The organism is Amycolatopsis kentuckyensis (assembly GCF_041679295.1).
Taxonomy (GTDB): Bacteria; Actinomycetota; Actinomycetes; order Mycobacteriales; family Pseudonocardiaceae; genus Amycolatopsis; species Amycolatopsis kentuckyensis_A.
On sequence record NZ_JBGDMD010000004.1, the window covers coordinates 1 to 223,396 of the forward strand.

General features: G+C 72.1%; 223 protein-coding genes and 1 pseudogene (1 of these 224 cut by a window edge). 121 read left to right on the forward strand and 103 right to left on the reverse strand.

What is annotated here, in order from left to right; translation table 11 throughout:
* Positions 1-93: 93 nt before the first annotated feature.
* The 6 genes from ACERZO_RS16725 to recN all read left to right on the forward strand — a co-directional run bounded on the left by ACERZO_RS16725 (position 94) and on the right by recN (position 6,862).
* A complete protein-coding gene (locus ACERZO_RS16725) occupies positions 94-2,064 on the forward strand; it encodes a hypothetical protein (RefSeq protein WP_372665585.1) in 1,971 nt (656 codons plus the stop codon).
* A complete protein-coding gene (locus tag ACERZO_RS16730; protein WP_372665586.1) occupies positions 2,057-3,022 on the forward strand; it encodes an HAD-IIA family hydrolase in 966 nt (321 codons plus the stop codon). Before ACERZO_RS16725 ends, ACERZO_RS16730 begins: the two co-directional genes overlap by 8 nt.
* Positions 3,023-3,038: 16 nt before the next feature.
* Positions 3,039-3,236, forward strand: coding sequence for a hypothetical protein (locus ACERZO_RS16735; RefSeq protein WP_072480075.1), 198 nt, complete (start codon positions 3,039-3,041; stop codon positions 3,234-3,236).
* A gap of 5 nt (positions 3,237-3,241) precedes the next feature.
* Entirely contained in the window at positions 3,242-4,069 is an 828-nt protein-coding gene (locus ACERZO_RS16740; RefSeq protein ID WP_372665587.1) for a TlyA family RNA methyltransferase, read from the forward strand.
* Complete coding sequence (locus ACERZO_RS16745; protein WP_372665588.1) at positions 4,066-4,992, forward strand: NAD kinase; 927 nt, start codon at positions 4,066-4,068, stop codon at positions 4,990-4,992. The genes ACERZO_RS16740 and ACERZO_RS16745 overlap by 4 nt, the downstream gene beginning before the upstream one ends.
* 88 nt (positions 4,993-5,080) lie before the next feature.
* Positions 5,081-6,862 carry a DNA repair protein RecN gene (gene recN, locus ACERZO_RS16750; protein WP_372665589.1) on the forward strand — a complete coding sequence of 594 codons (1,782 nt, stop codon included), beginning with the start codon at positions 5,081-5,083 and terminating at the stop codon, positions 6,860-6,862.
* 200 nt (positions 6,863-7,062) lie between these two features.
* On the opposite strand, the gene ACERZO_RS16755 is transcribed toward recN, so the two are convergent.
* Complete coding sequence (locus ACERZO_RS16755) at positions 7,063-7,509, reverse strand: MarR family winged helix-turn-helix transcriptional regulator (RefSeq protein ID WP_372665590.1); 447 nt, start codon at positions 7,507-7,509, stop codon at positions 7,063-7,065.
* Positions 7,510-7,575: 66 nt separating this feature from the next.
* On the opposite strand from ACERZO_RS16755, the gene ACERZO_RS16760 reads away from it, so the two are divergent.
* From ACERZO_RS16760 to ACERZO_RS16775, 4 genes are all read left to right on the forward strand, one after another.
* Complete coding sequence (locus tag ACERZO_RS16760; RefSeq protein ID WP_372665591.1) at positions 7,576-8,562, forward strand: zinc-binding alcohol dehydrogenase family protein; 987 nt, start codon at positions 7,576-7,578, stop codon at positions 8,560-8,562.
* Positions 8,559-9,734, forward strand: a complete 1,176-nt coding sequence (locus ACERZO_RS16765; protein WP_372665592.1) for a DUF1266 domain-containing protein — start codon at positions 8,559-8,561, stop codon at positions 9,732-9,734. Before ACERZO_RS16760 ends, ACERZO_RS16765 begins: the two co-directional genes overlap by 4 nt.
* An 88-nt stretch (positions 9,735-9,822) precedes the next feature.
* Positions 9,823-11,007, forward strand: a complete 1,185-nt coding sequence (gene steA, locus ACERZO_RS16770) for a putative cytokinetic ring protein SteA (RefSeq protein WP_372665593.1) — start codon at positions 9,823-9,825, stop codon at positions 11,005-11,007.
* Positions 11,004-11,954, forward strand: coding sequence for a copper transporter (locus ACERZO_RS16775; protein ID WP_372665594.1), 951 nt, complete (start codon positions 11,004-11,006; stop codon positions 11,952-11,954). The genes steA and ACERZO_RS16775 overlap by 4 nt, the downstream gene beginning before the upstream one ends.
* 4 nt (positions 11,955-11,958) lie before the next feature.
* On the opposite strand, the gene ACERZO_RS16780 is transcribed toward ACERZO_RS16775, so the two are convergent.
* The 3 genes from ACERZO_RS16780 to ACERZO_RS16790 form a co-directional block, all read right to left on the reverse strand.
* Positions 11,959-13,224, reverse strand: a complete 1,266-nt coding sequence (locus ACERZO_RS16780) for an alginate lyase family protein (RefSeq protein WP_372665595.1) — start codon at positions 13,222-13,224, stop codon at positions 11,959-11,961.
* Between the two features lie 91 nt (positions 13,225-13,315).
* Positions 13,316-14,023, reverse strand: a complete 708-nt coding sequence (locus ACERZO_RS16785) for an aspartate/glutamate racemase family protein (RefSeq protein WP_372665596.1) — start codon at positions 14,021-14,023, stop codon at positions 13,316-13,318.
* On the reverse strand, positions 14,020-15,441 hold the full coding sequence (locus ACERZO_RS16790; RefSeq protein ID WP_372665597.1) for an NCS1 family nucleobase:cation symporter-1: 1,422 nt from the start codon (positions 15,439-15,441) through the stop codon (positions 14,020-14,022). Before ACERZO_RS16790 ends, ACERZO_RS16785 begins: the two co-directional genes overlap by 4 nt.
* A gap of 139 nt (positions 15,442-15,580) precedes the next feature.
* Between ACERZO_RS16790 and ACERZO_RS16795 the strand changes: the two genes are divergently transcribed.
* Entirely contained in the window at positions 15,581-16,270 is a 690-nt protein-coding gene (locus ACERZO_RS16795; protein WP_372665598.1) for a GntR family transcriptional regulator, read from the forward strand.
* On the opposite strand, the gene ACERZO_RS16800 is transcribed toward ACERZO_RS16795, so the two are convergent.
* Positions 16,240-16,728 carry a hypothetical protein gene (locus ACERZO_RS16800; protein ID WP_372665599.1) on the reverse strand — a complete coding sequence of 163 codons (489 nt, stop codon included), beginning with the start codon at positions 16,726-16,728 and terminating at the stop codon, positions 16,240-16,242. The genes ACERZO_RS16795 and ACERZO_RS16800 overlap by 31 nt on opposite strands.
* A 456-nt stretch (positions 16,729-17,184) precedes the next feature.
* Here ACERZO_RS16800 and ACERZO_RS16805 point away from each other — a divergent pair, with 456 nt between their 5' ends.
* The 3 genes from ACERZO_RS16805 (at position 17,185) to ACERZO_RS16815 (ending at position 20,763) form a co-directional block, all read left to right on the forward strand.
* A complete protein-coding gene (locus ACERZO_RS16805; protein WP_372665600.1) occupies positions 17,185-18,345 on the forward strand; it encodes an acyltransferase in 1,161 nt (386 codons plus the stop codon).
* Positions 18,346-18,436: 91 nt separating this feature from the next.
* Positions 18,437-20,137 carry a CTP synthase gene (locus ACERZO_RS16810; protein ID WP_372665601.1) on the forward strand — a complete coding sequence of 567 codons (1,701 nt, stop codon included), beginning with the start codon at positions 18,437-18,439 and terminating at the stop codon, positions 20,135-20,137.
* Positions 20,134-20,763 carry an NUDIX domain-containing protein gene (locus ACERZO_RS16815; RefSeq protein ID WP_372665602.1) on the forward strand — a complete coding sequence of 210 codons (630 nt, stop codon included), beginning with the start codon at positions 20,134-20,136 and terminating at the stop codon, positions 20,761-20,763. The genes ACERZO_RS16810 and ACERZO_RS16815 overlap by 4 nt, the downstream gene beginning before the upstream one ends.
* Positions 20,764-20,833: 70 nt before the next feature.
* On the opposite strand, the gene ACERZO_RS16820 is transcribed toward ACERZO_RS16815, so the two are convergent.
* Complete coding sequence (locus tag ACERZO_RS16820; RefSeq protein WP_372665603.1) at positions 20,834-21,343, reverse strand: DUF1707 domain-containing protein; 510 nt, start codon at positions 21,341-21,343, stop codon at positions 20,834-20,836.
* Between the two features lie 104 nt (positions 21,344-21,447).
* On the opposite strand from ACERZO_RS16820, the gene xerD reads away from it, so the two are divergent.
* The 6 genes from xerD (at position 21,448) to ACERZO_RS16850 (ending at position 26,550) form a co-directional block, all read left to right on the forward strand.
* Complete coding sequence (gene xerD / locus ACERZO_RS16825) at positions 21,448-22,350, forward strand: site-specific tyrosine recombinase XerD (RefSeq protein WP_372666412.1); 903 nt, start codon at positions 21,448-21,450, stop codon at positions 22,348-22,350.
* A 146-nt stretch (positions 22,351-22,496) separates the two neighbouring features.
* Positions 22,497-23,468, forward strand: coding sequence for a ParA family protein (locus tag ACERZO_RS16830; RefSeq protein ID WP_372665604.1), 972 nt, complete (start codon positions 22,497-22,499; stop codon positions 23,466-23,468).
* Entirely contained in the window at positions 23,465-23,869 is a 405-nt protein-coding gene (locus tag ACERZO_RS16835) for a cobyrinic acid a,c-diamide synthase (protein ID WP_372665605.1), read from the forward strand. The genes ACERZO_RS16830 and ACERZO_RS16835 overlap by 4 nt, the downstream gene beginning before the upstream one ends.
* Complete coding sequence (locus ACERZO_RS16840) at positions 23,869-24,783, forward strand: segregation and condensation protein A (protein WP_372665606.1); 915 nt, start codon at positions 23,869-23,871, stop codon at positions 24,781-24,783. Before ACERZO_RS16835 ends, ACERZO_RS16840 begins: the two co-directional genes overlap by 1 nt.
* A complete protein-coding gene (scpB, locus tag ACERZO_RS16845) occupies positions 24,780-25,811 on the forward strand; it encodes an SMC-Scp complex subunit ScpB (RefSeq protein ID WP_372665607.1) in 1,032 nt (343 codons plus the stop codon). The genes ACERZO_RS16840 and scpB overlap by 4 nt, the downstream gene beginning before the upstream one ends.
* Positions 25,798-26,550, forward strand: coding sequence for a pseudouridine synthase (locus tag ACERZO_RS16850; protein ID WP_372665608.1), 753 nt, complete (start codon positions 25,798-25,800; stop codon positions 26,548-26,550). Before scpB ends, ACERZO_RS16850 begins: the two co-directional genes overlap by 14 nt.
* On the opposite strand, the gene ACERZO_RS16855 is transcribed toward ACERZO_RS16850, so the two are convergent.
* A complete protein-coding gene (locus ACERZO_RS16855; protein WP_372665609.1) occupies positions 26,529-27,338 on the reverse strand; it encodes an SAM-dependent methyltransferase in 810 nt (269 codons plus the stop codon). The genes ACERZO_RS16850 and ACERZO_RS16855 overlap by 22 nt on opposite strands.
* An 86-nt stretch (positions 27,339-27,424) precedes the next feature.
* Between ACERZO_RS16855 and ACERZO_RS16860 the strand changes: the two genes are divergently transcribed.
* Entirely contained in the window at positions 27,425-29,266 is a 1,842-nt protein-coding gene (locus ACERZO_RS16860) for a Xaa-Pro dipeptidyl-peptidase (protein ID WP_372665610.1), read from the forward strand.
* Here the strand turns inward: ACERZO_RS16860 and ACERZO_RS16865 are convergent.
* The 3 genes from ACERZO_RS16865 to ACERZO_RS16875 are packed head-to-tail and all read right to left on the reverse strand — an operon-like array spanning position 29,263 to position 31,351.
* On the reverse strand, positions 29,263-30,456 hold the full coding sequence (locus ACERZO_RS16865) for a cation:proton antiporter (protein ID WP_372665611.1): 1,194 nt from the start codon (positions 30,454-30,456) through the stop codon (positions 29,263-29,265). The two genes, ACERZO_RS16860 and ACERZO_RS16865, sit on opposite strands and share 4 nt — an antisense overlap.
* Before the next feature lie 7 nt (positions 30,457-30,463).
* The gene (locus ACERZO_RS16870) at positions 30,464-30,946 is read right to left on the reverse strand and encodes a cation:proton antiporter regulatory subunit (RefSeq protein ID WP_372665612.1); all 483 of its coding nucleotides are present in this window, start codon (positions 30,944-30,946) and stop codon (positions 30,464-30,466) included.
* A gap of 36 nt (positions 30,947-30,982) precedes the next feature.
* Positions 30,983-31,351 (reverse strand): DUF4267 domain-containing protein, encoded by a 369-nt coding sequence (locus ACERZO_RS16875; protein ID WP_372665613.1) that lies wholly within the window; start codon positions 31,349-31,351, stop codon positions 30,983-30,985.
* Positions 31,352-31,463: 112 nt separating this feature from the next.
* On the opposite strand from ACERZO_RS16875, the gene ACERZO_RS16880 reads away from it, so the two are divergent.
* From ACERZO_RS16880 to ACERZO_RS16920, 9 genes are all read left to right on the forward strand, one after another.
* Entirely contained in the window at positions 31,464-32,009 is a 546-nt protein-coding gene (locus tag ACERZO_RS16880; protein ID WP_372666413.1) for a TetR/AcrR family transcriptional regulator, read from the forward strand.
* A 92-nt stretch (positions 32,010-32,101) separates the two neighbouring features.
* Entirely contained in the window at positions 32,102-32,806 is a 705-nt protein-coding gene (gene cmk / locus ACERZO_RS16885) for a (d)CMP kinase (protein ID WP_372666414.1), read from the forward strand.
* The gene (locus ACERZO_RS16890) at positions 32,803-33,462 is read left to right on the forward strand and encodes a lysophospholipid acyltransferase family protein (protein ID WP_372665614.1); all 660 of its coding nucleotides are present in this window, start codon (positions 32,803-32,805) and stop codon (positions 33,460-33,462) included. The genes cmk and ACERZO_RS16890 overlap by 4 nt, the downstream gene beginning before the upstream one ends.
* A 16-nt stretch (positions 33,463-33,478) precedes the next feature.
* Complete coding sequence (gene der, locus ACERZO_RS16895; RefSeq protein WP_372665615.1) at positions 33,479-34,939, forward strand: ribosome biogenesis GTPase Der; 1,461 nt, start codon at positions 33,479-33,481, stop codon at positions 34,937-34,939.
* A gap of 254 nt (positions 34,940-35,193) precedes the next feature.
* Positions 35,194-39,087, forward strand: coding sequence for a Pls/PosA family non-ribosomal peptide synthetase (locus tag ACERZO_RS16900; RefSeq protein WP_372665616.1), 3,894 nt, complete (start codon positions 35,194-35,196; stop codon positions 39,085-39,087).
* A 91-nt stretch (positions 39,088-39,178) separates the two neighbouring features.
* Positions 39,179-40,594 carry a M1 family metallopeptidase gene (locus tag ACERZO_RS16905; protein WP_372665617.1) on the forward strand — a complete coding sequence of 472 codons (1,416 nt, stop codon included), beginning with the start codon at positions 39,179-39,181 and terminating at the stop codon, positions 40,592-40,594.
* Between the two features lie 125 nt (positions 40,595-40,719).
* Positions 40,720-43,014 (forward strand): glycosyl hydrolase family 95 catalytic domain-containing protein, encoded by a 2,295-nt coding sequence (locus tag ACERZO_RS16910; protein ID WP_372665618.1) that lies wholly within the window; start codon positions 40,720-40,722, stop codon positions 43,012-43,014.
* 24 nt (positions 43,015-43,038) lie between these two features.
* Positions 43,039-45,315 carry a glycosyl hydrolase family 95 catalytic domain-containing protein gene (locus ACERZO_RS16915; RefSeq protein WP_372665619.1) on the forward strand — a complete coding sequence of 759 codons (2,277 nt, stop codon included), beginning with the start codon at positions 43,039-43,041 and terminating at the stop codon, positions 45,313-45,315.
* 105 nt (positions 45,316-45,420) lie between these two features.
* A complete protein-coding gene (locus ACERZO_RS16920; protein ID WP_372665620.1) occupies positions 45,421-46,365 on the forward strand; it encodes a peptidylprolyl isomerase in 945 nt (314 codons plus the stop codon).
* Here ACERZO_RS16920 and ACERZO_RS16925 read toward each other — a convergent pair whose 3' ends face one another.
* From ACERZO_RS16925 to ACERZO_RS16950, 6 genes are all read right to left on the reverse strand, one after another.
* Entirely contained in the window at positions 46,366-48,108 is a 1,743-nt protein-coding gene (locus ACERZO_RS16925; protein ID WP_372665621.1) for an FAD-dependent monooxygenase, read from the reverse strand.
* Positions 48,105-49,862 carry a maleylacetate reductase and hydroxyquinol 1,2-dioxygenase domain-containing protein gene (locus tag ACERZO_RS16930; protein ID WP_372665622.1) on the reverse strand — a complete coding sequence of 586 codons (1,758 nt, stop codon included), beginning with the start codon at positions 49,860-49,862 and terminating at the stop codon, positions 48,105-48,107. The genes ACERZO_RS16925 and ACERZO_RS16930 overlap by 4 nt, the downstream gene beginning before the upstream one ends.
* A gap of 251 nt (positions 49,863-50,113) precedes the next feature.
* Positions 50,114-50,989, reverse strand: coding sequence for a helix-turn-helix domain-containing protein (locus ACERZO_RS16935; RefSeq protein WP_372665623.1), 876 nt, complete (start codon positions 50,987-50,989; stop codon positions 50,114-50,116).
* A 50-nt stretch (positions 50,990-51,039) separates the two neighbouring features.
* Positions 51,040-51,825, reverse strand: a complete 786-nt coding sequence (locus ACERZO_RS16940) for a siderophore-interacting protein (RefSeq protein WP_372665624.1) — start codon at positions 51,823-51,825, stop codon at positions 51,040-51,042.
* Positions 51,826-51,836: 11 nt separating this feature from the next.
* Complete coding sequence (locus tag ACERZO_RS16945; protein ID WP_372665625.1) at positions 51,837-52,718, reverse strand: PDR/VanB family oxidoreductase; 882 nt, start codon at positions 52,716-52,718, stop codon at positions 51,837-51,839.
* A 2-nt stretch (positions 52,719-52,720) separates the two neighbouring features.
* Positions 52,721-53,359, reverse strand: coding sequence for an MSMEG_1061 family FMN-dependent PPOX-type flavoprotein (locus tag ACERZO_RS16950; protein WP_372665626.1), 639 nt, complete (start codon positions 53,357-53,359; stop codon positions 52,721-52,723).
* A 66-nt stretch (positions 53,360-53,425) separates the two neighbouring features.
* Between ACERZO_RS16950 and ACERZO_RS16955 the strand changes: the two genes are divergently transcribed.
* The gene (locus tag ACERZO_RS16955) at positions 53,426-54,043 is read left to right on the forward strand and encodes a TetR/AcrR family transcriptional regulator (protein ID WP_372665627.1); all 618 of its coding nucleotides are present in this window, start codon (positions 53,426-53,428) and stop codon (positions 54,041-54,043) included.
* Between the two features lie 9 nt (positions 54,044-54,052).
* On the opposite strand, the gene ACERZO_RS16960 is transcribed toward ACERZO_RS16955, so the two are convergent.
* Positions 54,053-54,949, reverse strand: coding sequence for a hypothetical protein (locus ACERZO_RS16960; protein ID WP_372665628.1), 897 nt, complete (start codon positions 54,947-54,949; stop codon positions 54,053-54,055).
* Positions 54,946-55,524: a LuxR C-terminal-related transcriptional regulator gene (locus ACERZO_RS16965; protein ID WP_372665629.1), complete on the reverse strand. Its 579-nt coding sequence runs from the start codon at positions 55,522-55,524 to the stop codon at positions 54,946-54,948. The genes ACERZO_RS16960 and ACERZO_RS16965 overlap by 4 nt, the downstream gene beginning before the upstream one ends.
* A 24-nt stretch (positions 55,525-55,548) precedes the next feature.
* Between ACERZO_RS16965 and ACERZO_RS16970 the strand changes: the two genes are divergently transcribed.
* A complete protein-coding gene (locus ACERZO_RS16970; protein WP_372665630.1) occupies positions 55,549-56,535 on the forward strand; it encodes a histidine kinase in 987 nt (328 codons plus the stop codon).
* Positions 56,536-56,550: 15 nt separating this feature from the next.
* Here the strand turns inward: ACERZO_RS16970 and ACERZO_RS16975 are convergent, their stop codons facing one another.
* Positions 56,551-57,207, reverse strand: a complete 657-nt coding sequence (locus tag ACERZO_RS16975; RefSeq protein ID WP_372665631.1) for a TetR/AcrR family transcriptional regulator — start codon at positions 57,205-57,207, stop codon at positions 56,551-56,553.
* 96 nt (positions 57,208-57,303) lie between these two features.
* On the opposite strand from ACERZO_RS16975, the gene ACERZO_RS16980 reads away from it, so the two are divergent.
* A complete protein-coding gene (locus tag ACERZO_RS16980; protein ID WP_372665632.1) occupies positions 57,304-58,419 on the forward strand; it encodes a serine hydrolase domain-containing protein in 1,116 nt (371 codons plus the stop codon).
* On the opposite strand, the gene ACERZO_RS16985 is transcribed toward ACERZO_RS16980, so the two are convergent.
* The 3 genes from ACERZO_RS16985 to ACERZO_RS16995 form a co-directional block, all read right to left on the reverse strand.
* Positions 58,377-59,105 carry a polysaccharide deacetylase family protein gene (locus ACERZO_RS16985; protein WP_372665633.1) on the reverse strand — a complete coding sequence of 243 codons (729 nt, stop codon included), beginning with the start codon at positions 59,103-59,105 and terminating at the stop codon, positions 58,377-58,379. The genes ACERZO_RS16980 and ACERZO_RS16985 overlap by 43 nt on opposite strands.
* 76 nt (positions 59,106-59,181) lie before the next feature.
* Positions 59,182-59,988 (reverse strand): NAD-dependent epimerase/dehydratase family protein, encoded by an 807-nt coding sequence (locus ACERZO_RS16990; RefSeq protein WP_372665634.1) that lies wholly within the window; start codon positions 59,986-59,988, stop codon positions 59,182-59,184.
* A gap of 26 nt (positions 59,989-60,014) precedes the next feature.
* Entirely contained in the window at positions 60,015-60,818 is an 804-nt protein-coding gene (locus ACERZO_RS16995) for an IclR family transcriptional regulator (RefSeq protein WP_372665635.1), read from the reverse strand.
* A gap of 153 nt (positions 60,819-60,971) precedes the next feature.
* On the opposite strand from ACERZO_RS16995, the gene ACERZO_RS17000 reads away from it, so the two are divergent.
* The 7 genes and pseudogenes from ACERZO_RS17000 to ACERZO_RS17030 form a co-directional block, all read left to right on the forward strand.
* Entirely contained in the window at positions 60,972-62,480 is a 1,509-nt protein-coding gene (locus tag ACERZO_RS17000) for a sodium:solute symporter family protein (protein WP_372665636.1), read from the forward strand.
* A 49-nt stretch (positions 62,481-62,529) separates the two neighbouring features.
* The gene (locus ACERZO_RS17005) at positions 62,530-63,465 is read left to right on the forward strand and encodes a 5-dehydro-4-deoxyglucarate dehydratase (protein WP_372665637.1); all 936 of its coding nucleotides are present in this window, start codon (positions 62,530-62,532) and stop codon (positions 63,463-63,465) included.
* Positions 63,465-64,721, forward strand: coding sequence for a glucarate dehydratase family protein (locus ACERZO_RS17010; RefSeq protein WP_372665638.1), 1,257 nt, complete (start codon positions 63,465-63,467; stop codon positions 64,719-64,721). The genes ACERZO_RS17005 and ACERZO_RS17010 overlap by 1 nt, the downstream gene beginning before the upstream one ends.
* 4 nt (positions 64,722-64,725) lie before the next feature.
* The gene (locus tag ACERZO_RS17015) at positions 64,726-65,853 is read left to right on the forward strand and encodes a hypothetical protein (RefSeq protein ID WP_372665639.1); all 1,128 of its coding nucleotides are present in this window, start codon (positions 64,726-64,728) and stop codon (positions 65,851-65,853) included.
* Between the two features lie 15 nt (positions 65,854-65,868).
* Positions 65,869-67,323 carry an aldehyde dehydrogenase (NADP(+)) gene (locus ACERZO_RS17020; RefSeq protein ID WP_372665640.1) on the forward strand — a complete coding sequence of 485 codons (1,455 nt, stop codon included), beginning with the start codon at positions 65,869-65,871 and terminating at the stop codon, positions 67,321-67,323.
* Positions 67,324-67,490: 167 nt separating this feature from the next.
* The gene (locus ACERZO_RS17025; protein WP_372665641.1) at positions 67,491-69,866 is read left to right on the forward strand and encodes a polysaccharide lyase 8 family protein; all 2,376 of its coding nucleotides are present in this window, start codon (positions 67,491-67,493) and stop codon (positions 69,864-69,866) included.
* Positions 69,867-69,933: 67 nt separating this feature from the next.
* A pseudogene (locus ACERZO_RS17030) lies at positions 69,934-71,376 on the forward strand (flavin-containing monooxygenase); the annotation flags it as partial.
* Positions 71,377-71,402: 26 nt separating this feature from the next.
* Here the strand turns inward: ACERZO_RS17030 and ACERZO_RS17035 are convergent.
* The 6 genes from ACERZO_RS17035 to ACERZO_RS17060 form a co-directional block, all read right to left on the reverse strand.
* Positions 71,403-71,525: a ribosomal protein bL36 gene (locus ACERZO_RS17035; RefSeq protein ID WP_086684836.1), complete on the reverse strand. Its 123-nt coding sequence runs from the start codon at positions 71,523-71,525 to the stop codon at positions 71,403-71,405.
* Positions 71,526-71,600: 75 nt separating this feature from the next.
* Entirely contained in the window at positions 71,601-72,770 is a 1,170-nt protein-coding gene (locus ACERZO_RS17040; RefSeq protein ID WP_372665642.1) for a VWA domain-containing protein, read from the reverse strand.
* Complete coding sequence (locus tag ACERZO_RS17045) at positions 72,767-74,947, reverse strand: DUF5682 family protein (protein WP_372665643.1); 2,181 nt, start codon at positions 74,945-74,947, stop codon at positions 72,767-72,769. The genes ACERZO_RS17040 and ACERZO_RS17045 overlap by 4 nt, the downstream gene beginning before the upstream one ends.
* Positions 74,944-76,029, reverse strand: coding sequence for an ATP-binding protein (locus tag ACERZO_RS17050; protein ID WP_372665644.1), 1,086 nt, complete (start codon positions 76,027-76,029; stop codon positions 74,944-74,946). The genes ACERZO_RS17045 and ACERZO_RS17050 overlap by 4 nt, the downstream gene beginning before the upstream one ends.
* The gene (locus tag ACERZO_RS17055) at positions 76,026-77,411 is read right to left on the reverse strand and encodes a DUF5691 domain-containing protein (RefSeq protein ID WP_372665645.1); all 1,386 of its coding nucleotides are present in this window, start codon (positions 77,409-77,411) and stop codon (positions 76,026-76,028) included. The genes ACERZO_RS17050 and ACERZO_RS17055 overlap by 4 nt, the downstream gene beginning before the upstream one ends.
* 34 nt (positions 77,412-77,445) lie before the next feature.
* On the reverse strand, positions 77,446-78,765 hold the full coding sequence (locus ACERZO_RS17060) for an SWIM zinc finger family protein (protein ID WP_372665646.1): 1,320 nt from the start codon (positions 78,763-78,765) through the stop codon (positions 77,446-77,448).
* A gap of 102 nt (positions 78,766-78,867) precedes the next feature.
* On the opposite strand from ACERZO_RS17060, the gene ACERZO_RS17065 reads away from it, so the two are divergent.
* Both ACERZO_RS17065 and ACERZO_RS17070 read left to right on the forward strand, forming a co-directional pair.
* Positions 78,868-79,371: a PadR family transcriptional regulator gene (locus tag ACERZO_RS17065; protein ID WP_372665647.1), complete on the forward strand. Its 504-nt coding sequence runs from the start codon at positions 78,868-78,870 to the stop codon at positions 79,369-79,371.
* The gene (locus ACERZO_RS17070) at positions 79,371-79,970 is read left to right on the forward strand and encodes a GyrI-like domain-containing protein (RefSeq protein WP_372665648.1); all 600 of its coding nucleotides are present in this window, start codon (positions 79,371-79,373) and stop codon (positions 79,968-79,970) included. The genes ACERZO_RS17065 and ACERZO_RS17070 overlap by 1 nt, the downstream gene beginning before the upstream one ends.
* Here the strand turns inward: ACERZO_RS17070 and ACERZO_RS17075 are convergent.
* From ACERZO_RS17075 to ACERZO_RS17085, 3 genes are all read right to left on the reverse strand, one after another.
* Positions 79,955-80,218: a hypothetical protein gene (locus ACERZO_RS17075; protein WP_372665649.1), complete on the reverse strand. Its 264-nt coding sequence runs from the start codon at positions 80,216-80,218 to the stop codon at positions 79,955-79,957. The two genes, ACERZO_RS17070 and ACERZO_RS17075, sit on opposite strands and share 16 nt — an antisense overlap.
* On the reverse strand, positions 80,218-82,284 hold the full coding sequence (locus ACERZO_RS17080; RefSeq protein WP_372665650.1) for an AMP-binding protein: 2,067 nt from the start codon (positions 82,282-82,284) through the stop codon (positions 80,218-80,220). The genes ACERZO_RS17075 and ACERZO_RS17080 overlap by 1 nt, the downstream gene beginning before the upstream one ends.
* Before the next feature lie 264 nt (positions 82,285-82,548).
* Positions 82,549-83,481 (reverse strand): helix-turn-helix transcriptional regulator, encoded by a 933-nt coding sequence (locus tag ACERZO_RS17085; protein WP_372665651.1) that lies wholly within the window; start codon positions 83,479-83,481, stop codon positions 82,549-82,551.
* An 84-nt stretch (positions 83,482-83,565) separates the two neighbouring features.
* Here ACERZO_RS17085 and ACERZO_RS17090 point away from each other — a divergent pair, with 84 nt between their 5' ends.
* Positions 83,566-83,958 carry a VOC family protein gene (locus ACERZO_RS17090; protein ID WP_372665652.1) on the forward strand — a complete coding sequence of 131 codons (393 nt, stop codon included), beginning with the start codon at positions 83,566-83,568 and terminating at the stop codon, positions 83,956-83,958.
* On the opposite strand, the gene ACERZO_RS17095 is transcribed toward ACERZO_RS17090, so the two are convergent.
* Positions 83,912-84,352 carry a hypothetical protein gene (locus ACERZO_RS17095; RefSeq protein WP_372665653.1) on the reverse strand — a complete coding sequence of 147 codons (441 nt, stop codon included), beginning with the start codon at positions 84,350-84,352 and terminating at the stop codon, positions 83,912-83,914. The genes ACERZO_RS17090 and ACERZO_RS17095 overlap by 47 nt on opposite strands.
* Before the next feature lie 86 nt (positions 84,353-84,438).
* Between ACERZO_RS17095 and ACERZO_RS17100 the strand changes: the two genes are divergently transcribed.
* From ACERZO_RS17100 to ACERZO_RS17120, 5 genes are read left to right on the forward strand one after another with little or no spacing between them, the layout of a single operon-like run.
* Positions 84,439-85,311 carry a helix-turn-helix domain-containing protein gene (locus ACERZO_RS17100; RefSeq protein ID WP_372665654.1) on the forward strand — a complete coding sequence of 291 codons (873 nt, stop codon included), beginning with the start codon at positions 84,439-84,441 and terminating at the stop codon, positions 85,309-85,311.
* 22 nt (positions 85,312-85,333) lie between these two features.
* On the forward strand, positions 85,334-85,471 hold the full coding sequence (locus ACERZO_RS17105) for a DUF397 domain-containing protein (protein ID WP_372666415.1): 138 nt from the start codon (positions 85,334-85,336) through the stop codon (positions 85,469-85,471).
* Positions 85,472-85,520: 49 nt separating this feature from the next.
* Positions 85,521-86,270, forward strand: a complete 750-nt coding sequence (locus tag ACERZO_RS17110; protein ID WP_372665655.1) for a 3-hydroxybutyrate dehydrogenase — start codon at positions 85,521-85,523, stop codon at positions 86,268-86,270.
* A 33-nt stretch (positions 86,271-86,303) separates the two neighbouring features.
* Positions 86,304-87,632, forward strand: a complete 1,329-nt coding sequence (locus ACERZO_RS17115) for an MFS transporter (protein ID WP_372665657.1) — start codon at positions 86,304-86,306, stop codon at positions 87,630-87,632.
* A gap of 1 nt (position 87,633) precedes the next feature.
* Entirely contained in the window at positions 87,634-89,502 is a 1,869-nt protein-coding gene (locus ACERZO_RS17120; RefSeq protein ID WP_372665658.1) for a helix-turn-helix domain-containing protein, read from the forward strand.
* Here ACERZO_RS17120 and ACERZO_RS17125 read toward each other — a convergent pair.
* A complete protein-coding gene (locus tag ACERZO_RS17125) occupies positions 89,491-90,639 on the reverse strand; it encodes an MFS transporter (RefSeq protein ID WP_372665659.1) in 1,149 nt (382 codons plus the stop codon). The two genes, ACERZO_RS17120 and ACERZO_RS17125, sit on opposite strands and share 12 nt — an antisense overlap.
* A 30-nt stretch (positions 90,640-90,669) precedes the next feature.
* On the opposite strand from ACERZO_RS17125, the gene ACERZO_RS17130 reads away from it, so the two are divergent.
* Positions 90,670-91,680 (forward strand): LacI family DNA-binding transcriptional regulator, encoded by a 1,011-nt coding sequence (locus tag ACERZO_RS17130; RefSeq protein WP_372665660.1) that lies wholly within the window; start codon positions 90,670-90,672, stop codon positions 91,678-91,680.
* Here the strand turns inward: ACERZO_RS17130 and ACERZO_RS17135 are convergent.
* Positions 91,670-92,563, reverse strand: coding sequence for an NADP-dependent oxidoreductase (locus tag ACERZO_RS17135; RefSeq protein ID WP_372665661.1), 894 nt, complete (start codon positions 92,561-92,563; stop codon positions 91,670-91,672). The genes ACERZO_RS17130 and ACERZO_RS17135 overlap by 11 nt on opposite strands.
* Before the next feature lie 49 nt (positions 92,564-92,612).
* On the opposite strand from ACERZO_RS17135, the gene ACERZO_RS17140 reads away from it, so the two are divergent.
* From ACERZO_RS17140 to ACERZO_RS17150, 3 genes are all read left to right on the forward strand, one after another.
* The gene (locus tag ACERZO_RS17140) at positions 92,613-93,149 is read left to right on the forward strand and encodes a TetR/AcrR family transcriptional regulator (RefSeq protein WP_372665662.1); all 537 of its coding nucleotides are present in this window, start codon (positions 92,613-92,615) and stop codon (positions 93,147-93,149) included.
* A gap of 83 nt (positions 93,150-93,232) precedes the next feature.
* A complete protein-coding gene (locus ACERZO_RS17145) occupies positions 93,233-93,457 on the forward strand; it encodes a hypothetical protein (protein ID WP_372665663.1) in 225 nt (74 codons plus the stop codon).
* Complete coding sequence (locus ACERZO_RS17150) at positions 93,454-95,706, forward strand: TOMM precursor leader peptide-binding protein (protein ID WP_372665664.1); 2,253 nt, start codon at positions 93,454-93,456, stop codon at positions 95,704-95,706. The genes ACERZO_RS17145 and ACERZO_RS17150 overlap by 4 nt, the downstream gene beginning before the upstream one ends.
* Here the strand turns inward: ACERZO_RS17150 and ACERZO_RS17155 are convergent.
* Positions 95,703-96,908: an extracellular catalytic domain type 1 short-chain-length polyhydroxyalkanoate depolymerase gene (locus tag ACERZO_RS17155; RefSeq protein ID WP_372665665.1), complete on the reverse strand. Its 1,206-nt coding sequence runs from the start codon at positions 96,906-96,908 to the stop codon at positions 95,703-95,705. The two genes, ACERZO_RS17150 and ACERZO_RS17155, sit on opposite strands and share 4 nt — an antisense overlap.
* A 189-nt stretch (positions 96,909-97,097) precedes the next feature.
* Between ACERZO_RS17155 and ACERZO_RS17160 the strand changes: the two genes are divergently transcribed.
* Positions 97,098-98,426, forward strand: coding sequence for a 3-hydroxybutyrate oligomer hydrolase family protein (locus ACERZO_RS17160; RefSeq protein WP_372666416.1), 1,329 nt, complete (start codon positions 97,098-97,100; stop codon positions 98,424-98,426).
* A gap of 97 nt (positions 98,427-98,523) precedes the next feature.
* Here ACERZO_RS17160 and ACERZO_RS17165 read toward each other — a convergent pair whose 3' ends face one another.
* Positions 98,524-99,474: a glycoside hydrolase family 6 protein gene (locus tag ACERZO_RS17165; RefSeq protein WP_372665666.1), complete on the reverse strand. Its 951-nt coding sequence runs from the start codon at positions 99,472-99,474 to the stop codon at positions 98,524-98,526.
* Between the two features lie 311 nt (positions 99,475-99,785).
* Between ACERZO_RS17165 and ACERZO_RS17170 the strand changes: the two genes are divergently transcribed.
* Together ACERZO_RS17170 and ACERZO_RS17175 are read left to right on the forward strand one after the other, a co-directional pair.
* Complete coding sequence (locus tag ACERZO_RS17170; protein ID WP_372665667.1) at positions 99,786-100,187, forward strand: hypothetical protein; 402 nt, start codon at positions 99,786-99,788, stop codon at positions 100,185-100,187.
* 64 nt (positions 100,188-100,251) lie between these two features.
* Entirely contained in the window at positions 100,252-100,836 is a 585-nt protein-coding gene (locus tag ACERZO_RS17175; protein WP_372665668.1) for a dihydrofolate reductase family protein, read from the forward strand.
* Here ACERZO_RS17175 and ACERZO_RS17180 read toward each other — a convergent pair.
* Genes ACERZO_RS17180 through ACERZO_RS17190 form a run of 3 tightly spaced genes read right to left on the reverse strand, consistent with a single transcriptional unit; the run spans position 100,811 to position 103,921 of the window.
* On the reverse strand, positions 100,811-101,806 hold the full coding sequence (locus tag ACERZO_RS17180; RefSeq protein ID WP_372665669.1) for a hypothetical protein: 996 nt from the start codon (positions 101,804-101,806) through the stop codon (positions 100,811-100,813). The genes ACERZO_RS17175 and ACERZO_RS17180 overlap by 26 nt on opposite strands.
* Complete coding sequence (locus ACERZO_RS17185) at positions 101,803-103,044, reverse strand: MFS transporter (RefSeq protein ID WP_372665670.1); 1,242 nt, start codon at positions 103,042-103,044, stop codon at positions 101,803-101,805. Before ACERZO_RS17185 ends, ACERZO_RS17180 begins: the two co-directional genes overlap by 4 nt.
* A 4-nt stretch (positions 103,045-103,048) precedes the next feature.
* Positions 103,049-103,921, reverse strand: coding sequence for an alkaline phosphatase family protein (locus tag ACERZO_RS17190; RefSeq protein ID WP_372665671.1), 873 nt, complete (start codon positions 103,919-103,921; stop codon positions 103,049-103,051).
* 235 nt (positions 103,922-104,156) lie between these two features.
* On the opposite strand from ACERZO_RS17190, the gene ACERZO_RS17195 reads away from it, so the two are divergent.
* Genes ACERZO_RS17195 through ACERZO_RS17215 form a run of 5 tightly spaced genes read left to right on the forward strand, consistent with a single transcriptional unit; the run spans position 104,157 to position 107,311 of the window.
* Entirely contained in the window at positions 104,157-104,402 is a 246-nt protein-coding gene (locus ACERZO_RS17195) for a hypothetical protein (RefSeq protein ID WP_372665672.1), read from the forward strand.
* On the forward strand, positions 104,399-105,436 hold the full coding sequence (locus ACERZO_RS17200) for an FAD:protein FMN transferase (protein ID WP_372665673.1): 1,038 nt from the start codon (positions 104,399-104,401) through the stop codon (positions 105,434-105,436). Before ACERZO_RS17195 ends, ACERZO_RS17200 begins: the two co-directional genes overlap by 4 nt.
* Complete coding sequence (locus tag ACERZO_RS17205; protein WP_372665674.1) at positions 105,436-105,993, forward strand: ferric reductase-like transmembrane domain-containing protein; 558 nt, start codon at positions 105,436-105,438, stop codon at positions 105,991-105,993. Before ACERZO_RS17200 ends, ACERZO_RS17205 begins: the two co-directional genes overlap by 1 nt.
* Positions 105,990-107,120 (forward strand): NADH-ubiquinone oxidoreductase-F iron-sulfur binding region domain-containing protein, encoded by a 1,131-nt coding sequence (locus tag ACERZO_RS17210; RefSeq protein ID WP_372665675.1) that lies wholly within the window; start codon positions 105,990-105,992, stop codon positions 107,118-107,120. The genes ACERZO_RS17205 and ACERZO_RS17210 overlap by 4 nt, the downstream gene beginning before the upstream one ends.
* Positions 107,117-107,311 (forward strand): ferredoxin, encoded by a 195-nt coding sequence (locus ACERZO_RS17215; RefSeq protein WP_372665676.1) that lies wholly within the window; start codon positions 107,117-107,119, stop codon positions 107,309-107,311. The genes ACERZO_RS17210 and ACERZO_RS17215 overlap by 4 nt, the downstream gene beginning before the upstream one ends.
* A 3-nt stretch (positions 107,312-107,314) precedes the next feature.
* On the opposite strand, the gene ACERZO_RS17220 is transcribed toward ACERZO_RS17215, so the two are convergent.
* Positions 107,315-108,160 carry a hypothetical protein gene (locus tag ACERZO_RS17220; protein WP_372665677.1) on the reverse strand — a complete coding sequence of 282 codons (846 nt, stop codon included), beginning with the start codon at positions 108,158-108,160 and terminating at the stop codon, positions 107,315-107,317.
* Between the two features lie 109 nt (positions 108,161-108,269).
* On the opposite strand from ACERZO_RS17220, the gene ACERZO_RS17225 reads away from it, so the two are divergent.
* Together ACERZO_RS17225 and ACERZO_RS17230 are read left to right on the forward strand one after the other, a co-directional pair.
* Positions 108,270-109,007, forward strand: coding sequence for an SIR2 family NAD-dependent protein deacylase (locus ACERZO_RS17225; RefSeq protein WP_372665678.1), 738 nt, complete (start codon positions 108,270-108,272; stop codon positions 109,005-109,007).
* Positions 109,004-109,489 carry a GNAT family N-acetyltransferase gene (locus tag ACERZO_RS17230; protein WP_372665679.1) on the forward strand — a complete coding sequence of 162 codons (486 nt, stop codon included), beginning with the start codon at positions 109,004-109,006 and terminating at the stop codon, positions 109,487-109,489. Before ACERZO_RS17225 ends, ACERZO_RS17230 begins: the two co-directional genes overlap by 4 nt.
* 24 nt (positions 109,490-109,513) lie before the next feature.
* On the opposite strand, the gene ACERZO_RS17235 is transcribed toward ACERZO_RS17230, so the two are convergent.
* From ACERZO_RS17235 to ACERZO_RS17245, 3 genes are all read right to left on the reverse strand, one after another.
* The gene (locus ACERZO_RS17235) at positions 109,514-109,807 is read right to left on the reverse strand and encodes a putative quinol monooxygenase (RefSeq protein WP_372665680.1); all 294 of its coding nucleotides are present in this window, start codon (positions 109,805-109,807) and stop codon (positions 109,514-109,516) included.
* 64 nt (positions 109,808-109,871) lie between these two features.
* Positions 109,872-111,077 carry a glycosyltransferase gene (locus ACERZO_RS17240; protein WP_372665681.1) on the reverse strand — a complete coding sequence of 402 codons (1,206 nt, stop codon included), beginning with the start codon at positions 111,075-111,077 and terminating at the stop codon, positions 109,872-109,874.
* 87 nt (positions 111,078-111,164) lie between these two features.
* A complete protein-coding gene (locus ACERZO_RS17245) occupies positions 111,165-111,773 on the reverse strand; it encodes an HAD family hydrolase (RefSeq protein WP_372665682.1) in 609 nt (202 codons plus the stop codon).
* 174 nt (positions 111,774-111,947) lie between these two features.
* Here ACERZO_RS17245 and ACERZO_RS17250 point away from each other — a divergent pair, with 174 nt between their 5' ends.
* Positions 111,948-112,271, forward strand: a complete 324-nt coding sequence (locus ACERZO_RS17250) for an STAS domain-containing protein (protein WP_372665683.1) — start codon at positions 111,948-111,950, stop codon at positions 112,269-112,271.
* A gap of 8 nt (positions 112,272-112,279) precedes the next feature.
* Here the strand turns inward: ACERZO_RS17250 and ACERZO_RS17255 are convergent, their stop codons facing one another.
* From ACERZO_RS17255 to ACERZO_RS17280, 6 genes are all read right to left on the reverse strand, one after another.
* Entirely contained in the window at positions 112,280-112,588 is a 309-nt protein-coding gene (locus tag ACERZO_RS17255) for a protease inhibitor I42 family protein (protein WP_372665684.1), read from the reverse strand.
* Positions 112,585-112,998, reverse strand: coding sequence for a hypothetical protein (locus ACERZO_RS17260; RefSeq protein ID WP_372665685.1), 414 nt, complete (start codon positions 112,996-112,998; stop codon positions 112,585-112,587). The genes ACERZO_RS17255 and ACERZO_RS17260 overlap by 4 nt, the downstream gene beginning before the upstream one ends.
* A 10-nt stretch (positions 112,999-113,008) precedes the next feature.
* Positions 113,009-114,139 carry a C1 family peptidase gene (locus ACERZO_RS17265; RefSeq protein WP_372665686.1) on the reverse strand — a complete coding sequence of 377 codons (1,131 nt, stop codon included), beginning with the start codon at positions 114,137-114,139 and terminating at the stop codon, positions 113,009-113,011.
* Positions 114,140-114,252: 113 nt separating this feature from the next.
* Positions 114,253-114,564: a hypothetical protein gene (locus tag ACERZO_RS17270; protein ID WP_372665687.1), complete on the reverse strand. Its 312-nt coding sequence runs from the start codon at positions 114,562-114,564 to the stop codon at positions 114,253-114,255.
* Between the two features lie 197 nt (positions 114,565-114,761).
* Positions 114,762-116,279: a serine/threonine-protein kinase gene (locus tag ACERZO_RS17275; RefSeq protein WP_372665688.1), complete on the reverse strand. Its 1,518-nt coding sequence runs from the start codon at positions 116,277-116,279 to the stop codon at positions 114,762-114,764.
* A gap of 11 nt (positions 116,280-116,290) precedes the next feature.
* Positions 116,291-117,250 carry an SDR family NAD(P)-dependent oxidoreductase gene (locus tag ACERZO_RS17280; RefSeq protein WP_372665689.1) on the reverse strand — a complete coding sequence of 320 codons (960 nt, stop codon included), beginning with the start codon at positions 117,248-117,250 and terminating at the stop codon, positions 116,291-116,293.
* Between the two features lie 102 nt (positions 117,251-117,352).
* On the opposite strand from ACERZO_RS17280, the gene ACERZO_RS17285 reads away from it, so the two are divergent.
* Together ACERZO_RS17285 and ACERZO_RS17290 are read left to right on the forward strand one after the other, a co-directional pair.
* Positions 117,353-117,892 carry a DUF6069 family protein gene (locus tag ACERZO_RS17285; RefSeq protein ID WP_086682824.1) on the forward strand — a complete coding sequence of 180 codons (540 nt, stop codon included), beginning with the start codon at positions 117,353-117,355 and terminating at the stop codon, positions 117,890-117,892.
* Entirely contained in the window at positions 117,889-118,320 is a 432-nt protein-coding gene (locus ACERZO_RS17290) for a nitroreductase/quinone reductase family protein (RefSeq protein WP_372665690.1), read from the forward strand. Before ACERZO_RS17285 ends, ACERZO_RS17290 begins: the two co-directional genes overlap by 4 nt.
* 25 nt (positions 118,321-118,345) lie before the next feature.
* Here the strand turns inward: ACERZO_RS17290 and ACERZO_RS17295 are convergent, their stop codons facing one another.
* The 6 genes from ACERZO_RS17295 to ACERZO_RS17320 form a co-directional block, all read right to left on the reverse strand.
* Positions 118,346-119,149: an ABC transporter permease gene (locus ACERZO_RS17295; protein WP_372665691.1), complete on the reverse strand. Its 804-nt coding sequence runs from the start codon at positions 119,147-119,149 to the stop codon at positions 118,346-118,348.
* Positions 119,146-120,114 (reverse strand): ATP-binding cassette domain-containing protein, encoded by a 969-nt coding sequence (locus tag ACERZO_RS17300; protein ID WP_372665692.1) that lies wholly within the window; start codon positions 120,112-120,114, stop codon positions 119,146-119,148. Before ACERZO_RS17300 ends, ACERZO_RS17295 begins: the two co-directional genes overlap by 4 nt.
* 81 nt (positions 120,115-120,195) lie before the next feature.
* On the reverse strand, positions 120,196-120,705 hold the full coding sequence (locus ACERZO_RS17305; protein ID WP_372665693.1) for an OsmC family protein: 510 nt from the start codon (positions 120,703-120,705) through the stop codon (positions 120,196-120,198).
* Between the two features lie 74 nt (positions 120,706-120,779).
* Complete coding sequence (locus ACERZO_RS17310) at positions 120,780-123,065, reverse strand: M4 family metallopeptidase (protein ID WP_372665694.1); 2,286 nt, start codon at positions 123,063-123,065, stop codon at positions 120,780-120,782.
* Between the two features lie 317 nt (positions 123,066-123,382).
* Positions 123,383-123,898, reverse strand: coding sequence for a peptide-methionine (S)-S-oxide reductase MsrA (msrA, locus tag ACERZO_RS17315; RefSeq protein ID WP_372665695.1), 516 nt, complete (start codon positions 123,896-123,898; stop codon positions 123,383-123,385).
* Positions 123,899-123,989: 91 nt separating this feature from the next.
* The gene (locus tag ACERZO_RS17320; RefSeq protein WP_364464538.1) at positions 123,990-124,196 is read right to left on the reverse strand and encodes a tautomerase family protein; all 207 of its coding nucleotides are present in this window, start codon (positions 124,194-124,196) and stop codon (positions 123,990-123,992) included.
* A gap of 116 nt (positions 124,197-124,312) precedes the next feature.
* Between ACERZO_RS17320 and ACERZO_RS17325 the strand changes: the two genes are divergently transcribed.
* The gene (locus tag ACERZO_RS17325; protein WP_372665696.1) at positions 124,313-124,984 is read left to right on the forward strand and encodes a TetR/AcrR family transcriptional regulator; all 672 of its coding nucleotides are present in this window, start codon (positions 124,313-124,315) and stop codon (positions 124,982-124,984) included.
* A 132-nt stretch (positions 124,985-125,116) separates the two neighbouring features.
* Positions 125,117-125,500, forward strand: coding sequence for an STAS domain-containing protein (locus ACERZO_RS17330; protein WP_372665697.1), 384 nt, complete (start codon positions 125,117-125,119; stop codon positions 125,498-125,500).
* Positions 125,501-125,598: 98 nt separating this feature from the next.
* Here ACERZO_RS17330 and ACERZO_RS17335 read toward each other — a convergent pair whose 3' ends face one another.
* Positions 125,599-126,465 carry a LysR family transcriptional regulator gene (locus ACERZO_RS17335; protein WP_372665698.1) on the reverse strand — a complete coding sequence of 289 codons (867 nt, stop codon included), beginning with the start codon at positions 126,463-126,465 and terminating at the stop codon, positions 125,599-125,601.
* A gap of 87 nt (positions 126,466-126,552) precedes the next feature.
* On the opposite strand from ACERZO_RS17335, the gene ACERZO_RS17340 reads away from it, so the two are divergent.
* Entirely contained in the window at positions 126,553-126,999 is a 447-nt protein-coding gene (locus tag ACERZO_RS17340) for a nuclear transport factor 2 family protein (protein ID WP_372665699.1), read from the forward strand.
* On the opposite strand, the gene ACERZO_RS17345 is transcribed toward ACERZO_RS17340, so the two are convergent.
* Together ACERZO_RS17345 and ACERZO_RS17350 are read right to left on the reverse strand one after the other, a co-directional pair.
* Positions 127,000-127,305 carry a hypothetical protein gene (locus tag ACERZO_RS17345; protein ID WP_372665700.1) on the reverse strand — a complete coding sequence of 102 codons (306 nt, stop codon included), beginning with the start codon at positions 127,303-127,305 and terminating at the stop codon, positions 127,000-127,002.
* Between the two features lie 9 nt (positions 127,306-127,314).
* Positions 127,315-127,545, reverse strand: coding sequence for a three-helix bundle dimerization domain-containing protein (locus tag ACERZO_RS17350; protein ID WP_372665701.1), 231 nt, complete (start codon positions 127,543-127,545; stop codon positions 127,315-127,317).
* A 150-nt stretch (positions 127,546-127,695) separates the two neighbouring features.
* Here ACERZO_RS17350 and ACERZO_RS17355 point away from each other — a divergent pair, with 150 nt between their 5' ends.
* Positions 127,696-128,616: a hypothetical protein gene (locus ACERZO_RS17355; RefSeq protein ID WP_372665702.1), complete on the forward strand. Its 921-nt coding sequence runs from the start codon at positions 127,696-127,698 to the stop codon at positions 128,614-128,616.
* 70 nt (positions 128,617-128,686) lie between these two features.
* Positions 128,687-129,124, forward strand: coding sequence for a L,D-transpeptidase (locus ACERZO_RS17360; protein ID WP_372665703.1), 438 nt, complete (start codon positions 128,687-128,689; stop codon positions 129,122-129,124).
* Here ACERZO_RS17360 and ACERZO_RS17365 read toward each other — a convergent pair.
* Entirely contained in the window at positions 129,079-129,528 is a 450-nt protein-coding gene (locus ACERZO_RS17365; RefSeq protein ID WP_372665704.1) for a hypothetical protein, read from the reverse strand. The two genes, ACERZO_RS17360 and ACERZO_RS17365, sit on opposite strands and share 46 nt — an antisense overlap.
* 157 nt (positions 129,529-129,685) lie before the next feature.
* Complete coding sequence (locus ACERZO_RS17370) at positions 129,686-130,126, reverse strand: hypothetical protein (protein WP_372665705.1); 441 nt, start codon at positions 130,124-130,126, stop codon at positions 129,686-129,688.
* 111 nt (positions 130,127-130,237) lie between these two features.
* On the opposite strand from ACERZO_RS17370, the gene ACERZO_RS17375 reads away from it, so the two are divergent.
* Positions 130,238-131,599 carry an NAD-dependent succinate-semialdehyde dehydrogenase gene (locus ACERZO_RS17375; protein WP_372665706.1) on the forward strand — a complete coding sequence of 454 codons (1,362 nt, stop codon included), beginning with the start codon at positions 130,238-130,240 and terminating at the stop codon, positions 131,597-131,599.
* 171 nt (positions 131,600-131,770) lie between these two features.
* On the opposite strand, the gene ACERZO_RS17380 is transcribed toward ACERZO_RS17375, so the two are convergent.
* Entirely contained in the window at positions 131,771-132,193 is a 423-nt protein-coding gene (locus ACERZO_RS17380; protein ID WP_372665707.1) for a hypothetical protein, read from the reverse strand.
* A gap of 33 nt (positions 132,194-132,226) precedes the next feature.
* Positions 132,227-133,513: an ABC transporter substrate-binding protein gene (locus ACERZO_RS17385; RefSeq protein WP_372665708.1), complete on the reverse strand. Its 1,287-nt coding sequence runs from the start codon at positions 133,511-133,513 to the stop codon at positions 132,227-132,229.
* Between the two features lie 127 nt (positions 133,514-133,640).
* Between ACERZO_RS17385 and ACERZO_RS17390 the strand changes: the two genes are divergently transcribed.
* Both ACERZO_RS17390 and ACERZO_RS17395 read left to right on the forward strand, forming a co-directional pair.
* Positions 133,641-134,663 (forward strand): LacI family DNA-binding transcriptional regulator, encoded by a 1,023-nt coding sequence (locus tag ACERZO_RS17390; RefSeq protein WP_372665709.1) that lies wholly within the window; start codon positions 133,641-133,643, stop codon positions 134,661-134,663.
* Positions 134,664-134,765: 102 nt separating this feature from the next.
* A complete protein-coding gene (locus ACERZO_RS17395; RefSeq protein ID WP_364467177.1) occupies positions 134,766-135,134 on the forward strand; it encodes a DUF742 domain-containing protein in 369 nt (122 codons plus the stop codon).
* On the opposite strand, the gene ACERZO_RS17400 is transcribed toward ACERZO_RS17395, so the two are convergent.
* Together ACERZO_RS17400 and ACERZO_RS17405 are read right to left on the reverse strand one after the other, a co-directional pair.
* Positions 135,121-135,951 carry an alpha/beta fold hydrolase gene (locus tag ACERZO_RS17400; protein ID WP_372665710.1) on the reverse strand — a complete coding sequence of 277 codons (831 nt, stop codon included), beginning with the start codon at positions 135,949-135,951 and terminating at the stop codon, positions 135,121-135,123. The two genes, ACERZO_RS17395 and ACERZO_RS17400, sit on opposite strands and share 14 nt — an antisense overlap.
* A gap of 21 nt (positions 135,952-135,972) precedes the next feature.
* A complete protein-coding gene (locus ACERZO_RS17405) occupies positions 135,973-136,584 on the reverse strand; it encodes a TetR/AcrR family transcriptional regulator (protein ID WP_372665711.1) in 612 nt (203 codons plus the stop codon).
* A gap of 32 nt (positions 136,585-136,616) precedes the next feature.
* Between ACERZO_RS17405 and ACERZO_RS17410 the strand changes: the two genes are divergently transcribed.
* The 8 genes from ACERZO_RS17410 to ACERZO_RS17445 all read left to right on the forward strand — a co-directional run bounded on the left by ACERZO_RS17410 (position 136,617) and on the right by ACERZO_RS17445 (position 146,024).
* The gene (locus ACERZO_RS17410; RefSeq protein WP_372665712.1) at positions 136,617-137,480 is read left to right on the forward strand and encodes an SDR family NAD(P)-dependent oxidoreductase; all 864 of its coding nucleotides are present in this window, start codon (positions 136,617-136,619) and stop codon (positions 137,478-137,480) included.
* Between the two features lie 104 nt (positions 137,481-137,584).
* Positions 137,585-138,910: a purine-cytosine permease family protein gene (locus ACERZO_RS17415; RefSeq protein WP_372665713.1), complete on the forward strand. Its 1,326-nt coding sequence runs from the start codon at positions 137,585-137,587 to the stop codon at positions 138,908-138,910.
* Positions 138,911-138,925: 15 nt separating this feature from the next.
* Positions 138,926-140,467, forward strand: a complete 1,542-nt coding sequence (locus tag ACERZO_RS17420) for a hydantoinase/oxoprolinase N-terminal domain-containing protein (protein ID WP_372665714.1) — start codon at positions 138,926-138,928, stop codon at positions 140,465-140,467.
* Positions 140,467-141,537 (forward strand): DUF917 domain-containing protein, encoded by a 1,071-nt coding sequence (locus ACERZO_RS17425; RefSeq protein ID WP_372665715.1) that lies wholly within the window; start codon positions 140,467-140,469, stop codon positions 141,535-141,537. The genes ACERZO_RS17420 and ACERZO_RS17425 overlap by 1 nt, the downstream gene beginning before the upstream one ends.
* Positions 141,534-142,628 (forward strand): DUF917 domain-containing protein, encoded by a 1,095-nt coding sequence (locus ACERZO_RS17430; protein ID WP_372665716.1) that lies wholly within the window; start codon positions 141,534-141,536, stop codon positions 142,626-142,628. The genes ACERZO_RS17425 and ACERZO_RS17430 overlap by 4 nt, the downstream gene beginning before the upstream one ends.
* Positions 142,625-143,335 (forward strand): SDR family oxidoreductase, encoded by a 711-nt coding sequence (locus tag ACERZO_RS17435; protein ID WP_372665717.1) that lies wholly within the window; start codon positions 142,625-142,627, stop codon positions 143,333-143,335. Before ACERZO_RS17430 ends, ACERZO_RS17435 begins: the two co-directional genes overlap by 4 nt.
* Positions 143,336-143,356: 21 nt before the next feature.
* Positions 143,357-144,427 (forward strand): DUF917 domain-containing protein, encoded by a 1,071-nt coding sequence (locus tag ACERZO_RS17440; protein WP_372665718.1) that lies wholly within the window; start codon positions 143,357-143,359, stop codon positions 144,425-144,427.
* Positions 144,428-144,548: 121 nt separating this feature from the next.
* A complete protein-coding gene (locus ACERZO_RS17445; protein WP_372665719.1) occupies positions 144,549-146,024 on the forward strand; it encodes a helix-turn-helix domain-containing protein in 1,476 nt (491 codons plus the stop codon).
* Here the strand turns inward: ACERZO_RS17445 and ACERZO_RS17450 are convergent, their stop codons facing one another.
* The 3 genes from ACERZO_RS17450 to ACERZO_RS17460 are packed head-to-tail and all read right to left on the reverse strand — an operon-like array spanning position 146,025 to position 148,425.
* Entirely contained in the window at positions 146,025-147,593 is a 1,569-nt protein-coding gene (locus ACERZO_RS17450; protein ID WP_372665720.1) for a WXG100 family type VII secretion target, read from the reverse strand. It lies immediately after the preceding gene.
* Entirely contained in the window at positions 147,593-147,907 is a 315-nt protein-coding gene (locus ACERZO_RS17455) for a hypothetical protein (protein ID WP_372665721.1), read from the reverse strand. Before ACERZO_RS17455 ends, ACERZO_RS17450 begins: the two co-directional genes overlap by 1 nt.
* Positions 147,904-148,425, reverse strand: coding sequence for a YbaB/EbfC family nucleoid-associated protein (locus ACERZO_RS17460; protein ID WP_372665722.1), 522 nt, complete (start codon positions 148,423-148,425; stop codon positions 147,904-147,906). Before ACERZO_RS17460 ends, ACERZO_RS17455 begins: the two co-directional genes overlap by 4 nt.
* Before the next feature lie 182 nt (positions 148,426-148,607).
* Here ACERZO_RS17460 and ACERZO_RS17465 point away from each other — a divergent pair, with 182 nt between their 5' ends.
* Positions 148,608-149,618, forward strand: coding sequence for an aldo/keto reductase (locus ACERZO_RS17465; protein WP_372665723.1), 1,011 nt, complete (start codon positions 148,608-148,610; stop codon positions 149,616-149,618).
* On the opposite strand, the gene ACERZO_RS17470 is transcribed toward ACERZO_RS17465, so the two are convergent.
* Entirely contained in the window at positions 149,615-150,079 is a 465-nt protein-coding gene (locus ACERZO_RS17470; protein WP_372665724.1) for a hypothetical protein, read from the reverse strand. The two genes, ACERZO_RS17465 and ACERZO_RS17470, sit on opposite strands and share 4 nt — an antisense overlap.
* A gap of 102 nt (positions 150,080-150,181) precedes the next feature.
* On the opposite strand from ACERZO_RS17470, the gene ACERZO_RS17475 reads away from it, so the two are divergent.
* The 3 genes from ACERZO_RS17475 (at position 150,182) to ACERZO_RS17485 (ending at position 152,651) form a co-directional block, all read left to right on the forward strand.
* A complete protein-coding gene (locus tag ACERZO_RS17475) occupies positions 150,182-150,871 on the forward strand; it encodes a response regulator transcription factor (protein ID WP_364461209.1) in 690 nt (229 codons plus the stop codon).
* Positions 150,868-152,145: a sensor histidine kinase gene (locus ACERZO_RS17480; protein WP_372665725.1), complete on the forward strand. Its 1,278-nt coding sequence runs from the start codon at positions 150,868-150,870 to the stop codon at positions 152,143-152,145. The genes ACERZO_RS17475 and ACERZO_RS17480 overlap by 4 nt, the downstream gene beginning before the upstream one ends.
* Positions 152,146-152,219: 74 nt before the next feature.
* On the forward strand, positions 152,220-152,651 hold the full coding sequence (locus ACERZO_RS17485; protein WP_372665726.1) for a hypothetical protein: 432 nt from the start codon (positions 152,220-152,222) through the stop codon (positions 152,649-152,651).
* Positions 152,652-152,707: 56 nt separating this feature from the next.
* Here ACERZO_RS17485 and ACERZO_RS17490 read toward each other — a convergent pair whose 3' ends face one another.
* Positions 152,708-153,268 carry a DinB family protein gene (locus ACERZO_RS17490; protein WP_372665727.1) on the reverse strand — a complete coding sequence of 187 codons (561 nt, stop codon included), beginning with the start codon at positions 153,266-153,268 and terminating at the stop codon, positions 152,708-152,710.
* 19 nt (positions 153,269-153,287) lie between these two features.
* Positions 153,288-156,557: a glucodextranase DOMON-like domain-containing protein gene (locus tag ACERZO_RS17495; protein WP_372665728.1), complete on the reverse strand. Its 3,270-nt coding sequence runs from the start codon at positions 156,555-156,557 to the stop codon at positions 153,288-153,290.
* A 123-nt stretch (positions 156,558-156,680) separates the two neighbouring features.
* On the opposite strand from ACERZO_RS17495, the gene ACERZO_RS17500 reads away from it, so the two are divergent.
* Positions 156,681-157,091 (forward strand): ATP-binding protein, encoded by a 411-nt coding sequence (locus ACERZO_RS17500; RefSeq protein ID WP_372665729.1) that lies wholly within the window; start codon positions 156,681-156,683, stop codon positions 157,089-157,091.
* Between the two features lie 4 nt (positions 157,092-157,095).
* Here the strand turns inward: ACERZO_RS17500 and ACERZO_RS17505 are convergent, their stop codons facing one another.
* From ACERZO_RS17505 to ACERZO_RS17530, 6 genes are all read right to left on the reverse strand, one after another.
* On the reverse strand, positions 157,096-157,821 hold the full coding sequence (locus ACERZO_RS17505; protein WP_372665730.1) for an ANTAR domain-containing protein: 726 nt from the start codon (positions 157,819-157,821) through the stop codon (positions 157,096-157,098).
* A gap of 197 nt (positions 157,822-158,018) precedes the next feature.
* Complete coding sequence (locus ACERZO_RS17510; protein ID WP_372665731.1) at positions 158,019-158,321, reverse strand: STAS domain-containing protein; 303 nt, start codon at positions 158,319-158,321, stop codon at positions 158,019-158,021.
* Positions 158,318-162,391, reverse strand: a complete 4,074-nt coding sequence (locus ACERZO_RS17515) for a SpoIIE family protein phosphatase (protein WP_372665732.1) — start codon at positions 162,389-162,391, stop codon at positions 158,318-158,320. The genes ACERZO_RS17510 and ACERZO_RS17515 overlap by 4 nt, the downstream gene beginning before the upstream one ends.
* 251 nt (positions 162,392-162,642) lie before the next feature.
* Complete coding sequence (locus ACERZO_RS17520; RefSeq protein ID WP_372665733.1) at positions 162,643-163,056, reverse strand: ATP-binding protein; 414 nt, start codon at positions 163,054-163,056, stop codon at positions 162,643-162,645.
* Positions 163,053-164,627 (reverse strand): PP2C family protein-serine/threonine phosphatase, encoded by a 1,575-nt coding sequence (locus ACERZO_RS17525; protein ID WP_372665734.1) that lies wholly within the window; start codon positions 164,625-164,627, stop codon positions 163,053-163,055. Before ACERZO_RS17525 ends, ACERZO_RS17520 begins: the two co-directional genes overlap by 4 nt.
* Positions 164,624-165,007 (reverse strand): STAS domain-containing protein, encoded by a 384-nt coding sequence (locus ACERZO_RS17530; RefSeq protein ID WP_372665735.1) that lies wholly within the window; start codon positions 165,005-165,007, stop codon positions 164,624-164,626. Before ACERZO_RS17530 ends, ACERZO_RS17525 begins: the two co-directional genes overlap by 4 nt.
* A 109-nt stretch (positions 165,008-165,116) precedes the next feature.
* On the opposite strand from ACERZO_RS17530, the gene ACERZO_RS17535 reads away from it, so the two are divergent.
* Positions 165,117-165,560 carry an STAS domain-containing protein gene (locus ACERZO_RS17535; protein ID WP_372665736.1) on the forward strand — a complete coding sequence of 148 codons (444 nt, stop codon included), beginning with the start codon at positions 165,117-165,119 and terminating at the stop codon, positions 165,558-165,560.
* A gap of 21 nt (positions 165,561-165,581) precedes the next feature.
* Here the strand turns inward: ACERZO_RS17535 and ACERZO_RS17540 are convergent, their stop codons facing one another.
* Entirely contained in the window at positions 165,582-166,805 is a 1,224-nt protein-coding gene (locus ACERZO_RS17540; protein WP_372665737.1) for a PP2C family protein-serine/threonine phosphatase, read from the reverse strand.
* A gap of 82 nt (positions 166,806-166,887) precedes the next feature.
* Between ACERZO_RS17540 and ACERZO_RS17545 the strand changes: the two genes are divergently transcribed.
* Positions 166,888-167,607, forward strand: coding sequence for a histidine phosphatase family protein (locus ACERZO_RS17545; protein WP_372665738.1), 720 nt, complete (start codon positions 166,888-166,890; stop codon positions 167,605-167,607).
* The gene (locus tag ACERZO_RS17550; RefSeq protein ID WP_372665739.1) at positions 167,585-168,454 is read left to right on the forward strand and encodes an NAD(P)H-hydrate dehydratase; all 870 of its coding nucleotides are present in this window, start codon (positions 167,585-167,587) and stop codon (positions 168,452-168,454) included. Before ACERZO_RS17545 ends, ACERZO_RS17550 begins: the two co-directional genes overlap by 23 nt.
* A gap of 1 nt (position 168,455) precedes the next feature.
* Here the strand turns inward: ACERZO_RS17550 and ACERZO_RS17555 are convergent, their stop codons facing one another.
* From ACERZO_RS17555 to ACERZO_RS17570, 4 genes are read right to left on the reverse strand one after another with little or no spacing between them, the layout of a single operon-like run.
* Positions 168,456-169,178, reverse strand: a complete 723-nt coding sequence (locus ACERZO_RS17555) for an SDR family oxidoreductase (RefSeq protein WP_372665740.1) — start codon at positions 169,176-169,178, stop codon at positions 168,456-168,458.
* Positions 169,175-170,017: an oxidoreductase gene (locus ACERZO_RS17560; RefSeq protein WP_372665741.1), complete on the reverse strand. Its 843-nt coding sequence runs from the start codon at positions 170,015-170,017 to the stop codon at positions 169,175-169,177. Before ACERZO_RS17560 ends, ACERZO_RS17555 begins: the two co-directional genes overlap by 4 nt.
* 41 nt (positions 170,018-170,058) lie before the next feature.
* Positions 170,059-170,928 carry a helix-turn-helix transcriptional regulator gene (locus tag ACERZO_RS17565; RefSeq protein WP_372665742.1) on the reverse strand — a complete coding sequence of 290 codons (870 nt, stop codon included), beginning with the start codon at positions 170,926-170,928 and terminating at the stop codon, positions 170,059-170,061.
* Positions 170,929-170,983: 55 nt separating this feature from the next.
* The gene (locus ACERZO_RS17570; protein WP_372665743.1) at positions 170,984-172,546 is read right to left on the reverse strand and encodes an alkaline phosphatase D family protein; all 1,563 of its coding nucleotides are present in this window, start codon (positions 172,544-172,546) and stop codon (positions 170,984-170,986) included.
* 135 nt (positions 172,547-172,681) lie between these two features.
* On the opposite strand from ACERZO_RS17570, the gene ACERZO_RS17575 reads away from it, so the two are divergent.
* Entirely contained in the window at positions 172,682-173,959 is a 1,278-nt protein-coding gene (locus ACERZO_RS17575; RefSeq protein ID WP_372665744.1) for an extracellular catalytic domain type 1 short-chain-length polyhydroxyalkanoate depolymerase, read from the forward strand.
* 7 nt (positions 173,960-173,966) lie between these two features.
* Here ACERZO_RS17575 and ACERZO_RS17580 read toward each other — a convergent pair whose 3' ends face one another.
* Both ACERZO_RS17580 and ACERZO_RS17585 read right to left on the reverse strand, forming a co-directional pair.
* Positions 173,967-174,461, reverse strand: coding sequence for a methylated-DNA--[protein]-cysteine S-methyltransferase (locus ACERZO_RS17580; RefSeq protein WP_372665745.1), 495 nt, complete (start codon positions 174,459-174,461; stop codon positions 173,967-173,969).
* Positions 174,462-174,478: 17 nt separating this feature from the next.
* The gene (locus ACERZO_RS17585; RefSeq protein WP_372665746.1) at positions 174,479-175,369 is read right to left on the reverse strand and encodes a glycoside hydrolase family 16 protein; all 891 of its coding nucleotides are present in this window, start codon (positions 175,367-175,369) and stop codon (positions 174,479-174,481) included.
* Positions 175,370-175,693: 324 nt separating this feature from the next.
* On the opposite strand from ACERZO_RS17585, the gene ACERZO_RS17590 reads away from it, so the two are divergent.
* Both ACERZO_RS17590 and ACERZO_RS17595 read left to right on the forward strand, forming a co-directional pair.
* The gene (locus ACERZO_RS17590) at positions 175,694-176,857 is read left to right on the forward strand and encodes a glycoside hydrolase family 64 protein (protein WP_372665747.1); all 1,164 of its coding nucleotides are present in this window, start codon (positions 175,694-175,696) and stop codon (positions 176,855-176,857) included.
* A gap of 44 nt (positions 176,858-176,901) precedes the next feature.
* Entirely contained in the window at positions 176,902-177,114 is a 213-nt protein-coding gene (locus ACERZO_RS17595; protein WP_372665748.1) for a hypothetical protein, read from the forward strand.
* Between the two features lie 283 nt (positions 177,115-177,397).
* On the opposite strand, the gene ACERZO_RS17600 is transcribed toward ACERZO_RS17595, so the two are convergent.
* Positions 177,398-177,820, reverse strand: a complete 423-nt coding sequence (locus ACERZO_RS17600) for an ATP-binding protein (protein ID WP_372665749.1) — start codon at positions 177,818-177,820, stop codon at positions 177,398-177,400.
* Between the two features lie 342 nt (positions 177,821-178,162).
* Here ACERZO_RS17600 and rho point away from each other — a divergent pair, with 342 nt between their 5' ends.
* A complete protein-coding gene (rho, locus tag ACERZO_RS17605) occupies positions 178,163-179,227 on the forward strand; it encodes a transcription termination factor Rho (protein WP_372665750.1) in 1,065 nt (354 codons plus the stop codon).
* A 130-nt stretch (positions 179,228-179,357) separates the two neighbouring features.
* Here rho and ACERZO_RS17610 read toward each other — a convergent pair whose 3' ends face one another.
* From ACERZO_RS17610 to ACERZO_RS17625, 4 genes are all read right to left on the reverse strand, one after another.
* A complete protein-coding gene (locus ACERZO_RS17610) occupies positions 179,358-179,636 on the reverse strand; it encodes a hypothetical protein (protein ID WP_372665751.1) in 279 nt (92 codons plus the stop codon).
* A 141-nt stretch (positions 179,637-179,777) separates the two neighbouring features.
* Positions 179,778-179,978, reverse strand: coding sequence for a DUF3072 domain-containing protein (locus ACERZO_RS17615; RefSeq protein WP_372665752.1), 201 nt, complete (start codon positions 179,976-179,978; stop codon positions 179,778-179,780).
* A 67-nt stretch (positions 179,979-180,045) separates the two neighbouring features.
* Complete coding sequence (locus tag ACERZO_RS17620; RefSeq protein WP_372665753.1) at positions 180,046-180,468, reverse strand: hypothetical protein; 423 nt, start codon at positions 180,466-180,468, stop codon at positions 180,046-180,048.
* A gap of 56 nt (positions 180,469-180,524) precedes the next feature.
* Positions 180,525-181,577, reverse strand: a complete 1,053-nt coding sequence (locus ACERZO_RS17625; RefSeq protein ID WP_372665754.1) for a C40 family peptidase — start codon at positions 181,575-181,577, stop codon at positions 180,525-180,527.
* A gap of 400 nt (positions 181,578-181,977) precedes the next feature.
* On the opposite strand from ACERZO_RS17625, the gene ACERZO_RS17630 reads away from it, so the two are divergent.
* Positions 181,978-182,808, forward strand: a complete 831-nt coding sequence (locus ACERZO_RS17630; protein ID WP_372665755.1) for a peptidoglycan-binding domain-containing protein — start codon at positions 181,978-181,980, stop codon at positions 182,806-182,808.
* A gap of 107 nt (positions 182,809-182,915) precedes the next feature.
* Positions 182,916-183,734 carry an LLM class flavin-dependent oxidoreductase gene (locus ACERZO_RS17635; RefSeq protein ID WP_372665756.1) on the forward strand — a complete coding sequence of 273 codons (819 nt, stop codon included), beginning with the start codon at positions 182,916-182,918 and terminating at the stop codon, positions 183,732-183,734.
* Here ACERZO_RS17635 and ACERZO_RS17640 read toward each other — a convergent pair.
* Positions 183,688-184,632: a threonine/serine dehydratase gene (locus tag ACERZO_RS17640; RefSeq protein WP_372665757.1), complete on the reverse strand. Its 945-nt coding sequence runs from the start codon at positions 184,630-184,632 to the stop codon at positions 183,688-183,690. The genes ACERZO_RS17635 and ACERZO_RS17640 overlap by 47 nt on opposite strands.
* An 84-nt stretch (positions 184,633-184,716) precedes the next feature.
* Between ACERZO_RS17640 and ACERZO_RS17645 the strand changes: the two genes are divergently transcribed.
* A complete protein-coding gene (locus ACERZO_RS17645) occupies positions 184,717-185,628 on the forward strand; it encodes a LysR family transcriptional regulator (protein WP_372665758.1) in 912 nt (303 codons plus the stop codon).
* On the opposite strand, the gene ACERZO_RS17650 is transcribed toward ACERZO_RS17645, so the two are convergent.
* On the reverse strand, positions 185,579-186,502 hold the full coding sequence (locus tag ACERZO_RS17650) for a LysR family transcriptional regulator (protein WP_372665759.1): 924 nt from the start codon (positions 186,500-186,502) through the stop codon (positions 185,579-185,581). The genes ACERZO_RS17645 and ACERZO_RS17650 overlap by 50 nt on opposite strands.
* Positions 186,503-186,575: 73 nt before the next feature.
* On the opposite strand from ACERZO_RS17650, the gene ACERZO_RS17655 reads away from it, so the two are divergent.
* From ACERZO_RS17655 to ACERZO_RS17665, 3 genes are read left to right on the forward strand one after another with little or no spacing between them, the layout of a single operon-like run.
* The gene (locus ACERZO_RS17655; protein WP_372665760.1) at positions 186,576-187,481 is read left to right on the forward strand and encodes a DMT family transporter; all 906 of its coding nucleotides are present in this window, start codon (positions 186,576-186,578) and stop codon (positions 187,479-187,481) included.
* Positions 187,482-187,518: 37 nt separating this feature from the next.
* Positions 187,519-188,415, forward strand: coding sequence for an NAD(P)H-binding protein (locus ACERZO_RS17660; RefSeq protein ID WP_372665761.1), 897 nt, complete (start codon positions 187,519-187,521; stop codon positions 188,413-188,415).
* Positions 188,412-188,993: a CPBP family glutamic-type intramembrane protease gene (locus tag ACERZO_RS17665; protein ID WP_372665762.1), complete on the forward strand. Its 582-nt coding sequence runs from the start codon at positions 188,412-188,414 to the stop codon at positions 188,991-188,993. Before ACERZO_RS17660 ends, ACERZO_RS17665 begins: the two co-directional genes overlap by 4 nt.
* Here ACERZO_RS17665 and ACERZO_RS17670 read toward each other — a convergent pair.
* Positions 188,983-190,032, reverse strand: a complete 1,050-nt coding sequence (locus tag ACERZO_RS17670; RefSeq protein ID WP_372665763.1) for a serine hydrolase domain-containing protein — start codon at positions 190,030-190,032, stop codon at positions 188,983-188,985. The genes ACERZO_RS17665 and ACERZO_RS17670 overlap by 11 nt on opposite strands.
* A gap of 155 nt (positions 190,033-190,187) precedes the next feature.
* On the opposite strand from ACERZO_RS17670, the gene ACERZO_RS17675 reads away from it, so the two are divergent.
* The gene (locus ACERZO_RS17675) at positions 190,188-191,966 is read left to right on the forward strand and encodes a glycoside hydrolase family 76 protein (protein ID WP_372665764.1); all 1,779 of its coding nucleotides are present in this window, start codon (positions 190,188-190,190) and stop codon (positions 191,964-191,966) included.
* A 14-nt stretch (positions 191,967-191,980) separates the two neighbouring features.
* Positions 191,981-192,592: a SecDF P1 head subdomain-containing protein gene (locus ACERZO_RS17680; RefSeq protein ID WP_372665765.1), complete on the forward strand. Its 612-nt coding sequence runs from the start codon at positions 191,981-191,983 to the stop codon at positions 192,590-192,592.
* A 3-nt stretch (positions 192,593-192,595) separates the two neighbouring features.
* Here ACERZO_RS17680 and ACERZO_RS17685 read toward each other — a convergent pair whose 3' ends face one another.
* On the reverse strand, positions 192,596-193,072 hold the full coding sequence (locus tag ACERZO_RS17685) for a MarR family winged helix-turn-helix transcriptional regulator (RefSeq protein ID WP_372665766.1): 477 nt from the start codon (positions 193,070-193,072) through the stop codon (positions 192,596-192,598).
* Positions 193,073-193,154: 82 nt separating this feature from the next.
* Between ACERZO_RS17685 and ACERZO_RS17690 the strand changes: the two genes are divergently transcribed.
* The 4 genes from ACERZO_RS17690 (at position 193,155) to ACERZO_RS17705 (ending at position 196,220) form a co-directional block, all read left to right on the forward strand.
* Positions 193,155-193,796: an FMN-dependent NADH-azoreductase gene (locus ACERZO_RS17690; protein ID WP_372665767.1), complete on the forward strand. Its 642-nt coding sequence runs from the start codon at positions 193,155-193,157 to the stop codon at positions 193,794-193,796.
* A 256-nt stretch (positions 193,797-194,052) separates the two neighbouring features.
* Positions 194,053-194,562 (forward strand): ATP-binding protein, encoded by a 510-nt coding sequence (locus ACERZO_RS17695; RefSeq protein ID WP_372665768.1) that lies wholly within the window; start codon positions 194,053-194,055, stop codon positions 194,560-194,562.
* Position 194,563: 1 nt separating this feature from the next.
* Positions 194,564-195,526 (forward strand): GlxA family transcriptional regulator, encoded by a 963-nt coding sequence (locus ACERZO_RS17700; protein ID WP_372665769.1) that lies wholly within the window; start codon positions 194,564-194,566, stop codon positions 195,524-195,526.
* Between the two features lie 67 nt (positions 195,527-195,593).
* Complete coding sequence (locus ACERZO_RS17705) at positions 195,594-196,220, forward strand: response regulator (protein WP_372665770.1); 627 nt, start codon at positions 195,594-195,596, stop codon at positions 196,218-196,220.
* Here ACERZO_RS17705 and ACERZO_RS17710 read toward each other — a convergent pair.
* Positions 196,201-199,593 (reverse strand): indolepyruvate ferredoxin oxidoreductase family protein, encoded by a 3,393-nt coding sequence (locus ACERZO_RS17710; protein WP_372665771.1) that lies wholly within the window; start codon positions 199,591-199,593, stop codon positions 196,201-196,203. The two genes, ACERZO_RS17705 and ACERZO_RS17710, sit on opposite strands and share 20 nt — an antisense overlap.
* 156 nt (positions 199,594-199,749) lie before the next feature.
* On the opposite strand from ACERZO_RS17710, the gene ACERZO_RS17715 reads away from it, so the two are divergent.
* The gene (locus tag ACERZO_RS17715) at positions 199,750-200,196 is read left to right on the forward strand and encodes an Lrp/AsnC family transcriptional regulator (protein ID WP_364461332.1); all 447 of its coding nucleotides are present in this window, start codon (positions 199,750-199,752) and stop codon (positions 200,194-200,196) included.
* Position 200,197: 1 nt separating this feature from the next.
* The gene (locus tag ACERZO_RS17720; RefSeq protein WP_372665772.1) at positions 200,198-200,923 is read left to right on the forward strand and encodes a hypothetical protein; all 726 of its coding nucleotides are present in this window, start codon (positions 200,198-200,200) and stop codon (positions 200,921-200,923) included.
* Here ACERZO_RS17720 and ACERZO_RS17725 read toward each other — a convergent pair.
* The 3 genes from ACERZO_RS17725 to ACERZO_RS17735 form a co-directional block, all read right to left on the reverse strand.
* Positions 200,920-201,918: a hypothetical protein gene (locus ACERZO_RS17725; protein ID WP_372665773.1), complete on the reverse strand. Its 999-nt coding sequence runs from the start codon at positions 201,916-201,918 to the stop codon at positions 200,920-200,922. The two genes, ACERZO_RS17720 and ACERZO_RS17725, sit on opposite strands and share 4 nt — an antisense overlap.
* Positions 201,919-202,010: 92 nt before the next feature.
* Positions 202,011-203,630, reverse strand: coding sequence for a thiamine pyrophosphate-binding protein (locus ACERZO_RS17730; protein ID WP_372665774.1), 1,620 nt, complete (start codon positions 203,628-203,630; stop codon positions 202,011-202,013).
* Complete coding sequence (locus ACERZO_RS17735; RefSeq protein WP_372665775.1) at positions 203,627-204,400, reverse strand: cyclase family protein; 774 nt, start codon at positions 204,398-204,400, stop codon at positions 203,627-203,629. Before ACERZO_RS17735 ends, ACERZO_RS17730 begins: the two co-directional genes overlap by 4 nt.
* A gap of 120 nt (positions 204,401-204,520) precedes the next feature.
* Between ACERZO_RS17735 and ACERZO_RS17740 the strand changes: the two genes are divergently transcribed.
* The 4 genes from ACERZO_RS17740 to ACERZO_RS17755 all read left to right on the forward strand — a co-directional run bounded on the left by ACERZO_RS17740 (position 204,521) and on the right by ACERZO_RS17755 (position 209,799).
* Positions 204,521-204,916, forward strand: a complete 396-nt coding sequence (locus ACERZO_RS17740; protein WP_372665776.1) for a GntR family transcriptional regulator — start codon at positions 204,521-204,523, stop codon at positions 204,914-204,916.
* Between the two features lie 11 nt (positions 204,917-204,927).
* Complete coding sequence (locus ACERZO_RS17745) at positions 204,928-205,806, forward strand: ABC transporter ATP-binding protein (RefSeq protein ID WP_372665777.1); 879 nt, start codon at positions 204,928-204,930, stop codon at positions 205,804-205,806.
* Positions 205,803-206,786, forward strand: a complete 984-nt coding sequence (locus ACERZO_RS17750) for an ABC transporter permease (protein ID WP_372665778.1) — start codon at positions 205,803-205,805, stop codon at positions 206,784-206,786. The genes ACERZO_RS17745 and ACERZO_RS17750 overlap by 4 nt, the downstream gene beginning before the upstream one ends.
* A 184-nt stretch (positions 206,787-206,970) precedes the next feature.
* Positions 206,971-209,799 carry an RICIN domain-containing protein gene (locus ACERZO_RS17755; RefSeq protein ID WP_372665779.1) on the forward strand — a complete coding sequence of 943 codons (2,829 nt, stop codon included), beginning with the start codon at positions 206,971-206,973 and terminating at the stop codon, positions 209,797-209,799.
* On the opposite strand, the gene ACERZO_RS17760 is transcribed toward ACERZO_RS17755, so the two are convergent.
* Together ACERZO_RS17760 and ACERZO_RS17765 are read right to left on the reverse strand one after the other, a co-directional pair.
* Positions 209,796-210,641 carry an SAM-dependent methyltransferase gene (locus ACERZO_RS17760; protein WP_372665780.1) on the reverse strand — a complete coding sequence of 282 codons (846 nt, stop codon included), beginning with the start codon at positions 210,639-210,641 and terminating at the stop codon, positions 209,796-209,798. The two genes, ACERZO_RS17755 and ACERZO_RS17760, sit on opposite strands and share 4 nt — an antisense overlap.
* A 70-nt stretch (positions 210,642-210,711) precedes the next feature.
* Positions 210,712-210,906 (reverse strand): hypothetical protein, encoded by a 195-nt coding sequence (locus ACERZO_RS17765; RefSeq protein ID WP_372665781.1) that lies wholly within the window; start codon positions 210,904-210,906, stop codon positions 210,712-210,714.
* A 200-nt stretch (positions 210,907-211,106) separates the two neighbouring features.
* On the opposite strand from ACERZO_RS17765, the gene ACERZO_RS17770 reads away from it, so the two are divergent.
* Entirely contained in the window at positions 211,107-211,841 is a 735-nt protein-coding gene (locus tag ACERZO_RS17770; protein ID WP_372665782.1) for a sugar phosphate isomerase/epimerase family protein, read from the forward strand.
* Complete coding sequence (locus ACERZO_RS17775; RefSeq protein ID WP_372665783.1) at positions 211,838-212,938, forward strand: Gfo/Idh/MocA family protein; 1,101 nt, start codon at positions 211,838-211,840, stop codon at positions 212,936-212,938. The genes ACERZO_RS17770 and ACERZO_RS17775 overlap by 4 nt, the downstream gene beginning before the upstream one ends.
* On the opposite strand, the gene ACERZO_RS17780 is transcribed toward ACERZO_RS17775, so the two are convergent.
* The gene (locus ACERZO_RS17780) at positions 212,935-213,522 is read right to left on the reverse strand and encodes a TetR/AcrR family transcriptional regulator (protein ID WP_372665784.1); all 588 of its coding nucleotides are present in this window, start codon (positions 213,520-213,522) and stop codon (positions 212,935-212,937) included. The genes ACERZO_RS17775 and ACERZO_RS17780 overlap by 4 nt on opposite strands.
* Before the next feature lie 123 nt (positions 213,523-213,645).
* Between ACERZO_RS17780 and ACERZO_RS17785 the strand changes: the two genes are divergently transcribed.
* From ACERZO_RS17785 to ACERZO_RS17820, 8 genes are all read left to right on the forward strand, one after another.
* A complete protein-coding gene (locus ACERZO_RS17785; RefSeq protein WP_372665785.1) occupies positions 213,646-214,422 on the forward strand; it encodes a DeoR/GlpR family DNA-binding transcription regulator in 777 nt (258 codons plus the stop codon).
* The gene (locus ACERZO_RS17790) at positions 214,419-215,612 is read left to right on the forward strand and encodes an MFS transporter (protein WP_372665786.1); all 1,194 of its coding nucleotides are present in this window, start codon (positions 214,419-214,421) and stop codon (positions 215,610-215,612) included. Before ACERZO_RS17785 ends, ACERZO_RS17790 begins: the two co-directional genes overlap by 4 nt.
* 246 nt (positions 215,613-215,858) lie before the next feature.
* Entirely contained in the window at positions 215,859-216,743 is an 885-nt protein-coding gene (locus ACERZO_RS17795; RefSeq protein WP_372665787.1) for an ABC transporter ATP-binding protein, read from the forward strand.
* Complete coding sequence (locus ACERZO_RS17800; RefSeq protein ID WP_372665788.1) at positions 216,655-217,485, forward strand: ABC transporter permease; 831 nt, start codon at positions 216,655-216,657, stop codon at positions 217,483-217,485. The genes ACERZO_RS17795 and ACERZO_RS17800 overlap by 89 nt, the downstream gene beginning before the upstream one ends.
* On the forward strand, positions 217,482-218,447 hold the full coding sequence (locus ACERZO_RS17805; protein WP_372665789.1) for an ABC transporter substrate-binding protein: 966 nt from the start codon (positions 217,482-217,484) through the stop codon (positions 218,445-218,447). The genes ACERZO_RS17800 and ACERZO_RS17805 overlap by 4 nt, the downstream gene beginning before the upstream one ends.
* Positions 218,444-219,148: an isochorismatase family protein gene (locus ACERZO_RS17810; protein WP_372665790.1), complete on the forward strand. Its 705-nt coding sequence runs from the start codon at positions 218,444-218,446 to the stop codon at positions 219,146-219,148. The genes ACERZO_RS17805 and ACERZO_RS17810 overlap by 4 nt, the downstream gene beginning before the upstream one ends.
* The gene (locus tag ACERZO_RS17815) at positions 219,145-220,569 is read left to right on the forward strand and encodes a UbiD family decarboxylase (RefSeq protein WP_372665791.1); all 1,425 of its coding nucleotides are present in this window, start codon (positions 219,145-219,147) and stop codon (positions 220,567-220,569) included. Before ACERZO_RS17810 ends, ACERZO_RS17815 begins: the two co-directional genes overlap by 4 nt.
* Positions 220,569-221,273 carry a GntR family transcriptional regulator gene (locus ACERZO_RS17820; RefSeq protein ID WP_372665792.1) on the forward strand — a complete coding sequence of 235 codons (705 nt, stop codon included), beginning with the start codon at positions 220,569-220,571 and terminating at the stop codon, positions 221,271-221,273. Before ACERZO_RS17815 ends, ACERZO_RS17820 begins: the two co-directional genes overlap by 1 nt.
* Before the next feature lies 1 nt (position 221,274).
* On the opposite strand, the gene ACERZO_RS17825 is transcribed toward ACERZO_RS17820, so the two are convergent.
* The 4 genes from ACERZO_RS17825 to ACERZO_RS17840 form a co-directional block, all read right to left on the reverse strand.
* The gene (locus tag ACERZO_RS17825) at positions 221,275-221,559 is read right to left on the reverse strand and encodes a hypothetical protein (RefSeq protein ID WP_372665793.1); all 285 of its coding nucleotides are present in this window, start codon (positions 221,557-221,559) and stop codon (positions 221,275-221,277) included.
* A gap of 95 nt (positions 221,560-221,654) precedes the next feature.
* The gene (locus tag ACERZO_RS17830) at positions 221,655-222,347 is read right to left on the reverse strand and encodes a GntR family transcriptional regulator (RefSeq protein WP_372665794.1); all 693 of its coding nucleotides are present in this window, start codon (positions 222,345-222,347) and stop codon (positions 221,655-221,657) included.
* Positions 222,344-223,276 carry a LysR family transcriptional regulator gene (locus tag ACERZO_RS17835; RefSeq protein WP_372665795.1) on the reverse strand — a complete coding sequence of 311 codons (933 nt, stop codon included), beginning with the start codon at positions 223,274-223,276 and terminating at the stop codon, positions 222,344-222,346. Before ACERZO_RS17835 ends, ACERZO_RS17830 begins: the two co-directional genes overlap by 4 nt.
* Positions 223,273-223,396: the end of a UbiX family flavin prenyltransferase gene (locus ACERZO_RS17840; protein WP_372665796.1), read on the reverse strand. It continues 485 nt past the right edge of the window; 124 of the gene's 609 nt are visible here — the last part of the coding sequence; the start codon falls outside the window, past its right edge — the gene reads right to left on this strand; it ends in the stop codon at positions 223,273-223,275. Before ACERZO_RS17840 ends, ACERZO_RS17835 begins: the two co-directional genes overlap by 4 nt.

Consider the following 223,396-nt stretch of genomic DNA (forward strand, 5'->3'; position numbering starts at 1 on the left):
CCTTACGTACGGCCCGTTAGGATAGCCAGTTGGCTGCCCTAGCGGGCCGTACGCGTATGTCCGGAACAAGATTTTTTCACGGCAGGAGGCCAGGTGTCCGAGTTCGGTCGACGAGACTCAGCGGATGATGGGTCCGGCCGGTCGGCACGCCGGGACGAAGGCTCCCGGGGCCGGTCGGACGCACCTCGGAAGAACCAGGGCGGCGCGCGGCAGGACCGCGGCGGCCGCGACGGCGGTTACCAGGGCCGGCCGCGCCGCGACGACCGCGGAGTCCGCGGCGGCGGCAAGCCGTTCCGCGGCGGCGACGGTCCCCGTGACCGCGACCAGCGCGGAGGTTACGCAGGTCAGGGCCGCGGCACGAGCGACCGCGACGACCGTCGCGGCAGCTTCCGCGACGGCGGCCGCGACTCCGCCGGCCGGCCGGGTGGCAGCCGGTATTCGGGCGGCCCGGGCCGGTCCGGAGACCGCGACACCCCCCGCTCCGGCGGGCGCTACGAGAACTCGGGCCGCGGCCAGGACGACCGCGCCGGCCGCCCCCAGGGCAAGTCCTCGTACGGAGACCGCAAGCCGCGCTGGGAGGACCGCAGCGGCGGCTCCCGCACTGGCGCCGACTCCCGCGGCGGCTACCAGCGCCGCGACGACGACCGCGGCCGTGGTGGCTCCGACTCGCGCGGCGGTTACCAGCGCCGCGATGACGACCGTAGCCGCGGCGGCTCGGACTCCCGGGGCAGCTACCAGCGCCGCGACGACAGCCGCGGCAGCTCGGACCCGCGCGGTAGCTACCAGCGCCGGGACGACGACCGCGGTCGCAGCGGCTCGGACTCGCGTGGCAGTTACCAGCGCCGGGACGACGACCGCGGTGCCCGCACCGGCGGCTTCAAACGCGAGGATCGCGGCGGCTACCAGCGCCGGGACGACGACCGCGGTGGGTTCAAGCGGGACGATGACCGGAGCCGTGGTGGCTCGGACTCGCGCGGTGGTTACCAGCGCCGCGACGATGACCGTGGCCGTGGTGGCTCGGACTCGCGTGGCAGCTACCAGCGCCGCGACGACCGTGGCGGCTCGGACTCTCGGGGCAGCTACCAGCGGCGCGACGATGACCGTGGTGGCTTCAAGCGGGACGACCGCGGCGGTTCCGACCGTCGTGAGAACCGTGGCGGCTCCGACTCTCGGGGCGGTTACCAGCGCCGCGACGACCGTGGCGGCTCGGACTCCCGGGGCAGTTACCAGCGCCGCGACGATGACCGTGGTGGCTCCAAGCGTGAGGACCGCGGCCCCCGCTCCGGCGGCTACAAGCGGGACGACCGGCCCCGTCGCGACCCGCAGCCGCGCGTGGGGACTCCGCTCTCCGACGAGGCCCTCGCCAGGGAACTCCTCGAAGCCCCCGAACTCCCCGAGGACATCGAGTTCTCCGACCTCGACGAGGAAGCCCGCCGCGAGCTGAGGACCCTGCCCAAGGGCCTGGCCGAGACCGTCGGGAAGCACCTCGTCGCCGCCGGGGGGCTCGTCGACTCCGATCCGGAAGCCGCGCTCGAGCACGCCAAGTACGCCAAGGCCAAGGCCTCGCGCGTGCCGATCGTGCGGGAGGCGCTCGGCCTCGTCGCCTACCACGCCGGGAACTGGTCGGAAGCCCTCTCCGAACTGCGGGCCGTGCGGCGGATGACCCGCAGCGACGACCACATCGCCATCATCGCCGACGCCGAGCGGGCGCTGGGCCGGCCCGAACGCGCCCTCGACCTGGCGAAGGAGGCCGACAAGGCCACCCTGAGCAAGGCCGTCCAGATCGAGCTCGCCATCGTCGCCGCCGGCGCGCGGCGGGACCTCGGGCAGCTCGACGCCGCCGTCGTCTCGCTGCAGAGTGACGACCTCAAGGCGGACAAGCGCGACCCGTGGAGCGCTCGCCTCTTCTACGCCTACGCCGACAACCTCGTCGCCGCCGGGCGGAAGGACGAGGCCGTCCAGTGGTTCCTCAACGCCGCCGAGGCCGACGCCGAAGACGAGACCGACGCCGCCGAGCGCGCCGCCGACCTGGCCAACGAGGAGAAGACCGACTCGGATGAGTGACGCCCTGCTCGCGGCCTACGACGCGGTCCTGTTCGACCTCGACGGCACCGTCTACCACGGCGCCCGGGTGATCCCGGGCGCCCCGGAGACGGTGCGGGCCGCGCGCGAGCACGGCACGCCCGTCCGGTTCGTCACGAACAACGCGTCCAAGGCCCCGGCCGAGGTCGTCGACCACCTCACCGGCCTCGGCATGCCCGCCGACGCCGGTGAGGTGCACACCAGCGCCCAGGCCGGTGTGCAGCTGCTGAAGGAACGGCTCGAGCCCGGCGCCGAGGTCCTCGTCGTCGGCACCGAGTCCCTCGCCGCCGAAGTCACCGGGGCAGGTCTCAAAGCCGTCCGCGAGAACGCCGAGAGCGTCCAGGCGGTCGTCCAGGGCCATTCGCCCGACAACACCTGGGCCGCCCTCGCCGAAGCCTGCCTGGCGATCCGCGCCGGTGCGCTTTGGGTGGCTTGCAACGTCGATGCCACCCTGCCCAGCGAGCGCGGGCTGCTGCCCGGCAACGGCTCGATGGTGGCCGCGCTGCGGACCGCCACCGACGTCGAGCCGCTCGTCGCCGGGAAGCCGGAGCCGCTGCTGTTCGAAACCGCCGCGCGGTCGGCGGGTGCCGAAAAGCCGCTCGTCGTCGGCGACCGGCTGGACACCGACATCGCCGGCGCGGTCGCCGCGGGCATCGACTCGCTGGTCGTCCTTTCCGGCGTCGCGACGCCGGAGCAGCTGATCGAGGCCATCCCGGCCGAGCGCGCGACTTACCTCGCGAAAGACCTCACCGCACTCGAAGACAAAGCCGATGACCTGAAGATCGGTCCTCGCCCGGGCTGGACCGTGACCGTCGAGCACGGCCGCCTGACGGCGAAGGGCGACGGCGACGACCTGGACCTGCTCCGCGCGCTCTGCCACGTGGCCTGGGAGACCGGCGTCACCGAACTCGGCGAGGACACGAAGGCCCGGCTGCGCTGACTGCTACCGTCGTAACGTGCAGGATCATCCCTACCCCGTTCCGGGCCCGCCGCCCGGTTCGTTCTCGCAGCAGACCGACCCGCGGGCCGGCATCGAGGAAGCCGTCGCCGGGCTGGACGACCTCGACGCGCTGCCGCTCGCGGAGCACGTCGAGCGGTTCGACGCCGTGCACACCGAGCTGACGGTCGCCCTCTCCAGCATCGACAAGGTCTGACCACGGTGCCCAAGCGGGCGCGCCTCGACGCGGAACTGGTTCGGCGCGGCCTCGCCCGGTCGCGCGAGCAGGCTTCGGCCCTGATCACCGGCGGCAAGGTCACCGTGCGGGGCATGGTGGCCAGCAAGCCCGCCACCGGCGTCGAGACCGACGCGCCCATCGTCGTCAAGGACGAGGACGACCCCGGCTGGGCGTCCCGCGGTGCGCACAAGCTGCTCGGTGCCCTGGAGGCGTTCGACGGCCTCAGCGTCGAGGGCAAACGCTGCCTCGACGCCGGCGCGTCCACGGGCGGCTTCACCGACGTCCTGCTCCGCAATGGCGCCGCCACCGTGATCGCCGCCGACGTGGGCCGTGGCCTGCTCGACTGGCGGATCCGCACCGACGAACGGGTAGTGGTCATGGACCGCACCAATGTTCGCAACCTCTCTCCCGAAGACCTCGGTGGCCAGGTCGACGTCGTCGTCGGCGACCTGAGCTTCATCTCCCTCAAGCTCGTGCTGCCCGCCCTCGCCGCCTGCGCGCGCGAAGGCGCCGACCTGGTGCCGATGGTGAAACCGCAGTTCGAGGTGGGCAAGGACCGGCTCGGCAGCGGCGGCGTCGTCCGCGACCCGGAACTGCGCGCCGAATCCGTGCTCACCGTCATCGGCGAAGCCGCGAAGCTCGGGCTCGCGCTGCGCGGAGTCACCGCCAGCCCGCTGCCCGGGCCGTCCGGGAACGTCGAGTACTTCGTGTGGCTGAAGAAAGAACACGTGGCCGAGTCCACTGTGGACGCGGTAGACAGGTCTGAGGCCGAGCGGCTCGTCCGAACCGCCGTCGAGGAAGGGCCCGCATGACCACCGAACGTGAAGTTCTCCTCATGGTGCACCCCGATCGCGAAGCGACGGGCGAAGCCGCGCGCGAGGTTTCCGCGCGCTTCGCCAAGGCCGGCATCCGGATCCGGGTGATCGAGCACGACGTCTGCGCGCTGATCAACCCCGACGAGCACGGCGTCGGGTCGACCTGCACCGTCGTGGACCCGGACGACAACCCCGCCGAAGGCGTCGAGCTGGTGTTCGTCCTCGGCGGCGACGGCACGCTGCTGCGCGCGGCCGAGCTGGCCCGCCCGGCCGGCGTGCCGGTGCTCGGCGTGAACCTCGGCCGCGTCGGCTTCCTCGCCGAGGCCGACTCGGACGCGCTGGCCGACACCGTGCAGCGCGTCGTCGACGGCGACTACCAGGTCGAACCGCGGATGACCATCGACGTCACGGTGACCCACGACGGCGAAGAGCTCGCCCGCGCCTGGGCGCTCAACGAGGCCAGCGTCGAGAAGAGCACCCGCGAGCGGGTCCTGGACGCGCTGATCGAGGTCGACGGCCGCCCGGTGTCCGCGTTCGGCTGCGACGGTGTGCTGTGCGCCACACCGACCGGTTCGACGGCGTACGCGTTTTCGGCGGGCGGCCCGATCATCTGGCCGGACGTCGAGGCGCTGCTGGTCGTGCCGAGCAACGCGCACGCGATGTTCTCGCGGCCGCTGGTCGTCTCGCGGGACTCGGTGATCACCGTCGGGATCGACCCGGACGGCTCGCCGGCCGTCCTGACCTGCGACGGCGGGCGGCTCATCGAGCTGCCGCCGGGGGCGCGCGTGCGCGTCACGAACGGCAAGACGCCGGTGCGGCTGGTCCGCCTGTGGGACGGGCCGTTCACCGATCGCCTGGTCCAGAAGTTCTCGCTGCCGGTGAAGAGCTGGCGCGAGCGCCACGCGCGCCCCTGCGAATGAACCGCTCGGCGATTCATTCGAACATATCGGCGACTCGCCGGGTGCCCGCGCGCGCAGAGTGTCGGTGGGGGCCGCTACCGTAGGCGGCGTGCTGGCCGAGATGCGCATCCAGGGCCTCGGAGTCATCGAGGACGCCCTGCTGGAACTGCACGCGGGCTTCACCGTCGTCACCGGTGAGACGGGTGCGGGAAAGACCATGGTCGTCACCGGGCTGCACCTGCTGTCCGGGGGCCGCGCCGAGGTGTCCAAGGTCCGGACGGGGATGCTCAAGGCGTTCGTGGAAGGGCGGTTCACCTATTCCGGGGTCGAAGGCGCCGAGCGGATCGTCGCCGAGTCGGGCGCCGACGTCGACGAGGACGGCAGCGTCATCGCGCTGCGGGCCGTCGCCGTCGACGGGCGCTCGCGCGCCCACCTGGGCGGCCGGTCGGTGCCGGTCGGCGTGCTCGCGGAGCTGTCCGAACAGCTGATCGCGGTGCACGGGCAGAACGACCAGCTGCGGCTGCTGCGCCCGAGCGAGCAGCGTGACGTCATCGACCGCTTCGCCGGCGACGCGGTGGCGAAGCCGCTGACCGCGTACCGCGAGGTCCGGTCCGAGTGGCTCGCGGTGATCGCGGAGCTGACCGAGCGGTCGACGCGGTCGCGGGAGATGGCCCAGCAGGCCGACCTGCTCAAGCACGGGCTGACCGAGATCGACGCCGTCGCGCCGGAGCCGGGCGAGGACGTCGAGCTCACCGCGCAGATCAAGCGGCTCGCGGCGGCCGACGAGCTGCGCGCGGCCGCGACCGAGGCGCACCAGGCGTTGTCGGGCTCGCCGGACGGCGACCCGGACGCCCCGAGCGCGATGGGCATGGTGTCCGAGGCGCTGCGGCGGCTTTCGACGTCCGAAGACGCGGTGCTGCGCGAGCTGGCGCCGCGGCTGGAAGAGGCGTCGACGCTGCTCACCGACGTCGGGTCGGAGCTGGGGAACTACGTCGAGACGCTGGACGCCGACCCGGCGCTGCTGGAGAAGGTCCTGGCTCGCCAGGCCGACCTGAAGCGGCTGACCCGCAAGTACGCGGCGGACGTCGACGGCGTGCTGGCCTGGGCGGACGACGCCCGGCGCCGCCTGGAGTCGATGGACACGTCGGAGGAGGCGCTGTCCGAGCTGGCGCTGCGGCGCGACCAGCTCGCGGTGCAGCTGGCCGCGCACGCGGTCGAGGTCTCGGCCGCGCGCGTCGAGGCCGCGGCGGCGCTGGCGGAGGAGATCACGCGCGAGCTGTCCGGGCTGGCGATGGGCCAGGCGGCGATCGAGGTGACGGTCGAGCAGCGCCCGGCCGAACACGGCGACACGCATGCGCTGACCCTCGACGGCCGCGCGGTGCACGCGGGCCCGGACGGCGTCGACGACGTCGAGCTGCTGCTGCGCGCCCACGACGGCGCGCCGCCGTTGCCGGTGCACAAAGCCGCGTCGGGCGGTGAGCTGTCGCGGGTGATGCTGGCGATCGAGGTGGTGCTGGCGCACGCGGACACGGTCCAGACGCTGGTGTTCGACGAGGTCGACGCCGGGGTGGGCGGCCGCGCGGCGGTCGAGATCGGCCGGCGGCTGGCCCGGCTGGCGCGCACCCACCAGGTTCTGGTGGTCACGCACCTGCCGCAGGTGGCGGCGTTCGCGGACCAGCACCTGGTGGTGGACAAGGGCCACAGCGGCGGCGTGACGCGCAGCGGCGTGAAGAACCTGAGCCAGACCGAGCGGGTCAACGAGCTCGCCCGGATGCTCGCCGGGATGGACGACACCGAGACGGGCCGCGCGCACGCCGAGGAGCTGCTGGCGACCGCGGAGAAGGCCAAGGCCGAGCCGGCCCCGAAGCCCAAGCGGGGCAAGAAGAAGTAGGCGGCTCTCCGGGCCGGCGCCGGGCGTCAGGCGGGCTGGGTCGCCGGGGGCCGCTCCGAGCTCGGGGCGGGCCGCCGAAGGTCTTGAATGAGTCATTCAGGACCTCCTAAGACCTGAATGACTCATTCAAGACGCTGGGTTCCGGGTGGGTCGGCCGGAGGCCGCAATGCATGGCGGGCGGCCGCGGGCCGGGCTGCGGCTCAGCGGCTCTCGAGGTCCGCGTTGATCGTGCCGAACACCTCGGCCAGCACTCGCGCCTGCTTCGGGGTCACCTGGTCCGCGAAGTACCGCTTCACGCCCCGCACGTGCGTGGGCCACGCCGCCTCCAGCGCCGCCAAGCCCTCGGCCGTCAGCACCACCAGCGTGGCCCGCCGGTTCGCCGGGTCCACCTCGCGGCGTGCGTAGCCGGCCCGCTCCAAGCCGTCCACCACGCGCGTCAAGCCGCTGGTGCTGTGCACCAACGCGTCCGCCAGCTCCTTCATGTGCAGCCGCCGGTCCGGGGCCTCCGACAGCTGGACCAGCGCGTCGTACGTCCGGTGCGTCATCCCGTGCTCGGCTCGCAGCTCCGCGTCCAGCACCCTCAGCAGCAGCGCCGACGAGCGCAGGAAACTCCGCCAGGCCGCGTCGTGGTCGGGGGACAAGCTCATGCCGGGAATACTACGCGAGCGGATAGTTGTTGTGCGGACTGTTCGCTTGCGAAGAAAGGACCCAGGATGCGTGCGGTGGTACTCCGAGAACCCGGTCCCGTCGAGAACCTCGAACTGAAGGACATCCCGCTGCCCGAGGTGAAACCCGGCTGGGTCCGGATCGCCGTGAAGGCGTTCGGGCTCAACCGGTCCGAGCTGCACACCCGGCTAGGGCTCGCCGAAGGCGTCACCTTCCCGCGTGTCCCAGGGATCGAGGCCGTCGGGGTCGTCGACGCCGGCGACGGGTTCGAACGCGGGCAGCAGGTCGCCACCATGATGGGCGGGATGGGCCGCACGTTCGACGGCGGCTACGCCGAATACACCGTCGTGCCGAAGAACCAGGTCATCCCCTTCGAAAGCGCCCTGCCGTGGGAAGTCATCGGCCAGGTCCCGGAGACGCTGCAGACCGCGTACGGCTCGCTCACGACCGGCCTCGACCTCGGGGAAGGCCAGACCCTGCTGATCCGCGGCGGCACGTCCGCGCTCGGGTTCGCCACCGCCGCCCTGGCGAAGGACCTCGGCGCCACCGTCTTCGCGACCACCCGCCAGGAAGGAAGACTCCGAACCCTGCGCGACCACGGCGTCGACCACCCGCTCCTCGACGACGGCGACATCGCCGCGCAGGTCCGGAAGATCGCTCCCGAAGGCGTCGACGCCGCCCTCGAACTCGTCGGGACGCCGACCCTGCTGGACACCCTGAACGCCACCCGGGTGCACGGCACCGTCTGCTTCGCCGGCATGTTGTCCAACCAGTGGACGATCTCGAACTTCTATCCGATCGGATACCTTCCCGCCGGGGTGCGGTTGACCGCTTATGGTGGTGAGGCGGACGACCTGCCCGCCTCTGTTCTGCAGCGCCACCTCGACCGGATCGCCGACGGCACCGTGACCCTCGGCCCCGCGAAGGTGTACTCGATGACGGAGATCCGGCAGGCGCACGACGACCTGGAGCACAACCGGACGGCGGGCAAGCTCGTCGTGCTGACCGGCCGAGCGGAGGGAGCCGCCCCGTGATCCTGCCGCCGCCCGCCGACGTCGAAGCGCGGCTGGCCGCCGCCCGCCGCGACGGCGACCTGGACCGCTACCTCGGCCTGCTCGCCGGGGAAGAGCTCTTCGTCCCGATCCGGCGCGTGGACGCCCACAGCATCCTCGACGAGCGGGCGGAGACGTTCCCCAACGTCTACTACGAGACGGGCGGCGACGAGTTCCTGCAGGTCTTCACCCGCGGCGCGCTGCCCGACCTCGGCCCGGACGTGGTCGCCATGAGCGGGGCGCTGGACTGGGCGGTCGACGGCGTCGGGCGGCACGAGCGGGTCGTGTTCAACCGCGGCACCCGCGGCGAGTGGCGGCTGCCCGGCGCGACCCTGCAGCCGTGGCTCGACGCGCACCACGACGACGTCGTCCCGCTGGAGGAGCAGGTCGAACGGCTGATCACCGCGCCGTACGGACACCTCGAAGGCCCGATCGCGCACGCGCTGGCGTGCGGCGCGCACCTGGCCGTGCTCAACGCGGCGCCGTGGAACGTCCTGGACGCGCGCCGGCACGACTACGTCGCCGAGGTGCGGGGCCTGCGGGACTGGTGGGGCGTGCCGGACCCGCCGGCCTGGCGCGCGACGATGGCCGACCTGATCGGCGACGGCTACGCGCTGACGCCGGGCAACCTCGTGCTCATGCTGCGCCTGCGGTTCGCCGCGGAGTTCGGGCTGACCAGCGGCGAGTTCGACCCGCTGACCTGGGCGGAGCTGGTGGACCGGTGGTGCGCGGAGAACGACGCGGCCGACCAGGCCGACGAGCTGCGGCACACCGTCCGCCGGGTGTCGCGCTGCGAGCAGCGCTTCCGGGCCGACGGCCTGGTCGACGCGGACGGCTTCGTCACGACGGCGCTTTCGTGGGACGTCGGCCGCGCGGTCAACATCGCGCGGTGGGGGCTCGCGGCCGGCTACTGCGACGCGCTGACCGCCGAGCTGATGGTGCTCGAAGCGGGATCGCTCGCTCGTCGCTACCACCAGTCATGGGCCGACCTGTCGGCCGGGTACCTCATGGGCCGCGTGCTGCACGCCGAGGACGACGAGTTCGGCGAGTGGTACCCGGCGGCCGTGCGGGTCCACCACCAGCTCCTTCAGGACCCGGGCAGCCCCTGGGTGAACCTCGATTTCGGGTCGCTGTCGGAGGAGTCGGACGCCTGACCCGTGCGGGGGAGGTCACCACAACGAGTCACCCCGGCTACGGCGTGGCGTACGTCGTCCCACGAGCAAATTTGTCACCATCGGCCACATGAAGCTCACCGGCTTGCTCACGCGGAACCAAGAACCCCTTCCGGGGATCACCGGCGTCGCCCGCGTGGACCGCCGCACCCGGGAGCTCCTGCGCCGGATCAGTCCCGGCGACATCGTCGTGCTCGACCAGCTGGACCTCGACCGCCAGACGGCCGACGCCCTGGTCGACGCGGAGGTCGCCGGCGTGGTCAACGCGTCGCCGTCGATCTCCGGCCGGTTCCCGAACCTGGGCCCGGAAATCCTCATCGGCGCCGGCATCCCGCTGGTCGACTCCGTCGGCAGCGACCTGCTGCGGTCGATCAAGGACGGCACGAAGCTGCGGCTGCACGACGGCGTCGTGTACGTCGGCGAGCGCCAGGTCGCCTCCGGGATCGAGCAGACCGCCGACAGCGTCGCCGACCAGATGATCGAAGCCAAGGCCGGGATGTCGACGCAGCTGGAAGCGTTTTCGGCCAACACCATCGAGTTCCTGCGCCGCGAGCGCACGCTGATCCTCGACGGCGTCGGCGTGCCGGAGCTGAAGGTGCCGCTGCGCGACCGGCACGTGCTGGTGGTCGCCGGCGGCAACGGGCACGCCGAGGACCTCAAGAAGCTCAAGAAGTACATCGCCGAGCACCGGCCGGTCATGGTCGGCGTCGACGCCGGCGCCGACACGCTGCGCGTGCAGGGGTACAAGCCGGACGTCGTGGTCGGCGACCCCACCGGCATCGGCACCGCCACCCTGCGCGGCGGCGGCGAGGTCGTGGTGCCCGCCCAGCCCGACGGGCACGCCCCGGGCGTCGAGCGGATCCAGGACCTCGGCATCGGCGCGGTGACCTTCCCCGCGACGGGCAACGCCGAGGACCTCGCACTGCTGCTGGCCGACGCGCACGGCGCGAGCCTCGTCGTCACGGTCGGGTTCCAGGCCACGCTGCGCGAATTCCTCGACCACGGCCGGTCCGGGTCGAACCCGTCGACGTTCCTGACCCGGCTGAAGCTCGGCACGAAGCTCGTCGACGGCAAGGCGGTGGCGACGCTGCACCGCAGCCGGGTGTCGATCGGCGCGGTGGTGCTGCTCGTGCTCGCCGCGGTCGTGGTGGTCGCCGCGGCCCTGCTGGTGTCCGACGTGGGCTCGGTCTACCTGGACTGGCTGAAGGGCACCTGGAACTCGTTCACCGCCTGGGTCAAGGGATTGTTCACGTGATTTCGCTGCGCTACCACGTCGTTTCCATCGCCGCCTGCTTCCTCGCGCTGGCCGTCGGGGTCGTGCTCGGCTCGACGGCGCTGAACGGCTCGCTCCTGTCGGGGCTCGCGGGGGAGAAGAAGGACCTCGGCAGCCAGGTCTCCGACCTCGAGGCGCAGCGCAACGCGCTCAACGCCCGGCTGGCCGACGCGGACGCGTTCGCCGGCTCGATGGGACCGAAGGTCGTCGCGGGCGCGCTGGACAAGCGGTCCGTGGTGCTGGTGACGACGGAGGACGCGCGCCCGGCCGACCGGGACGCGCTCAAGCAGCTGATCGGCCAGTCCGGGGCGTCGGTGACCGGCGAAGTGCAGCTGACGTCCGCGTTCGCCGACCCGGAGAAGGCCGACCAGCTGCGCGACGTCGTCACGCGGCTGCAGCCCGCCGGCTCGAAGTTCCCGACCGCGGGCGACTCCGGGACGCTCGCCGGCGCGCTGCTCGGGTCGGTGCTGCTGCTGGACAAGACCACGGCGAAGCCGCAGTCGTCGCCCGAAGAGCTGGCGGCCGCGATCGGCGGGCTCACCGACGGCGGGTTCGTCAAGGCGGGCGGGGACGTCAAGCCGGCGCAGCTGGCGATCGTGCTGACCGGCGCCCCGGCGACCGGCGACGGCGCGGGCGACCGCGCGGCGACGATCGCCCGGTTCGCCACGCAGCTCGACCGCTCCGGCGCCGGCACGGTCCTGGCGGGCGACGCCGGGTCCGCGGACGGCACCGGCGCGCTGGGCGTCGTCCGCGCGGACACCTCGGCGACGTCGATCCTGTCCACTGTGGACAACGTGGACAGCTCGGCCGGGCGGGTCAGCACCGTGCTGGCGCTGAAGGAACAGCTCGACGGCGGGGCCGGGCGCTACGGCGTCGCCGGCAACGCGACGGCGCCCGCCCCCGGCGTCGGCGCCCCCAACGGCAACTGACCGCTTACTTGAGGGGCGGGTCCAGCGGGAAGCAGGACACCCGCACCGGCCACGTGTCCCCGCCGGCCGGCAGCGGCATCTGCTTGAGCGCGGCCGCCGCCTCGGTGTCGTGCGCTTCCTCGGCCGCTGCGTGGAAGATGTCGGCCGCGATCGACTGGTCGAACACGCCGATCTGCTGGTGCGGCCAGGCTTCCGCGCCGTGCAGCGCGCCCGGGATCAGCTGGTCCACGACCTTCCGCAGCGTCACCCCGTTGGCGGCTTTGTACTTCCAGACGTCGACGCCGAGGTTCTTGCCGACCTCCGCCATCCGGCCCCACGCGGTGAGGTTGAAGTTGACGTAGTGCCACGACATCGTGCGTGAGAGTTCGAGGGGCTGGCTGCCGTCGGCGGCGAACTGCACCGGGAACCGCTTCTGCTCCGCGTCCAGGACGATCTTCCGCGCCGCGTCGCGGTGCCCCAGGTAGGCGGAGATCGTCGCGTTCTGCATGTCGAGGAACGTGCCGTGGTTGTTGGTGGCGGCCAGTTCCAGCTTCGCCTGCGGGCTCGTCTGCATCCAGTCGAGGTACTGCGTCAGCCACGCCTTGATGCCGGAGCGGTCCTTGCCGGTCCAGCCCGGCGCGCCGCCGTCGAGCAGCGCGAACGCGTCCATCAGCTGGCTGAACGACTGGGTCGAGTCGATGATCCCGGTGCCGCTGACGGTGTTGCGGCACGGCACGATCTGCGAATACGTCATGTTCGGGTTCATCCTGGTGGCCGGGTCGAGGAACCAGGTCCGGATGTCCAGCGCCGCCCGCTTCGCGTACTTCGCGTCGCCGGTGTAGTACCAGGCCAGTGAGAGGTAGTACATCGCGTCCCACGCCCACATCCGGTAGGTGTGGTCGGTGATCGCGTCGGCCTCCGGGTTGCGCTGGCCGTCCTTGCTGACGTACGGGCAGCCCTGCGGGTTTTCCGGCGTCTTCGGCTGGCTCGCCCACCAGTACGGCGCCTGGCTCATGTAGTCGTGCTTGTTCCCGCTGGGCGGCGCGGACGGCTTGTCCATGACCGACCACGGCCCGGCGGTGAGCGCGGTGTTCGCCTTGGCCAGCACGGCTTTCAGCGCGTCCCGCTGGGCCTTGGTCGCGTGACCGCCGCGGATCGCCTGCTTGATGTTCGCGAGTTTGGCGCCGTCGGTGACGACGGTGTGCGGTGGCGACGCGGCCACCGCCGTCCCGCTCACCGGGACCAGGAGCATGCTCGCGGAAACCGCCAGCGCGCCGAGGACTCTGCGCACGTCGACCGCCTTCCGGGGACGTCGAAATCCCCACGTCGTCACCGGGCGGCGGTACGGCTGCAGGGATTCTGACGTCCTCGGGCGGCGGGTGTCAATCAGGCCAGGTGCGGCGCTTGTCCAACGGCCGCGCGTACGACCCCGCGCGGCTCGTCTTCAACCCCAGTGCCACCAGCGATTCCGCGAGCCGGACCGCCGCCGCGACGCCGTCGATGACCGGGATGTCCAGCATCGTCGCGATTTTCCGGTCCAGGCCGGTCATCCCGGCGCAGCCGAGCACGAGCACCTCCGCGCCGGCGTCCCGCGCGCGGCGGCCGGCGGTCAGCAACGCCGATTCCGTGCGACGCTCGTCCGTCAGCTCCAGCACACCGAGCCCGGCGCCGGTGACCGTGACGCAGTTCTGCGCGACGCCCGCCGCGTGCAGGCTGTCCTCGATCAGCCCGCACGTCCGGTCCAAAGTGGTCACGACGCCGTAGCGGCGGCCGAGCAGGCAGGCCAGGTGCGCGGCGGCTTCGGTGATGTCGACGACCGGGACGTCCAGCAGTTCGCGGGCGCCTTCGCGACCGTGCTCGCCGAACCCGGCGAGCACGACGGCGTCGAACGGTTCTTCCAAGCCCCGCAACAGGTCCAGCACGGCCGCGGCGGACAGGAAGCTGTCCAGCCAGCCCTCGGCCGACTCCGGGCCCCAGCGCGGTGTCCGGGCGAGGATCTCGGTGCCGGGACTCGCGGCCGCGCGGGCCCCGGCTTCGATCTCCTTCGTCATCGCCTCGGTGGTGTTGCAGTTGGTGACGACGATCCTCATCGGTGCTTCCTCGACACCGCGAAGTACAAAACCGCCGACGACGCCGTGCCGATGAACCACGAGTACGGCGCGGCCGGCGCGAAGAACGGCACCAGCGCGATCACCGCGGACAGCGCGGCCGTCGGGAAGAACGTCACCAGCGCACGCGGGTTCACCCGCGGGTAGCTCCCGTCGGCGACGAACAGCTGGGCGACGTCCACCTTGCCGCGCCGGATCAGGTAGTAGTCGACGATCATGATCCCGAACAGCGGGCCGAGGAACGCGCCGAGCCCGCCGAGGAAGTAGTTGACCACCGCCGGGGAGGAGTACAGCTTCCACGGCAGCACGCACAGCGCGGCGACCGCGCTGATCATCCCGCCGATGGTGAAGGTGATCCGCTTCGGCCAGATGTTGGCCAGGTCGTAGGCGGGGGAGACGAAGTTCGCGACGATGTTGACGCCCATGGTGGCGATGGCGAACGTCAGCGCGCCGATGATCAGCACCGGGGTGTTGTGCACCTTGGCCAGGAGCTCGGCCGGGTCGGTGATGGCCTCGCCGAACACCTGCATGCTGCCCGCGGTGACGATCACCGACAGCAGCGCGAACGCCGTCGAGTTGATCGGCAGGCCCCAGAAGTTGCCGCGCTTCACCGTCTTCTGGTCCGGGGCGTTGCGGGAGAAGTCGCAGAAGTTCAGCATCAGCGTGCCGTAGGTGGCCAGGATCAGGCCGGCCGCGCCGAACCACTGGCGGATCTGCTCACCGGTGGAGAGCTGTTTCGGGCTGCTCGTCAGGGAAATGTGCCAGTTGCCGGCGGCGAGGATCCAGACGGCGAGCGCGATCATGACGACCCAGATCGCCGGCCCGCACCAGTCCTGGAACTTGCGCACCGACTCCATGCCGCGGGTCAGGATGAGCGCCTGGACCGCCCACAGCGCGATGAAGCAGATCCAGCCGAGTGCGTGCAGGCCGAGGAAGCCGTGCTCGGTCCACGGTTTCAGGCCCGGGTCGATGGTGAGCACGAGCAGCGTGATGGCGACGCTCGCGAGGTAGGTCTGGATGCCGTACCAGAAGATCGCGATGATCGCCCGGATGAGCGCGGGCAGGTTGGCGCCGAACGTGCCGAAGCTGATCCGCGCGACGACCGGGAACGGGACGCCGGTGCGCTGCCCGATCCGGCCCATCAGGTTCATGCCGAAGTAGATGATGACGAAGCCGAACAGCAGGGCGGTGAACACCTGCCAGGCGGACAGGCCGAGCACGAACAGGCCGGCCGCGAAGGTGTAGTTGCCGAGGTTGTGCACGTCGGACATCCACAGCGCGAAGATGTCGTAGACCTTCCAACGGCGTTCCTTCGCCGGAGCGAGGTCCTCGTTCCAGAGCCGGGGGTCGGGTGGCGCGGTCGTTTCCTGCTGGGAGTCGGTGAGCGGGGCGACGGTCATGCGGGCCCTCCGATCGACGTGCCGCGACGGCGATTTGGGATACCAAAGTTTGGCATCCCAAATATCACCCCGAGGTCCGCCGCCGTCAACCCTCCGGCCCGTAAACTCGTGTTACGGGCGTGTTGAAGAGAGGGGACCGGTGACGACGGCGAGCGAGCGGCAGCCCCTCGCGGCCACCCGGCAGCGGGTGCGCGACGAGCTGCGCGAACGGATCCTGACCGGCCGCCTCCGTCCGGGCGACCGGCTGGTCGAGCGCGAGCTGGCCGAGGACTTCGGGGTCTCCAGGGTGCCCGTCCGCGAGGCCATCCGCAGCCTCGAAGCCGAAGGTTTCCTCGTCGAGCAGTCGGCGCGCCGGATCGTCGTCCGGCAGCTCGCGCGGGTGGACGTCGAGGAGCTGTTCGACGTCCGGGAAGCCCTCGAAGGACTCGCGGCGGGGCGCGCCGCCGAACGGGCGGGCGCGGCGGAGCTGAAGCGGCTCGAGCGGGTGCTCGCCGACGCCGCCCGCGCGACAGCCCGGGGCGACGCGGCCCGGATCACGGTGCTCAACTCGCGCTTCCACGACGAGATCGTCGCCATCGCCGGCAACGCGCTGCTCACCACGATGCTGCAGCCCCTGCAGGGCCGGCTCCGCTGGCTCACGAGCCAGAACGAGCACTGGGCCGAACTGCTCGACGAGCACCGCCGCCTCTACGACGCCATCGCGTCCGGCGACGCGGACCGGGCACACGGCGAAGCAGTCGAGCACGTGCGGGTCAACCGCGAGGTGACGCTGAGATCCCTCTTCGGTGACGAGCCGGATCAGGAAGCGGCGGCGGCCGGCTCGAGGTAGGGCGTCACGGCCCGCAGTGCCCGCTCGACGTACTCGTCCTTCTCGCCGACGGGAGCGACGTAGTGCATGGCGCTCGTCGCGGCGTCGAGCCCGCGCAGCCGGGCGAGGACCCAGGTGGCGAGGTAGGTCGAGGCGAGGCAGCCACCGGCGGTGGCCAGGGTGCCGCGGGCGAAGAACGGCTGGTTCAGCACCTCGACGCCGGCCGCGAGGACCCACGGCTTGGTCGTGAGGTCGGTGCACGCGGGCACGTCGGCGAGCAGCCCGAGCTTCGCCAGGACGAGCGTGCCGGAGCACTGCGCGCCGAGCAGCTGCCGGGCCGGGTCAAGCCGGGCCAGCGTGCGCATGATCGCCGGGTCTTCGACGACCTCGCGGGTCTTCGCGCCGCTGCCGACGATCACGGCGCCGGCGGTGCAGGCCTCGTCGAGGTCGGTCGTCGCGTCGATCGTGACGCCGTTCATCGACGTCACCCGCGGCGTGGGGCTCGCCGTCCCGCGTGTACGCCGAGCTCGAAGCGATGGGACTGGTCAGCTGCGAACAGGGGCGGGGCACTGCGGGACCTCGCCACGGCGGGCGACCTCGACGCGCTGCTGCGCTACCAGCCGCACCGCGGGCTGGCGCTCGGCTCGGTGGGACACGCCGAACTGCGCGCCGGGCTCGAAGCGGTCCGGCAGGAGGTCGAGCGGGAGGTTTTCCGCTGATCACGGCCGGATGACGAAGGTCACGCTCGGTACCGGCGCACTCACGTATTAACATGATCCACGGGTCTTCGCTCCATGAGCGGACGTGGCATATCCAACAGCCCGCAGGCCCGCTGCCAACAGGCGCTTCCCAGTGCCTTCATGGGAAATTCACAGAATGGGTGGCAAGTCTGACAACGTGAACCACGCCGACGACGGTGCCGGAACGGCGGCACGATGACGACTGCCCAGGCCACTCTCGAAGCGCCCTCCCGGATCGCGAGACCGGGTGGGAAAGCGCCGTACCTGCACCAGATCGACCTGTTCCGGCTGGTCACCTTCGCCTGCGTGATCCTCATCCACGTGGTCGGCGCGACGAACTTCGCGCAGGACGTCGGCGCCAACGCCGTCGAGACGCCACTGCACTTCACGCGGGAGGCGTTCTTCGCGCTCACCGGGTTCGTGCTGGTCTTCCAGAACCGCGGCCGCGAGATCACCCCCGGCGACTTCTGGCGCAAGCGGCTGCCGCTGGTCGCCACGCCCTACCTGGCGTGGTCGATGTTCTTCTGGGCGTTCTCGCTCGTGACCGGCACGCAGCAGCCGGACTCGCTCGAGGCGTCGATGCGCCTGCTGCTCAAGGACCTCGTCACCGGCGGCGCCTGGTACCACCTGTACTTCCTGCTGGTGACGATGCAGGTGTACCTGCTGTTCCCGTGGATCGTGAAGCTGCTGCGGGCGACCGAGGGCAAGCACAAGTGGCTGCTGCTCGGCAGCGGGGTGCTGCAGGTCGCCGTGACGCTCTTCATGACCTACCAGCCGTTCGGCGTGAGCTACGAGACGATCACCCACCTGTACGCCACGGTGCTGCCGTACCAGTTCTACACGCTGTTCGGCGCGGTCGTGGCCATGCACTTCGAGACCGTGCACGCCTGGGTCGGCCGGCACCGGCTGCTGCTCGGCGGCCTGCTCGTGGCCGTGCTGGCGGGCACGGAGTGGGTCTACCTGCACACCGTCCACAGTGGAACGTTCCCGCAGGTGGCCAGCGACCCGTTCCAGCCGTACCTGATCCCGTGGTGCGTCACCGTCATCGCCGCGATCTACGCGTTCGCCACCTGGTGGTCGGGCCGCCGCACCGACGGCAGCCGCGGCGCCCGCCTGGTGTCCTGGGCGGCGAACCGGTCGTTCAGCATCTTCCTGGTCCACCCGCTGGCGCTGGCCCTGCTCGGCCCGGTGATCCCGGTCGTGGCGGAGCACTTCGGCGCTCCTTGGCTGAGCGTGGTCATCTACTTGGCGACGATCGTGTCGACGGTCCTGATCGTCGAGGCCCTGCGCCGGCTGCCCGGCAGCCGCGCGCTCACCGGCCGCCCGCGGCTGCGGGCGGTGAAGGCGACCGCCTGATCCGCCCCCGAAAGGGTGGTCAGGAGCACAAAAGGCGGTTCGGGCATGTCACAGCGCGCGGATCCGCGGACTTGGGATATGCTGGCGGCCCGTGGGACTTCAGTCACGGGCTACCAAGTACGTTTTTGTCACCGGAGGCGTTGCCTCCTCTCTGGGTAAAGGACTCACGGCTTCGAGCCTGGGACAACTCCTTACCGCGCGCGGGCTTCGCGTCACGATGCAGAAGCTCGATCCGTACCTCAACGTCGACCCCGGGACGATGAACCCGTTCCAGCACGGTGAGGTGTTCGTCACCGACGACGGCGCCGAGACCGACCTCGACATCGGGCACTACGAGCGCTTCCTCGACCGCGACCTCGACGGCAAGGCCAACGTCACGACCGGCCAGGTCTACTCCGAGGTGATCGCCAAGGAGCGCCGCGGCGAGTACCTCGGCGACACCGTGCAGGTCATCCCGCACATCACCGACGAGATCAAGGCCCGGATCACCGCCGCGGCCGAACCCGACGAGGCCGGGAACGCCCCGGACGTCGTGATCACCGAGGTCGGCGGCACGGTCGGCGACATCGAGTCGCTGCCGTTCCTGGAGGCCTGCCGCCAGGTCCGCCACGACGTCGGCCGCGACCACTGCTTCTTCCTGCACGTCTCGCTGGTGCCGTACCTGGCGCCGTCGGGCGAGCTCAAGACGAAGCCGACCCAGCACTCGGTCGCCGCGCTGCGCAACATCGGCATCCAGCCCGACGCGCTGGTCTGCCGGGCCGACCGCGAGATCCCCGAGGACCTCAAGCGCAAGATCGGCCTGATGTGCGACGTCGACACCGAGGCCGTCATCGCCTGCCCGGACGCGCGGTCGATCTACGACATCCCGAAGGTGCTGCACGGCGAGGCGCTCGACGCCTACGTCGTCCGCCGCCTCGGGCTGCCGTTCCGCGACGTCGACTGGACGGTGTGGGGCGACCTGCTCGACCGGGTGCACAACCCGAACGAGATCGTGCGGATCGCGGTCGTCGGCAAGTACATCGACCTGCCGGACGCCTACCTGTCGGTCACCGAGGCCCTGCGCGCGGGCGGGTTCGCCCACCGCGCCAAGGTCGAGATCGTCTGGGTCGCCTCCGACGACGCGCAGACCGCGTCCGGCGCCGCGTCCGTGCTGTCCGATGTGGACGGTGTGCTGATCCCGGGCGGGTTCGGCATCCGTGGCATCGAGGGCAAGGTCGGCGCGATCGAGTACGCCCGCACCCGCGGCGTGCCGCTGCTCGGCCTGTGCCTCGGCCTGCAGTGCATGGTCATCGAGGCCGCGCGGCACCTGGCCGGGATCAAGGACGCCGGGTCGTCGGAGTTCGACGAGAACACCACGCACCCGGTGATCTCGACGATGGCCGACCAGCGCGACGTCGTCGCGGGCGAGCGGGACATGGGCGGCACCATGCGGCTCGGCGCGTACCCGGCGAAGCTCAAGCCGGGTTCGCAGGTCGCGAAGGCGTACGGCACCACCGAGGTGTCCGAGCGCCACCGCCACCGCTACGAGGTGAACAACGCCTACCGCAAGCAGCTCTCGGACGCGGGCCTGGTGTTCTCCGGCACGTCGCCGGACGACCGCCTGGTCGAGTTCGTCGAGCTGCCCGCCGACAAGCACCCGTTCTTCGTCGGCACCCAGGCGCACCCGGAGCTCAAGAGCCGCCCGACCCGGCCGCACCCGCTGTTCAGCGCGTTCGTCAAGGCCGTCGTCGACCGCAAGGTCGCCGAGCGGCTGCCGGTCGAGCTGCCGGAGGCGCCGGTGGCCGCCCGATGACCGCCCCGGGCGAGCACGAGTTCAGCGTCGCCTCCAGCCGGGACGTCCACATCGGACGCGTCGTCGGCCTGCGGATCGACGACGTCGTGATGCCGGGCGGGGACACCGCGGTCCGCGAGGTGATCGAGCACCTCGGCGCGGTGGCGATCGTCGCGCTGGACGAGGAGGAGCACGTCACGCTCATCCACCAGTACCGGCACCCGATCGGGCACCGGCTGTGGGAGCTGCCGGCGGGCCTGATCGACCACCTCGGCGAAGACCCGGTGGGCACCGCTCGCCGGGAACTGGTCGAGGAGGTCGGGCTGGCCGCGTCGGACTGGGTGACGCTGGTCGACGTCGCGGCGTCGCCCGGCTTCACCGACGAGGTCGTGCGGGTCTTCCTGGCCCGTGGACTGTCCGAAGTGGACCGTGACGTGCTCGGCGAGGAGGAGGCGGACCTGGTGATCCGCAAGTTCCCGCTCGCCGAGGCGGTCCGGATGGCCCTCTCCGGCGAGCTGCTGAACGGCGCCACGGTGTCGGGCGTGCTGGCGACGCACGCGGTGCTCACCGGCGCGGGTTCGGCCCGGCCGGCCGACGCACCCTGGGCGGACCGCCCGACGGCGTTCGCCAAGCGCAAGCAGTCCTGAGCCCGCGTTCCGATGTAGTGAATGACTCATTCATGTCGCCAGGCGACATGAATGAGTCATTCACGTCGTTTCAGGGGCGCAGGGGGCGGCCCTGGGCGTCCAGGCCGCCGTCCCGCAGCAGCAGGATGCCGTCGATGATCGGCCACAGGATGCCGATCCCGGTCATCAGCACCACGAACAGCTGGAGCAGGCCCAGCCCGACCTGGCCGGTGTAGAACCGCCCCACGCCGAACGGCAGCACGATCTGGAGCACGCCGGCCACGGTCTTGGACCGGTAGGAGTACGGGACCGGCGCGTACGGCATCGGGGCGGGCGGCGGCGCGTACGGGTCCGGCGCGTACATCGGCAGCTGCATCGTCGCCTGCGCGTACGCCGGCGGCGGCCCGAAGAAGCCCGGGTGCGGGGGTGGCAGGTCGCGGAACAGCGGCCGCAGGTCGCCGAGGGTCGTCGCCGCGTAGGCGTCCGTCACCCGCGTCTCGTACTCGTCCGGCGTGATGCGGCCCATGCCGAAGTGGTCGGCGAGCAGCCGCGCCGCTTCCTCCCGCTCGGCCGTGCCGATGCGGAGCTGGTCCGACTCCATGAATCCAAGGTAACCGCGCGAACCTGAGAACGGGGTTTCTGCCGGGTCACGAGCCCCGGGCGGCCTAAGGTGACGGCGTGGTAGCCGCGGGCAGCACCGACGCCGTGATCGCCGCGTACCTCGACCACCTCGTCGTCGAACGCGGGACCGCGCGCAACACCCTGGACAGCTACGCCCGTGACCTGCGCCGGTACGCCGCGCACCTCGACGGCGCCGGCGTCGCCAAGGTCGCCGACGTCACCGCCGCGCACGTCACGTCGTTCGGCGCCGCGCTGCGCGAAGGCGACGACGAGCACCGGCCGCTGGCGGCGTCTTCGGCCGCGCGGGCGCTCGTCGCCGTGCGCGGCCTGCACAAGTTCGCCCACGCCGAAGGCCTCACCGAGCACAACCCGGCCCGCGAAGTTCGGCCGCCGACGCCGGCGAAGCGGCTGCCCAAGGCGTTGCCGGTCGACGACGTCCTGCGGCTGCTCGAGACCCCGCCGCCGGACGGCGAGCGCCCGCTGCGCGACCGGGCGCTGCTGGAGCTGCTGTACTCGACCGGCGCCCGCATCTCCGAGGCCGTCGGCCTGGACGTCGACGACGTCGACGACGCCGAACGCACCGTCCTGCTCGACGGCAAGGGCGGCAAGCAGCGGCTCGTCCCGATCGGGCGGCCCGCGCTCGCCGCGTTGCACGCCTACACCGTCCGCGCCCGGCCGGCCCTCGCCGCGCACGGCCGCGGCACCGCGGCGCTGTTCCTCAACGCCCGCGGCAGCCGGCTTTCGCGGCAGAGCGCGTGGCAGGTCCTCAAGGACACCGCCGAACGGGCGGGGATCGCCGCCGTGGTGTCGCCGCACACGCTCCGCCACTCCTTCGCCACGCACCTGCTCGAGGGCGGCGCGGACGTCCGGGTCGTCCAGGAGCTGCTCGGCCACGCCTCGGTGACGACGACACAGGTGTACACGCTGGTCACGGTCAACACCCTGCGCGAGGTGTACGCGACGGCGCACCCGCGAGCACTGGGCTAGATGGCCCTATAGAAGCCGAAGGGCCTTCCTACGCTGCACCGACGGTCGAGTGACATTGCCCCGTCGAGTCCGGCGCGTTGCTTTGCCGGGGCTCCGGCTCCGCGCATAGGCTGCGGCGGACGCGACGAACAAGGAGTCTTCTCGCCATGTCGACACCGAACCAGCCGGCCCACGCGGCCGAGTCCGCCGGGTCGGCGGCGGCGAACCTCAACGACGTCAAGATCGCGACGCCGGAGATCCACGACGGCGACGAGCCGCAGGAGCGCAACGGCAAGAAGGTCAAGCTCGAGGGCATCGGGCCGACCGGCCGCCCGATCCGCGAGCACCCCGACCCGGCCCCGCTGGACAAGCACGGCCCGGCCAAGATCATGGCGATGTGCAACCAGAAGGGCGGCGTCGGCAAGACGACGTCGACCATCAACCTGGGTGCCGCCCTCGCCGAGTACGGCCGCAAGGTGCTGCTCGTCGACTTCGACCCGCAGGGCGCCCTCGCGGTCGGCCTCGGCATCCAGCCGCACGAACTGGACCACACGGTCTACAACGCCATCATGGAGCGGTCGGTCAGCGCCACCGACGTGCTGATGAAAACCCGCGTCGACGGCGTTGACCTGCTGCCGAGCAACATCGACCTGTCCGCGGCGGAGGTCCAGCTCGTCGCTGAGGTAGGGCGCGAGCACACGTTGTTACGGGTCCTGCGTCCGGTCATGAACGACTACGACTATGTTCTTGTCGACTGCCAGCCCTCACTCGGCTTGCTCACGGTGAACGCGCTGACCGCCGCGGACGGCGTGATCATCCCGCTCGAGTGCGAGTTCTTCAGTCTCCGAGGCGTCGCGCTCCTGATCGACACGATCGAGAAGGTGCAGGAACGGCTCAACCCCAAACTGGACATAGTCGGGATTCTCGCCACCATGTACGACCCGAGAACCCTGCACTCGAAGGAGGTCATGGCTCGCGTGGTGGAGGCATTCGGCGAGACCGTGTTCGACACGGTCATCAACCGCACCGTGCGGTTCCCCGAGACGACGGTCGCGGGTGAGCCGATCACGACCTGGGCGCCCAAGTCGGCCGGCGCGGCGGCGTACCGTCAGCTGGCCCGCGAGGTGATCGCTCGGTGAGCAGGCGCGCCTCCCTGCCCGGAGCGTCGGAACTCTTCCGCATCACTTCCAGCCCCGCTCTCGACCTCCCGCCCCAGGCGCCGCCCGAGCCCGCCGAGAAGCCCAAGCCCGCGGGCAACGGCCGCACCGAGCAGCTCGCCCGCAGCGCGGCCCCGCACGGGTCGGGCCGGACCAAGCACGACGCGAAGATCACCGTCTACGTCTCCGGCGACGAGCTGCTGGCCATGGAACAGGCCCGGCTGACGCTGCGCGCGAAGCACGACCTGGTCGTCGACCGCGGCCGGCTGGTCCGCGAGGCGGTCGCCGTGCTGCTGGCCGACTTCGATCAGAACGGCGAAGAGTCGGTGCTGGTGCAGCGGCTGCGGGTGGTCGGCTCAGACGGCGGCGAAACCGAGGGCTGATGGACGAGCCGGAACCGGCCCCGGCATCGGCTCCGGAGGAACAGGTCCCCGAAGAGCACCAGACGGTGCACGGCGGGATGATCCCCGAAGGCGTCAACACCGAAGAGCTGAGCACGTCGAAGTTCAAGGTGCGGCTGGCCAACTTCGAGGGGCCGTTCGACCTGCTGCTGCAGCTGATCTCGCAGCACCAGCTCGACGTCACCGAGGTGGCGCTGCACCGGGTCACCGACGACTTCATCGCGTACACGCGCGCGCTGGGCACCGACTGGAACCTCGACGAGACGACGGAGTTCCTGGTCATCGCGGCGACGCTGCTGGACCTGAAGGCGGCGCGCCTGCTGCCCGCGGCCGAGGTCGAGAGCGAAGACGACCTGGCGCTGCTGGAGGCCCGTGACCTGCTCTTCGCGCGCGTGCTGCAGTACCGCGCGTACAAGCAGGTGGCGGCGTTGTTCGGCGAGCTGGAGCAGGGCGCGCTGCGGCGCTACCCGCGGTCGGTGGCGCTGGAGGAGCGGTTCATCGGGCTGCTGCCCGAGGTGATGCTGGGCGTGACGCCGCAGAAGTTCGCGGAGGTCGCGGTGGCGGTGTTCCGGCCGAAGCCGCCGCCGACGGTGTCGATCGCCCACATCCACATGGGCCGCGTGTCGGTCCGCGAGCACGCGGCGCTGCTGCGGGTCAAACTGGCCGAGCGCGGGCAGGCGACGTTCGGCGAGCTGGTCGACGACTGCGAGCACACGGTCGAGATCGTGGCGCGCTTCCTGGCGCTGCTGGAGCTCTACCGCGAGGCGACGGTCCAGTTCGAGCAGACGGAGGCGCTGGCCGAGCTGCACGTCCGCTGGACGGGCGGCTCGAAGGAAGAGGCCTCCGCGGCGGCCGAACTGGACCGCGCCGCCGGAGACGAAGAGGAGTACGGGTGAGCCCCGAAGACAAGACGCCGGAGCCGGGGTCGGAGCAGCCGGTCTCGGAGCCGGTCGAGGCCCCGGAACCGCCGGCAAGCGAAGAACCGGAGGAAGCCGCGGCCGAACTGGCGCTCGACGAGGCGCTGTCCGGCGAGCCGGTCACCGAGGACGGCGAGCCGGAGGAGCCCCTGGTCGCCGAGGCACCTGCGGTGGAAGAGGCCGCAAGCGAGGTCCCCGCCGAGGAGACCCCGGCCGAGCGCGATGCACCCACCGAGGAGGCCGCCGCCGAGCCCGCGCCGGCCGACCCCGAGGCGCCGGCCGAGGAAAGCCCGGCCGAACCTGAGCCGGCCGAACCCGGGACCCCCGCCGAGGAGACCCCGGCCGAGCCCGAAGCCGATGCGGAGCTTTCACGTGAAAGCCCGGAGACCGACCCCGCCCTCGACCCCGACGATCCCGAGTCGGACCTGGTCGCCACCGGGGACATCAGCCTGCTGCCCGACGTCTCGTCCGACGAGGCCCTCGAAGCCGCGCTGGAAGCGCTTCTCCTCGTCGTCGACTCGCCGGCCAGCGAAGAGCTGCTCGCCGAAACCCTCGAACAACCCAAGGCGCGGATCGTCGTCGCCCTGCGCACCATGGCACAGAAGTTCACCGACCGGACCTCCGGGATCGACCTGCGCCGCGTCGGCGAAGGGTGGCGGTTCTACACTAGGGATGTCCATGCCCCGTTCGTGGAGAAGCTCCTGCTGGACGGCCAGCGGTCGAAGCTGACCCGGGCCGCGCTGGAGAGCCTCGCCGTGATCGCGTACCGGCAGCCGGTGACCCGGGCCAGGGTCGCCGCGGTGCGGGGCGTGAACGTGGACGGCGTGATCCGGACGCTGCTCGCGCGCGGCCTCATCGAAGAGATGGGGACCGATCCCGAGACGACCGGCACGCTGTACGTGACGACCGAGCTGTTCCTGGAGCGACTGGGGCTGTCGTCACTGAACGACCTGCCCCCGATCGCTCCGCTGCTACCCGAAGTGGACACCATCGATGACATCCAGTGAACACCCCGACGGCATCCGCCTGCAGAAGGTGCTGTCGCAGGCCGGGGTCGCCTCCCGGCGTGCGGCGGAGGACCTGATCGCGGCCGGCCGGGTCGAGGTGGACGGCGAGGTCGTCACCGAGCTGGGCCGCCGCGTCCACCCCGACGAGGCGGTCATCCACGTCGACGGCACCCGCGTGAACCTGCGCGACGACCTGATCTACCTCGCCCTGAACAAGCCCAAGGGCGTGCACTCGACCATGTCGGACGACCGCGGCCGCCCCTGCGTCGGCGACTACCTCGCCGGCCGCTACGAGGAGACGCCCGGCGTCGTGCACGTCGGCCGGCTCGACGAGAACACCGAGGGCCTGCTGCTGCTCACCAACGACGGCGACCTCGGCCACCGGCTGATGCACCCGTCGTACCGGGTGCTCAAGACCTACCTCGCCGAGGTCGACGGCCTCGTGCCGCGCGGGCTCGGCAAGGAGCTGCGCAACGGCTGGGAGCTGCCGGACGGCATCGTCAAGGTCGACCAGTTCCGGGTCAAGGACATGCACTCCGGCAAGTCGCTGGTCGAGCTGGTCATCCACGAGGGCAAGAAGCACATCGTGCGCCGCCTGCTCAAGGACACCGGTCACCCGGTGCTCAAGCTGGTCCGCACCGCGGTCGGCGACGTCCAGCTCGGCAACCAGCGCGTCGGCTCGATCCGGCGGCTGACGAAGACCGAGGTCGGCGCGCTCTACCGCAACGTGGAGCTCTGAAACCGGGCGGTGACGAACCCGCCGGCGGTCGCGTCGTCGTCCGACGGCCGGCCGTAGGCGGTGGCCAGCTCGGCGCGGGTGACCGTCGACGGCTCCCAGCCGTGGGCGGCCAGCCACTCCGGCGCGGTGTCCCGCAGGCCGCCGCGCCAGAGTGCCGTGACGTGCTCGCCGTCTTCGGTCGCGCGGGCGCGCGAGACCAGGCTGTCCGGCGCTTCGCCCGCCCGGTGCTCGAACGAGACCCGGCTGCCCAGGGCGGACAGCTCGCCCACAGTGGTCAGGAGCCCGGACGCCTCCTCGTACGACAGGTAGATCAGGAGCCCCTCGGCCAGCCACGCCGTCGGCACGGCCGGGTCGAACCCGGCTTCGCGCAGCGCTGTGGCCCAGTCCTCCCGCAGGTCCGCGCGCACGACGATCCGTTCGCAGGCCGGTGTCGCGCCCTGCGCGGCGAGCACGTCTTCCTTGAACGCCAGCACGTCCGGCAGGTCGAGCTCGAACAGCCGGGTGCCCGGCGGCCAGGCCAGCCGGAAGGCGCGCGCGTCGAGCCCGGCTGCGAGGAGCACGACCTGCGCGCAGCCGGAGCCGAGCAGGTAGTCGTCGAAGAACCGGGTCCGGACCACGATCTGCGGGTACATCAGGGCGCCCAGGCCCGCCTGCGCACCGCCGCGCTCGGGGAGCGCCGAGCGGCCGGCCTCGTAGAAGGCAGCGGCGTACGGGTCGTCGAACAGGCGGTCCGGGCGGCCGCTCTCGTAGGCGCGCAACGCGGCGACGCCGACGGCCGTGCGGCTCACGGGCGGGAGGGAATCCGTCACGTCCGCCAAAGCTACCCACTTTCCGCCGTGGTGGGCGGCCTCGCCGGCTCGCTAGCGTGACGGGTATGCGACTCGGGGTGGTGTGCGGGGTCCTCGCGGTGCTCCTGTCCGGTGCGGTGGCCCCGGCGGCCGCGGCGCCCGCGGCGAGCGAACCGGTCTACGACTACGCGAAAGCGATCCGCGAAACCGTCTGGGTCGATATCGGCCACGACGGCGACGGCGACGGGCGCTCCGACCGGGTCGCCGCCGACATCGTGCGGCCGAGCGAAACCACTTCGCGGGTGCCGGTGATCATGGACGCCAGCCCGTACTACTCGTGCTGCGGGCGTGGCAACGAGAGCGAGCTGAAGTCGTACGACAGCGCCGGGAAGCCGGTGAAGTTCCCGCTGTTCTACGACAACTACTTCGTGCCGCGCGGGTACGCCGTGGTGCTCGTCGACCTGGCCGGGACGAACCGTTCGGCCGGCTGCGCGGACGTCGGCGGCACCTCCGACGTCGACTCGGCGCGCAAGGTCGTCGACTGGCTGAACGGCCGCGTGACCGGCTACAGCGCCAAGACCGGCGGCAGCGCGGTGACGGCGGGCTGGAGCACCGGGAACGTCGGCATGATCGGCAAGTCCTACGACGGCACGATCGCCAACGGCGTCGCGGCGACCGGTGTCGCCGGGCTGAAGACGATCGTGCCGATCTCGGCGATCAGCTCCTGGTACGACTACTACCGCTCCGACGGCGCGACGTTCGGCTTCAACCCGGCGGGGCTCGCGCAGACGGTCGAGGCGCGCAACAGCGGGCAGAACTGTGCGGCGCAGAACCAGGTCCTGACGGCCGGCGCGACCGCGAACGGCGACTACGGGCCGCTGTGGGCGGACCGCGACTACGTCACGCGCGCGGGTAACGTGCGGGCGAGCGTCCTGCTTTCCCACGGTGTCAACGACCTCAACGTCAAGACCATCCACTTCGGACAGTGGTGGGCCGGGCTGAACGTCGAGAAGAAGATCTGGCTGTCGCAGACCGGGCACGTCGACCCGTTCGACTACCGGCGTGCGGACTGGGTCGACCTGCTGCACCGGTGGTTCGACCACTACCTGCTGGGCATCGACAACGGCGTCCAGAACGGGCCGCAGGCGAGCGTCGAGCGGCAGCCGGACCAGTGGGTGGACCAGAGCGCGTACCCGGCGGCGGGAGCGGTGGCGACGACGTTGCGGCCTGCCGCGTCCGGCAAGCTCGGCACCGCGCCGGCGTCCGGGACGGCGTCCTTCACCGACAACCCCAGCCTGGGCGAGGACACGTGGGTGACGAACCCGGGCGGCGCGGCGTTGACGTACTCGACCGGGACGTTGGCCTCGGACCTGCAGGTTTCCGGGACGACGGCGGTGACGGTGACGGCGACGCCGAGCACGTCGTCGGCCCGGGTGTCGGCGCTGCTGGTCGACCTGGGCGCGGCGACGATCCGCAACTTCGCCGGCAGCGGCGAGGGGATCAAGACGGGGACGACGGAGAACTGCTGGGGCTCGTCGACGACCGGTGACGACGCCTGTTACCGGATCGCGTCGGCGGACGTGAAGAAGGTGAGCTACACGATCCTCAGCCGGGGCTGGGCGGACTTGGCGAACTACGCATCGCTTTCGCAGGAACGGGTCCTGACGCCGGGGACGGCGTACACGATGACGTTCCGGTTGGCCTCGACGGACCACGTGGTGCCCCGCGGCCACGCGCTGGCGCTGATCATCGGCGGCACGGACGGGAGTTTCATCCGCGGACCGGCCCAGCCGGGCCGGGTGACCCTCGACCTGGCGCGCACCTCGGCGTCGGTCCCGCTGGCCGGCGTCGTCCCGGCGGCGGCGACCCACCCGGCCGTGACCGGCGGCGAGCACGTGCCGTCGGCGGGCCGGGCGGACCTGCGTTAGCTCGCTTCGGCGGGAGCCGTCCGGGTGGCCGACTTCCGTTGCACCGCGCGGACGATCGGCTCCACCACCCGGGCCGCCGTCGGCCCGAGGATCGCCATCAGCAGCACGTACGCCGTCGCCAGCGCGGCCAGGTCTCCCGAAACCGCGCCCGCCGTCACCGCCAACCCCGCGATCACGATCGAAAACTCTCCGCGCGCCACCAACGCCGCTCCCGCTCGGGCGCGGCCCAGGCGGCCGATGCCCTGCCGGCGCGCCGCCCACCAGCCGGTGGCGACCTTGGAGGCCGTTGTCACCACCGCCAGCACGATCGCCCAGCCCAGCACCGGCGGGATCGACGCCGGGTTCGTGTTGAGGCCGAACACCACGAAGAACACCGCCGCGAACAAGTCGCGCAACGGCTCCAGCAGGTGGGTCGCGTTCTCCGCCGTCGACCCCGAGATCGCGATGCCGAGCAGGAACGCGCCGACCGCCGCCGAGACCTGCATCGCCGAGGCCACGCCCGCCACCAGCAGCGCCGCGCCGAGGACCTTGAGCAGGAACACCTCGCGGTCGGGACTGTCGACCGCCGCCGAGACGTACCGGCCGAACTTCAGCGCGATCACCAGGACCACCGTGATCACCAGCAGCGAGATCCCGACGGCCTCCATGCCGCCGAGCAGGGACACCCCGCCCAGCACCGCCGTGAGGATCGGCAGGTAGAGCGCCATCACCAGGTCCTCGAACACGAGGATCGACAGCACCACCGGCGTCTCGCGGTTGCCGAGCCGGCCGAGGTCGCCGAGGACCTTCGCGACGATCCCGGACGACGAGATGTACGTGACGCCCGCCATCACCATCGCGCCGACCGGGCCCCAGCCCAGCAGCAGCGCGACCGCCGCGCCGGGGGCGGCGTTGAGGACGATGTCGAGCAGGCCCGCGAGCCAGGACCGGCGCAGGCCGGTGAACAGCTCGGCCGCGGAGTACTCGAGACCCAGCAGCAACAGCAGGAGCACGACGCCGATTTCGCTGGCGAGGTGGGTGAAACCGCCGATGTCGGTCAGCGGGATCAGCCCGCCGGAGCCGAAGCAGAGGCCGCCGAGCAGGTAGAGCGGGATGGGGGAGAGGCCGATCTTGCCGGCCAGGCGCCCGAGCGCGCCCAGCACGAAGAAGACCGCCCCCAGTTCGATCAGGGACAGCGCGGTGTGGTCCATGGTGCGCTCAGCCGTACTTCAGGATCTTGACGGCGGCTTCGAGGCCCTCACCGGTGCCGACGGCGACCAGCAGATCGCCGCCGGTGAGCGTGAAGTCGGGCGTGGGCGACGGGTGCACCTGACCCGCCCGCGCCACCGCGACCACCGAAACGCCGGTGCGGGTGCGCATCGCCGTGTCGCCGAGCGTGCGGCCGTCGAAGGGGCCGGACGGCTTGATCGGCAGCTGCCGCGTGCTGATCCCCGGCAGGTCGCGGTGTTCCTCCGTGAGCTGGGCGACCAGCTGCGGCGCGCCGAGCAGGTTGGCCAGCGTGCCCGCCTCGTCCGCGGTCAGCGGGATCGAGGCGGCGCAGGCGTCGGCGTCGTCGGCTTTGGACACGATGAGCTCGGTGTGGCCGTCCCGCTGGGTGACGACGCCGATGCGGCGGCCGGTACGGGTGCTGAAGTCCTTGCGGACCCCGATGCCGGGCAGGGGAGTTACTTCGACGTTCACCCAACCACCGTAACCCACGTGTCCGATTCGCGACGTTCAGCCGAGCAGCAGGAGCAGGGCCGCGACGACCATCACGGCGGCGGTCAGGCCGTGGACGCCGAAGGCGGTGGCCTTCTTCCCCCGGTGGCGCAGCACGATCAGCATGTCGAAGACGGGCCAGGCGGCCGCGGTGAGGATGACCCAGCCCAGTGCGTGGGGGTCGCCGTAGATCATCAGGGCCAGCGGGACCAGGCCGGCGCCGACGTCGCGGCCGCCCTTGACGTTGAGGAAGCTCTCGGCGTTTTCGGGGACCTCGGTGAAGCCGAAGCCCGCGGCGATCTTGGCCGGCGCGAAGAGGTAGTTGAGGCCGACGTAGATGATCCCGAGCGAGACGATCGCGACGAGGACGTAGCCGGTGACGAGCATGGTGTTCCCTCCAGGTTTCTAGCACCGCTAGGATTTCTAGCAACGCTAACTTAGCAACGCTAGTTTGTCTAGCGGTGCTAGCATGTGATGTATGACCCAGCGACAACGGCGAGTGCGCGACCGGACCGAGCGCGGGCAGCGGATCGTCACCGCGGCCCGGGAGCTGGCCGAGGCGGAAGGCTGGGACGCGGTGACGACCCGCCGGCTCGCGGCGGTGATCGAGTACAGCCAGCCGGTGCTCTACAGCCACTTCCCGGGCGGCAAGGACGCGATCATGGCGGCGGCCGCGCTGGAGGGCTTCACCGAGCTGGCGGCGACGCTGGGGTCGGCCCGCCCCGGCGGCCTCGACGGGGTGACGCGGGCGTACGTCGAGTTCGCCGAGGCGAAACCGGCCCTCTACGACGCGATGTTCACGCTGGCCTCGGAACTGCGGTTCGCCGAGGAGGACACCCCGGAGGTGATGAAGGCGTGCTTCGACGAGCTCCTCGCGGTCGTCGAGCCGGTGGCGAGCACCCGGACCGCGGGCGTCCTGACCGAGGTGTTCTGGAGCACGCTGCACGGTTTGATCACCCTCGACCGGGGGCGGCGGCTGTCGCCGGAGCACCGTGACGAGCGCCTCGCGCTGGTGGTCGCCCGCTTCGGCGCGCGGGGCGACTGATCCTCTCCGCGGCCCGACCGGCAGAATGGACACCGGCGGAGAACGAGGACGAGAACGCGAGGAGAGTGCCGGTGACGGGAGCCCTACGTGGTGTGGTCGCGCTGGACGGCCCGTCGGGGACCGGGAAGACCACCGTCGCGCGCAAGCTCGCCCAGCGGCTCGGGGCCGGCTACCTCGACACCGGCGCCATGTACCGGATGGTCACCCTCGCCGTGCTGCGGGCCGGGGTCGACCCGGGCAACGCGGACGCCGTCGCCCGGCTCGCCGACAGCGCCGACTTCGCCATCGGCACCAGCCCCGACCGGCCCGAGATCCGGCTGGCCGGCGAGGACGTCGCCGCCGACATCCGTGGGCCCGAGGTCACCAAGGCCGTCTCGCCCGTCTCCGCCGTGCCGCACGTGCGCGAACTGCTGGTCGCCCGGCAGCGGCAGATCATCGACGACGTCGTCTCCCGCCGCGGCGGGATCGTCGTCGAGGGCCGGGACATCGGCACGGTCGTCGCGCCGGAGTCGCCGCTCAAGGTCTTCCTCACCGCGTCCGCCGACGTCCGCGCGTCGCGCCGCAGCACCCAGGACACCGCCGCCGGCCGGAAGTCGTCGGTCGCCGACGCCCTCGCGAGCGTCGAGCGCCGCGACCACCTCGACTCGACCCGCGCCGCCTCGCCGCTGCGCGCGGCCGACGACGCCGTGCACGTCGACACCTCGGAGCTGTCGATCGACCAGGTGATCGTCGCCCTCAGCGAGCTCGCCAGCCATCGGGGGCTGCTCGCGGGCTGCAAAGAAGAAGTCGCTCGATGACCGCTGACGGACTCCCGGAGGGATCCGTCGGCGCACTCCACGACGCCGGGCGGGTCTTCGCCCGGTACTATCTGCGGTCGGCCTTCCGCATCCGGGTGCACGGCCGCGAGCGCCTGCCCGCCACCGGGCCGGTGCTGGTGATCGCCAACCACAGCTCCATGATCGAACCGCAGCTGATCTTCGGAATGCTTCCCCGGCGTTCGGCGTTCCTGGTCAAGGCCGAGATGTTCGGCGGGATCGTCGGGAAGTTCATGCTGGCGATCGGGCAGATCCCGCTCAAGCGCGGCGAGATCGACCGCAAACCGCTGCTCACCGCGGTCGGCGTGCTGAAGGACGGCGGTGTCGTGGGCATCTTCCCCGAGGGGACCCGCGGGGCCGGCGACGTCGGCGCGGCCGAACGCGGCGCGGCCTGGCTGGTCCGGGCCTCCGGCGCGACCGTGCTCCCGGTCGCGACGCGGGGCACGCGCAAGCCGGCCGACGGCAAGAGGCGCTGGCGCCCGCGCGTGGACATCCTCGTGGGGGAGCCGTTCACGCCGAAGGTCGGCCCCGGGAAGACCGGGCTCGACCAGGGCACCGAAGAGCTGCGCGGTGAGCTCGCGGCGCTCGTGAAGACTTTGGACGATTGGCGTTCCGAAAACGGATTCGGCTCGCCATAAGGGAAATTGGGTTCTGATGGAAGAGCTAGACAGCGTCGGTGAAGTCGACGGCACCTGGTCGGACGAGACCGAGTTCGCCGCGCTCGACGCGCAGATCGAGGCGGCGGAAGCGGCCGAAGAGGCCGCCCTCGGGCAGCCGGTGCTCGCCGTCGTCGGCCGCCCCAACGTGGGCAAGTCGACGCTGGTCAACCGCATCCTCGGCCGCCGCGAAGCCGTCGTGCAGGACGTGCCGGGCGTGACCCGCGACCGCGTCGCCTACGACGCCTACTGGGGTGGCCGCAAGTTCACCCTGGTCGACACCGGCGGCTGGGAGCCGGACGCGACCGGGCTGCAGGCCTCCGTCGCCGCGCAGGCCGAGCTGGCCATGCAGACCGCCGACGCCGTGCTGCTGGTGATCGACGCGACCGTCGGCGCCACCGCCACCGACGAGGCCGTCTCGAAGGTCCTGCGCCGCTCGAAGAAGCCGGTGCTGCTGGCCGCGAACAAGGTCGACGACGACCGGCTGCTCGCGGACACCGCTTCGCTGTGGTCGCTGGGCCTCGGCGAGCCGCACCCGGTCAGCGCGCTGCACGGCCGTAGCTCCGGCGACCTGCTCGACGCCATCCTCAAGGCCCTGCCCGAGGCGCCGCGCGAGGGCGGCGGCGTGTCGACCGGCCCGCGGCGGGTCGCGCTGGTCGGCAAGCCGAACGTCGGCAAGTCGAGCCTGCTGAACAAGCTGTCCGGCGAGGAGCGCTCGGTCGTCGACTCGGTCGCGGGTACCACCGTCGACCCGGTCGACTCGCTGGTCGAGCTGGACGGCGAGACCTGGCGGTTCGTCGACACGGCCGGCCTGCGCAAGCGCGTGAACTTCGCCGCCGGCGCCGAGTACTACGCCTCGCTGCGCACCAAGACCGCGATCGACGCGGCCGAGGTCGCGGTCGTGCTGCTGGACGCGGCCGAGCCGATCTCGGAACAGGACCTGCGGGTGCTGACGATGGTCGTCGAGGCCGGCCGCGCCTGCGTGCTGGTGTTCAACAAGTGGGACCTGGTCGACGAGGACCGCCGGCACGCGATGGTCCGCGAGCTGGAGCGCGGCCTGGTCCGCGTGCCGTGGGCGGAGAAGGTCAACGTCTCGGCGCTGACCGGCCGCTCGGTGCGCAAGATCGCCCCGGCGCTGCGGACGGCGCTGGCGTCGTGGGACAAGCGGGTGCCCACCGGCCAGCTCAACGCGTGGCTGTCCGACCTCATCGCGGCCACCCCGCCGCCGGTCCGCGGCGGCAAGCAGCCGAAGGTGCTGTTCGCGACGCAGGCCGGCATCCGGCCGCCGACGCTGGTGCTGTTCACCACCGGCTTCCTCGAGGCCGGCTACCGCCGGTTCATCGAGCGCAAGTTCCGCGAACAGTTCGGTTTCGCCGGCAGCCCCGTTCGGGTGAATGTGCGGGTTCGCGAAAAGAAGGCGAAACCGAAGATCGGCGGAAAAGCCGCGCGCACGCGGTGATTTCCTGACGTCCCGGCCGGCGTGATCCGTCAATTGCGACCTGGATCACGCTGGTCAGGACGATGATCGTGAGGTCCGACACTCCGTCGTGACCGGGAAGATATCTTTCCTTCATCGGCGAGTATGGTGGAGGGTCGTTGCGGGCGCCTCATTCAGGAGAGCAAGCCCGGTGAGGCTCGCGGAAGGTGAGTGATGGGCTTGCGCGCCCATAGTTCGTCCCTGCACGTCTTCGTTCCGGTCGAGGTGGACGCCCGATGACCGTCACGATCGAACCCGCCGAAACGGCCCCGGTGCTCGCCACGCCCGTGGCCGCCCCGGTCGCCGACCGGGCGCTGTTCTGGTCCGGCCTCGGCGCCGGCGAACGCACCCTGCTCGACATCGTCGCGGAGACCGCCGAGCGGCACCCCACCGCCGCCGCGATCGACGACGGCACCACCACGCTGACCTACCGGCGGCTGCTCGAGGAGATCGACGCCTACGGGCGCCGCCTGCGCTCGTACGGCGTCGGCCTCGGTGACCGCGTCGGCATCCGGATCTCCTCCGGCACCGCCGAGCTGTACGTCGCGATCCTCGCCACCCTGTCCGTCGGCGCCGCCTACGTGCCGGTCGACGCGGACGACCCGGACGAGCGCGCCGAGCTGGTCTTCGAAGAGGCCCAGGTCGCCGCCGTCGCCACCGACGGCAAGATCGAGGTCCACTCGACGCCGGGCGGCCGCGACGGCGTCCCCGGCCCGGCCGACGACGCGTGGATCATCTTCACCTCCGGGTCCACCGGCAAGCCCAAGGGCGTCGCGGTCACGCACGCGTCCGCGGCCGCCTTCGTCGACGCCGAGGCCGAGCTGTTCCTCGCCGATGAGCCGATCGGCCCCGGCGACCGCGTCCTGGCCGGGCTGAGCGTCGCCTTCGACGCCTCCTGCGAAGAGATGTGGCTGGCCTGGCGCCACGGCGCCTGCCTGGTCCCGGCGCCGCGCGCGCTGGTCCGCACCGGTGTCGACCTCGGCCCGTGGCTGGTCGCGCAGCGGATCACCGTCGTTTCGACCGTGCCGACGCTGGCCGCGCTGTGGCCCGCCGACGCCCTCGAAGACGTCCGCCTGCTCATCTTCGGCGGCGAAGCGTGCCCGCCGGAGCTGGCCGAACGCGTCGCCGTCGAAGGCCGCGAAGTCTGGAACACCTACGGCCCGACCGAGGCCACCGTCGTCGCCTGCGCCGCGCAGCTGACCGGCGAGGGCCCGGTGCGGATCGGCCTGCCGCTGGCCGGCTGGCAGCTCGCCGTCGTCAACGACGAGGGCGAGCCGGTCGCCATGGGCGAGACCGGCGAGCTGGTCATCGGCGGCGTCGGCCTGGCCCGTTACCTCGACGAGCAGAAGGACGCCGAGAAGTTCGCGCCGCTGCCGTCGCTGGGCTGGCAGCGCGCCTACCGCTCCGGCGACATGGTCCGCGCCGAAGAAGAAGGCCTGCTGTTCCTGGGCCGGCTCGACGAGCAGGTCAAGCTCGGCGGCCGCCGCATCGAGCTGGGCGAGGTCGACGCCGCGCTGCAGGCCCTGCCGGGCGTGCAGGGCGCGGCCGCCGCGATCCGCCGCACCAAGGCCGGCAACCAGGTCCTCGTCGGGTACGTCGTCCCTTCGGATGACAACTTCGACCACGACCAGGCCGCCACCCGGCTGCGCGAGCACCTGCCCGCCGCGCTGGTCCCGCTGCTCGCCGTCGTCGACGACCTGCCGACCCGCACGTCGGGCAAGGTCGACCGCACCGCGCTGCCGTGGCCGCTGTCCACTGTGGACGCCACCGGGCTGTCGCCGACCGAGACGTGGCTCGCCGAAGGCTGGGCCGAGATCCTCGGCGTGTCGGTCGACGACCCGAAGGCCGACTTCTTCACCCACGGCGGCGGCAGCTTGACCGCCGCCCAGGTCGTCGCGCGCATCCGCACCCGCCACCCGCAGGTGTCGGTCGCCGACATCTACGCCCACCCGAAGCTGGGCGCGCTGGCCGCCGTGCTGGACGCGCTGAGCGGCCAGGCCACCGAACGCCGTGACATCGCGCCGACCCCGCGTCGCGCCGGCGTCATCCAGACGCTGCTGATGGTCCCGTTGATGAGCCTGGTCGGGCTGCGCTGGGCGGCGCTCGCCGCCGCGCTGTCGAACGTCCTGGCGCTGCTCGGGTTCGCTTGGGCGCCGACGCTGAGCTGGGCCTGGCTCGGCTTGGCCTGGGTGGTGCTGTTCAGCCCGGCCGGGCGCATCGCGATCGCCGCGGGCGGCGCGCGCGTGCTGCTCTCCGGCGTCCGCCCCGGCACCTACCCGCGGGGCGGGAGTGTCCACTTGCGACTGTGGGCGGCCGAGAAGCTCGCCGAGTTCTCCGGCGCGGACAGCGTCGCCGGCGCGTCCTGGATGACGACGTACGCGAAGGCGCTCGGCGCGCGGATCGGCAAGGACGTCGACCTGCACTCGCCGCCGCCGGTCACCGGCTTCCTCAAGCTGGGCCGCGGCGCCGCGATCGAGCCCGAGGTCGATCTGTCCGGCCACTGGGTCGACGGCGACGTCGTGCACATCGGCAAGGTCCGCGTCGGTGCCGAGGCCCGCGTGGGCGCGCGCAGCACGCTGTTCCCGGGCGTCCGCATCGGCAAGGGCGCGGAGATCGCGGCCGGCTCGACCGTCCGCGGCGCCGTCCCGGCCGGGCAGCGCTGGGCCGGATCGCCCGCCGCGCGCGTGGCCAAGGACGAGCGCGACGCGCTGAAGTGGCCGTCGAGCCGCCCGCCGCGGTCGCACTTCTGGGCCGCCGTCTACGGCGCGTCCTCGCTGGTGCTCGGGTTCCTGCCCGGCATCGCCGCGCTGGCCGGCGTGGCCGTGCTCGGCTACGCGATCGCCGGTGCGCCGACGCTGCTCGACGCGTTCACCCGCGCGCTGGTCTTCGTCCCGGCCGCGACGGCCGCGTACTTCCTGGCCTACCTGCTGCTCGTGCTGGTCGGTGTCCGGGCGCTGAGCATCGGCATGGTCGAGGGCTACCACCCGGTGCACGGCCGCGTCGCGTGGCAGGTCTGGGCCACCGAACGCCTGATGAGCATGGCCCGCGAAGGCCTGTTCCCGTTGTACGCCAGCCTGTTCACGCCGGTGTGGCTGCGGCTGCTCGGCGCGAAGGTCGGCCGCAACGTCGAGGCGTCGACGGTCCTGGCGCTGCCGAAGATGACCAAGGTCGACAGCGGCGCGTTCCTGGCCGACGACACCATGGTCGCCACCTACGAGCTCGGCCACGGCTGGCTGCACGTCGCCCCGGCCCGGATCGGCAAGCAGGCGTTCCTCGGCAACTCGGGGATGACCGCGCCCGGCCGTTCGGTGCCGAAGCGCGGCCTCGTCGGCGTGCTGTCGTCGACGCCGTTGAAGGCGAAGAAGGGCTCGTCGTACCTCGGGATGCCGCCGCTGCCGGTGCGCCGCGCGATCGGCGACGCCGACACGAGCCGCACCTACACCCCGGCGCTGCACCTCAAGGCGGCGCGGGCGCTGGTCGAGCTGTGCCGGATCATCCCGGTGATGTGCGGGGTCGCGCTGACCGTCTCGGTCGCCTTCGGGCTGCTGTGGGCGGCTTCCGCGTACGGGTTCGGCGTCGCGCTGCTGCTGGCCGGACCGGCCCTGCTGGCCGCCGGGGTCGTCGCGGCGCTGACCGCGACCGTCATGAAGTGGCTGCTGGTCGGCAAGTTCCGCGAGATCGACCACCCGCTGTGGAGCTCCTTCGTCTGGCGCAACGAGCTGGCCGACACCTTCGTGGAGGCGCTCGCGGTGCCGTGGCTGATCGGCTCGATCGCCGGCACCCCGCTGCTGCCGGCGTGGCTGCGCACGATGGGCGTCAAGATCGGCCGCGGCGTGTGGCTGGAGACGTACTGGCTGCCCGAGGCGGACCTCGTCGAGCTGGGCGACGGCGCGACGATCAACCGCGGTTGCGTCGTGCAGACGCACCTGTTCCACGACCGGATCATGAGCATGTCGCGGGTGGCGCTCGGCGAGGGCGCGACGCTCGGCCCGCACGGCATCGTGCTGCCGGGCGCGGGCATCGGCGCGCGCACCACGGTCGGCCCGGGCTCGCTGGTGACCCGCGGCGACGAGGTGCCGGCGGACACGCGCTGGCTCGGCAACCCGATCTCCGCGTGGACGGGTAAGTAGAAGGTCACGAAGTACCCGCCTGGCTCGCCGGACTCACCCGTGGCGTGCGAGCCTGGTTTGGTACGTCGGTACGAGGAAAGGTTCGGCACGGGTGATTTCGAAGGCTCCGGCACCGGCCCCCGGCGCGGACACCTCGGGTGACCCCTACCTCCCCGCGCACGGCAACGGCGGCTACCGGGTCCGGCACTACGACCTGAACCTCGACTACAAGGTCGGGCCGAACCGGCTCTCGGCGTCCGCGGTGCTCACGGCCGAGGCGACGCAGGCGCTTTCCCGCGTCAGCCTGGACTTCGGCGAGTTCCGGATCAACCGCGTGCTCGTCGACGGCAAGCCCGCGAAGTACCTGAAGCGCGGCGCGAAGCTGCACGTCCGGCCGGCGAAGCCGATCGCTTCGGGGGCCGCGTTCACGATCGAGGTGCACTACGTCGGCAACCCGCGTCCGGTGCGCAGCCGCTGGGGCGACGTCGGCTGGGACGAGCTGACCGACGGCGCGCTGGTGGCGAGCCAGCCGGTCGGGGCGCCGTCGTGGTACCCGTGCAACGACCACCCGTCGGACAAGGCCACGTACCGCGTCACCTTGACGACGGCGTCGCCGTACCTGGTCGCGGTCACCGGCAACCTGGTCGAGCGCTCCATCGGCGGCAGCACGACGCGGTGGGTGTTCGAGCGGCCCGAGCCGACGGCGACGTACCTGATGAGCGTCCAGCTCGGCCGCTACGACGAGCTGGAGCTGACCGGCCGCGGCTGGTTCCCGCACACGGGGGTCGGCGCGCGCCGCTTCACGCTCGGCTTCGGCCGCGGTCACGTCGACTCGGTCCTGCAGACGGTGCCGCAGCGGGCCGCGGTGCCCCCGCGCCTGCGACGCGCGTTCGAGCGCGACTTCGGCCGGCAGGGCCGGATGATCGAGATGCTGCAGCGGCTGTTCGGGCCGTACCCGTTCGACGAGTACGTCATCGTCGTCACCGACGACGACCTCGACGACCCGATCGAGGCCCAGGGGATGGCGATCTTCGGCGCCAACCACGTGGACGGCCGCCGCACGTACGAGCGGCTGGTGGTGCACGAGCTGGCCCACCAGTGGTTCGGCAACAGCCTGACGGTGGCGGACTGGCGTCACATCTGGTTGAACGAGGGCTTCGCGACGTACGCGGAGTGGCTGTGGTCGGAGGAGTCGGGCGGCCAGCCCGCTTCGGCGCTCGCCCGGGTGTGGCACACCCGGATCAAGGCCAAGCCGGCGGACGTCCGGATCGCGGATCCGGGCGTGTCGCGGATGTTCGACGAGCGCGTGTACAAGCGCGGCGGGTTGACGTTGCACGCGCTGCGGGCGGAGATCGGGGATCCGGCGTTCTTCGCGTTGCTGAAGGCGTGGACCGGGGACCATCGGCACGGCCTGGTGACGACGGAGCAGTTCGTCGCGATGGCCGAGGCTTATGCGGCTCGGTCGCTGGACGCGTTCTTCGAGCGGTGGCTGTTCACCCCGGCGCTGCCTCCGCTGCCCGGCACCTGATACGTCGGATGTCTCTGCCGCTTTCCGGGTGAATCCTCCTGGCGTTTCGGGACGCCCTCTGCAAGTATGGCCGCACGCCGCCTGCTGATCGCACCGAAACGTAGTATGAATTCGGAGGACGCTTCATGGACGCAGTGTCGCGGCGTACCGTGCTTCGCTCGGCATCGGTCGCGGTGGGGGCCGCCGCGTTCGGGGGGCTCTGGGCTCAGGCGTCGCCACCCGCCGCCGCGCAGCCGGGAAACCCGCACCGGGACGTCGCCGCCGATGCGCGCATGGTTTGGAAGCGGCTGCCGAAGAACTGGCAGGAAGGTCCCTTCCTCGCCAACGGCTACCTCGGCGTCCAGGTCTACGCCGGCAAGACACCCGAAACCCTCAAGATCATGCTGAGCCACACCCAGGTGCAGGACCAGCGCGTCCAGTGGGAAGCCGGCATCGGGCTGTCGCGCCTGCCAATCGGCTACCTCACGCTCACCCTCGCCGGCGCGATCACCGCCGTCGACTGGACGCTCGACCTCTACAACGCCGAACTCGGCGGCACCATCACCACCACCCGCGGCTCGGTCGCGTTCTCCGCCGTCGTGCACAACGACCTCGGCGTGCTGCTCGTCTCGCTGACCCCGAGCGCCGGCGAACACAGTGCTGCCTGGGCGTTCCAGCCGCTCGAGTCGGCGACGACCCGGACCGTCCGCAAGCCGCCCGAGTACGTCGCCAACCCCGCCCCCGAGGTCGCCGACGGCTACTGCGCGCAGCCGATGCTCGCCGGTGGCGGGTACACCACGGCCTGGCAGGAGCGGACGATCGGCACGAGACGGCTGTTCGCCGCCACTGTCGCTTACAGCTTCCCGGGCACCACGCACACCGCGGACGCCCGCCGAAGCGTCGAGAAAGCGCTTGCCGCGAACCCGGACGCGCTGCTGGCCCGCCACCGCCGCTGGTGGAACGACTACCACCGGCGCAGCTTCGTTTCGGTGCCGGACAAGCAGGTCCAGCGGTTCTACTGGATCCAGCTGTACAAGATCGCCGCCGCGACCCGCGCGGACGGGCCGGTCGTGTCCGAGTGGGGACCGTGGTTCCCCGAGGTCGGCAACAGCTGGACCGCGGTCTGGTGGAACCTCAACGTCCAGGTCACCTACCCGATCGTCAACAGCAGCAACCACCCCGAGCTCGACGCCGTCACCGAGACCTTCCGCCGCGACCACGCGAACCTCGAGACGTCCGTGCCGCCCGCCTACCGCGACGGCGACACCTACGCACTTTCGCACCCGGGGGACTGGCGGCTGCGGCCCGGCGGCACGCGCTCGGTCGGCGTCCCCGGGACGACGTCCAAAACGGACCAGACCGGGAACCTGCTGTGGGGCCTGCACAACGTCTGGCTCGCCTACCGCCACCACCTCGACCGGCGAGTTCTGCGCGACGTCCTGTACCCGACGCTGGCCAAGGCGCTGAACTTCTACCGCCACTTCCTGGTCACCGGCCCGGACGGGTTCCTGCACCTGCCGCTGACCCGCTCGCCGGAGTACGCCGACGCGCCCGACTGCACCTACGACCTGTCGCTGATCCGGTGGGCCGCCCGGACGCTCGTCGACACCGCGCGGATCCTGCGCCTCGACGAACCGCGCGTGCCGATCTGGCGGGAGATCGGCGCGAAACTCGTGCCATACCACGAAGATCCCGCGAACGGCGTGCTGATCGGCGACGGCGTCCCGCTGGCCGCGTCGCATCGGCACTTCTCGCACCTGCTGTGGCTCTACCCGCTGCGGGAAAAGGTCTGGGACCGGCCGGCGGACCGCGACCTGATGACCCGGACGTTCGACCACTGGGCCGCCGACCAGTCGGCTTGGCACGGCTACAGCTACGCGGCCGCGTCCTCGATGAAGTCCGTGATGGACGCGCCCGAAGAAGCGCTGCGTTACTTGAAGTTCTTCCTCGACCGGAACATCGTGGCCGACACCGAGCTGACCGCGAACACGATGTACCGCGAAGGTTCCAACTTCGCCATCGAGAGCCCGATCACCGCCGCCCAGTCCGTTGTGGACATGCTGATGCAGGGCTCCGGTGGCGTGCTCAAGATCTTCCCGTCGGTCTCGGCGACCTGGCGCGACGCCTCGATCGCCGGGCTGCGCGCGGAAGGCGCGTTCCTCGTGGACGCGTCCCGCCGCGACGGCCGGACGGAGTTCGTCCGCGTGCACAGCGAAGCCGGCGAGCCGTTGGTCCTCCAGCACGGCGTCCCCGGGGACGTCGACGTCCGCGACGAGCACGGCCGCCGCCTGCCGTGGCGCCCGGCCGGACCCGGGCGGATCGCGATCGGGCTGCGCCGCGGCGGCACCGCCGTCGTCACCCCGCGGGGCGGGCGGCCGGACTGCGCACCGCGGAACGTCCCCGCCCTCGGCCCCGCTCCGGCGTGGGGCCTGCCGAGCTGACACCGCTTTCGACGAGGAGGTCGAATGGACATCACCCGCAGGACCGTGCTCGGTGGCGCGCTCGCCGGGATCGCCGCCGGCGCGGCCGGGATCACGCCCGCCTTCGCCGCCGAGCCCGGCGGCGACGACTTCGGCTGGGCCGGGTTCCTCGGCACCGCCGACCTGTACTGGCGGCGGCTGCCGAAGACCTGGTACGAGGGACCGTTCCTGGGCAACGGGTTCCTCGGCTCCGGCGTCTACGCCGAACCCGGGCAAAACGCGATCCGCTTCAACGTCCAGCACAGCCAGGTGCAGGACCACCGCCCGGAGTTCGGCTCGCTGTTCGGCCTGGCCCGGCTGCCGATCGGGTACTTCACCCTGGAACCGGTCGGGGCGATCACCGCGATCGACTGGCGGATGGACCTGTGGAACGCCGAGCTGACCGGCACGATCACGACGGCCGCGGGCAGCCTGAGCCTGCGGGCGATCGTCCACACCGGACAGTCGCTGCTCGCCGTCGAAATCCGGCCCTCCGAAGGGGAACGCGGGTTCAAGTGGGTGTTCCACCCGGCCGTCGCGGTCAGTCCGCGCGCCGATCCGGTGTGGAACAAGCCGCCGCCCGCCGGCTACACCGCGAACCCGCCGGTGCAGCTGAGCGGCAGCGGCGACGCGCGGCTGGCCGTCCAGCCGCTGTTGGCCGGCGGTGAGCACGTGACGGCCTGGCGCGAGGTCACCCGCGGCGGCGCGCGCACGCTGTACACGTCGGTGGCGTGGTCGCACCCGGCGAAGACGTCGGTGGCGCGGGCGCTCTCGACGGTCCGCCGCGCGGAGCCGTTCGCCGCGCTCACGCAGGATCACCGCCGCTGGTGGCACGACTACTACCGGCGCAGTTTCGTGTCCATTCCGGACACCCGGCTGCAGGCCTTCTACTGGATCCAGCTGTACAAGGTGGCGTCGGCGGCCCGGCGCGAGGCACCCGTGATGGCGACGTCGGGACCGTGGCTGGAGAACACGCCGTGGCCGGCCACGTGGTGGAACCTCAACGTCCAGCTCGAATACTGGTTGATCCACGGCTCGAACCACCTGGAACTGGACGCCGTCAGCTACGCCCTCGACAAGTACCGGAGCAACCTGACGAGCCAGGTGGCCGAGCCGTACCAGGCCGACTCGGCGGGCATCCCGCGCACGACCGACATGACGCTGCTCAACGGCGTCTCCAACGCGACCAGCGGGTTCCCGGTCGGCATTCCCGGGCAGGACACGCCGACGCCGGAGGTCGGCAACCTGACGTGGGCGCTGCACAACGTGTGGCTGTCCTACCGGCACACGATGGACCATTCGTTGCTGCGAAACACGCTGATCCCGTTGCTGCGCAAGGCGATCAACTACTACCTGCACTTCCTCGCCCCAGGCCCGGACGGCAGGCTGCACCTGCCGCCGACGTTCTCACCCGAGTACGGCGTCAACGCGCCCGACTGCAACTACGACCTGTCGCTGATCCGCTGGGGCTGCCAGACGCTGCTGCAGAACGCGCCCGGCGACCCGCTGGCGCCTCGCTGGCGAAACGTCCTGGCGACTTTGGTGGACTACCCCGCCGACAGCAACGGGTACATGATCGGCGCCGGCGTGCCGTTCGCGAAGTCGCACCGGCACTACTCGCACCTGCTGCAGATCTACCCGCTCTACGACGTCACGTGGGAACAGCCGGAGCACCGGCAGATCATCGAGACGTCGCTGAACCACTGGGTCGGCTTCGAAGGAGCGTTGCAGGGCTACACGTTCACCGGGGCGGCGTCGATCTCGGCGCAGATGCTGCGCGGCGAGCAGGCCGCGTTCTACCTCGGCGAACTGCAGCGGCGGTACATCCAGCCGAACACGATGTACAAGGAGTCCGGGCCGGTCATCGAGACACCGCTGTCGGCGGCGAAGTCCGTGCAGGACATGCTGGTCCAGAGCTGGGGCGGCGTCGTCCGGCTGTTCCCGGCGGTGCCCGCGGCCTGGGGCGACATCGCGCTGCGCGACTTCCGGACCGAAGGCGCGTTCCTGCTCAGCGCGTCCCGGGCGGCGGGGAAGACGCGGTGGCTGAAGGTGCACAGCGAAGCCGGCGCGCCGTGCGTGCTGCGGCCGGGCATCGAGGGCGAGCTGGCGGTGACGGACGCGCGGGGCCGCTCGCGACGCTGGCGCCGGCTGGCCACCGGGGACGTCCAGGTCGAGCTGGGGCGGGGCGAGGACGCCTTCGTGTACCGGAAGGGAGATCGGCCGGACTTCGCGGTGCGGCCGGTCGCGCCCGGTGGAGCGAGCACGCCGTGGGGGCTGCCGTGAGCTGAGTACCCCTCTTCCTGCCCTCCCGAAGACCCTCCTTTCCGGATTCCCGCCCCGGGGAGGAGGTCTTCGCGGCACAATGGGCGGCTGACGAGGGGAGCGCGGATGAGCGAGCCGGGGGATCGGCCGGGTCACAACCATGCCGAGAGATTCCAGCGCCCGCCACCGTCCCACCCGTACCCGCAGTGGCAGCCGCCGGTGCCGCCGAAGAAGACCTCGCCCGCCGCCGTCGTGCTGATCACCGGTTCGGTCGTCGTCGTCATCGTGATGGCGCTGGCCTTCCTGGCCTGGGGCTATCCCGGGTTCCTGCGCGACGACGACGTCAGCAGCGCCATCGGGACCGGGCCCGCGACGCCGCCGTCGATCCCCACCTCGCCGTCGGCGACCACCACCGGCCCCAGCGCCGCGTACACGCTGCCCACCATCGGCCGGGCCCGGATGCCGCAGCGGCCGAAGCCGCTCGCCGACCCGGTGACCTGCGCCTTCACCCCGGATCCCACCTCACCGGCGCCGAAGAAGGTCGCGCCGCCGCCCGACGGTCCGGCGCCGTCGTCCGGCACCGTCCCCGTGCGGGTCGCGACGAGCGCGGGCGCCATCGGGCTCACGCTCGACCGCGCGCTCGCGCCGTGCACCGTGGTCAACTTCCTGAGCCTGGTGAAGCAAGGGTTCTACGACGGCACGGCGTGCCACCGGCTGTCCGTGACGGCCGGGCTGCAGATGCTGCAGTGCGGCGACCCGGCCGGCGACGGCACCGGCGGCCCGGGCTACACGATCCGCGACGAGGTGTTCCCCGAGCTGACCTACGGCCGCGGTGTCCTCGCGATGGCCAAGACGGCCGAGCCCGACTCGGGCGGTTCGCAGTTCTTCCTCGTCTTCGGCACCGTGCAGATCTCGCCGGAGTACACCGTGTTCGGCAGCATCGACGACGCCGGCCTCGACGTCCTGGACAACGTCGCCCACGGCGGCATCGACCCGTCGAAGCCCGGCATCGGCGACGGCAGCGGCCCCCCGAAGATCCCGGTCACCCTGACCCGGGTCACCGCGCCGTGATCAGGGCCGGTCGAGCAGCTTCCGCAACGCCGTGAGCAGCGACTTCGCCGCTTCCGGCGACGCCGCGCGGTGGCGCCAGGCGACGTAGCCATCCGGGCGGACCAGGAGGCAACCGGCCTCGTCGATACCGCTGAGGCGCGACCAGTCGCCGTACGCGTCGCGGCCTTCCGGGTCGCCGACGCGCACCGCGCGCAGGTCGAGGCCCAGTTCGGCGCCGACCTTGGCCGCCGCGTCGCGCCACGCCGTGCCGGTCAGCCCGGTCAGCACCGTCCAGCGGCCGCCGCCGACGAGGTCCAAAGTGGACACCCGGCGGCCGTGCGGCCCGACCAGCCACGCGTGCGGCAGCTTCGCGCCCGGCTCGGTGCTCGGCCGGTGGAACAGCTCGGGATCGCGGTCCGCTTCGGCGACGACCCCGTCGGGCAGCACCGCGCCCGAGGAGTACCGCTGGTCCATTTCGACCCCGTGGGCGTTGAACTCGTAGTGCTTGAGTTCGATCGCCTGCTCCAGTTCACGCCGTTTCCGCGCGCCCTCGGCCGTCGGCGCGAGGCAGGTTTCGAGGCCGGCCGTGATGCCGTCGGCGTCGGTGTCGCCGCTGATGCCCAGCGCGGCGAAGATCGGTCCGAACTGGTCCCGGCTCAGGTTCGCGCGGTCCACGATCTGCTTGCCGACGGGGGCGCGTTCGGCGCTGTAGCTGTCGAGCAGCCCTTCGCCCGCCTCGCCGCGAAGCACCATCGCGAGCTTCCACGCGAGGTTGTACGAGTCCTGGACCGAGGTGTTCGAGCCGAGCCCGTTGGACGGCGGGTGCCGGTGCACGGCGTCGCCGGCGCAGAACACCCGGCCGTTGCGGTACTCCGTCGCGTAGTTGTGGTTGACCGTCCACAGCGACGTCGAGGTGATCTCGACGTCGAGGTCCGGGTCGCCGACGAGGTCGCGCACCAGCCGCGTCGCCTCTTCGACGTCGACCTCGGGTGGCGCCTGCTCGATGTCGTAACCCCAGGTCAGCAGCCACTCGTTCCACGGCCGGACCATCCGGACCAGGCCCATCCCGATGCCGCCGAGGTGCGCGCCCGGCCGCATCACCCAGTAGAGGACGCTCGGGCGATGTGCGACGTACGGTGCCAGGTCGGCGGTGAACGTGATGTTCATGCTGCCCGCCTTGCCGGTCTGCCCGGCGATCGGCAGCCCGGCCTGTTCGGCGACTTTGCTGCGCGCGCCGTCCGCACCGACGAGGTACTTGGCGCGCAAGGTGAACTCGTCGCCGCGGACGCGGTCGCGGAACCGGGCGGTGACGCCGCCGGTGTCCTGGGTGAAGTCGAGGAACTCGGTGTCCAGCCGCAGTTTCGCGCCGCGCGCGGCGGCTTCGCTCGCGAGGATCGGCTCCAGGTAGGTCTGCGGGAGGTCGATCATGTGGCACGGGCTCGCGGCGGCGTACTCGGCCGCCGACCGGTCGCCGGTGCCCCAGCTGGCGATGCGGCCGATCTCCGGACCGGTCAGCGACGTGCACAGGACGGTGTCGCCCATCAGCTCCGGCGGCGTGCCGACGGCGAGGGCCTTGGCCTCGACGCCGAGGTCGCGCAGCACTTCCATGGTGCGCTGGTTGGTGATGTGCGCGCGGGGCGTGTTGGCCATCCAGCCGTACTTGGTGGCCAGCACGGTGGGTACGCCGTAGGTGGCGAGCAGCAGGGCCGCGGAGCCGCCGGCCGGGCCGCTGCCGACCACGATGACGTCGGTGTCGTAGCTCATTCGCTGCTCCCTGAGATGCGGAAGGTGAAGTCGAGGCGCTGCTCGGAGAAATCGACGATCAGGCCGTCCTTGACGCCGAAGACGGTGTCGGAGTCGAGGTACTCGCCGCCGGCGACGAACAGCTGGGTGATCAGCGTCCGGTAGCCGGGTTTGGCGATCATGAAGTGCACGTGCGGCGCCCGGTAGGGGTGCCGGCCGACGGCGTCGAGCATCTGCCCGACCGGGCCGTCGGCGGGGATCGGGTAAGCGCTCGGGACGATGGTCCGGAACCGCAGCCGGCCGTTCTCGTCCGTGCGGAAGCGGGCGCGCAGGACCGGGCCGTCCACATCGGGCAGCTGGACGTCGTAGAAGCCGTCCTCATTGGACTGCCAGACGTCGACGATCGCTTCGGGGACCGGCTGGTCATCGGTGTCCGTTACTTTGATATCCGTCCACAGTGGAGTTCCAGGGAGGCCCTCGGCGAGGTTCGCCCCCTGCGGGGTCTCCGGTGGACCGTCCACGTAGAACGGTCCGAGCACGGCCGACGGGGTCGTGTCCGGCGTGCGCGAGTTGGTCAGGACGTCCACGGCGCTCGACAAGCCGAGGGTGTCCGACAGCAGGATGAACTCCTGCCGCGTGTCGGTGGTGATGTGCCCGGCGCGGGTGAGGAAGCCGATCGCGTACTCCCACTCGTCCTGCGTGAGGTCGGTGCGGATGGCGTAGGCGTGCAGCGTCTCGACGAGGTCGGTGAGCAGGGTGCGGACGCGGTCCGGCGCGGCGGCGAAGCTGTCGACGACCTGTTTCGTGAGCGCCTTGAGGCTGGGTGGTGTGGCGGGGCGGGTGCCGGTGAGGGCTTGGCGGAGCAGGTCGGCTTCCGGCTCGTCGGCGATGTCGGCTTCGGTGAGGCCGAGTTCGGCCAGGGAGTGCGGGATCGGGAGGCTCTCGGCGAGCGCGAAGACGTCGGCGGCGTCGTCGAGGCCTTGGTGCGCCATGACGTACGGGAGGAGGACGGCGTGCGTTTCGGCGTGGGGCAGGCCGAACTTGCCGCCGAGGAGGTGGCAGAGCCGGTGGTGCAGGCCCATCCGCACGGCGTCGAGGCAGGTGCCGGCCAGGTAGGCACCGCGGAGGGCGTCGGTGCGGGCGTCCACATCGGACGGATCTTGTGCGATGCGGGGGAGAGCGCCGGTGAGGAGTTTTACGGCTTCGTTCGCGAGGAGGTCGGTGATCGGATTGGCGTCGGGGGCGTAGCGGGCCTCGACGGCGTGGGCGAGGGCGTTGAGCCCGCTGGCGGCCGAGAGGGGCACGGGCAGGCCGAGCGTGAGGTCGACGTCGTAGAGGACGGTCTCGGGGCGGACCTTGGGGGTCTTTTGGGTGGTCTTGCGGCCGTCGGCGGTCTGGCCGAGGACGGCGGTGAGTTCGGAGCCGGCGTAGGTGGTCGGGACGATGAGCTGCGGCAGGTCGGTGTGCAGGGCGACGGCTTTCGAGAGCCCGGTGGCCGAGCCCCCGCCGACGGCGACAACGCCATCGACGCCGTGCTCGGCAACGACCTTGAGGGCGCGCTCGGTGACGTCGACGGGGGTGTGCATGGCGGGATCTTCGAAGCGGGCGGCGAGGAGGGGGCCGAGCTGTTCGGCGGCTTGCTCGGCGTGCCGAGGGGTGCCGACGAGGAGAACGCGGTTCATGCCGAGGCGACGGGCCTCGTCCCCGAGGGCGCCGAGGGTGCCGCGGCCGAAGATCACCCGGACGGGGTTGGCGGCGTAGGTGAACGAGGTCATGCGGGGGAGTATCCGGGCGCGGACGGCGGCGGTCCTGCACGTTCGTGCTGCCGCTCGGCACGAAACGCGCAAGCTTGGCCGGCGGGGGGCTGGTGGGCATGGCACGAAACCGCGCAAGTCGGCTGGTGGGTGCCGCGAAGCTCCGGCACCGGCCCGCCGCCGCTGTGCGGCGGGCGGCGAACTTGCGCACGCAGCGGCGAGGGGGATCCGACAAGCCCGCACCCCCGCAAGCCGCATGCCCGGGCGGCGTCTCAGCCCGTCCGGCGCAAGGCCGCCGGGGTCGTGCCCAGCTGGGCCCGCAACACCCGCGTCAAATGCTCCTGGTGCGAGAACCCGCACCGAGCGGCGATCTCCGCGATCGGATCGTCACCCGTCCGCAGCAGCAACCCCGCTCGCTCCACCCGCAACCTCAGCAGGTACCGATGCGGCGGCACCCCCGTCCGCGCCTTGAACTGCCGCGAAAACTGGCTCACGCTCAACCCCGCCAGCGCGGCCAGCTCGGCCAGCGGCACCGCCTCGGCCAGCCGTTCGGCCATGAAGTCCCGGACCCTCGCGAACTGCCGGTCCGGCAACCCCCGCGCCGCCGTCTGTTCCGGGAGCGGTCCCGCGTGGTGGCGGCGGACCAGCTGCGCCGCCACCAGCGCGCCCAGCTGGTCCGCGTACGTTCGGGCGCTCGGCTCCCATTCGCGGACCACTCCGTCCAAGCTGAGCACCAGCTGCTCCAGCAGGGGGTCCGTGCTGCCGAGCTCCTCCGCGAGCCGGATCGGCGCGTGGTCGCCCGCCGCCTCCTGGACCGCGTCGTCCGCGATGTACACGTGGACCGTCTCGAGCTCGCCGCCCAGCTCCACCGACAAATCCGCGTGCGACGGCTGCAGGAACAGGCCGCCCGCCGGCATCCGGCGGCTGCGCTCGCGCGGGGTACCGACGCCGCGGCGGACCGTCACCGGGCCGTCGAGGTGCAGGATCAGCTGGTGGCTGCCCGCGGCCGCGAACTCGGCCCGGTACGGACGTTCCCGCTGCTTGGACACGTACACCCGGTCCCAGCCGAGCCCCGCGCTGGTGCGTTCGGGCCGGACCCAGGGCAGCGCGAGGATGCCGTTGGTGTCGCCCAGCCCGAGTTCGCCCACGCCTGCCTCCTCGACGTCGAGGCTGCCCGCGATGGTACGCGAACCGGGGCTCAACCCGGAGCGGAGCGGCCGTGGCGCCAGTAGCCCAAGAACGCGATGTCGCCCTTCGGCCAGCCACGCGACCGCACGAGGTGCCGCCGGACACCCGTGGCCAGCGCGCTTTCCCCGGCCACCCACGCGTAGGCGCGCCCAGGCGGCAGGTCCGCACCCTGGAGCGCCGCCGAAACCAGCGTCCCCGGGCGGCGGCCGGGCTCGTCCCGCGGCAGCCAGTGCACCCGCACTCCCGGTGGCGCGTCCAGCACCCGGATGTCCGCCGTCGACGGCACCTCCAGGAACACCTCCGCCACCAGATCGGGCGCTGCGCCCTCGAGGATCGCCAGGATCGCCGGCAACGCGCTCTCGTCCCCGGCCAGCAGCTGCCACGACACCCCGGCCGGCGGTAAATAGCTGACGCCCAGGTCGAAGACGCCGGCCGCGTCGCCCGGACGCGCTCGCCGGGCCCACGAAGCCGCCGGGGCGTCGCCGTCGTGCAGGGCGAACTCGATGTCGATCTCGCCCGGCCGGGAACGCCGGATCGTGTAGTTGCGCACCCACGGCCGTCGCGACTTCGGCATCATCAGCACCTCGGCCATCCAGCCCTCGTTGTCCCGGGTCGGCATCCGCAGCGCCTCCTGACCCACACGCGGGAAGAACAGCCGCACGGCCTGGTCGTCGCCCACGACGTCGAGGTCCTCGAGCGCCGCGCCGCCGAGGGTGATGGTCCGGAACGCCGGGCTGGGCGCGGTGTTCGCCAGGACCTCGAGCGTGATCATCCGGCGGGAAGCAGGGCGACGCACCTTCGGGATCATCAGACGTCCAGCACGAGCCGGGGCGACAACGCGCGTGACACGCACGGGTACATCCGCCCGTCCGGGGCGCCGATGTCGTCGCGGTGCTCGGGATCGCCGTCGAGGACGGCCAGTTCGCAGCTCCCGCAGACACCCTCGCGGCACCCGGACGGCACCGGTTTCCCGGCGTGGTTCAGCACGTCCAGCAGGGATTCGTCGGCCGGCACCTGGACGGTCTGCCCGGAACGGGCGCACACGACCTCGAACGGCGTGTCCGGCGCGAAGACGCGCTGCGTGGGTTGGAAGCGTTCGGTGTGCACACGCGGGAAGAGCGCTTCGGCCGCGTCCACCATGGACGCCGGGCCGCAGCAGTAGACCTCCGCCGCCGGGAACTCCGCCGCCAGCGCCGCGAGATCCGGGCGGCCGTGGTCGAACAGCCGCACGCGATCGCCGTACGCGGCCCGCAGTTCCGCCGCGAACGGCATGGCCGAAGGCGAGCGGCCCGCGTACACCAGCGTCGCCGCGGTACCGGCGGCCCGCAACATCGGCACGATCGGCGTGATCCCGATCCCGCCGGCGACGAACAGGTACTCCGGCGCGGGCACGAGCGGGAAGTGGTTGCGCGGCACCGAAACTTCGAGTGTCCGGCCGGGACGCAGGTACAGGTGGACGTACTCCGAGCCGCCCCGGCTCAACGGGTCGTGCCGGACGGCGACGCGGTAGGCGGAGAGGTCGGCGGGATCGCCGCACAGCGAGTACTGCCGGGTCAGCCAGTTGGGCAGCGCGAGGTCGATGTGCGCGCCGGGCTCCCACTGCGCCAGGGGCCCTTCGTCGCCGCGCAGCACGAGGGAGACGACGTCGTCGGCGACGCGCTCGATGCGGTCCAGAATCGTCTTTTGCATGGTCAGTACAGCTTCCGGTAGCTCTCTTCGAGGATCTGCTCGAACACCGCCGGGTCGACGGCCACGCCGAGCTGGTCGGTGACGATCTCGCCGGCCGACGGCATCTCCGCGGCCAGCGCCTGGCTGGCGGGATCCCACAGCCGCGACCGCAGCAGCGCCCGGCCGCAGTGGAAGTACGCCTCGGCGACCTCGACGATGATGGCGAGCATCGGCGCCTTGGCTTCGGTGCGCATCCGCGCGAGCACGTCTTCGTCGTCGGTGACGTACGCGCTTCCGTTGACGCGCAGCACTTCCCGCATGCCGGGGATGAGGAACAGCAGGCCGACGCCGTCGTTCTCGGCGATGTTGCGGAACGAGTCGGCGATCTTGTTGCCGGGCCGGTCGGGCAGGGCGAGCGTGTGCTCGTCGAGCACCTTGACGAAGCCGGGGTAGTCGCCGCGGGGCGAGCAGTCCCCGCGGCCGGCAGCGTCGGACGTGGCCAGCGCGAGGAACGGCGAGTGGGCGATGAAGCGCCGGGCGTGCTTGTCGACGTGGTCGAGCTTCTTGCCCTCGAGCATCTCTTCGGGCGCGCCCAGGCGGCTCCGGACCTCGTCCATGGACACCCGCCGGTACCGGCGGGTCAGCGTGTTTGTGCTGGTCATGACATAATTATGAGCAAATACTCAGATCTTGACTACTCGCTTTCCACGCTCACCGCAGGAGGGGCCGTGCCGCCGGACCAGCGCCGCATCCAGCCACGTAAACAGCCGCGTCAGGTCCGGGCCGAGCTGACCCGGCAGCGGATCCTGACCGCGGCTGCTCACGTTTTCGCCGACCACGGCTACGCCGCCGGCACCACCAACCGCATCGCCGAGCGGGCCGGGATCTCGATCGGCTCGCTGTACCAGTACTTCCCGAACAAGGACGCGATCCTCGCCGAGCTGCTGACCCGCCACCTCGACGACGGCACGGCGGCCGCGGCGAAGGTCCTGACCGGCCCGCTGCCGGACTCGATCGAGGAGATCTTCCGCGTCTTCGTCCGGCTCGCCGTCGAAACCCACCTCGACGACCCGCACCTGCTGCGCATGCTGCTGGAGCAGGCCCCGCGCTCGAACGAGCTGCTGGAGCGGATCGGCCGGGTGAAGCAGGACATGGTCGGCCACACCCGCGAGCTGCTGGAGGGCCACCCCGAGGTCCGGGTCGCCGACACCGCCACGGCGGCCCGCCTGGTCATCGCGACGGTCGAGCTGGCCGTCCACGACCTGCTCGCCGAACCCGACCCGATCGACGCCCGGCGGCTCGAGGACGAGATGGTCGCGATGCTGACCCGGTACGTCAAGGGGTGAACGGGCGGGTCAGGCGCCCGCCCGGCGCAGGCGTTCGGCCGCCTGGTCGCGGACCGCCTCGCCGCACACCGGGCGAGCACCGTGCAGTGCTTCCCACCGCGCGTTGTGCACGGCGACCCAAAGGCTCGCCGCCCACGCGATCTCGTGCTCCTCCGCGGTGAACCGGCGGCCGCGGAGTTCCTGGTAGGCGGCCAAGAACGCGGCGGAACTCGCGAGGGGAGCCAGGGTCGGCGGCGACGCGTTGGCGAACGTCCCGCAGGCCGCTCCCACGAGCGCGGCTTCCGGTTGCCGGGCCAGGCTGTCCCAGTCGTGCACGGCCCAGATCTCCCCGTCGTGCCAGCGGAGGTTCTGGGCCTCGAAGTCGGCGTGGCCGAGCACGCACGGCAGATCCGTGGCCAGCAAGCGCTTGCGAGCGCGGACAGCCGTTTCGAAGACGTACTCCGGCACGGCGCTCTGGTCCCGCTCGTCCAGGAACCCGATCGCCGGCCACAGCCCCGGATCCCGGTGGTCCCACCGGGCCCAGCGCGGATTCGGCAACGGCGGTGCGACGACGACGTCGGTCAGCTCGGTCATCAGCCGCGCGAAGACGGCCGCGTAGCGCTCGGCGATGTCCGGGGTGTCGCCGAGCAGCACCACACCGCCGGGCCGCGACTCTTCGGCGTGGACGGCCAGCGACCCGACCCGGATGACGTCCGTCAGCGGCCGCGCGCACGGGAACCCGCGTTCCGCCAGCCGCGCTTGGGCGGCGACGCAGGACGCCTCCCGGCCTTCGTCTTCGCGAGCCTTCACGACGACTTCGCGGCCGTCGGCCAGCAGCAGCCCGACCACCTCGGACAGCGATTTGTGTTCGAAGAGCACCTCGACCGGGACGCTCCCGAGGTGCTCCGCGCACCACGCCGGGATCACCGCTCCCTGGCCAGGAGCGCCGCCTGGGTGCGGCTCGTGACGCCCAGCTTGGCCAGCACGTTCCCCACGTGCACCTTGACCGTCCGCTCCGCCAGCCGCAGCCGCGCCGCGATGTCCCGATTGGACAGTCCTTCGCCCAGCAGTTCCAGCACATCCCGTTCGCGCGGTGTGAGCGAGCCGCCCGCGCTCAACGCCGAAGCCACGGCCGGGCTCATCGCTGTCACGCCGTGGCGGGCGGCCCGGACGGCCGCCGCGAGTTCGTCGCCGCTCGAGTCCTTCAGCACGAACCCGGCCGCGCCCGCGGTCAGGGCTTCGCGGATCTCGCGGGGCCGGCCGACGGTCGTCAGCATCAGCACCCGCGGTGCCGTGGGCGGCAGGCGGCGCAGCACTTCGAGGCCGTCCATGCCGGGCAGGTAGAGGTCCAGCAGCACGACGTCCGCCTCGACGGACGAGCCGAGCAGCTCGGGGCCGCTCGCGTACTGCGCGACGACGTCGAGGTCCGGCTGCGCGCCCAGGATCAGCGCGATGCCCTCGCGCACCAGCGCGTGGTCGTCGACGACCTGGACCCGGATCATGCCGGGCATCCTACTGTCGGGCGCATGCGCCAGTCCCTCGTCACGACGGCCGCGGCCGCCGCGGTGTTCCTCGCCGGCGGCGCCTGGACCCCGCACCAGGGCTGGGTCGCGGCGCTGCTCAGCGCGGTCCAGCTGGTCCCGCTGCTGTGGTCGCGGCGCGCGCCGGCCGTCGTGCTCGTGGTCGTCACGCTCGCCACGGCCGGGCACCTGCTGCTCGAGCAGCCGCGCAACACGATGTACGTGCCGGTGCTGCTCGCGCTGTACAGCACGCCGCAGCGGTGGCTCGCCGCCGCGGCCGCGCTGGCGGTGGGTCTCACCGTGTACCCGGCGAAGGGCCCGTTCGACGGCACGCTGCTGGCCGTCACGATCTGCGCGGTCGCCTGGCTGCTCGGCGCCGAACGCCGGCGCGCGCTCGCCGACCGGGCCGAGCGCGCGGCCCGGCGGCTGCACGACACGCTCGCCCAGACCACGGCGGTGATGCTGGTGCAGGCGGAGACGCTGCGCGCGGTCGGCGACCTGACCGACGCCGACCGCGAGCGCCTCGACACGCTGCTGGCCGCCGGCCGCGGCGCGCTCACGCTGGTTCGCCGCACGCTCGACGACCTGCGCGACGACGCCGACCGGCCGCCGGATCTGGCGGAAGTGCTGGCCCGGCTGCGCACCGCGGGCCTGGTCCTCGACCGCGACCCGGTGCTGCCCGCCTTGGCGCGTCCGGTGCGCGAGCTGGCCGAGCGGTTCGTCGCGGAGACGGCGGTGAACGCGTTGCGGCACAACGGTCCCGGCGTCCGGCTGCGCATCGACGTCCACGCCGGCGACCACATGACGATCACCGCGCGCAACACCTTGAAGGGAACTCCGCGAACCGGTGCGGGATATGGCTTGGCGGGACTGGCCGAGCAGGCCGCGGCGGCCGGGGGAGCGGTGACGCACGGACCGCGCGACGGCGAGTGGGTGGCCACCCTCGCCCTGCCCGCCGGCCGCCGGACGCTCGTGAGTGGGAAACAGGGTTAGAACACTGTTTCCCACTCACGAGGGGAGCGTGGCCTCGATGTCGGCGAGCTGGGCGGCGATGAGCTCTTCGAACGCCGCGCGGCGGTCGGCGCCGAGCGGGCGGACTTCGCGGGCGAAGTGGGCCAGGGCGGGGAAGCGGTCGGGGTCGGCGCCCAGCACCGCGACGCGGAACAGCTCCATGCCCTGCTCGTGCTCCTCGGGCGTGACGGTGCTGACGCCGGCCTCGGACGCGATCAGCGCGGCGAAGAGGATCGCGATCCGGTGGTAGCGCGCCGGGATCCGCTCGTCGGCCAGGCCTGACGCGCGCAGGGCCTGCAGCACCTCTTCCATCACCAGCCGGGAGCCCGCGCCGCTGGAGGCGTAGCGGCCCCAGACCACGGCGATCTGCGGCTGCTCGCCGAACGCCTCCCGCAGGCGCAGGGCCAGCGCGGTCAGGCGCTGCTTCCAGTCGCCCTCGGGCCGGTACCCCGCCATGGCGCCGACGAGGATCCGGTCGGCGAGCGCGCGCAGCAGCTCGGTCTTGGTGCGGAAGTGCCGGTAGAGGCTCGAGGAGTCGGTCCCCAGCTCGGCGGCGAGCTTGCGCACGCTGAACGACTCGGCGTCGCTGCGGCGCAGCAGCTCCGCGGCCGTGTCCAGGATTTCCTCGGTCGTCCAACGCCTTCGGTTCGCCATCTCGTCCTTTCGCCGACCGTCAGCATAGCTTATGCACTTGCTGTTGCACGCACTGCGTGCATAATGAGGACACTTCACTTCCCGAGAGGAGTCCCCATGGATCACGCGAAGCTCGACGCCGCTCTGGCCGCGGTCCACCGCGCCGGCGTGCCGGGCGTGTTCGCCGAGGTGCGGGCCGGTGACCAGGTCTGGTGCGGCGCCGCGGGCGTCGCCGACGTCGAGACCGGCCACCCCGTCCGAGCCGGCCTGCGCCACCGCGTCGGCAGCGTCACGAAGACGTTCACCGCCGCCGCGGTGCTGCGCCAGGTCGAAGCCGGCCGGCTCGGGCTCGACACCCCGATCGGCCACTACCTGCCTTCGCTGGTCCCGGGCGACCGCGGACAGGCGATCACGGTCCGGATGCTGATCGACCACACGAGCGGGCTCGCCGAGTACCTCCCGTACGCCTACCCGAGCCTCAAGGCGTTCCCCGACCTGGCGGCCACCCGGCCGGACAGCCTGGACGACCACCGGTACACGCGGTTCGACCCGGTCGAGCTGATCGCGATGGGCGTCGGCGCGCCGCCGGTCGGCACTCCCGGCGGTACTCCCGGCGTGTATTCGAACACCAATTACCTGCTGCTCGGCCAACTGCTCGAACACGTCACCGGAGGCAGCGCCGAGGAGTGCATCACCCGCGACGTCATCGACCGCGCCGGCCTCCGCGACACCGGGTTCCCCACCGGAACGCGCGTCGACGGGCCGCACTCGAAGCTGTACGAGTCGTGGTTCGGCATGATCGACCCGCCGCGCGACTACAGCGTCTTCGACATGTCGTGGGTGGGGCCGTCGGCGTCGCTGATTTCGACGGTCGCGGACCTCAACCGCTTCTTCGGGCTGCTGCTGGCGGGCGAGATCGTGTCACCGGCTTCGCTGGCGGAGATGCGGCGGACGGTCCGGATCATTTCCCAGGAGGGCAAGCTGATCGACTACGGCCTCGGCCTGCACCCGGTGGAGCCGGCGGAGTTCTGGGGCCACGGCGGCACGGTCTGGGGCGGCGGCACCCTGGCGGCAGCCCGCGCGGACGGCCGGCGGCAGTTCGCGGTAGCGGTGAACCTGCAGCGCTGGAACCGGCTCGACGAGGCGGGCCGGCCCCAGCCGCATCCGATCGACGGCGCGCTCGCCGCTTTCTACCGGGAAGCGATGAGTTGTGACACGGTCACGAACCGGTAGCCCTGTTCCCTGAGCCGGTCGATGATCGGCCCGATCGCCTGGCGGGTCTGCTCGCGGCCCGCGTACATCCCGTGCAGCAGCACGATCGAGCCCGGCCGGACCTGGTCGACCGTGGTCGTGATGACGGTCGCCGCGTCCGGCGTTCCGTCGGAGTCCGGCTCGACGTCCCACGTGATCGTGATCCGGTTGTGCGTCGCCAGGTAGTGCGGCAGGGCGAAGAGCTTCTTGCCGTTCGGCGGCCGGAACAGGATCTCGCCGGAGTAGCCCGTCGTGCGGATGAGGGCGTCGGTGGCCTCGACCTCGTCCGCGACCCAGGCGGGCGTCACGCCGATCATCCGGTCGTGGCTGAAGCTGTGGTTGCCGATCTCGTGGCCCGCCGCGGCGATGTCGTGCGCGAGGTCGGGGTGCGCGGCGATGTCGCGGCCGATGAGGAAGAAGGTCGCCGGCACCGCGCGCTCGCGCAGCGTCTCCAGGATCGCGTGGGTCCCGGCGGGGTCGGGCCCGTCGTCGAAGGTGAGCGCGACGACCTTCTCCGTCGTCTCGACGCGGTTGACGAGGGTGCCGAAGAACTGGAACGTCCGCGACTTCGAGATTTCGAACAGCGTGACCGCGCCGGCGAGCAGGACGACCAGCACGACCGCGACGGCGATCGTCCACTTCCGCGCGCGGCGGGATTTCCAGATCATGCAGCCACCCTGGCGAGGACCCGGGAACGCGGGAAGCCGCGAAGGTACTAGTACCTCCGCGGCTTCCCGGAAAGCGTCACAGGGGGTTGAAGACGCCCAGGGGAGCGGTGCAGAACGGGCCGCCGACGTACTCGGCGGCCGCGCCCGTCGGGGCGGGCTTCGAGGCCAGCTGCTCCGCGTACACCTCGGCGTCGTCCAGCGACTTGTAGCCCAGCGCTTCGGCTTCGGCCAGGGAGTAGATCCGGCGCGTGTTGTCCGAGACGCCCCAGATCAGCCGGTACCCCGGCGACGGCGCCGAAAGGCACGCCTCGAACAGCCGGGCGCCGTCGTCCGGGGACAGCCACGTCGTCAACCCGCGCGGGCCCAGCGGCAACGGCGTCTCGAAGCACGAGCCGATCCGGATGACGATCACGTCCATGCCGAACCGCGAGTGGTACAGGCTGCCCAGCGCCTCGATCGCCGCCTTGGAGACGCCGTAGTACGTGTCCGGGCGCGGAGAGGAGTCCGCCGGGAGGTCCTCGTCGTTGCGGCGGAAGCCGACCGCGTGGTTGCTCGACGCCAGGATCACCCGGCTGATCCCGGCGGCCCGCGCGGCCTCCAGCACCGTGTGCGTGCCGTTGACGTTGACGTCGAGCGTCGCTTCCCACGAGTTCTCGCGGCTGTGCCCGCCCAGGTGGATCAGCGCGTCGACGCCCTCGCACGCCGCGGCCATCGCGTCCGGGTCGGTCACCGAAGCCGTCACGACCTCTTCGGAGGCGTCCGACGCCGTCTGCGGCGCCAGGTCGAGCAGGCGCAGCACGCGGCCGTCGCGCTTCAAGCGGGGGCGCATCAGGGTGCCGACGACACCCGCCGACCCGGTGATGAGCACGCGCTGGTCCGTCATGGATTTCCTCTCGGTAAGGGCGGCGGTCAGCGAATGCCGGCCCGGCGCAGCTGCTGCCCGAGCTCGGCGGTGGTTTCGGCGAGCAGCTCGCCGACGCGACGGGCGTCGGCGTCGGTCACCTGGGCGATCGGCATCGAGCAGCTGATCGCGTCCGTGCCCGGGATCCGGTAGGGGATCACCGCGGCGACGCAGCGGACGCCCAACGTGCCCTCCTCGACCTCGGCGGCGTACCCGCGCTCGCGGGTCGCGGCGCACTCGGCGTGCAGGCCTTCGAGCGTCGTGATCGTGTTCGGCGTCAGCGCGGTCAACGTCGCCGGCAGCATCAGCGCCTCGATCTCGTCGTGCGTCAGCTCGGCCAGCAGCGCCTTGCCCAGCGCGGTCGCGTGCGCGGGCAGCGTGCGCCCGACGCGGGAGACGAGGTGCGTGGACCGCTGCGACTCGCGCGTCTCCAGGTAGACGACCTCGGTGCCGTTGCGGCGCGCGAAGTGCGCGGTGAAGCCGGTCTTCTCCCGGATCCGCTCCAGGGCTTCGGTGGCGAACGGGACGACGGCGTCGCGGTCCAGGTACGCCGTGCCGCAGATCAGCGCGCGGACGCCGAGGCGGTAGCGGGCGGTGTTGGTGTCCGCCTCCAGCCAGCCGGCTTCCAGGAGCGTCCGCAGCAGGCCGTGCAGCGACGAGCGCGGGAAGCCCGTGCGCGCGTGCAGGTCGGACAGCGACAGCCAGACGTCGTTCGCCGCGAACGTCTCGATGAGGTCGACGGCCCGGCGCGCGGACTTCACGCCGGACGACTCGACCGGAGCACCCTCGGCCGTGTCCACCTTTGGCGGCATTTGTGCTCCTCCGTCCGGCCGTTGACTTGTGACTCCGGCCATATTAGCGTCCCGAACAACGTTCTTATGGATGAACATAATCACTATAACAGACTCCGTTCATAGATGTGAACAGTGAAACCACATCGTCGTGGACGCGGAAGGGAGCCTGCGGTGCACGCACTCGACTGGACGATGGTCTGCGCGTACTTCGCGCTGATGATCGTGATCGGCTGGTGGTCGCACAAACGGGTCAGCGACGTGAAGGACTTCTTCACGGCCGGCGGCAAGATGCCGTGGTGGCTGGCCGGCATCTCGCACCACATGTCCGGCTACAGCGCCGTGCTCTTCGTCGCGTACGCGGGCGTCGCGTACACCAGCGGCGTCACCGTGTACTTCTGGGGCTTCGCCAGCATCGGCATCGGCGTGGGCATCGGCAGCTGGCTGTTCGCCGCGCGCTGGAACCGGTTGCGCTCGAAGCTCGGCGTCGCCTCACCGCTGGAGTACCTCGCGAAGCGGTACAACGTACCGACGCAGCAGGCGCTCGCCTGGAGCGGCAGCCTGCTGAAGATCTTCGACATCGCGGCCAAGTGGTTCGCCGTCGCGACGCTGCTGCACGTCTTCGCCGGGCTCGACTACAACCTCGGCATCCTCATCACCGGCGCGGTCACCCTCGTCTACTGCACCATCGGCGGGCTCTGGGCCGACGCGCTCACCGACTTCGGCCAGTTCGTCATCCAGGCCATCGCGGCGATCGTGATGATCGTGGTCGTCCTCGGCAAGCTCGGCGGGATCTCGGCGCTCTGGACGATCTGGGACAAGCTGCCCGAAGGCCACGTCAACCCGGTCACGTCCAAGTACACCACCATCTTCCTCCTGGTCTACGTGCTGGTGAAAACGCTGGAGTACAACGGAGGCATGTGGAACCTGGCGCAGCGGTACATGGCCGCGCCGAACACCCACGAGGCCAAGCGCGGCGCGCGGCTTTCGTCCGCGCTGTACCTGTTGTGGCCGCTGGTGCTGATGTTCCCGATGTTCGCGGCCCCGCTGCTCATCCCCGGCATCAAGGACCCGACGCAGTCCTACGCGATCATGACGACGACGTTCCTGCCGCCGGGCCTGGTCGGCCTGGTGCTGGCCGGCATCTTCTCGCACACCATGGCGATGGTCTCTTCCGACGCCAACGCGATCTCCGCGGTGATCACCCGCGACATGATCCCGGCGATGGTCCGCCGCACCCGGCAGTGGACCGACGTCCAGGGCCTCAAGGCCGCCCGGATCACCACCGTCGTCTTCGTGGCCCTCACGATGCTCGTGGCCACGCAGGCGCAGAACCTCGGCGGCGTGCTGCAGATCGTCGTCAACTGGGTCGCCGCGCTGATGGGCCCGATCTCGATCCCGCTGCTGCTGGGCATGCTGCCGTGGTTCCGCAAGTGCGGCCCGCGTGCGGCGCTGATCTCCTGGGCGGGCGGCCTGATCGACTACGCGCTGGTGTACTACGTGTTCAAGGCGAACCAGACGGTGCTGGTCGCGACGCCGATCCTGGTCTCGCTCGCCCTGTACGTCGGCCTCGGCCTGCTCGCCCCCGAGCGCAGCGCGGCCGCCGATGAGATCGTCGACACCGTGAACACCGCCGACGACGTCGACACCACGCCGAAGGAAGGCACGACCGTGCCCGCCTGACGATGGCCACACCCGGCCGAAACCGAAAAAGGACAGAGAGCGGAAACTGATGGCACAGAACGAGATCGAGCTGGACGGCCTGCTGGCGTTCCCCCTCACCCCGTTCACCGACGACCTCGAGGTCAACCTCGACGCGCTCGCGGAGAACGTGGAGAGCCACATCGCGGCGGGCGCCGGTGCGCTGTTCGTCGCGTGCGGCACCGGCGAGTTCAGCTCGCTCTCGCCCGCCGAGCACGCCTCCGTGCTCACCCGGACCCGGGAGGTGGCCGCCGGCCGCGTCCCGGTCTGGGTGGGCGCCGGGGGCGGCGCGGCGTCGGCGCGGGCCGGGGTCGCGGCGGCCCAGGCCGGGGGCGCGGACGGCGTCCTGCTGCTGCCGCCGTACCTCGTTTCCGGGCCGCAGGCGGGCTTGGTCGACTTCGTCCGCTACGCCGTCGGCGACTCGACGGTGCCGGTGATCGTCTACCACCGCGGCACCGGCGTCTTCAGCGCGCCGGCCGCGGCTTCGCTGCTCGACATTCCCTCGATCGTGGGGCTCAAGGACGGCTACGGCGACGTCGAGGTGATGACCCGGATCGTCACCACCATCCGCGCGCTGGACACCGAGCGGGCGCGGAAGTTCCTGTTCTTCAACGGGTTGCCGACCGCGGAGGTCTCGGCCAAGGCGTACGCCTCGATCGGCGTCGCCCGCTACTCCTCGGCGGTGCACTGCTTCGCGCCGGAGATCGCGCACCGCTTCCACCGCGCGCTCGGCGAGGGCGACACCCGCGTGATGGACGCGCTGCTGACCGGCTTCTACCTGCCGCTGGTGGCGTTGCGCGACGAGACGCCCGGTTTCGCCGTCTCGCTGGTGAAGGCCGCCGCCCGGCTGCGCGGCGACAAGGTCGGCCCGGTCCGGCCGCCGCTGGTCGAGCCGACGCCGGAACAGATCCACCGGCTCGAGAAGATCGTGGAGGACGGCTTCGTCACGCTGAAGGCGCTGGGCTGATGAAGATCCTCGATGTGGTGCTGACGCCGGTCGCGTTCGCCGACCCGCCGCTGCTCAACGTGATGGGCGTGCACGAGCCGTTCGCGCTGCGCAGCGTCGTGCAGGTCAAGTGCGAGGACGGCATCGTCGGGCTCGGCGAGTCCTACGGCGACTCCGCGTTCCTCGGCGAGGTGCGCAAGGTGCTGCCGCAGCTGCGCGGCCACGACGTCTTCGACCTGCCGGGGCTGCAGCGGCTGGTCGCGCGGGCGTTGTCGGACACGGTGCTGACCGACGCCCACGGCCTGATCGGCGGGTTCTCGATCCGCAAGACCATCGCGAGCGTGTATTCGCTGTTCGAGGTCGCGTGCCTGGACGCGCAGGGGCAGTACCTCGGCCGGTCGATCACCGACCTGCTGGGTGGCAAGGCGCGGGACGCCGTCGAGTTCTCCGCGTACCTGTTCTACAAGTACGGCAAGCACGTCGACGGCCGCGAGGACTCGTGGGGCGAGATCACCACGCCGGAAACCCTGGTGGGGTCGGCGAAGCGGATGATCGACGAGTACGGCTTCCGCTCGATCAAGCTCAAGGGCGGCGTCTACGAGCCGGCGCAGGAGGTCGACGGGATCCGCGCGCTGGCGGAGGCGTTCCCCGGGCACCCGCTGCGGATCGACCCGAACGGCGCGTGGACTCCTCAAACCGGCATCCGGGTGGCTCACGAGCTGGACGGTGTCCTGGAGTACCTCGAAGACCCGACGCCGGGCATCGAGGGCATGGCCCAGGTCGCCGCCGAGGCGTCGATGCCGTTGGCCACCAACATGTGCGTGGTGAACTTCGGCGACATCGAGCCGGGCTTCCGGGCGCGCGCGATCGGCGTCCTGCTGTCGGACCACCACTTCTGGGGCGGCCTGCGGGCGACCCAGTCGTTGTCGACGACGTGCGAGAGCTTCGGCGTCGGCCTGTCGATGCACTCCAACAGCCACCTCGGGATCAGCCTGGCCGCGATGGTCCAGGTCGCCGCGGCGACCCCGCACCTGACCTACGCCTGCGACACGCACTGGCCGTGGAAGGTCGAGGACGTCATCGAGCCGGGCGTGCTTTCCTTCCGGGACGGGGCCGTCGCGGTGCCCACGGCCCCGGGTCTGGGCGTGAAGCTGGACGAGGACGCGCTGGCCGGGCTGCACGAGAACTACGTCCGATGTGGACTGACCAAACGGGATGACGTGACCTACATGCGCAAGTACGTGTCCGGGTTCGAGCCGAACACGGCGAGGTGGTGACCCGGTGAAGGTGACGGGATACGCCTACCCCTGGGACGTCTTGGAGTCCGGGTTCGCTTCGCGGGTCCGGGACCTGGGCGTCGACGAGGTGGCCGTGGCGCTGTCGTACCACAGCGCCCGCGCGGCGACGCCGTGGTCGGCCTCGGGGACCGCCGTGGTTGCGCGGCACGCGGCGTTCTACCGGCCGGTCTCCGAGGGGTGGGGCACGCTGCGACCGTCCACTCCGGACTGGGTGTCGTCGGAGGATGCCGGGGGTGACGCCGTCCGGCTGCTCAACGAGGCCGGCATCCCGGCGGCCGCGTGGATCGTGCTGACCCACAACTCCCAGCTCGGCTACGAGCACCCGGACGTCGTGGTCCGCAACTGCTTCGGCGAGTCCTACCCGTGGGCGCTGTGTCCGTCGCAGCCGGCGGTGCGTGAGTACGCGGCGAAGGTGACCGCGGAGTCGGTCGCCGGGCTGGAGCTGGCGTCGGTGATCCTCGAGGCCTGCGGCCCGCTCGGCGCGGTGCACCAGCACCAGCACGAGAAGACCGACGGCGTCTGGGCGCCCGCGGTGGCCCGGCTGCTGTCGATCTGCTGCTGCGCCGCCTGCGCTGCTTCGTGGGACCTCGACGCGGACACCGTCCGGGCCCAGCTCGTCGAGGAGGTCCGGCGGCTGGTCGCGACCGGCGACCTGGGCGTCACGGCCGACGGTCTGCCGCCGTCGTTGACCTCGATGCTGCTGCGGGGCCGGCAGGAAGCGACCGATGCCCTGCGAGCCTCCGTGCTGGCTCAGTTGCCGGCGGGTGTGCGTGTCGTGCTGCACGGCGCGCTCGACCCGTGGGTCACCGGCGCGCTGCCGGGGCTGACGCCGTCAGCTGCGGACGACGTCGACGCGGTCGTATTGTTCGGCTGGGCGCCCGCCACGGGTGCCGAAGCCGTCGCGGCGGCCCGGGAGGCCCTGCCCGAACGGGTCGCGATCGGCAGCTACATCACCGCGGTCGCCGCCGCCCCGGTGCCGGACATCGCCGCGTACGCCGGCGAGCTGGCCAAGGCGGGCGCGGCCGAGCTGCACCTGTACCACCTCGGACTGGCCGGTCCGGGTCGCTGGAGCGACCTGGCCACGGCCACCGCCGCCGCCCAGGAAAACTGAGGAGCTGTTCCACCCATGAGCCAGGCCACCGACGCCGCCACGCTCGAGAAGATCCTGGCGGGGGCCGCCGCGGCCGCCCGCCCCGCCGCCGAGGCGACCCCGGCCGAGCGCGCCCGCTGGCTGGTCGCGGCCGCCGACGCCCTCGACGCCGCCGCCGACGACCTCGTCCCGCTCGCTCACCGCGAGACCCACCTGCCCGCCACGCCGCGGCTGGCCGGCGAGCTGAAGCGCACGACGTTCCAGCTGCGCCTGTTCGGCGAGGTGCTCACCGACGGCGAATACCTCGGCGCCACCGTCGACCACGCCGACCCGGACTGGCCGATGGGCCCGCGGCCGGACATCCGCCGCGTCAAGACCGCGATCGGGCCGGTGCTGGTGTTCGCGGCCAGCAACTTCCCGTTCGCGTTCAGCGTCGCCGGCGGCGACACGGCGTCCGCGCTCGCCGCGGGTTGCCCGGTGATCCTCAAGGCACACCCCGGGCACCCGGAGCTGTCCGCGCTGACCGGCCGGATCCTGCGGGAGGCCCTGGTCGGCGCGGGCGCGCCGGAGGGCATCTTCGACGTGATCTTCGGCCAGGAGGAAGGCGTCACGGCGCTGCAGGACCCGCGGATCGCGGCGGCGTCGTTCACCGGATCGATCCCCGGCGGGCGCGCGCTGTTCGACATCGCGAACGCGCGGCCGCGGCCGATCCCGTTCTACGGCGAGCTGGGCAGCGTCAACCCGGTCGTCGTCACCGAGGCCGCGATCGCGGCGCGCGGGGAGGCCGTCGCGAAGGGCTACGCCGGGTCGTTCACCCTCGGCGCCGGCCAGTTCTGCACCAAGCCGGGGCTGCTGTTCCTGCCCGAGGACCACGGCTTGACCCCGGTCTTGAAGGACGCGTTGGAGGGCGCCGCGGCCCAGCCGATGCTCAACGACCGCATCGCTTCGGGTTTTTCTTCGCAGCTTTCTTCGCTGCGGGAGGTCCCGGGCGTCGAGGTGGTGTCTTCGTCGGAGTCTTCCGCGCCGGCGTTCACCCCGACGCTGCTGGCCACGACCGGCAAGCAGTTCCTCGAGGGCGGCGACACCGTGCACGAGGAGTGCTTCGGGCCGGCGTCGCTGATCGTCACCTACGCCGACCAGGCCGAGCTGCTGCGCCTGCTCGACGTGATCGAACCGGGGCTCACCGCCACGATCCACGGCGAGGAGTCCGATGTGGACTGGATCCGGCCGGTGCTGCCGGCGCTGGCCCGCATCGCCGGCCGGCTGCTGTGGAACGACTGGCCCACCGGCGTGACGGTGAGCTGGGCCCAGCAGCACGGCGGCCCGTACCCGGCCACGACCGCCCCGACCACGACGTCCGTCGGCACCGCCGCGATCGAGCGCTTCCTGCGCCCGCTGGCGTGGCAGGGCTTCCCGGACGCGTTGCTGCCCGAACCCCTCCAGGAGGCCAACCCTTGGCAGGTGCCCCGCCGCACCGACGGCTCCCGCTGACCGGTTCGCTCCCGCGGGCTCGCTGATGCGCCTCCCGCGGGGGCGCCCCCCGTTTCCATTCTATCGCCCGGCACCGACAGTTTCCGGCGCCGAGCACCGAATCCGCCGCCGCAAAACCGAATCCCCTTCCCCCGCAAGCCGAGGATGTCTTCCTGGGAGGCACTGCCATGCCCGTGAACCGGAGAAACGCTCTGCGCGGCGGCGCGCTGGCGGCCGCTTCGACCGTGTTGCTCACCCGTCCCGCGTTCGCTTCCGCGGCAGACGCGGCAAACGCGGCACCCGCAGCCACGACGGCGAGCGGGGTGCCCGCCGCGACCGCGCCGATCGTCGCCGCCTACCGGCAGCTGCAGACCGGTATCAACCGGCCGTCGCCGGAACGGACCGTCGCGCTGGCCAACCTGGGCCGCGTCGCCAAGGCCTACAACGCCAGCCTGTCCGTCGCCGGCAGTGGCGCTCCACTGTGGACGGACCTGCCGCTCGGCCCGGGCAGCGACTACACGACGTCGATGTACGCGCGGCTGCGCGCGATCGCCGTCGACTGGGGCACCCCGGGCGGCGCGCTGTCCGGCGACCCGGTCGTGCTCGACCGGATCAAGTCGGCGCTCGAACTCATCTACGCCAGCCAGTACAACGAAAACGTCGGCGAGATCGGCAACTGGTACACCTACGAGATCGGCATCCCGTACTACCTGCTGCACACGCTGTCGGTCGTCGCCGAGCAGCTCACCGCGGAGCAGCTGGCCCGCTACCTCGCGCCGGTCAAGCGGTTCGTCGGCAACCCGAACCTGCGCGCGAACAACGCCTCGGTGATCGAGACCGGCGCGAACCGCGCGGACAAGGCGCTCATTTCCATCGTGTCCGGCGCGATGCTCGGCGACACGGCCTGGATCAAGACGGGCATCGACGCGCTCACCGACGTCGCGGGCGGGGGAGCGGCGAGCGTCGTCGCCAAGCTGGACCGCGCGGCCGGCGACGGCTTCCACGTCGACGGCTCGTTCATCCAGCACGACACCATCCCGTACCCGGGGCACTACGGCATCGTCCTGCTCACCGCGCTCGCCGGCGCCATCCACGTCACGGCGGGCACCGAATACGCGCTGCCGCAGCCGTTGAAGGACAAGGTCTACGCGCTGGTGGCGGACAGCTTCGCGCCGTTCGTCTACGCGGGCGCGCTGATGGAGCCGGTGCGCGGACGGATGCTCTCGCGCCAGGGCGAGACCGGGCACGACATCGGCCACCAGCTGACCGTCGCGACGCTGGTGCTGGCCCGCACGGCGTCGGGCAAGACGAAGACCGACCTCAACGCGCTCGCCGCGAAGTGGATCAAGGAAGGCGAATACGCGCCGTTCCTGAAGATCCCCGACCCGGAGCGGTTCGCGCCGGGCCCGGACCTGGTGGCGACGCCGGGTATCGAGTTCGCGCAGGACATGCTGGCTTCGGGCGCGCGCCCGGCGCGGGTCACCGCGACGCACCGCGTCTTCGGCCAGCAGGACCGGATGGTGCACGTCACCGACGACTGGTCGGCGTCCCTGGGCGTCAGCTCGACGCGGATTTCGCGCTACGAGGCCATCAACGGCCAGAACCTCAAGGGCTTCCACGTCGGCGACGGCGTGCTCTACACGTTCCTGCCCAACGCCAAGGGCCACTACACCGACGCGTACTGGCCGACGGTCGACCCGCTGCTGCTGCCGGGCACGACCGAGAACGACGGCCCGGTCGACCCGAAGTTCGGCGGCGTGCCGGTCGGCCCGAACCCGCACACCGGCGGCGTCCGCTGGGACGCGCGCACCGGCGCCTACGCCATGGACTTCAAGTCGTGGGACGGGTCGCTGGTCGCGAAGAAGTCGTGGTTCTTCACGTCGTCCGGGATCGTGTGCCTCGGGGCCGGGATCACCAGCACGTCGTCCTCCGCCGTGCGCACGACGATCGAGAACCGCAACCTCGGCGAGGGCGGCCGCGGCGCGTTGCTGGCGGACGGCCGACGGCTCCCGACGGACCTCGGCAAGGTCTCGGCGCTGCGGCGTTCCCGTTGGCTGCACTTGGAGAACGTCGGCGGGTACGTGCTCCTGGACGACGCCTCGGTGACGGCGCTGCGCGAGGACCGCACCGGCGCGTGGCGCGACATCGACACCGGCGCCAACACGAAGGGCACCACGACGCCGAACACGCGCCGCTATCAGAAGCTGGTGCTGGAGCACGGCGTCAAGCCGGTCGATGCGACCTACGCGTACGCGGTGCTGCCGGGCGCGTCGGTGATCGGCACGCTGACGGCGTCGTGGACGTGTCACGTGCTGGCGAACACGCCGGTGGCGCAGGCGGTGCGCACGGCCGACGGCACGGTGCTGGCGAACTTCTTCGCCGCCGGCTCGGTCGGCGACGTGCGGGTGTCCGGCCCGGCGTCGGTGGCAGTCGGGCGGCATCAGCTGGCAGTGTCGGATCCGACGCAGACGCAGGACAGCGTGACGGTGACCGTGCGCGGCAAGGCCGTGACGGTACCGCTGAAGGGCACCTTCGGCGCGACTTCGCTGGTGCCGCTGAGGTAGGCCGCCTCGCCGGACCGGTGCCCCGACCCGGTCCGGCGGGGTCCCCACCTCGGTTAGGCTGGTTTTCATGACCGAACACCTCGACGTCCTGATCGTGGGGGCCGGGCTGTCCGGGGTCGGCGCAGCCTGCCGGCTGCAGGAGCGGCTGCCGGGCAAGACGTACGCGGTGCTGGAAGCGCGGGACACGATCGGCGGAACCTGGGACCTGTTCCGGTATCCGGGCATCCGGTCCGATTCGGACATGTTCACGCTCGGTTACCCGTTCCGGCCGTGGAAGGACCCGAAGGCGATCGCGGACGGCCCGTCGATCCTGTCCTACATCCGCTCGACCGCCGACGCTTTCGGCGTGGTCGACCGGATCCGCTTCGGGCACCGCGTGGTGCGGGCGTCGTGGTCGTCTTCGTCGGCGCGGTGGACGGTCTCGACCGAGCACGGCGCCACGTTCACGTGCCGGTTCCTGTACCTGTGCAGTGGTTATTACTCGTACGAGTCCGGCCACGTGGTCGACTTCCCGGGCCGCGCGGACTTCGCGGGCGAGATCGTGCACCCGCAGCACTGGCCGTCGACGCTGGACTACACGGACAAGCGGGTCGTGGTGATCGGCAGCGGCGCGACGGCGGTGACGCTGGTCCCGGCGCTGGCGTCGCGCGCTTCGCACGTGACGATGCTGCAGCGGTCGCCGTCGTACATCGTGGCGCGCCCGGGCCGCGACGCGCTGGCCGACCGGCTCCGGGCGCTGCTGCCGGAGAAGCTTGCGCACCGGGTGGTGCGCGGCAAGAACGTCGTGATGGGAACGCTGTTCTTCCAGCTGATGCGGCGGTTGCCGCGGCGGGCGTCGCTGGCGTTGCGCAAACGCGTGGCGGCGCAGCTGCCGGCGTCGATCCCGGTGGACCCGCACTTCGTGCCGTCGTACGACCCGTGGGACCAGCGGCTGTGCCTGGTGCCGGACGCGGACCTGTTCCGGGCGTTGCGCTCGGGCAAGGCGGACGTCGTGACGGACCGGATCTCGCGGTTCACGTCATCCGGGGTGTCGTTGTCTTCCGGGCGTTCGCTGGACGCGGACATCATCGTGACGGCGACGGGTCTCCGGCTGGTGGCGTTCGGCGGGATCGAGCTGACGGTGGACGGGCGCGCTGTCGTGCCGGGCGACCAGCGGGCGTACAAGGGGATGATGTTCGGCGGCGTGCCGAACTTGGCGTGGTGCGTGGGGTACACGAACAACTCGTGGACGCTGCGGGCGGACCTGACGTCGCAGTACGTGTGCCGGCTGCTGGGGTATTTGGATCGGCGTGGGTTCGCGTACTGCGCACCGGACGCCGAGTCGGCATCTTCGGCGGGCCGGCCGCGGCCGATCGTGGACCTGGCGTCGGGGTACATCAAGAGGGCCGCTCCCGGTCTGCCGAAGCAGGGTGGGAAGCGGCCTTGGATGATGCGGCAGAACTATTTGCTGGACTTCGCCGACATGCGGCTCGGCCGGGTCGACGACGGAGTGATGCGCTTCGGCCGCGCGGCCGGGCCCGGCCGCGTAAACCCCCGTCAGCCCTGGCGGGCCTTATTGCGCGGGTTGTCCTTGTTGATCACCAGCACCTTCGTCCCCCGGCGGATGACCTGGGCACCCGGCTGGCGGGCGAGCGAGCGGATCGAGCTGCGGACCTTCATGGCGAGCCGTCCTTCCTGTGGGCACCCCGGCCCACACCCCCTTCAACCTCCCGCCACTCAGTTTCATTCCGCAACTCAGCTGGTCTCCCGCGCTACCCAGGACTGCAGGTCGTCGCCCCTCACCGCCGCTGCCATCAGCTCCGGGAACTGGTCCGGCGTGCACGCGAACGCCGGTACTCCCATTTCCGCGAGCGCCGCCGCGTTCTCGTGGTCGTACGACGGTGCCCCCGAGTCCGACAGTGCCAGCAGTGTCACCACCTGGACCCCCGCGCCCACCAGCTCGGCGATCCGGTGGCGGAGCTCGTCCTCGTCGCCGCCCTCGTACAGGTCGCTGATCAGCACCAGCAGCGTCTGCTCGGGCCGGCCGACCAGGCCCTGGCAGTACGCGATCGCCCGGTTGATGTCCGTTCCGCCGCCCAGCTGGGTGCCGAACAGCACGTCCACCGGGTCGGCGAGGTGCTCGGTCAGGTCCGCGACCTCCGTGTCGAACGCCACGAACGACGTCCGCAACGCCCGCATCGACGCCAGCACCGCGCCGAACAACCCCGAGTACACCACCGACTCCGCCATCGACCCCGACTGGTCGACCGCCAGGATCACGTCCCGCTGCACCGCCTGCTGGCGCCGCCCGTAGCCGATCAGCTGCTCCGGCACGATCGTGCGCAGCTCGGGGGAGTAGTGCTTGAGGTTGCGGTGGATCGTGCGCGCCCAGTCGACGTCGCCCGGGCGCGGACGGTGCGTGCGCGACGCCTTGTCCAGCGCCCCCTTGATCGCCGCCCGCGTGCGCTCGGCCAGCCGCTCCTCGAGCTCCTCGACGACCTTGCGGACGACCTCCCGCGCGGTCTCCTTGGTCTCCTCCGGCAGCACGCCGTTCAGCGACAGCAGCGTGCCGACCAGGTGGACGTCCGGCTCGACCGCCGACAGCAGCTCCTTCTCCAGCAGCATCCGGGTCAGCCCCAGCCGGTCGACCGCGTCGCGCTGCATCACCTGCACGACCGTGCTCGGGAAGTACCGCCGGATGTCGCCCAGCCAGCGCGCGACCCGCGGTGCCGACGCGCCCAGGTTCGCGCTGCGCGGCCCGCCGGTGGCCTCCTCGTCCGGCTTGTCGTAGAGGGCGGCCAGCACCGAGTCGACGCCACTGTCCTCATCGGACAGTTCGGCGTCGGCCAGTCCCGATCCCGGTCCCGCGCCGTCGGCGCCCAGCACCAGCCGCCAGCGCCGCGTCCGCTCGGTGTCCGTGCTCACGACCCCACCCCCAACAGCGTCGCCAGTACCGGCAGCACGCGCTCCGCCCGGTCCTCGTCCAGTTCCTCGGCCACCGCGACGACCGCCGCGGTGCCGTCGAGCCCCGCCGCCCGGCTCCCGATCGCCCGCTTCTCGGGCCCGCTGAACGCGCCGAACGTCCGGCGCAGCAACGGAAGCACCTCGGTGAAGACGTCCGCGTGGATCGCCGCGAGCCACGCGTCGATCACCCGCAGCAGGCCTTCGTCGTGCACCAGCAGCAACGCGCCGCCGTCGAAGAAGCCCTCGACGTATGCCGCGCCCGCCGACGGCGCGATGCCCGGCGTGAGCGCCCGGCCCAGCCGCAGTTCGATGTCGAGCGCGTCGAGCAGCCCGGCGTCGTGCAGGATCCGGGTGAGGCGCCCGGCCAGCAGCGGGGGCAGCGACGGCCGTTCGGCCAGCCGCGCGAGCGCCGTCAGCCAGCGTTCCTTGGGCTCCTCGCCGAGCAGCGACGTCGCGTCGTGCACGCCGTCGACCAGCTGGGCCATCCGGGCCGCGGCGTCGTCGTCGATGCCGTGCGTCGCCGGCGGCAGGCCGGCGCAGATCCGGTCGAGCATGCGGTCGGCCACCGCGCGCAGCGCGCCGGTGTCGGTGCCGCGCACGTTCCCGTAGCGCGTCGCCCGGGCCAGCGCGGGCAGCGCCGACATCAGCCGCGCGACGTCCGCGTCCGCCGCCGCGCGCGTGTCGAGCGCCGCAAGCGCCTCGGGCAATGCCTCCGGCAGGTCGGCGAGCAGGCAGTTCTCGACGGCCGTGGTCACCTCGTCCAGCGGGGGTGTGCCCTCGACGGTGCTGCGGACCGCGGCGGTGGCCGCCGACGGCACGGTCGTGCCGTACACCGCGGCCGCCACCAGGTCGACCTCGAACGACGGTTCCCAGCACAGCGCCCAGGTTTCCCGGAACGTGCCCTTGTTCCGCCGCGTGGACGCCTCCCGGCTGCCCCACTCGATGCCGAGGATGCGCAGCCGGTGCAGCAGCTTCGACCGGTCGAGCCCGCCGGGCGTGCGCAGGTCGAGGTCGAGCTCCTTGACGACGGGGTCCTTCTTGAGCCGCAGGCGTTTCGCCGTCGCGGTCAGGTCCGCGGCCAGCGGCGGCTGCGGCACCCGGTCGGGCACTTCGCCGAGCCGTTCGCCGACCACCAGCCGCCGCGTGACGAGCTCGACCTGCACCTCGTCGCCGCCGCACAGCACCGACCGGGTGGCTTCGGTGACCTCGGCCAGCCCGGCCGACGACCGCCCGCGCAGCGTGGCCAGGGTTTCGGACAGCCGGACCGCCTCGATGACGTGCGCGGTCGAGACGGGCAGGTCCTCTTCGCGCAGCACCGCCGCGACACCCGCCAGCCAGCGCGTGGTGACGTCCTCGGGCGTGGTGAAGAGGTGGTGGTACCAGCCGGGCGATCGGACGCCCGCGCCGTAACCGCTGGCCGTCGCGAGCCGGCCGTGGGTCCACGGGACCCAGGTGCACGCGACCTTCCGCTTCGGCAGTCCTTTGAGGACGGACTGGTCGTGCGACGCCGGCGGCAGCGGGTCGGCCAGCGCGGGCACGTGCCACGCACCGCAGACGACGGCGATGTTCTCGAAGCCGTCCTTGCGGGTGCGGCGCAGCACCGAGCGCATGTACGCCTCACGACGGCCTTCGTTGCCCTGCGGCGGTTTCTCGCCCTCGCGCAGCGCGGTCATCGCCTCGGCGATCACCTCGAAGGGGTTCTCGTCGCCGCGCCGCGACTCGACGACGTCGTCCCACCAGCGTTCCGGGTCGTCGTAGCCGCCGGCCGAGGCCAGCGCGGCGAGCGGGTCGCCGGGTGGGGCGGCGTGCTCGTCCGGGCCCGCGGCGAACGTGTTCGCGGCCGGGAGGTCGCAGAACCGCACCGGGATCCCGGCTTCGCGCGCGTACGTCAGCGCCTGCCATTCGGGGCTGAACACGGCGAACGGCCAGAACGCGGCGCGCGAGACGTCGTCGGTCGCGTACGCCAGCAGCGCGATCGGCGGCTGCATGGCCGGGTCTTCGGTCAGCTCGACCAGGACGTCGGCTTCGGGCGGCCCTTCGATCAGCACGACGTCGGGCTCCAGTTCGGCAAGCCGCGTCGCCACGGCCCGGGCGGACCCCGGGCCGTGGTGGCGGATGCCGAGCAGGTGGGTGGTCACGAGATCTCCTGGCCCGCCCGGTAGAAGTCGGCCCAGCCGTCGCGCTCGCGGACGACCGTCTCGAGGTACTCGATCCAGATCGCGCGGTCGGCCACCGGGTCCTTGACGACCGCGCCGTGGATGCCGGCCGCGATGTCGTGCGGGCGCAGCACGCCGTCGCCGAAGTGGGCCGCCAGGGCGAGCCCGCCGGTGAGCACGCTGATCGCCTCGGCCGTCGACAGCGTGCCGGACGGCGACTTCACCGCCGTGCGGCCGTCTTCGGTGCGGCCCGAGCGCAGCTCGCGGAACACCGTGACCACCCGGCGGATCTCGGCCAGCTCGGCGGCCTCCGCGGGCAGCTGCAGCGACGTGCCCAGCTCGGCGACGCGCCGGCTGACGATCTCGACCTCCGCCTCGGCGCTGTCCGGCAGCGGCAGCACGACGGTGTTGAACCGCCGCCGCAGCGCGCTCGACAGCTCGTTGACGCCCTTGTCGCGGTTGTTCGCCGTCGCGATCAGGTTGAAGCCCGGGCGCGCCTGCACCTCGGTGCCCAGTTCCGGGATCGGCAGCGTCTTCTCGGACAGGATCGTGATCAGCGAGTCCTGGACGTCGGCCGGGATGCGGGTCAGCTCTTCGAGGCGGGCGAGCTTGCCGTCCCGCATCGCGCGCAGCACCGGGCTTTCGACCAGCGCGGCGGTGCTCGGGCCCTCGGCGATCAGCCGGGCGTAGTTCCAGCCGTAGCGGATCGACTCCTCGGACGTGCCCGCGGTGCCCTGCACCAGCAGCGTCGAGTCCCCGCTGATCGCGGCGGAGAGGTGTTCGGACACCCACGTCTTCGCCGTGCCGGGCACGCCGAGCAGCAGCAGTGCGCGGTCGGTGGCCAAAGTGGCGACGGCGACCTCGATCAGCCGCCGCGGGCCGACGTACTTCGGGGTGATCACGGTGCCGTCCGGCAGGGTGCCGCCGAGCAGGTACTCGACGACGGCCCACGGGGACAGGTGCCAGTTGGGCGGCTTGGCCCGCTCGTCGGCGGCGGCCAGCGCGGCCAGCTCGGCGGCGTGGTCCTGTTCGGCGTGCGGCCGGAGGACGGTGGGGGCGGTCATGCGAGCTCCTCGTACATTTCGCGGCGGAAGTTCAGCGTTTCGGTGAGCGCCCGGCGCCACGGCCCGGCGTCCATGGTCAGACGGGTGGTGGCCAGCGGGTGACGCAGGCACTGCGGCGGGACCGCGCGGGCGATCACGACGGCGGCGTGCGAGACCAGGCGGTGGTCGTCCTGGCGGGCGATCCAGTCGAGCAGGGCGGTGCCGAGCTCCTTCGTCCACGGCCGGGGCAGCTCGTGCACCAGCCGCGCGAACGATTCGACGGGCAGCCTGCCGATCAGGTGCCCGACGGTGGCGGCCTGGCTCCCGGGGCTGAGCACACCGAGCAGCGGTGGGGTGGTGCGGCCGCCGGGGTCGGCGCCGATGAGGGCCTGGGCCCAGGTTTCGTCGCGCTGGCGCAGGGCGGCGGTGGCCCAGGAGTCGCGCAGGACCCCGGCCGGGCAGCCTTCGACGGTCATCCGGACGACCTCGGCCGGCGGGCCGAACTCGGCCCAGAAGGCCAGGGGAGCGGCGGCGACGAGCGTGCGCAGCCGGACAGTGCCCTCGCCGCGTTCGCCCTGCGGGACGGTGACTTCGAGGACGCGGCCGCGGCGGCGGACGAGCGGCCGCAGGCGCTCGGCCATGCTTTCGCCGTACCGGGTGCCGGGCAGGCGGCCGAGCAGCTCGGCGGCCCGTTCGCGGACGGCCGCGGCGCGGTCGGTGAGGGCGGCTTCGAGGAAGTCTTCGTCCTCGGGGCGGACGTGCCCGGCGAGCACGCCGAGGAAGTCCGAGCGGACTTCGGCGGGTTCGCTCTTCCAGGACGTGTGGAGGGCTTCGCGAGCCGCGGCGGGGTCTTGGGTGAGCTTGGTGGCGAGCCAGCGCCGGCGCTGGGCCAGGCTGCCGTACTGCCAGACGTCGGCGTGTTCTTCGGTGGGTGCGGAGAGGAAGGACCAGTCGGGGTTCCGCTGCCCGAGCCACGCCCCGACGGGCCCGGCGACCGCGACGAGCGGCCCCCGCAGGGCGGCCTTGCTCCGGGCGGCTTCGGCGAGGAGGGGGAGGGTTTCGGGCGGGACGCGGTAGTCCGTGCCGGCGACGATGCCGAGCCATTCCAGGAGGAGATCGGGATGGCTGGCGGCGAGCAGCCGGGCCAGGCGTTCCCGGGCGAGTGGCGGGACGAAGGGGCGCTCGTCCGGGGCGGCGACGGGGAGGGGACGGACGTCGTGCAGGGGTTGCCGCCCGGCCCGGCGGTAGGTGGTGAGGACGGCCGCCGCCGCGAGGAGCTGTTCGGCGGGGTCGGTGCGGTCTTGGATGAGGTCCTGGACGGCGGCCGGCTGGGTCGCGGGGTCCAGGGTGCGACGGCGGGTGCCGAGGAGCGCGGTGCCGACGAGGTCTTCCCAGGCTTTCACGGTCGCACCTCCTGTTCGTGGGTAAGGGAAAAGTTCACAGCCGCACCGCCCGGTCCTCGTGCCAGCAGGTCAGCGGCCGCAAGCCCGCCGGGCTCCACTCGCCGGCCACCGTCAGCGGGCAGCCCGCCGACATCGCCAGCAACGACCACGGGAACGCGTACGGCACCAGCGGCAACGCCGTTCCGTCCTTTTCGGACAGACACCACCCGCCGCCGTGTTCCGCCGGGGTCACGCCCGACAGCAGCACCGGCCAGCGCTCCAGCCACGGGTCCGCCGCCATCGCCCGCGCGTACGCTCCCAGCGCCTCGGAAATCGAGCCGCCGGACGCCGACGACGCCGCCAACGGGATGCCGCGCTCCACCACCAACGCCCGCAGCGGGGCCGCTCCCGGGTAGAACGCCAGCGATGCCGTCAGGAAATGCCCTGGTGGCAACGAAGAATCCAGCGGACGGCCCGGCGGCGCGAACGACAGCACCAGCGCGTCCCGGCCCGTGTCCCGGCCGCGCAACCACGTCCGGCGCGTCAGCAGCCGGTCGTTCTCCTCGTCCGCCGCGCCCGTGATCAGCCACTCGTCCGAGACCCGCTCGCCCTGCTCGAGCACCCGGGCCGTCTCCACCGAAAACCCCAGCCGCGTGCGGACCGTTTCCGCCAACGCGGGAGGCAAGGAGTCCAACCGGGTCGCCGAATCCGCCAGCAGGTACACCAGGGACAGCTCGCCCAGCAACGCCTCCGGCCAGTCGCGGCGGCCGACGATCCCGGCCGCCCGGCGCAAGCCGCCCGCGAGGCCGGACGCCTGCGCGTCCACCATCCGAGCCGCCACCGTGCGCAGCTCTTCGCCGCCGCTGCGCTCGAAACCGGCGAACCCCGCGCCGATCCGGTCGGTCAGCCAGATCTTCAGCTCCGCGACGCCGCCTTCGACGCGCGCCGCCCGCTCCGATGCCCGTCGAGCGGCCGCTTCCTCGTCCTTCGGTCCCGCTGCCTCCGCGCGTTTCTCCGCGCGGCGGGCCCGGTCGGCGCGTTCGGCCAGCCACGTGTGCACCCACTCGGGTGGCGCGGCCGCGTCCACTTTTCCGGTGGCCCACAACATCAACAGCCCCAGGGCGTGCTTGCACGGGAACTTCCGGCTGGGACAGGAACACCGGAACGCGGGCTCGGCGAGCTCGACACACGTCTGGTACGGCTTCTTGCCACTGCCCTGGCAGAAGCCCCACACGGCGTCTTCGGACGCACTCGCGCCCGACCACTTCGCCGGCGCGGCCAGCGCCCGGCCCGCCTTCTCCGAAGCGGGATCCGGCGCCAGCCCGGCCACGCGTTCCGCGGTCCACGGCACCGCCGTCACCACCTGTCCCCCCACTCTCCGACCTCGCTTTCCGGTACTCGCTGAAGCATGCCAGCACCCACCGACAATTTCCGGCACCCTTGACGAACCGTCGTATTCCAGCACTAGAATAGTCGGGTGCTGACCGACGCGGAGCTGACCGTCCTCGGCCTCGTCGTCGAGCGGCCGAGGCACGGCTACGAGCTGGACGAAGTGGTGTCCGAACGCGGCATGCGCGAGTGGACCGCCCTCGGCTTCAGCTCGATCTACTACGTCCTCGGCAAACTCCGCGACCGCGGCCTGGTCGCCGAAGTCGCGGAAGAACGCGCGCACGCCAAGGCGAAGAAGACGTACACGGCCACCGACGCGGGCCGGCGAGCCTGCGCGGCGGCCGCGGAGGCGGCGATCGCCGAACTGCGCCCGGTGCACCCGCCGGTGCTGGTCGGGCTGGCCAACAGCCCGGTGATCCCGCCCGACCGGCTCGCGGCCGCGCTGGCCCGGCGCGCCGAAGCCGTCGCGGACCGGCTGGTCGAGGTTCGCCGAGCCGCCCAAGCAGAGGCTCCGCCGTTCGTGCGCGCGATCTTCGACTACTCCCTCAAGCAGCTGGAAGCGGAAGCCGCCTGGCTGGAAGGACTGGCCTGATGCCCTACGACGTCAAGAAGGACCTGAAGCAGCTGTACGCGCCGAAGAACACCGACTGGGCGCTGCTCGACGTGCCCGAACAGCAGTTCCTCGCGATCGACGGCCGAGGCAACCCGAACACGGCGGAAAGCTACAAGAAGGCCGTCGAAGCGCTCTACGCCTTCGCGTACACGATCAAGATGACGGCGAAGCGCACCGGCGAGGACTTCGTCGTGGCCCCGCTGGAAGGCCTGTGGTGGGCCGACGACTACACGGCGTTCACCGTGCGCGCCAAGGACTCCTGGCAGTGGACGATGCTGATCTCCCTGCCGGGACACATCGGCGAGGTCGCCGTCGAGGAAGCCCGGGAATCGGTGCGGCGCAAGAAGAAGATCGACCCGCCGGTCCGGCTCGAGAAGCTGCACGAAGGCCGCTGCGCGCAGGCGCTCCACATCGGCTCCTACGACGACGAAGGCCCGCTGCTCGCCCGCCTGCACGACGAGTTCCTCCCGGAACACGGGCTGAAGGAAACCGGCCTGCACCACGAGGTCTACCTCGGCGATCCGCGGAAGACCGAGCCCGCGAAGCTCAAGACCGTGCTGCGTCAGCCGGTCGGCTGATCCAGCTCGGCGAGGCCGCTTTCCCAGCGCGCCCGCCGCTGCTCGGACGTCTGCTCCCACCACGGCTCACCGCGCTCGCCCAACGCCACCTTCGCCGTCTGGGTGCGCGCGCGGTCCTGGACGCGCCGGGCCGCCATCAGGTGCTTCTGCAGGCGGTCGCGGACGTCCTCCGGGATCTCCGGGTCGGTCGCGCGCCACCGGCGGCCGTTCACGACGATGTACCGGCCGTCCGGCGTGCGCTCGGGCATCAGTACTCGCTGGAGACCGGCCAGGTGTCGTCGTGCAGCAGGCGCTTGAGGATCTTGCCCGTCGCGTTGCGGGGCAGGTCCGGCACGAAGTACACGTCGCGCGGCACGGCGAACCGGGCCAGCCGCTGGTGGATGTACGCGCGGATGTCCTCCGCGTGCAGCGAGGCGCCGCGTCGCGGGACGACGTACGCCGCCAGCCGCTGGCCCCACTCCGCGTCCGCCACGCCGACCACCGCCGCGTCGTGCACGCCGGGCAGCGCCACCAGCGCTTCTTCCACCGGACGGGGGAACACGTTCTCGCCGCCGGACACGATCATCTCGTCGGCCCGGCCGGTGACGAACAGGCGGCCCGCCGCGTCGAGGTAGCCGACGTCGCCGGTGGCCATCAGGTCGGCCGCGCGCGCCGGGTCCTTCCCGTTCGTGTAGCCGTCGAACAGCATGTCGTTGCCGACGAAGATCTGGCCTTCGCCGCCGGGCGGGACCGGCTTGCGGTCCTCGTCGAGGATCGCGACGCGCGTGCCGAGCGGGCAGCGGCCGGCCGTGGTCGGCGCCGCGCGCAGGTCGGCCGGGGCGGCGATGCTCGCCCAGGACACCTCGGTGGAGCCGTAGAAGTTGTAGAGGACGTCGCCGAAGGTGTCCATGAACTGCGTGACGAACGACCCGGACATCGCCGAGCCGCTGCTCGCGACGATCCGCAGCGACGACAGGTCGTAGCGCGCGCGGACCCGCTCGGGCAGGTCCATGATGCGCTGCAGCATGATCGGCACCGCGAACAGCGCGTCGCACTTCTGCTCGGCGATCGCCCGCAGCGTCTCTTCGGCGTCGAACTTGCGGATCAGCGCGAGCGACGCCCGCAGCGCCATGCCGAGCTGCATCGCGGCCAGGCCCCAGCTGTGGAACAGCGGCGCCGCGACCATGATCCGGTCGCCGGCGCGCAGCGGGATGCGGTCGAGGATCGCCGCGGCCGTCCCCATGCCCTTCGGCGTGGGGCGCCGCGCGCCCTTCGGCGTCCCGGAGGTCCCGGACGTGAGCACGACGACGCGGCCCGGCCGGTCGACCGGCTTGGGCGGGTCGGCGGGCGCGGCGTGGATCAGCTCGTCGACGGTGGGGTAGCCGGTTTCGGCGTCCGGCCACGTGCTGATCCGGGCGAACTCGCCCGGGACGTTCGCGATGGTCTGCGCGAACTCGTCGTCGGCCAGCACGGCCGCCGGCTGGTGCTCGGCGATGACGTCCTTGACCGAAGCCGCGGACAGGCCGGTGTTGAGCAGGATCAGGTCGGCGCCGAGCTTGCTGGCGGCGACGAACGACTCGACCATCGCGGCGTGGTTGCGGCACATCAGCGCGATCCGGTCGCGTTCGCCGACGCCGAGCTCGCTCAGCCCGTTCGCGAGCCGGTCGCTGCGCTCCTGGACCTGTTTGAAGGTGCGGAGGCTGCGCTCGTCGTGCAGCGCGGGTTCGTCGGGGACGCGGGCCGCGGCGGCCTGGTAGCCGCCGGCGATGGTCGCGCCCCACTGGGCGAGCGAGCTGAGCTGGCGGGCGATCTTGTCCGGACGGCCCGCGGACAGGACGCCGGCGCGCACCAGGACGCTCGTGGTGCGCAGCTTGGTGGCCTTGTTGCCGTCGCGGTCGGCGTCCGGGTCGGGTTTGCCGGCGAGGTGCAGGTCGAGGCGCCGCGCGAGGGCGCGGACGTCCTTCTTCACCGACGACACGAGATCCGCGTGCGACGGCGGCAGCATCATCCGGACGAACAGCTCGGTCTTGCCCCCGGCCAGCGGTCTCAGCTCGAGTGAGACCCAGGTGCCTTCGTCGGGGACGCCGCACCACACGACGTGTTCGCCCGGCCGGTACACGACGGCCTGGACCTGCGCCTCCAGCATCGGCCCGCGCTCGGGGACGATCCGGATCACGGCTTTGGGTCCCCGGCCGCGCGCGGCGTGCTCGACGACCTCGCACCCGGCGATTTCCGGCACGAACCGCGAATACCACTCAGGCGAACCGACGATCTGCCACACCACATCCGGCGTGTGCCCGACCACGGCGCTCGCCTCGACTACATCGTCACGCATCGTCTGCCCTCACCGCAGGGGATCACCGAACACACGTTCAGGTCACGGAGACGTCACAGTAACAGCAAACGGGTGATCCCGGATACTCCGAACGGCCAGATACCGGAGAGTAACGGACACTCGTAGTAGGTCCTCCTAGTGTCCACTGTGGAGTGATTAACGCCGTTCACCGAGCATAACGGCCACGGGGAGTGTGCGCGGGGGGGCGCCAACGACGTGAATGACTCATTCATGGCGTCAGGCGACATGAATGAGTCATTCACGTCATTTCGGGGCATACCGGTCAACCAGCTCCCGGCCGAGCCGGGCGAGTTCCGCCTGGACGGACCCGGGACTCTCCACCTCCACCAGCGCGCCCCACCCCGCCAGCTCCTGCGCGATCATGATCGGCGCCGGCGCCGCGACCCGCGCGCGGACGCGGTCACCAGGCAGGTCCGCGACATGCTCGCAGTGCCGGCCGAACCGCCCGCGCAGCACACTGAAGTAGCGCCGGTCCAGCACCACGTCCGCGGTGAGCAGTGACCGGCGCTTCTCGATCTCCTCGACGACCTCGTCCCACACCTTCGCCAGTTCGAGGTCCGCCGGGCGGTCGGCGGCTTCCTCGGTCGGGACGGGCGCGGCGATCCGGTCCACCCGGAACGTCCGGCGCCCCTTGGGCGTCCCGGCGACGAGGTACCAGACGTCGTCCTTGTCGACCAGGCCCCACGGGTCCACGAGCCGCTCGCGCCCGCTGTAGGTGAACCGGACGCGCCGGCGCGCGATCACCGCGTCCCGCAGCAGCTCGACCATCGGCGGCCGCTCCTTGACGCGTTCGCCCCAGCCCGCCGGATCGACGACGATCGCTTCCGCGGCTGCCTCGGCGTCCGGGCGGAACGTGCCCGGCAGCGCGCCCATCAGCTTGCGCAGGGCCGATTTGACCTCCGGGGACGCGGCCGCCGCGGGGCCGGCCAGGAGGAAGAGGGCCTGCGACTCGCGCGCGGTCAGGCCGGACAGGTCCGTGCGCGCGCCGCCGACCAGCTGCCAGCCGCCGCCGCGGCCCGGTTGCGGGTAGACGGGCACGCCCGCCGACGAGAGCGCTTCGAGGTCGCGGCGGGCCGTCGCTACGGAGATTTCGAGTTCAGCGGCGAGTTCGGCGGCCGTGACGCGGCCGCGCGTCTGCATCAGCAGCAAGGTGGCGACAAGGCGGTCGGCGCGCATGGGGCAAGTGTGGCAAACAAAGTGCTCAGTTGATGAGCACTTTTACTCCGCATGATGGCTCCAGACCGCTTGAGAGGAGCAGACATGCTGCGAGGAATGGCCACCGTCTCCTACTTCGCCGACGACCACGCGGCCGCGCAGGCCTGGTACACCGAGTTCCTGGGGATCGAGCCGTACTTCCGGCGGCCCGGGTACGCCGAGTTCCGGATCGGGGACTACCAGCACGAACTGGGGCTCATCGACCGCAAGTACGTCCCGGCGAGCATGGGCGGGGCGAGCGGCGAGATCGTCTACTGGCACGTCGACGACCTCGACGCCACCGTCGCCCGGCTGAAGGAGCTGAGCGCGAAGGAGTACGAGCCGATCACCGAACGGGGACCCGGGTTCGTGACGGCGTCGGTCGTCGACCCCTTCGGGAACGTCCTCGGCGTCATGACGAACGCGCACTACCTCGCTGTGCTGACGGAACGCTCGTGAGGCGGTAGGCCTCCTTGACGCACTTGTCGCACCGCTCGTGCCGGACGGTCTTCTCCGCCGGATCCGTTCCGTAGAAAGGGAAGCAGCCCGCGCCGCAGCTCGCGTAGTAGATGAGGCCGAGCCGGACCTCGCCGCGGCCGACGTAGTGCGCGAGACGGCGGCGCGGATCCGGCCCGCACTCGGGGATCCAGCCGTGGGCGGGCAGGCGGGCGGCGGCGATGTCGTCGAGGACGCCCGCGCGGGCGATCAGGTCCGCGCCGAGGCAGATGAGGCGCTCGCCGAGGTCGCGCATGCCGTCGGCACGCAGGGGCGGGCCGGCGAGCCACGCGACGTCGCCGGGCAGCGTCGCGGCCAGGTCGCGCAGACGGGTCAGGAGGGCGTGGTCCGGGTCCATGACCTGCAGGAAACCTGACGCGGATTTGTGACACCAGCCGACGAGCGGCCGCGGGAAATGTCGGACCCCGGTGACAGAATGCGCTCATGGCGACACCCTTCGCGACACCCCGGGCGAGAGCGCTCGGCTTCGGGCTCAGGTCCTGTCGGACGGCCCGGAACCTCGGCGTGCGTGAGCTGGCGAGGTTGATCGGTGTGCTTCCGCAGGAGCTGAGCAATTGGGAGTACGGGAAGCGGATTCCCAAGGTGGAGCAGGTGGCGTTGCTGATGGGGGTGTTGGTGGTGGAGCCGGGGGAGCGGGCCCGGCTCCTCGACCTCGCTCGCACGGCAACCGAGCCGAGCTGGCTGGAGCGCTCGGTGCCGCCGTTCGTCTCGGCCTATGTGCAGTACGAGCGGGCGGCCACGGAGATCTTCAACTGGGAACCGATGCTGATCCCCGGCCTGCTGCAGACCGACGAGTACGCCCGGGCGCTCCTGGCGGCCGGCGGCCTGGTGGCGAGCGAAGTCGAGAACCTGGTCCTCGCCCGGCGGAGCCGGCGAGGTGTGCTCGCCGGGCTGCGCCCGGCGAGCTTCCATGCGGTGATCGATGAGCGCGCCCTGCGGCTGGGGATCGCGGAGGGCGAAGTGATGGTGGAGCAGCTTCGGCACCTGCTCGCCGCTTCGCGGCGGAAGAACATCCGGCTGCAAGTGCTGCCGGGCGGCGACCGCGCGCACGCCGGGCTGCACGGGAACTTCGCCATCTTCGAGTTCGAAGCCCTGCCGCCGATCATCGCGATCGAGGAATTCCGGGCGGTGGCGTACCTCTACGATGAGGATCAGGTGGCCGGCTACCGCGAGGCGGCCGAGGGCCTGGCGGCCTCGGCCTTGGATGAGCAGGGCAGCTCGGCGCTGATCGAGGCGATGGTCGCTGAGCTGGAGGTGCGGAGTGAATCCGGGGGTGTGGCGGATCTCGAGCCATAGCCAGCAGGCGAACTGCGTCGAAGTGGCGCTCGGACCTGCGGCAAAAATCCGCGACACCAAGGACCGCACCGGCGGCACCCTCGAAATCTCCACCCGATCGTGGGATGCCTTCGTGATCGCCGTGTGTGGCTCCACGCCACGGGATCTTGGCGAGCTGTAGCTCCCGCACACATAGCCCGGGACCCGGGTCACGCTTACCGTTCCCGTCCATGACCAGCGATCTGGACGGGCGCACCGCCCTCGTCACCGGCGGGGCCTCGGGCATCGGCCTGGCCTGCGTCCGCGCGCTCGCCGCGGCCGGGGCGAAGGTGCACGTCGTCGACTTGGACCGGGACCGCGCCGAAGCCGCCGCCACCGAGGTCGGGGGCTGGGCGCACGCCGCCGACCTCGCCGACCCCTCGACGATCGACGGCCTGCCCGCCGAGGTCGACATCCTCGTCAACAACGCCGGGATCCAGCACGTCGCTCCGCTCGAAGACTTCCCGCCGGACGTCTTCACGCGCATCCAGTCCCTCATGGTCACCGCTCCCTTCCTGCTGATCCGGCACGTGCTCCCGGCGATGTACGCGCGGGGGTGGGGGCGGATCGTCAACATGTCGAGCGTCCACGGGCTGCGGGCCTCTCCCTACAAAGCCGCGTACGTCGCCGCCAAGCACGGGCTCGAAGGCCTCTCGAAGGTCGCCGCTCTCGAAGGCGCTCCGCACGGCGTCACCAGCAACTGCGTGAACCCCGGGTACGTCCGCACCCCGCTCGTCGACAACCAGATCGACGCGCAGGCCGTCGAGCACGACATCCCGCGCGAGGACGTCGTCGCGCAGGTCCTCCTCAAGCGCGCCGCCATCAAGAAGCTCATCGAAACCGACGACGTCGCTTCCCTGGTGACGTGGCTGTGCTCGCCGCACGCCGGCCACGTCACCGGGGCGTCCATCCCGCTCGACGGCGGCTGGACCGCCGCCTAAGACCCGCCAAACCACAAGGAAGTGGAGCCCGCAGTGAGCCAACCCCACCGGTCGGCGATCGCCAAGATCGTCGGCGCGAGCCTGATCGGCACCACCATCGAGTGGTACGACTTCTTCCTCTACACCTCGGCCGCCGCCCTCGTCTTCAACAAGCTGTTCTTCCCGACGGCGAACCCGCTGACCGGCACGCTGCTGGCGTTCCTGACCTACGCCGTCGGGTTCCTGGCCCGCCCGATCGGCGGCCTCGTCTTCGGCCACTACGGCGACCGGCTCGGCCGCAAGAAGCTGCTGATCGTCAGCCTGGTGCTGATGGGCGGGTCGACGTGCCTGATGGGCGTCCTGCCGACGTACGCGAGCGCCGGCGTCGCGGCTCCCCTTCTCCTCACGCTCCTTCGCCTGGTCCAGGGCTTCGCGCTGGGTGGTGAGTGGGGCGGGGCCGTCCTGATCGTCTCCGAGCACGGCGACGACCGCCGCCGCGGCTTCTGGGCGAGCTGGCCGCAGTGCGGCGCGCCCGGCGGGAACCTCCTGGCCACCGCCGTCCTGGCGATCCTCTCGGCCACGCAGTCGGACGCGACGTTCATGTCGTGGGGCTGGCGGATCCCGTTCCTGCTCTCGGGCGTGCTGCTGCTGATCGGGCTGTGGATCCGGCTGGCCGTCGCCGAATCGCCGGTGTTCCTGGCCGCGCAGAAGCAGGCCGAGAACCGCGCCGAGAAGCACGTGCCCGTCGTAGAGGTCTTCCGCGACAGCTGGCGCCAGGTACTGATCACGATCGGCGCGCGGATGGCGGAGAACGTCTCGTACTACGTCATCACGGCGTTCATCCTCGTGTACGTCACGACCGGGCTGCACCTGCCGAAGGGCGTCGGCCTGACCGCGGTGCTCATCGGCTCGGCCGTGCACTTCGTGACGATCCCGCTGTGGGGCGCGCTGTCCGACCGCGTCGGCCGTCGCCCGGTGTACCTGTTCGGCGCGATCGGGATGGCCTTGTGGGGCTTCGCGTTCTTCGCGCTGCTGGACACGAAGTCGTCTCCGGTGATCGTGCTGGCGGCGACCGTCGGGCTGGTGCTGCACGGCGCGATGTACGGCCCGCAGGCCGCGTTCTTCGCCGAGCAGTTCCCGACGCGGGTGCGCTACACCGGCCTGTCGGTCGGCGGGCAGCTGTCGTCGATCGCCGCGGGCGCCGTCGCGCCGCTGATCGCCGTCGCGCTGTTCTCCGCGTGGGGCAGCACCGTGCCGGTGTCGCTGTACGTCGCCGCGATGTGCGTGCTCACGGTGATCGCGTTGCTCTCGGCCCGCGAGACGCGCGGCGAATCGCTGCACGACGACGACGTCCAGGCGGAGACGGCGGCCGTTTCGCCCTAGCATGACGGCCGTGACCGGATCGACCGACGCCGTGCGCCGGCTGCTCGACCTGCTCGCCTCCGGGGCGAGCAGCGAGCAGCTGGCGCACGTCGTCGTGGCCGCCCGCGCCGAAGGCACGCTCGGCGCGGCCGACCTCGCCGCGCTGGCCAGCGCGGGGGAGCTGGCGCTGCGGATCCGCGAGACCCTCGCCGAGCACCGGCGCCGCGAGGCCCAGCTCGGCGCGCTGTTCGACACCGCGAGCGAGCTCGCCGGACTGTCCGATCCGGACACCGTCCTGCGGTCGATCGTCCGGCGGGCGCGGGCGCTGCTGAACGTCGACGTGTCGTACCTGTCGCTGAACCGCGAGGCCGAGAACAAGACGTACGTGCGGGTCAGCGACGGATCGGTGTCGGCGGAGTTCCAGCAGATCGTGCTCGGCATGGGCGAGGGCCTCGGCGGGCTCGTCGCGCAGACCGCGCGGCCGTACGCGACGGCCGACTACTTCAACGACGACCGGTTCAAGCACACCCGGCACATCGACTCCGGCGTCAAGGACGAAGGCCTGACCGCGATCCTCGGCGTCCCGCTGGCCATCGGGCCGAAGGTGCTGGGCGTGCTCTTCGCGTCCGACCGCGCGACGCGGGAGTTCAGCCCCGACGAGGTGGCGCTGCTGTCGTCGCTGGCCGACCACGCGGCGATCGCCCTGGACAGCGCGAACCTGCTCGACCAGACGCGCCGGGCCGTCGCGGAACTCAACGAGGCCAACGCGACGATCCGCGCGCACACCGAAGCGATGGAACGCGCCCAGGACGCCCACGACCGGCTGACCGACCTGGTGCTGCGCGGCGGCGACCTGCCGGACGTCGCGGCGGCCGTCGCCGGGGTGCTGCACGGCGACCTCACGGTGTACGACGCCGACGGCACGCTCCTGGCCAGCTCGGCTTCCCCGGCCCCGCTGGACCCGGACGCGCTGTTCGCGGCCCGCACCGCCGGCCGGGCCGTGTCCACAAAGGACAGCTGGGTGTGCGGGGTGCAGGCCGGTCCCGAACTGCTCGGCAGCCTGGTGCTGACCGGTCCCGACGGATTGAGCGACCCGGACCGGCGGCTCTTCGAACGCGCCGGCGTCGTGACGGCGTTGCTGCTGATGCTGCGGCGGTCGGTGGTCCGGGCCGAGGACGAGGTCCGCGGCGAGCTGCTGACCGACCTGCTCACCGCGCCCGACCGCAACCCCCGCGCGCTGCTCGCGCGGGGCCGCCGGCTGGGGATCGACCTGTCGGCGCCGCACGCGGTCCTGGTCGCGCACGCCGACGGCGGCTCGCGACGGCGGCTGGCGAGCGCGGCCGCCCGGCACGCGACGCTGGTCGGCGTGCACGCGGAGGAGGTCGTCCTGCTGGGCGCGGGCGACCCGGACGAGCTGGCCCGCCGCGTGGCGGCCGACCTCGGCGCGGCGACCGGCCGCCCGGTGACGGTGGGCGCGGCGGGCCCGGCGAGCGGCCCGTCGGCGATCGCGTCGGCGCACGGCGAGGCAGCGCGGTGCGTCCGGGCGCTGCTGGCGCTGGGCCGGACCGGCGAGGGCGCGGCGATGACGGGCCTCGGCTTCCTCGGCCAGCTGCTGGGCGACCACGCGGACCTGGACGGGTTCGTCCGGCAGACGCTGGGCCCGGTGCTCGATTACGACGCGCGCCGGGGGACCGAGCTGGTGGCGACGCTGCGGGCGTACTTCGCGAGCGGATCGCAGCTGGCGCGGACGAAGGACGTGCTGCACGTCCACGTGAACACGGTGGTGCAGCGGCTGGAGCGGGTGGCGTCGCTGCTGGGGGAGGACTGGCAGGCGCCGGACCGGGCGTTGGAAATCCAGCTGGCCCTGCGGGTGCATCGCCTAGGTGGCTGAGGCGAACGCCTTCGACCGCCACACCACGAGCGCCGACGTCAGCCCGCCCGTTGCCGCGATCACCACCGCCACCGGCAGCATCCCGTGGTCCAGCCCGAGCCCACCCAAGGCCGCGCCCGACGCGATGCCGATCTGGAACGCCACGATGTACACCGCCGACGCCAGGTCCGGCCGGTCCTTCGCCACCCGCAGGACCGCCGCCTGCAGCACCACGCCGATCCCCGCCGCCGGGCCCGCCCACGCCACGATCGCCGTTCCCGCGACCACCGGGCCCGGCGAAACCAGCAGCGCCACCATGCACACCGCGAGCCCGGCCGTCGTGACCAGCGCCGTCGCGCGCGGGTGGTGGTCGATGTGCCTGCCGATCAGCACCAGGCCGAGCAAGCCCGCCAGGCCGTGGGCGAAGAGCAGCGCCGAAGTCGCCGGACCGGTGAGGTGGACGTACCGCGCGATGATCGCCGTGATGTACGTGAACGCGGCGAAGTGCCCGGTCACGACCAGCAGCGTCGTCACGTTGACCGGGAACTGCGCGCGGTCGACGGCGATCCGGGAGCCGGAAGCGGGCGCGATGGCGGGCATCGGGCCGACCGTCACGCGGATGACGAGCGCCGTCAGAGCCGCGACGGCCGCCACCACGAAGACCGCGAGCCGCCAGCCGAACGTCGTGCCGAGCCACGAACTCACCGACAGCCCGAACAAGAACGCCAGGGAGTTGCCCGCGAACACCACTGCCGTCGCCCGGCCGGCCCGGCCGGGGCCGAGCAGGCGCGCGGCCATCGACGCGACGACCGACCAGAACACCCCGTGGCCCGCGGCCGCCACCAGCCGGGCGGCGATCGCGACGCCGTAGCTCGGCGCGACCGCCAGCACCACGTTGGACACCACGACCATCCCGAGCGTGACCAGCGCCGTCGTCCGGCGGTCCCAGCGGGACGCCCATGCGACCAGCGGCACCACCGAGACCGCCACGACCAGCGCGTACCCGGTCATCAGCAGCCCGATCGACGAGTCCGCGACGCCGAGCCCGGACGCGAGCTGCGGCAGCAGCGCCACGGGCAGGTTTTCCGAGGTCACGGACACGAAGCAGGCGGCGCTGAGCGCGCCAAGGGCCAGCCGCGTCCGGGGTTCGACGAGCATTGTTTAACGATACACAGCTAGGGTGGGGCGATGTCCAGACCGACGATGGCCGACGTCGCGCGCCGGTGCGGGGTCTCGGCGATGACCGTGTCGTACTGCTACAACCAGCCCGACCGCGTCGCGCCCGAGACGCTGCGCCGCGTCCGCGAGGTCGCCGCCGAGCTGGGCTACCGCGGGCCGGACCCGACCGCGCGGTCGCTGCGCCGCCGGCACAACGGCGCCATCGGCGTCGTGCTCGGCGAGCACCTCGCCTACGCCTTCGAAGACCCGCAGGCCCGCCGGTTCCTCGCCGGCGTCGCCGAGGTCTGCCGCGAGCGCGGCAGCGGGCTCAACCTCATCCCGACGACCGGTGCGGCGGACGACGTCGAGCGCGTCCGGTCGGCGTCGGTCGACGGCTACATCGTGTGGACGACGGTCGACGGCGATCCCGTGCTCGACGTCGTGAGCGGCCTCGGCAAGCCGGTCGCGATCCACGGCGGCCCCGCCTTCGCCGGCGCGCGGGTCGTGAGCATCGACAACCGCGCGTCCGCACGGGAACTCGCCGCGCGCACCTTCGCCGGGGCGCGCCGGCCCGCCGTGCTCAGCTTCCCGTTCGACCGCGACCGCCGCCCCCGCCTGGAAACCGCGCCCGCGCCGGAAACCATCGCCTTCCCTGTCACGCGAGAGCGGCTCCTCGGGATCTACGACCACCTCGGCGACCTGGGCGGCTTGCCGGTGGCCGTCGTCGCCCGCAATGACCGCGACGAAGCCGCGGAGCAGGCCGACGCGCTCCTCGACACCGAGCCCGACGCGGTGATCGCCATGAGCGACCAGCTCGCGTTCGCCGTCCTCGACGCCGCGCGCCGCCGCGGCCTGCGCGTGCCGGAGGACCTCGCCGTCGCGGGCTGGGACGACGACCCGGACGCCGAGCGCGCCGGGCTGACGACGGTCGCGCAGTCGCTGTTCGACCAGGGCCGGGACTGCGCCCTGATCGCGCTGGGCTCGCGGGAACCCGGCCGGTCTGCCGAGTGGGCGACGACGGTCCGGACGTCTACTCGCTGACCTCGACGACGAGCTTCCCCCGCCGCGGCCCGCGTTCGGCGGCGGCGTGCGCGGCGGCCGCGTCGGTGAAGACCTTCTCGACCGGCACGCGGAACCGGCCTTCTTCGAACAGCTTCGCCGCCTCAGCCAGGCCGTGGCGCCCGTCCGGCTCGCCGCCCAGAGCCCCGGTCGACACGCGAACGCCGTGGGACGGGCCGCTGAAGTCGGCGAGCGTGACGACCGACGACGGCGTCCCGGTCAGCTCGATCAGCTCCGGCAGCGACCCTTTGCCGGCGACGTCGAGAGCCGCGTCGACCCGGCCGGGCACCCTCGTGGGCAAGCCGGGTCCGTACGAAACCGGCGTCGCGCCCAGGCTTTCGACGAACTCGAGGTCGCGGGCCGTCCCGAACACCCGCGCACCCCGCGCGAGGGCCAGCCCCACCACGAGGCTGCCGACGCCGCCGGACGCGCCGTCGACCAGCAGCGTCATGCCGTCGCGGACGTCGAGGAGGTCGAGCGCGCGGGTGGCCGTCTCGATCCCGGAGGCCGCTGCCCCGGCCTGCTCCCACGGCATCGACGGCGGCTTGGGCGTCCAGAACGCGAGGACGGCGAACTCGGCGGTCGCCCCGCCGAGCCGGGCGACGTCGACCGCGCCGAACACCTCGTCACCGACCGCCGCGCCGGGGCCTGCCTCGTCGACGACACCCGCCGCGTCGACGCCGGGGACGTGCGGCAGGGCGATCGGCGACCGCGACTTACCGGCGCGGATCGCCAGGTCCACGGGGGACACCCCGGCCGTCCGCACGCGGACCCGGACCTCGCCGGGACCGGCGTGCGGCTCCGGGAGCTCGCCTGCCGACAGGACCTCCGGCGGGCCGAACCGCTCGAACCGGGTTGCGAACATGGCGCCTACGCTAGGAAAGATCAGCGGTGCCGAACGGGAAGTGAGAACCGTGGCCGACGAACTGACTCGGAAACGCCGGACGGACGCCGAACACAACCGCCGGCACCTCGTGGCGGTCGCGCACACGGCCTTCGCGCGTCACGGCCCCGACCTGCCGGTGCGGGAGATCGCGCGGCGCGCGGGCCTGGCCCCGGCGACCGTGCACCGGCACTTCCCGTCCCGTGCCGACCTCCTGGCGGCCGTGCTCGCCGGCCAGGTGGACCGGTGCGAACGGCAGCTGCGGGCCGCGCTAGCCGACCCGGACAGCCGCCGCGCGCTGACCCGCACGTTCCACCGCTTCGGCGAGTGGCGGGCCGAGGAGCCGGGGCTGACCGGTCCCCTTTCCGGACCGGAGTTCGCCGGCCGGCGCCGCGCGCACGCCGAGGGCTTCGCGCGGCTGGTCGAACGCGCCCGCGCCGACGGCGTCCTCCGGCCCCGGGTCACGGTCGACGACGTCCGGCTCGCGTTGACCGCCCTGACGTCGGCGCGCACGGGCGAGTCGGCGCGGCGGCTGACGGGCGTGCTGCTGACCGGCCTGTTGACCTGATTGCCCCCATCCGGCCCTGGTGGGCCCCCGGAACATCGGGGCACGATGGAAGTTGCCGGTAAACGACATCGAGGGGGGATATCGTGGACGACTTCACACGCGCGCTCGAGACGGCCTTCGGGGCCGGGCCGGTCGGGACGGCGGAGCTGACGGTCTACCCGCTGGACGGCCGGGCGATGACCGGAGGCGGTGGGAACGACCCGGTGCGGCCGTCGGTCAGCCCGTGCCGGCTGGAACCGCCGGTGCTCCCGACGGGGTGCATCTGCCGCGTCGAGCGTCCGGCATCGGTGGCCGCGATCCACGGGTGACCGAACCGCCCCGGCCGCTCGTCGGGTTCAAGCGCCACCTGAGCGTCGCGGTGGTGCCCGGCGACGCGGTGTACCTGCTGTCCGAAGACGAGGCCGCCGCCCTGCGCGGTCCGCACCTGGAGTCCCTGGTCCCGTTGCTGGACGGCACCCGGGACTTCGCCGCGGTGCGCCGCGAGCTGCCCGGGGACGTCCCCGCCGAGCAAGCCGCCGGCCTGCTGGCCCGGCTCGCGGAGACGCAGGTGGTCGGCCTGCGCTCCGCGGCCGGTTCCGCGGCGGACCGGCCGGAGCTGGCTTACTGGGACGCCATCGGCGCCGACGGCGAAGCCGCGACGGCCGCCGTCGCGCGCGGCCGGGTCGCACTGGCCGGCGCGGCTTCCACACCGGCCGCGGCGGAAGCCTTGCGCGCGTCGGGCCTCACGGTGGTCGAGCGAGCCGAGGACGCGGACCTCTCCGTTGTGCTGTGCCGGGACTACCTCGAGGCCGGTCTGTCCGAAGTGGACGCACGGCAGCGGGCGGCCGGGCGGCCCTGGCTGCTCGCCAAGCCGGCCGGGGCGCGGCTGTCGATCGGCCCGTTCTTCACCCCCGGCGACGGCCCCTGCTGGCACTGCCTGGCCACGCGGCTGTGGGGCAACCGGCCCGCCGAAGCGCACGTCCGGGACACCCTCGGCCTGCCGGGGCCGCTGCCGCGCCCGGAGGCCACGCTCACCCCGCTGGCCGCCGTCGCGGTGAACCTCGTCGCCTTGGAAGCGGTCAAATGGCTGGCCGGACACCGAAATCCCGGCCAACGTGCACTGTGGACGTTCGACAGCAGCGACCTGACCGGGGAACGGCACGAGGTCCGCGCCCGTCCGCAGTGCGCCTCCTGCGGGAACCCGGACCTGGTGCGCGAGCGGACCCGCCGGCCCGTGCGCCTGGCACCCCGGACGAAGAACGACACCGCGGGCGGCGGGCACCGCGCGGTACCGCCGGAGCAGGTGCTCGGGACCTACCGGCACCTCGTCAGCCGGCTGACCGGCGTCGTCAAGGAGCTGCGACGCGACACACGCGGTCCGGCCCTGTTCGCCTCCTACCGCTCCGGTCCCAACATCGCGCTGGGCCGGCGCGGCGCCGACCGGCTGCGCACGGCGTTGAGGAGCCAGAACGGCGGAAAGGGCGTCACCCCGGTCCAGGCCGAGGTGGGAGCGCTGTGCGAGGCCCTCGAGCGGCACAGCGGCCACTACGACGGCGACGAAGAACGCGTGCGGGGCAGCTTCCGGTCGCTGGGCGACGCGGCGGTGCACCCCGCCACCTGCCAGCTGTTCCACGAGCGCCAGTACCCCGGCCGGGTGCGGGCCCGCGAGCGCCACGGCCCGTTCCAGTTCGTCTGCGACCCGTTCGACGACGACGCCGAGCAGGACTGGACGCCGGTGTGGTCGCTCACCCGCGGCGAGCACCGGCTGTTCCCGACCGCGATGCTGTACTTCGGCGTGCCCGCCGGACCGGGGCCGGTGTCGGTGTTCGCGGACTCCAACGGCAACGCGGCGGGGAGCACGCTCGAAGACGCCGCGCTGCAGGGGATGCTCGAGGTCGTGGAGCGCGACGCCGTCGCGCTGTGGTGGTACAACCGCACCCGCCAGCCGGGCGTCGACCTCGACGCGTTCGGTGATCCGTGGCTCGGCGAGCTTCGCCGGGTGTACGCCGGGCTGGGCCGGGACGTCTGGGTGCTGGACGTGACCTCCGACATCGGGGTACCCGTGTTCGCCGCGCTGTCCCGGTGCGTCGGCGGACCGTCCGAAAAGATCATGATGGGCTTCGGCGCGCACCTCGACCCGGCCGTCGCCCTGCGGCGCGCGCTGACCGAGCTGAACCAGCTGGTGCCCGCCGTCCTCGACGGGTGGGACGGCGGCGACGACCCGGACGCGGCCCGGTGGCTGCGCGAGGCCGCGGTGGCCGAGCAGCGGTACCTCCTCCCCGATCCGGCGCGACGGGCGGTCGGACCGGCTGACCACGGCTACGCGTATTCGCCCGACCTGCTGACGGATCTGCGGCTGGTGCAGGCGAAACTGGAGCGCGCCGGGCTGGAGGTGTTCGTGCTCGACCAGACGCGCCCGGACATCGGCCTGCCGGTGGTGAAGGTGCTCGTCCCGGGGATGCGCGGGCTCTGGGCGCGGTTCGCGCCCGGCCGGCTCTACGACGTGCCGGTGCGGCTCGGCCGGCTGGCCGAGCCGCGCGGCTACGACGACCTCAACCCGTTTCCGATCTTCCTCTAGCACTGCCCGTCGGCGAGGACCCAGTAGCCCGGGGACGTCTCGCGCAGGGCGTGCGTGGTGAACGTGTTCCACAGGCCCATGGCCTGGTTGGAGCCGTTCGCGTATGTCTGGCCGCCGCTCTGGTGCGCGCGGCCTGCCTGGGTGTGGGCGTAGTTGCTGGCGTTCACGCAGGTGCCGGACGGCGGGGTGGACGTCGTCGTGGTCGTCGGCGGGGGCGTGGTGGCGGTCGTGGTGCCGGAAGATCCCTTGTCCAGGCCCCAGAACACGCCCGTGTAGTAGCTCGAGCAGATGCCCGCGAGGAAGTACGCGCCGGTGCTGCCGCACTGCGTCGCGCCGGTGCCCGGGTCGACGGCCGTGCCGTGGCCCATGCCGGCGATCGAGTACAGCTGGACCTTGTCGGCGTAGTTCGTCAACGTCGTGCCGCCGGGCAGCGACTGGGTGCTGGTCGGGGTCTGGGAGACGCCGTGCACCGCGGTCCACTGGTCGCGCAGCTCGGTGCCGTTGACCGGGTAGACCGTGTAGTCGCCGGTGCCCTGCCAGATCGCGACGCGCGGCCACGGCCCGCCGTAGCCGGGGTACTGGGCCTTGACCTTCGACGCCCACTGCGCCGGCGTCAGGTTCTGGTTGTTCTGCTGGCAGTTCGTCGCTTCGGTGACGCTGGTGGCGCACTGCGCGGGCAGCCCGGCGTCGATGCCGCCGCCGGCGAAGACGTCCGGGTAGGCGGCGAGCAGGTCCGCCGTCATGCCGCCGCCCGCCGACAGGCCGGTGACGTACACCCGCGAGCGGTCCGAGCCGTGGTCGGCGATCGCCTTGTCCACCATGGACTTGACGGACGCGGCCTCGCCGTTGCCCCGGGTGTCGTCGGCGGTGGAGAACCAGTTGAAGCACTTGAGGGAGTTGTTCGCGGTCGACTGCTGTGGGAACACGACCTCGAACCGCCACTTGTCGGCCAGCTCGGGCCAGCCGGAGTGGGCGTGGTAGTCCGACGCGCTCTGCGTGCAGCCGTGCAGGGCGACGACGACCGGGCGGCCGGCCTCGAGCCCGGACGGGGTGTACGTGAACATCGCGAGGGCGCCCGGGTTGGCGCCGAAGTTCGAGACCTGGACCAGCGACGACGGCGGCGGGTCGGCGCTCGCCACCCCGACGGTGGTGAGCACCGCGGCGGTGATCGCGGCCAGTCCGGCGAAGGCGAGTTTGCGCATGGGGGAGTCCTTCTCGTCGTTGAGAGGGTTTCCAGCGACGCTAGGTCGGTCTCGTGGCCTGGACCATGTGGCCGGCCACCACATCCCCGCGGCGATTCATGGTGACCGGCGGGGTGGCTCCCGCCGGGTGCACGCGCTTGGGTTCTGTTCCATCGAGACCGGAGGTGAACCGTGCGCAGATGGCTGGTTGTGGTTCTGGCGGGGGCGCTCGCGGCGGGGTTGCCCGCTTCGGCGTCGGCTTCGGCCGGGGGCTGCCGGGTGGCCGTGCCCGGCGCCGAAAAGTCCGTTTCGGTGTGCTTGGACGACCTGACGACGACCGGGACGGTGGCGTCCGGGCACACGGTCCAGGCCGACTGGGCCGGGCTGACGTCGGCCGGGCTGCCGACGTACGGAAGCGTCCCCGGCGTCCAGGTCGACGGGTACTTCCCGGACACGTCGACGGCCAACACCAACAACGGCTGGAACCACGACTCGCAGTTCGTGCTGCGGCTGCCGGCGCACTGGAACGGCGGCCTGGTCGTGTCCGGCTCGCCGGGCGTGCGGCGCCAGTACGCGAACGACCGCGCGATCGGCGACCAGGCGCTGGCCGAGGGGTACGCGTTCGCCGCGACCGACAAGGGCAACACCGGCGCGGCCTTCTACGACGACGGCGTCCGGCCGGGCGACGCGCTGGCCGAGTGGAACACGCGCGTCACGCAGCTGACGCTGGCAGCTCGTGCGGCCGCGGTCCTGCACTACCGCCGTCCCGTGACGCGGACGCTGGCGGCGGGGCTGTCCAACGGCGGCTACCTCGTGCGGTGGCAGCTGGAGAACCGGCCGTGGCTCTACGACGGGGGCGTCGACTGGGAGGGGACGCTGTGGCGTGCCGATGGACCGAACTTGCTGACGTTCCTGCCGCCGGCTCTTCGCGCGTACCCGGCTTACGCGGCGGGGTCGGCTTCGGCGCACCAGTCCATTTTGGACGCCGGGTTCGCGCCGGGGTCGGAGTTCCTGTGGGACTACCACTACCGCGTCTACTGGGACCTGACGCAGCGGATCTACCGCGAGGAGGTGGACCCGTCGTTCGATGGCGCGCTGGCGGCCGGAACCCCGTTCTGCGCCTCGGGAACGCCGGCTTGTGACGCCGACTATTCGTATGCGTCCCGGCCGGCGTCGGTGGCGCGGGCGGTGGAGCGGATCTCGCTGACCGGACGGATCGGCAAGCCGCTGCTCACCCTGCACGGCACGCTCGACACGCTGCTGCCGATCACCCGCGATTCGGACGTGTACGACCGGATGATCGCGGCGGCCGGGCGCGGATCGCTGCACCGGTACTACCGGGTGGAAGGCGGCAACCACGTCGACGGCCTGGTCGACGCGTACCCGGACCGGCTGCGGCCGCTGGGCCCGTGCTTCCGCACGGCGTTCGACGCGCTGGGCGGGTGGTTGCGCGGGGTGCGGCCGCCGGCGTCGTCGACGATCGCCCGTCCCGCGGACGCGAGCCCGGCCGACCTGGCCCGCACCTGTTCGCTGGGCTGAGTCCCGAGCGCCCCAAGGTGGCCTTGGTTGCGTCACACGCACCCAATGTGGCCTTCGGTGCGTGTGACGCACCGAAGGCCACCTTGGGGCGCTGTGGTCAGTCGCCGTTGATGAGGTGGGTGGCCAGCGTGGGGCTGAACGTGCCCGCCGGGATGCCCGTTCCGTAGCCGCAGCTGCCGTCCGAATCGCCCGGGACCTTGATCCACAGCTGCATCTCCGGGCCGCCGCCCAGCTGGGACTGCGCGCCCAGCTTGCGCTTCGGCGGGTTGCACCACTCGCTGTCCGTGCCGTGGCCGTTGCCGTTGCGGCTCGTGTCCACTACGAACGGGGCCGCGTAGCCCAGCGCCGCGTCGACCGCCTTGCCGTACGTCGTCGAGTCGGCCGTCGTGTAGAAGTTGGACACGTTCAGCACGAAACCGTGGATGGACCGCACCCCCGCCGACTGCAGGCGCGTGGCCATCGTCGCCGCCGGGATCCACGTCGCGTTGCCGCCGTCCAGGTAGGCCCACGTGTTCGGGGCCTTCTGCGCGAACTGCGTCGCCGCGTAGTTCAGCAGGTCGAGCCGGGTCTGGCGGGCGTCGCCGGGCAGGCAGTCGAGCTGGGCGAGCGCGTCCGGCTCGATGATCACGACCGCCGGCTTGCCGCCGATGCCGTCGGCGAACGCGGAGATCCAGTCGCGGTAGGCCTGCGGGCTGCCCGCGCCGCCGGTCGACTCGCCGCCGCAGTCGCGGCCGGGGATGTTGTAGGCCACCAGCACCGGCAGCTTGTCGGCGACGTCGGCGGCGTAGGTGTACCGGTCCACCGAGGTGCGGATGTCGCCGCTCCAGTTGCCGAACCAGCGGGCACCCGGCTTGGTCGCGATCGACGTCCGGATCGGGCCGGCCAGGCTGTCGCCGGGGTGGTCGCGGACCCAGACCGCCGGGTTGGAGTCCGGGTCGACGTAGAAGCCGTTCGTCTTCTCGAGCGGGTTGCCGTCGGCGGCGACGGCCGGGGAAGCGAGCCCGGTGAGCGCCAGCGCGGCGGCCACGAGGAGGGTCGTTGTGCGCATTCGGCGAGTTTGCCGCGACCGCGTACAGGAGACGTACAAAAAGGAATCTGAACCGGATGCCGCCGGGGTCCGTACTACCAGGTGAGGGGCTCGTTGCGGCTACCCGAAAACCGGCCTTGACCTGCTGTTTCACCGCCCGGACGGGGCACCCCGTTCGGCCGCTTGCGGGAGCGTTGCCCCTCGTTCATGATGGGGCTCCGGGGTCCGCGAAACATTCGTTCACGTCGAATATCCAGGTGTCGGCCATGCTTCGGAAGAACCGCAAGTCCGGAAGTGAACGCCATGCTGCTACCCGTCGCCGGGGCCTTCTGATGGCCGCGGACCTGTCCGGTTTCGCCATCGTCGCCGGCGTGCTGCTCCCGGCGCTCGCCGCGGCGGCGTGGGCCGTCGCGCTCGAACGCCGTCCGCGCCGGGGCGCCGCGGTGCCCGACTCCGAGCCTGATTGGACGGTCGCCGGCATCCAAGCGCGCCTCCGCTTCGAGCAGGCGGCCGTGCGGCTCGCCGAGTCGCGCACGATCGCGCTGCCGACCCTGCCGATCCCGGAGCAGACGCGTCGCGGCTCGTCCCCGGACCGGCTGCCGTGGCGGGTGCCGCGCACGCTCCCGCCCCCGAGACCACCGTCGGGCCGCTTCCTGATGCCGCAGCTGGCGTTCGCCGCCCCGGACAACGAGCTGATGCGGCGCATCCTCGACGGGTTGCGCAAGATGGACTGACCGCGCTGTCGATCCCCCGATCCGCCGTTCGTGCAGGAGGTGACACGAACGGAAGGACACCACGATGCGCTCGCTCCACGTCACCATGAACGTCACCCTCGACGGCGTCGTGCAGGGCCTCGGCCGGCCCGACGAGGACACCCGCGGCGGCTTCGCCCACGGCGGCTGGGGCAGCCGCTACCAGGACGACGTCCTGGCCCAGGAGATGGCCGCGGGCATGAACCGCCCCGGTGACATGCTCTTCGGCCGCCGGACCTGGGAAGACTTCATCGGCGCCTGGGCGCACCGCGAAGACGGCAACCCCTTCACCACCCACATGAACGCCGTCACCAAATACGTCGCTTCGACCACCCTCGCCGACGCCGGCGCCTGGCAGAACTCGATCCTCCTGCCGGGCGCCGCCGAGAAGACCGTCGCCGAGCTGAAGGAACAGCCCGGCCGCGACCTCTCCGTCATCGGCAGCGCGTCACTCGTGCGCGGCCTGCACGTCGCCGGCCTCGTCGACCGCTACACGCTGCTGATCGTCCCGCTGACCCTCGGCGAGGGCCGGCGCCTCTTCGAAGGACCCGCGCCGCTCACCGAGTTCACGCTCACCCGCAGCGTCACGACCACGAAGGGGGTCATCATCGCCCACTACCGGCGTCGCTGAGCGCCGCCGGGGACTCGGCCTCCGGGATCAGCAGCCGGGGCGCGCCCGAGCCGTCGGCCGGAACCGACCACACGTCCGCGTGGCCCGGCCCGCGGGGGACGCCGTAGCCGATCGTGTGGTCGTCGAGCCACGCCGGCTGGTCGTCGACGCTGCGGGTCTCGGCCAGCGGCGTCACCTTCGACGCCGCCAGGTCGAGCACCGACAACCGCCACCCGCGAGCCGGGTCACCGTCCACAGCGGACTTGAACGCGACGCGCGTCTGGTCCGGCGACAGGGACGGGCACTCGACGTTCTCCCGCAGCGTCCGGACCGTGTGCGCGGCGAAGTCGCCCGCGACGAGGTAGCGGTGGCCGGCCGTCGACATCGTCGCGTAGAAGTGGCGGTCGTCGCGGGTGAACGTGACGCCCCAGAAGTTGAGGTCCGCCGCCTGGTACGGCTTGCCGTCCAGCGTCACCGCGTAGTCCTCGAGGGTGCCGGCCAGGTCGCCGGTCGCCGTGTCGAGGATGCCCGCGCGGGTGGAGAACATGCCGCCGTTGTACGAGTCGCCGGTGACGAACACCGTCCACGCGAGCATCCGGCCGCTCGCCGACACCCGCGCCCGGTTCGGCAGCCCGACCAGCGGGATGTCGCGCTTCGACGTCAGCCCCGCGTCGAGCACCACCAGCTGGTAGGTGGTCAGGTCGCCGTCCGGGCGCAGGCAGAGGCCGGTGCCGCCGGCCGCGTAGACCCGGCTACAGGACAGGGGTGACACCGTCCGCGCGCCGCCCGGGTCGGTCGCGGACACCGTCGCGACGTGGCCGCGGTCGGCGTCGGCGGTGCTGCGGAACAGCAGCCGCGGGCCGGGGGAGAGGCTCACCACGCCGGTCGCGGAGACGTCGTGGCTGCGCGCGCTCGCGAAGCCGACGTACGCGACCGCCGCCCCGGCCAGCACGAGCACGCCGGCGACCGCGATCAGGATCCGGGTTTTCACGCGGCGACCTTCCTGGGGGAGAGGACCACGAACGTCACGGCGATCGCGACCACCGCCCCGCCGGCGGCGACGCCGATCGCGAGCCCGGGGCCCCAGAACTGCCACGCCAGTCCGAAGAGGACGGACGAGGCGAAGTACGCAAGCGCTTGCGCCGTCTGCACCAGGGAGATTCCCGTGGTGCGCAACGACTCCGGCAGCAGCGGACCGGCCAGTGCCATCAGGACGCCGTCGGTCGCCGCGTAGAAGGCGCCGTACAACGCCAGCGACAGGACGAACAGCGGCCAGCCGGACACCGGCCCGGCCAGCAGCAGGTAGACGAGCGCGAGCGCGCCGTAGCCGCCGAGCACCACCGGGAGCCGCCCGATCCGGTCGGCCAGCGCGCCCAGCGGCGCGGCGAGCAGCAGGTAGCTCAGGTTGGTGCCCACCGCGAGCAGCGGGAACCAGCCGGTCGCGATGTCCTCCTTGTGCTGCAGCAGCAGGTAGACGAACCCGTCGCCGACGGTCGCCAGCCCGAGCACGCACGCCGCCACGAGCAGGCGCCGCACGCCGCTGCCGCGCAGCAACGCGGCCGCGGACCGGGGCGAGACCGGGCTGGCGGGCCGCGGCGTCCGGTGATCGCGGACGAACAGCACCAGCAGCAGCACGCCGATCGCGGCGACGCAGAAGCTGACGACGAACACCGCGTCGAACGCCTCCGGGTTCGTCGCGCCGACCGCGGCCAGCACGGCGAGCGCGACCAGCGGCCCGGCGAACGCACCCATGCTGTCCATCGCCCGGTGCACGCCGAAGGCGCGGCCGAGCAGCGGTTCGGGTGCCGAGAGGGTGATCAGCGCGTCGCGTGGCGCCGTCCGGAGGCCCTTGCCGGTGCGGTCGAGCGTGATCACGGCGCCGATCGCGGCCGCCGACGACCCGGCGGCGAGCAGGCCGAGCTTCATCACCGCGGACAGCGCGTAGCCCGCGCCGGCGACGACCTTGCGCCGGCGGACGCGGTCGGCGACGTACCCGCCGACGATCCGCAGGAGCGCCGTCGCGCCGGTGTAGAGGCCGTCGACCAGGCCGTAGGCGGCCGGGCCGAGGTGCAGCCCGAGCACGAGGTACACCGGCAGGACGGCGGTGACCATCTCGGAGGAGACGTCGGTGACCAGGCTGACGGCGCCGAGTGCGAAGACGTTCGCGCCGACCGCCGAGAGCTTGCCCTTCGCGGCGTGCTCTCGGCGGCCGATGGTGGCGAGGTACACGCGGTTACTGCCAGACGTCGAGGATCGGCGACTTGCTCGCGGCGCCGCCGATGCCCGGCAGGCCGTAGGACGCCTCGATCGTGCGCAGCACGGTGTAGTGGTTGATCGATTCGCTGTAGCTGCCGACCTTGACGTGCGCGCCGGTGAAGCTGGTGAAGATCTGGTTGACCGACGTGCCGCTGTCCTCGTCGAAGGTGGTGATCAGCAGGCTGTTGTGGGTCTTGGCCCACTGGGCGTAGGCGTCGAGGTGGTTCTTCAGCCAGGTGTCGCCGGTGCCGATGGAGCAGTCGTGCATGTCGTTGCACATGTCGGGCGTGACGAACGAGACGGTCGGCAGCTGGGTGAAGTCGGACGGGAAGCTCGAGTAGCGGACGTTGCTCGCGGCCGGGACGTTCGAGAAGTCGACCCAGCTGTTGTGCTTGCGCCGGTAGGTGCCGCTGGAGCAGCCGGTGTAGCCGTCCGACGGCATGGCCTCGGAGTAGCCCTTGAACGTCTTGCCGGCGCCGATCAGCTGCTGGCCGAGGTTCGCCTTCGCGCCGAGGTTGGCGGGGCAGCTGTCGTCGGTGACGCCCTGCGTCGCGCCGGAGAAGAGGGCGACGTAGTTGGGCTGGCTCGGGTGGGTGATCGCGAAGGAGTTGGTGAACTTCGCGCTCTGCGAGGCGAGGGTGTTGAAGTAGGGCGCGCTGGAACTGCCGTTGATCGAGGAGTACTTCTTGTTCTCGAACATCACGAGGACGATGTGGTCGAACGCCGGCACGGTGGCCGCCGCCGGCTGCACGGCGGGCTCCGCCGTCCGGGTGACGACCGTGGTCGTGATCGCACCGGCCGTGACGAGCGCGGCGGCGGCGAACACGGCGAAGATCCGCTTGCGGATCATGGGTCCTCCAGCTGTGGTGGGTGAGGGCGCCTCATGATGCCCAGGCCGGAGGGCCGGTGCGTGCCGTGTCGTGGTCCGGTTCGTGAACACCAGGGAACCTCCGGCGGACAAGGAAAAGAGTGGGTTAACGGTTTTCCGGTGTCAACCTTCTTTGGTAGGTGTCCACTGTGGACAGCCAGGGAGTTGACAGGTCGCTCCCAGGCCGTTCAAAGGAACGGTGCCGAGACTCGGTGTCATGGACCCCTACACGACCGGCGGCGCGGCCCGCCGCGAGCACGGCCGCCGCAAGGTCGCGCTGGTCACGGCCACGGTGGCGGTGCTGGGCGCCGCCACTGCGGGCGCGATCGGCTTCGGCCTCTCGACGGCTGCCACCTCGACCACCACCTCCACTTCGACCGGTTCCCAGGACCAGCTGCAGTCGTCGGACAGCGGGCTGAGCTCGGGTTCGGGCAGCGCGCACACGGGCTCGGGTGCGTCGTGACGACGGCGGCTCGCGCGTTCCCGGCCCTGGGCACGACGGCGGAGGTGCTGGTCACCGACCCCGGCCGGCTCGGCGCGGCGGTGGATCTGCTTTCGGCGGAGCTGGCCGCGATCGACCTGGCGTGCAGCCGGTTCCGGGCGGATTCGGAGATCTCACGGCTGCACGAGACGGCGGGGCGGCAGGTCCGGGTGGGGGCGTTGCTGGCGGAGGCGCTGGGAGCGGCGTTGCGCGCGGCCCGGTTGACGGACGGGTTGGTCGATCCGACGGTCGGGGCGGCGGTCCGGGCGCTGGGTTACGACCGCGACTTCGCCCAGATCACCGATGGCGCGCCGGTCTTGAATGAGTCATTCAGGACCTCCGAGGACCTGAATGACTCATTCAAGACCTTTGGCCGGGACGGATTCGGCCGGCGGGCCGGCTGCGCTGCCACGACCGGAAGCGAGCGTGCGCCGGAACCGATTCCCGCGCCGGGCTGGCACCGCGTGCTCTTCGACCCCGGGCAGCGCCTCGTCGTCCTTCCCCGCGGCGTCCACCTCGACCTCGGCGCCACCGCCAAAGCCCTCGCCGCCGACCGCGCCGCCCGGCGGATCCACGCCGCGCTCGGCTGCGGGGTCCTCGTCAACCTCGGCGGAGACCTGCGCACCGCCGGGCCGGAACCCGCCGGCGGCTGGCAGATCGCGCTCGGCGACGACCACGCCGAGGCCGTCCTCCGGCCCGACACCACCGTCGCCCTGCACCGGGATTTCGCCCTCGCCAGCTCCGGGACCACCCGGCGGCGGTGGCGGCACGGCGGCCGGACCGTGCACCACATCGTCGACCCGCGCACCGGGGACGCCGCCGAACCGCGGTGGCGCACCGTCACCGTCGCCGCGAAGTCCACTGTGGACGCCAACACCGCGAGCACCGCCGCCGTCGTCCTCGGCGCCGAAGCTCCCGGCTGGCTCGAAGCACGACGGCTGCCCGCGCGGCTCGTCGGCGTCGGCGGCGACGTCGTCATGACGCCCGGTTGGCCCGGCGAAAGGAAAGCCGCCTGATGTGGTACTTCAGCCGCGGGACCGGTCTCGTCTCGCTCATCCTCTTCACCGCGGTCGTCGTCCTCGGCGCGCTCGGCGCCGGCCGGTTCGCGACGCGGGCGTGGCCGCGGTTCACCGTCGCCGCCGTGCACCGGAACCTCGCGCTGACCAGTCTCGCGTTCCTCGTCGCGCACATCGCGTCGGCGATCCTCGACGGCTACGTCTCGCTGAGCTGGCTCGACGTGCTCGTCCCGTTCGGCTCGGACTACCGGCCGCTGTGGGTCGGCCTCGGTGCCGTCGCCGTCGACCTGCTGCTCGCGATCGTCGTCACCAGCCTGCTGCGCACGCGCATCCCGGCGCGGGCCTGGCGCGCCGTGCACTGGCTGGCCTACCTCTGCTGGCCCGTCGCGCTGGCGCACGGCTTCGGCATGGCCGAAGACGACGCCGCGTACGGCTGGATCGTCGCCCTCGACGTGCTGTGCGTGCTGGCCGTGCTCGGCGCCGTCGCCTACCGCGCCACCCGGCAGGACGCCGACACCGCGACCCGCAAGCTCTCGCCGCTCGGAGGCACCCGATGACCATCCTCCCGCCCCACCGCCTCGATCTGGCCGGCCACCGGCGGCGCAACGGCGTCGTGCCGTGGGTCGCCTACCACGGCGAAGACGGCCGCGACCGGCTGATCGAGGCCGTCGCCGCGGCGGACCTGCGCGGCCGCGGCGGCGCGGGCTTCCCGACCGCGCGCAAGCTGCGCGCGGCCCGGAAACCGCGCTCGATCGTCGTCGCGAACGGGTGCGAAGGCGACCCGCTCAGCCACAAGGACGCCGCGCTGCTCACGCTGTCGCCGCACCTGGTGCTGGATGGCTTGCAACTCGCCGCGCACGCCGTCGGCGCCGGCGAGACCATCCTTTGTGTACACCGGGGGAGTCCGGTGCTGCCGAGCGTCCTGGCGGCGCTCGCCGAACGCGACGACCGCGTGCCGGTGCGCGTCGAGGAGGTCCCGCGCCGGTACGTCGCCAGCGAGGAGAGCGCGCTCGTCCACCACCTGACGTCCGGGGACGCGCGGCCGCTCGGCAAGTCGCCGCGGCCCGCCGAACGCGGGGTGCGCGGCCGGCCGACGCTCGTGGCCAACGTCGACACGTTGGCGCAGCTGGCCTTGGTGGTCCTGCAGGGTCCGCAGCACTACCGCGCGGCGCGAGCCGATCTGGTGACGGTGACGGGCGCGGTCCGGCGGCCGGGGGTCGTGGAGGTGGCGGCGGGAGCGTCGTTGTCCGCGGTGCTGGCGGCGGCGGGCGGCGAGTCCTCGCGGGTGCAGGCGGTGCTGGTCGGCGGCTACGGCGGGGCGTGGACGGCGGACTTCCGGTCCGGGCTTTCGGGCATCTCGGCGGTGTATGCGCTTCCGGCGCGGGCGTGCGGGCTCGAGTACACGGCGAAGGTGCTGGAGTTCCTGGCGGCGGAGTCGGCCCGGCAGTGCGGGCCGTGCATGTTCGGCCTCCCGGCGATCGCGGCGGACTTCGCGGACCTGCTCCGCGGCGGTCCCGCGCCGGCCCGGCTGGCCCGCCGGCTGCCGCTGCTGACCGGTCGCGGGGCGTGCGCGCACCCGGACGGCGCGGCCCGCCTCGCGGCGAGCGCGCTGCGGGTGTTCGACGCCGACGTCGTGGCGCATGCGGCCGGCGGCCGGTGCCGGATCCTGGAGCGTGTCGCGTGAGGGTGACAGTGGACCCGATCGGGTGCCGCGGGCACGGGTTGTGCGCCGATCTGCTGCCGGAGGCCGTCCGGCTCGACGAGTGGGGTTATCCGGTGGTGGAGTCGGGGCCGCTACCGCCGGGGTCGGTGGCGGAGGCCCGCCGAGCGGCGGCAGCCTGCCCGGCGCTGGCGTTGCGGCTGCGGAAGGACTGACCGTCAGACGGCGTTGGCGAGGCAGCCCGAGGAATCGGGGTGCTCGCAGACCCTCGCCCAGGCGTGCAGTTTCTTGCAGCTTTCGTCAACCAGGCGGTCCAAGTAGCCGTCCGGGTTCTTGGTCCCGCTCGCCGCGGCGGCTTCCAGTTCGCTCAGGTGCACGGTCTGGCTGCCCTGCATGAAGTCGGTGTACCCGAGCCGCCGCAGGGCCGGGACCACGGCGCCGATCAGACGGCCGACGCACCCCCGGACCCGCGGGGTCTCGTCCCCGCGCCAGACCCCGTAGAGCCGGACGGCGACTGACCGCAGCGCGTCCTCGCAGCTTTCGTGGGCGAGGGTCAGTCGAATCAGCGCGTCGATCAGGAGCAGCTTCGTCTTCGGGCCGAATCCCGGGTTCCAGCCGCCGTCGATGGAACTCGGCCAGTGCAGCGACTGGCACGGGTTCAGGCGGTGCGCGTTCCGGCACAGCAGTTCGGCGGCGACGAGCTGTGCGTTGCCGGTCGACTTCAGCGCGGCGTCGACGACCAGCACCGCGGTCTCGTGGGCGACCCGCGGTTCCGGCCCGCCGGACCACAGGTTCACCAGGAGCGCGACCGCGAGTTCGGCGTTGTCGAGCTTGGTGAGCGCGAGCAGCCCGGAGGCGATCGCCGCGGGATCGGCGGGCGCGTTCTCCTTGGTGGAGAAAAGTTCCCCGGCGCGCATCGCCGCGTCGAGCTTCAGCCGCGACACTTCATCGGCGTGGTCTTGGCGCAGGCGGCGCTCCGCCTGCCGGTTCGTGACGCGGCTGATCCAGATCCCGGTCAGGGAAACCACTGCCGTCGCGAGCCCACCGATCAACACGGGGTTCATGGGACCCACCTCCCTCAACGCCCTGTGAGTCGCCGCAAGGGGCTGTCGTGTGACATCGGGCCGGGAAAACAGGTCGTCGACGCGCTCGGTGGTCGTTACCCTCCGCTCCATGAAGCTCATCGACCGGATCCGCGGTGCCCGGCTCGTCGGCGTGCTCACCGGGGCCGGGATCTCCACCGCGTCCGGCATTCCCGACTACCGCGGCCCCGACGGCGTCTGGACGCGCTCGCCCTCCGCCGTCAACGCCTTCACCCTCGAGAACTTCATGGCCGATGCCGAAACACGCCGGGAATTCTGGCGCAGCTACCGCGGTCACGCGGCCTGGCACGCCGAGCCGAACGCCGCCCACCGCGCTCTGGCCGACCTGGATGGCGACGGTACCGCCGTGCGGGTGCTCACCCAGAACGTCGATGGCCTGCACCAGAAAGCCGGCCTCGCCGCGCGGAAGGTCCTCGAACTGCACGGCAGCATGCACACCACGCGCTGCACCGGCTGCGCGGCCCGGTTCCCGACCACCGAAGTGCTGGAGCGCGGCGACGACGATCCGCATTGCCCGCAGTGCGGCGGCATCCTGCAGCTCGACGTCGTCCTTTTCGGACAGAGGCTGGACGGCGACGTCCTCGGGCGCGCGCGGAACGTCGCCGCGGCGAGCGAGGTGTTCCTGGCCGTCGGGAGCTCGTTGCAGGTGGAGCCGGCCGCGTCGCTGTGCACCGTCGCCGTGGAAGCCGGGGCGACGCTCGTCGTCGTCAACCGCCAGCCCACGCCGTACGACGAGGACGCCGCCTTCGTGCTGCGCGACGACATCGAGACGGTGGTACCGGAACTCTGCGCGGCGGTCCGCGCGTGATCCGCGAGGCCCTCGACAGCGACTGGCCGCGGATCTGGCCGATCGTGCACGACGTCGTCACCGAGCAGCGGACGTTCGCCTACGACCCCGCGATGACCGAACCCGAGGCCCGGCGGCTCTGGCTGCTGGAACCGCCGGCCCGGGTGGTGGTCGCCGTCGACGGGGAGCGGGTGACGGGCACCGCGAACATGTACGCCAACCGGCCCGGGCCCGGGAGGCACGTCGCGTCCGGCAGCTTGATGGTCGCGAAGGAGGCACGCGGTACCGGGGTCGGCCGCGCGCTCGCCACGGATCTGGTCGCCTGGGCGCGGGGGAGCGGGTTCGCGGCCATCCAGTTCAACGCGGTCGTCGAGGTGAACACCGCGGCGATCCGGCTGTACGAGAGCCTGGGGTTCGTCACGCTCGGCACGGCGCCGGGCGCGTTCCGCCACCCCGACCACGGCGACGTCGGCCTGCGCATCCTGTGGCTGGACCTGCGCTGACGGCCCGGACTTCTCCGCGCTGACCTAGTCGAAGGGGCCGCTCGTCCGGGTGACGACGTGCTTGCGGACCCCGCCGTCCTCGAACGGCAGCCGCACGGCCGGTCGCGGCGCCTTCGCCCGCCAGGCGTCGAGCACCTCCGCCGACTCCCAGTACTCGAAGATGTTCACCCGGCCCGGCTCGACCGGGTCGGGCGAGATCGACACGTCGAGGCAGCCCGGGTGCCGCCGCGCCTGCTCGACGACGATCCGGTGGCCGGCGACGAACCGGTCGCGGTCGGCCGGCTCCACGTACACCGGTCCGGCGATGATCACGGTCATGAGGGAGTCCTTTCCCGGGGTGCCGGTCGCCACACCGACGAACGGCACCCCGGGAAACCGACACTCAGGCGGACGCGAGCGGCACCGTCGTCAGCAGGTGACGGGCCGCGACGCTCGCGCCGTCCCCGCGCACCCGGGCCGAGAACGTCTTCGCCCGCGTCGTCACCTCGGGCCGCAAGGCGACCTCGAGTGCCGAGGTCAGCGATGCGGCCGTCGGCACGCCCGGGTCGGTCGCCGCGCCGAGGCCGAGCGATCGGACCCGGCTCGCGAAGTAGTGCTGGTCGTACATCTGCGGCACCACGACCTGGGGCGCGCCGGCGCGGGCGGCCGTCGTCGTCGTGCCCGCGCCGCCGTGGTGGACGACCGCGGCCACGCGCCGGAACAACGCCTGCTGGTTGACCTCGCCGATGCCGAGGCAGTCCGGGGCGTCGGCGGCGACGAGGTCCGCCCACCCGCGGGCGACGACCGCGCGGCGCCCGTGCGCCCGAGCCGCGACGAGCGCGGCCTCGGCGACCTCACCGGGCGCGCGCATGCTGCCGAACCCGAAGTACACCGGTGGCTCGCCCGCGTCGAGGAACTCGCGCAGGTCGTCCGGCAGCGGCCGTTCGTCCGGCCAGATCCAGGCGCCCGTCTGGACGATCCGCGGGTCGCCCGGCTCGGGCCACGGGGCCAGCGCGGCGTCGGCGGCGAGCCACGGCCGGTCGCCGAACACGTGGCCCGGCAGGTCGTCGACGGGGGCCTGCCCGGCAGCTGCCCGGTATTCGTTGACCTTGCCGCCGAAATAGCTGTTCCAGCGCCGCGCGTCTTCTTCCCACAGAGCGCGGTTTTCCTTTTCCCCGGGTGTCCGCCACGGCATCGGCGGCGGCGCGTGCAGGTCCGACGGCAACGTGATCGGGCAGAAACTCGCGTAGACGTAGGCGGCGCCCATCCGCTCGGCGATCGAGCGCGTCGCGAACTGCAGGGCCCCGCCGGCGACGAGGACGTCACAGCCCTCGGCGGCCACGGAGATCGTCTCGAACTGGGTCGTGACGGTGTCCTCAGTGGACTTCCGGATCCGCTCGGGCGTCGGCTTGCCGTGGTGCGCCGGCGCGGTCGCGCGCAGTTCGGGGCCGATCGGCACGACGTCGAAGCCCAGCTCGTCGAGCCACTCCCGGAAGTCGGGCGGCACGCACAGGCGGACGTCCTGCCCGAGCGCTCTCAGCTCCGAGGCCAGCGCCAGCACCGGCTGCACCTCGCCCCGCGAGCCGATCGTGGACAGCAGCACACGCATGAAGGAATCCCCTCGGCAGAAAATGGTGAGCCCGAATTGTGGACCCGGACCCCGGCCTTGCCACAAGCCCCGGGGTCGGCTATACCTTTAAATGGGGAGAGGGAAACCTTCGTCGATGAGCGCCAGCCGGAAACCGGTGACGTCCCGGAACCAGTGCGTGCGGAACCCCAGCGCGGCCGCCGCGTCGACGTTCCCCCGGGTGTCGTCGACGAACAGGCACCGCGACGGCGGCGCGAGGGCCGTCTCGCTCGCCCGGCGGAAGATCTCCGGGTCCGGTTTGGCCAGGCCGAGGTCGCAGGAGAGCAGCACGTCGTCGAACAGGCCCAGCTCCGGCTGCATCGCCCGGACGACCCGCCAGTAGTAGGCATCCACATTGGACAGCAGCACCAGCCGGTACCGCTTGGCCAGCGGCGCGACCAGCTCGGCCATCCCAGGCATCGGGTCCGAATAGGGCGTCAGCCACGCCTCTTCGAAGTCCGCGTACGGCCGGGCGTAGCCGTGCTCGGCCGCGAGCCGCTCGTGGAGGTCCGCCAGCGTGACGCGGCCGGTGATGACGTCGCGCCGCGCCATCACCCCCGCCAGGCGCGCGGCTGCGGCTTCGGGCTCCGCGCAGTGCTTCGCGAGCCGAGCGGGCACCAGGTCGTTGTCGAACCGGGTGAAGACCCCGAAGAGGTCCATGATCAGCGCGTCCGCCATCGGCTCAGGGTAAACGAACGTCCGCCCGGAGCGCCCTTCGACCGCTTATTCGTTGATCAAAAGGGAAAATCGCCGGACCGGGTCGCGCTCAGCCTGCACTCGGACGGGAGCCTGACGTAACCTTTTACGAAGAACCCGGACCGGTGGGAAAAACCCGGTCGGCAGGAGGTCGGGATGACACTTCGCAGCGTTCTCCTCGAAGACGAGGTCATCCTGTCCGTCGACGGGATTTTCGACGGCGGCCTGGCCCCCGGCTACCACCGCGCGGTCGAAGCCGCGTTCGCCGCCGGGGTCCGCCGGCTCGTCGTCGACCTGACGATGGCCACGGCCGTCGACGGCGGCGGAGCAGCGGTGCTGGCCGCGACGGCGGCCGGCTGCGCGGCGCGGGACACGCACCTGATCATCGCGATGCCGCGCGGCGTCGAGGCCGAGATCAAGGACCCGGCGCAGGTCAGGCTGCTGTTGCGCAGCTTCGAACCCTGGCAGGACGCCGGCTGACGACGGGGTCAGCGGACCCGGACCGTCAGCCGGAACCGGCGCAGCTCGTTCTCCGGCGCCCATGGGCGGGCGTGGCGCGCCACCAGCGTCGTCTCGCCCGGGGCGTCCGCGTGCAGGACGAACCGGTGCTCGCCGGTGGCGCCGGCCCGGTCCGTCGCCGGGTGGCGAGTCTCCTCGACCACCCGCAGCGGCGGCTCCGGACCGTCCAGCACCCACTGGTAGCCGGTGCCCGCGTTCTCGGGCAGCCGCAGCTCCAGCCGCTCGCCGGGCGCGACGTCGGCCGCCGCGCCGTCGGCTTCGAGCGTGAGCACCTTCACCAGAGGTAGATCTCGTGGACCAGCCCGTCGGTGGCCTCGGGGTAGGTGATCGAGCCGGCCAGCCGCCCCGACGAGGCGAGGGCCAGCAGTGCCTCGTGGACGCTGTCGCTGTTCGTCGCGAGGCGCTTCCAGCCGACGCCGTCGACGTAGGCGTAGCCGTTGCGGTCGGAGTTGTTGGTCCAGAGCGCCAGCACCTTCTTGTTCGACTGCCAGGCCGTGGCGGTCGCGGCCGTGGCGGCCGTCTGCGGCGCGCCCGGCGGGCTGAGCACCGGGGCCACGCTCGGCTCGGTGGTCACGGTCGTCGTCGCGGCGGTCAGCTGGTCGGGGGTGAGGGGCTGGGGCGCGTTGTCCGGGCTGGCGCCGGGTGCCACCGCCGCGGGCGCGGCGGACGGGCTGGTCGATGCGGCCATCTCGCGGCTCCTAGAAGACGTAGGTCTCGATGATCGTGCCGTTGTTGTTGAACGCGTTGACCGGACGGCCACCCTGCTTCGCCACGACGAGCTCGGTGAGCATCGCCTTGTTGACCACCTCGTCGTCGGACGCGAGGTGCAGCCAGCCCAGGTCCTTGAGGTACGCCCAGGTGTTGCGGTCCTGGTCGTTGCTCCACAGGCCGAGCACCGACGTCGAGCCGGTCCACGAGCGCAGGTTCACCGAGCCGACCTGCTCCACCTGCCAGGTCTCGATGCCGCACTCGCCGTAGGCGATCCGGAAGAAGCCGCCGTCGCCCCAGCCGGTGCTCCAGCTGTTCTTCGCGATCCAGCAGCCCTGGGCGTCGTCGTAACCCACGAGCGTGACGCAGTGGCCGCCGGCCAGCGCGCCGGTGACGTGGCGGTAGACGCCCGTCCGGTACGAGAAGAAGTCCTGGTACACGAGGAAGCACGCGATCAGCGCGCCGCAGGCGGCGAGCTTTTCCTTCATGGCGGCCGGGTTGCCGGTCAGCGCCGCGTACGACGGCGTGGTCGCGAGCCGGTTCGGCCAGTCGGCGTTCAGCTTGGCGCCCGACCGGTTGCGCGGGCTGTACGGGAAGTAGTCCTCGTAGGTGATGCCGACGTCGTGGCAGGCCTTCAGGGCCCGGTCGGGCATCCAGCCCGTGTCGCAGGTCGCGCCGTCGTTCGCGCCGTGGGTGTAGAACAGGTGCGCCTCGGACAGGTCGAGCTTGAGGCCCGGCTGGCCGCGGGTGAACGCGGCGACCGTCTCCATCGCGGCCACCGTGCCGAAGGAGACGCACGAGCCGCAGTCACCCTGGTCCTTCACCGGCGTCACGTAGTTCGCGCCGCCCGCGCTGCGGCTGTCGAACTGCGCGGGCGCGCCGGCACCGGACACGGCGCCCGCGCGGCCGGCTTCCCCGGCGGCGAGCGACTTCGCCTGCGATTCCAGGTCCCGCCGGTCGCTCTCCGGCGGGAGCGGCACACCCAGGCGGTGGCGGCGCTGGTCTTCTTCGAGAATGGTCATGGAGTTCTCGCCCATGACCCAGGGATGGCCCTGTGCGGCCAGTTCGGTGCGGACCCGGTCGAGTTCGACCGGCGACGCGGGGGTTGCGGGATCGGCCATGATGACTCCCCAAAGTCGGTGGCGCTGTGCCCGACCCGTTGTACGCCGGGGCCGGGCGAGGTCACCAGGGCTGTCATCCCTTTGCCGAGCAGTGAGTTTTGTGGCGCGGAAAGTCAGGAGATCTCGATGCCGCCGCCGGTTTCGGTATTCGTTTCCCGCGGCAGTTCTTCGGCGAAGATCGTATCGATCTTCCGGGCGGCGGTCCGCAGTTTCGCGACGCTCGCGACGAGCAGCAGGAGGACGGCGGCGGGGACGACGAGCAGCACGGGCGGCCAGCCGGCGACGACGACCACCCCGGCGGAGATCAGGCCGAACGCGAGGAAGAGCGTCCTGGCGACGACGCGCGGCCACGCGGGCAGCGGCTTGGCGTGCCGCCCGCGGGGTGTTCCGGAAACCGGCCGCGCGAGGGCAGCGTGGACGCTCATCAAGGACCTCCGAGGAGTCGGGTACGGGGTTTCCCGGCGGGAGTGCCGCAGCCGGAACGCAGCCGGGCGGACACGTGGTGTGTGTCGTGGTGCGGCCGGTTCCGGTTACGGCTCGTTATTGGTTCGAGTCCGAATTCGGGAAAACAATTCCGCGCTATTCCGGACCGCTTTCCGGCACTAGGGCCGTTGGGCCCGGATCACGCCCGGCCGGAGGTCCCGGGCCCCTTGCCCTTGCCGTGGTTGCGGGTGCGTTGGGGGTTGGCGGGCTTCGGGGGCTTCGGCTTGTCGTCGTGGGTCACGGCGGCGGGTTCGAGCTCGGCGGACTCGGTGGCGCGGGGGCCCGGACCGGGTGTCCCGGAGGCGGCGAGGGGCGTGGGGGACGGGGGCGCGGGCGAGCTGGGCGCCGGCCGCTGGGCCGGGCTGGTGGTGCCGGAGTCCGGAGAGGAGAGAACGAGCGTGGAAACGGCGACGACGGCCGCGGCGGTCAACCCGGCGGCCGCGGTGAACCGGCGGCGGTTCGCGGGTTCGCTTGTTGGCGAAATGCCGATTGCGGCGAGGATTTTCCGCGGGCCGGGCTCGCCGGCATCGCGCAACGTGGGATCGAAGGAGCCGGCTCGGGTGGACGAGCCGCCGTTGATTCCGCCACTGGAGTCCGGTGCGACAGAAGTGGCGGCGCGGGTACCGCTCGCGGACGCCCCGAGCCGCTCGCGCGTCCCGCCGGCGACCGGTGCCGCGCGGTGGCGTCTCAACGCCTCGCCCAGCCGTCCCGCGGGCCACGGTCGCGTCGGGACCGGGGCGTGCAGCAGCTCGCGGACCTCCGCCGCCGTCGGGCGGTCGGCCGGTTCGCGGCGGGTCATCCGGCGCAGCGTGTGCGCCAGCGACGGCGGCAGCCCCTCCGGGATCCGCGGGGGCCGGGTCAGCCGGGCCATCGCCGCCTCGACCATCGTGCCCGAGTACTCGCGCCGGCCCGTCACGCACTCCAGCAGGATCAGCCCCAGCGCGTACACGTCCGCCGGCGGCCCCGCCCGCTCGCCGCTCACCTGCTCCGGCGCCAGGTACGCCGCCGTGCCGGGGACCACGCCCGTGCCCGTGATGTGCGTCGTGTCGAGCGCGTGCGCGATGCCGAAGTCGCCGATCAACGGGCCTTCCGCGGACAGGAACACGTTGGCGGGCTTGAGGTCCCGGTGGACGACGCGCCGCGCGTGCACGTGGGCCAGCGCCTCGGCCAGCCCGTCGGCCAGCGCCGTCACCTCCGCCACCGGCATCGGGCCGCCCAGCAGCCGCTCCGCCAGGTTCTCGCCTTCGACGAGCTGCATCACCAGGTACGTCCGGCCGCTTTCGGTGCCGCTGTCGAGCAGCGCCACCACGCCCGGGTGGGTGATGCTGCCCTGGATGCTCATCTCGCGCAGCCGGCGGCGCTGGTCGAGCGCGACGGCGCCCTGGTCGTAGATCTTGACCGCGACCTCGCGCTCCAGCTGCAGGTCGTAGGCGCGGTACACCCGCGCCGTGCCGCCGCTGCCGACCAGCCTGCCGACCTCGTACCGCCCGGCCAGCAAGCCGGGCGGACAGTCGTCGAGGGAACGCGGGGCGACGGTGAACTCGCCGAGTGCGAAGCGCGAACACGTCACGTCGTCCGCGTCGCCCATCGGCGCGTTCCCCGTTCTGCCGGCTTCGTCGGCCACGGCCGCGATGTACCCCGATCCCGTGACGGGCAAACGTCAGAAGATCACGCGAAAGCGTCCATCCCGGTCAGCTCCGCCGACAGCGTCCACAGGCGACGGGCCTCGTCGCGGTCGACGGCGTACCGGCGGACGCCCGACTCGGCCAGGCCTTCGGCGTCGTCTGGAGCGAGCTCGGCGACGTCGCAGTCCTCGAGGTACAGCCCGCCGAGCCCGGCGAGCTGCGGTGACGTCGCGGCCCAGACCGTCGTCGCGGCGCCCTGCTCCGGCGTCTTGAACTTCACCAGGTAGTTGCCGGCCTCGTCGATCCAGCCGCGCTCGATCATCTCCTCCTTCGGGAGGTGCCGCTGCAGCGGCGTCATGATGCCGCCGGGGTGCAGCGCGAACGCGCGCACACCTCGCGAGGCGCCCAGCTCGTCCAGCCGGACGGCGAAGAGCACGTTGGCCGTCTTGGCCTGCCCGTAGGCGGCCCACTTCTCGTAGCCGCGCTCGAACTGGACGTCGTCCCAGCGGATCGGCGAGTAGTGGTGGCCACGCGAGGACAGGGAGACGACGCGAGCACCGTCGGCGACGGCCGGCCAGAGGCGGTTGACCAGCGTGAAGTGGCCGAGATGGTTGGTGGCGAACTGGGCTTCCCAGCCGGGGCCGACGCGGGTCTCCGGGCAGGCCATCACACCCGCGTTGGCGATGAGGAGGTCGATCCGCCGTCCGGTCGCGAGGAAGCGCTCGGCGAAGGCGCGGACGCTTTCGAGATCGCCCAGGTCCAGCTCGTCGACCTCGACGTTCTCGAAGCCGGCGAGGGCTTCCTCGGCGGTCTCGCGACGGCGGGCCGGGACGACGACGTGCGCGCCGGCGCCGGTCAGCGCGCGGGTGGTCTCGAGGCCGATCCCGGAGTACCCGCCGGTGACGACGGCGAGCTTGCCCGTGAGGTCGACGCCTGCGACGGCTTCGGCGGCCGTGGTGGTGGCGCCGAAACCCGAACCGATCTTGTGCTGTGCGGTGGTCATGCCCCGACGCTACGAGCTGGAGCGCGCTCCAGCGCAAATCGCGGACGCGGCCGAAAGAGGGGACAATCGGGGGCGAGAGGCAGCCGACCCAGGAAGGCTCTGATGTCCGACTACTACGGGAACCAGCCCCAGGACGTCCGCCCGGGGATCGACGCGCGCCGGCTGTGGGCGGGCGGGGTGGCGACGGCGGTGATCGCGGCCCTGCTCGCGGTCGTCGGGTTGCTGATCGCGCGCGGCGTGTTCGAGGTCGAAGTGCTGGCCCCAAAAGGCGAGGGCGTCTGGGGCAACGCGAGCACCACGACGTACGCGCTGGTCGCCGCCGCGGTGGCCCTGCTCGCCACCGGGCTGATGCACCTGCTGAGCGTCGCGACGCCGGCGCCGTCCCAGTTCTTCGGCTGGATCATGGTGCTGGTCACGCTGATCGCGGTGGTGCTGCCGCTGACGTTGACGGTCGCGCCGAGCGCGAAGATCGCCACGGCCGCGATCAACCTCGTCATCGGGCTCGTCATCGCCGCGGTCGTGAACAGCATGGCGGCCAGCGCCCGGACGCTGCACCGGCGCCGGCAGAGCGCCGCGCCGCCGCCGGCGACCCGGCAATATCCACAGCAGCAGCCCCCGCCGACCCGCTACTACGACCAGTGACCGTGGACACCGCCGACGTGCGGGCGACCAACCGCCGCGTGATCGAGCAGTTCCGCGCGGGCGGCGAGGTCGAGGGCATGCACCGCGAGCGGCTGGTGCTGCTCACGACGACGGGCCGGAAATCCGGGAAACCGCGCACGGTCCCGATGATGTACCACCGCGACGGCGACCGGCTGCTGGTCGTGGCGTCCAACGTCGGGGCGCCGAAGCACCCGGGCTGGTACCTGAACCTCGCGGAGGACCCGCGGGTGAAGGTGGAGGTGGACGGCCGCGAGTTCGCGGCGGAGGCGCTGCCGCTGCTGGGCGCGGACTACGTGCGGATGTGGAACGAACTGGAGAAGCACTACCCGTTCTTGGCGGACCACCAGGCCAAGGCGCGGCAGGCGAAGCGGGTGATCCCGATCGTGGAGCTGTCCGAAGAGGACTGACCGAAGCCAGTCCTCTTCGGACGGTCTACTTGCTCGCCACCCGGCGGTACTTGGCCGTCGCCAGGGGAGCGAACACCGCGATGATCGCCACGCAGCACAAGATCGCGTACAGCGCCGCGTTCTCCGCCGGCCAGCCCGTCTGCGCCGGGCCGAAGCGGTTGCCGAACAGGTCCCGGGTCGCGTTGATCACCGCCGCGAACGGGTTCCAGTCCGCGATCGCCTTCAGGAACGGCGGCAACGTCTGGGTCGGGACGAACGCCGAGGAAATGAAGCTCAGCGGGAACATCCAGATCAGCCCGAGGCTCTGCGCCACTTCGACACTGCGCGCCGCGAGGCCGATCAGCGCGCCCACCCAGGACAACGCCCACGCGAACATCAGCATCACCAGGTAGCCCAGCAGCGCGTCCCAGAAGCTCCCGCGGATGCGCCAGCCCACGATCAGCCCGCACGCCGACATCACGACCAGCGCCACCACGCTGACCACCAGGTCGGACGTCGTCCGGCCGAGGACCACCGCGATGCGGGACATCGGCAGCGAGCGGAACCGGTCGATGATGCCCTTCTGCAGGTCGTTGGCGAAGCCGATGACCGTGAACGCCGAGTTGAACGCCACCGTCTGGGCGAAGATCCCCGCGATGAGGAACTCCCGATACGCCGCGCCGCCCGCTTCGCCGCCGATCGCGTTGCCGAAGACGTACGCGAACAGCAGCACGAACATGATCGGCTGCAGCGTCGCCGCCATCAGCCAGTCCGGGTTGCGGCGGACGTTCATCAGGTTGCGCCACGTGATGATGCCGCCGTCGGAAATGCCCTTCGCGAGCGCGTTCACTTCGCCACCTCCTCGGCCGAAGCGCCGTGGCCGGTCAGGGACAGGAAGACGTCGTCGAGGGTCGGCCGGTGCAGGGCGACGTCCTGGACGGCGATGCCGTGGGAGTCGAGCCGGCGCAACGCCTCGATGAGCGCCTTCGGGCCGGTGTCGACGAGGATCTCCGCGCGCCGCGTGTGGTCGTCTCCGGACGGCTCGCCTGTGCCCACCTCCCGCAGCACCTCCAGCGTCGCCGGCAGGTCGGCGGGCGAGGCGACGACCAGCTCCAGCCGCTCGCCGCCGATCTGGGCCTTGAGCTCGTCGGCCGTGCCGCGCGCGATCACCCGGCCGTGGTCGATCACCACGATCGAGTCGGCCAGCTGGTCGGCCTCTTCGAGGTACTGGGTGGTCAGCAGCACGGTCGTGCCGTCGGCGACCAGCTCCTTGATGACGCCCCACGTGTCGAGCCGCCCACCCGGGTCGAGGCCGGTGGTCGGCTCGTCGAGGACGACGACGGTCGGTTCGGCGACCAGCGCGCCGGCCAGGTCGAGCCGCCGCCGCATGCCGCCCGAGTAGCCCTTCGCCGGCCGGTCGGCGGCCTCTTCGAGGGCGAACCGCGCGAGCAGCTCCCGGGCGCGCGAGCGGGCCGCCGCCTTCCGGCGTCCGTAGAGCCGCCCGACCATGTAGAGGTTCTCGAACCCGGTGAGGTTCTCGTCGACGGCCGCGTACTGCCCGGACAGCCCGATCCGCTGCCGCACCTCGTCGGGCTGGGCCAGGACGTCGTAGCCGGCCACGTGCGCCGACCCCGAATCCGGCCGCAGCAGCGTCGTCAGGATGCGGACCGTGGTGGTCTTCCCGGCGCCGTTCGGGCCGAGCAGGCCGAGCACGCGCCCGGCCGGGATGTCGAGGTCGACGCCGTCGAGCGCGCGGGTCGACCCGTAGGTTTTGACGAGCCCGCGCACCTGGACGGCGCTGTCCGGTTCCGGCATGGCGGTTTCCCCTCTCGGTGACCCCGCCAAGCTAGGCCAAGCGCGTCCGGTTTGTCCTCCGGGTTTCTCCCTGAGCCGGGGTCAGTTCGCCGAAAGCGTGACGGCGAACTCCGGCGGCGTCCGCAGCGTCTGGAAGACGACGCAGTAGCGCTCGGTCAGCTTCTTCAGCGTGGCGAGCTGCTCTTCGGAGGCGTCGGTGTCCAAGGCGAACGACAGCCGGATCGCGCGGAAGCCCACCGGCGCGTCCTTGGCGACGGCGAGCGTGCCGCGGAAGTCCAGGTCTCCTTCGGCGCGCACGCGGCCGCCGCGCACCTCGAGCCCCAGCGACGTCGCGACCGCCCGCAGCGTCACCCCGGCGCACGCGGCGAGCGCTTCCAGCAGCATGTCGCCCGAACAGGCGAGGCTGCCGTCGCCACCCGTGGCCGGGTGCAAGCCCGCTTCGACGATCGCGCGGCCGGTCTCCACCTTGCAGGAGATCCCGAGGGCGTCGAGCTCGGCGTCGGCGTGCAGCGTGACGAGCGCGCTCTCCGGCTGCTCGCGGTACTTGTCCTTCAGCGGGGCCTGGGTCGCGCGCAGCTCTTCGGTGTCCATGGGGGGATTCTGCCCCGGGAAACGAAGAAGCGGGGAGACCGGGAACCCGGTCTCCCCGCTTCAGCGGTTCAGCTTCAGCTCAGGGTGACAGCCACGTCGTCGATGACGAACGAGGTCTGCAGCGAGCTGTCCTCGGTGCCGGTGAACTTCAGCGCCAGGGTGCCGCCGGCGGCCGACGAGACGTCGATCGTCTTGAGGGCGTACCCGGAAGCCTTGTTCAGGTTGGAGTAGCTGCCCAGCGTCGCGCTGCCGTTGGTGACGGTCAGCTTGTCGTAGGCGGTCGTGGTGGTCGTTTCCGCGGTGTCGATGTGCAGGTAGAACGTCAGGCTGGCGTGGCAGCCGGCCGGGATGCTCACCGACTGGGCGATCGACTCGGTGTGCGTCGAGCCGTACCCGTCGAGCCAGGACGAGTAGGTGCCGCCGTGCGCGGCCTCACCCTGCGAACCCCACTGGCCGATCGAGCCGGTGGTGCCGGTCCAGCTGCCGCTGCCCGACTCGAACCCGCCGTTGACGATCTTCTGGCCGGAGCAGCCGCCGGTGGTGCCGACGGTCCAGCTGAACGACGCCGTGCCGCTGTGGCTGGCGCTGTCGGTCGCCGTCACCGTCACGTTCGAGGTGCCCGCGGTGGTCGCGGTGCCCGAGATCGTGCCGGTGGAGGAGTTGATCGACAGGCCGGCCGGGAGGCCGGAGGCCGACCAGGTGTACGGCGCCGTGCCGCCGCTCGCCGAAAGCGGGAGGCTGACCGAGGCGCCGGTCACGGTGGACTGGTTGCCCGGGTTGGACACGGTGACGGTGCCGGTCGCCGAGCAGGTCGGGTCGGCCGACTGCGCCGGCACGGAGATCGCGTCCCACGCCGCCTTGACGGTGTTGAACTCGGTGCAGCTGCCCGGGAACAGGTTCTTCGCCGCGGTCAGCGTCCAGGTGCGGTACTTCAGGTACGAGCTGCTGGAGGTCTTGAGCAGCATCGCGTTGTAGAAGATCTTCACCGCGTTCTGGACCCCGATGCCGGTGATCGAGGTGTTGTTGCACGTGGTGCTGGTCGGCTGGCCGTTGGTCGGGTTGGTGCCTTCGGCCAGCAGGTAGAACCAGTGGTTGCCGGGGCCGGCGGCCGCGTGCACCTCACCGTTGGGGACGGAGCTGTCGTAGCAGTTCTTGTCGCCCAGCGCCGACGGGTTGTACATGTTGCGGATCGGGCCGGAGCCGACGAGGTTGACCGTCTCGCCGACGAGGAAGTCCGGCACGTCGCCGCCCGAGGGCTCGTTGGCGAACCACTCGGTCGAGGCGCCGAAGACGTCCGCGACGAACTCCTGCGTGCCCGCGCCGGAAATGCCGCCCGGGGTGTGGTCGTCGATGCCGTGGCCGTGCTCGTGCGCCACGACGTCGATCGAGCCGATCCACTGGCCGCTGGTGTTCTTGCCGATCTGGACCTGGGTGCCGTCGTAGTAGGCGTTCTGGTCGTTCAGGCCGACCCGGACCGGCCAGCCGCCGCCGTTGCCGTCGAAGCTGTTGCGGCCCAGCCACTGCGAGAGCATCTTGTTCTCGGTCTGCAGGGCGAAGAGCGCGTCGACGCAGCCCGTTTCGCGGCTGGTCGCGTTCCCGTTGCCCCACGCGTCGTCCGGACCGCTGAAGGTCGTGTTGTTGGCCGCGTCCTGGCAGGACTCGGTGGGGTGGTTCGGGTCCTTCAGCGAGTACGTGCTGCCGGACTGCGTGGTGTCGAGGTGCACCGGGTTCGGCCGGTTCCACGCGCTGGTGCCGTCACCGTTCATCACGTGCTCTTGGGTCTTGAGCACCTTGCCGGTGGCGGCGTCGACGATGACGTCGAGCCGGCTCGGGCCTTCGGCGTCGCGGCCGACGACGGTGCTCTTCCACGCCAGCGCCGGCGTACCGAGCGCGTACACGACCTGCTCGGCGGGGCTCGCGCTGTCCACGGCGGACAGCTGCTGCCGCGCGGTCGCCTCGGCCGCCGCCTTCGTCACCTTCGCGCCCGTCGTGGCGACGTTGATCGTCTGGTCCTGCGCGACGGAGGTGCCGAGCACCTGGCCCGTCGAGTTCGTCGCGACCACGAAGTCGCCGCCGACGACCGGGAGGCCCTTGTAGCTGCGCTCGTACGGGATGTACTGCAGCCCGTTGGTGGCGGAAATCGCTTTCTGGGCCAGGAAAACGTCGTCCGCGCTGGCGTGCAGCGCGGCGGGCCTGCTCGCCACCAGGCCGGCGGCCGCGGTCGCGGCCTGGGCCACGGCGCTCGGGGCGGCGTCCGGGGAGGCGTTCGGGGTGGGTTGTGCCTGTGCGGTGCCGGTGATGCACAGCGCGCCGACGAGCACGCCGGTTGCTGCCAAGACGACAGGACGTCTCAGATCCATCGAGGAATTCCCTCCGGGCAGGGTGAACCAGGCCCGGGGTCGAGGCCGGGCCGGATCAAGGGGACGAGAGGTGGTGCTGTGGAACGAAAATCAGAATCCGGTGCCGGAGCCTCGTGAACAAGCGACTAACGTACGGACTTATCTATCGACCGCAATACTTCCCAAAAAGGACATTTCCCGCCATTGGGATGTGTTTCCCCGGCTGTCCATTCAGGACCGATCGGGGATCACCGCCGTTCGGGTGATCTTCCTCGCGTCCGAACGGCGAAGGCCCCCTCGCCGGGGGTCGGCGAGGGGGCCTTCTTGGTACGACTGTGTCAGGCGGTCGTCTCGCGCTTCGGGAGCTTCCAGCCCGGGCGCACGAAGTGGCACGTGTACCCGTTCGGAATGCGCTGCAGGTAGTCCTGGTGCTCCGGCTCGGCCTCCCAGAAGTCGCCGACGGGGCTGACTTCGGTGACGACCTTGCCCGGCCACAGCCCGGACGCGTCGACGTCGGCGATGGTGTCCTCGGCGACGCGCTTCTGCTCGTCGTTCTCGAAGAAGATCGCCGACCGGTAGCTCAGGCCGATGTCGTTGCCCTGGCGGTTCTTCGTCGTCGGGTCGTGCACCTGGAAGAAGAACTCGAGCAGGTCGCGGAACGTCGTCTGCGCGGGGTCGTAGACCACCTCGATGGCCTCGGCGTGCGTGCCGTGGTTGCGGTAGGTCGCGTTGGGGACGTCGCCGCCGCTGTAACCGACCCGGGTCGAGATCACCCCGGGCTGACGGCGGAACAGCTCCTGCATGCCCCAGAAGCAGCCGCCGGCCAGGACGGCCCTTTCGGTTGACGTGGTCACGGCGTCACTCCTTCTCCTCGTGTGGTGCTGCCACCTGTACAACTTCGGTGGTCAGCCGATGATTCCACGGGAGTGTTACGGAAGCCTGACGTCACCCCGCCTGCAGCTTCGCCAGGGTGAGCACCTCGCCGCCGATGCCCCAGCCGCCGTCGGCGACCTCTTCGACCAGCACCATCGTGTTCGCGCGGGCGCGGTCGCCGTAGATCTCGGCGTAGAGGTCGGTGGCGCGGGTGACGAGCTGCTCCTTCTGCTCGGCGGTGAGGGTGCCGGCGGGGACCTTGAAGTTGGCGAACGGCATGGGCGTGTCCTTCGGTATCGATGTTCTCGACTTGGCGACATCGACGCTAACACGGGTTGTGGATCGCCGCTACCCTTGTCTTGATATCGGTGGTAACCGCTGGTAGCGTCGCCGCGGTGGACGTGCGGACGCGGATCCTGGAGGCGGCGGCCGAGCTGGTGGCGCGCTCGGGCGAGTTCTCCACGCGGGCGGTCTGCGAGGCCGCGGGGGTCGGGGCGCCGGCGCTGTACCGGCAGTTCGGCGACAAGGAGGGCCTGCTCGCCGCCGTCGTCGACCACGCCTTCGAGTCGTACCTGGCCGGCAAGCGGGCCGCGAAGCCGTCCGACGACCCGGTGCGCGACCTGCGCGACGGCTGGGACAACCACGTCGCGTTCGCGCTGGCCCACCCCAACCACTACCGCGTGCTGTACGCGGGCCTGTCGACCCCGCCGGGGGCGGCGGCCGAGGCGCACGGGCTGCTGCTCGCGGTCCTCGAGCGCTGCGCGGCGGCCGGGCGGCTGAAGGTGCCGCCCGCGCTCGCCGCGCAGATGGTGATGGCGGCCAACGCGGGCGTCGCGCTGTCGATGGTCACCCGGCCGGAGCTGTACCCGGATCCGGAGTTTTCCGTGCGGGTGCGCGAAAGCGTGCTCGGCGGCGTCCTCGCCGAGGGTTCACCGGAACCGGACGGGGTGGCCGTGCCGGCGACGACGCTCGCGGCCAGGCTGGACGGGACGACGCAGTTGTCCGCGGCCGAGCTGACGATGCTGCGGGAGTGGCTGGGGCGGTTGAGCGTCCACAGTGGACGCTGAGCCGGACGGACCCGCCGGTTGGGCCGTTCGCTTGCGGCGCGGGGTTTCTTCGCGCTCCACGCGGCCGTCGCCGGGCACCGGTGGGACGATGGGTCGGGGCCGCCCCGAACCGGCCCCGTGGGGAGGCGCGCGATGCGCGAGCACGACGGAGCCGTCTCGGAACGGACCAGCGGCGTGCTGGTGATCGAAATCCGCGGCGAGCTCGACATCGACACCGTGCTGCGGTGGACGACGCTGATCGAAGCGGCCCTTTGCGAACTGCCGGCACCGCACTTGCTGGTACTGGACCTCGCGACCCTCGAATTCCTGACGGCGCGCGGGGCTCGGGGACTGCTCGAGGCGATGGAATCGTGCCGGGACCGCGGAATCGCCGGGTGCCTGATCGTGACGCCGGGGAGCGTGGCGGATCGGGTGGTGCGGTTGACGGGGTTGGGGGAGCGGGTCCGGGTGTTCCCGAACCGGCTCGCGGCGATCGCGGCCAGCCAGCCGGTGGCGATGCGGTGGTTGCCGGGCTGACGGCGGTTGTGGGTCGCAGTCGGCTGGGCTGAGCGTGCCGGTTGCCGGGCGACCTCGGCCGCCGTCCATCGCCGATCGTCGCTGAACCCACCGCCCGTTCAGGCCGGTTCGCGCACCAGCTCGGCCGCCGCGTCGGCGAACGCCCGCACCCGGGCCGTCGCCGAACCCTCGCGCCACACCAACCCCCACTCCAGCCGAGGCGCGTCGGCCAACGGGACGTACGCCACGTCGGGCCGCGGGTAGTACCGCCGAAGGTGCGCGCCGACCGGCAACACCCCCTCACCCGCGCCGGCCGACGTCAGCAACTCCTGCAGCCCCGCCCGCGGCCGCATCACCGCGGCGGGCGCGTGCTCGTCCAGCCACGGGTCCGGCAGTGCGCAGCGCAGCACCGTCACCCGTCCGAGGTCCGAAACAGGCACCGTGTCCCGCCGCGCGAACGGGTGGCCGACCGCCATCGCCAGGAAGCGCCGCTCCCGCACCAGGACCGGGCCGGTGACCAGGCCCGGGCCGTCGAGCGGGAGCCCGGCCAGCACCACGTCCACCTCGCCCTCGCGCAGCCACGGCAGGACCTCGGCCGGGCGCACCTCGCGGAACTCGACCTCGCAGCCGGGCGCCCGCCGCCGGAACAGCTCGGCGACCCCGGCCAGCAGCTGCCCGCCCGCGGCGTCGCCGAACGCGACGCGCAGCGTCCCGGTGACCCCGCGCCCGGCCTCGACCGCCCTGGCCAGCGCCGACGAGACCGCCGCCCACGCCGGCCCGAGATCGGCCACGAGCTGCCGCCCGACCGGCGTCAGCTCCACGCGGCGGCTGGTCCGGGTGAACAGGGGCGCGCCGATCCGCCGCTCCAGCTTCCGGATCGTCTGGCTGACCTGCGCGGTCGACACGCGCAACCGCTCCGCCGTACGGCCGAAGTGCAGCTCTTCGGCCAGCGTCAGGAACGCCTCGACCTCGCGCGTCTCCGCCACTGCGCCCCCAGCATCGTCAACTCCTGCTTAACGATCGTGGCACAGACGCGCGTTGATCGGCCGCGCGGGCGCCGCGAGGCTGACGGCATGGACCTCCACGAGCGCACCGAGATCATCGACGCCCTCTACCGCTTCGGCCTCGGCCAGGACCTCAAGGACCGCGCGCTGTTCGCGTCGTCGTTCGCCGCCGACGCCGAGCTGGACTTCCGGCCCGCCGCCGCCCGCTGGGGCGCGCGGCCGCCGCTGATGACGGGCCGCGACGCGATCGTCGACACGATCCTCGCCCTGTTCGAGGGCCGCGTCGACACGACCCACCAGGTGACCAACCCGCGCGTCACCCTCGACGGCGACACCGCGCGGCTGACGGCCCTGGTCGAGGCTCAGCACCTGCTCAGCGCCGACCACGAGACGCACGCGCTGCTCAAGAACCGCTACGACGTGCGCCTCGTCCGCGACGGCGACCGCTGGGTCATGACCCGGGTGGTGATCGAAAACGCCTGGTACACCGGCGATCCCGCCGCCATCTTCGGCTGACTACTCGCCGCGCATCGACCGGCGGATCGCCTCGAGCCGGTCCTTGGCGGCCTGGTCGCGGTCGGCGATCTTCTTGTCGAGCGTCTCGGCCGTGTTCTCGGTGCCCAGCCCGGCGACGTCCACCGAGCCGAGCGAGGTGGTGTACCGGTTCTCGATCTTGTCCCGGACGAAGTCGAAACTCGGTACGCCGCCCGCGCTGTAGTCCGGGTCGGGCAGCGGCGGCGAGGGGATCGCGATCGCGGCGGTCGGCGTCTCGTCGACGAGCTCGCCGTCCACGACGTTCGCATCGTCTTGGGGCTTGTCCATCTCCCGACTTTAGCGCCGGTGCCTGCCCGCCGGCTCCGCCAGGAACTCGCGGACAGCCCGCTCGACCAGGATGGGGACGAACGCGTGGATCCGCGCTTCGTCGAACCGGTGCCGCTCCCGTTCGACGAGGGCGTGGACCTCCACGCCGGTGTAGTCCTGCCGCAGCCGGTCTTCGACGATGTCCAGCTGCAGGTCGAGCTGTTCGGACGCGATCGTGTCGAGCGTCTGGGTAGTCGTCATGCCGGGTTAAGTACCGCGCTAGAAGAACCGCGAGTGAACTGAAGATGAACGACAGGTGAGATCCGGCCAGTGGGTAATTCGGCCGTGGGGCGGCCCGGCCCGCGTGGGAAATGCTCTACGCGCACAGCCGGTGTCCGGAGGGAGCAGACCATGAGTGCCGGGGCCTACCGCGCCGAAACCACGGAAATGGGGACGGTCGCCAAGGCGGTCGAGGAAGTGGGGTCGTCCTTCCTGTCGACCACGCGCGACCTGGAGGGCCTGGTGCTGGACGCGTTGTCGTTCGCCGGCATCGGCAGCGGGGTGGCCGCCGCGAACTCGGCGCTGCACTCGACGCTGGGCAGCGCGCTGCAGAAGTTCCTGAGCCTGATCACGAACGTCAACCAGAACGTCCAGACGGCCGCGAACGCCTACAACGCGGCCGACTCCGACGTCGCCCAGGCCTACGGCGGCGGCCAGGCGCAGACCGCCCAGGGCGGCGGGGGAGCGGCAGCCGCGGCGGCGCCGCAGCAGCTCGACCCGCGCGTCGTCGACTCGATCATGCGCTCCGAAGGCGCGACGGGCGAGCAGGGCGGCGTGCCCGAGGCGTACGGCTTCCGGCAGAACATGCACAACGGCTACGACCGGATCATCGCCGCGCGCGAGCAGTACGGCATCGGCAGCGCGGAGGAACGCGCCGTCGTCTCGGACCTGATGACGGCGAACGCGCGCACCGCGGGCGCGCTGAACTTCACCGACCCCGGTACGCAGGCCGCGATCATGTCCGGCGCGCACATGCGCGGCGCCGGCGGCGTCCGCGCGATCTTCAACCACATGGCGGGCGACGACATCGTCCGCAGCTCGCGCACGATCAGCGACGCCGCGGTCCAGCACGCACAAGGCCTGACGCCCGAGCAGTTCCAGCAGGAGTTCCACGACGCGCGCATCGAGTACGACCGCCAGGTATACGGCGACACGACCACCCGCCAGGGCGGGCACACCGCGAACTGGTGGGACCGCTACGGCAACGGGCTGACCCAGCGCTACGACCGCGAGCAGAACGAGTTCCTGCGGTTGTCGCAACCGAACCCGTGATCCGAAGGTTCGAAGATCGGAAAACGGGGCACCCTACATCGTGTAGCCGAACGACAACGGGAGGCACACGATGAACCGGAGGATGATCGCACTACTGGGCGGGGTCGCCGCGATGGCGGGGACCGTGGCGTTCGCGGGAACGGCCGAAGCGGCGTCGACGCCGTGCAGTGCCGAAGCGAAGGCCTGCGTCCAGCGCAGTTCGAATACGGCGTGGCTGACGGACGGCGCCGGGAACGTCACCTACGGCGGCGTCCCGATCACCGTCGGGCTGCCGAAGTACCCGACGCCGTTGGGGAAGTTCCACGTGCAGTACAAGGACATCGACCACTACAGCAAGCAGTACAACGGGCCGATGCCGTACTCCGTGTTCTTCACGAACACGGGCGTGGCGTTCCACCAGGGCAGCCTGAAGGTGAAGTCCCACGGGTGCGTGCACCTTTCGCACGCGGCCGCGGTGACGTTCTACAACTCGCTGCACCCGGGTGACGTCGTCGAGGTCGTGCGCTGATCCGTCCCGTGTGGACGGTCGAGCAGCGCGCCGGCGACGGCGCCGAACACGAGGTGGTCCAGGACCTGCGGGGCGTGGGGAAGCGCCCGCACGGCCGGGTAGGCCCGGCCGGCGACGCACAGGTCCAGCGCCGCGATCACGAGCCCGGCCGACGCGCCCCGGAGCGGTCCGAGGGCGTGGCGCCGGGCGATCGCGGCGAGGACCCCGGTCCAGAAGGTGGAAACCAGGACGTGCGCGACCAGCCCGGCGAGGATGCCGGGCCGGTCGCGTCGCCCGGGGAGCAGGGTGCCCGCCGCGCGGGTCGCGGCCAGGACGTCCCGGCCGGTCAGCAGGGCGTGGGCGGTGGAGGGGAGGCCGCTGACGACGCCGGCGACGGCTCCGGCGCGGATGGCTCGGCGGATCATCGGCCCGGCTCCGACGACAGGAATGACTCATTCATGTCGTCCGGTGACATGAATGACTCATTCATGTCGTTTCCGAGGGCCGGGTTGCCGCCGGATGTCATGAACGACTCATTCATGTCGTCTGGCGACATGAATGACCCTTTCACGGCGTCGCGGGTCATCCCGCCGCCAGGTACGCGGCCACCCGGATCCGCAACCCGCGGACGTGCGGCAACGCGATCGTGAACTCCGTCGCGGGCCGGTAGCCCGGCCATCGGTCGCCGTGCGTGCAGGGGCCGGCGAAGTACACGAAGCCGTCTTCGTCGTCGTAGCGGGCGGGGGACCAGCGCGCGGCGTCGCCCGCGCGGCGGTCCGCGCACGCGGCCCGGGCGATCCAGTACGTCTCGTGCTTCATGACGCGGCGCAGCTGCGCGGCGAACCCCGGCAGCTCGTCCTCCGGCAGGCCGAGACCCCGGGCGCTCCAGACCCGCGGGGTGCGGTCGGCGGAGCGCGTGGGGCAGCCGAACGTGACCTCGCCACCTGCGTAATGACGAGTCCAGCGCGGTTTTTCCGTTGCCAGCGCGGCGAATTCGGGTCCGCCGGTGATCTCCAGCGTCATGGGGGGACGATAGTCGATCACGCGTGCCGGGGTACCGCCGCGCGGGTGTCGATCACTGATCCCATGGTGTATACAGTATGCAGTAGGCTACCGTGGGCACAGGAGGCCGCCATGTACTCAGTCACCAACCCCGCCACCGGTGAACTGGTGGAGGAGATCCCGAACGCGACCGACGAGGAGGTCCGCGCGGCGATCGACCGCGTCCACGGCGGGTTCGCGGCCTGGCGCGCCCGGCCGGTGGCCGAGCGGGCGGCGATCGTGCTGCGCGCGGCGGAGCTGTTCGCCGAACGCGCCGACGAGCTCGCGGCGATCATGACCCTCGAGATGGGGAAGCGGATCAACGAAGGCCGCGGCGAGGTCGGCGTCGTCGTCGACATCTTCCGGTACTACGGCGAGCGCGGGCCGGAGCTGCTGGCCGACGAGCCGCTCACCCTCCGAAGCGGCGAGGCCGTGTTGACGAAGGAGCCGATCGGGGCGCTGCTGGGCGTCATGCCGTGGAACTTCCCGTGCTACCAGGTCGCCCGGTTCGTCGCGCCGAACCTGGTGCTGGGCAACACGATCCTGCTCAAGCACGCGTCGATCTGCCCCCGCTCGGCGGCGGCGATCGAGAGCGTCCTGCACGACGCCGGCGTGCCGTCGGAGGCGTACGTGAACGTCTTCGCGTCGAGCCGGCAGGTGCCGTGGATGCTCGCGGACCCGCGGTTGGTCGGGGTGTCGCTGACGGGCAGCGAGCAGGCCGGGATCTCGGTGGCGGCGGAGGCGGGGCGGAACCTCAAGAAGTGCGTCCTGGAGCTGGGCGGGTCGGACCCGTTGATCGTCCTGGACACCGCCGACCTGGACGAAACGGTCAAGGCGACGGCGACCGCCCGGATGCGCAACTGCGGCCAGTCGTGCAACGCGCCGAAGCGGATGATCGTGCTGGGCGAGCTGTACGACGAGTTCGTCGACCGGTTGGCCAAGAGGGTGGCGGAGTACTACGTGCCGGGCGATCCGGCTGACCCGGCGACGACGTTGCCGCCCCTGGCCTCAGTCGCGGCGGCGGACGAGGTGGCGGCCCAGGTGGAGACGGCGATCCGCGAGGGGGCGACGTTGCGCGCGGGAGGGCGTCGGGTGCCCGGCGGTGGCGCGTTTTTGGAGGCGACGGTGCTGACGGATGTGACTCCGGGGATGGCTGCGTACCACGAGGAGATCTTCGGGCCGGTCGTGCTGGTTTTCCGGGCTGAGACGGAGGATGAGGCGGTCGCTTTGGCCAATGACACCCCGTTCGGGTTGGGGGCCAGTGTTTTCGGGACCGATCGGGTGCGGGCTACCCGGGTGGCTCGGCGGATCGAGGCGGGGATGGTTTATCTCAACAAGTCGGGTGGGTCTGAGGCGGATTTGCCCTTTGGGGGGATCAAGCGGTCGGGGATCGGGCGGGAATTGGGGGCGTTGGGGATTGAAGAATTCATGAACAAGAAGCCGATCCGCCTCTGACCCGGCCCCTGCTTCTTGACCGTCTGCATGCCACGACCACGATCGCGAGGACCACGGGCGGGATACCGAGCTCCAGCGCGAGCTTGCGGTCGCCGAGCTTCCGGGGCGGCATGCCAGGCCTGAACATGATCGGCGGGCGAATCCCGGCCGGAGGCCGGTCCGCCGAGCACGTCAGCCGTCGGCGCGGTTGTCCCGGACCGAGCGGGCCATCTCACGGTCGATCTCCGCCTGTTCGCGCCTCGTGCGGTCCGACGCGGCCGTCAACCGGTCCTTCGCACGGGCCACCTCGGCTCCCGCGCGGTCGAGGTGCTGGCGTTCGAGGTCGGCGAGGTTCGTCTCGTAGTCCGGTTCGGATCCCGGGACCGCCTCGAAGCGGGCTTCGTAGTGCTTGATGCGCTCTTCACGGCGGTCCGCCTCGACTTCGCGGCGGTCGGCCAGGTTCTCGCGCTCGTCGGCGCGGCGGTCGCGCTCGTCCGCGCGGCGGTCGCGTTCGTCCGCGCGGCGGTCGCGTTCGTCCGCGCGGCGGTCGCGTTCGTCCGCTCGCTTGTCGCGCTCGTCGGCGGTGCGTTCGCGGTCACCTCGGGGTTCGCCCATCCCCCCACGATACTGCCGGTGAGCCGGCCCCGATCAGGGGATGATGCCTCGCGAATTCAACGCGTCCGTCAGCCGTTCGCGCAACTCCTGGGCCGTGGCCTGGACGTCGATCTCCGCCGGGGGTGACAGCACCTTCGAAATCACCGTCGACAGGTTCTGGTACGCCGGGGTCAGCGGGCGGACCGCCGCGTCCGTCAACGCCGACTGGATGTCGCCCTTCATAGGATACTGGTCGGCCATCGTCGGGTTCTCCTTCGGGTCCGCCGGTTTCGACGCGTCCAAAGGTGCGTTGTCGCGGTAGATCGACGCGATGCTCGGTGGGATGCCGTCCACCAAGGCCTGGTACTTCTGCGAAGTCGCGTTGCGCAGGCACAGCGCCGCTTCGAACGCTTCCGGCTTGTGCTGTGAATACGTCGACACCGCCAGGTTGAACCCGCCGATCGTCACCCGGCTCGGCCGGCCGGTCACCACCGACGGGTAGCGCGTCCACTTGAAGTGCGTCAGGTCCTGCGGCTTCTCCTTCGCGTACGACGCGTAGACGAACGGCCAGTTCAGCTCGGTCGCCGCCTGGCCGCGCTGGAACGCCTGGCGGATGTCGTCCTCCTTCTGGTTCGTCAGCGACGGGTCCGTGATCCCCGCCGTCGTCAGCTTCTTCAGCAGCTCCAAGGCGCGCACCGCGCCGTCGTCCATCACCACGGACTTGCCGTCGTCGGACAGGATGTGGCCGCCCGCCGACGCGACCAGCGTGTTGTAGAAGACCACCAAGCCTTCGTACTGCGCGCCCGTGAACACGACCTGGTACGGCTTCCCGGCCGCCTTCAGCTGCTGCGCCTGCGTCATCAGCTCGTCGAACGACTTCGGCGGCGACGGCGTGATCCGGTCGTCGTACCAGAGCAGCTGGACATTCGTGTTCTTCGTCGCGCCGTAGAGCTTTCCGTTCCACTTCGCGGTGGCCAGCGGCCCGGGCAGCACGTCGTTCGTGGCCGCCGCCGCGTTCGCGCCCGTCCACTCCTCGGCCCAGCCCGCTTCGGCGAACTCCGGCACCCACGTGACGTCGAGGCCGAGCACGTCCAGCGACGTGTCGCCCGCGGCGAGCCGGCGGACCATCTGCTCGCGCTGGCCGTCCGCGCCGCGCGGCAGCTTGTTGTAGACGATCTTGTACCGGCCCGCGGCCTCCTGCGTGCACCGGTCGACCACCGTCTGCAGGTGGTCCTCCGGCGAGATGTAGAGGTTGATCGTCAGGCCGCTCGCCGACGAGCACGCGGCGAGCGCGGTGGCGGCCAGCAGGGTCGCACCGGTGAGCGGGAGGAGCTGGCGCATGTCGGCCTCCTTGCCGGACAGGCAACACCATTGCAAGCGCTTGCATCGATGATTAGCCTTGATCAAGGCGGGTGTCAATGCCAGTGACGCAGATGGTTGCAAGCGCTTGCAGCAGATGGGGCAGGGGATGCCGGACAAGCTCGACGACGTGGCCCGGCTCGCGGGCGTCTCGGCCGCCACCGTGTCGCGGGCCCTGCGCGGGGTGCCCGGGGTCGCCGAGCGCACGCGGACCCGGGTGCTCGCGGCCGCCGCCGAGCTCGGGTACGCCATCTCGCCCGCCGCGTCGAGCCTGGCCACCGGCCGGACCGGCACGGTCGGCGTGATCGTCCCCTACGTCGACCGCTGGTACTTCGCGCGCCTGATTTCCGGGGTCGAGCGGGTGCTGCGCGACGCCGGGCTGAGCCTGCTGCTCTACAACCTCGGCGACGAGCCGGGCCGTGCGCGGTTCTTCGCCGGCCTGCCGCTGCGCCGCCGGGTCGACGCGGTGCTCGTGCTTTCCCTGCCGCTGACCGAGGTCGAACGCGAACTGCTGCGGGGGCTCGGCACGCCGCTAGTCACCGTCGGCACCGAGGAGCCCGGCGCGGACTCCGTCGGGATCGACGACCACGGGGCCGCGGTCACGGCGATGCGCCACCTCGTCCAGCTGGGCCACCGCGAGATCGCGTTCATCGGCGAGAGCGCCCCGGTCCCGCTCGGGTTCACGACGCCGTTGCGGCGGCTGGCGGCGTACCGCGAGGTCTACCGCGGGAGCTGCCGGGAGGACGGCCGCGTGCCGGAACCGGCGTTCGAGACCGGCGGCGGGTTCACCGTCGCGGGCGGGGAACGGGCGATGGGTGAGCTCCTCGGCCTGCGCCGCCGTCCGACGGCGGTGTTCGCCGCGTCGGACGAAATGGCGTTCGGCGCGTTGCGGGCGCTGCGCCGGGCCGGGCTGCGGGTGCCGGAGGACGTCTCGGTGCTCGGGTTCGACGACCACGACCTCGCCGACCTGCTCGAGCTGAGCACCGTCGCGCAGCCCGTCGCCGAGCTGGGCGAGCGGGCCGGGCGGCTGATCCTGGCGCGATTGTCGGGCGGAAAAATCGCGACATCGCCGTCGATTCTCGGGACACGCCTAGTCCTTCGCGGCAGTACCGCACCGCCACCGAGGCGTTGACCTGCGGTTTTTCCGGCGTTGCTCTGTTCGGTCGATTGCGGCCTACTCGATCTTTAGGTCAAATAATCGCCGACAAGGATTAATCGCCGTGAGGAGCTGGCTGTGCACTGGGGGTCCGTGCTCGAAGAAGGCGGGGCGGGGATGGTCCGCCCGTACTTCCGCACCCATGGCCGCACGCGTCCGACCCGCGACCTTCCGATCGAGACGCTCGTGTCGATCACCCAGCGGGGGCGGGCGGTCGTGCGGGGGAGCACGACGGAGGAGACGGAGATCTGCGCGCTGCTGCGGACCTCCCAGTCGGTCGCCGAGGTCGCGGCGCGGCGGCGGATCCCGCTCGGGGTGGCGCGGGTCCTGCTGTCGGACCTGGCCGACCGCGGGCTGGTCGCGGTGCACACCGCCCGGCGCGGCTCGGGCAACCGGCCGAGCCTCGAGCTGATGGAACGCATCCTGCACGGCCTCAGCCGGCTGTGAACCCCCGGATCAGGCGGGCGAACCCGGCCGGCTGATCCAGCGGCAGCAGCGTGTAGCTGTCGGCCACTTCGACGAGCTTTCCCTGGGGTAGCAAGGCGGCCAGCCGCTCCCCGTGCTCCGGCGGCATGACGCGGTCCTCGCTCGCCCAGACCACCAGGGCGGGCCGGTCGAACGCCGGGAGCCGGCCGGCCACTTCGAGCAGCACCCCCGGAGCCGCGGCGAAAGCCCGCAGCACGCGAACCGTGTCCCGCCGGATGTCCGCCTGGCTCAGCAGCGGCCGGAGCCAGCCCGCGGACACCGCGTCACCGCGTTTGGTCAGCCACCCGAACGCGATCGGGAGCCGGCGCACCGCGCGCACTCTCATTTGCTGCATGAACAGCCCGAACAGCCCCGGCGACAGCTTTCCCGTCAGGAACAGCGTCTTGCCGGTGAGCCCGGGCGGGAAGTTGTCGAACGCGTCGCACGACGCCAGCACGACCCGGCTCACCCGCGGGTCGCCGTCCGCCATCGCCAGCTGGACCAGCGCCCCGCCGGTGTCGACGCCGACCAAGGTCACCTCGCGCAGGTCCAGGCGCTCGAGGAACTCCGTGAGCACGGCGGCGATCCCGGGCAGCGAGAGGTCGGCGCCGGGACGCATAGCGTGCCGGTGGGCGCCCAGCGGCAGCGTCGGGACGACGCACCGGTAGTCCGTCAGCGACGCGACCGTGCCGTCCCACAACGTGCCGTCCATCAGCAGGCCGTGCACGAAGACGAGCACCGGGCCCGGCCCGCCCGTGTCGGTGTACTCGACGGTGCCCGCCCCCAGCTCGATCTCCATGCCAGAAGTGAACCACGCGGTTCACAAAGTGTCGAGGGCTTCCTCCCGCTCGACCGCGCGCAGCAGCGCCTCGAACCCGGCGGCCGCGCCGGCGCCGTCCGCGCTGGTCAGCAGGTCGACGAGGAAGCCGCGCAGGGTCGCGAGGATCATCGACGCGACCTCGAACTTCCGCTGTTCCGGCCACTCCGCCGGGCAGAACGACACCAGCGTCGGCAGGTACTGCTGCGACGCGCCGTGACCGAGCGCCGCGTACCGGCCCGGGTCGTACATCGCCAGCCCCATCGCCTGGTCCAGCACGCGCCGCAGCTGCGTCTCCTCGTCGCGCAAGCTCACCCACGCGGCCCGGACGCGGTCGGTCAAGGTGGCGGGCGACGCGGCGATCGCCGTCAGCGCGTTGCCGATCCGCCGTTCCCGCAACGCGAAGACCACTTGCCGGAGCAGGTCTTCGACGCCGTCGAAGTGGTAGAGCAGCACCTTGTGCGTCGTCCCGGCCGACCGCGCCGCCCGCCGCAGCGAGAAGTCGACGAGGCCGTTCTCGGCGACGTCGTCGGTGACCTTCGCCAGCAGCTCCCGGCGCCGGGCCTCGCCGCGGGCCGAGCCGGTCGATCGCCGGTAGCCGGTAGCGTTGTCCATGGCGGACAGCTTGGCACGGGGAGGGGACGCCGATGCGGGTGCTGGTGACCGGCGGCAACGCCGGGATCGGCTACTTCGTCGCCGAACAGCTGGCCTCGGCGGGCGCGGAGGTGGTGATCGGCAGCCGTGACCCGGCGAAGGCGGAAACCGCGAAGACCGCCATCCGTTCGCGAGTCTCCGGGGCGAAGGTCGGCCACGTCCGGCTCGACCTCGCCGACCTGGCCCAGGTCGCCACCGTCGACCCCGGTCCGCTCGACGCCGTCGTCTGCAACGCCGGGGTCATGCTCGACCACCCGCCCCGCCGGGAGACGCCGGCCGGCCACGAGCTGATGTTCGGCATCAACCACCTCGGCCACTTCGCGCTGGTCGCCCGGCTGCTCCCGGTCCTGGCGCCGGACGCGCGGATCGTCACCACCGGCAGCTTCGCGGCGAAGTCCGCGAAGCTCGACTTCGCCGACCTCCAGAGCGAACGCGACTACGTCCCGAAGCGCGCGTACGAGCGCTCGAAGCTGGCCCAGATGCTCTTCGCGCTCGAACTCGACCGGCGGCTGCGCGAAGCGGGCTCGAAGCAGCTGAGCGTCGTCGCCCACCCCGGCGGGGCGCTCGACTCGCTGACGCCGTCGCGCCCGCCGGTGCACGTCCGCACCACCGGCCAGTGGCTGCGCGGCCTGCCGGCCCGGGCCCTCCTGCAGGGCAAGGACGCCGGCGCGCGGCCCGCCGTCCGCGCGGTCTTCGGCCCGGACGTCACCGGCGGCCAGCTGTGGGGCCCGCGCGTGGTCGGGCTGCGCGGCCGGCCCTGCCTGGAACAGCGGTGGGCGAACCTGACCGACGACGCGGCCGCCGGGCGCCTCTGGGCGGAAAGTGTCGCGCTGACCGGAGTGGACCCGCTGGGCTGACTGCACAGCTTCGAGGTCTCGACTGTGCACATCGCACGGTGACGTCGCCAAGAGCGCTGCTTACGGTGCGGGGAACCGTTTCCCCTTCCGAATAGGAGGTCGGCGTGGCCTCAACAGTCGGTGTCGATGACTATGCCCTCACCACAGTGCCGGACCACGCCCGGTACTCGTGGTGGTCGGTCGCCGTCCAGCGGTTCGGCCAGGTGTCCGCCCTGTCCCAGTTCCTGCTCGGAGCCACCGTCGGCTTCGGGATGAGCTTCTGGAACGCGGTCCTGGCGTTCACGCTCGGCTCGGTCATCCTGGAGCTCATCACCATCCTCGTCGGCGTCATCGGCGTCCGCGAGGGCCTCTCGACGTCCATGATCGCCCGCTGGACCGGCTTCGGCCGCGGCGGCTCGGCGCTCATCGGGCTCGCCATCGGGATCAGCCTCATCGGCTGGTTCGGCATCCAGTCCGCGGTGTCCGCGCAGGGTCTCGTGTCGCTCATCGGCGGCCTGCCGGAGTGGGGCTGGGCGCTCGTGTTCGGCCTGATCGTCACCGCGATCGTGGTGCGCGGCTTCCACTCCATGGCCTGGACGGCGTACTTGACCGTGCCGGCCTTCCTGGTCCTCGTCGGCTGGTCGGTCATCTCGGAGCTGACCCGCCACGACCTCGGCGCGCTCGTCTCCTCGGCCCCGCCCGGGCCGGCGCTGAGCCTGCTGCAGGGCACCACGCTCGTCGCGGGCGGCTTCATCGTCGGCGCCGTCATCACCCCGGACATGACCCGCTTCAACCGCACCACCGCCGACGTCGTCAAGCAGACGCTCGTCGGGATCACCCTCGGCGAGTACGTCATCGGCCTGTCCGGCGTCCTGCTCGCGCACGCCGTCGGCAGCGCCGGCATCACCACCATCGTGACGTCGTCGGTCGGCTGGGTCGGCCTGCTCATCGTCATCGCCGGCACGATCAAGATCAACGACTGGAACCTGTACTCGTCGGGCCTGGGTGTCGTGAACTTCATCGGCACGGTGTCCGGGCGCAAGGCCCACCGCGGCCTGGTGACGGCGGTGCTCGGCGTCGCGGGCAGCCTGCTCGCCGCGGCCGGGATCCTGGCGAAGTTCACCGACTTCCTGACCGTGCTCGGGGTCGCGTTCCCGCCGATCGCCGGGATCATGGTCGCCGAGTACTTCGTCGTGAAGAAGTGGCGCGGTGATCTGGAATCCGCCCGGGCGCGGGGAACCGTGCCCGAGGACGCGCCGGTGTGGGTGCCCGCCACGATCGTCGTCTGGGTCGCCGCGGCGCTGTTCGGCGAGTTCGTCGAGTGGGGCCTGCCGAGCATCAACTCGCTCGTCGTCGCCTTCGTCCTGTACGTCGTCGCCGGGAAGCTCGGGCTCGTGCGGGGGATCGGCAGCAGCCGGACCGCCGACGCCGAGCCCGCTCCCGCAGTCTGAAAAGGAGAACCCTTCGTGCGCATCGGCATCGACGTCGGCGGCACCAACACCGACGCTGTCCTGCTCGACGGCCGTCAGGTGCTCGCCTCGGTCAAGACCAGCACGACCGCGGACGTCACCTCGGGCATCGTCGCCGCGATCGACGGCCTGCAGCGGCAACGCGCGTTCGACCCGGCGGCGGTGCGGGCGGTGATGATCGGCACCACGCACTTCATCAACGCGCTCGTCGAGGCCCACCGGCTCGCGCCGACCGCGGCCGTGCGGCTGAGCCTGCCGGCCGGGGCGTCGCTGCCGCCGATGGTCGACTGGCCGCAGCGGCTCGTCGACGCGGTGTCGGGGCGCAGCTACCTGGTCCACGGTGGACACGAGTTCGACGGCCGGCACATCGCGGAGCTCGACGAGAGCGAGCTGCGCAAGGCCGCCGACGACATGGGGGCGGCCGGGGTGCGCAGCGTCGCGATCACCTCGGTCTTCTCCCCGGTCAACGCCGAGTTCGAGGCCCGTGCGGCCGAGATCATCGGCGCGCAGCTGCCGGACGTGGCGATCTCGCTGTCCCACGAGATCGGCCGGATCGGGTTGCTGGAGCGGGAAAACGCGACGGTGATCAACGCGGCGCTGCGCGAGCTGGCCGCGCACATCGTCGACGGGCTGTCCGCGTCGGTCACCGGCGCGGGCATCACCGCGCCGCTGTACCTGAGCCAGAACGACGGCACGCTGATGGACGTCGACTTCGCCCGCCGCTACCCGGTGGCGACCTTCGCGTCGGGGCCGACGAACTCGATGCGCGGCGCGGCCGTGCTGTCCGGGTTGGACACCTGCGCGGTGGTCGACGTCGGCGGGACGACTTCGGACGTCGGTGTGCTGCGGCAAGGGTTCCCGCGCGAGGCGACCACCGACGTGAGCGTCGCGGGCATCCGGACCAACTTCCGGATGCCGGACGTCCTCTCGATCGGCATCGGTGGCGGCAGCCGGGTACGCGGGAACGTCACCGTCGGCCCGGACTCGGTCGGCTACGAGCTGACGTCGAAGGCTCTGGTCTTCGGCGGGGACACGCTCACCGCGACTGACATCGCGGTCGCCGCCGGGCGCGCGGAGATCGGTGACCCGTCGCTCGTGGCGCATTTGGACAAGTCGCTGGTCCGGGCAGCGCTCGATCGCATCGCCGCCGATGTGTCCGATGTGGTCGAACGGATGCGGACGTCCGCCGAGCCGTTGCCGGTGGTCGCCGTCGGCGGTGGTTCGGTGCTGCTGCCGGACGAACTGGCCGGCTGTGGTGAAGTGCACCGGCCCGAGAACTACGCCGTGGCCAACGCGATCGGCGCGGCCATCGCCCAGATCGGCGGCGAAGTCGACCGCGTCTACGTGATCGAGCCCGGCCGTCGCGAGGCCGTCGTCGACGAGGCGAAGCAGGAGGCCGTCGACCGGGCGGTGGCGGCCGGGGCGTCGCCGGCGTCGGTCGGCATCGTCGACTTCGACGAGGTGCCCATCCCGTACCTGCCCGGCAACGCCACGCGCATCCGCGTCAAGGCCGTCGGCGACCTGCAACTGGGGGCGTGATGCGCGAGATCACCGAGCACGACCTCGACGACGTCGCCCGCGGTGCCGCCATCCTCGGCACCGGGGGCGGTGGCGACCCGTACATCGGGCGGCTGCTGGCGGCCTCGGCGGTCCGCTCGTACGGGGCCGTGCCGCTGGTTCCGCTGGACGAGGTACCGGAAGACGCCGTCGTGCTGCCGGTCGCCATGATGGGCGCGCCGACGGTCATGGTCGAGAAGCTCCCGTCGGCCGAGCAGGTCGGGCTGGCCGCCCGCACGCTCGCCGGCTACCTCGGCAAGGAGCTGACGCACATCGCGTGCGCCGAAGCCGGCGGGGTCAACTCGCTGATCCCGGTCGTCGCGGCCGCCCAGCTCGGGTTGCCGCTGGTCGACGCCGACGGCATGGGCCGGGCCTTCCCGGAGCTGCAAATGGTTTTGCCGACTTTGTACGGCATCCGCGCGACCCCGATGTCCATCGCGGACGAGAAGGGCAACCGCGGGGTACTGGACACTGTGGACAACCGGTGGGCGGAGCGGCTGGCCCGGTCGGCGACCATCGACATGGGCTGCTCGGCGATGATCAGCAACTACGCGATGTCCGGGGCCCAGGCCCGGGAGTCGCTGGTGCCCGGCACGCTCAGCCTGTGCGCCGAGCTGGGCGCGCTGGTCCGGGCCGCGCGGGCCGCGCACGAGGATCCCGTGGCCAGGGTCGTTTCGCGGCTGGGCGGGCGGCGGCTGTTCAGCGGCAAGGTCGCCGACGTCGCCCGCCGGACGGTCACCGGGTTCGCCCGCGGTGAAGCCCGGCTGTCCGGAATGGACGACGACACCGGCGCGGAGCTGGTGCTGCGCTTCCAGAACGAGCACCTGGTGGCCGAGCGCGACGGCGCCGTCCAGGCTTCGGTGCCCGACCTGATCTGCACGCTGGAACGCGAGTCCGGCGAGGCTGTGACGACCGAAGGGCTGCGGTACGGCCAGCGCGTCACGGTGATCGCCGCGCCCGCCGACCCGCGCTGGCACACGCCGGAGGGCATCGCGCTGGCCGGGCCGCGGTACTTCGGCTACGACATCGACCCGATCGGAGCCGCCGGGTGAGCTGGACCCTGACCGAAGCCGACCTGCCCGACCTCGCCCGCGGTGCCGCCGTGCTCGGCACCGGCGGCGGGGGCGACCCGTACGTCGGGCGGCTGCTCGTGCGCGAGGCCATCCGCGAGCACGGGCCGATCACGATCCTCGACCCGTCCGAAGTGGACGACGACGCCCTGGTCATCCCGACGGCGCAGATGGGCGCGCCGACCGTCGTGCACGAGAAGCTGCCCAACGGCGCCGAGCCCGTGCTCGCCCTGCGGACGTTGGAAGAGCACCTCGGGAAGCGCGCGGACGCGACCATGCCGATCGAGTGCGGCGGCATCAACTCGATGATCCCGCTGATCGTCGGGGCCCGGCTCGGGCTGCCGGTGGTCGACGCCGACGGGATGGGCCGGGCGTTCCCCGAGCTGCAGATGGAGACCTTCGGCGTCTACGGCGTCACCGGGTCGCCGATGGCCATCGGCGGCGAGCGCGGCGAGACCACGGTGATCGACACCGGCGCCGACAACAAGCGGATGGAGTGGCTGGCCCGGGGCGTCACCATCCGGCTCGGCGGCGTCGCGCACATCGCCGAGTACGCGATGAGCGGCGCCGACGTGAAGCGGACCGCGGTACCGCAAACGCTTTCGCTGGCGTTGACCGTGGGCCGGACGATCCGGGAGGCACGTTCGGCGAACGAAGATCCGGTCGACCGGCTGGCTTCGGCGTTGCGCTCGACGCCGTACCAGCACCTGCGGGTGCTCTTCCGCGGGAAGGTGTCCGATGTGGAGCGCCGGACCGAAGCCGGCTTCGCGAGGGGCCGCGCGGCGGCGGTGTCGTTCGACGGTGCGAGCAAGCTGGAGATCCTCTTCCAGAACGAGAACCTGCTGGCCACTGTGGACGGTGCCGTGCGGTGCCTCGTCCCCGACCTGATCTGCGTGCTGGAGGCGTCGACCGCCGAGCCGATCACCACCGAGACGCTGCGGTACGGCCAGCGCGTCACCGTCGTCGGCATTTCGACCCCGCCGTTGATGCGGACGCCGGAGGCGCTGGACACCTTCGGCCCGGGCGCGTTCGGGCTGCCGCACGACTTCGTCCCCGTGGAGGAGATCGGATGAGCCTGGCCGGGAAGCACGTGGTGATCGTCGGCGGCGGCTCGGGCATCGGCCTCGAAGTCGCCCGGCGGGCCACCGCGGCGGGTGCGTCGGTCCACCTCGGCGGGCGCACGGCCGAGAAGCTGTCGACGGCGGCCGAGGAGGTGGGCGCGACCTGGCAGGTCGTCGACAGCACCGACCAGGACTCCCTGGCGGCGTTCTTCGGCGCGCTCGACCGCGTCGACTGCCTGTTCACGCCCGGCGCGTCCTACACGGTCGGGCCCCTGCGGGAGCTGAGCGACGAGGACGCGGCGAGCCCGTTCGTGACGAAGTTCTGGGGGCAGTACCACGCCGTCAAGCACGCGGTGCCGCGGCTGGCCCCGGACGCGTCGATCGTGCTGATGTCCGGGGCGGCGAGCGTCCGGCCGCCGGGGGCGGCGCCGGCGTACGTCGCCTGCAACGCGGCGGTCGAAGGGCTCGGGCGCGGGCTGGCGGTCGAGCTGGCCCCGATCCGGGTGAACGTCGTCGCGCCCGGGACGATCGACGGCAACCTGTGGGCCGGGCGGCCCGCCGACGTGCGGGAGGCGAGCTTCGCGCAGTACCGCGCCGACACGCTGCTGCACCGCGTCGGGAAGGAGTCCGAAGTGGCCGATGCGGTGCTGTACCTGTTCGGCAGCACGTACACCACCGGGTCGACGCTCTACCCCGACGGTGGCTACGCCCTGCGCTGAGCTCGTCTACTGTGGTCAGTCATGCGCATCACCGCCGGTGACGTGGCCGCCCTCGAACGCGGGGTGGCCCTGCTCGGGTCCGGCGGTGGCGGGGACACCGTCACCGCCGCCGTGCTGCTGCGCCGGTTGCTCTCCGAAGGCCGTTCGCTCGTCGTTTCGCCGGTCGCCGAACTGGCGCCGTCGGCCCGGGTGGTGCCGATCGGGGTGGTCGGCGCGACGGCGGCGTTCACCGAGAAGCTGCCGGGCGGCGACGAGTTCGCGTCCGCGGTGGCGGCGATCGAGCGGTGGACGGGCGAGCGCGCCGACGCGCTGATGTCCATCGAGATCGGCGGGCTCAACGGGCTGCTGCCGCTGGTCGTGGCCGACCAGCTCGGGCTGGGGTACGTCGACGCGGACCTCTCCGGCCGCGGGCTGCCCCGGCTCGACCAGTTTTCGGTGGCCGCGACCGGCCGCGGGGTGGCACCGGCGGCGCTGGCCGAGCCCGGCGGGCAGGTGGTGGTGCTGGCGGCCGGTTCCGACGTGGTGATCGAGCGGGGCACGCGGGCGTTCCTGGCCAGCTCGGGCGGGTGGGCGGCGTTCGCGCTGGCCCCGATTCCGGCGGGCGAACTGGCGTCGTGTTCGGTGACGGGGACGACGAGCGGCGCGCTGGCGCTGGGCCGCCGGGTGCTCGCGGCGGGGGAGAGCCCGGCGCGCTCGGTTCTCGAAGAGGCGTTGGCGGGCTCGGTGCTGGCGCGTGGCCGGGTCCTGGAGGTGGCGCGGCACCCCGGCCCCGGCCGGCACGGCAGCCCGGGGTTCGGCCGCGGGAGCGTCACGCTGGCCGACCACCGCGACGGCGCGTTGGTCCGGCTGGAGATGGAGAACGAGTACCTGCTGGCGTTGCGGGACGGTTCGCCGGTGGCGTCGACGCCGGAAGTGCTTTCGGTGCTGGACCACCGGACGGGGGTCCCGGTGTCGTGCGACGCGATCCGCGCGGGGGTGGAGGTGGACGTGGTCCGCTTGGCGGCGGCGGAGTTCTGGACCGACCCGCGCCGGTTGCCGGTGCTGCAGCCGAGGGCGTACGGCATCGACTGCGACCCGGTGGGCCTGCCGTGAGCCAGCGCCGAGTAGCGCCCCAATGTGGCCTTGGTTGCGTCCGACGCACCGAAGGCCGCCTTGGGTGCGTCAGACGCACCGAAGGCCACATTGGGGCGCTTCGGCCGGCGGGTGGGTTCCCGTGAGCCTGCGTCGAGTTCTTTCCCTGCCCCGGTGGGCCGAGCACGTCCGCGTGCTCGCCGGCGCCTCGGGACTTGACCGTCCACTTGCGACCGTTCAGGCCACTTTGGACCCTTCACACCGGCCCGCCCCCGGGGAACTCACCGTCGTCGCGCGGCCGGTCGCCGGGACCGACTGGCAGATCGATGCCCTTCTCCGCCGCTGTGCCGATGCCGGGGCCACCGCCGTCCTGCTCTCCGGGACCGAGCCGCTCAGTGCGTCGCGGCTTCTTGCCGACCGGCTGGGCGTTCCGCTGCTCGCCACCTCGGCCGCGCCGCTCGATCTGCTCGTCGAGGCGCGGCTGCTGCTCGCCGCGCCCGAACTCGACCGGGCCGACCTCCTGCTCGCAACGCACCGCGCGCTCGGGGATCGGCTTCGGCCGCCCGAAGAGGTCGCCGCCGTGCTGCGGCGGTTGCTTCGGTCGCCCGTCGCCGTGCTCGATGACCGTGGAGTTCCCCTTGCCGGGGAGGTCGGCGGGCGCGTCCGGCTGGACGAAGCCGTGCCGCAGCGGGCCGAGCTCGAGGACGGTGTCCTGCTCGCCCACCCCGTCCTGCTGCAGCGGCCCGCGATGTGGCTGGCCGCCGAGCTGCGGGGGACCGAGGCGGCGCGCGCCGACGTCGTCCCGCCCGCGCTCGCCGTCGCCGCCGGGGCCCTGCAACGGTGGCTGCTGGCCAACCGCCTCGAGCTGGAACGCGACGCGCGCTCGCGCACCGCGCTGCTCGGCGACCTGCTGCGCCTGGACACCGAACCGGGCGCGGACCTGCGCCGCCGGGTCGCCGACGCCGGCTGGCGGCTCGGCGGCTGGCACGTCGGGCTGCACCTCGGCGTCCCGGCGGCCGTCGACACGGTCGCGCGCACGCAGGAGGTCATGCGGGCGCTGGACGTCGAGGCCGTCGTCGAGCACGGCGACGGCTGGACCGGCTGGGTCACCTTCGACCACGAACCCACGGCGGAGCGCGTCCGCGCGCTCGCGACCCGGCTCCAGGCGGCGCACCGGACGTTGCGCCTGGGCGCGCACATGGGCGTCGGGCGGCCGCACCCGCGTCCGGAAGGGCTCGCCGCGACGGTCGCCGAAGCCCTCGACGCCGCCCGGCTGGCCGCGACCCGGCCCGAAACCGGCCACTTCCTGCACGTCGACCAGCTCGGCATGGCCCAGCTGCTGCTGGAATGGACCCGCACCGACACGTTCGAGCCGGCCGCGCGAGCCCTGGTGGCGCCGCTGCGCTCGGTGCCGGGCGACCTGGTCCGGACCCTCGCCGCCTACCTGGACGCGGAGTCGTCGATCGCCGAGACCGCCACGGTGCTGGGCGTGCACCGCAACACCGTGGCGGCCCGGGTCACGCGGATCGAGCAGCTGCTCGGCGTGGACCTGTCCCGCCCGGACGAGCGGCTGGCACTGCACCTCGCGTCCCGGGCGGTGATCCTCGCGGGGGAGTGACTAGTCGTCGTCCCCGCCACCGGTGACGTTCCCGACGCTGGCGGGCACGCCCTTGATCATGTCGACGACGGTCTTGCCCGCCAGGCCCGACTTCCCGAACCACGGGTCGGTCATGATCTTGATGGCCGACTCGAACTTCTCGGCGCCTTCCTTGCCGAAGACCTTGCCGAGCTCGTGCACGGAGAAGTTGCTGATCTTGTCGAACTTCTGCATGATCTCGGGCGTGACGCCGTCCACTTTGGACAGCTTGTCCTTGATGACGTTGGTCATCTGGTCGGTGAACGGCTTGTGCGGCTTGGGATCCGGGGCCGGCGTGGGGTCCGGAGTGGACGAAGACGGCGCGGGATCGGGCTTCGCCGGCTCGGGTTTGGGTTCCGGCTTCGGCTCAGGGGTCGCCGACGAGGATGACGGCGCGGGTTCCGGCTTGGGCTCGGGCTTGGGTTCGGGTTTCGGTTCCGGGGTGGCCGACGAGGATGACGGCGCGGGTTCGGGCTTGGGCTCGGGCGTGGGTTCGGGTTTCGGTTCCGGCTTGGGTTCGGGCTTGGGTTCCGGGGTGGCCGAGGACGGCTTGGGCTCCGGGGTGGCCGACGAGGATGACGGCGCGGGTTCCGGCTTCGGCTCGGGCTTGGGCTCGGGCTTGGGTTCCGGCTTCGGTTCGGGCTTCGGTTCCGGCGTGGCCGAGGACGGCTTCGGTTCCGGAGTGGCCGACGACGGCTTCGGCTCCGGCGTCACGTCCGGCTTCGGCGTCACCGGGGGCTTGGGGGTCGGCGTCGGGGTCAAGCTGCTCGTCGGGGGCTTGACCGCCGCGATCTCGTCGCCCGCCTTGCCCATCTTCGCCAGCGCCTTCACGAGGTCGCCCAGCTTCTTCGCCAGCTGCATCAGCTTCGTGCCGATCTTGCCCAGCGCCGTGGCGACCGTGCCGATCGTCGTCGTGATGAACAGCGCGATCGACGCGCCGAACGTCACCGGGGCCAGCGCCGCCGCGATCAGCGCTCCCTTGATGATCGTCGCCAGCAGCATCGCGATCAGGTCGCGCAGGATGCCGCGGAACGCGCCGACGATGCCGCCGGCGATCATCATGTTCTTGCCGGCCTGGTCGAGGTAGCCGCCGAGGGACGTCAGCTGCTCGGTGACCGCGTCCATGTCCTTCTTGAACTGCTCCGCGGCCTTGCCGGACCAGTCCTTCATGAGCGTGTCGAGGGCCTCCTGGTGCTGCTGGGACCACCCCTCGAGCTTCTTCTTCTCGGCCTTCAGCGCCTCGCTGGCCGCCTGGATGCCGATGGGGTCGCCCATCAGGATGTCCAGCGGCCACCGCAGGATCGTGATGTGCTCGATGAGCCAGCCGATCCCGGCCGTGAGCAGGCTGCCGATCGGGTCCAGCACGAGCCCGATGGTCTCCAGCGCCATGCCGGCCGCGCCGATGCCGATCGCGACCTGGTCGTTCTCCTTGACGGCCTTGTCCAGGCCGACCGCGGCCTCGAAGAACCCGGCCCCGGCCGCGGCGTTGTCCTTGTTGAACAGCTCCGAGCCGTGGAGGCTGACGTCCTTGCTCTGGTAGTCGTCGCCCACTATTCGAACCTCACGATCGAGTCGACGGCGTCCTGTTCACCCGACTGGTAGCGCTTCGCCGCCTCGGCGACCTTGTCCGAGAACTCGCCGATGGTCTTGGCGTAGTCCCCGAACTGGTGGTGCGCCTTGTCGGTCCACGTGCTCGCGCCCGCCGCCATCAGCTGGCACGCCGGGTTGATGCCGAACATGCCCGGGTCGCAGACCATGCCGCCGACGAGGTCCGCCGTGCTCTGCAGGTTGCTCTGCAGCTCGTCGAGGTGCTTGCCGAAGTTGGCCAGGGGCTCGGAAGAGACCCGGAAGCCGCCGCCGCTCACCAGGGGTTCGATTCGTCGTCGAAGCGGTCGTCGGCCTGGGGACGGCGACGCGGGGCGGGACCACCGGACGGCGGTGCGGGCGGCCGCGCCGGGGGAGCGGCGGGCGGTGGCGGGGTCCGCTCGGGCTCGGCGCTCTCCGGCGCCGCGAAGTCGCCGTCCGGCGGCGGGTCCGGCGGCAGGAACGACCGGACCATGTCGGTCGACTCGCCGTCGCCGTTGATGGTGGCGAACGAGTCCGCGACCGTGCGGGCGGTCCGGCGCTGAGCTTCCCGCACCGTGCCCATGATCGCCGCGGTCAGCCGCGCCGGGCCCAGTTCACACGCGCGGTGCCCGAGCTCGAGGTTCGTGAGCGCGCCGTTCGGCGCGAGCGTGACGGTGACCGCGCCGTCGCGGGAGCGGACGGTCGCCCCAGCGGCGGAAAGCGCTTCACTCAGCGCCGCCGCTTTCGACTGCATGTCCCGGACCTGCCGCTCGAGCAGCAGCTGGAAGTCCTCGCCTGGCCCCAGGTTCGGTTGCACGAATTCGACTCCTCGCCACGCCGGGGTGCGGGGCACCGGGCCCCTGATCGCGCCAGATTAGCGCACACCGGACATTCATCCAGCGCTCGTCCGCAGTATGCCTGGAGGACTCCCCGATGTTGCCCGCGAATGCCCTCGATCGGGTTGACCCGGACCGCGCTCCGGGTTGCACGATCGGGTCCATGACACGATTGGACGACTACCGGGCACTCGGCCGCTCGGGGCTGCGGGTGTCCCCGCTGGCGCTGGGCGCGATGACCTTCGGCACCGGCCCCTTCTGCGCCGACGACGACACCGCGCGGAAGGTCTTCCGCGCCTACGTCGAGGGCGGCGGCAACTTCGTCGACACGGCGGACAACTACGGCGCCGGCCGGAGCGAGGAGCTGGTCGGGGAGTTCCTCCGCGACGTCGATCGCGACGACGTCGTGCTCGCCACCAAGTACTCCGGGCCCGAGTTCCGGGACGGCCGCCCGCACTCGGACCCGCGCCGGCGCAGCAACGGGCGCAAGAACATGGTCGCCTCGCTGGAGGCGTCGCTGCGGCGGCTGCGCGTCGACCACGTCGACCTGTACTGGCTGCACATCTGGGACGGCCGCACCCCGGCCGAAGAGGTCATGGCGGCGTTCGACGACCTCGTGCGCGCGGGCAAGGTCCGCACCGTCGGGCTCAGCGACGTCCCCGCTTGGTACGCGACGAAGGCGGCGATGCTCGGCGGGCCGCCGGTCACCGCGCTGCAGCTGGAGTACTCGCTGGTCGAGCGGGCGATCGAGGCCGAGTACGTGCCGCTGGCCGGCGAGTTCGGCATCGCGATCCAGCCGTGGGGTGCGATCGGAGGCGGGTTCCTGTCCGGCAAGTACACCCGCGACGGCGCGGGCAGCGGACGGCTCACCGGCGGCGCGGCCTTCCGGGCCCTGCCCGAGTCGCGCTGGGCGATCATCGACGTCGTCCGCGAGGTCGCCGGCGAGGTGGGCGCGACCCCGGCCCAGGTGGCGCTGCACTGGGTGACGCGCCGCCCGCGGATGCCCGCGCCGCTGATCGGCGCCCGGTCACCGGAGCAGCTCGCCGAAACCCTCGGCGCGCTCGAGCTGGACCTCACCGACGCCCAGCTCGACCGGCTGACCGGAGTCAGCGCGCCGGAACTGCCGTTCCCGCACGGCATCCTGGCCCGGCTCAACGCGGGCTTGCCGCGCTAGCCGCGGCCCCGGTGGCCGCCGCCGTCGTCGGCCGCGGTTTCGGCGTGCGGCTCGCCGTCGCGGCACGTGACCGCCACCCGGTTCTCGGCCTGGTCGCTCTCGAACTTCACCGACGCGGTCGTGGCCGGGCCGCGCGAGACGTCGTCGGTGTGGAAGCCGGGGGCGGGGCTCCAGGAGTTCAGCGTGATCAGGTTTCCCGCGCAGGTCGCGACGATGCTGCCGCCGGGCACGGTCAGGCCGCGCGGCGCCGGGGCACTCGACGGCGAAGTCATCGGCGGTGCCGACGCGGTGCTCGAGGGCACCGTTTCCAAGGCACGGGCGACGTCGCCGGCGGACAACGGCTGGTTCTGCGGGCCGAGGATGCCCGCGCCGACGACGTCGAGGGCCACCGTGCCGGCGCCCGCGGTCACGGCGGCGGCCAGCAGCCAGCCGGCCGCCATCAGCACTCCGCGCCTGTTCACGCGTCCACTGTGCCATCCGGGCGGGTTAAGGCGCGGCTAAGAGCGCCTTAGCGTTCGCCAGGAGACCGGCGACGCGGCTTCGCGTGTGTAGCCTCGGCGATCATGGCGACCGTGCTGCTCGTCGAGGACGACCCGACCATCCGCACGGCCGTGCTGCGCGCGCTCACCGAGCGCGGGCACGCGGTGACGTCCGCGCCGACCGCGATGGCCGGGCTGCAGGCGGCCGTCACCGACCGCCCCGACGTCGTGCTGCTCGACCTGGGGCTGCCCGACCTCGACGGCCGCGAGGTCCTGCGGATGGTGCGGGCGGTCAGCGCGGTGCCGATCATCGTGGTCACCGCCCGCGGCGCGGAGGAGGAGATCGTCCGGCTGCTCGACGCGGGCGCCGACGACTACGTGGTCAAGCCGTTCGGCGGCGCCCAGCTCGACGCGCGGATCCGCGCGGTGCTGCGGCGCGCCGAACCGGAGGAGACGCACGAGCCCGTGGTCGTCGGCGGCCTGTCGGTCGACGCGCGGACGCGGCAGGCGTCCCTCGACGGCGCGCCGCTGGACCTCACGCCGCGCGAGTTCGACCTCCTGCACTACCTCGCGAGCCGCGCCGGGACGGTGGTGAGCAAGCGCGAACTGCTCGCCGACGTCTGGAAGCTGCCCTACGCGGGGGCGGACAAGACCGTGGACGTCCACCTGTCGTGGCTGCGGCGCAAGCTCGGCGAGACCGCGCAGGAGCCGCGGTACCTGCACACCGTCCGGCGCGTCGGCGTCCGGCTGGCCGAACCGGGGGCCGGGGCGTGAGGAAGCGGCTCGCGGTGCTGGTCGCGGCCGCGATGAGCCTGGTGCTCGTGGCGTTCCTCGTGCCGTTGGCGATCCTGCTGCGGTCGGTCACCGCGGACCGCGCGGTCACCGCCGCGACGGCGAAGGCGCAGTCCCTGACGTCCCTGGTGGCGACGTCCGACGCGGCGGCGCTGCGGCCGGCGGTCGACCAGCTCAACACGACCGCCGGGCACCCGGTGACGGTGTTCCTGCCGGACGGCACCGTGCTCGGCGCGCCCACCCCGCGCACGCCGGGCGTCACGCTGGCCGCGGCGCAGGGCGGCAGCCTCACCGTCGAGGACGCCGCCGGCCGCGAAATCCTCGTCGCGGTGCAGGGGCTGCCGCGCGGGACGGCCGTGGTGCGGGCGTTCGTGGACCGCGCCGAGCTGACCCGCGGGCTCGGCTCGGCGTGGCTGGTACTGGCCGGGCTCGGGGTGGTGCTGCTGGCGCTCGGGGTGTTCGTCGCCGACCGGCTGGCCCGCTCCATCGTGCGGCCGGTCCACGAGCTCGCGGCGGTGTCGCGGCGGCTGGCCGAGGGAGATCTCGACGCGCGGGCCGTGCCCGGCGGGCCGGGGGAGGTGCGGTCGGTGGCGGCGGCGCTCAACTTCCTCGCCGCGCGGATCCGGGACCTGGTGCGCCAGGAACGCGAGGCGGTGGCCGACATCTCGCACCGGCTGCGGACGCCGCTGACCGTGCTGCGGCTGGACGCCGAGTCGTTGCGGGATCCGGCCGAAGCCGACCGGATCACCGGCCACGCGGAGAGCCTGGAGCGCCAGGTCACGGCGTTGATCGACCAGGCCCGCGCCCGGGACTCGGCGCCCGGCTCGGGCGACGCGGCCTCGGTGGTGGGCGAGCGGGCGGAGTTCTGGTCGGTGCTGGCGCAGGACCAGGCCCGCGCGGTGACGGTCGAGGTAGCGCCGGGCCCGCTGCCGGTCGCGGTCGGGCCGGCCGAGCTGGCCGCGTGCCTGGACGCCTTGCTGGGCAACGTCTTCGCGCACACGCCGGAGGGCACGGGGTACGCGATCCGGCTGACGGCGACGCCCGAGGGGGCGCGCCTGGAGGTCTCGGACGAGGGGCCGGGGTTCGACCTCGACGACGTCGAGCGCGGCGCGAGCGGCGCCGGGTCGACGGGGCTCGGGCTCGACATCGCGCGGCAGACGGCCCGCGCGTCCGGCGGGACGTTCACCGTCGGGCGCGGGCGGCCGCGCGGGGCGCTGATCGTGCTGGAGCTCGGGAAGCCGTTAGGGATGCCTTAAGCCGCGCGCAGCGCGCCGCTAGTGGTGGGTCCGCGAAGCTTCTTTCGTTGCCAAGGAACGAAAAGGAGCAGGACATGCGCAAGATTCTGGTGATCGCGGCGGCCGGCGCGGCGCTGGCGGTGGGCGGGACCACGGCCGCCCTCGCGCAGAGCGGTGCGGACGACGGCACCCGGGTGCCCGCCTCCACCACGACCGAACCGACGGCCGCCACCGAAACCCCGAGCAGTGGCGAGGCCACGGAAACGAGCCTTCCGGCGCCGAGCACGAACTCGAGCGTGCCCGCGCCGACGACGTACCCGACGCGAACCCACGACTTGGGCGACGACCGCGGCGGCCGTCACGCGGAGCCGGGGGACGACCACGGCGGCCGGGGTATCGAGCCGGGCGATGACCACGGCGGTCGCGGGAACGAGGCCGGCGACGACCACGGCGGCCGTGGTGCCGAATCCGGCGACGACCACGGCCGGCACCACGAGGGCGGCGACGACCGCGGCGGCCGCGGCTGACCGACCGTCCACTTCGGACCGAAGGTGCGGCACCACCACGGGAAGGTGCCGCGCCTTCAGGACCGGGCGGCCTGCGCGGTCCGTTCGATCTCCGCGCACCGCTCGGCCCAGAACTCGCGGTCCCGGGCCGGGGCGCTGGTCGCCCCGTCGAGCTGCTCCCGGAGGATGTCGGCGTGCCCGGCGTGCCGGTTCGTTTCGGTTAGCACGTGCACCATGACGTTGAACAGCAGCACGTCCGGCCGCGGCCACCACGGGACGTGGCCGGGCGCATCGACGGGGAGCGCCGCGATCGTCGCGTCGGCGTGCTCCGCGGCGCGGTGGAACCGGCCGATGATCTCCGCGCGCGACTCGTGCTCGGTCGCCCAGAAGTCGCGGCCGCGCGCCTCGACGTCGTCCCAGCGGGGCAGCGGCTCGGGGAACGGCCGGCCGAACACCTCGCCCAGGTACCGCGTCTCCCACAGCGCCAGGTGCTTCACCAGCCCGAGCAGGTTGGTCCCGGTCGCGGTCAGGGGACGGCGGACGTCGTACTCGCTCAAGCCCTCCAGTTTCTCCAGCACGGCCTCGCGGGCCTCGCGCAGATCGTCGTGCAGGTACTGCTTCGCGAATTCGTCGATCACGACGTCCAGCTTGCCAGGATCAGCCCACCGGCACCCCGCGCACCGCGACCGGCCCGCGGGTCGGGTCCAGCTCCGCGGCCTGGTCGACCCCGGACGGTGTCAGCACGTCGACCGCCTTCGGGGCCGTCGCCGGGTCCGCCGCGCAGATCGGCGCCGTCCCGCCCGCGGCGCAGAGGCCGAACGTGTACTGGCCCGCCGTCGGCGTGAACGGCCGCGCCTGGTCGGGGGAGTTGCCGTCCTGGCCGGTCAGCACCACCGCGAACGTCCAGCCGGCGCCCGGTGTCCCGAACGCCGACTTCGCGACGCTCACCGTGATGTACCGCGTCGCCTGCGAAGCCTGCACCGAGGGCGTCGCCAGCGTCGCGCCCGAAGCGTCGACGAGCGCCGGGTCGGCGAAGCCCTGGACTTCGATGCGGCGGCTCCACGCGTCGGAAGCCGCGATCGTGTACGCCCGGCTCGGGAACGGCGCGGCGGTCGACGTCGCCGTCGCGGCCGGGTCGTGCGCGTAGATCGTCAGCAGCTGCGCGCCCAGCGGGGAGCCGAACGTCGGCGTCAGATCGCGGATCTGGGCGCGGAACACGAGGTTCGTACCCGAGTCGATGACCTGGAACCGCTGCAGGTCGAACGCGCCGGCGTGGAAGTCCCCGGCCGTCGGGTAGGTGTAGGTACCCGGCCCGTTGTCGTCGCCGTCCGGGTCCGGCGTGTCCAGCAGGACCGTGCCGGTGACGAAGTCCGAGCTGATCGTCTTCTGCGCGTACCCGGTGCCGGAGCCGGTGGTGGCGGTCGCCGTGACGACGTTCGCGCCCAGCGGCGTCGGCACGGTCGCGGCGAAGTTCCCGTCGGCGGCGGCCCGCACCGACAGCACCGATGTCGTGCCGGTGTCGGTGTTCGAGACGGCCAGGTCGACCTGGCTGCCCGCGGGCGCGGTGCCGGTGAGCGCCGCGGTCTCGGTGGACACCGACGCCGGCGCGTCGAGCGTGACGGCCAGCGCCGCGGGCGGGGCGTGCGTGACGTACCGGGCGCGGACGTCGGCGGGCTGCTCGGGCAGGCGGCCGTCGTCGAGGGCCCGGGCCAGCCGGACCGACTGCGACTGCGCCCAGCTCAGCGGCGCGACCGAACCGGCCGGCTGCCCCGGCGCGAAGCCGATCGACGCCGTGCGCGGGTCCGAGCCGTAGGGCGACGCGGGCACGGCCGGGTTTTCCCACGTCTGCTCGGGAATCAGCCCGGTGCCGCCGGTCTGGGCCCGCATGGCGCGCAGCAACGCCGCCGCGCCGGCGCGGTCGCCGGTCTGCACGGCCTGCTCGCCGCGTTCGCCCGCGAGCACCGGCCAGAGGTGGCCGGACCCGGTGTTCGGCCCGGGCCACGGCGCCCCAGTCGGCGCGCAGTTCGTCGGGTCGGGCTCGTAGCAGTCGCCGTAGCCGTCTTCGCTGCCCGCCGCGGAAGTCCCGTAGCGGTACCAGCCCGGTCCGGCCGGGGTGTCGCGCTTGATCACCCGGTCGACGACGCCGAGCGACGCGGCGACATCCGCGTCGTTCGCGGGCAGCACGCCGAGACGGGTCAGCTCGAGGAACCCGGCGTCGACGACCGCGCGCTGGTCGGCGTCGACCGAGCCGTTGCCGAGGTTGTAGAACCACTCCGAGTTCGGGTCGCCGTTCTTCGTCAGGCGCAGGAAGTACCGGCCGCCGTACGGCCCGTTCTGCGTCACGGTCCAGCCCTTGACGCTGCGCTGGAAGTGGTCGGCGGTGGCCCGGTAGACGCGGGCGCGTGCACTGTCGCCGTTGCGGTCGGCGATCACCCCGGCGGCGACGAGCCCGGCAATCTCGGCGGCGATCGTCGAGGGGGAGTAGCCGCCCTGCTCCTCCCAGCGCTCGGAGCCGAACGCCGGGCCGTGCGCGACGACGAAGTCCGCGGCCGCGCGGATGTGATCGGTGTAGAGCGTCCGGTCGCGATCGAGCCCCGCCTGCAGCGCCATCAGGATCGGGTACGCGCTCTCGTCGAGCTGGTCGCCGCCGGAGTCGGGGGCCTTCTTGCCGTTCAGCATCGAGTTGCGCGGGAACCGGCCGTCGGATTGCTGCTGGCGGCCGAACAACCACCGCACGCTCGCTCTGGCCGTCTCGCGGTCACCGGCGGCGAGCAGGCCCGAGAAGCTTTCGTAGAGGTCGCGGGCGAAGATCTCGCGGTACGAGCCGAAGTAGACGGGCTTCCCGCCGGGCGCGTCCCCCGCGGACACGGCCTGCCCCCACGGGCTGCCGAGCGACGCGACCACCGCACCGGGGAACGTCTTGTCCTCACTGGCCTTCAGCACGTTGACCGACTGGAAGTATGCGTCCGAATCCTTGCCGCGCACGGGGATCAACCCGTTGTCGTAGTCGCGCCAGCCGCGCGCGTACTCGCGGTAGCTCTGGTCGAACGGCGTGCGCAGGCTCGCGCCCGCGGTCTGGACCGCCGCGCGCGCGTCGGCGCCGAAGCCCAGCGCCAGCACGGCCGGGCGGCGCGGCTGCAGGTCCAGCTGCGCGGTCTGCACGACGTTGCCGTTCACCGCGGACGCCGTCCGGTCGGTCAGCCGGTGGTCGCGGTCGAGCTGGGCCAGCCCGTCGCCGGGCGTGCCGACGAACCCGCTGGACGTGCTCAGGAACCGGCGGTCGGCGCGCAGCGCGGCGGCCAGCGGGGTCCCGTAGTCGCGGGCCGGCGCGCTGGACACCGTGTTCGGATCGGCGCTGACCAGCGCGGACGTCGCCGCGTCCACCGAAGCCGTGTCCCCGCCGCCGTTCGCCGGGCCACCACCGCCGTTGCCGTTGATGCTCGCGTCGAACCGCACGTACACCTTGAGGTCGCGGCCGGACCCCTGCAGCGGGTCGAGCCGGGTCCGGATGAGCACGCCGGTGCGCGCGGGGTCGGTCAGGTACTCGGTGACCAGCCGGTACTTGCCGGAGCGCGGGGTCGACGTCACCTCGCAGGCCATCCCGCCCGCGCTCGTGCGGACGGTGTAGGTCATGTCCCGCGCCTGCAGGTCGGTGAACGAGCGGCCGTCGGTGACGGCGAACTGCAGCGTCTCGACGTTCGTGTTGTCGATCACCGGCGCGTAGACGTCGGACAGCACGCCGCCCGCGACCGTGAACCACGCCTTGCTGCCGGTGTTGCGGGCGGTGCCCAGGCAGTCCTTGCGCGCCAGGCCGAAGTGCGAGAGCGCACCCGGTCCCGGGTCCGGCGCCGCCGCGGCGGCCGGGACGGGGAGGAGGGCGGCGGCCAGCACCGCGCACAGCACCGCGGACGACGTCGACCGAGTCATCGGCACATCCGATCACGCCTGCTCGCGGCGCACCAGGTCCGAAAGCAGCAGCGGACGCCGTTACCCGTGATTGAGAAACCGGACCGGTGGGTAGCAAACCCACAGTCCCCCGGGGAGGTGAACGTGGAAGAGCCCGAAGCGGACGGCTGGCGGTACCGCGGCACGATTTCGCCACGGACGCTGCCGAGCCTGCGGCGGCACCTGGTTTCGTGGCTGCGCAGACGCGCCGGCGACGAGGTCGGCCGGCAGGCCGACGACGTCGTCCTGGCCTGCTGGGAAGCGATGGCCAACGTGCTGGACCACGCCTACCACGGCCGGCCGGGGCTGATCGACGTCCGGGCGCGGATCGACGAGGAGGTGCTGGTCGTCACCGTCGCCGACCAGGGACGCTGGACGTCGGTCACCGAGCGGCCCGACCGCGGCCGGGGCCTGCGGCTGATCCAGGCGCTGGTCGACGGGCTCGACATGCGCTCCACCGACGACGGCACGGTGATCACGCTGACCTGGCCGTTCCCGGCCCGGCGCACCGCCTGAGGAGTCAGTCCGCCGTGGACAGTCCTTCGACGAACCGGGCGGCGACATCGCGGAGCTTCACGTTCGTGTGCTGCGACTCGGCGATCAGGCGCTTCATGGCGTCTTCGGCGCTGACCCGGTGCACGGCCATCAGGATGCCCTTGGCCTGCTCGATCACCGCCCGCGAGCTCATCGCCGTCTCGAGCTCGGCGACGCGGCGGCGGGCGTACCGGTAGCGGCGCGTGGAGCGCAGGCCGAACGAGACGATCGTCGTGTAGAGCGCCAGCAGCCGCGAGTCGGTCTCGGCGAAGCCGTGGTCGCCGTAGCCGAACAGGTTGAGCGCGCCGCCGAGGGTTTCGTCGACGCGCAGCGGCGCGGCGAGGTAGCTGCCGACGCCGAGGCCGCGCGCGTAGGCGGTGAACTCGGGCCAGACCGCCCCGGCCGTCGCGAGCGGCAGCCGGACGATCTCGCCGGTCTCGGCCGCCCGCAGGCACGGACCCTCGCCCGCCGCGTACTGGACGCGGTCGATGTCGACGGCGCGGTCGTCGGTGGAGGCGGCGGTCTCCGGCCGGCCGTCGCGGATCGCGGTGATGCTGGCCATGTCGGCCCCGGGCACCGCCCGGACGGCTTCGGCGCAGACGGCCTCGAGGACCTCGGCCTCGGAGGGCTCGGTCTCGAGCGCCTCCGTGAGGTCCGCCATCGCCGCGGTCAGCTCGTCGAGGTGCTCGGGCTGGATCGGGTCGCCGGTCACTGCGGTCACCTCCGTCCGGCTGCTGCGGCGAACGATACCCGCGCCGGTGACCGAGGAGGGGGCGGTGGCTCCGGCCCGGCGCTCACTGCTGAACGTCGTGGGTTGGGCGCCGGGGCCACCTCGCGACAGCCGGCAGCACAACCCACCCGGCGACCGTCACTGCCGCTGGCTTACCCCGTCGGCCGGTGGCCAACCCCTCAGCGGATCGTCACTTTCGCGACCTGGGTGAGACCCGAGATGCGCAGGACCCGGTCCAGCAGGCGGGGCGCGGTCAGGCGCAGCTCGTGGTCGGCGGCCCGGTCGAACAGGGTGGCGATGCCGGCGCTGTCGAGGTAGGTCACCCCGGTCAGGTCGACGGTCAGCGCGGCCCCGGTCGCCAGCTCGCGCGCGAGGGCCGCACCGAACTCCCCGGCGTTGCTCATGTCGATCTCGCCGGTCACGGTCAGGATCCGGTCTCCGTCGTCGCCCGCGGAGGCGACCAGCGTGAGTGCCGTGGTCACGAACCGATTCTCCATTCCAGGGTGACGGTGGTGCCGGTCGCGTCGTGCCGGACGGCGACCGCGTCGGCGAGCGCCTCCATCATCGGCATCCCGCGGCCGCGCAGCACGTGGTTGTCCGGTGGTGCCTGCTTCCACTGCCCGCGATCGGTCACCGTGACGACCAGGCTCGCGCCGGCGAAGCGGGCCGACAGGTGCGCGGTCCCCTCGGCGCCGGGATAGGCGTGCTCGACGGCGTTAGCGCAGGCCTCGCCGGAAGCGACGAGCACGTCTTGCGCGAGCTCCTCGCCGAGCGAAGCGGTACCCAGCCACGCGCGCAGCCAGTGGCGGGTCGACGCGAGGCTGTCGGGGTGCGCCGGGAAGTCCAGCTCCAGCGGCGGCACCGACCGGCGGTACAGCAGCAGCGCGACGTCGTCCTCGTAGCCGTCCTCCGGGCGCAGCCGGCCCATCAGCGTGGCCGCCAGGTCGGCGAGGTCGGCGTCCCGCGCGCCGTGGGCGACCGAGGTGGCCCGGTCGATGCCGTCGTCCAGCGCCTCGCGGCGGCGCTCGACGAGGCCGTCGGTGTAGAGCATCAGCAGCGAGCCGACCGGGACGACCGCCGTGGCCTCCGGGCGCTCGGCGGGGACCCGGACCGCGAGCGGCACGCTGCCGCCCGCGTCGAGGAACTCCGCCGAGCCGTCCTGGTGCACCAGCGTGGCGGGCGGGTGGCCGGCGCTGCTGTAGGTGAGCGTGCCGGTCGCGGGGTCCAGCACGCCGCAGAAGACGGTGGTGCACAAGGCACCCGGCAGCCGGTCGGCGAAGCGGTCGAGCGTGCTCAGGGTGTGCGCCGGGCCGTTGGCCTCCAGCAGCAGCGCGCGGCAGGCACTGCGCAGCTGGCCCATCACCGCGGCCGCGGCGAGGCCCCGGCCGACGCAGTCGCCGACGACGATGCCGATCCGGTCGCCGGAGAGCGGGACGACGTCGTACCAGTCGCCGCCCACTTCCAGGGGCGGGTTCGCCGGTTCGTAGCGCACCGCGAAGCCGTCGGGCAGCAGCGCCGGGCCGAGGATCGAGCGCTGCAGGGCGATGGCGACCTCGCGTTGGCGGTCGTCGCGGTGGGCTCGGCGCAGGGCGTGCGCCAGCGTCCCGGCCAGCAACGCCAGCAGCGTCCGGTCCTCGGTGCCGAGCGGGCGGCCCGGATCCGGCTCCACCCAGAGCGTCAGGCGGCCGCCGGGGTGGTCCAGCGTCGCGCCCACGCCACCCTCCGCGGGCGTCGCGTGCAACGCCGGCAGCGAGCGGACTTCGCCGAGCTTCGCGCGCAGCGGCGCGGCCAGGTCGGTCCAGCGCCGGTCGCCGGGGTCGGTCGACACGAGCTCGGGCTCTCCGTCGGGCACCCAGGTCACCGCGAGCACGCGCTCGGCCTGCCACAGCTCGCGCAGCAGGTCCAGCGCCGTGCGGAGCGCGTCGGGCACCCCGCTCACGCCGGCGAGGCGCTGGTTCATCGCGGCCAGCGCGTTTTCCCGCTGCACGGCGTAGCGCTCGGCGGTGACGTCGCGGATCGTGCCGACGAGCCGGCGGCGGCCCTCGTCGTCGTGCAGCTCGTTGTAGGCGATGGCGGCCCACACCCGGTGCCCGTCGCGGTGGCGCAGCGGCAGCACGAAGCTCCCGGACGGCTCGGTCCGCGACCGGCGCAGCGCCTCGGCGACCTGCCGGTGGGCGACCGGGTCGTCGGCCGGGTCCGGCGCCCACGGGAACGGCGGCGAGTACGGCAGCCCGGCGGGCCCGAAGCCGATCAGGTCGGTGCACGCGGCGTTCATCTCCACGACCCGCCCGTCGGCGTCGCAGACGAAGAAGCCGTCCTGCATCGACTCGATCATCGCCGCGCGCCACCGTGAGTGCTGCGTCCGCAGCCGGGCCAGCCGGATGGTCGTGCGGACGCGGGCGAGCAGCTCCCGCGCGGAGAACGGCTTGACCAGGTAGTCGTCGGCTCCGGCGGCCAGCCCGTCGACGGCGGCCTCCTGCCCGGCGCGGGCGGAGAGCAGCAGCACGGGCACCGCGGCGGTGCGCGCGTCCCCGCGCAGCTCGGCGAGCAGGCCGAGGCCGTCCAGCCGGGGCATCATGACGTCGCTGATGATCAGCTCGGGCGGGTCGGCGGCCGCGGCCTCGAACGCCTCGACGCCGTCGCGGACCGTGGTGACCGCGTAGTCCTCGCGCAGCAGCCGGGCCAGGTAGTCGCGCATGTCGGCGTTGTCGTCGGCGACCAGCACCCGGGCGCCCGCGGCCGGGGCCTCCGCGGCGGTGGGTTCGGGATCGCCGTCCGGCAGCCAGCGCAGCGCCTCCTGGACGTACGGCTCGACGGTGTCCGCGGCGAGCCCGCCCGCCGACGGCGCCGGGGCGAGGTGCTCGGCGGGCAGGTGGCGGGTGCCCAGCGGCAGCCGGATCCGGAACGTCGTGCCCTCGCCCGGGGTGCTCTCGGCGGCGACCGTGCCGCCGTGCATCCCGACGAGCTCGCGCACCAGCGCCAGGCCGATCCCGCTGCCCTCGTTCGAGCGCGACCGCGCCGAGGGGATCCGGTGGAACCGCTCGAACAGCCGGGGCAGCTCGGCGGCGTCGATCCCGATCCCGGTGTCGGAGACGGTGACCTCGGCGTACTCGCCGTCGAGGGCGGTGCGCACCCCGATCTCGCCGTCGAAGGTGTACTTGATCGCGTTGGACAGCAGGTTGAGGACGACCTTCTCCCACATCCCGCGGTCGACGTGCACCGGCGTGCCCAGCGGCGGGCAGCCGACCTCGAACCGCAGCCCGGCCCGCTCGACGGCGGCGCGGAACACGCTCGCCAGCTCCGCGGTGAACGCCGAGAGGTCCACCGGCTCGAAGCGCGCCTGCATCCGGCCGGCTTCGATCCGCGAGAAGTCGAGCAGGTTGTTCACCAGCCGGCCCAGCCGCAGTGCGTTGCGGTGGATGACGGCGACCTCTTCGCGGACGCGCTCGTCCGCGTCTTCCAGGGTCTTGTCCAGTTCGGCGACCGGGCCGAGGATCAGCGTGAGCGGGGTCCGGAACTCGTGGCTGATGTTGGCGAAGAACGTCGTCTTCGCCGCGTCCAGCGCGGTCAGCTCTTCGGTGCGCCGCTGCTGGGCCTGGTAGGCGAGCGCGCCGTTGACCAGCGCCGCTGTCTGCTGGGCGACCAGCCCGAGGAAGGTCCGGTAGGACTCGTCGAGCGCGCGCCCGGCGCTCGCCGCCAGCACGATCGCGCCGGTGGCCGCGGTGCCGGGGGCGCCGGGCAGCGGCAGGACCATCGCCTCGGTGGGCGGGGTGGACCAGCTGCCCGACGGCAGCTCGCCGAAGGTCGTCGTCAGGTCGGAGACGGTCCGCGGGGTGCCGTCCGCGAGCACCTCCTCGAGCGGCCAGCCGGCGTGCGCGGTGCCGCCGGGGGTGACCGCCGCGAGGTCGAGCTCGCCGTCGTCCTCGCGGACGTGGATCGCGGAGTACGGGACGTCGGCGCCGGCCCGCCCGAGCACGCCGGCGACCAGCTCGCAGGCCTCGCCGACGGTGCGGGCGATGCCGGCCTGGGCGCCGAGCTCGCGCAGCGTCGCCATCCGGCGTTCGCCGATCACGCGCTCGGTCGTGTCGGTGACCGCGGTGAACACCGCGCGCACCACGCCTTCGTCGTCGTGCACCGGGCTGTAGGAGTAGGTCCAGTAGGTCTCTTCCCAGTAGCCGTGCCGGTTCATCGGCAGCAGCAGGTCCTCCGACCAGGTCGCCTCGCCGGTGGTCATCACGCTGTCGAGCATCGGGCCGATGATGTGCCAGATCTCGTTCCAGACCCGCGCGCCCGGCTTGTCCAGCGCGGGGTGCTTGGTGCCGAGCAGCGGCAGATAGGCGTCGTTGTAGAGGAACCGCAGGTCCGGGCCCCACCAGACGATCATCGGGAAGCGCGAGGTGAGGCAGATCCGCACGGCCGTGGTCAGGCTCGCCGGCCACTCCGCCGGTTCCCCGAGCGGAGACGACGCCCAGTCGAACTCCCGCATCCGGGCGGCCATCCGGCTGGCGCCCGGGAAGACGGCCCGCTGGCCGGATTCCTCGCCGACGGTCATCACACTCCCGATCACGCGGCCCCGGGTGAGCCTACCCGTCCGGAAGGGGCCTCGCCGCGCACACGAGCGCCCCACGCCCGGGTGACGCGGGTTGCCGAAGCCGGTCGTGAGCGGCGGTCCGGCGGTGCCGTCGAGGTGTGGTCCGGTGTCTTGAATGACTCATTCAGGTCCTGGGAGGTCCTGAATGACTCATTCAAGACCTTTTCGGTGAGCTGCCACCGGGCCGGACCGGCGGCCCGGGTGACGCGGCTTCAGCCGAGCCAGGTCATCGTGACCGTCGTGCCGTCCTCGCGGTGCACCTGTGCGCTCTGGTCGGCGAGGCTGTCGATGAGCAGCAGGCCGCGGCCGCGCAGCCCGTTCGTGTCGGCGGGGGTGCGCCAGTCGCCGTAGTCGGTGACCGTCACCGTCAGCCGCCCGTTCAGCGCTTCGGCGCGGACTTCGACCGGCCCCGGCTCGCCGTGGCGGTAGGCGTGCTCGGCGGAGTTGGCCATCGCTTCGTAACCGGCCAGGACGACGTCCTCCCGGCGTTCTTCGCTGAGGCTGAGCGTGCCCAGCCAGTCCGCCAGCGCTTCGCGCAGCTCCGGCAGCCGGTCGGCCACCGCGGCGATCCGCCGGTGGAACGACGCCGGCGGCGCGGGCGCGCCCGGGGGGAGGGGGTCCGTCATGCTGGGTCCTCTCCGCGGTGGCGCACGTGGATCAGCGCGATGTCGTCGTCGTGCCGGCCGAGGGTCAGCTCGGCGACGAGCTTGTCCCACGCCGGGCCGGGATCGGCCGCGGCGAGCAGGGCGGGGATGCCGGCCAGCAGCCATTCCACCCCGAGCGTGAGGTCGCGGGTGCGGCTTTCGACCAGCCCGTCGGTGTAGAGCACCAGATCCGCGCCGGGCGGGAAGCCGGTGCTGCGCTGGGGGAACTCGGAACCGACGCCGAGCGGTTGCGCCAGCGCCTCGCCGATCTGCTCCGGCCCGCCGTCCGGGCGGACCAGGATGGCCGGCAGGTGACCGGCGTTGGCGAAGGTCAGCGTGCCGTCGGCCGGCCGGTGGACCGCGTAGAAGCACGTGACGAAGCTTTCGCCGAACAGCCCGCCGGTCAGCGCGGAGACGTTGCGCAGCACCTCCGACGGGGGCAGCTCGAGCAGCGCGTAGCAGCGGATGGCCGTGCGGACCTGGCCCATCACGGTCGCGGCCGTGACGCCGTGGCCGACGACGTCGCCGATGACGAACGCCGTCGCGCCGGACGGGAGTGCGATCACGTCGAACCAGTCGCCGCCCACCTTGCTCCCGGTCGCCGCGGGCAGGTACCGGGTGACGACGTCGAGGCCGGGGGTCGGCGGCGCGACCGGCAGCATGCTGCGCGACAGCTCCGAGGCCAGGGTGCGTTCGCGCTCGTACAGGCGGGCGTTGTCCAGCGCGATGGCCGAGTAGGCGGCGATGCCTTCGGCGAGGTACTCGTGCCGCGCGGTGAACCGGTCCGGTTCGGAGTGGCCGAAGAAGAACCCGCCCAGCACCTCCTCGCTGGTCGGGCTGATCACCGAGACGGCCAGGTAGCTGCACACGGGCAAGTGCCCCTCCGGCATCCCGTGGTGGGGCGCGTTCCGCCCGAACCGCGGGTCCTTCGTGATGTCGGGGCTGCGCACGGTGCCGGCACCGTCGAAGGTCGGTGCGAACACGTCGGTGTTGCGCGGCATGGGAAACCGCGCGAACGCCTCGCTCGGCACGCCCGAAATCGTGTACAGCGTGTAGGACTCGCCGAGCTCGTCGACCAGGTTGTAGAAGAACGCGCCGAACTCGGCGCCGGTCGCCTTGACGGCGGCGTCGGTGGCGTCCTGGACGATCCGGTCGAGGTCCAGCTGCGCGGTCAGCTCGCGGCCGGTGGAGTGCAGCGCGTCGAGCACCGCCGCCTCGCCGCGCAGCTGCCGCACGGTGGCCGTCAGGTGCGCGGTCGCGGCTTCGATCGCGGCGGCGACGGCGGCCGGTGACCCGGCGACTTCGCCGGTGGTGTGGACCAACGCGCTCCGGTCGTCGCCGGCGACGGCGATCGCGGCCGTGATCGCGCGGTCCGGCACCAGCCGCGCGAGCAGCTCGGGGTCGCTCACGGCCACCGCGACGTGCTCGTCGAGCACCGCGCGCGCTTCGGCCGGGTCGAGGACGCGGACTTCAGTGGGCACCGGGGAACCGGAAGCGTCGACGAAGGCCCGGCGCACGGCGTCGAGCAGTCCGTCGAACCCCGGGGCGGTCATCCGGCGGCCAGCGCCTCGGTCAGCGACGGGTAGATGGCCAGCTCGTCGGTCAGCCGGGTCAGCTCCAGCGGCCGCAGCGTGATCCGGCCGGTGGCCACCACCCGCAGCGGCGCGGAGACCGTCCGCCCGCGGTGCGCCCGCACGAGCTCGGCCATCCCCGCCGAGGCCAGGAAGGTGACGCCGGTCAGGTCGATGACCAGCACCGCGGGCTTCAGGCGAGCCGCGCGCTCGGCGAGCTGCCGGAGCTTCGGTGCCAGGGCGAGGTCGAGTGCGCCGTCGACGCGCAGCACCGCGGTGCCGTCCTGGTGGTCCAGCGCCACCGTGCCCGCAGAGCTGGCGGCGTCCCCGAGGGTGTTCCCGGTCGCGTCCGTTTCGGCCATGCCGCCATCCTGCCTGGTCCCGGCCGACCCGGAAAGCGGAAGGGGGTGCTGACACGGCGGCGGCCGCGCGGTACGGGCATGATTGATCCCGGTTGAGCAAACAGCCTTCGTGATCACGCGCGCCCGCCGGACGTTCCCGGGCGCTGCCGAAGGCGAGGAGACGAACAAGATGACTGAGCACATCCACAGTGAGGGCTCGGCCACCGCTGTGCCATTCGGCGAATTCCGGATCGCCCGAACGGAGCAGGGCGACGCGGTCGTCGTCGAGGTGGCCGGAGACGTGGACACGACCACCGCGCCCGCCCTCGTGCAGGCCGCGGAAGAGGCACTGGCGGCTGCGCCGCCGCTGCTGGTGGTCGACCTGACCCGGGTGGAGTTCCTCGCCTCGCCCGGGCTGACGGCGTTGCTGACCATCCACCGCGACGCCGGCCCCGGCACCGCGGTGCGGATCGTCGCGTCCGGCCGGGCGACCCTGCGCCCGATCCAGCTGACCGGCCTCGAGGACAGCCTTTCGCTGTTCCCGACCCGCGAAGCGGCGCTGACCGCGTCCTGAGGTCCGTCCCGGCCGGGGTCGTCAGCCGCCGGCCGGGATCGCCTGGCGCTGGATGGTGAGCAGGGCGACGTCGTCCTGGGCCGCCCGGTTGCCGATCATCGCGGCCATCAGCTGCGCGCAGACCCGTTCGGGGTCGCCGGCGCGCAGGACCTCCGCCAGCTGCCGCATCCCGGTGTCCACCGGCCGGTCCCGGCGCTCGACCAGGCCGTCGGTGTAGAACGCGAGCACGCTCTCCGGCGGCAGGTCGAGCACGGTCGTACGCCGCCGGGGCTCGCCGATGGTCAACCCGATCGGGGGATCCGGCGGCACGTCCACCAGCCGGCCCGGTTCGCCGGCCAACGCCTGCGCGGGCGGCAGGTGCCCGGCGAGCGACAGGGCGATGCTTTCGCGGTGCGGCCCGATGATCCCGTAGGCGACCGTGGCCATCGCGCCGTGCTCGAAGTGGTTGGCCTTGCGGTCGAGCTTGGCGAGCACCTCGTCCGGGCTTTCGCAGTCGAGGGCGTACGCGCGCAGGGCGCTGCGCAGCCGGCCCATGATCACGGCGGCCTCCAGGCCGTGGCCGGAGACGTCGCCCATCACGACGCCGAGCCGGTCGCCCGGCAGGACGAACAGGTCGTACCAGTCGCCGCCGATCCCCGTCTCCGCGCCGGGCACGTACCGCGCGCCGAAGGCCAGGCCGGGCACCGCCGGCAGGTTGCTGGGCAGCAGGCTGCGCTGCAGCGCCATGGTGGCCGAGCGGTTCTCTTCGAGCGCTTCGACCTGGATCGCCATCGCGAGGCGGTCCGCGAGCAGCTGCATCGTCGCGATTTCGGCCTCGGTGAACACCCGCTCGGTGACGGACCCCACGTGCAGCACGCCGACGAGCTCGAGCCCGGCGACCATCGGCACGCCGAGCATCGAGCGCAGCCCGCGTTCCCACAGCAGGGAGTTCACGACGGTCGTCTCGTCGACGTGGTCGAGGACGACGGGCTGCCGCTCGAGCGCCACCCGGCCGGCGAAGCCGCTGCCGATCGGCACCCGGACGCCCTGGTGGACCTCCTCTTCGATGCCGGCCGCGGCGAAGGCCACCAGCTGGCGGCCGCTGGGCTGGTACCGCAGCACGGTCGCGGTGTCGACCTCCATGACCTCGCGCAGGCGCTGCAGGGTCTCGGCGAGCAGTTCGGCCAGCCCCAGGTGTTCGGCGGGTACGCCGAGGATCTTCTCCAGCTGTTGCAGCCGGTCGTGAGCGCCGAGACTCCGGGACATGGAAAGACCCTAGCCGGAACTCCTTTGCGCGCCTAACCATCCCGGGTTTCGACGGCGGGTCCCCGCGGGTAACCACCCGGGCGTGAGCGTCGACTTGGAGTGGGTGGCCGTGCTGCGCCACGGCCAGAGCACGGGGAACGTGGCCAGGGAAGAGGCGGAGTCGGCGGGGGCGGATGTGATCGACATCGCCGAACGCGACGCCGACGTCCCGCTGACCGACCTGGGCCGCGAGCAGGCGAAGGCCGCGGGGGAGTTCCTCGCCGAGCGCCCGCCGGACCTCGTGGTCACTTCGACCTACCGCCGGGCCTGGGACACCGCGCTCCTGGCCACGCCGGACGGCGTCCCGGTCGTCCCCGACGAACGGCTGCGCGACCGGGAACTCGGCGTGCTGGACCTGCTGACGTCGCACGGCGTCGAGGAGCGGTGGCCCGACGAGCTGCGGCGCAAACGGCGGCTGGGCAAGTTCTACTACCGGCCGCCGGGTGGCGAATCCTGGGCGGACGTCGTGCTGCGGCTGCGCTCCCTGATGCGCGAGCTCAGCCAGGACCACGGCGGCAAGCGCGTGCTGCTGGCCGCGCACGAGATGACCGTCTTCGCGCTGCGCTACCTGCTCGAAGGCCTGCCGGAGCCCGATCTGCTGCGCGCCGCCAACACGACCGAGGTCCCGAACGGGTCGGTGACGGCCTGGGAGCGCGACCGCGACGGCGGGTTCACCATGGTGCTGGCCCAGGAGGTCGGCCACCTGCACGCCACCGGCACCCCGCCCACGGCGGACGACGATGCCGCCGAACAGCTCTCCTGACCCGGCGCCGATCAGCCCCGCCCTGTTGCGGGAGGAGCGGATCGGCACCGAGGACCGCGGAACCGTGCTCGTGCTCGGCGGCGCCCGGACGGTCCCGGGCGCGCCGGCGCTGTCCGGGACGGCCGCGCTGCGCGCCGGAGCCGGCACCCTGCAGCTCGCGGTGAGCGAACGGCACGCGGGCGCGCTCGGCGTGTCGGTGCCCGAGTCGTCGGTGTTCGGGCTGCCGGAAACGGAGTCCGGGGCGATCGGCGGGGACGCCGTCGACCGGCTGGCCGACGTGCTGCCCGGCGCCGGCACCGTCGTGGTCGGTCCCGGCCTCACCGGCGCCGCCGAAACCGAGGACCTGTTGCGGCGCTTGGTGCCCGCCATCGCACCGGACGCCCGCGTGGTGCTCGACGCCTTCGCGCTCGGCGCGCTGAGCCGGGCCCCGGAACTGGCGAAGCCGCTGTCCGGCCGGCTCGTGCTGACGCCGAACCGGACCGAGGCCGCGTTCCTCGACGGCTGCGACGAAGCCGACGTCGACGACCTCGAGACCGCGGTCCGGATCGCCGAGCGCTACGAAGGGGTCGTGCTGCTCTTCGGGGTGGTCGCCGAGCCCGGCGGCCGGACCTGGCGCGACGGCAGCGGCCACATCGGGCTGGCGACGTCCGGCAGCGGCGACGTCCTGGCCGGCCTGACCGGCGGCTTCCTCGCCCGCGGCGCGGACCTCGGCCAAGCCGCCCGCTGGGCGACGCACGTCCACGCGGTGGCGGGGCAGCGGCTGATCCCGGACACCGGCCGCACGGGCCTGCTGGCGCGCGAGCTGGTGGCCGAGATCCCGCGGGTCATCGCCGAGCTGGAGCGCTGACCTACCGCTGGGCAGTGGGTCGCACGACGACTTCGTTGACGTCGACGCCGTCGGGCTGCCCGATCGCGTAGGAGATCGCCCCCGCGATGGTGTCCGGCGGCAGCGTCACCGCGCGGTAGGTCCGCATCGCTTCCCGCGCACCGGCTTCGGTGATGGAATCGGCCAGCTCGGACTCGACGACGCCCGGTGAAACGGTCGTGACGCGGATGCCGGGCTCGGCTTCCAGCCGCAGGCCTTCGGTGATCGCGCGGGCGGCGTACTTCGTGCCGCAGTACACCGCCGCCGTCGGCACGACCTCGTGCGCGCCGGTCGAGGCGATCGTCACGAAGTGCCCGCCGCCTTGGCGCCGGAAGTGCGGCAGGGCGGCCGCGATCCCGTGCAGCAGGCCGCGGACGTTGACGTCGATCATCCGGTCCCACTCGTCGACGTGCAGGGAGTCCAGCCGCGACAACGGCATCACGCCGGCGTTGGCGACGAACACGTCGAGCCGGCCGTGCGCTTCGACGGCGGTGTCGGCGAAGGCGGCGACCTCCGCGCGGTCGGTGACGTCGAGGCGGTGCACGTCGGCGGTGCCGCCGGCGTCGTGGATCTCCTTCGCCAGCGCGGTCAGCCGGTCCTCCCGGCGGGCGCCGAGCACGACGTGGTGGCCTTCGCCGGCCAGCCGCAGCGCGGTGGCGTGGCCGATGCCGCTGCTGGCGCCGGTGATCAGGACGGTCTTCTTCACGGGGTTCCTTCCGGGAAGTCGGCGCCGAGGGTGGTCTCGCGCCAGGTGTCGAAAGTGGACTTCAAGCTGTCGAGCCGGGCGGTGGCGATGTCGTAGGCGGCCTTGCCGAGCAGCAACCGCAGCGGCGGCTCGCCGGTGTCGACGGCGGTGAGGATCGCCTCGGCCGCGCGGACCGGGTCGCCGGGCTGCCGGCCGTAGGTGGCGGTGGTCGCCGCCCGGCGCGCGCCGGCCGTCTCCGCGTAGTCGTCGATGCGGATCGCCGACTGCCGCATGGACGGGCCGGACCAGTTGGTGCGGAACGCGGCGGGCTCGACGATCGTCACCTTGATGCCGAGCGGGGCCACTTCGGCGGCGAGCGACTCGGAAAGCCCTTCCACGGCGAACTTCGACGCGTGGTAGTAGCCGGTGGCCCCGAAGGCCGCGAGCCCGCCGAGCGACGACACGTTCACGACGTGCCCGCTCCGCCGGGCGCGCATGCCCGGCAGCACCGCGCGGGTGACGTCGGCGAGTCCGAACACGTTGGCTTCGAACAGCTTCCGGATCTCGTCGTCCTCGCCTTCCTCGATCGCGGCGAGGTAGCCGTAGCCGGCGTTGTTGACGAGGACGTCGATCCGGCCGAACGCGCTCTCGGCTCGCTTGACCGCGTCGGCGACCTGGGCGTGGTCGGTGACGTCGAGCGGGAGGGCGAGCGCGCGGTCGCCGTGCTCCGCGACGAGGTCGGCGACGCTCGCCGGGTCGCGGGCCGTGACGACGGCGCGCAGGCCGCGGCCGAGCACGGCTTCGGCCAGGGCGCGGCCGAGGCCGGTGGAGCAGCCGGTGATGAACCAGTTTTCGGGCATGACGAAGTACTCCGTCCATTGTGGAAACGACAGCTGGGGGTTCAGGAAGCGGCGAGGCTGCCGAGCAGGGCGAGCGCGGCTTCCGAGGGACTACCGGGCTCGGCCTGGTAGATGACGAGCTGCTGGCCGGGCGCGCTGTTGACGGTCAGCGCCTCGTAGCTGAGCGTCAGCTCGCCGACCTGCGGGTGGTGGAACCGCTTGGTTTCGTGCGTCTTCTGCCGGATGTCGTGACGTGCCCACAGCCGGCGGAAGTCCGCGCTCTTGACCGACAGCTCACCGACCGTCTCGATGAGCCGCGGATCGTCCGGGTCGATCCCGGCGGCCACCCGCAGGCCGCCGACGGTGTTGACCGCGACGCGCTCCCAGTCCGGGTAGAACTCGCGCGCGTCCGGGTCGAGGAACACCAGCCGGACGAGGTCGTCGCTGTGGGTGTGCCCGGCGAACAGCGCCTCGCCCAGCGCGTTGTGCGCGAGCACCTCGAGGCAGCGGCCGAGCACCAGCGCGGGCGTGTCCGGCCAGCCGTCCATCAGCCGCAGCAGGTTCGGGCTGACCTGCTCCCGGCGTCGGCGGCGGCGTTTCGGAGCGGGCCGGGCCAGCCGGTGCAGGTGGGCGGTGGCGTCCTCGTCGAGAGCCAGCCCGTGCGCCAGCGCGTCGAGGACCTGCGGCGAGGGGTTGCGCTCCCGGCCCTGTTCGAGCCGGACGTAGTAGTCGGTGCTGACCCCGGCCAGTACCGCGACCTCTTCGCGGCGCAGGCCCGCCACCCGGCGCGACCCGCCCGCGGGCAGGCCGAGCTCCTCGGGTCCCACCTGTTCGCGGCGGGCCCGGAGGAACTCCCCGAGTGCGTTCTCCGCCGATGCCCCCACCGCCACCCTCAACGGAGGAGCTTCGCTCCGCGGGTCCTTCTCAGCCATGGATCCGACACTAACCCCGATCAAGCGGCGAAGGGTGGCCGCGGCGCACCCACCCTCAGGCGAGCCGGATCGGCTCGCCTTCGTGGTCCGGCCGCAGCAGCGTCGCCGTGGCTTCGCGGCCGTCGACGTCGAGGGTCATCACGGCGTTCCCGAAGTGCGGTCCCGACACGCAGCTCCAGGTCAGCGGCGCGGGCGGGACGCCGACGCGGCGCGCCAGCCACCCGCTCAGCCGGGTCAGCCCGCGCGCCCAGCCGGCCCGGAACAGCCGGTTCATGTACCAGGGCACGGTGTTGTGCACCGGCGAGCAGGTCAGCTGGTGCACCGGCGCGCCCGGGAGGTCGGCGCGCGCGACGTACGCGTGGTGGACGTCGCCAGAGAGCACGCTCACCGACGCCGGGCCGTCGTCCGCGACCCGGGCGATCAGCCGGGTCAGCCGGTCGAACGAGTCGCGGAACGCCGGCCAGTGCTCGAGGTCGGCGAGCTGCCGGAACCACTCCGACACCCGCCCGACGAGCCCCGGCCGCGCGCAGAGCCGCTCGTTGACCGACTGCGCGGCCGACAGCGCGGTCGGCATCAGCCACGGCAGCGACGTGCCGATCAGCAGGTGGTCGAAGTCGCCGTCGCTCTGCTCCTCGATCCAGCGGAACTCCTCGTCGCCGATCATCGACCGCTGCCCGCCCTCGAGGATCCGCCCGGCGCGCGAGTCGATGACCAGCAGCCGGACCGGGCCGAAGTCGCGCCGGTAGGACCACCGGGTGCCCTTGGCGCCGTCGGCTTCGCGGTCGGCCCGGTCGGCGAACCCGCGCAGCAGCTCGGCGTTGTCGACCCCGGACTTCGTCACCTGCTGGAACAGCTCGTCCTCGGCCAGCTCGCGCGGGCCCAGGTTGCCCAGGTGCTGGTAGACCCAGTACGACACGAGCGCCCCGCGGATCCGCTCCGGCCACCACGACTCGCGCGCCATCTGCTCGCGCCACGCCTGCGAGGTGTTCCAGTCGTCGCGGACGTCGTGGTCGTCGAAGATCATCGACGTCGGCACGGTGGACAGCAGCCAGCGCACCGACGGTTCGCACCAGGCTTCGGAGTACAGGTGGCAGTACTCCTCGAAGTCGGCGACCTCCTTGCCCGGCGGCACTTTCGGGTCGCGCCGGCCGCCGATCCACTCCTGCGTCGCGTCGGTGGTTTCGTCGGCGTAGACCTGGTCCCCCAGCAGGAGCAGCGATTCCGGCCATTCGGACTCGTCGAGCCCGGCCATCCGGTGGGCGTAGGCGGCGAGCGCGTCCGGGCCGAGCGCGTCCTGCTCCCGCGGCTTGCGGCACGACCCGAACACCAGCCGGAACCGCGGATCGCCCGGGGCCAGCGTCCGGATCCGGCTGGGCGGCAGGTCGCCGTCCGGTTCGGGCCAGACGAGCTCACCGTCGAGCCGGACCTCGTACGGCGTGCTGCGCCCGGGTTCCAGGCCTTCGAGCACGACCAGCGCGTAGTGGTGCCCGGACACCTCGAACGTCCGCGCCGCCGCTTCGGCGACGCGGACTTCGCACGGCCCGTCCGTCTCGACCCAGATCGTCGCCGAGGTGGCGTCGACGTGTCTCAGCAGCGGTCCCAGGAGCAGCTCGGTCATGCCCGGATCCTTGCAGCAGCAAGCCATGTCGGCAGTTCGAAAGGTCCCGAAACTTTCCGAAAATCGTTGACCGGTCGCGGTGGCGAACGAACGATCGTCGCAGCTGCGCCCTGCTCCCGGAAAGGATCGACTCGAGTGCGAAGACTCTTCACCGCCCTCCTCGCCGCCGTGTCGTCGATCGCGGCCGCGATCGTCCTGGTGGTCACGGCGCAGCCCGCGTCCGCGGCCACGCTGACCCGCGTGACCGGCTTCGGCACCAACCCCAGCAACCTGAACATGTACGCCTACGTCCCGGACCACGTCGCCGCCAAGCCGGCGCTGCTGGTCGCCATCCACTACTGCACCGGCTCGGCCTCGGCGGTGTTCAACGGGTACGCGCGCGACTACGTGACCGCGGCCGACCAGTACGGCTACGTCATCGTCTTCCCGGAAGCCACCCGCAGCGGGCAGTGCTTCGACGTCTCCTCACCGCAGGCCCTCACCCGCGGCGGCGGCAGCGACCCGGTCGGCATCCTGTCGATGGTCGACTACGCCAAGGCGCACTACAACGTCGACCCGGCGCGCGTGTTCGTCACCGGGTTCTCCTCCGGCGCGATGATGACGAACGTCCTCGCCGCCGAGTACCCGGACGTCTTCGCCGCCGGCTCGGCGTTCATGGGCGTGCCCGCCGGCTGCTTCGCCACGACCGACGGGTCGAGCTGGAACAGCCAGTGCTCGGGTGGCCAGCTCATCAAGACCGCGCAGCAGTGGGGCGACCAGGCTCGGCAGATGAGCGGCGGGCGCAGCGGGCCGTACCCGCGGATGCAGCTGTGGCACGGCACCGCCGACGACACCCTGCGCTACCCGAACTTCGGGGAAGAGATCAAGCAGTGGACGAACCTGCGCGGGGTGAGCCAGACGCCGTCGTCGAGCGACGCGCCGCAGTCCGGCTGGACCCGCACCCGCTACGGCGGCACCGGCGTGCAGGCGCCGGTCGAGGGCATCAGCGTCCAGGGCGCCGGGCATTCGCTGCCGCAGAACGGGATGGTGGCGTACGCGATCGCGTTCCTGGGCCTGAACAGCGGCGGTTCGACCACCACGCCGACGACAGCGACGACGCCGACCACGCCCACAACACCGACCACGCCGACCACCCCGGCCCCTGGTGGCTGCACCGGCACCTACGCCAAGACGGCGGAGTGGAACGTCGGCTTCAACGGGCAGGTGACGGTGACCGGGTCGAACAACTGGGTGCTCACGATCACCTTCCACGCACCGCAGAGGGTCATCGGCAGCTGGAACTACACCGGGACCTGGGACAGCACCGGGTACGTGCTGACCGCGCGGCCGAACGGCAGCGGCAACGTCATCGGCTTCACCGTCGAGCACGGCGGGAACCTGACGGCACCCACCGTGACCTGTTCGGCGGGCTAGCGAGTCGTCAAAACAGCCGGCCGACCTCGTCCGCGGGTGGTTCCTCGAGGCTGAGCAGGAACCGCTTGCGGGCGAGGCCACCGGCGTACCCGGTCAGGCCGCCGCTGGTGCCGACCACGCGGTGGCAGGGCACGATGACGCTGATCGGGTTCCAGCCGTTGGCGTTCCCGACGGCCTGCGCGGCGCCGGGGTCGCCCAGCTCGGCCGCCAGCTGCCCGTATGTGCGGGTTTCGCCGTACGGGATCTTCGTCAGCAGCGCCCAGACCTGCTTCTCGAACGCGGAGCCGCGCGGCGCGAGCTCGAGGTCGAACTCGCGCCGCGTGCCGGCGAAGTACTCGCCGAGCTGGGCTTTCGCGGCTTCGAAGCCGTCGTCGTCGCGGGGACCGAGGTCGGTGAGGCGGGGCGTCCGGAGGTGGCCGTCGAAGTAGAGCCCGGCCAGCGCCTCGCCGTCGCCGACCAGGGTCAGCGGTCCGATCGGTGACGCGATGACGGCGTGCTTCATGGCGCCCAGCCTACGGGTCAGTCGTCGCTGACCTTCACCGAGAGCGAGTCGACGCTCATCTCGGCGCCGGGCGTGATGTCCGCACCGGGGGAGGTGCAGCCGCAGACCTTGTCCGGGTAGGAGCCGCCGATCGCGACGTCGAAGATGACGAAGAAGCCGTGGTCGACGGCGGCCTTCCAGGTCGCGTCCGACACCTGGTTCTGCTTCACCGCGAACGTCTGGTTGCCGTCCAGGTAGAAGCGCAGCTCTTCGGCCGCGGCGTCGCGGCGGTCCACGATCACCGAGTAGCTGTGGTAGCCGTCCTGGCAGCCGGCGCAGTCCTGGAGGTCGCTGGTGATGCCGTCCGGGTCGTGGCACTCGCCCTGCCACTGTCCACAGTGGAAGGTGGTGGAGTGCTTGCTCAGCGCGTTGACGTCTTCCATGATGTCGAGCTCGCCGATGCCCGGCCAGTTCGTCGCGCCGACCGGGCGGGCGTCGGCGCCCATCGCCCAGAACGCCGGCCAGTAGCCGAGCCCGTGCTCGGGGGCGGGCTGCTTGAGCGTCGCGCTGATCTCCAGCTGACCGCCCGCGGGGGCGGCGAAGTCGGTGCGCTGCGTTTCGATCCGGCCGGACGTCCACTGGCCGGATCCGTCGCGCAGCGGCTTGATCGCCAGGTGGCCCTGGCCGTCGTGGTAGACGTTTTCGGTCGAGTTCGTGGCGGTCTCGAGTTCGCCGGTGCCCCAGTTCGCCGCGCCGCCGGGGTAGCCGGTTCCGGTGTCGTAGAGCCAGTCCCGGTCGTTCAGGCCGGTGCCGGCGGCGCCGTCGAAGTCGTCCTGGAAGACGGTGGTCCAGCCGGCTTCGGCGTGGGCCGGGGCGGCGGTGAGGGACATCGTCGCCAACAGGGCGGCCAGCCACTTGGTGGTGCGCATGGGTTCTCGCTTCCTTGGGGGAATCCGGTCGTCCACGACCTGCGAGGCCGTCCACTTTCGCCGCCGGTGCGCGGCGGCGTCAAGGGATGTGCCCGGAAGTACCCGGCACGCGGTACCCGTGGGCAGATTGGGGGGAGTCCCGTTTGGAATTTCTCACCCCGGGGAAACGCGCGGGCCGGGTGTGGCGGTGGTCTGGACCTTCTTTCGAAGGGTTGCCAGGTAACGAAATCGTGGTCATAGTTTGTTGGCGTCCACAACGAATCCTGCGAACCGCCCTCGGATGTCCTTTATGGACTCCGCCGTCTCCTCACCGTGGAGGACACCATGATCTCCCGTCGCTCGTTCCTCGGTCTCACGGCCGCGACGCTCGCCACGGCAGTGCCCCTCGCGCGGGCCGCGTCCGCCGCGACGCCCGACACCTTCGGCCTGAAGCTGGTGAACAATTCGGGCTCCGGAACCGTGTACGCGTACGTGACCGGCACGACCCCGGACGGCCGGCTCGTGCTGCTGCGCGCCGACGGAACGCCGTACTACCCGGCGTCGCCGTCGGCACCGACGACCCCGCTGCCGGAGGACTGCGCCATCCCGATCGCGTCGGGGGCGCAGGTGTCGGTGCCGAAGATGGGCGGCGCGCGCATCTACGTCGTCACGGACGCGAAGCTGGACTTCTTCCTCGACCCGGGGCCGAACCTGGTGCACCCGAGCTTCCTCAACTCCGGTGACCCGAACTACGGCAAGAACTGGTCGTTCAGCGAGTTCACGTTCAACGACACGCAGCTGTTCGCGAACATCAGCTACGTCGACTTCGTGGGCATCCCGATGGGCCTGTCGCTGACATCGGGGTCCGGTACGGCGACGGTCGACGGGCTGCCGGCGGGTGCGCTGGACCAGATCGCCTCGTCGCTGTCCTCGTTGGGCGGTGAGTGGGCGAACCTGGTGCAGACGGGCGGCGGCGGGAACCTGCGCGTGCTGTCACCGCACCACCACGCGGCGCAGTTCGGCGGCTACCTGGACGGCTACATCGACCAGGTGTGGCAGAAGTACGCGGGCACGGACCTGGTCGTCGACTCGCAGAATCCGGGCCTGGGCAAGTTCACCGGCCGCGTTTCGGGTGACCGGCTGGTGTTCGGCCCGGAATCGTTCGCCAAGCCGTCGACGGCGGACGTGTGGAGCTGCGACAGCGGCCCGTTCGCCTTGGCGGCGGGTGCGAGCGACGCGCGCAAGGCGATCGTCCCCCGCCTGGCGGCGGCGTTGAACCGCACGACGTTGCTGGACAATCCGAACCAGCCGACGGACGAAGACCCGGCGCGGTTCTACGGCGGCGACGCGACGAACCACTACGCGCGGATCGTCCACTCGAAACTGCCGGACAACCGCGGGTACGCGTTCCCGTACGACGACGTGAGCCCGGGCCCGGACTTCAGCGGAGCGGTCTTCTCGGGCGACCCCCAGGTGCTGACGATCACGATCAACGCGGCCCACACCTAGAGGCAGTGCGAAAACTGTCGGTGGTGACGGCTAGCCTCATGGGCATGAACACGGACGACGCGACGGTCCCGGCGGACCAGCTGACCAAGGGCCAGTGGTTCTGGCACGAGCCGGCGCCGGGCCTGCCCGCGTGGCAGCTGCAGGTGACTTCGGCGGAGTTGCTGGGGGACTCCGTCGAGATCTTCACCACGGACGAGGAGAGGGAGCTGGTGTCGTACCCGCGCGGCCGCTTGGTCCGGCTGGCCGGGGCGGCTTGAGGGGTTGTGAGGTAAAGCACTTCCGGCGGGGGAGCGGGTGGCGAGTAGTGCTCGGCAGCCACCCGGAATAGAGCACGCTCTCCGGTAAGGCCGAGGCTTTCGGGCCGGTTCGGCTGCCGAGGCGCCCCGCGAGTCAACGCGGGGCAGCCCGTGCAGCCAGTCTCGCTCTCGCCGCTGCCCACCGCCTCGGCGAACTCTCCTCACGCAAGCCTTCCGCGCGAACACCCGCGGACTTGTTCTTGCGTGTCCCCAGTATTTCGGAGTCGGCGCGAGCCTCGCAGGCTCAGGCCGGGTTTTCGTGCCTCAGCGCTGCCGGGCGCCAGGTCATGCGGACCGTCGTCCCGTGGGCTCCCGAGTCGATGTCGGACTGGTCCGTCACCTTGTCGATCAGCACCAGCCCCCGGCCACCCGACGTGCGCAGCCCCGGTTGGCGGGGGCGCGTCGCCGGGATTCCGCAGCCGGTGTCCGTCACGGTGACCGTCACCGCGTCGCCCGTGCGCGTCGCCTCGAGGCGGGCCCAGCCGTGGCCGTCCGGGTACGCGTGGGCCGCCACGTTCGCCAGCGCCTCGTACGTCGCCAGCGTGATGTCGTGCGTGCTGCCCGGGTCGAGCGGCAGCTCGCCCAGCCAGTGCGTCAGCTTGCGGCGCAAGCCTGCCATCTCGTTCGGCAGGGCGGGCGCCAGTTCTTCGAACGTCGAGGTGACCACGGCACCGGCGCTCGGGCGCGCCGGGGGCGTGGTCCCGGTTTGGTCGGCGTCGGCGCTCTCGCCCGTATCGACGCCAGGTTCCGGGGTATGTCGATACACGATCCGCTCCCATCGTCAGCCGCGGTTTCCCCCGTTTTCGGGCTTCCCTTCAGACCTACCCACCGCGACGGTGTCTTACCCGTTGTGCTTTCCGTGACATCGCGCTAACGTGAAAGTGCTCCTCACGGATGCCGGCCCCGCGGCCGCCCGGAGGAAGCTTCTCGGATCCAGGCTCTTCGGCCTTCTTCCTCCGTACCCGGCTCCGCCGTCCGCGCGGGCCGGCCACCTCATCAGGAGACACCCATGTCTTTTCACGGAATCCTTGACACATCAGGAAAAACCCCGTTCGTCCGCACCGGCTACCGGCCGGCTCCGGACGACGTCGCACTGCCGCTTTCCCTCGTCCGCAAGCACGAACTGCGCCCGGGTGACGAAATCACCGGCACCGCGGAAGAAATCACCAGCGTCAACGGCGCCGACCCGGCGGAGCCGCGTCCGCACTTCACGGAGCTGGTCCCGGTGCACCCGGACGAGCGCCTGCTGCTCGAAACCACCCCGACGCGCCTGCTGCCGCGCGTCCTCGACCTCGTCACACCCCTCGGCAAGGGGCAGCGCGCGCTGGTCGTTTCCCCGCCGAAAGCCGGGAAGACGACCGTGCTGCGTGACATCGGTCACGGCATCTCGGTCAACCACCCGGAATGCCGGCTGATGGTGCTGCTCGCCGACGAGCGGCCGGAGGAGGTCACCGAGCTGCGCCGGACCGTGCGCGGCGAGGTGATCGCGTCCACTTTCGACCGTCCGCCCGCCGAACACGTCGCGGTGGCGGAACTCGCCGTCGAGCGGGCGAAACGCCTGGTGGAGCGCGGCGAAGACGTCGTGCTGCTCCTCGACTCGCTGACCCGGCTCGGCCGCGCGTACAACCTTTCGGCCCGGCCGTCGGGGCGCACGCTGTCCGGCGGCGTCGACGCGGCCGCGTTGCAGCCGATGAAGCGCATCCTCGGCGCGGCCCGCAACCTCGAAGGCGGCGGGTCGCTCACGATCGTCGCGTCGGCGCTGGTGGAGACCGGTTCGCTGGCCGACACGGTGTTCTTCGAGGAGCTGAAGAGCACGGGCAACGCGGAGCTGAAGCTCGACCGCAAGACGGCGGAGCGCCGCGTCTTCCCGGCGGTCGACATCCCGGGTTCCGGCACCCGCCGCGAGGAACTCCTGGTCACCCCGGGCGAACTGGCCGCGATGCGCGAGGTGCGCCGCGCGCTGCAGGGCCCGCACGCGATCGAGCAGCTCCTCGACCAGCTCCGCAAGACCGGCTCCAACGCGGAGTTCCTCTTGCGGGTGACAGGCGCCGCCGCCCTGCCCGCGGCGGCTTGAGTCAGCGGCGTTCCCGGAGTTCGCCGATCACTTTCTGCCCGAGACCGTGGGCTTCTTCGACGCTCTCGGGCGGATCGCCTTCACCGGGCTCGTAGAGTTCGTTCGGTTGCGACATTTTCCGCCGATCACATCAACGAGGTGGCTGGTAGGGAGTGGCGCGCGGATAGGACGGCCGTTCGGGCCCGCGGTTCAGCGTGGCGACGAGAAAGCCAAGCCCCACAACGACGACGACGAGCGGCGCGGCCCCCGGCGAGACGGCCCACCAGGCCAGCCCACCGGCGCCGACCACCCAGGCCACGACGAAAGTGCGCTTCGCGGTGAGAGGGTAAGGCTTCCGCAGCTCGCGAAGGGCGGTCGCGCCGAGCACGAGCAGCCCGGCCAAGGCCACGAGCAACACGGTCAAGTACACGGGATGCCTCCTTCGGGGAGTCGGGCACCTCGTGCTCGGTTACCCGGACGAGAAGCCGACATGCCGTGGCGCAGCGCACAAAGCACGCAGCGGCGACCGCACCCGAACCGCACCGGCGGCGCGAACTGCCGCCCGCGCCCCTCAGTTACCCCGTCCCGTGGCCTGCTGCAGCTCGTCGATCCGCGCCGAAGCCTGCGCCTTCGTCAATCCGTCCGGCACTTCCTCGCCGGCCTCCTGGGCCAGGGTCTGCAGATAAGACTTCTGCGGCCCGGTCATCGGCTCGTCCCCGGTCGTCCAGTCGCTCGGGTCCTTCTCCGGGTTCGGTTCCACCTGCTCGGTCACGACATCCTCCTATCGAACACCTGTTCGCCTGGATCCGACTGTAGCGCAGGGGTCCGACAACCGCCGGTCACGAGCCGGCCGGCGGGGTCGACGGCGCGCCTGCCTCGTGGCCCGGCCTGCCGTGGGTGCGGCGGTCGTCCTTCATCTGCTGTTCGTGCAGGTGGCGGCGGCCGTCCGTCAACGACTCGAGCAGCGTCCGCTCGAAGTCGCGGCAGGTCTTGTAGTAGCCGTCGTCGTACTCCTCGACGACCTGGAACGTCCACCGATCGGGTAGCACGTTGAGCCCGATCAGCTCCTCGGTGATCCGGCGCGCCCAGTCCGCATGGCCGGCTTTCTCGAGCTTCTCGACGGCTTCGCCGAGGGCCAGGTCCGCGCTGCCGGTGAGCTGGTGGAACGAGTAAAGGTGCCCGCGCGCTCGTTCGATCGTCTCGAGCGCTTCGGTGACTTTGCCGACGGCCTCGACCGTCGCGGTGTCGTAGTTGTCGACCATGCGCGGAAGGTGCCCCGTTCCGCGATTTCTACACCTCGCGGAACGGGGGCCCGCCGTCACGCCGTGGGTCGCGTGGCGCCCGCGTACTGGCTCAGCAGCGGCGAGATCTTGACGACGTCGCCGCTGGTCGGGGCGTGCACCATCTTGCCGTCGCCGATGTACATCCCGATGTGGGACACGGGGGAGTAGTACGCGACCAGGTCGCCCGGCTGCAGCTGGTCGCGCGGCACCGACGTGCCGAAGCCCGCCTGCGCCGACGACGTCCGCGGCAGCGAGATCCCGGCTTGCTTGTACGCCCACTGCATCAAGCCAGAGCAGTCGAACGTGCTCGGCCCGGTGGCGCCGTAGACGTACGCGCTGCCGAGCTTGCTCAGCGCCGCGTCGACCGCCTTCTGCGCGGCCGGGGTGGCCGCCTTGACGGTCGGGGCCTTGCCGCCGGTGTCCTTCTGGGCGGTCTTGTCGGCGGTGCTGAGCGTCTTGCTCTGCGCCTCGATCTGGTCGATCTGGGCCTGCAGGTTCTTCTTCTTGCCTTCGATGTCCGACGCGAGCTTGGCCGCGGCGTCCCGGGCGTCCTGCGCCCGCTTCGCCGCGTCCGTCGCCGCCTTCTCGGCGGTGGTGGCCTTTTCGGCCGCGCCGCTGAGGTTGTCCATCGCGTTGTTCTTGTCGGTCGCGATGACCTCGAGAGCCGCCGAGCGGTCCAGGAAGTCCTGCGTCGACGTGCCGGCCAGCAGCGCCGAGAGCTTGTTCAGCTGGACGCCGCTGGTGAACGACGCGCCGGCGAACTTGTCGACCTGCGTCTGGTACTTCTGCTTCGCCTCGATGGCCTGGGCGCCGGCGTCCTTGGCCGCGGTGACGTCGGCGTTGGCCTTGTCGAGCTGGCCTTGCTTGGCGGTCAGGTCGTCCTGCGCCTTGAGCAGGTCCTCGTTGAGCTTTTCGGCCTGCGCCGAGAGGTCGCGGTACTTGGCCAGGGCGTCGGACCCGGTGGGCGGGGCCTGGAGGACGGGGACGGGGGCGGCGGTGGCCGTCGGCTGGGCCATGGTGACGACAGTGATCACCGAGGCCGCGGCCAGGGCACCTGACACCACGCGCTTGACGGGATGCGAACGCATTCTCGCGCGGGTCTCCTTTGCTGATCGGCCGCCGTCGGGCACCGGTGGCGAGTCGGGGGCCTCGCCTCGTCCCGGCGCGCGCTCGACCGCAACAGGAAGAGCCCGCGAGGGGTCCGGTACCCGTCAGGGGTATCGGCGGCGATCTCGCGTCGCCGTCTCATCGACGACCGGGGGCCGCGAGATCTCGAACAGGTTACGAAAGGAGCACGGGAACGTCCAGGGGTAGCCCGTGACAACTCTGTGTGACGAGAAGAAACACGCCTGGACCAGTGCGGACTCGATCGGTAGTGGCTGGGATTACACGTCGTGACACCGGCCCGAATGCCGCTTTTGTACGTCCCTTGTATCCGCTGACGTGATCCTCATGGCCGTAAGCGATTCCGACCAGTGGAGGACAGGGATGTTCACGAAGGCCGCCGTGCTGACGGCACTCACCGCCGCGGCGTTCGCCGTGGCCGCACCGGCTCAGGCCGAGCCGGCGGCCACGACGGCGCTGCCCACGGCGAACATGGAGGCCGTGCTGAAGGCGGCCCAGATCGACCCGCGCCGCGCCGACGACACCCAGACGCCGGGGGCGCACGACAGCGTGCTTCTCGTCGAGCAGGCGTTGCAGGCGAAGGGCCTGCTGGCGAGCACCTACGTCGACGGCTACTTCGGCACGACGACCATCACCGCGTACTCGCAGTACCAGAAGTCGCTGGGCTACACCGGGATCGACGCGTCCGGGCTGCCGGGCAAGACGTCCCTGGAGAAGCTGGGCGAGGGCCGGTACACGGTGACGAACCCGGTTTCGGCGGGCAGCCAGGTGACCTACCACGGCGTCACGCTCAACACGCGCACGAAGGCGATGCTCGTCGCGGCCGAGGGGATCTTCGGCTCGTCGGTCAGCCTGACCCAGGGTTCGTACAACCCCGGCGGCGTCGACGCTTCGGCCGGCACCCACGACGGCGGCGGCGCGATGGACATCTCGGTGTCCAGCCTGTCGTCGACGAGCCGGACCAACCTGCTGAAGGCGTTGCGGAAGGTCGGGTTCGCGGCTTGGCTGCGCACCCCGGACCAGGGTTTCGCCTACCACATCCACGCGATGGCCGTCTCCGACCCGGATCTGTCCTCGGGCGCGCAGCACCAGACCGGCGACTACTACCTGGGCATGAACGGTCTCGCCGGCCGCGGCGCGGACGACGGTCCGTCGGTCACCAAGGTCACTTGGGAGGAGTACCAGCGCGGCTGAGGTTCCGGGAATCGGCGCTTCCGAGTGGGAGCGCCGATTTCGCCGTGGTGGCACGGCCGGGCGGCGCGGTGGTTTGATCGAACCACAACCAACCCGGGGGTGGGCCGATGGACAAGAAGGCGTTCCGGTTCGGCGTGGTCGCGGCCGCGACCGAGGGCGGCGGGAAGTGGCTGCGGACCGCGCGGCGGGCCGAGGAGCTCGGCTACTCGACCCTCCTCTGCCCCGACAACCTCAACCTCCCCACGCCGACCGCCGCGCTCGCGGCCGCCGCGGCCGTCACCACCGATCTGCGGGTCGGCTCGTTCGTGCTCGCCGGCCCGCTGCGAACCGCCCGGGCCGCGGCCTGGGAGTCGCACAGCCTGACCGTCGTCACCGAAGGGCGGTTCGAACTCGGGCTCGGCACCGGGCTGCCCACGATGCGGCAGCAGGCGGACGAGCTCGGCCTGCCCTACGGCTCGGGCCAGGACCGGCTCGACTCGATCTCCGAGACCATCGACCACGTCCGGCGGCTCGACGGCGACGCGCACACCCTCGTCATGGTCGCCGCCGGCGGCCCCAAGGCGCGGCGGCTCGCCGGGGCGAAAGCCGACATCGTCACCCTCGCCGGCGGCGTGCTGACCACCCGCGAGGAGATGGCCGGCCACGTGGAGGAAATCCGCGCCGCGGCCGGCGACCGGGACGTCGAATTCGCACTCAACATCTTCGTCGTCGGGGAGCAGGTGCCGCCCTGGATCCGGGGCTTCATCGGCGTCGACGCCGAGACGCTCATCGAACACGACTCGCTCACCATGCTCCGCGGCAGCGTCGACGACATGGCCGCCGAGCTCGAACGGCGGCGCGACGAGCTCGGCGTCTCCTACGTCAGCGTCAACGGCGCCTTCATCGAGGAGTTCGCGCCGCTGGTGGCGCGGCTGTCGGGGAAGTGAGCGTCGCCGGGTCGGTGTTCGCGCCGCACAGCAGGACCGCGACGCGCTCTCCGGGCGCCGGCCGGTAGGCGCCGGCCAGCAACGCGGCGAACGCCGTCGCGCCGCCCGGTTCGACCGCCAGGCGATAGCGGTCCCAGAGCGCCGCCCGGGCTTCGAGGATCGCCGAGTCGTCCACCAGTACCGAGCCTGCCTCCGTGCGGGTGGCGACCGCGAACGCGATGTCGCCGAGCCGGGACGCGCCCAGGGAGTCGGCGGCGACACCGGACACCTCGACTCCGACCGGCTCGCCCGCCGTCAGGGCCGCGTGCAGCGTCGGGGCCGTGCGCGGTTCGACGCCGACCACCCGGGCCCGGCCTTCGACCGCGGCCGCGATGCCGGCCAGCAGCCCGCCGCCACCCACCGCGACCAGGATCGTGTCGACGCCGCCCGTCTGCTCCAGCAGCTCGAGGCCCACCGTCCCCTGGCCGGCGCAGATCTCCGGCTGGTCGTAGGCGTGGCAGAAGAGCGCGCCGCGGTCCGCCGCGTCCTTGACCGCCGCGTCGTAGGCGTCCGCGTACTTCTCGCCGACCAGCTCGACCGCCGCCCCCAGTTGCCGCAGCTTCGCGACCTTGACCGCCGGCGCGTTCACCGGGACGTAGACCCGCGCGGGCACGCCGAACTCGCGAGCGGCGTGCGCGACGGCGAGCCCGGCGTTCCCGCCCGACGCGGCCACGACGCCGGCCGCCGAAAGCGGGCCCGCGGCGATGATCCGGTTGAACGCGCCCCGGGCCTTGAACGAGCCGGTGTGCTGGAGCTGCTCGAGCTTGAACCACCGGTCGTCGTCGGCGAACACGGGCGTCCGGCGGACCCGGCCCTCGATCCGCGCGGCGGCCTGTTCGACATCCGAAGTACTGATCACGTCTTCAGCATGCGCGCGGACCGTCGTAAGTACCAGCGATGTCTTCTATGCTGACGACAGTTCTGCTTATGGCTGGAGGTGGCCGTGCTCGACGCTCGCCGCCTCGCCCTGCTCGCCGAAGTCGCCCGCGCGGGCTCGATCGCCGCGGCCGCCCAAAGACTGTCCTTCACCCCGTCGGCCGTCTCGCAGCAGCTGGCGAAGCTCGAACGGGACGTCGGCGCGTCCGTGCTGCACCGCCACGCGCGCGGCGTCACGCTCACGCCGATCGGGGAAGCGCTGCTGGTCCACGCCGAGACGATCGCCGGCGAACTGCGTGGCGCGGAAGCCGTGCTCCGCGCGGAGCCGGCGCGGCTCGCCGTCGGCACGTTCGCGAGCGCCGGCACGGCGCTCGTACCGGCGGCGCTCGCCGAGTTCCGCCGGGCGCACCCGGCCGTCGCGCTGCGGCTGCTGGACCTCGAGCCGCCCGGCGGCTACGACCTGGTCCGCTCGCGCGAGCTGGACCTGCTGATCACCCACCGCTACCCGGGCGCACCGCTGCCCGACGCGCGCGGGCTGGACCGGTCGCTGCTGCGGGCGGAACGGTTCCGGCTGATCCTGCCGCCCGGCCATCCGAAGGCCCGCACCCGCCGGCTCACGCTGGCGGAGCTGACGGGCGAGGACTGGATCTCGGGCAGCCCCGGCGTGCCCAACCGCGCGTGCCTCGACCAGCTCGCCGACACCGCGGGCGTCACGCTCGGCGTGACCTACGAAACCCGGGACTACCAGGTGATCCTGGCGCTGGTGGAGGCCGGGCTGGGAATCGCGTTCGTGCCGGAAAGCGTCCTCGAGCGCGCGGGCCGGGCGCGGATCGAGGCCCGCGAGGTCGCCGACGCCCGGCCGGCGCGGGACATCTTCCTGGTGCACCACCGGCGACCGGGCGAGCTGGTCACGGAGATGGTGGACCGGCTCAGCCGACCGGCCGGCCGGCGTTCTCGAAGCGCGCCGACGCCGCCTTGAGCGCGTCCAGGCACGCGCGTACCGCCCCGCGATCCTCTTCGCCCGCCCGGCAAATCGCGTAGATCGTGCGCGTCAACGCCGGGCGGGTCGCCAAGATGCGGACGCCCTCCGGCAGCCGCTCGCGGGCGAGACGCGGGACCAGCGCCGCGCCGACGTTGCCCGCCACCAGGGCCAGCTGCGTCGGATACCCGCCCACCGTGCAGCTGATCCGGGGCTCCAGCCGCTGCTTGCGCAGCACCTGCACCAGCCACTCGTAGCAGCCCGACCCCAGGCTCCAGCCGATCCACGGCAGGTCGTCCACTTCGGACAGGTCGACCGTCTTGCGGTGCGCCAGCCGGTGGCCCGCGGGCAGGGCGAGGTCCGCGACGTCGGAGAACAACGCGATCCTCGTCGTCGACGGCGGGATGGCCGTCGGCCGGTCCTCCCAGCTCTCCAGCACCGCCACGTCGAGGTCGCCGGCCAGGACGCGGGGCATCGTCTGCTCCGCTTCGCCTTCGTGCAGCGTCACCGCCAGCCGCGGGTGCTGCGCCGCGAGCGTCGCCAGCGCGGGCGGGAGCAGCGCGTGCACCGTCGTCGGGATCGCGCCGATCCGCAGCGGCCCGATGACGTCTTCGCGCAGCAGCTCCAGATCCGACTTCGCCTCGGCGACCTGCGCCAGGATCCGCTCGGCGTGCGCGGCCAGCACCTGGCCCGCCTTCGTCAGCCGCACGCCGCGGCCGCGCGGCTCCAGCAGCGGCTGCCCCGCTTCCCGTTCCAGCTTCGCCAGCTGCTGCGACACCCCCGACGGCGTGACGTGCAGGGACGCGGCCGCCGCGGCCACCGAACCCTGGGTGGCGACCGCGTGCAGCGCGCGCATCCGCTCGATTCCGAACACGGTAGAGATGCTACCGAATGAAGCCCAGAAACATTCGCTTGTCCTTGACAGTCGCCACCCGCACGCTGGAGGCGTGACCACGACCGCGCCCCGCCCGACGACCACCACGCCGTTCACCGAGCGCTTCGACCCGCGCCTGCTCGCCGCACTCGGCAGCTTCTGCATCTCGCTGTCGTCGGTCTTCATCAAGGTCTCGCACGCCAGCGGCAGCACGAGCGCGTTCTGGCGCTGCCTGCTGGCCCTGCCGGTGCTGCTCGCGCTCGCCGCGCGGGAACGGCGCAAGGCGGGCCCGGCGCCCCGCGTGCTCCTCCCGCTGCTGGCCGGCGTCGGGCTCGGCCTGGACTTCGTGCTGTGGGGCGAGGCGATCCCGCGGGTCGGCGCCGGCATCGCGACCGTGCTGCTCGCCGTCCAGGTGGTCATCGTGCCGCTGCTGGCGTTCGCGTTCCTGCGGGAACGGCCGGCGAAGCAGTTCCTCTTCGCCGTGCCCGTGCTGCTCGGCGGCGTCGTGCTGGCCGGCGGGTTCGCCGGGAGCGGCTCGTTCGGGCCGGACCCGGTCACCGGCGCGGTGTTCGCGATGCTCGCCGGCGCCGGGTACGCGGTCTACCTCTTCCTGATCCGGCTCAGCGGCGGCCAGGGCGCGCAAGCGCAGTCCCTGGTGCTCGCGACGATCTCGGCCGGGGCCGTCGCCGTCGTGCTCGGCGTCCCGACCGGCACGCTCGACCCGAGCCCGGGCGCGGAGACGTTCGGCTGGCTGGTCGCGCTGGCCGTCGTCGGCCAGCTGATCGGGTGGATCCTCATCTCCGCCGCGCTGCCCCGGATGAGCGCCACCACCGGTGCGACGCTGATGCTGCTGCAGCCCGTCGGCGCGGTGCTCCTGGGCATCGGCCTGCTGGGGGAGACGCCGAGCGCGCTGCAGCTCGCCGGGTGCGCGGGCGTGGTCGCCGCCGTCTGCTTCGCCGGGCGGACCCGCCGCGGATGATCTGCGGGCCGGGCCCGCCCCGGCTACCGTCGCCGGTATGCGTGTGCTGGTGGCCGGGGCTTCGGGGTTCGTCGGCAGCCGGTTGTGCCCGGCGCTGGAGGACGCGGGCCACGACGTCCTCGCGATGACCCGCCACCCCGCGAAGTACCGCGGAGCCGGGACGCCCGTGCGCGGCGACGTCGCCGACGTCGGCTCCCTGCGCGACGCGCTCAAGGGCGCCGAAGCCGCCTACTACCTCGTGCATTCGCTCGACAGCACGGACTTCAAGCGCCGGGACGCCGACGCGGCCCGCGCGTTCGCCCGCGCGGCGGCGGACGCGGGCCTGCGCCGGATCGTCTACCTCGGCGGCCTCGGTGACGACGACGATGCCCTCTCCGAGCACCTGGCCAGCCGCCGCGAGGTCGAGCGGCTGCTGGGGGAGACCGGCGTGCCGGTGACCGTGCTGCGCGCCGGGATCGTCATCGGGCACGGCGGGACGTCGTGGGAGCTGACCCGCCAGCTCGTCGAGCACCTGCCGGCGATGGTCACGCCGCGCTGGGTCGGCACGCGCACCCAGCCGATCGCGATCGCCGACGTCGTCCGCTACCTGGCCGGCGTGCTCGACCACCCGGAAGCCGAGGGCCGGACGTTCGAGATCGGCGGACCCGAGGTGCTGGCCTACCGCGACATGCTGCAGCGGGTTGCGGCGATCGAAGGGCGGCCGCTGGTGATCGTGCCGGTGCCGCTGCTGTCACCGCGGCTGTCCTCGTACTGGCTGTCCCTGGTCACCGACATCGACGTCACGACCGGGCGGGCGCTGATCGACTCGATGACGAACGAGGTCGTCGTCCGCGACGACGCCATCCGCCGGATCGTCGAGTTCGAGCCGATGGGCTACGACGAAGCCGTGCTGCAGGCCCTGGGCGAGCGGGCGAAGAGCCGGCGGCCCGCGTGAAGAAGGCTCGTCTCGCCGGGGTGCTGGCCACGGGGTCCGGGCTGCTGGGCGCGTCGCTGGCCAGCGGGCCGGGTTCGAAGCGGTTCCACGTCCTCACGGCGTCGGTCGCGGCGACCTGGTTCGCCGGTGCCGGGCGGGTGCCGCGGGGCCGCCGGGACGTCGTCCAGCCGGTCCTGGCCGGGGCGGGCGCGTTCGGCGTGTTCTACGGCTGCGCGCTGGTGGCCCGCCACATCCCGCCGCTGCGCCGCGCCATCGCGGGCGTGCTCGACCACGCCCACCGCGGGTCGACGCCGTCGGTGGCGGCGACCGCGCTGGTGACCGGGGCGGCCGAGGAGGTCTTCTTCCGCGGCGCGCTCCACGACGCGTTCGGTCCCGGGAAAGCGACGGCGCTGTACGTCCTTTCGACGACGGCGACGCGCAATCCCGCGCTGGTGCTGGCTTCGGCGGTGATGGGGACGCTCTTCACCGTGCAGCGCGGCCGGGCGGGCGGGGTGCAGGCGCCGCTGCTGACGCACGTGGTGTGGTCGGCGCTGATGCTCGCCTTCCTGCCGCGCCTGTTCCCGCCGCCTAGCGCATGATCCCGTCGTAGGCGGCCATGACCACGCCGAGGCCGCGGTCGTACCCGCCGTCCCAGAGGACCTGGTTCATCACGTACGCCACCACCATGCGGTTCTCCGCGTCGACGAGGACCACCGAGCCGCCCCACCCGCCCCACGAGCACGTGCGGCCCTCGAGCCGGTAGCCCAGGCCGTAGCGCATCTGCGCGCCGAGCACGCGGTCTTCGCCGTGGAACTGCTCCTCGAAGACCCGCTCGGCGCCGGCCGCCGACAGCAACCCGCCGGCGCCGACGAGTGCCGACTGCGCCGCGGCGACCGAGCGGGCGTTGCCGTACCCGTTGATCGCCGGCACTTCCGCGCGCCGCCAGGCTTCGGAGTACGAGTCCGAGACGCCGACCAGGAAACCCGGCGGCTTGTCGCCCTGGGGATCGGGGATCAGCGGCGCCACGCGGTGGTCGTGTTCGGCGGCCAGCCCGATGTGGAAGTCGGCGCCCAGCGGGCCGGCCACCTCCTCGGCGAAGAACGTGCCGAGGGTGCGTCCGGTGACGCGGCGGACGACTTCGCCCACCAGGAACCCGAACGTGACCGAGTGGTACCCGCCCGTCGTCCCGGGCTCCCACGCCGGCGCCTGCGCGGCGAGCCGCGCGGTCACGGCCGGCCAGTCGAAGAGGTCCTCGACCGCGATCGAACCCGTGAAGTCCGGCAGGCCGGCGGTGTGCCCGAGCAGGTGCCGGACGAGCGTGTTCTCCTTGCCCGCCGCGGCGAATTCGGGCCAGTACGCGGCGACCGGCGCGTCGAGGTCCAGCTCTCCGCGGTCGGCGAGGACCAGCGCGCACAACGCGGTCATCGTCTTGGTGGTGGACCAGACGGTGGTGATCGTGTCGCGGTCCCACGCCTTCGTGCGGCCGGGGTCGACGTACCCGCCCCACAGGTCGACCACCGGCTCGCCGTCGACGAAGACGGCGGCCGACGCGCCGACGTCGCCGGAATCGAGTGAGGCCGCCAGGACCTCACGCACCTTGCCGAACCGTTCTTCGCAGTTCCCCCGGATGGTGGTCACGGCGGCCAGCAAACTCCGTCCGGCGGGGCCGCACCACTCATTTTCCGCGCGGAGAATCTTTGTCCGGAACGAGCCAGAACCGGGCGGAATCCTTCACCAACCGCGTCCCGGCTTCCTATGCTGGAGCGACCCCCGGTGCGTGGAGAGGGATGTCGATGCGGACATTGCTCGTGCTGCTGCTCGTGTTCGGTTCCCTGACCCCGATCCCCGCCGAAGCGGCGACGGCGGTGTGCGTGACGTCGTGCGACCAGCTCGACCCGTCGCGGGCCGCGCGGGAGAGCTTTCCCCTGCCCGACAAGGTGATCAACGGCCGCGTGCTGCGCCTGCACGCCTCCGACCCGGACGGCATGGCGTGGGCGAGCATCGACAACGGCGTCGCCGGCGACGCCGTCTGGCTCGACCGCTCCTGGGACGCGGGCGCGACCTGGGAAGGCCTGCTGGGCAAGGCGAGCATCCCCGGCACGTGGACCGGCACCCGCACGCTCATGTACAACCTCACCGATCCGGCGCACCACCGCCGCGGCTGGGTCCGGGCGTGCGGGGACGCGCAGGGCGTCGGCTGCACCGCGTGGATCTACCCGGACGTCTGCGACGCCGCCTGCGACGGCAGCGCCCCCGCCGCCGGCGACAGCCAGCCGGTGGCGCCGACGACCCTCTTCGGCCGCACGATCCGGCTCCACTTCGACGGGAAAGGCCTGGCGTGGGCCGGGATCGAAGCCGGTGGCGCCGGTGACGAGATCTGGCTCGACCGCTCGTGGGACGCCGGCGCGAGCTGGCCGGACGGCTCGTCGCTCGGCCGCACGAGCGTCGCCGCGGGTGCGACCGGCACGCACACGACGGCGTTCGCGACGCGCGATCCGCGCGGCCGGCTCTACGGCGGCGCGGTACGTGCGTGCGGTCGCGAAGCGGCGCACGCGCAGGGGAGTTGCACGGCCTGGGCGCGCCCGGCGACGACCCGCGCGGCCGGTGCGCTGGACGCCTTGATGTGGTCCTACGAGCCGTACACCGCTTGGTGGCCGTCGAGCTGGTGGAACTCGGCGGTCGCGGTGACGGCGGTGGCCGACGCGGGCGGGTTCGACTCCGCCCTGGCCCGCACCTTCGACGTCAACCGGGCCGCTTTCCCCGCCGGGGCAAGGAGTTCCGACGCGATCGAGGGCGACTTCGTCAGCCGCGCCATCGACGACAGCGCGTGGTGGGGCCTGGCCTGGGTCGCCGTCTACGACCGCACCCACGACACCCGCTACCTGACCGAGGCGACGACGATCGCGAACTACGTCCACGGGTTCTGGGACACCGGCAGCTGCGGCGGCGGGGTCTGGTGGAACCGCGAGCGGACGTACAAGAACGCCGTCACGGCAGGGTTGTACCTGCGGCTGACCGCGTCCCTGCACAACCGGCTCGCCGGCGACACTCTGTGGGGTCAGCGGGCGCGCACGGCGGGCGACTGGTTCTTGACCAGCGGGCTGATCAACTCCTCGGGCCTGGTGAACGACGGCTTGACGGCGTCGTGCGCCAACAACGGCCAGACCGTCTGGACGTACAACCAGGGCCTCGGCATCGGCGGCCTGCTGGAGCTGTGGCGCGCGACCGGCGTCCAGTCCTATTTGGACGCGTCGAAGCGGCTCGCGGACGCGGCGATGACGCGGCTGACGTCCGGCGGCGTGCTCGTCGAATCCTGCGACACCGGCACGGGTTCCTGCGACGACAACCAGAAGCAGTTCAAGGGCATCTTCCTGCGCTACTTCGGCGACCTGGCGACGGCGACGGGGTCGGCGACCTACCGCGCGTTCGCCCAAAGGCAGGCGGACGCGCTGTGGGCGAACGACCGCGACGCGCTGAACCGGATCGGCCAGCGCTGGACCGGGACGACGCCGAACGTGACGGACTGGCGCACCCAGGCCTCGGGGCTCGAAGCGATCCTGGCGGCCGGGTAGCTCCGCACGCGAGAATGGGCGGCGTGCGGATCCTCCTGCTCGCGGCCGTCGCCGTGCTCGTCACCGGGTGCCAGGCCGAGGTCGCGGGCCACGCCGCGCCCACCGGCTTCATCGTCAAGGACGGCACTCAGCTGCGGTTCCGGCCGGTCCTCGCCGAACTGCCGCCGGGGCCGGCGACCGGCTCGGCGAGCGACCGGCAGAGCACCGACCCGGCCGCGCAGCAGGCCGCGGCGCAGGCGTTCGACTGCGCCCAGGGCAAGCCGGACCCGCTGGCCGGCCGCGACGATCCCGCGTTGCCGCTGATCAGCTGCGACCGTGCGCAAGGCACGAAGTACATCCTCGGACCGGGGTTCCTCAGCGGTGCGGACGTGAGCCGCGTGGACGCCGCCCTCGATCCGCAGACCGGCAGCTCGGTCATCAACCTCAGCTTCACCGCCGAGGGCGCGCGGACGTGGGCCGAGTGGACCGGGCAGAACGTCGGCAAGCAGGTCGCGATGGTGCTGAAGAGCCGCGTCCTGACCGCGCCGGCCGTGCAGTCCGCCATCACCGGCGGGGAAACGCAGATCACCGGGAAGTTCACGCTGCCCGAAGCCCGGCAGCTGGCCCGGGACATCGCCGGCGGCTGACGCTCAGCAGGTCGGCGGCAGGGCTTCCCGGCAGGCTTCGGTCTCCGTCTTGCTCGTCGCCTGGCGGAGCAGTTCGTAGAGGGACTCGCGCTGCTCGTCGCTGAGCCCGCTGAACACCTCGTCCTCGACCGCGGCGAGCGCGAATTCCGCCCGGACCAGCAGCTTGACGCCGACGTCGGTGAGCTCGACGACGTGCCGGCGCCGGTCGACGGGGGAGCGGCGGCGCTCGATCAGGTTCTCGGCCTCGAGGTCGTTGAGCAGCCCGACGACGTTCGTGCCGTCCATTTCGAGGATCTTCGCCAGGTCCTGCTGTGAGCTGCCGCCGAGGTCGCGCAGGACCGTCAGGGCGATCAGGTGCCGCGGTCGCAGCCCGAGCGGGGTGAGCACCGACTCGCTGCGCGTCTGCAACCGGCGCGTGAGCTGGCCGAGCAGCGCACCACACCGGTGGGGCGGCTGGTTGACGACCGGCAACGAGGACATGAGCCCAGTATATGGGCGCCCCAACAGTCGATGTGCTATTAATGGTTTGTCCAACACCAACGATCTATGGGCGGCTAACGACATGGCGCACCTCCTCCACATCGACTCGAGCATCCAGGGCGAGCGTTCGGTGAGCCGCGCGCTCACCGCGCGGGCCGCGGCCGCGTGGCGCGCCGCGCACCCCGACGGCACGGTCACCTACCGCGACCTGGGCGCGAACCCGCTGCCCCACATCGACGCGGCGAGCGGGCTGGCCGGCATGGTGCCGCCGGAGCAGCACACCCCCGAGCAGGCGGCGGCGTGGGCGCGGACCCGCGAGCTGGTCGACGAGATCAAGGCGGCCGACACGGTGCTGCTGGGCCTGCCGCTCTACAACTTCGGCGCGCCGAGCAGCGTCAAGACGTGGGTCGACCACCTCATCGCGCCCGGGCTTTCGGTCGACCACGAGACGCAGACCGGCCTGCTGGGCGGCCGCGAGTTCATCGTGCTGGCCTCCCGCGGCGGCGGCTACGGCGAGGGCACGCCCCGCGAAGGCTGGGACCACGCCGAGCAGTGGCTCCCGCACGGCGTTTCGCTGACCGGCCTCGAGCCGCGGTTCATCACCGCCGAGCTGACGCTGGCCCACGTCAACCCGGCGATGGCGGAGCTCATCCCGCTGGCCGACGCGAGCCGGGCGACCGCGGAGAAGATCATCGACGACCTCTGGCTCCCGGCCCGCGTCTGAGGGGACGGCGGCCGGCTCGCCAACCGTCTTGAATGAGTCATTCAGGTCTTCGGAGGTCCTGAATGACTCATTCAAGACGTCGGCGGAAGCGCTGCCGGGGGCCGGTGCGACCGTTCGGCGCGCGATTCCCCGCCTTCGGCGACGACCTCCCGGACCCCCAGCGTCACCACCCGACCCCGGCCGGTACCGTCCCGCCGGAGGCCGGGTGGCAAGATGCCGGGACCCGGACAGTCGACCTGGGCGAGGAAGGTCAGGTTTGAGCGCGCACACCTCCCAGATGGACGATATCCGGCTGGTCGCGCAACCCAGCGCGTTGCCGGTCACGGAACTGTTCGTCCGCCTGATTCTCACCGACTGGTCCCTGCTGCCGATGCTGGAGCACGTGACCGCGACCGCGAGACGGCTCGTCGAGACCGTCATCGAGGCCGGCGACCCGCGGTCACCCGCGTTCGTCACGCTGCGGCTGCGGCTGCGCGCCGACGTGCTGGTGGTCGAGGTCGACGACGACGTGCCCGGGCTGCCCGAGCCGAAGGTCGCCGGCCCCGGCGAACGCGTCGGCGTCACGCCCGGCGTGGGCGGGGCCCGCACCACCTGGTGCGAGCTCGAGCTGCCCGGCGGGATGAACGCCAAGCAGGTGCGCCTGCCCCGGCGGCAGGACCGCCGGACCCTGGTCGACGAGCCCGTCTCCGGTGCCCCGGTGGCGGCGGACCCGGAAGTGCTGGAGCGCCTGCTGACCCGGCTGAGCGGCTGGTCCGGCCAGGGCTGACGTGCGCCGTCCCGTTGTCGTCGTGCTCTACGACGGCGTCCGGCTGCTGGACGTCTCCGGGCCACTGGAGGTCTTCGCCGAGGCGAACGAGCACGGCGGGCGCTACGAGCTGAAGACGGCTTCGCCGGGCGGCGCCGACGTCCGCGCCAACACCGGGACGCGGCTGGGCGCCGACGTCGACCTCGCCGCCGCGGACCCGCGCGGGGCGACCGTGCTGGTGCCCGGCGGCCCCGAATGGGTCCGCACGATCGCCGACACCGAGCTCGTCGCGCAGATCCGCCGGCTGGCCGACGGCGCGGACCGGACGGCGTCGGTGTGCGCGGGCGCGTTCGCGCTGGCCGCCGCCGGCGTCCTCGACGGCCGGCGCGCCACCACGCACTGGGACCTCACCGACCAGCTCGCCCGCCGCTTCCCGCTCGTGCGGGTGGACGCCGACGCGATCTTCGTCCAGGACGGCCCGGTGATCACCTCGGCCGGCGTCACCTCTGGCATCGACCTGGCGCTCGCGCTGGTCGAGGCCGACCTCGGCGCCGAGGTGGCCCGGCTGGTGGCCAAGCACCTGGTCGTCTTCCTGCAGCGCCCGGGCGGGCAGTCGCAGTTCAGCGTCCGGCTGCAGACGGGCCGCCCGCGCACGGAGGTGCTGCGGACCGTGCTCGACGCTGTCGCGACCGACCCGTCGGCCCCGCACATCCTCGACGACCTGGCCGCCCGCGCCGGGGTCAGCACGCGCCACCTGACGCGCCTGTTCCGCGAGGAGCTGGGCCGCACACCCGCGCGGTTCGTCGAGCAGGTGCGGCTGGAGTACGCCCAGCAGCAGCTGGAGACCACGACCGAGCCCCTCGACGTCGTGGCGCGGCGCTCGGGCTTCGGGTCGGCCGAGACGCTCCGACGCGCCTTCGCGCGCGGTCTCGGTGTGACGCCCAGCGACTACCGCGCCCGGTTCCGGACCACCGGCGTCGGCTGAACCGGACCCGCCCCCCGATCCGTGCATCCAGGCAGGGAGAGGACGTGGAGGCGAGGAGGCAGCCGTCGTGCGCATAGTCATCGCGGAAGAAGACGCCCTGCTGCGGGAGGGGCTCGTGCTGCTCCTGCGCAGCGAGGGCTTCGACGTCGCCGCCGCCGTCGACCACCCGGGGGAGCTCCTGGCCGCCGTCGCGACGGAAAAGCCGGACCTCGCCGTCGTCGACGTCCGGATGCCGCCGACCTTCACCGACGAAGGGCTGCGGGCCGCGCTCGAAGCGCGCCGGCTCATGCCGGGCCTGGCGATCCTCGCGCTCTCGGCGTTCATCGAGGACGGCTACGCGGGTGACCTCCTGGCCGCCGGCGGTGGGGGCGCGGGTTACCTGCTCAAGGAGCGCGTCGGCAAGCCCGACGAGTTCCTCGACGCCCTCAAGCGCGTGGCCGCCGGGGGCACGGTGCTCGACCGGGACGTCGTCGCCGTCCAGCTGTCCCGGCCGCGGCCCGGCGACCCTGTCGGCACGCTCACCGCGCGCGAACGCGAGGTCGTCGCGCTGCTGGCCGAGGGCCATTCGGTGCCGACTATCGGGCGGCTGCTCGGCATCGGCACCGCGGCCGCCCGGCAGCACGCCGGGGACGTCAGCTCGAAGCTGCGCGTCCCCGACGGTGCCCAGGCGATGCTCAGCTACCTGCGGGCGTGAGCACCTCGGCCTGCTTCTCGCGGTACCGGGCGACGTTGGCGAGCTTGACGTCCTCGTAGCCACGGACCAGGTCGGGCAGCTCGGCCAGCGCGAGAACCCGGGCGCGATCGACGTCGGCCGCCGAAAACGCCTTCAGCACCATGCCGCGGTAGTCCTCGATCAGCTCGCGCTCCACGCGGCGCACCTCGGCGCGGCCGAACGGGTCGAGCCGCGTGCCGCGCAGCCGGCGCAGCGCGTGCAGCACCCGGAACGCCGGGCGGAACCACGGGCCCAGGCTGATCTTGCGCTTCATGCCCAGCGCCCGCAGGACCGGCGGGTGCAGCCGGTAGGCGTACTTCGTGCCTTCGCCGAACTGCTCTTCGAGACCCGCCGTGAACGACGGGTCGAGCGAAAGCCGCGCGACCTCGTACTCGTCCTTGTACGCCATCAGCTTGTACAGGTGCTTCGCGACCGCTTCGGTGATCTCCGTCGGCCCGTCCTCCAGCACCCGCACCCGCTCGACGAACTCCGCGTACGCCCGCGCGTACCGCTTGTCCTGGTAGGCGACCAGATCCGGGATCCGGACGTCGAGCAGCCGCGCCAGCTCCGAACCCGGTTCCGCGTGCACCAGCTTCCGCACGGACGGCTGCGTGACGGGACGCGCCGGGGCGGGGGTGCTCGCGAGCGCGGAGGGGTCGGCGACGAGCTGGCGGCCGCGGCGGAAGGCCTGCAGGTTCGCCGCTACGGCGGTGCCGTTCAGCTCGATCGCCCGCTCGATCGCCGCGGCCGGCAGACCGATCGCGCCGGTCTGGAAAGCCGCGCCGAGCTGCAGGACGTTCGCGAACTGGTCGTCGTCGAACAGCTCCTCGGCCAGGCCGCGCGCGTCCAGCGACACCGTGCGCTTCGCCGCCGCCTCCAGCGGGGCGAGGACACTGCCGGGGTCCGGGAACGACACCGTCGTGTCGACGACCATCCGGCCGGTCGGCACCTCGGTCGTCGACACGACCGCGGTGGTGCGCGCGGCGTCGGCCACGCCGAGGTTCGCCGCGTCCGCGCCGACCAGGGCGTCGCACGCGAGGTAGAGGTCGCACTCGCCGGCGGCCAGCTTCGGGGCCTGCTCGACCGGTTCCGCCGTCACCTTCAGGTCGGACACCACCGCGCCGCCCTTCTGGGCCAGCCCGGTCTGGTCGAGCGTGCGGACGTGCCGCCCGTCGAGCACCGCGGCGGTGGCGAGGATCTGCGTCACGGTGACCACGCCGGTGCCGCCGATCCCGGTGATCCGCACGGTGAAGTCCTTTTCGGACACCGGAGGAGCGGGCACGGCGTCCGCGGCCAGCTCGCCGAGCTTCCGCCGGTGCTTGCGACCGGTCGGCACGACGGTGACGAACGACGGGCAGTCCCCGGCCAGGCACGAGTAGTCGACGTTGCACGACGACTGGTGGATCGCCGTCTTGCGCCCGAACTCGGTCGCGACCGGCTGCACCGACAGGCAGTTCGACTTGGTGCCGCAGTCGCCGCAGCCCTCGCAGACACGCTCGTTGATGACCACGCGGGTCGTCGGCGTGGCCTGCTTGCCGCGGCGGCGCTTGCGCCGCTTCTCGGCCGCGCACTCCTGCTCGTGGACGAGCACGGTGACGCCCTTGACGGCGGCCAGTTCCTCTTGCGTGGCCAGCAGTTCCGCGCGGTCGCGGACCTCGACGCCGGCGGGGAGCTTGCGGCGCCGCAGCTTCGCGGGCGCGTCGCTGGTGATCACGACCTTCTTGGCGCCCTCGACGAGCAGCAGTTCGGCGACCTTCTCCACCGGCAGCCCGCCGACGGCGTCCTGGCCGCCGGTCATCGCGACCGCGGAGTTGTAGAGCAGCTTGTAGGTGATGTTGACGCCGGCCGCGACGGCCGCGCGCACGGCGAGGCTGCCGGAGTGGGTGAACGTGCCGTCGCCGATGTTCTGGACGAAGTGCTCGGCCTCGACGAACGGCGCCATACCGATCCACTGGGTGCCTTCGCCGCCCATCTGCGTCACGCCGAGGACGGTGCCGACCTGGTCGGGTTCCATGAACAGGGCCATGGTGTGGCAGCCGATGCCGCCGCCGACCAGCGTGCCCTCGGGGACCTTCGTCGACGAGTTGTGCGGGCAGCCGGAGCAGAAGTACGGCGTGCGCGCCAGCAGCGGCACCGAGATGCGCTCGCGACGGCGGCGGCCCCGGTACGCCTCGACCGACGGGATGCCTTCCGGCAGCCGCCGGGCCAGGCCGGCCGCGATGCCGTCCGGGTCCAGCTCGCCGAGTTCGGTGAACAGCGTCCGGCCGGCGGGGTCCTTCTTGCCGGTGATCGCGGGCGCGCCGGGGACGCCGTAGAGGACCTCCTTGAGCGCCGTCTCGACGAACGACCGCTTCTCCTCGACGACGACGATCTCGCCGAGCCCCTCGGCGAACTCGCGGACGATCCCGGGTTCGAGGGGGTGGATCGCGCCGAGCTTGAGCACGCGGATGCCGTGCCGGGGCAAGGCTTCCGCGTCGAGGCCGAGGGTGCGGAACGCCTGCTGGAGGTCCAGGTAGGACTTCCCGGCGGCGACGATGCCGATCCGGTCGGCCGGGCCGCGCGCGGTGATCCGGTTGACCCCGCTCGCGCGCAGGTACTCCGTGACCAGCGGCAGCCGGACGGTGAAGAGGCTGCGCTCCAGCTCGGCGAGGCTGGTGCCGAGCAGCCGCGACGTCGGCTTGTGCCGGTAGCCCTTTTCGAGCCGCGGTGCCGTCCACTGTGGATCGACGATCGCCGTGCCCGAGGCGTCGGCGACGTTCGCGACGACCTTCAGCGACGTCCACACGCCGGCCGCGCGGGACAGCTCGACCGCGTGCATGCCGAGGTCGAGGACGTCCTGGGAGTCGGCCGGGAAGAAGATCGGGATCGCCAGGTCGGCGAGCGCCAGCTCGGACGCGCACGGGACGGTCGAGGACTTCGCGTTCGGGTCGTCGCCGACGAGCGCCACGGCGCCGCCGCGCGGGTCGGTGCCGGCCAGGTTGGCGTGCCGCAGCGCGTCGGTGGCGCGGTCGAGACCGGGGGCCTTGCCGTACCAGAACCCGGTGACGCCGCGCTGCCCGCCGGCGCCCGCGACGAGCTGGCTGCCCATCACCGAGGTGGCGGCCAGCTCCTCGTTGAGACCCGGGCGGTGGACGACGTCGTGCTTCTCGAGCAGCTTCGCGCGGCGGCCGAGCTCGAGGTCGTAGCCGGCCAGCGGCGAGCCCTCGTAGCCGGAGACGAACACGGCGGGGTCGCCGCCGTGGGCGCGGTCGTGGCGGACGCGGTCGAACAGCAGCCGGACCAGGGCCTGCACCCCGCTCAGGTGCACGGTCCCCGCCTCTCGCAGGTACCGGTCCTCCAGCGTGAACGTCTCCACGGCGCGGCTCCTCTCGCGTCGATGTGCTTCGGAGCACAGTGCGGCGCAGACCACAGCGACGCAACAGGCGATGTCGGATCAGCATCCCAGACGCAAACTTCGGCGTGCTGCCGCGTCGGCTGGCCGCGTTTTTTGCGCGGAGTTACGCTCCGGCGCATGACCGAAGAGCCGCTCGACGCGACCGACCACGAAATCCTCGGCCTGCTGCGCGAAGACGCCCGCCGCACGCTGTCGGACATCGCGGGCCGCGTCACGCTGTCGACGGCCGCGGTCAAGCGCCGCATCGACCGGCTGCGCGAGACCGGCGTGATCACCGGGTTCACCGTGCAGGTCGACCACGCGAAGCTGGGCTGGGGGATCGAGGCGTTCACCGAGCTGCGGTTCGTCGGGAACACGAAGGTCGCCGAGATCCTGCGCACGACCACGCGGATGCCCGAGGCGCAGGCGGTGTTCACGATCGCGGGCGACCCGGACGCGCTCGTGTGGCTGCGGGTGCGGGACATGGCCCACCTGCAGAAGACGATCGACGAGATCCGCCGCCAGCACCAGGTCACCGGCACGAAGACGCTGATCGCGCTGGAGTCCTGGTCGCGGGGGACCTGAGGTGCTCGTGACGCTGGCCGAGCGGCCGGACCTCGCCGACGCCGTCTACGCGATCCCGTACCCGCCCGGCTCGCCGGCGTTCATGGCCGGCAGCCTGCCGAGCCTGCTGGTGCGCGGTCGCCGGGTGGCGCGGCGCTGGCCGCACCTGGTCGTCGCGCGCCTCGAAGACGACCGGCCGGTGGCGCGCGGGATCATGGTGCCGTTCCGCGACCGCGGGTCGCTTCCCGCGCGCGGCTGGGACGAAGTGGCGGTCTGGGCCGCGGAGGACGCGCTCGACGACGTCACCCCGGACACCGCGTGCGCGCTGGAGATCGCGGTGCACCCGGAGCACCAGGGCCGCGGCCACTCCCGCACGATCTTGGAAGGCATGCGCGCGGCGGCGGCCGGGCTGGCCTCGCTGGTGATCCCGGTCCGGCCGCCGGACAAGGCCGCGGCGCCGGAGATGCCGATGCGCGAGTACGCCGCCGAGACGCGGGCGGACGGCTTGCCGGCCGACCGCTGGCTGCGCACCCACGTGCGGGCCGGCGGCCGGATCGAGTCGGTGGCGTCCTGCTCGGCGACGGTCCAGGCGCCCCTCGAGGACTGGCGCCGCTGGACCGGGCTGCCGTTCGCCGACGACGGCCCGGTCCTCGTCCCGGGGGCGCTCGCCCCGGTGTTCGTCTCGACGGCCGGGGACTTCGCGGTCTACGTCGAACCGAACGTCTGGGTGTCGCACCGGGTCGGCTAGCCGCGCAGCAGAACCCCGGACGTGCGTTCCCGCTCGATGAAGAACTCCGGCCACTCCAGCCCGTCCGGCGGCGCGTCGATCGCGGCCGCCCGCCGGCGGAGTTCGTTCAGGTAGTCCGTGTCCAGGAGCGTGCGTGCCGACAGCGGTTCGCGCAGCATGGTGTCGATCGGACCTTCGTACAGGTACGCGTCCACGCCCGGGAAACCCTTGCTGCCCGGCGGGTACTCGAGGTTCGTCGGGAAGTACGTCGTGTCGAGCGCGCCCAGCCAGGACCCCGCGATGGGCGTCAGCGACGGCCACGCACCCAGGCGCCGCTCCAGCCGGGCGTTGTCCGAAATGAACCCGTAGTGGTCCGCCACGACGTACGCCGCGCCCGGGTACTCGCGCTCCAGCTGCGCGACCGCCGCGCTGCCGCCGTCGTGCTTCAGGTGCCCCAGCCCGAACAACATGAGCGCCTTGCGGTGCTTCTGCAGCACCTGCGTCTTCACCACCGCCGTGATCGACGCGTCCCGGTCGTGGAACGGCTCCATGTCCGCCGGGCTGTGGATCCGGCTCCAATCGATCGGCGGGTCGCCCGCCAGCACGCGGATCTTCCGCTCGGCCGGCAGCTTCGTGTTGACCTGCCGCACCAGCGCGAAGAGCTGTTCGTAGAACAACGAGAAGCCGCAGCTCGGCTGGGTCGTGTCCCGCCAGACGCGGCTGATGTCCGGGACGTCACCGCCCGCGGTGTAGGCGTCCAGCACCGGCTGGAGGCGCGAGTTCCCGCACTCCACGACGACGTCGTTCACGCGGTCCGGGAAGCGGGGATCCCGGACCAGGTCGAAGACGAACGGCCCGGGGTCCGGGCTGGACTTCGCGACGATCGAGTGGGTGCCGAAGGCGGCGAGCAGGGCGCCGACGGGATCGGACGGCGGCCGCGGCTGACCCGCGTCGGCCGGCGCGGCCACCAGCGCGGCGGCCGCGAGCACGGTCAGGACGGTCTTCACCAAGCGCATGACAGCTCCCCAGAACAAAATACCTATTGTCTTACGACTGTAGGACAACTCGGTCAGCATCCAGCTTCGCCCGGGCCGCTGTCAAGGCCGGGTCAGTGCTTGAACGCCTCCGCGAGCCACCACGAACCGCCGTCGTCGGCGATCTTGGCGTCGATCACCAGCGGCGCGTCACGCGGACCGGCCAGCCATTCGCGCACCGCGAAGAGGTCTTCGGCCGACCGCACGGTGACGCCGTCGGCGCCGAAGCCGCGGCCGATCGCGGCTAGGTCGGAGTCCGGGAACCGGACCGTCGTCATGTCGGCGTCGCCGAAGTGGTGGACCTCGGCGCCATAGGCGGCGTCGTTGTAGACGATCACCGCCAGCGGCAGGCCGAGCCGGACCGCGGTGTCCAGTTCGGACAGTGCCATGTGGAACCCGCCGTCGCCGGTGCCGAGCACCGGCAGCCGGTCCGGGCGGGCCAGCGCCGCGCCGATCGCCGTGCCGAGACCCAGCCCGATGCTCTGGAACGCCTGCGTGAAGCAGAACCCCTGTTCGTCGGGCACCGACAGGTACGCGCTCGGGTAGCCCATGAAGTTGCCGGAGTCGATCGAGACGATCCGCTCGGCGGGCAGCATTTCGTCGAGCAGCTTGCTCAGCGTCCGCGGGTCGATCCGGCCGCCCCGGGAAAGGTCTTCGTGCTCGACGTCGGTCCAGCGGCCGCCCGCGATCCGGGCCGCGACCTCGTCGGTGCGGTACCCCTGCTGCTCCTTCGCCACGGCGAGGACGTCGGCGGCGGTGCCCGCGACGTCGCCGGCGATCCCGAGGTCGATCGGCCGGTGCGCGCCCAGCGCGCTCTGCTCGACGTCGACCTGGACGAGCTTCGCGTGCGGGCTGAGCAGCTTCCCGTGCCGCGTGGTCCACATGTTCAGCGCGCAGCCCCAGCCGACGACGAGGTCCGCGCCCAGGATCAGCTCGGCGGCCGTCGGCGACGCGAAGCCGCCCGAAATGCCCATCGCGAACGGGTCGCCGTGGAACAGCCCGTGCGCGACGGCCGACGTCGCCAGCAGCGCCCCGCACCGGGAAGCGAGGTCCCGCAACGGTTCCCGGCTGGCCCGGGCGCCGCGCCCGGCGATGAACACCGGCCGTTCGGCGGCCGCGAGCAGATCCGCCAGCGCGCGGACCGACCCGGCGTCCGGGCGCACCACCGCGGGCCCCGCGATGTCCGGCAGGGGCGCCGGCGAAGGCGCCGGCTCGGCCTGGACGTCGAGGGGCAGGTTCAGCACGACCGTCCGGCGCTGCTGCCGCGCGGTCCGGAAGGCCCGCACGGTGTCGGCGACCGCGCTCGCGGCCGAGTGCACCCGCTCCGGCACCGCGCCGACCGCGGCGGCGAGCCCGTCCTGGTCGACGCGGAAGTTCGACAGCACCGACGCGCCGGCCGAGTCGGCGGTGAGCACGACCATCGGCGTCCGGCTCTTGGCCGCCTCGGTGATGCCGGTCATCGCGTTGGTCAGCCCGCACCCCTGGTGCAGCGACAGCACCGAGACCTGCCCGCTCATCCGCGCGTACGCGTCGGCCATGCTCGCGGCGCCACCCTCGTGGCGGGCGGCGACGAACCGGACGCCGCCCGCGCGCAGCGCGTTCGTCACCTCGAAGTTGCCACTGCCCACCACGCCGAACGCGGTGCGGACGCCGAGGCCGGCCAGCGTGCGGCCGACGAGTCCGGCGACGTTCACCGCTCCACCAGGGCGAGCACGCGGGCCGGGCTGCCGGAGCCGCCGACGATCGGCAGCGGCGAGACGACCAGCAGCGTGCCGGTCGGCGGCAGGGCGGCCAGGTTCTGCAGCTGGGTCAGGCCGTGCTTCCCGGCGCCCAGCAGGAGTTCGTGGCAGGGGAACATCGGCTCGAGGCCGGGCGCCTGGCCCGCGTCGGTGCCGACGGTCTCGACGCCGAGCCCGGTGATCGGCGTTTCTTCGGCGAGCCAGCGGGCGCACTCGGGCGAGACGCCGGGGGAGTGCGAGCCGGTGTCGTCGGCGTTGAGGAACGCCTCCTGGTCGTGGCTGCGCGTGTCCCAGCCGGTGCGGTAGAGCAGCCAGCCGCCGTCGGGCAGCGGGCCGTGCTCGGCCGTCCACGCGCGGACGTCGTCGATCGACAGGAGGAAGTCGGGGTTCTCGGCCGCCGGTGCCGAGAAGTCCAGCACGACCGCGGGCGCCACCAGCGTCTTCAGCGGCACCTGCGAGACGTCGTGACCGTCCTTTCCGGACACCCAGTGAACGGGGACGTCGAGGTGGGTGCCGGTGTGCTCACCGGTGTGGATGTCGTTCCAGTACCACCGCGGGCCGCGCTCGTCGTAGCGGCTGATCTCCTCCAGCCGGAACGGGATCGTGTTGGCGAACGGTGCCGGCAGCTGCAGGATCGGCGTGCTCGCGCTCAGGGGAGCGGTGAGGTCGACGATCTCGACCGACCCGTCGCCGAGCGCCTTGCTCAGCCCGTCCAACAACGACATGCCTGCCTCCCGGGTGCCGGTGTACGTCTCGCCCGGAACCCTATGCCCGCCGGGCGCTCCTTGACAGCCGTGTGGTCCCGGGTGTTGTCTTAATGTCGTAAGACAATAGGAAGGTGTCGGGTGATCGAGTTCGTCCTGGACGGCCGCTCGCGGGTCGCCACGTACATGCAGCTCGTCGTCCAGGTGAAGCAGGCGCTGCGGGTCGGCCTGCTGCGCCCCGGCGACCAGCTGCCGAAGGTCCGCGAAGTGGCCCAGGCGCTGGCGATCAACCCGAACACCGTGCTCAAGGCCTACCGCGAGCTGGTCCTGGAGGGACTCGCGGAAGGCCGGCCGGGGGTGGGCACGTTCGTCACCGGCAGCCTGGCCGGGCCGTCGCTGGGCAACCAGGCGCGGCTGCGCGACGAACTGGTGTCCTGGCTGGAGCGCGCCGAAGCCGCGGGGATGTCGCCCGACGACATCGCGGCCCTGATCGAGACCACGTTGCGGGGCACCGCGGTGCCCCGCAACCTTGCGTAGGGAGTTCCGGAATGGAGCTGGCCGTGCAGACCCGGGCGCTGGGCAAGCGCTACGGGCGCACCTGGGCGTTGCAGGACTGCGCGCTGGACGTGCCCGCCGGGCGGATCGCCGCACTGGTGGGCCCGAACGGCGCGGGCAAGACGACGCTGCTGCACCTGGCCGTCGGGCTGCTACGGCCCGACGCGGGGGAGGTGCGCGTGTTCGGCCGCGACCCGCGGTCGGTGCTCGCCGACATCGGGTTCGTCGCGCAGGACACCCCGCTCTACCGCGACTTCACCGCGGCCGAGCTCGTCACCATGGGCGGCAAGCTGAACCCGCGCCGCTGGGACGCCGCGCTGGCCCGCGAGCGGCTCGCCATGCTCCGCATCCCGCCGGACAAGCCGGTCGGCAAGCTGTCGGGCGGGCAGCGGGCGCAGGTCGCGCTGGCGCTGGCCCTGGCCAAACGCCCGCGGCTGCTGCTGCTCGACGAGCCCATCGCCAGCCTGGACCCGTTGGCGCGCCGCGAATTCATGCAGGCGCTGATGGGGGCGGTGGCCGAGAGCGAGACGACCGTCCTGCTGTCGTCGCACCTGCTCGCCGATCTCGAACGCAGCTGCGACTACCTGGTCGTCCTGCAGCAGTCCCGCGTCCAGCTGACCGGGGCGGTCGACGAGCTGCTCGACACGCACCGCACGCTCGTCGGCCCGCGCGCCGGCAGCGAGTCGATCGCCGGGGTGGCGAAGGTGGTGCGCGCGAGCCACACCGAACGCCAGTCGACGCTGCTCGTCCGACGCGGCGACGGGCCGGTCGATCCGATGTGGACGGAGCACGAGGTGACCCTGGAGGACCTGGTGCTGGCGTACCTGGCCGAAGCGACGGAGGCGCACGTGGCGTGGGAGGTGCCGGCATGATCTGGCTGACCTGGCGCCAGCACCGCAGGCAGGCGCTGTTCACGCTCGGCGCGCTGGCCGTGCTCGCCGCGATCATGGTCCCGACGGGCCTGTCGATGCACGCGAAGTACGACAGCCTCGGCCTGCCCGCGTGCCGGGCCACGCTCGGCAGCGGGTCGCTGATCACGCAGACCGAGGCGGTGGCGCAGTGCGACAGCCTGGGCCACCAGTTCCAGCAGCAGTTCAGCGGCATGGTGTTCGTCGCGGTCCTGTTCGTGGTGCTGCCGGTCCTGGTGGGCGTGTTCTTCGGCGCGCCGCTGGTGTCCCGCGAGTTCGAGCAGGGCACCCACCGTCTCGTGTGGACCCAGGGCGTCAGCCGCCTGCACTGGGCGCTGGTGAAGTTCGGCCTGGTCGGCGCGATCACGCTGGTGCTGTCGGTCGGGTACGCGCTGGGCGTGTCGTGGTGGTTCCAGCCGCTGGTGTCGGCTTCGGCGGGCCGGATGACGTACTTCTCGTTCGACGTCCAGGGCGTGGTGCCGATCGCGTACACGCTGTTCGCGCTGGCGCTGGGGATCTTCGCGGGAACGTACTGGCGCAAGGTGCTGCCCGCGATGGCGATCGCGCTGGTCGGCTTCGCGGCGGTCCGCGTGGCGATCGAGGTCTTCGCGCGGCCGCGGTACCTCCCGGTCTCGACGTTGTCGTTCTCGCCGTCGGGAACCCAGACCCCGAACCCGGCATCGGGCGACTGGGTGCTGTCGGAGGGAATCCGCAACGCGGCGGGCGAGCTGGTGCTGCCGAACGCCCGGATCGGCCCGTGCCCCCCGAGCGGCTGCGGCGCCGGACCCGGCCCCGCCCAGGCGGGATCGGGTGCGTACAACTGGATGGAGTACCAGCCGGGAGACCGGTTCTGGACGTTCCAGGCGATCGAGACGGGCATCTTCGCGCTGTTGACGGCAGCGCTGGTGTACTTCGCGCTGCGCAGGCTGCGCACAATCGCCTGACCTCGAGCGCCCCAAGGTGGCCTTCGGTGCGTCTGACGCACCCAAGGCGGCCTTCGGTGCGTCAGACGCAACCAAGGCCACATTGGGGCGCTGGGCGACCACCGACGAATGGCGGATTTACAACGTTGTATCAACCCGGTAAACCTACTTTTACAACGTTGTAAAGACGAGCGGAGGCCGAGCCGTGTCGCTGAACCGCAGGCAGTTCGTCACCGGAGCCGTCGCGGCCACCCTCCTGACCGGGGCGAACGCGCCCAAAGCGACCGCCGCCGCGCCGGGCGGGCTCTACACCCCCAACGCCGCTCCGCTGAAACCCGCCGCCTTCCTGAAACTCCCTCCCGGCGCCGTCACCGCGAGAGGCTGGCTCGCCGGCCAGCTGAAACTCCAGCTCGACGGCCTCTGCGGCCACTACGCCGAGACGTCGCACTTCCTCGACTTCGCCACCAGCGGCTGGGTCCACCCCGAGCGTCCTGGCTGGGAAGAAGTGCCCTACTGGCTGCGCGGCTACGTCGACCTCGCCGCCGTCACGAACGACGCCACCGCGAAGGCCACCGCCGAAAAATGGATCGACGCCGTCCTCGCCACCCAGCAGTCCGACGGCTTCTTCGGGCCCACCGCCCTGCGGACCGCGCTCAACAACGGCCCGGACTTCTGGCCGTACCTCCCGCTGCTGCAAGCCCTGCGCTCCTGGCAGGAGTACACCGGAGACACCCGCGTCATCCCCTTCCTCACCCGGTTCCTCCGCTACATGAACGCCCAGGGCAAGAGCGCCTTCGACTCCAGCTGGGTGTCCGTCCGCTGGGGCGACGGCCTCGACAGCGTCTTCTGGCTCTTCAACCGCACCGGCGACACGTTCCTGCTCGACCTCGCCGACAAGATCCACGCCTACGGCGCGAACTGGGTGAACAACCTCCCGAGCCTGCACAACGTCAACATCGCCCAGGGTTTCCGCGAACCCGCTCAGTACGCGCTGCGGTCCGGCAACGCGAGTCTCACCCAGGCCACTTACGACGACTACAACACCGTCATGGCGGCGTACGGCCAGTTCCCCGGCGGCGGCTTCGCCGGGGACGAGAACGCGCGGCCCGGCTTCGGCGATCCGCGGCAGGGCTTCGAGACCTGCGGGATCGTCGAGTTCATGGCGAGCCACCAGCTGCTCACCCGGCTCACCGGCGACCCCGTCTGGGCCGACCGCTGCGAGGACCTCGCCTTCAACTCCCTGCCCGCCGCGCTCGACCCGGCCGGGCGCGCCGTGCACTACATCACCAGTGCGAACAGCGTCGACCTCGACGACGTGCCCAAGAGCGAAGGCCAGTTCCAGAACGGCTTCGCCATGCAGGCCTACCTCCCCGGCGTCGACCAGTATCGCTGCTGCCCGCACAACTACGGCATGGGCTGGCCGTACTTCACCGAAGAGCTGTGGCTCGCCACCCCGGACAACGGTCTCGCCGCGGCCATGTACTCCGCCAGCAGCGTCACGGCGAAGGTCGGCGACGGCACCTCGGTGACCATCACCGAGGACACGAACTACCCGTTTTCCGAACAGCTCACCTTCACGGTCCGGACGCCGAAGCCGCTCGCTTTCCCGCTGTACTTCCGGATTCCCGCGTGGTGTGCCGCGCCGCGGCTGGCCGTCGCCGGCACGCAAGTCGTGGCGACGGCCGGGCCGACGTTCGTCAAGGTCGGCCGGACCTGGGGAGATGGCGACGTCGTCACGCTCACCCTGCCCCAGCGCACCACGACCCGGACCTGGGCGGCGAACCACGACTCCGTGTCGGTCGACCACGGCCCGCTGACGTACTCGCTGAAGATCGGCGAGAGCTACGAAAGCCTGGGCGGGACCGCGCAATTCCCCGAGTACGCCGTGCACGCGACGACACCGTGGAACTACGGCCTCACCGCCGGCGCCGCCCTGACGTTCTCGCCGGCGAGCGGCTCGCTGCCGGCCAACCCGTTCACGCCGGACACCGCGCCGGTCAAGATCACCGCCACCGCGCGGAAGATCGCGGAGTGGACCGCGGACGACCAGGACGTCGTCACGCCGCTGCAGGCGTCACCGGCCCGCAGCGACGCGCCGGTCGAGACGGTCACGCTGATCCCGATGGGCGCCGCGCGGCTGCGGATCACGGCGTTCCCGACGGCGGACCCGAACGGACATCCGTGGCTGCCCGGCGGCGGGGGAGCGGGCTTCCGGATCGTGAACCGCAACTCCGGCAAGGTTCTGGGTGTCGATCGAATGTCCACCGCGGACAGCGCGAAAGTCGTGCAGTTCGCGGACAACGGCACCGACGACCACGTCTGGCACCTCGTGGCGAACGGTGACGGCTGGTACCGCGTCCGCAACCACCACTCGGGCAAGGTCCTGGGCGTCGATCAGATGTCCACTGCGGACAGTGCGCGAGTGGTGCAGTTCGCCGACAACGGCACCGCGGACCACCTCTGGCAGCTCGTCGACAACGGCGACGGCTGGTGGCGGCTGAAGAACCGCAACTCCGGCAAGGTCCTGGGCGTCGACCAGATGTCCACTGCGGACAGTGCGCAGGTGGTCCAGTTCGCCGACAACGGTTCGGCCGACCACGTCTGGCGGCTCGTCCCGGACGGACGGGTGCGGATCGAGAACCGCAACTCGGGCAAGGTGCTCGGCGTGGACCAGATGTCCACTGCGGACAGTGCGCGGGTGGTCCAGTTCGCCGACAACGGCACCGACGACCACCTGTGGACGTTCGAAACCGCGGCCGACGGCTGGTTCCTGATCCGCAACGTCCACTCGGGCAAGGTACTGGGCGTGGCCGGGATGTCCACCGCGGACAGTGCGATCGTCGTGCAGTTCACCGACAACGGCTCGGCCGACCACCTCTGGCGTCTGCGCGACGACGGCAGCGGCTGGTTCCGGGTCGTGAACCGCAACTCCGGCAAGGTGCTCGGCGTCGACCGGATGTCGACCGCGGACAGCGCCCAGGTCGTGCAGTTCGGCGATACCGGCACCGCCGACCACCGGTGGCGGCTGCGTTAGCGCTTGACGCCGACGATCCCGGCCACGCACTTCGCCGAACCCGACAGCGGCGTGAGCCGGGGGCCGTCCGGCCACCACTCGTCGCACACCGCCAGGCCGGGGCCGGACGTCGCGTTCGGCTGGAGGAACTCCAGGCCCGGCAGCATCGCCTCGATCTCCATGCGGGTGCGGAACCGGCCGGCGCCCAGCGGGCCCTGCACCAGGATCTGCTCGATCCGCTTCGCGATCGCGGTCAGCTCCTCGACCTCGGGGTCGAAGAAGTGCGACAGCACCACGTACGAGCCCGGGGCGAGCGCGTCGATGTACTCGCGCATGACGTCGACCGCGCCGTCGCCTTCGAAGTGGTGCATCGTGCCGACGTGCAGCAGGGCGAGCGGCTCCGAGAAGTCGATGTGCCGGCGCACGTCCTCGTTCGCGAGCACGTCCGCCGGCTCGAAGATGTCCGCTTCGACCATGTGCGTGAAGTCGTTCTCGACGAGCAGCGCGCGGCCGTGCGCGAGGACCACCGGGTCGTTGTCGACGTAGACGACCGTGTTGTCCTTGTCGATGCGCTGGACGATCTGGTGCGTGTTCTCCGCCGTCGGCAACCCGGAGCCGCAGTCGAGGTACTGCCGGATCTTCGTCTGGCTCGCCAGCATTCGCAGCGCGCGGTTGTGGAAACCGCGGTTGCCGCGGGCGATGTCGACCGCTTCCGGGACCGCCGTGCGGATCTTCTCCATCACGACCCGGTCGACCTCGTAGAAGTTGTTGCCACCGAGGAAGCCGTCGTAGATCCGCGCGATGCTCGGCCGGTCGGGGTCGACTCCCACCGGCTTCTGGCTCGGGGACAGCGTCTCGGACATGGCGACCTCGCAGGACTTCGGTGTGAGGCCACCCAGCGTAGTAGTCCGCGTCCGCGCGGTGAAGGCGAGGTCAGCCGCTCGGCCGAAGCCGCTGGTCAGGGATGTCGTCGCGGGCGCGCTCGGCGCGTTCGCGACGCAGCCGTTCGAGGTGCTGCTCGATCCGCCGGTCGAGGTCGCGCGCGGCCTCGGACAGTTCCGCCAGGTCGCGACGGGACGCCGGGTGGCCGACAGCCCCCGTGTCCACTTCGTCCCCTGCCCTGTCCACTCGCGGCACCTCCTGGATCGGATCGGCCCTGACCCCCGTTCAAGGCGTTACTGCCCCAACCGGCGCAAGCCAAAACACAACGGGCCGTGATGCCGGGCACGCCGGTGCCGCCGTCCGGTGGACCGGCGGCGAAATCCCTGGTGTCAATTTTGACCAGGTGGTAGAAATTCAGCGAACCCCGCTACCCCCAGGAGCCGGTGATGAGCGAGCTTTCCGTGCAGCTGTACTCGGTCCGCGACGCCTTCGCGGCCGATCCCGACGGCACCCTGCGGCAGCTCGCCGCGCTCGGCTTCACCCGGGTCGAGCCGTACGGCGTCGTCGAGAACGCCGACGCGCTGCGGGCCGGCCTGCCCGCCCACGGCCTGACCGCCCCGACCGCGCACGCCCGGCTGATCGGCGCCGACCAGGCCGCCGTCTTCGCCACCGCGGCCGAGCTGGGCATCGGCCTGGTCATCGACCCGCTCGTCAAGCCCGAGCAGTGGCAGGACCCCGCCGACATCGCCGCCACGGCAGACACGCTCAACGCCGCCGCCAAGGTCGCGGCCGAGCACGGCGTGCAGGCCGGCTACCACAACCACTGGTGGGAGCTGGAATCCCGGATCGACGGCCGCAGCGCCTTCGAAGTCTTCGCCGACCAGCTCGACCCGGCCGTCGCGCTCGAGGTCGACACGTACTGGGCCACGGCGGGCGGTGAGGACGCGCCCGCGCTGCTGCGCCGGCTCGGCGACCGCGTCCGCGCGATCCACGTCAAGGACGGTGGCCTGGCCACCGACGCCTCCGGTCAGGTGCCCGCCGGCCAGGGCCGGGTGCCGGTCGCCGACGTCCTCGCCGCCGCGCCGGACGCGCTGCGCGTGATCGAGTTCGACGCCTACGACGGCGACCTCTTCGAAGCCATCGCCGCCAGCCACGCCTTCCTGACCGGGGCGGGCCGGTGACGGGCGGGCCGGTCGGCGTCGGGATCATCGGCGCCGGCGTCATCAGCGGGACCTACCTCGAGAACCTGACGAGCTTCCCGGACGTCCGCGTGCTGCGGGTCGCCGACCTCGACGACGAGCGCGCGGCCGCCCGCGCGGCCGAGTACGGCGTGCCGCGGTCGGGCCCGGTGGCCGAGCTGCTCGCCGACCCCGAGATCGAGATCGTCGTCAACCTGACCCTGCCGGCTTCGCACGTCGACGTCGGGCTCGCCGCCCTCGAAGCGGGCAAGCACGTCTGGGCGGAGAAGCCGCTCGCGCTGGACCGCCAGACCGGCCGCAAGCTCCTCGATCGCGCACGGGAGAAGAACCTGCGCGTGGCGAGCGCGCCGGACACCGTCCTCGGCGCCGCGTTGCAGACCGCGCGCAACGCCGTCGACGCCGGCCGGATCGGCCGCCCGTTGACCGCCTTGGCGCTGTTCCAGGTGCCCGGCCCGGAAGTGTGGCACCCGGCGCCGGAGTTCTACTTCCAGGCCGGCGGCGGCCCGCTGCTCGACATGGGCCCGTACTACCTGACCGCGCTGGTGCACCTGCTCGGCCCGGTCCGGCGCGTCACCGGGGTCGGCGGGCGGGCGCGGGACACCCGGGTCGTCGGATCCGGGCCGCGCGCGGGGACGGAGTTCCCGGTGACGGTGCCGACCACGGTCACCGCGCTCGTCGAGTTCGAGAACGCGTCCGCCCAGCTGGTGCTGAGCTTCGACTCGGCGCTCAAGCGGGCCGGGGTGGTCGAGCTGACCGGCACGCTCGGCACCGCGGTGCTGCCGGACCCCAACCGGTTCGACGAGCCGACCCGGCTGCACCTGCTCGGCCACGACGAGCCGGAAGAGCTGCCGGCACGCGGGCACGCGGCTTCGCGCGGGACCGGGACGCTGGAGCTGGCGCGGGCGATCCGGGCCGGGGTGCCGGAACGCGCGTCCGGCGAGCTGGCCTACCACGTGCTCGACGCGATGCTGGCCATCGACGAGTCCATGACCCGCGGGCAGGCCGTCGAAGTCACGAGCACCGTGGACGTCCCGCCCGCGCTGCCGGCGGGCTGGGACCCGTACGCGAAGACCCTCTAGAGCGGGACGGTGAGCAGGTTCTGCAGGTAGAAGCGCAGCGAACCGACCAGGTCGACGTCGCCCGGGACGGTCAGCCACTGCACCTGCAGGCCGTCCATGAGTGCGATGAACGTCAGCGTGGCCAGCTCCGGGTCGACGCCCTCGCGCAGCTCGCCGCGGGCGGCGAGAACCGCGAACGACTCGTGGACGCCGGCGCGCGCGGCCCGGTAGTGGCGCACGAAGTACTCGTGCGCCGGGTGGTCCGCGGCGACCGCCTCGGCGGCGAGCCGCGAGTAGAGGTCGACGATCCCGGGGTGGCGGACGTTGTGCTCGGCGAGCGCGACGAAGTGGCGCAGCACTTCGAGTCCGGGCGGCACGGTCAGCTGCTCGCGCTCGGAGTCTTCGGAGTCGCGCCGCTCGAGGACGGCGGCGAGCAGCGCCTCCTTGGTGGGGAAGTAGTACAGCAGGCCGGCGTGCGAGATCCCGACGCGCTTGGCGATCTCGCGCAGCGACGAGCCGTGGTAGCCGAGCTCGCCGTACGCCGCGGCCGCCGCCGTGATGATGTCCTCGCGGCGGATCCGGCCCTTCAGGTAGCCCCCGGTCACGGGGTCGTGGTGGTCTCGGCGGCGTGCACGGGCCCATCATGCCGCAGCCGCTTTTCGCACAAGCGACGTGAGCGGACGAACAAACCAGTTGTGCGAATCCGTGCGGCTTGCGAGCATCGCCGGGTGAAGAGCGCGGAACGGCAGCGGATCATCGTGGAGCGGCTGCGCGACGCCGACCAGGTGGCGGTCGCGGAGCTGGCGTCGGCGACCGGCGCGTCCGAGATGACCGTGCGCCGGGACCTGGACCAGCTGGCCTCGCGCGGTGTCCTGCGGCGCGTGCACGGTGGGGCCGTCCCGGCGTCGCCGTCCGGGATCGAGCCGCCGTTCGCCGCCCGGGCGACGGCGGAGCTCGCGGCGAAGCGGGCCATCGCGGCCGCGGCGGCCGAGCTGATCCGCGACGGCGAAACGATCATCCTGGACAGCGGTACGACCGCGCTGGAGCTGGCGCGGCTGCTGCGCGGGCGCCCGGTCACCGTCATGCCGCTGTCCCTGCATGCGGTCCGCGAGCTGGCCGACGACCCGGCCGTGCGCTTGCTCCTGCCCGGCGGCGAGCCGAGGCCGGGGGAGCAGGCCCTGGTGGGCCCGCTGACCGTCGCGTCGCTGCGGGCGCTGCGGTTCGACGTCGCCGTGCTGAGCCCGTGCGCGTTCGCCCTCGACGCCGGCCTGACCGCCTTCGACCTGGGTGACGCCGAGGTCAAGCAGGTGGCGCTCGCCGTCGCGGCCCGCGCGATCGTGCTCGCCGACGGCGCCAAGTGGGGCCGCGCCGCGCTCGCCCACGTCTGTCCCGCCGACCGCCCGGACGTCCTGGTCACCGACCCGGGCGCGCCCGAGGACCAGCGCACGGCGCTGGCCGAGCTCGGCGTGCTCGTGCACGTCGCCGTCCCCTGGGAGAACCGATGACCGCCCCGCCCCGCCCGCGCGCCGCCCGGTTCGCGACCTTCATGTTCTTCGGCCTCAACGGCTTCGCGATGGGCATGTGGGTGGTGCACATCCCGAACGTCGAGCGCGCGACCGGCATCTCGCACAGCACGCTGGGCGCGCTGCTGCTGGTGCTCGGCGGCGCGGCGTTCGCGGGCATGCAGATCTCCGGGCCGCTGGTCGACAAGCTCGGCCACCGCCGGCTGGTCCCGGCGGCGGGCGTGCTGCTCGGCCTCGCGGTGTGCGCGCCGGGGTTCGCGAACTCGTGGTGGACGCTGGGGCTGTCCCTGATCTTCTTCGGTTTCGGCAACGGCGCGATCGACGTCGGCATGAACTCCCACGCGGTGGTGGTGGAGCGCGCGTACCCGCGCCCGATCATGGCGGCGTTCCACGCGTTCTGGTCGATCGGTGGCGCGTTCGCGGCGGTGATCGGCGCGGCGACGCTCGGCGGCGGGGTCCCGACCGGCGTCACGCTCACGTGCACCGGGCTGCTGTGCGTGCTGCTTTCCCTGGCATCGGCACGGTTCCTGATGGAGCCGTCGGAGGCGCCCGCGTCGTCGGTTGCGGAAGAGTCCGCGGCAGAGCCGGTCCGCCGCCGCACGCCGGGCCGCGTGGTGTGGTTGCTCGGCTTGCTGGCGCTGGCGCTGATGCTGTCGGAGGGCGTGGCGAACGACTGGGCGGCACTGCACATGGAGAAGGTCCTGGGCACATCGTCCTCGACGGCGGCGCTGGCGTACGGAGCGTTCGCGGTGGCGATGACAACGGGCCGCTTCTTGACGGACCGGGTAGCGGCATGGGCAGGCCCGGCAGCGATCGTCCGCTACGGAGCGGCGTTGGCAGCGGTGGGCCTGTCGATCGCCGCGGCGGCGCCGTGGGTGCCGGTGTCGTTGGTGGGCTGGGCACTGTTCGGGCTGGGCTTGTCGGGCGGAGTCCCGCAGCTGTTCACAGCGGCGGGCAACCTGGACACGCGAGCATCGGGAGCGTTGATGGCCCGAGTGGTCGGCCTCGGCTACGTAGGCCTGTTGGCCGGCCCGGCTTTGATCGGCGGCTTGACGCGCTGGATGCCCCTGAACGTGACGTTCGCAGTACCGGTGGTCCTGTGCATCCTGGCGGCAGCGTTCGCCGGAGTCCTGAACCCGAAGCCGGAGCAGGCAAAGCAACCGGTCGCCTGAGCAGACCCCACCCCCGAACCGATACGCGGCCGTTGAACAATCCGGCGTTTCGGCTCGGGGGAACCCACACATCGCCCTCAACTGTCGACAGTTGAAGACTATCGCCCGAAGAATTCCTTGACACTCGCGGACCACGGACGCAGACTCTCTCGAAGTGTCGACACCTTGCGATCCGCAGTGCAGCCATCGGCAAGGAGGAGCGGTAGTGATCCACCCACGAACCCCGGACGAAGCGGGGCCGTCCTGATGTCCACCGTCTGCCTGGACGCGCGGGACCTGCTGCTCGGGCACCGGGCCCGCCGCGGCGGCGGGTTCTCCACGGCGTGCCTCGACCTGAACCTCCAGATCCGCGACGAGGAGTTCGTGGTCATCGTCGGCCCCAGCGGCTGCGGCAAGACCACCTTCCTCGAAGCCGTCGCCGGGCTGGTCCCGGTCGCCGGCGGGGCCCTCGAACTCGCCGGCCGTCCCATCAAAGGTCCGGGCCCGGAACGGTCGCTGGTCTTCCAGCACGCCTCGCTCTACCCGTGGCGGACCGTCCTCGACAACGTCCTCTTCGGGCCCCAGGTCCAGGGCCGGCTCAACGCCCAAACCCGCAGGCGCGCCGAGGACCTCCTGGACATCGTCGGCCTGGCCAAGGTGGCGAAGAAGTACCCGCACGAGCTGTCCGGCGGCATGCGCCAGCGCGTCAACCTCGCGCGCGCCCTGGCCACCGATCCGACGCTCCTGCTGCTCGACGAGCCCTTCGGCGCCCTCGACGCGCAGACCCGCGAGAACCTGCAGGACGAGCTCCTGCGGATCTGGCAGGCGGACGCCGTCACGAAGAAGACCGCGATGTTCGTGACCCACGACGTCAACGAGGCCGTGCTGCTCGCCGACCGCGTGCTCGTCTTCTCCCCGTCGCCCGCGCACGTCGCCCTCGAAGTGGTCATCGACGTGCCCCGCCCGCGCGACGCCGCCTGGCGCCGCAGCGCCGAATTCCTCGCCTACGGCGACAAGATCCTCTCGGCCCTCCACCACGAACCCGCAGCTTCGGAGCCGGACCATGACAACAGCGTCACTCCCGCGCACGACCACCACCCCGAACCCGCCGGTGGCGTCGGCGAGCTCCGGCTGGGCGCGGCGACACCGTAGCGGGCTGCTCGGCACCGCCGGGATGCTGATCGTCCTGGTGCTGTGGCAGCTTTCGACGGCGCTCGGCCTCGTCGACGTCTCCTTCAGCAGCAACCCGCTGCGCATCGCCGCGGCCGAAGCGAAGCTCTTCGGCTCCGGCGAGATCTACCCGGCGCTCGGCGCGACCGGCCTGGAACTGTTGTGGGGCTTGGGCATCACGTTCGTCCTCGGCATCCCGATCGGGCTCGTGCTCGGCCGCAGCAAGGTCCTGCACGACATGACCGAGCCGATGGTCAACATCCTCTACTCGGTGCCGTACGTGATGTTCCTGCCGATCATCATCTTCTGGTTCGGCATCGACAACACCTCGCGCGTGATCGTCATCGTCTGGGCCGCGATCCTGCCGCTGATCATCAACATCACGGCGGGCGTGCGGAACCTGGACAGCGACTACACCCGCGTCGCGACGGTGTTCTGCACGCCGCGGCTGAAGTTCTTCTACACCATCGCGTTGCCCGCGACGCTGCCGTACATCCTCGCGGGCGTGCGCCTGGCCGTCGGCCGCGCGCTGGTCGGCGCGATCGTCGCCGAGCTGTTCCTGGCCAGCCAGGGCCTCGGCTACTTCGTGCAGACGAAGACCTCCAACTTCGACATGGACTCGGCGATGGCCGGGATCGTCCTCCTCGCCGTGGTCGCACTGCTCCTGAACTGGGCCGTCCGCCTCGTCGAGCGCCGTTTCACCCACTGGGCAGGTGCACAATGAAGATCTTCCTCGTAGCGGCGAGCCTGGTGCTCGGTCTGACGGCGTGCGCGGGCGGCGGGGCCGGCGGCACGGTCGCCGCCGACGCCAACGGCGCGCTGCCGGTCACCATCGGCTACACCGCGCTCGGCGCGGGCTACTCCGACCTCTACACCGCGCAGGACTACGGCATCTTCGCCAAGCACGGCCTGAACGTGAAGCTCAACCGGCTCAACGACAGCTCCCAGCTGGTCGCCGGGCTGGCCAGCAACAGCGTCCAGATCGGCGTCGGCGTCGCGGCCGACACCGCCGCCGCCATCATGAAGGGCGCGGACCTGAAATACGTGGCGATGTCCGAGCCGCACTACAACCTGGAGATGTGGGCGAGCCCGGACGTCAAGTCGGTTGCCGAGCTCAAGGGCAAGAAGGTCGCCATCACCTCGCCCGGCTCGGAAAGCGACTTCGGGCTGACCGCGCTGCTGGAGGCGAACGGCCTCAAGCGCGAAGACGTCACCGCGGTGTTCGTCAAGGGCGTCCCGGCCGAGGTGGCCGCGCTCGGCAGCGGTGCGGTGTCGGCGATCCTCACCCAGCCCCCCAACGGCACCGAGAGCCGCGAGAAGGGCGCGCACCGGCTGGCCGCACTGTCGAACATGCCGTTCCCGCTGGGCGCCTACACCGTGCAGTCGAAGTACCTGCAGAACAACCGCGAGGTCGTCAAGCGGTTCGTCGCGGCGGAAGCCGAGGCGCTGCAGTACATCCGGAGCCACAAGGACGAGACGGTCAAGAGCATCCAGAAGTACAGCGGGGTGAAGAGCACCGAACTCGCCGCCTACGCCTACGACTTCTTCCTGGACGTCTGGGCGAAAACCCCGGTGGTGGACGAGAAGGTGATCAAGCAGGCCTTCGACGAAGCCGCGGAGAACGCCAAAACCACCGCACCATCGGACATCGCGAAGTACATCGACAACAGCTTGACGACGTCATGACCTTCGAAACCGAATGGTCGAAGTACCTGACCGAACGGGACCGCGCGGTGCTCGCGGCGACGTCGTGGGCGAAGCGCGCCCCGTTCGGTCTGGGGGAGAACCCCGCCGTGCTCGTCGTCGACCTGTACTACGCGGCGCTGGGCCTGCCCCGGCGCGACATCCTCGACGCCGTCGCGGACTGGCCCAGCGCGTGCGGCGCGGACGGCTGGGCCGCCGTCGACCGGACCGTCCCGCTGCTGCGCGCGGCCCGGGACGCCGGCGCCCCGGTGATCTACTTCCACGCGACACCGCCGGAGTACGGCCGGTGGAACCGGAAGCCGGGCGGCGCCCTCACTCCGAAGTCCACTGTGGATCCGAACGCGATCGTGTCCGAAGTGGAGCCCTGGGCGGGGGACGTCGTGCTGGCGAAGATCGGTCCCAGCTGCTTCCACGGCACCCCGCTGGACACGCTGCTGCGGATGGGCGGCCACGACACGCTGCTCGTCGCCGGCGAAGCCACCAGCGGCTGCGTGCGCTCGACCGTCGTCGACGCGTGCAGCCGCGGGTACCGCGTCGGCGTCGTCGGCGACTGCTGTTTCGACCGGTTCGAGGCGTCGCACTGGCTGAGCCTGTTCGACCTGGACCAGAAGTACGCGGACGTGCTCACCGCCGAGTCGGCGATCGGCCACCTCCGCCAGACCTCGCGAAGGATCCCGGCATGACCGACCTGCGGAAGTGGCTCACCGAAGCCGAAGCGGCCGGGGAGGTGCAGACCGTCGAAGGCGCCCACTGGGAGCTCGAGATCGGCGCACTGTCCCAGGTGAACTACCGGCGTTCGCACCCCAAGGCGCTGGTGTTCGACGCGATCAAGGACTACGCGTCCGGTTCGCGCGTGCTGTCCGGGTCGGTCAGCAACCCGCGGCTGCTCGGGTCGGTGCTCGGGCTCGGCTGGGACAACACCGACGAGGACCTCGTCGAGAAGCTCGCCGTCAAGCCGGGGGAGTGGATCTCGCGCTCCGGCGACTTCCGGGCGGTGTCCGTTTCGGACGGTCCGCTGCTGTCCTATGTGGACGAGGAAGTCGACCTGCTGAAGTTTCCGGTGCCGCGCTGGCACGAGGGCGACGGCGGCCGGTACATCGGCACCGGCTGCGCGGTGGTCACCCGCGACTACGACACGGGCCGGATCAACCTGGGCGCCTACCGGATGCAGGTGCAGGACGAGGGCCGCGCGGTCAGCGTCAACATCGAGGCGGGCAAGCACGGCGCCCAGCACCTGCGCCGCTGGTTCGAGGCGGAGGGCCGGGCGCCGATCGCGGCGTCGCTGGGGCACCACCCGGCCTACCTGGTGGCGGCGGGGGTCGAGGTGCCCGGCGACGTCTCGGAGTACGACTACGTCGGCGCGATGGCCGGCGAGCCGGTGCGCACGATCGCCGGGCTCGCGACCGGGCTGCCGCTGCCGCACGACGCCGAGATCGCGATCGAAGGCTGGGTGCGGCCGGACGACAAGCGCCCGGAGGGTCCGTTCGGCGAGTGGACCGGCTACTACTCCGGCTCGCGCGACCCGATCCTCACGATCGACGTCGAAAAGGTGTACTACCGCGACGACCCGATCCTGCTCGGCGCGCCGCCGGGCAAGCCACCGCACGACTACTCGTACATGCGCACGGTCATGAAGTCGGCGATCATCACCGACTCGTTGCGCAAAACCGGCCTGCCGGGCCTGCGGGGCGTCTGGGCGCACGAGGCGGGCGGCGGGCGGTCATTGCTGATCGTCGCGATCGAACAGCGGTACGCGGGGCACGCGCGCCAGGCGGCGTACCTGACGTCGCAGCTGCCGAGCGCGGCGTACATGAACCGGTTCACGGTGGTCGTCGACCACGACGTCAACCCGCGCGACCTCGGCGAGGTCGTCTGGGCGATGTGCGGGCGGACGGACCCGTCGCTGGACATCGAGGTGATGAAGCGGACGTGGGGCAGCCGGGTGGACCCGCTGACGCTGCCGGGCGCGGTGGCCTTCAACAGCCGGGCGATCATCGACGCGTGCCGCCCGTTCGAGCGGCTGGGCGACTTCCCCGAGGTGGCGGAGTCGAGCCCGGCGCTGATCGCGGACGTCAGCCGCCGCTGGCCCGAGGTGCTCGGCTAGTGACGGCGGTCGATCTGCCCGACCTCCGGCGGGAGCTGCTCTTCACCGCGCTGCGCGGGGTGGAGGGCGGCTCGTCGCTGGCGTTCACGATCTTCCAGGAGATCGCGGTCGGCATCGTCGAGGGGCGCCTGCCCCCGGGCCACGAGGTGAACTCGGCGGAGCTGGCCCGGCGGTTCTCGACGTCCCGCACCCCGGTACGGGAAGCTTTGCTGCTGCTGGAGCGCGAGTCGCTGGTGATCATCCCCCCGCGCCGGCGGCCGTATGTGTCCCCTGTGGACATGGCACAGGTGCGGGAGATCTACGAGATCCGGGCGTCGCTGTACGCGCTGGTGAGCGAGCTGCTGGTGGCGCGGGCGTCGGATTCCGAAATCGCCGGTTTGCGGCGCTGGCAGGAACTGCTTTCTTCGGACGCCGCTTGCGGCGATGTGGACGCGTACTTCTGGCACAACGTGGGGTTCCGCAACGCGGAGGTGAGCTTGGCGAAGAACGGCGAGCTGCAGCGCCGGTTGAGTTCGCTGGGGTTGCAGATGCACCGGTTCCGGCATTTGAGCTTGTCGCTGCCGGGGAGGCTGCTGCATTCGGTGGCGGACCACGAGAGATTGGTGAACGCGTACGCGGACCGCGACGCGGCGTTGGCGGCGGCGGTAAGCAGGTCGTTGGTGATGCGGGGGTACCGGGCCATCGAACGAGCCGGCGGCGTCTGACTCACTCCGGGATCGGGCGTTTGAAGTACCAGGTGCGTGTCGGCGCCTTGGGATCTGGTTCGCCTGCACCGCCGGCCGTTTTCGCCGGCGGATCGGTGATGGCCACCAGCTCCCAGCCTTGGCGGCCGAGCCCGTTCAAGAATTCGATCTCGTTTTCGGGTTGCGGCTGGACAGGGACAGGACGTTTTCCGGCCGGGTCATACATCTTCAGAACCAGCTTCGACCCGCGCAACAACCTGGACTCTTCGACGTAGGTGACCTGGGTGTACTGCCAACCGCGGATCATCGGTTCCCTCCGGTGCGCCCGGCACGACGGACCGGGTTGGGCGACTGGGTCATCTTCGATGGCACCCGTCCCAGTCGCGGCCGGCCCGGCTCGCGTTACACCTCGAGCCCCGACCAGCCGGAAGCCTCGATCGAGTGCAGCCCGGTCATGATGATCGACCGCGTCAACGCCACCGCCAGGACCGCATCCCCGTCCGCATACGCCGCCAGCAAGCGCTCGTGATCCGCCACCGACCGCTCCAACCGCCCCGGCAACGACAAGCTCACGTGCCGCAGCTGCAACGTCCGCAACCCCAACGACCCCAGCAACCGCGTCAACTGCCGGTTCCCCGCCGCCTCCGCTTCGGCCTGGCGGAACGACACGTTGTGCCAGAAGTACGCGTCGACGTCCCCCGCCGAAGCGTCGGCGCGCAAGCGCGACTGCCACGAAGCCAGCACCGAAAGATCCGGCGACCCCGCCACGATCAGCTCGCTCACCAGCGCGTGCAGCGAAGCCCGGATCTCGTACAGCTCCCGTGCCTGGGCCAGCGTCACCGGCGCGACCCGCGGCCGGCGGCGGGCCGGGATGTCCACCAGCCCCTCGCGCTGCAACGTCAGCAACGCCTCGCGGATCGGCGTCCGGGACGTCGAAAACCGGCGGGCCAGCTCCACCGAGTTGACGTCCGCGCCCGGGGGCAGGGAGCCGTCGATGATGCGGCGGGCCAGGTCCTCGACGATCCGGTCGACCAGCGAGACGTCCGTGCGCCCGTCGAGCAGCATCCGGCGCAGGACGTCGGGCGGTTCGGTCACGCGGGTTCCTCCGGGTCGGTCGTCGCCACCACCCGCAATACTTCCAGCATCTGCCGCGCCGCGGGGGGATGACTCGCCTCCAGCAGCCGCACTGCCGCGATCCGGCGCCGCGGGGCGGCCGGGGCGATCGCCACCGCGACGACGTCGGGGCGCTGCGCCACCAGCGCCAGCCGCGGGGCCGCGCCGATGCCGATCCCGGCCGCGACCAGGCCCTGCACCGACAGGTAGTCCTCGGTCGCGAACCCGATCCGCGGCTCGAAACCGGACAACCGGCACAACGTCGTGAACGCCTCGTCGTACGGCGGCCGGTGGCTGCGCACCACCCACGTCTCGCCCGCCAGCTCCCGCAGTTCCACTTCGGACTCCCCGGCGATCGGGTGGTCGAGCGGCACCAGCACGCACAGCGGGTCGTCGGCCAGGTGGAGCCACTCGACGTCGGCGGGCACCGAGCGCGGGTCGAAGTCGTAGTCCCAGACCAGGCCGAGGTGGATCGAGCCGTCGCGCAACGCCGCCGTCATGTCCGACGCGTGCGCCGAGCGCAGCACGATCTTCGTCTCGGGGTACCGGCGCTGGTACTCGCGCACGACGCGGGGGATGAGGTCGGCGCCCGCCGTCGGGAACGCGCCGAGCCGCACCGACGAGTGCCGCGCCTTGAGGTCCGACATCTCCTGCTCGATGTGGGCGATCGTGCCGAGCAGCCCGGTGCTGCGCTCGGCCAGCAACCGGCCCGCCTCGGTCAGCTCGATCCCGCGCGGCCCGCGGATCATCAGCGGCACGCCCAGCTGCCGTTCGAGCAGCGCCATCTGCTGCGAGACGGCGGAATGGGTCATGAACAGCGCCTCGGCCGCCGCGGTGAACGAGCCGTGCTCGGCCACCGCGGAGAAGATCTGCAGCCGCCGCGCCTCGAGCACCCCGGTCCCCTTCGTCACCGCCCCAGCAGGTCGGCCGGGTCGGCCCTGGTCAGTTCGCCGTCCCACGGTTCCGGCGCCAGCTCCCATAGTCCCACCCGGGCCAGCGCGCGGCGAGCCGTGTGGTCCACGAGGTCCCCG

Coding starts and splice junctions, on each gene's coding strand:
- ACERZO_RS16730 (WP_372665586.1), top strand. CDS start 2,057: ATGAGTGACGCCCTGCTCGCGGCCTACGACGCGGTCCTGTTCGACCTC.
- ACERZO_RS16745 (WP_372665588.1), top strand. CDS start 4,066: ATGACCACCGAACGTGAAGTTCTCCTCATGGTGCACCCCGATCGCGAA.
- ACERZO_RS16755 (WP_372665590.1), bottom strand. CDS start 7,509: ATGAGCTTGTCCCCCGACCACGACGCGGCCTGGCGGAGTTTCCTGCGC.
- ACERZO_RS16760 (WP_372665591.1), top strand. CDS start 7,576: ATGCGTGCGGTGGTACTCCGAGAACCCGGTCCCGTCGAGAACCTCGAA.
- steA (WP_372665593.1), top strand. CDS start 9,823: ATGAAGCTCACCGGCTTGCTCACGCGGAACCAAGAACCCCTTCCGGGG.
- ACERZO_RS16785 (WP_372665596.1), bottom strand. CDS start 14,023: ATGAGGATCGTCGTCACCAACTGCAACACCACCGAGGCGATGACGAAG.
- ACERZO_RS16790 (WP_372665597.1), bottom strand. CDS start 15,441: ATGACCGTCGCCCCGCTCACCGACTCCCAGCAGGAAACGACCGCGCCA.
- ACERZO_RS16800 (WP_372665599.1), bottom strand. CDS start 16,728: ATGAACGGCGTCACGATCGACGCGACGACCGACCTCGACGAGGCCTGC.
- ACERZO_RS16805 (WP_372665600.1), top strand. CDS start 17,185: ATGACGACTGCCCAGGCCACTCTCGAAGCGCCCTCCCGGATCGCGAGA.
- ACERZO_RS16815 (WP_372665602.1), top strand. CDS start 20,134: ATGACCGCCCCGGGCGAGCACGAGTTCAGCGTCGCCTCCAGCCGGGAC.
- ACERZO_RS16820 (WP_372665603.1), bottom strand. CDS start 21,343: ATGGAGTCGGACCAGCTCCGCATCGGCACGGCCGAGCGGGAGGAAGCG.
- ACERZO_RS16830 (WP_372665604.1), top strand. CDS start 22,497: ATGTCGACACCGAACCAGCCGGCCCACGCGGCCGAGTCCGCCGGGTCG.
- ACERZO_RS16840 (WP_372665606.1), top strand. CDS start 23,869: ATGGACGAGCCGGAACCGGCCCCGGCATCGGCTCCGGAGGAACAGGTC.
- ACERZO_RS16850 (WP_372665608.1), top strand. CDS start 25,798: ATGACATCCAGTGAACACCCCGACGGCATCCGCCTGCAGAAGGTGCTG.
- ACERZO_RS16860 (WP_372665610.1), top strand. CDS start 27,425: ATGCGACTCGGGGTGGTGTGCGGGGTCCTCGCGGTGCTCCTGTCCGGT.
- ACERZO_RS16865 (WP_372665611.1), bottom strand. CDS start 30,456: ATGGACCACACCGCGCTGTCCCTGATCGAACTGGGGGCGGTCTTCTTC.
- ACERZO_RS16875 (WP_372665613.1), bottom strand. CDS start 31,351: ATGCTCGTCACCGGCTACGTCCTCGTCGCGATCGTCTCGCTCGGGATC.
- ACERZO_RS16890 (WP_372665614.1), top strand. CDS start 32,803: ATGACCGCTGACGGACTCCCGGAGGGATCCGTCGGCGCACTCCACGAC.
- der (WP_372665615.1), top strand. CDS start 33,479: ATGGAAGAGCTAGACAGCGTCGGTGAAGTCGACGGCACCTGGTCGGAC.
- ACERZO_RS16900 (WP_372665616.1), top strand. CDS start 35,194: ATGACCGTCACGATCGAACCCGCCGAAACGGCCCCGGTGCTCGCCACG.
- ACERZO_RS16910 (WP_372665618.1), top strand. CDS start 40,720: ATGGACGCAGTGTCGCGGCGTACCGTGCTTCGCTCGGCATCGGTCGCG.
- ACERZO_RS16915 (WP_372665619.1), top strand. CDS start 43,039: ATGGACATCACCCGCAGGACCGTGCTCGGTGGCGCGCTCGCCGGGATC.
- ACERZO_RS16920 (WP_372665620.1), top strand. CDS start 45,421: ATGAGCGAGCCGGGGGATCGGCCGGGTCACAACCATGCCGAGAGATTC.
- ACERZO_RS16925 (WP_372665621.1), bottom strand. CDS start 48,108: ATGAGCTACGACACCGACGTCATCGTGGTCGGCAGCGGCCCGGCCGGC.
- ACERZO_RS16930 (WP_372665622.1), bottom strand. CDS start 49,862: ATGACCTCGTTCACCTACGCCGCCAACCCCGTCCGGGTGATCTTCGGC.
- ACERZO_RS16945 (WP_372665625.1), bottom strand. CDS start 52,718: ATGCAAAAGACGATTCTGGACCGCATCGAGCGCGTCGCCGACGACGTC.
- ACERZO_RS16950 (WP_372665626.1), bottom strand. CDS start 53,359: ATGACCAGCACAAACACGCTGACCCGCCGGTACCGGCGGGTGTCCATG.
- ACERZO_RS16965 (WP_372665629.1), bottom strand. CDS start 55,524: ATGATCCGGGTCCAGGTCGTCGACGACCACGCGCTGGTGCGCGAGGGC.
- ACERZO_RS16970 (WP_372665630.1), top strand. CDS start 55,549: ATGCGCCAGTCCCTCGTCACGACGGCCGCGGCCGCCGCGGTGTTCCTC.
- ACERZO_RS16975 (WP_372665631.1), bottom strand. CDS start 57,207: ATGGCGAACCGAAGGCGTTGGACGACCGAGGAAATCCTGGACACGGCC.
- ACERZO_RS16980 (WP_372665632.1), top strand. CDS start 57,304: ATGGATCACGCGAAGCTCGACGCCGCTCTGGCCGCGGTCCACCGCGCC.
- ACERZO_RS16985 (WP_372665633.1), bottom strand. CDS start 59,105: ATGATCTGGAAATCCCGCCGCGCGCGGAAGTGGACGATCGCCGTCGCG.
- ACERZO_RS16990 (WP_372665634.1), bottom strand. CDS start 59,988: ATGACGGACCAGCGCGTGCTCATCACCGGGTCGGCGGGTGTCGTCGGC.
- ACERZO_RS16995 (WP_372665635.1), bottom strand. CDS start 60,818: ATGCCGCCAAAGGTGGACACGGCCGAGGGTGCTCCGGTCGAGTCGTCC.
- ACERZO_RS17005 (WP_372665637.1), top strand. CDS start 62,530: ATGGCACAGAACGAGATCGAGCTGGACGGCCTGCTGGCGTTCCCCCTC.
- ACERZO_RS17010 (WP_372665638.1), top strand. CDS start 63,465: ATGAAGATCCTCGATGTGGTGCTGACGCCGGTCGCGTTCGCCGACCCG.
- ACERZO_RS17020 (WP_372665640.1), top strand. CDS start 65,869: ATGAGCCAGGCCACCGACGCCGCCACGCTCGAGAAGATCCTGGCGGGG.
- ACERZO_RS17025 (WP_372665641.1), top strand. CDS start 67,491: ATGCCCGTGAACCGGAGAAACGCTCTGCGCGGCGGCGCGCTGGCGGCC.
- ACERZO_RS17035 (WP_086684836.1), bottom strand. CDS start 71,525: ATGAAGGTCCGCAGCTCGATCCGCTCGCTCGCCCGCCAGCCGGGTGCC.
- ACERZO_RS17050 (WP_372665644.1), bottom strand. CDS start 76,029: ATGACCGCCCCCACCGTCCTCCGGCCGCACGCCGAACAGGACCACGCC.
- ACERZO_RS17070 (WP_372665648.1), top strand. CDS start 79,371: ATGCCCTACGACGTCAAGAAGGACCTGAAGCAGCTGTACGCGCCGAAG.
- ACERZO_RS17075 (WP_372665649.1), bottom strand. CDS start 80,218: ATGCCCGAGCGCACGCCGGACGGCCGGTACATCGTCGTGAACGGCCGC.
- ACERZO_RS17080 (WP_372665650.1), bottom strand. CDS start 82,284: ATGCGTGACGATGTAGTCGAGGCGAGCGCCGTGGTCGGGCACACGCCG.
- ACERZO_RS17085 (WP_372665651.1), bottom strand. CDS start 83,481: ATGCGCGCCGACCGCCTTGTCGCCACCTTGCTGCTGATGCAGACGCGC.
- ACERZO_RS17090 (WP_372665652.1), top strand. CDS start 83,566: ATGCTGCGAGGAATGGCCACCGTCTCCTACTTCGCCGACGACCACGCG.
- ACERZO_RS17095 (WP_372665653.1), bottom strand. CDS start 84,352: ATGGACCCGGACCACGCCCTCCTGACCCGTCTGCGCGACCTGGCCGCG.
- ACERZO_RS17100 (WP_372665654.1), top strand. CDS start 84,439: ATGGCGACACCCTTCGCGACACCCCGGGCGAGAGCGCTCGGCTTCGGG.
- ACERZO_RS17110 (WP_372665655.1), top strand. CDS start 85,521: ATGACCAGCGATCTGGACGGGCGCACCGCCCTCGTCACCGGCGGGGCC.
- ACERZO_RS17120 (WP_372665658.1), top strand. CDS start 87,634: ATGACGGCCGTGACCGGATCGACCGACGCCGTGCGCCGGCTGCTCGAC.
- ACERZO_RS17125 (WP_372665659.1), bottom strand. CDS start 90,639: ATGCTCGTCGAACCCCGGACGCGGCTGGCCCTTGGCGCGCTCAGCGCC.
- ACERZO_RS17130 (WP_372665660.1), top strand. CDS start 90,670: ATGTCCAGACCGACGATGGCCGACGTCGCGCGCCGGTGCGGGGTCTCG.
- ACERZO_RS17135 (WP_372665661.1), bottom strand. CDS start 92,563: ATGTTCGCAACCCGGTTCGAGCGGTTCGGCCCGCCGGAGGTCCTGTCG.
- ACERZO_RS17155 (WP_372665665.1), bottom strand. CDS start 96,908: ATGCGCAAACTCGCCTTCGCCGGACTGGCCGCGATCACCGCCGCGGTG.
- ACERZO_RS17165 (WP_372665666.1), bottom strand. CDS start 99,474: ATGCGCACAACGACCCTCCTCGTGGCCGCCGCGCTGGCGCTCACCGGG.
- ACERZO_RS17170 (WP_372665667.1), top strand. CDS start 99,786: ATGGCCGCGGACCTGTCCGGTTTCGCCATCGTCGCCGGCGTGCTGCTC.
- ACERZO_RS17175 (WP_372665668.1), top strand. CDS start 100,252: ATGCGCTCGCTCCACGTCACCATGAACGTCACCCTCGACGGCGTCGTG.
- ACERZO_RS17190 (WP_372665671.1), bottom strand. CDS start 103,921: ATGATCCGCAAGCGGATCTTCGCCGTGTTCGCCGCCGCCGCGCTCGTC.
- ACERZO_RS17195 (WP_372665672.1), top strand. CDS start 104,157: ATGGACCCCTACACGACCGGCGGCGCGGCCCGCCGCGAGCACGGCCGC.
- ACERZO_RS17205 (WP_372665674.1), top strand. CDS start 105,436: ATGTGGTACTTCAGCCGCGGGACCGGTCTCGTCTCGCTCATCCTCTTC.
- ACERZO_RS17210 (WP_372665675.1), top strand. CDS start 105,990: ATGACCATCCTCCCGCCCCACCGCCTCGATCTGGCCGGCCACCGGCGG.
- ACERZO_RS17220 (WP_372665677.1), bottom strand. CDS start 108,160: ATGAACCCCGTGTTGATCGGTGGGCTCGCGACGGCAGTGGTTTCCCTG.
- ACERZO_RS17225 (WP_372665678.1), top strand. CDS start 108,270: ATGAAGCTCATCGACCGGATCCGCGGTGCCCGGCTCGTCGGCGTGCTC.
- ACERZO_RS17235 (WP_372665680.1), bottom strand. CDS start 109,807: ATGACCGTGATCATCGCCGGACCGGTGTACGTGGAGCCGGCCGACCGC.
- ACERZO_RS17240 (WP_372665681.1), bottom strand. CDS start 111,077: ATGCGTGTGCTGCTGTCCACGATCGGCTCGCGGGGCGAGGTGCAGCCG.
- ACERZO_RS17245 (WP_372665682.1), bottom strand. CDS start 111,773: ATGGCGGACGCGCTGATCATGGACCTCTTCGGGGTCTTCACCCGGTTC.
- ACERZO_RS17250 (WP_372665683.1), top strand. CDS start 111,948: ATGACACTTCGCAGCGTTCTCCTCGAAGACGAGGTCATCCTGTCCGTC.
- ACERZO_RS17260 (WP_372665685.1), bottom strand. CDS start 112,998: ATGGCCGCATCGACCAGCCCGTCCGCCGCGCCCGCGGCGGTGGCACCC.
- ACERZO_RS17265 (WP_372665686.1), bottom strand. CDS start 114,139: ATGGCCGATCCCGCAACCCCCGCGTCGCCGGTCGAACTCGACCGGGTC.
- ACERZO_RS17270 (WP_372665687.1), bottom strand. CDS start 114,564: ATGAGCGTCCACGCTGCCCTCGCGCGGCCGGTTTCCGGAACACCCCGC.
- ACERZO_RS17280 (WP_372665689.1), bottom strand. CDS start 117,250: ATGACCACCGCACAGCACAAGATCGGTTCGGGTTTCGGCGCCACCACC.
- ACERZO_RS17285 (WP_086682824.1), top strand. CDS start 117,353: ATGTCCGACTACTACGGGAACCAGCCCCAGGACGTCCGCCCGGGGATC.
- ACERZO_RS17300 (WP_372665692.1), bottom strand. CDS start 120,114: ATGCCGGAACCGGACAGCGCCGTCCAGGTGCGCGGGCTCGTCAAAACC.
- ACERZO_RS17305 (WP_372665693.1), bottom strand. CDS start 120,705: ATGGACACCGAAGAGCTGCGCGCGACCCAGGCCCCGCTGAAGGACAAG.
- ACERZO_RS17310 (WP_372665694.1), bottom strand. CDS start 123,065: ATGGATCTGAGACGTCCTGTCGTCTTGGCAGCAACCGGCGTGCTCGTC.
- ACERZO_RS17320 (WP_364464538.1), bottom strand. CDS start 124,196: ATGCCGTTCGCCAACTTCAAGGTCCCCGCCGGCACCCTCACCGCCGAG.
- ACERZO_RS17330 (WP_372665697.1), top strand. CDS start 125,117: ATGCGCGAGCACGACGGAGCCGTCTCGGAACGGACCAGCGGCGTGCTG.
- ACERZO_RS17340 (WP_372665699.1), top strand. CDS start 126,553: ATGGACCTCCACGAGCGCACCGAGATCATCGACGCCCTCTACCGCTTC.
- ACERZO_RS17345 (WP_372665700.1), bottom strand. CDS start 127,305: ATGGACAAGCCCCAAGACGATGCGAACGTCGTGGACGGCGAGCTCGTC.
- ACERZO_RS17350 (WP_372665701.1), bottom strand. CDS start 127,545: ATGACGACTACCCAGACGCTCGACACGATCGCGTCCGAACAGCTCGAC.
- ACERZO_RS17355 (WP_372665702.1), top strand. CDS start 127,696: ATGAGTGCCGGGGCCTACCGCGCCGAAACCACGGAAATGGGGACGGTC.
- ACERZO_RS17360 (WP_372665703.1), top strand. CDS start 128,687: ATGAACCGGAGGATGATCGCACTACTGGGCGGGGTCGCCGCGATGGCG.
- ACERZO_RS17365 (WP_372665704.1), bottom strand. CDS start 129,528: ATGATCCGCCGAGCCATCCGCGCCGGAGCCGTCGCCGGCGTCGTCAGC.
- ACERZO_RS17370 (WP_372665705.1), bottom strand. CDS start 130,126: ATGACGCTGGAGATCACCGGCGGACCCGAATTCGCCGCGCTGGCAACG.
- ACERZO_RS17375 (WP_372665706.1), top strand. CDS start 130,238: ATGTACTCAGTCACCAACCCCGCCACCGGTGAACTGGTGGAGGAGATC.
- ACERZO_RS17380 (WP_372665707.1), bottom strand. CDS start 132,193: ATGGGCGAACCCCGAGGTGACCGCGAACGCACCGCCGACGAGCGCGAC.
- ACERZO_RS17385 (WP_372665708.1), bottom strand. CDS start 133,513: ATGCGCCAGCTCCTCCCGCTCACCGGTGCGACCCTGCTGGCCGCCACC.
- ACERZO_RS17390 (WP_372665709.1), top strand. CDS start 133,641: ATGCCGGACAAGCTCGACGACGTGGCCCGGCTCGCGGGCGTCTCGGCC.
- ACERZO_RS17400 (WP_372665710.1), bottom strand. CDS start 135,951: ATGGAGATCGAGCTGGGGGCGGGCACCGTCGAGTACACCGACACGGGC.
- ACERZO_RS17405 (WP_372665711.1), bottom strand. CDS start 136,584: ATGGACAACGCTACCGGCTACCGGCGATCGACCGGCTCGGCCCGCGGC.
- ACERZO_RS17410 (WP_372665712.1), top strand. CDS start 136,617: ATGCGGGTGCTGGTGACCGGCGGCAACGCCGGGATCGGCTACTTCGTC.
- ACERZO_RS17425 (WP_372665715.1), top strand. CDS start 140,467: ATGCGCGAGATCACCGAGCACGACCTCGACGACGTCGCCCGCGGTGCC.
- ACERZO_RS17435 (WP_372665717.1), top strand. CDS start 142,625: ATGAGCCTGGCCGGGAAGCACGTGGTGATCGTCGGCGGCGGCTCGGGC.
- ACERZO_RS17440 (WP_372665718.1), top strand. CDS start 143,357: ATGCGCATCACCGCCGGTGACGTGGCCGCCCTCGAACGCGGGGTGGCC.
- ACERZO_RS17465 (WP_372665723.1), top strand. CDS start 148,608: ATGACACGATTGGACGACTACCGGGCACTCGGCCGCTCGGGGCTGCGG.
- ACERZO_RS17475 (WP_364461209.1), top strand. CDS start 150,182: ATGGCGACCGTGCTGCTCGTCGAGGACGACCCGACCATCCGCACGGCC.
- ACERZO_RS17485 (WP_372665726.1), top strand. CDS start 152,220: ATGCGCAAGATTCTGGTGATCGCGGCGGCCGGCGCGGCGCTGGCGGTG.
- ACERZO_RS17495 (WP_372665728.1), bottom strand. CDS start 156,557: ATGACTCGGTCGACGTCGTCCGCGGTGCTGTGCGCGGTGCTGGCCGCC.
- ACERZO_RS17515 (WP_372665732.1), bottom strand. CDS start 162,391: ATGACCGTCGGCGAGGAATCCGGCCAGCGGGCCGTCTTCCCGGGCGCC.
- ACERZO_RS17520 (WP_372665733.1), bottom strand. CDS start 163,056: ATGACGGACCCCCTCCCCCCGGGCGCGCCCGCGCCGCCGGCGTCGTTC.
- ACERZO_RS17525 (WP_372665734.1), bottom strand. CDS start 164,627: ATGACCGCCCCGGGGTTCGACGGACTGCTCGACGCCGTGCGCCGGGCC.
- ACERZO_RS17530 (WP_372665735.1), bottom strand. CDS start 165,007: ATGGCCGAAACGGACGCGACCGGGAACACCCTCGGGGACGCCGCCAGC.
- ACERZO_RS17540 (WP_372665737.1), bottom strand. CDS start 166,805: ATGTCCCGGAGTCTCGGCGCTCACGACCGGCTGCAACAGCTGGAGAAG.
- ACERZO_RS17550 (WP_372665739.1), top strand. CDS start 167,585: ATGCCGCCGAACAGCTCTCCTGACCCGGCGCCGATCAGCCCCGCCCTG.
- ACERZO_RS17560 (WP_372665741.1), bottom strand. CDS start 170,017: ATGCCCGAAAACTGGTTCATCACCGGCTGCTCCACCGGCCTCGGCCGC.
- ACERZO_RS17565 (WP_372665742.1), bottom strand. CDS start 170,928: ATGGCTGAGAAGGACCCGCGGAGCGAAGCTCCTCCGTTGAGGGTGGCG.
- ACERZO_RS17570 (WP_372665743.1), bottom strand. CDS start 172,546: ATGACCGAGCTGCTCCTGGGACCGCTGCTGAGACACGTCGACGCCACC.
- ACERZO_RS17580 (WP_372665745.1), bottom strand. CDS start 174,461: ATGAAGCACGCCGTCATCGCGTCACCGATCGGACCGCTGACCCTGGTC.
- ACERZO_RS17585 (WP_372665746.1), bottom strand. CDS start 175,369: ATGCGCACCACCAAGTGGCTGGCCGCCCTGTTGGCGACGATGTCCCTC.
- ACERZO_RS17590 (WP_372665747.1), top strand. CDS start 175,694: ATGATCTCCCGTCGCTCGTTCCTCGGTCTCACGGCCGCGACGCTCGCC.
- ACERZO_RS17595 (WP_372665748.1), top strand. CDS start 176,902: ATGAACACGGACGACGCGACGGTCCCGGCGGACCAGCTGACCAAGGGC.
- rho (WP_372665750.1), top strand. CDS start 178,163: ATGTCTTTTCACGGAATCCTTGACACATCAGGAAAAACCCCGTTCGTC.
- ACERZO_RS17620 (WP_372665753.1), bottom strand. CDS start 180,468: ATGGTCGACAACTACGACACCGCGACGGTCGAGGCCGTCGGCAAAGTC.
- ACERZO_RS17625 (WP_372665754.1), bottom strand. CDS start 181,577: ATGCGTTCGCATCCCGTCAAGCGCGTGGTGTCAGGTGCCCTGGCCGCG.
- ACERZO_RS17630 (WP_372665755.1), top strand. CDS start 181,978: ATGTTCACGAAGGCCGCCGTGCTGACGGCACTCACCGCCGCGGCGTTC.
- ACERZO_RS17635 (WP_372665756.1), top strand. CDS start 182,916: ATGGACAAGAAGGCGTTCCGGTTCGGCGTGGTCGCGGCCGCGACCGAG.
- ACERZO_RS17660 (WP_372665761.1), top strand. CDS start 187,519: ATGCGTGTGCTGGTGGCCGGGGCTTCGGGGTTCGTCGGCAGCCGGTTG.
- ACERZO_RS17675 (WP_372665764.1), top strand. CDS start 190,188: ATGCGGACATTGCTCGTGCTGCTGCTCGTGTTCGGTTCCCTGACCCCG.
- ACERZO_RS17680 (WP_372665765.1), top strand. CDS start 191,981: ATGGGCGGCGTGCGGATCCTCCTGCTCGCGGCCGTCGCCGTGCTCGTC.
- ACERZO_RS17685 (WP_372665766.1), bottom strand. CDS start 193,072: ATGTCCTCGTTGCCGGTCGTCAACCAGCCGCCCCACCGGTGTGGTGCG.
- ACERZO_RS17690 (WP_372665767.1), top strand. CDS start 193,155: ATGGCGCACCTCCTCCACATCGACTCGAGCATCCAGGGCGAGCGTTCG.
- ACERZO_RS17715 (WP_364461332.1), top strand. CDS start 199,750: ATGACCGAAGAGCCGCTCGACGCGACCGACCACGAAATCCTCGGCCTG.
- ACERZO_RS17725 (WP_372665773.1), bottom strand. CDS start 201,918: ATGCGCTTGGTGAAGACCGTCCTGACCGTGCTCGCGGCCGCCGCGCTG.
- ACERZO_RS17735 (WP_372665775.1), bottom strand. CDS start 204,400: ATGTCGTTGTTGGACGGGCTGAGCAAGGCGCTCGGCGACGGGTCGGTC.
- ACERZO_RS17745 (WP_372665777.1), top strand. CDS start 204,928: ATGGAGCTGGCCGTGCAGACCCGGGCGCTGGGCAAGCGCTACGGGCGC.
- ACERZO_RS17750 (WP_372665778.1), top strand. CDS start 205,803: ATGATCTGGCTGACCTGGCGCCAGCACCGCAGGCAGGCGCTGTTCACG.
- ACERZO_RS17760 (WP_372665780.1), bottom strand. CDS start 210,641: ATGTCCGAGACGCTGTCCCCGAGCCAGAAGCCGGTGGGAGTCGACCCC.
- ACERZO_RS17770 (WP_372665782.1), top strand. CDS start 211,107: ATGAGCGAGCTTTCCGTGCAGCTGTACTCGGTCCGCGACGCCTTCGCG.
- ACERZO_RS17790 (WP_372665786.1), top strand. CDS start 214,419: ATGACCGCCCCGCCCCGCCCGCGCGCCGCCCGGTTCGCGACCTTCATG.
- ACERZO_RS17795 (WP_372665787.1), top strand. CDS start 215,859: ATGTCCACCGTCTGCCTGGACGCGCGGGACCTGCTGCTCGGGCACCGG.
- ACERZO_RS17800 (WP_372665788.1), top strand. CDS start 216,655: ATGACAACAGCGTCACTCCCGCGCACGACCACCACCCCGAACCCGCCG.
- ACERZO_RS17805 (WP_372665789.1), top strand. CDS start 217,482: ATGAAGATCTTCCTCGTAGCGGCGAGCCTGGTGCTCGGTCTGACGGCG.
- ACERZO_RS17810 (WP_372665790.1), top strand. CDS start 218,444: ATGACCTTCGAAACCGAATGGTCGAAGTACCTGACCGAACGGGACCGC.
- ACERZO_RS17815 (WP_372665791.1), top strand. CDS start 219,145: ATGACCGACCTGCGGAAGTGGCTCACCGAAGCCGAAGCGGCCGGGGAG.
- ACERZO_RS17825 (WP_372665793.1), bottom strand. CDS start 221,559: ATGATCCGCGGTTGGCAGTACACCCAGGTCACCTACGTCGAAGAGTCC.